The following is a 226,983-nucleotide window of genomic DNA, read 5'->3' as shown; positions in this document are numbered from 1 at the left end:
CGCAACCTGACGAAGGGCGATCAGGTTGTGGCACGGATCTACCACGTGCCCGAGCACCGGCTGGATCCCGACACCCTGCAGCGCAATTTCTACCTGCTGGCCCTCGCGCCCACCGCGTCTCTCGATCTCGAACCGCTGGTGCCGTCGGGCGCCTGGCACCTCGCGTTCCGCTACGACGGCTGCGCGGCGCTGGACCTCGAGCTGCAGGTGCAGCGCGACGACAGCCTTGTCGGATACCGCGCCGGCGCGCGGCAGAGCTATTTCGAGAGCCCCGAGGGCTACGGCTGGAATCAGGAGTTCTTCGACTACACCCAGCTTGGGCCGGACTGCGCGATCAAGTATGCCGGCAGCCACAACGCGCTCGCCACGGCGCTCACCCGGCAGGTGTTCCACGTCGGGGCCGTCCGCCGCGACGTGCACGATGACCGCCTGCCGCCCTCGGATTACTGCGGCGAAGGGGCGGCGTGGTCCGTGCCCGGCCCGACCGTCTCGACCATTGCCGACCGCAGCTTCCTGCGCGGCGGGGTTCAGGGATGCGGCACCCTGAGCGGCAGCACCCGCTTCCTCAACGGCACAAGCGCCGCCGCTGGCCGGCTGAGCCGCGCGCTTGCGCTCTCGTCCAAGGAGCTCGTGGCCAACGCGACAACGCCGCATCTGGCCGATTTCAACACCAAGCGGGTGAGCCTGTCCCCGGTCTCCGAAACCGACCGCGCCCGGCTCGGCAGCCACGTGGTCATGCTCTGAGGCTTTCCTCGACGGCAGAAATGAATAGGCCGGGACCAACGGGCCCCGGCCACTCGCTAAAAAGAGGCCGCATCCGAGACCCCCACTGGTTAAACTGAAATTAGCCTTCCTTGAGCGCCTTGCCCCACATGGTGCGCAGCCAGTCGGGCACAACCGACGGGTCGATCTTGACCTTGGTCTCGGTGATTGCGCCTTTCTTGTCGGCAATCTGCTCCGACATCAGTGCAAGGTTGAAATCGCCCTCGTAGTCGCGCCCGTTGAAGCAGCGCGCCGTGGTCTCGTCGCGCTCGTCGAGCAGATTGACCAGCGCCTCGGCCATGGTCACGCCAAGCACGGCGCCGGCCATGCTGTCGGTCGGATAATGCACACCCGCAACGGTGCGGTTGATCGCGATCCGCTCGGCCTGCCGATAGAATGGTGTCTGCTTGGCCAGCAGCTCGGTCGGGTCGAGCGGCTTCGAATGATCGTGGCACAGGCGGCTGAGAAGGGTCGCGGCGGCGAAGCTCTCGGTCGCGTGGCCGCTCGGCCAGGCCCCGTGTCCGGGGGTCTGGATGATCGGCTGCACCTGATAGGCCAGCGTGATCGGACGCGGCACGTCGAAGCCGAGCTTCACCGGCATCTCCACATGGGTGCAGAGCCGGAACACCGCCTGCGTCAGCGCCAGCTGCCACTTGGTGGCGGCGGACGACATGTAGCTGACGCTGGCAAAGAACGACTGGATGTTGCTGGTCTCCACGCGGATCTCGGACAGGCGATCATAGCGCAGATCGGCGGCGGCGCGCAGGAAACCCAGCTGCTTTTCCTCGAGCACCTTCATGCGAGGGCGCTGCAGGGTCACGAGCGGATTGCCCTGAAAGCTGACGGTGCCGCTGGTGTTAGTGATGTCGCTGTGCTCGAAGCTCACGTCGTAGAGGCTCTGGATCGCCTGATCCATCACCGCCCGGCGCGGCGCGGTGCCAAGGCTCTTCACCGCCTCCCAGGTCGAGCGCCCCTCAACCCGCGACGCGCGGCTCGGCAGACCGTCCCAATACCCGACCGTGCCATCACGCGCGCTCCCAAGGGCAACACTCAGAGCAGAGGAGCCACCGCCCCCTTCATGGCCCTCGTGCCCTTCGTGTCCTTCATGACCCTCGTGGCCCTCATGTCCTTCGTGGCCTTCGTGACCCTCATGACCGTAAACCGGCATTCCCAGCGTCCCCCGAGAAAGTAATTTCAGAAATCGAATAAAAACGACTTTCCCTGAAACTGACAGAAAAACCGGCTCTGCGTCAAAACCTTGTGCCCGTGGCGCGAATGATTCACGGACAATTCACGCCCGTTGCCGGATCTGTGAGGCAGTGCTACCCTACGTAAAGTTGATTGTTTCCCTGGCTGGACAGCCTTATGCGCGACACCGCCCCTTCCCTTCGGATTTCGGTGCTCGGCCCCCTTCGCGTGGAGGCCGGTGAGGGCCTGTGTCTGACCCCGAAAGGTGCGAAGAATCAGGCGCTTCTGGCGCTGCTCGCGCTCTCGCCCGAGATGTCCCGCCCGCGCCGCTGGCTCGAAGACAAGCTCTGGAGCCAGTTCGGCCCTGAACAGGCCAGCGCCAATCTGCGGCAGGCGCTGAGCAAGCTGCGGAGCGCGCTCGGCGATCACGCCGATGTCCTGCGCGCCGACCGTGCCACCGTGTCGCTCGATCCGCTCGCCCTCTCAATCGACTTGCGCGATGACGGCCTGCGCTTCGATCAGCGGGTCGAGCTGCTCGAGGGGCTGGACGCCCGCGATCCGGAGTTCGAGGAATGGCTGCGGATGGAGCGCGCCGATCTGCAAGCCCGGCTGTCGCAGGCCGAACCGAAAGAGGCCAAGGGCGTCCTGATCCACTGCCGCTCGACGGCACCGGCCGAGGATGGTGCCAACATCATGGCCGACATCCTCGCCAACCAGATCGGCGAGAACATCGCCGAGCAGATCCGCGCGTGGCGGCAGGCCAACGACCCCGATCATCCCGCCGAGTTGCCGGTGAGCGACATCTCCCTCACATGCGACATCCTCAAGACGACCGACGGCCACACGCTCTTCGTCAAGGGGCTGCACGTGCCGAGCGGGCGCATCCTCTATTCCAAGATGCAATCGATCAGTCATCTCGAAGCGATCCTGCACAGCGACGAGATCGTCTCCAAACTGGTCTTCGAGGCCGCCGACTGCATCATCGGCAAGCTGCCGCAGGTGCTCGACACCAACCGCCCCGAAAGCCGCGCCACGGCGCTGTCGCGGCTCAGCATGTACCGCATGTTCAGCTTCGAGCGCGACGCCCTGCGCGAGGCCTACTCGCTGCTCAAGCAGGCGCATGAGCTTGACAGCAACGGCATCTACCTCGCCTGGAGCAGCATGGTGCGGATGATCCAGCTGCTCGAGTTGCTGGAGGACGACCGCGACGCGCTGCGCGAGGAAGCCATCGCGCTGAACTACCGTGCGATGGAAGCGTCGGAGGACAATGCCTTGGTGCACGCGCTGATCTCGAAGGTGCGCGGCACCGCGCAGCGGGACGCGGCTGGCGCCTTCGAGCTTGCCGACACCGCGGTCAATCGCAACCCTGCCTCTGCCTTCGCATGGAAGTCGCTGGCCGAGGCGAACATGCTCAAGGGCGACGTGACCTCGGCCTTCGACGCTTCGGCCCGCGCCCGCGCGATCGCGCGCAGCTCGCCGTTCAAGCAATGGTGGGACATGGGGCACTGCATCATCTCGATCGCCTGCAACCGCCCGCACGAGGCCATCGAGGCCGGCGAGGCGGCGGCGCGCGCCGCACCGTTGTCGCGCCCGGCGCATCGGCACCTGTTGGCGCTTTACGCGCTCGACGGGCAGCTCGACAAGGCGCATGCCACGGCGGTGAAACTCGGCAAGATCGAGCCGGGCTTCTCCATCGACCAGATCATCAATGATGAGAACTATCCGGTGCGCACACTGCGCAACAAGGGGCTGCTTGAGCCGATCCGCGCCCTGCTCTGAGAGCCCGCGCGGGCCTAGTTGGCGCGTTTGTCGTGATCGAGCGCACCGACGGTCAGCACCGGCGAGGCATCAATGTCGCGGGCATCGAGCATGGCGGCAACGCGTTCGAGCGACGACAGCAGCTGCGCCTGCTCCCAGTCCTCGAGACGTTCGAATTCGCGCACGAATCGCTGTTGCAGCGCGTCCGGGGCCCGGTCGAGCGTGGCCTCACCCTTTTCGCTGAGCACCACGTTGATCTGGCGCCGGTCCATGCTGGACTGAGCGCGGTTGACCATGCCCTCCTTCACCAGCTTGTCGACAAGACCGGTGATGGTGGCCTGGCTGACGCCCATCTGAGTCGCGAGCGCCTTCGGGGTGGTGGTTCCGCCCTTCATCTGCACGATCTGCATCACTCGCAGCTTCGCCGGCGTCACTCCAGCCGCGCTGGCCAGGTCACGTTCGTAGAGCTCTGTCGCTCTCAATATGCGCCGTAAAGCAATCAAGCTGTCATCCGTTCGATCCATCGGACCCACGCCTCGCAGTGTTTGTGGACGGGCCTTTGTTGCATGAAACGGGCGGATACTTCAATCGACTAAGCATCTCGCCCTGTATTTTCGCTTTCCTAAGGATAATGCTTCGCGAAAAAGTTTCAAGACACCCCGTATTTCCGTTATATTTCAACAATTTAATGAGCAATCGGCAAACTTCCTCCAAAAAACTACTTAGGTGGTTGAAACTTTATCTAGCCTCGCATAGTTTACCACTCAAAGGAAAACAGAGGGACCTGACCCGATGCCGAAAGACAGCTTCACGTCCAAGCAGGACGACCTCCTGCTCCGCAAGCCCGAGGCCACCGATGGCGCCGCCATCTGGGAGCTCGTGCGCGCGTGCAAGCCGCTCGACGAGAACTCGATGTACTGCAACCTCGTCCAGGCGGAGCACTTTCGTGACACCTGCGTTGTGGCCGAGCTCGACGGCGATGTCGTCGGCTGGATCTCGGGTCACATGATCCCCAACAAAGACGCCTACTTCGTTTGGCAGGTCGCCGTTGGCCCGGACGCCCGCGGCCTCGGCCTTGGCCGCAAAATGCTCACTCACCTCGTCGAGCGTGAGGAGTGCAGCGATGCCAAGGAGCTGAAGACGACCATCACCGAAGACAACGACGCGTCTTGGGGTCTCTTCCGCAGCTTCGCCCGCTCGATCGGCGGCGAGCTGACCGACGAGCCCCACTACGAAAAAGAAGTTCACTTCGACGGGCACCACGACACCGAACACCTGGTGACGATTTCCCTGCCGGAGATGGAAGAAGAGCTGGCAAGCGCCGCCTGATCCGTCCCCCGTCGATCTTCACTGACATAAAGAAGTCCCGAAAGGACATCTCATGACACGCGATATCTACACGCGCCGCGAAAGCGAAGCGCGCTCCTACTGCCGTAGCTTCCCGACAAGCTTCGTGAAAGCCAGCGGCTCCATCCTCACCGACGAGTCGGGCCGCGACTACATCGACTTCCTCGCCGGCTGCTCGTCGTTGAACTACGGTCACAACGACCCCGACATGAAGGCCGCGCTGATCGAGCACATCTCGAATGACGGCGTGACCCATGGTCTGGACATGCACACCGACCAGAAAGAAGCCTTCCTGACCGCCTTCGAGGACATCATCCTCAAGCCGCGGAACATGGACCACAAGGTGATGATGGTCGGCCCGACCGGCACCAACGCCGTCGAGGCGGCCATGAAGCTGGCACGCAAGACCACCGGCCGCCACAACATCGTGGCCTTTACCAACGGCTTCCACGGCATGACCATGGGTGCCCTCGCCGCGACCGGCAATTCCGGCAAGCGCAATGGCGGCGCGATGCCCCTGCAGGGTGTCACCCACCTGCCCTACGACGGCGCCTTCGGCGACGGCGTGGACACGCTGGCACAGATCGAGTGGATGCTCGACAACCCTTCCTCGGGTCTCGACGCCCCCGCCGCCTTCCTCGTGGAGCCGGTCCAGGGTGAAGGCGGTCTTAACGCCGCCTCCAAGGAGTGGATGCAGGGCATCGCCAAGCTTGCCAAGAAGCACGGAGCGCTGCTGATCGCCGACGACATTCAGGCCGGCATCGGTCGCACCGGCACGTTCTTCTCCTTCGAAGAATTCGGCATCGAGCCGGACCTGATCCCGCTGGCGAAATCGCTCTCGGGCATGGGTCTGCCCTTCGCCGCGCTGCTGGTGAAGCCGGAGCTCGACATCTGGAAGCCGGCCGAGCACAACGGCACCTTCCGTGGCAACACCCACGCCTTCGTCACCGCTCGCGTGGCGCTGGAGAAGTTCTGGAAGGGCGACTCGTTCTCCAAGGATATCCAGAAGAAGGCCCGGATCGTCGAAATCGGGCTCACCTCGATCGCCGACATGGTCGACGGCGCCCGCCTGAAGGGCCGCGGCCTGATGCGCGGCGTCGACGTGGGCAACGGCGATCTCGCCGGCGAGATCTGTGCCGAAGCCTTCAAACGCGGTCTCATCATCGAGACCTCGGGCGCGCATGACGAAGTGGTCAAGGTGCTCGCACCGCTGACCACCACGGAAGAGCAGTTCGCAAAAGGGTTCGAGATCCTGCGCGACGCCACCCGTGCCGCCCTCACCGAAACAAGCAAGATTGCAGCGGAGTAACCCGACATGATCGTTCGCGACTTCAACGAGCTGAAAAACACCGACAAGCACGTGGCCGACGCCCAGTGGACCTCCACCCGGATGCTTCTGGCACAAGACGGCATGGGCTTCTCGTTCCACATCACCATTCTCGAAGCCGGGTCGGAGCACACGTTCCACTACAAGCACCACTTCGAGAGCGTCTACTGCATGCAGGGCAAGGGCTCGATCACCGACATCGCCACCGGCGAGACGCACGAGATCAAGCCGGGCGTGATGTACGCCCTGAACCTGCACGACAAGCACATCCTGCGCGCCGAGGAAGACCTCCACATGGCCTGCTGCTTCAACCCGCCGGTCACCGGCACCGAAGTGCACCGTGAAGACGGCTCCTACGCGCCGGCAGAGGAGGTGGCGTAAGCCATGGCCCATCATACGGTTGAAAAGATTGGCGGGACGTCGATGTCCCGCCTCGACGAACTGCGCGACACGCTGCTGATCGGCGGTCGCGAAGGTGCCGAGCTTTATGGCCGTATCTTCGTGGTCTCCGCCTTCGGCGGCATCACCAACCTGCTGCTCGAGCACAAGAAGACCGGCGAGCCGGGCGTCTACGGGCAGTTCGCCGAGAGCGACAACACCCACGGCTGGCACGACGCGCTGAACCGCGTCGCCAACGCGATGATCGAGGCGCACACGTCGATCCTCGAGCATCCGGCCGACATCCAGCAGGCCACCGACTTCGTGCGCACCCGTATCGACGGCGCGCGCAACTGCCTGATCGATCTGGCCCGCGTCTGCTCCTACGGCCACTTCCGCCTGTCCGAACACATGCTGCAAACCCGCGAGCTGCTTTCCGGTCTCGGCGAGGCGCATTCGGCCTATGTCACCGTGCTGATGCTGCAGCGCTCTGGCGTCGATGCGCGGCTGGTGGATCTCAGCGGCTGGCGCGGCGACGGCGATGTCAATCTCGAGGAACGCATCCTCGGCGCCCTCGAGGGTGTCGACCCGATGACCGAGATGCCCATCGTCACCGGCTATGCGCAGTGTAAGGAAGGCCTGATGCGCGAGTTCGACCGCGGCTATTCCGAGGTCACCTTCTCGCATCTCGCCGCCCTCACCGGCGCGCGCGAGGCGATCATCCACAAGGAGTTTCACCTCTCCTCGGCGGATCCGAACCTCGTGGGACAGGACGCCGTGCGCAAGCTTGGCCGCACCAACTACGACGTGGCCGACCAGCTGTCGAACATGGGCATGGAGGCGATCCACCCGAAGGCCGCCAAGACCCTGCGCCAGGCCGATGTGCCGTTGCGCGTCACCAACGCCTTCGAGCCGCAGGATCCGGGCACGCTGATCGACGACCAGCCGGCGGACGCCTCTGCGGTGGAGATCGTCACCGGTCTCGACATCATCGCGCTGGAGCTGTTCGAACAGGATATGGTCGGCGTGAAGGGCTATGACGCGACGATCCTCGACGTGCTGACGCGGCACGACGTGCGCATCGTGTCGAAGGTCTCGAACGCCAACACGATCACGCACTACGTGGACGCCTCTCTCAAGTCGATGCGCCGCGTGGAGAAGGATCTCGAGAAGCTCTATCCCTCGGCCCGGATCTCGTCGCGCACGCTGTCGATGGCGTCGGTCATCGGGCGCGACCTCAGCGGGCTGGCCTGCCTGCAGCGCGGCCTGGTGGCGATCGCCGGGGAAGGTCTGGAGGCCATCGGCGCCAGCCAGGGCCCGCGCAACGTGGACGTGCAGTTCATCATGGAGCGCGACATCCTGAAGCCGGTGATCAAGGCCCTGCACAAGACCTTCATCGAGACGCAGGACAAGCCGGAAATGCAAGAAGCCGCCTGAGACGCGGCCCCGTAAGGCAAACTGACCGCCCCGCCCCGCGCGGGGCGGTTTTCTTTTCGCCGGTCGCGTCGCCTCCCTCTGACCCCAGCGTTTTCGGCACGGGACGGCCTGCCTCCGGCGGGAGTATTTTTGACGAAGAGAAGCAAGGGGCGCGGCGCTTCTGGCTTCTCTGGTTCAAAAATACCTCGGGGGTGAATTGGCGCACAGCGCCAAGAGGGGGCAGCGCCCCCTATCTCCACTCAAGGCACGCCTCCGCTGCGATAGGGGCCGCTCCCGTCACGGCGCTTCATCAGCCGCAGCGCTTGCGGGCAGCTGCGCGGCGGTCTCGGTGGCCGCGCAGCCCACGCATCGGACGATCTCGGCGATGCGGGCGAGCTGCTCTCCCAGCGGTGTCGACTTGCGCCAGACCATGCCGATGGTGCGCACCGGCGCCGGCGCCGGCAGCCGCGCCAGCGAGACTTGCGCGGACCGGGTTTCGATCGGCAGCGCCATCTCGGGGATCAGCGTGATGCCGATCCCCGCCCCAACCATCTGTACCAACGTCGAGAGCGAACTGCCCTCCATCAGATCGCGGGTCACCGAGGGCGAGAGCTTGCAATAGGACAGCGCCTGATCGCGGAAGCAGTGCCCCTCCTCGAGCAGAAGCAGCCGCATCTCGTGCAGCATGCCCGGATCCGGCACCGGCTTGTCGGCCTCGCCGCGCCCGCGTACCAGCACGAATTCCTCGTCGAACAGCGCCACCTCCTCAAGCCCCGGCTCCGAGATCGGCAGCGCCACGATGGCGGTGTCGAGCCTGGCCTCGTGCAGATCCTCGATCAGCGTCTTCGTCACCGCCTCACGCGGCCGCAGGTCGAGACCGGGATATTCCTGCGCCAGAGAGGTGATGACGCGCGGCAGCAGATAGGGCGCTACGGTGGGAATGACGCCGATCCGCAGCCGCCCCACCAGCGGCCCTTGCGCAGCGCGCGCGAGGTCGGCGAGGTCGTCGACCGAGCGCAGGATCTCTCCGGTGCGGGCGGCGAACTCCTCGCCCAGCGAGGTCAGCCGGATCTGCCTCGCCCCGCGCTCGACCAGCGGCGCTCCGATCAGTGTCTCGAGCTCGCGGATCTGCATCGACAGCGCCGGCTGGCTGATCGCGCACAGCTCGGCGGCGCGTCCGAAATGCCCCAGACGGGCCAGCGCATCGAAGTAGCGCAGGTGTTTCATCGAGATGTTTGCCATAAGCATGTCTTATCGGATGTTTAAGAAAATGCAATTGGGCTTTATGGCGCACCTTTGCTAGAACGATTCTAGCAAGGGAGACGAGGCCGACCGCGCCGGTTGCGACGATGCGTCGGGATGGCGGCCCCCAAGACCTGTATCGACACGCACGACGATCTCTGGAGGATATCATGGACGGACACACAGTCGAAGGCGACCTCAACGAAAGCACCCGCGGCAGCGGCGGCAAGTGCCCGGTGATGCATGGCAGCCTGACGGCGCTCGGCACCACCGTGATGGATTGGTGGCCGAACGCGCTCAACCTCGACATCCTGCACCAGCACGATCTCAAGACCAACCCGATGGGCCCCGAGTTCGACTACCACGAGGAGCTGAAGACGCTCGACGTGGAGGCGCTCAAGGACGACCTGCGCCAGCTGATGAACGACAGCCAAGAGTGGTGGCCGGCCGACTGGGGCTCGTATGTGGGCATGTTCGCCCGCGTCGCGTGGCACGCGGCCGGGTCCTACCGTCTCTCCGACGGCCGTGGCGGTGGCGGCACCGGCAACCAGCGCTTCGCGCCGCTCAACAGCTGGCCGGACAACGTCAACACCGACAAGGGCCGCCGCCTGCTGTGGCCGATCAAGAAGAAATACGGCAACAAGATCTCCTGGGCCGACTTGATGATCCTGTCGGGCACCATCGCCTACGAGGTCGCCGGCCTGAAGACCTTCGGCTTCGCCTTCGGCCGCGAGGACATCTGGCACCCGGAAAAGGACACCTACTGGGGCTCCGAGAAGGAGTGGCTGGCCCCCTCCGACACCCGCTACGAGGAAGTCTCGAAGCCGGACACCATGGAGAACCCGCTGGCCGCCGTGCAGATGGGCCTGATCTACGTGAACCCGGAGGGCGTCAACGGCGTCTCCGATCCGCAGAAGACCGCCGACCAGGTGCGTGAGACCTTCGCCCGCATGGCGATGGACGACGAGGAAACTGCCGCGCTGACCGCCGGTGGCCACACCATCGGCAAGTGCCACGGCAACGGCAACGCGGATGACCTCTCGCCCGAGCCCGAAGCCGCCGGCCCCGAGTATCAGGGCATCGGCTGGATGAACACCAAGGGCCGTAGCGTCGGCCGCGACACCGTGGTGTCGGGCATCGAGGGCGCCTGGACCACCAACCCGACCAAGTTCGACATGGGCTGGTTCGACATGCTCTTCGGCCACGAGTGGGAGCTCAAGAAATCCCCTGCGGGCGCCAGCCAGTGGATGCCGGTCGACATCAAGGAAGAGGACATGCCGGCCGATGTCGAGGATCCCTCGATCAAGACCATGCCGATCATGACCGATGCCGACATGGCGATGAAGGTCGACCCGATCTACAACGAGATCTGCCAGAAGTTCATGGCCGACCCGCAGTATTTCGAAGACACCTTCGCCCGCGCCTGGTTCAAGCTGACCCACCGCGACATGGGCCCTAAGGCCTGCTACTACGGCCCCGACGTGCCGCAGGAAGACCTGATCTGGCAGGATCCGATCCCCACCGGTTCGACCTCCTACGACGTGGCCGCGGTAAAGGCGAAGATCGCCGAGGCCGGCATCCCGCTCGCCGACATGGTGGCCACCGCCTGGGACAGTGCGCGCACCTATCGCGGCTCTGACAAGCGCGGCGGGGCGAATGGCGCCCGCATCCGCCTTGCGCCGCAGAAGGACTGGGTCGGCAACGAGCCCGAGCGTCTGTCGGCGGTGCTCGCCAAGCTCGAGCCGATCGCGGCCGAAACCGGTGCCTCCGTCGCCGACGTCATCGTGCTGGCCGGCAATCTGGGTGTCGAGCAGGCGGCGAAAGCTGCGGGCGTCGATCTCGAGCTGCCCTTCGCACCGGGCCGCGGTGACGCGACCGACGAGATGACCGATGCCGAGAGCTTCGAGCCGCTCGAGCCGCTGGCCGACGGGTTCCGCAACTTCCAGAAGACCGAGTACGTGGTCAGCCCGGAAGAGATGCTGCTCGACCGTGCCCAGCTGATGGGCCTGACGGCGAACGAGATGACCGTGCTGATCGGTGGCATGCGCGCCATGGGCACCAATTTCGGCGCCACCAAGCTGGGCGTGTTCACCGAGCGCGAAGGGGCCCTGACCACCGACTTCTTCGACGTGCTCACCGACATGGCCTACCAGTGGCTGCCGGTGGCCGGCGGGACCTACGAGATCCGCGACCGCAAGTCGGGCGAGGTGAAGTACACCGCCAGCCGCGTCGACCTGGTGTTCGGTTCGAACTCGATCCTGCGCGGCTATGCCGAGGTCTATGCCCAGGACGACAACCACGGCAAGTTCGTCACGGATTTCGCTGCGGCCTGGACAAAGGTGATGACCGCCGACCGCTTCGACCTCGCGTCGTAAGCGCCGCTCGAACACGCGGGACGGTGCGCCGCCCTGCAACGGGTCCGGCCCTGGCGCTCACGGCCCCCCATTCCCCCGCCGCACCAATGGTGTTGGCGGGGGTTCTCTTGGCGACGCCTCCGGAGGCATCGACGCTCCGCGCGTCTGGTGAGGGGAGCAGGGGGCGCTGCGCCGCTGGCTTCTCTTCGTCAAAAGTACTCCCGCCGGAGGCGTCCGGCGCTGCCACAGTTGCGACGGTCGGGCTAGCGACGCCTCAGCGCCAGATCGGGTTCGACCAGGCGCGTCTGCCGGCCCGGTCAATCACCGTGACGCGCAGCCACGGGCTGTTGCGGACGCGGTCCAGCGGCACCGTGGCAGAGGTCAGCGACTGGCCTTGCACCGCCGTGGCCGCCGACCCGTGGCCCTGAACGATCACCGTCTGCACCGCAGAGCACTCAACGGCGAGGCGGCCGTCGTCCAGACGGACGCCGCGCAGCTCAGGGCCCTGGCTCGCGTAGAAATCGCCGCGCTTCAGCGCCGCGAGCAGGGCTTCGGGCGCGTTCTCCTCGGCCTTGACCATGACCCAGCCGCCGAAATGGTCGGGCTCGGTGAAATGCGCGTCGTCGGTTGCGATGAGGCTCAGACGACGGCCTTCCGAAAGCAGAAGGTCGGCAATGGCGGCGCCGTCGGCCCGGTCGCAGCCGATGGCACAGCCGTGGTTGTAGATCTCGACCGCGTGGGCCGCCGTGAGGCTGCGCGCGTCAGCGAGCGTCAGCCCCGACCATTGCGGATGGGCGATGGCGACGAAGGCCCCCGCGGCGCGGGCGCGGGCGGCGATCTCGGGGCCGCTCTCCTGCCCTGCGACGGGCGCGAAGCCCGGCGCGTGGGGTGGCTGGAACTCCGCTGGCAGCCCAACGGCAAGGATGTGCCAGAGCTCGCCATTGGCCATGGCACCGGAGTGGATCTCGGCGCCGAGGATGGTGGTGAAGCCGGCCTCGCGGAAGGGCACCGTGTCGGTGATCGGGTAGCCGTAGGCCCCGATGAAATGATCGGTCAGCGCAAGAAAGTCGTAGCCTACGGCGCGGTAGCGCCGGCAGACCTCCTGCGGCGTCAGGCAGCCGTCTGAGCGATCAGAATGGGTGTGCAGGTTGCCGCGCCAGAACCGGCCCGGTGCGCTGAAGGCGGAAAGCGTCATCGCCTGTCTCCTCTTGACGTCCGGCAGGGCCTAACGCGCAGGCGCGACGCTTTGATGACAGGGCCGGCCCTTCGCGCTCAGCGGCCGAACGGCTCTCCCAGCGAGGCCACGCCGTTGATCTTCAGCAGCCGCTTGTTGGCCGAGATCGCGCCCAGCACGAGGATCGTCACGATATAGGGCAGGCTCGCCAGCAGCTGCGAGTTCAGCGCAACGCCACCGGCCTGTGCGGCGAGCTGCGACAGCGATACCGCGCCGAACAGCACCGCGCCGAACACCACCCGGCCGGTCATCCACGTGGCGAAGACCACCAGCGCCAGCGCGATCCAGCCACGCCCGGCGATCATGCCCTCGGCCCAGAGCGGCGTGTAGACCGTCGCCGCGTAGGCGCCCGCAAAACCCGCCATCAGCCCGCCGAACGCCACCGCACCGTAGCGGATGCCGATGACGTTGTAGCCAAGCGCGCGCGCCGCGTGGGGGTTCTCGCCCACCGCGCGGATCACCAGCCCGAGCTTGGAGAACCGCAGCGTGGCCCAGATCGCCAGCGTCGCCAGAAGGCCGAGCCAGACCACCGCATCCTGCGAGAACAGCCCGCCCACCAGCGGCAGATCCGACAGCCCCGGAACCGAGAGCTTGGGCAAGCCCGGCACGGTCAGGCTCTCGTAGCGCTTGCCGAAGAGCGCCGAGAGCCCTTGCCCCAGAATGCCGATGGCGAGCCCCGCCGCCACCTGGTTGGCCCGCACCGCCAGCGCCAGCCAGGCGAAGACCAGCGAGAGCGCCGCGCTCGCCAGCCCCGCCGCGACGAAGCCCATGGCGTGGCCGCCGCTCTGGCGCACCACGATGAAAGCCACCACGGCGCCAAGCGCCATCATGCCCTCGATGCCGAGGTTGAGCACGCCGGAGCGCTCGGCCACCAGCTCGCCAAGCGCCGCGAGAAGGAACGGCATGGCTGCGGCCAGCATACCGGCGATGATGAAGGACAGCGCGCTCATGCCGGCACCTCCTGCCCGCCGCGCACCAGCCGGTAGCGCACCAGCACGATGGCCGCGAGGTAGCAGCACAGCAGCGAGCCCTGGAACACCCGGACCGCGGCCACCGGCAGCCCAGCCGAGACCATGGCATTGTCACCGCCGATATAGAGCGCCGCCATGAACAGCGAGGAAAACAGGATGCCCACCGGGTGCAGGCCGCCCAGATAGGCCACGATGATCGCCGCGTAACCATAGCCCGAGGAGATACCGCGCTGCAGCTGTCCCATCGGCCCCGCCACCTCGGCGGCGCCGGCGAGCCCGGCCGCAAAGCCGCCGATCAGCAGCGAGAGCCAGACCGCTCGGCCCTCGGAAAAGCCCGCATAGGCGGTGGCGTGCGGCGCCAGCCCGCCGACCACGAGCTGGTAGCCCTGAAAGCTTTTTTGCATGTAGACATAGGCCAGCGCGCTCCAGAGCAGCGCCAGGATCAGCGCCACGTTGACCCGCGTGCCCGGGATCAGCGTCGGCACCATCGCATCCCACTGGAACATCACCGTCTGCGGGAAATTGAAGCCCATCGGGTCCTTCCACGGCCCCACCAGAAGGTAGGCGAGCAATTGCGCCGCGATCAGGCTCATCATCAGCGTGACGAGGATCTCGGAGGCGTTGAGCCGCACCCGCCAGAACGCCGGCAGCACCGCCCAGAGCGCGCCGCCCACGCCGCCCAGCAGCAGCATCAGCGGCCAGATCCAGCCGCCGGTGGCCTGCGGGAACCAGACGGGGATGGAGCTGGCGAAGATCGCGCCGAGGATGAACTGCCCTTCGGCGCCGATATTGATCACCTTGGCGCGAAAACCGATGGCGAGCCCCTGCGCGATGAGCAGCAGCGGCGTCATCTTCAGCAGCACCTCCGAGAAGGACGACCACGAGACGAAGGGCTCGAGCAGCAGCGCGTAGAAGACCGCCGCGGGATCGTTGCCCATGACAATGTAGAGCAGGAAGTTGAGCACGATGGCGAGCGCAAGCGCCCCCATCGGCGCCAGCACCGCCATGCGGCGCGAGGCGGTGGTGCGGCGGATCATCCGGATGCCCATCAGGCGGCCCCCTCTTCTGCGCCGATCATGTAGCGTCCAACCTCCTCGACCCGCGTCTCAGAGACCGTGAGCGAGGGCGACAGCCGGCCCTCGCGGATCACCTGAATGCGGTCGCAGATGTCGAACAGCTCCTCGATCTCTTCCGAGATCACCAGCACCGCGGCACCGGCGTTGCGCATGTCGACGAGGCGGCGGCGGATCTCGGTGGCGGCGCCGATATCGACGCCCCACGTGGGCTGCGAAACGAAAAAGAGCTTCGGGGCCAGCTCCATCTCGCGGCCGACGATGAATTTCTGCAGGTTGCCGCCGGAAAGCGCCCCGGCCTCGGCCTGCGGGCCGGGGGTGCGCACGTCGTAATCCGAAATGCAGCGACGGGTGAACGCGTCCTCGGCGCCGCGGTCGATCAGGCCGCGCCTCACGAGGCCGAGCCCGTGCGCGGTGAGCAGGCTGTTGTCCGAGAGCGACATCTCGGGGATGGCGCCGCGGCCCAGCCGCTCTTCGGGCACGAAGGCAAAGCCCAGCCTGCGGCGCGCGGCGGCGCCGAGATCGCCCACCGGCTGGCCGAACATCATCACCTCGTCGCGCGCCTCGGCGTGGCGGCGGGTCTCGCCCGAGATCAGCCGTGCCAGCTCGCCCTGCCCGTTGCCCGAGACCCCGGCGATGCCGAGGATCTCGCCCGCGTGCAGCTTCAGGCTCACCGCCTTCAGCGACATCTGGAACGGGTCGTCGGGCTGGTAGTCGAGGCCTGCGAGTTCGAGCAGCACCGGTCCCGGCTCACGCGGCACGAAGGGGCGCGGCGCGGGCATGTCACGGCCGATCATCATCTGCGCAAGATCATGCGCGTCATGCTCGCGCGGGTCGACATGGCCGGTCACCGCGCCGTCGCGCAGGATGGTGGCGTGGTCGCAGATCGAGCGGATCTCCTCGAGCTTGTGCGAGATGAACAGGATCGAGACACCCCGGTCGCGCAGCTTGAGCAAGGTCTCGAACAGCGTCCTGACAGATTGCGGCGGCAGTACCGAGGTCGGCTCGTCGAGGATCAAAAGCTTCGGATCGGTCATCAGGCAGCGGATGATCTCGACCCGCTGGCGCTCGCCGACCGAGAGCGCGTGCACATGCGCGAGCGGGTCGACCTCGAGCCCGTAATCCTGCCCGAGCTGGCGGATGCGGGCCACCAATGCGCGTTTCTTTCCCGGCACGATGAGCGAGATATTCTCCACCACCGTGAGCGTCTCGAAGAGCGAAAAATGCTGGAACACCATACCGATGCCCTGCGATCTTGCCTCGTTGGGCGAGCTTGGCGCGACCGGGTTGCCCTGCCAGCGCATCTCGCCCGCATCCGGACTTTCGACGCCGTAGATCAGTTTCATCAGCGTCGATTTGCCGGCGCCGTTCTCGCCCAAGATGGCGTGGATCGAGCCCTCCGCGACATCGAGGTCGATATCGCGGTTGGCCCGCACGGTCCCGTAGCTCTTCGAGAGCCCCCGAAGAGACAGCAGCGGCGCCGGCATCGTCGGATCAGTTCGGCAGCGGCGTGGTCACGCCGGCGACGTGCCAGTCCATCGACACGATGGCCTCGTCGGGCAGCGTCTCGCCATCCTCGACGCCAACCGTCTCGTCCTGCTTGACGATGCGGCCGGTGAACGGGTGGAACGAGCCGTCGGCAATCGCAGCCTCGATCTCGTCGATCTGCGCCTTGGTCTCGGCGGGGATGTCGGGGTTCCAGTCTGTCACCTTCACCACGTTGTCCTCGACGCCGAGGAAGGCGTTGCGGCCCTCGAAGCTGCCGTCCATGTGCGCCTTCACCGACTCCATGAAGAACGGCGACCAGTCGGTCTCGACGCAGCCCAGATAGTAGTTCGGCGCGTTTTCCTTCATCGAGGAATTCAGGTTGAACACGTAGGCGCCCGCCTCCTCGCAGACCGACACCACCGAGGGCGTGTCCTGCGCGTTGGAGAAGATCACGTCGCAATCCTGCGCCAGAAGGGCGCGGGCGGCGTCCTGTTCCTGCGCCGGGTCGAACCACGAGTTCACCCAGACCACCGAGACCTCGATCTCAGGGTTGACCGCCTGCGCGCCCAGCGTGAAGGCGTTGATCGAGGTGATGAGTTCCGGGATCGCGAAGGCCGAGACCGAGCCCAGCTTGCCGGTCTTCGACAGCGCCGCGGCCGCCATGCCCATCAGGTAGGTGCCCTGGAAGTACTTTGCCGCGAAAGGCGAGAAGTTCGGCGCGACCATGAAGCCCGAGGCGTGCAGCACGGTGACATCGGGGTTGCGGCGGGCGATCTGCATGGCGCCGTTCTGGTAGCCGAAGCTGCCGGCGAGCAGGAACTTGGCGCCGTCCGAGACGACCTTGTTCATGATGCGGTCGGCATCCGGGCCCTCGGGGATGTTCTCAAGGATGGTGATGTTCACGCCATCGCCATACTCGGCCTTGATCGGCTCGAGCCCCGCGGCCAGCGCGTGCGACCAGCCCACTTCGCCCACCGGCGAGGGCACGACAAGCGCGATGCCCAGCGGATCCTGCGCGTGGGCAATGGAGGGGGCGATGCCGGCGGCAAGGCCTGTGGCGGCCGAGGTCTGCAGGAATCGGCGACGGTTCAGATGCTTCGTCATGTGTTGGTTACTCCCTGTTTTATATATCTATCTTGGCAAGCGCCGCTTCGGCCTCGACGACCATCTCGCGCTCATCGAGCCCGGGGAATGCCCCGTCGGCCCAGACGATCTTGCCGTTCACCATGGTCATGTCGGTGGCCATGCCGATGCCCACCCGCGGGATCAGGCTCTCGGGATCGTGGCGGGTGCCGACGTAGTCCATGCGGCGGCTGTCGATGGCGAAGAGATCGGCAGCCATGCCCGGCACCAGCTGGCCAATGTCGGTCCGGCCGAGCAGCGACGCCCCGCCCGAGGTGCCGTAGCGCAGGAATGTCGCGGGCTCGGGCACATTGTGGCTGCGGCTCGAGGCCACGAGGCATTGCAGCATGTAGGCCGAGTGCAGGCAGTGCATGAGGTTCGAGTTGTCGTTGCTCGCAGCCCCGTCGCAGCCCAGCCCCACCCGCACGCCAAGCGCCTCCATCGCCGGGATCGGCGTGACCTCCGCGCCCACGAGGTAGACCGGCTCGGGGCAGTGCGACACGCCGGTGCCGCTCGCCGCCATCTGGCGCAGCTCGTCCTCGGTCAGCTCCCAGCAATGGGCATAGAAGGTATCGGGCCCGCAAAAGCCCATCTCCTCGAGATAGTCGACCGTGCGCATGCCGTGGCGGGCGCGGATCACCTCGCTCTCGCCCTCGCCCACGTGGCTGTGCAGGATCAGGCCCTTGTCGCGCGCGAGCCGGATGCTCTCGACAAAGGTCTCGCGGTAGCAATTCACCGGCTGGCACGGCGCCAGTGAGACCTGCCGCATCGAGAACGGACCGCCATCGTGATAGGCGTCGATCAGCCGCTCGCAATCGGCGAGAAATTCGTCGGTGGTCTCGAGCATCTCGTCGGGGATGGTCGAGCCCTCGGATTTTGGCAGCGTATTGGTGCCCCGCCCGGCATGGAAGCGCAGACCGATCTTTTCGGCGGCCTCGAACTGCCGGTCGACGATGCCCTTCCCCGCCTTGCGCGGGAAACAGTACTGATGGTCGAAGGCGGTGGTGCAGCCATGCTTGGCCAGCTCCGCCATCGCCGTCAGCGAGCTGTGATAGAAGCTCTCCTCGGTGAGCTGGGCAAAGATCGGGTAGATCCGGTCGAGCCACTCGATCACCGAGAGCTTGGTCCAGTCGAGCTCGACGCGGTTGCGCACGAAGCACTGGAAAAAATGGTGATGCGTGTTGACGAGGCCCGGGTAGACGAACCAGCCGGACGCGTCGATCACTTCGGCCCCCGGCGCGCTCAGCCCCGGCCCGATGGCCTTGATCGCGGGGCCGTCGGTCAGCAGGTCGACGTCGCGCAGCACCTCGTTGCCGGTCACCACGGCGGCGCAGCCTTTCAGCAGGTATCCGGTCATGTCAGGCTTGCTCCTTGCGGATCACCTCGGGCATCGGCCCGGGCTCCGGCTTCAGTTCGTGCAGGCGGTGGATGCCGGGCATCTCGATGAACCCGTCCAGCGCCCGGATCGCCCGCATCCAGAGCCGGATCGAGGGATACGGATCGAGCGGCAGCCCGCCATCGGGGGCGAGCGCCACATGCGGGAAGCAGGCGATGTCGGCGATGGTCGGCCGGTTGCCGGCGAGGAAGCTCTCGCCCCGCCGCCGCGCCGCTGAAAGCGCCGCCTCGAGCTCGCGCAGCGCCTGCGTGGCCTGCCCGCGCAGCGCGTCGATATCGCCCGGCGCCAGCAGCATGTCATGCGCCCGCGCGGCGCCTGCGCTGTCGGTCAGCCGCTGCGCGAAAGCCAGCCATTGCGCCACGCGGGCCCGCATCGCGGCCGTATCCTCGCCCAGCCAGGCCGGCGCGTCATGGGCGGCGAGATAGGTCAGGATCGCGGTGCTTTCGGTCAGCACCAGCCCGTCATCCGTCAGCACGGGGATGGTTCCCGCCGGGTTCAGCGCCAGCATAGGCTCGGAGAGGTGCTCCTGCCCGGGGTGAAGATCGACCGCCCGCAGATCTAGCCGGCGCCCGATCAGCGCCGCCAGCAGACGCACGCGGTAGCACGAGGGCGAGAGGATATAGTCGTAAAGGATCATGCCGCCACCAGTTGCGCGCCGTAGGTAAAGCCATGCCGCTTGAGCCAGCGGCGATAGGCGATCGAGGTCATGTCGGCCCGGGTCGGGATCTCCCGCCCGGGATCGAGCGGAAGCAGTGCGGGCAGCTGGTTCTCCAGCACCGAGCGGTCCTGCACGAAGATCATCTGCTGGAAGTGGATCAGGTCGGTCATCTCGGCATCGTCGTCGTAGAGCGCCATGTAGGGCCAGACATCGCAGAGCGTCTCGGTCAGCGGCTGCACGAAGAGCGCGATCACGTCCCACTCCCCGGGCTTCGGCGGACAGGTCTTGTAGAGCACCGAACAGGTCGGCGCGCAGACCCGGTACATGTAATCGGTGGTGATGCCGCCTTCCGCGGATTTCGCGGCCTGCGGCTGGAAGAACTTCACCTTGGTGGCCCAGACCTCGTCGACATCGTCGCGGATCTCGACCTCGTAGCGCGCGACCTCCGTATGCGGCTCGGAGCCGAGGATGTCTGTGTGCACGAAGGGGAAATGCGCGATGTCGAGGAAGTTCTCCACCGCCCGCAGGGGCGAGCAGCACACCCGGCAGACGCCCACATCGACCAGCCGCCGACCCGGCTGGTCGACCTCGGGGATGGTGAAGAGATCCTTCTCGGGCTGGCCGAGCGAGGTCCAGACATGGCCAAAACGGTCGATCACCGGAAGCGCGCGGCCCGTGCCGTCGGTGACGCTTGGCGCACCGCCCGCGAGAGCCACCCGGATCGGCTCGCCCATGAGCAGCGTATCGCGGCCCTGCGCCGTGAGCTGCTTGGTCATTCCCACCGGGTACCACTGATCGCGCATCGCGCCCCCTTCGCTCATGCCGTCATCTCCTCGGCGGCTTCGACCCGGCGCCGCAGCGCCTCGACTTCCGCCGAAAGCGCGTCGAGCGCCGCCGGATCGCTGCCCTCGGGCGCCAGCAGGTGCAGCCCCGCCGCGCCGTCGCGCAGCGGCTGGATCAGCGCCACCACCTGCGCGCCGCCGAGCACGGTCTCGATCACCGTGCCCGTGCCCCCAAGCGCCGCGGCCAGCGCCTCCGGCGCGGCCGAAACCTGCAGCGAGCGAAATGCCACGACCCCGGGAAACTCCGGCGGCGGGCTGTCTGGCGCCTCCTCGGCCACCCAGATCACCCCGCTGGCCTCGGCCACGGAGAACACCGGCACCCTGATCGCCTCGGGCGGGGTCAGCTCGGGATGGGCGGGGATGCGCACGCATTGCCCGCCCTCGCCATAGCCCCAGCCGTGATAGATGCAGGACAGGCGCTCGCCGCGCACGAAGCCGTGCGACAGCCGCATGCCGCGATGCGGGCAGCGATCGGCCCAGGCGGCGATACGCCCGGAGGCGCTGCGCCAGATCGCGAGGTCATGCGGCCCGAGCTGCCCCGGCGCGGCGGAGGCAACGGGGATGTCGTCGGAAAGCGCAGCGGGGGTCCAATCGGTGGGCACGGTGTCTCCGGTGTCGGGTGTGGGCGCTGACGCACACGGATCCGAGCACGCCGCGCCCATCATGCCCATCTCGGCCCCTCGACACCAGAGACCCGGCGCAGAAATCGCCCAGCATTTTGGCGGCACGCCTGAAAATCAGGCAGACCTCAAAGCGCGCTTACGTGGCGGAAACCCGTTTGCGCACAATCGACTCGACCCAGGCGTCGATGGGACCCAGCAGGCAGCCCATCTCCATCGCGTCAAGCAGCGCCGGCGCGCCTTCGAACTCCACCGCCAGCCGCTCCGGCGCGCTGTCGCGCAGCCGCATCCCCACCCCCAGCCGCGCTGCGTGACGCTCGACCCAGGGCAGGAAGAGCGGCGTGCCAAGCGCCCCTTCGATGGTGAATTCTTCCCGTGTCATGTCCGTCTCGCCGATCCGTCGCCAACCGGCGAAGCAAACGCCCTTTCCAAGCACCCGTCAATCCCTGCGCCCGGCCCGAAACACCCGGCCGGTCGGCCCCGCGCGCATGGCTCTGCCGGACGCCTCCGGCGGGAGTATTTTTGACGAAGAGAAGCCAGGGGCGCGGCGCTCCTGGCTTCTTTGGTTCCAAAATACCTCGGGGGAGTCCGCGGCACGCGGACGGGGGCAGCGCCCCCGGCAACGGTGGGACTCAGCCCATGCGCTCGGAGGCGTAGCTGCCCGGAGAGGCCGGGAACACGACCGTCTTGTTGCCGTTGAGAAAGACCCGGCGGTGGATATGGGCATGGATCGCGCGGGCCAGCACCTGCGCCTCGACATCGCGGCCAAGCGAGACGTAATCCTCGGGCGATTGCGCGTGGGTCACGCGCACCGTGTCCTGCTCGATGATCGGGCCCTCGTCGAGATCGGCGGTCACGTAATGCGAGGTCGCCCCGATCAGCTTCACGCCGCGCTCGAAGGCCTGCTTGTAGGGGTTGGCCCCCTTGAAGGAGGGCAGGAACGAGTGGTGGATGTTGATGATCCGCCCCGACATCACCCGGCACAGATCGTCCGAGAGGATCTGCATGTAGCGCGCCAGCACCACGAGCTCGGCGCCGGTCTCCTCGACCACCTCCATGATCCGCGCCTCGGCCTGCGGCTTGTTCTCTTTCGTCACCCGGATGCAGTGGAAGGGGATGTCGTGGTTCACCACCACCTTCTGGTAATCCATGTGGTTCGAGATCACCGCCACGATGTCGATCGGCAGCGCGCCGATGCGCCAGCGGTAGAGCAGGTCGTTCAGGCAATGCCCGAAGCGCGAGACCATGATGATGACCTTCATCTTCTCGGCCTCGTCGTGGAACTCGTAGTCCATCTTGAAGTTCTTCGCGGTCTCGGCGAAGCGCTCGCGCAGCTCCTCCAGCGCCGCATCCTTCTCCGACATGACGCTGACGCGCATGAAGAAATTGCCGGTCTCGAAATCGTCGAACTGAGAGCTGTCGGTGATGTTGCAGCCCTGCTCGGCGAGGAAGGCGGCGATCGCCGCGACGATGCCGCGGGTCGAGGGGCAGGTCACGGTGAGGGCGAATTTGCTCATGCTCAAAACTCCAGTCCATGGGCGGGCGCGTCATGCGCAAGGCCGGGTGTTTTGCCGCCGGGCCGTGACCCGGCACCGCCAGCCCGGTGTCTCTCAGACGAATGGCGAAGACGCTCCCGCGATGCAAGCCCGTCCGCGGCGCGCCACCCGGCGAAAGCGACGCGGTGGCTCAGATGTCGAGCGTGTGCTCGCGTTCCCAGTTGGAGAAATGCGACACGAAGCTGTCCCATTCCTCGCGCTTCTTCTTGATGAAGGAGGCGGAGAACGCCGCGCCCAGCATCTCTTTCAGCGCATCATCGGCATCGAAGCTGCGGATCGCGTCGAGCATGTTCAGCGGCAGCTGCGGCGCGTCGGTCACGGTGTGGCCCTCGGCATACATGTCGATGTCGTAGCGCGGGCCGGGATCCGCCTTGGAGCGGATGCCCGAGAGGCCCGCTGCGATGATCACCGCCTGCAGCAGGTAGGGGTTCGCCGCGCCGTCGGGCAGGCGCAGCTCGAAGCGGCCCGGCCCCGGCACGCGCACCATGTGGGTGCGGTTGTTGCCGGTCCAGGTCACCGTGTTCGGCGCCCAGGTGGCGCCGGAGACGGTGCGTGGCGCGTTGATGCGCTTGTAGCTGTTGACCGTGGGGTTGGTGATCGCGGCCAGCGCCTCGGCGTGTTTCATGATGCCGCCGAGGAAATGCCCGCCCTGCTCCGACAGGCCCACCTCGCCGATCTGGCCGCCGGCATCGCCTGCGAAGGCGTTGGTTGTGCCGCTGGTGTCCCAGACAGAGATATGCGCGTGGCAGCCATTGCCGGTCAGCCCTTCGATGGGCTTGGGCATGAAGGTGGCGCGCAGCCCGTGCTTTTCAGCGACGGATTTGACCATGAACTTGAAGAAGCTGTGGCGGTCGGCGGTGACGAGGGCGTCGTCGAATTCCCAGTTCATCTCGAACTGGCCGTTGGCGTCCTCGTGGTCGTTCTGGTAGGGGCCCCAGCCGAGCTCGAGCATGTAGTCGCAGATCTCGGCGATCACGTCGTAGCGGCGCATCACCGCCTGCTGGTCGTAGCAGGGCTTGGCGGCGGTGTCGGCTTCGTCGGAGATCGCGGTGCCTTCGGGGGTGAGCAGGAAGAACTCGGCCTCGACCCCGGTCTTGACCCGAAGCCCCTCGGCCTCGGCCTCGCGGATCAGCTTGCGCAGGACGTTGCGCGGCGCCTGTTCGACCTCTTCGCCCTCCATGACGCAATTGGCGGCGACCCAGGCGACCTCGGGCTTCCAGGGCAGCTGTATCACCGTCTCGGGGTCGGGCACGGCCAACATGTCGGGATGCGCCGGGGTCATGTCGAGCCAGGTGGCGAAGCCGGCAAAGCCCGCGCCTTCCTCGGCCATGTCGGCGATGGCCTGGGCCGGCACCAGCTTGGCGCGCTGGCCCCCGAACAGGTCGGTGAAGGAGATCATGAAGTACTTCACGCCCTTTTCCTGGGCGAAGGCGGCGAGGTCGGTCATATTTTGTGTTCCCTGTCGTCTGTGGCGGACCTCTGGTCGGGCCCGTGCGGCCTCTTCGGGGCCTTTGCGAGACTTCGGACCGCTTGGTGCGGTCCGACCGGGAGGGGGGCGCTGCCCCCCGTCGCGTGCCGCGACTCCCCCCGGGATATTTCAGGCCAGAAGAAGCAGCGGGCGCTTCTCCGGGCGTGGCGTTCAGAACCCCGGCTTGCCGGGATACCAGTCGGTGCCGGCGAGGGGCACCTGCGCCATGGCGGCGGCTTCCATGGTCAGCGCACAGAGATCCTCGGGCTCGAGATTGTGCACGTGGCTCTTGCCGCAGGCGCGGGCCAGCGTCTGGCACTCGAGGGTGAGCACGTTGAGATAGTTGCGCAGACGACGCCCGGCCTCGATCGGATCGAGCCGCGCCATCAGCTCGGGATCCTGGGTGGTGATGCCCGCCGGGTCGCGGCCCTCGTGCCAGTCGTCATAGGCGCCGGTGGTGGAGCCGAGCTTCTGGTACTCGGCCTCCCACTTGGGATCGTTGTCGCCGAGCGCGACCAGCGCCGCGGTGCCGATGGAGACCGCATCTGCCCCCAGTGCCAGCGCCTTGGCGACATCGGCGCCGGTGCGGATGCCGCCCGAGACCACCAGCTGCACCTTGCGGTGCATGCCGAGATCCTGCAGCGCCTTCACCGCCGGCCGAATGCAGGCCAGCGTCGGCTGGCCGACATGCTCGATGAACACGTCCTGCGTGGCCGCGGTGCCGCCCTGCATGCCGTCGAGCACGATGACATCGGCGCCGGCCTTCACCGAGAGCGCCACGTCGTAATAGGGACGCGCGCCGCCGACCTTGATGTAGATCGGCTTTTCCCAGTTGGTGATCTCGCGCAGCTCGAGGATCTTGATCTCGAGATCGTCGGGGCCGGTCCAGTCCGGGTGACGGCAGGCGGAGCGCTGGTCGATGCCCTGCGGCAGGTCGCGCATGCCGGCGACGCGCTCGGTGATCTTCTGGCCGAGCAGCATGCCGCCGCCACCGGGCTTGGCGCCCTGACCCACCACCACCTCGATGGCGTCGGCGCGGCGCAGGTCGTCGGGGTTCATGCCGTAGCGCGACGGCAGGTACTGGTAGACCAGCTTTTCCGAATGGCCGCGCTCTTCCTCGGTCATGCCGCCGTCGCCGGTGGTGGTCGAGGTGCCGGCCAGGGTGGCGCCGCGCCCGAGCGCCTCTTTCGCGGGACCGGAGAGCGAGCCGAAAGACATGCCGGCGATGGTGATCGGGATCTTCAGCTCGATCGGCTTCTTGGCGAAGCGGGTGCCGAGGGTGACGCCGGTCTCGCATTTCTCGCGGTAGCCCTCGAGCGGGTAGCGCGACATCGAGGCGCCGAGGAACAGCAGGTCGTCGAAATGCGGCACCCGGCGCTTAGCGCCACCGCCGCGGATGTCGTAGATGCCGGTCTGGGCGGCGCGGCGGATCTCGGAATTCGTCTCGTTCGAGAAGGTCCAGGACTGGCGCGGCATGGTTTGGGGCGTGTCTTTCATCGGGCCGTCCTCAGTATTCGTCTGCGTGGTCGATGTTGAAGTTGTAGAGCTTGCGGGCCGAGCCGTAGCGTTTGAACTCTTCGGGCTTGGCATCGGCGCCGGCCTTGTCGAGCAGGTCCCTCAGGATCTCGAGATGCTCCGGGCGCATCTCCTTCTCGATGCAGTCGGCGCCCAGCGACTTCACCGAGCCGCGCACGAAGAGCCGCGCCTCGTAGAGGCTGTCGCCCAGCGCATCGCCGGCATCGCCCAGCACCACGAGGTTGCCCTTCTGCGCCATGAAGGCCGACATGTGGCCGATATTGCCATGCACCACGATGTCGATGCCCTTCATCGAGATGCCGCAGCGGGATGAGGCGTTGCCCTTGATCACCAGCAGCCCACCATGGCCGGTGGCGCCGGCATATTGCGAGGCGTCGCCCTCGACGATCACCGTGCCGCTCATCATATTCTCGGCGGCCCCCGGGCCGACCGAGCCTTCCACATGCACGGTGGCAAGCTTGTTCATGCCGGCGCAGTAATAGCCGGTGGAGCCCTTCACGGTGACCTCGATCTCGGCGTCGAGCCCGACGGCCACCGCATGGCTGCCGCGCGGGTTGCGGATCTCGAACTGGGTGTAGTTGGTCGCGGGCGCGCCCTGCAGGGCGGCGTTGACCTCGCGCAGCTCGATTTCGGCCATGTCGAGGGTCTGCAGGTCGGTGGTGGCGGCGGTTGCGGTTGCGGTCATCGCTCAGCGCTCCCAGAAATAGACGGTGGCGGGCTCGGGCTCCCAGACGCGGGCGGCCTCGATGCCGGGCAGGTTGGCGAAGGCGCGGTATTCCGAACCGAAGGCGACGTAATCGTCGGTCTCGGCCATCACCGCGGGCTTGCAGGCGATCGGGTCGCGGACCACGCCGAAGCCGGTCTTGGTGCCCATCACGAAGGTGAAGAAGCCATCAAGATCGTCGAGCGTGCCTTCGAGCGCCTCGCCGAGATTGGCCCCTTCGGCAATCCGCGAGGAGATGTAGCAGGCGGCGACCTCGGTGTCGTTCTCGGTGCGCGGGGCAAAGCCCTTCTCGGTCAGGATGCGGCGCATCTGGTTGTGGTTCGAGAGCGAGCCGTTGTGGACGAGGCACTGATCTTCGTCGGTCGAGAACGGGTGCGCGCCAAGCGTTGTGACGGCGCTCTCGGTGGCCATGCGGGTATGACCGATGCCGTGGCTTCCGCCCATGGCGCGGAGGTTGAAGCGGGCGGCCACGTCCTTGGGCAGGCCGATCTCCTTGTAGATCTCCATCGCCTCGCCGAGGCCCATGATGCGCAGGCCGCGCGCCTCGAGAAAGGCAATGGCGGCGTCACGGGTGCCCTCGGGCAGGGTCAGCACCGCGTGGGTGTCTACGGCCTTCATCGTCACCGGGCTGCCGAGCGCCTCGCCCAGCGCAGTGTCGAGCCCGGCGAAATCGCTCTCGGGGGTGTCGGACTGCACCGTCACCTTCAGACTGTCGCTGTCATCGCCGTAGATCGCGATGCCGGCCGAGTCGGGGCCGCGGTCGGTCATGGTGATCAGCATGTCCGTCAGCATGTCGCCCAGTTTCGGGCGGAGGTCGTCCTTCTTGAGGAACAGGCCAACAATGCCACACATGGTTTTCTCCGTTGGTGATCCGGGCGGTGGGCGCCCGTGGTGTCTGGAGATTGGATAGCGCCCCCGTCTAGTTTACTTCAAGGAAAAAAACTTCACTCAGGGAAAAGTCGCTGAATCCCACGGTATGACGCTGTGTGAATGCCGGGATTCTGTGCAGAGGGGGCGCTTTGAGCGGCTGACAGAGACGGGGCATCGAGCAGCTGGATGCCGCCAAGAGCCGAAACATCGGGCACCCGCCGCGCATCGCCGGACCGCGGGATGGCGATCTCAGCGATGATGCTCTCGATCTACCTCCGCCACGTTCGAAGACTCTCGACACGTGGCGCCCGGCCTCACCAAATCGCCGGGCCGGGGGGCGGTCCGGTGATGCACGGCGGCCTGCGGCCTTGAATCCGCGCGGGCGAGGTTCAAACAGCATACGCGCCCCTCTTGGAGAGGTCCGCCGCAGCCAGTGTATGTGCCAGAAAGCCGGGGGCCTGGCCCGCCCCCTACCGCGCCTGCGGGTAGGTGATGATCGACAGGTAGCGCGCCGGAAGCTCGACCAACCCCTCCGGCCCATGCGGAGCATCGGAATCGAACAGCAGCGAGTCGCCCGGCTCAAGCAGGTAGCGCTGATCGCCGTGGCGATAATCGAGCACGCCCTCGAGCATGTAGATCAGCTCGATCCCCTCGTGCTGGAAGGCCGGGAAGCGGTCGCTGTCGCTGTCCAGCGTGATCAGGTAGGGCTCGACCACCACGCCCGAGTTGTTCGAGCCGATATGGCCCAGCAGGTTGTACTGGTGGCCCGCCCGCGTGCCCGCGCGCTCGATCTCGACCCCCTGCCCCGCCTTCACATGCATCGCCCCGCGCGGCTCCTCGAAGCCCGAGAACAACTGCACCAGCGGCACCCGCAGAGCGTTGGCCAGCGCCTGCAACGTGTTGAGCGAGGGCGAGATCACCCCGTTCTCGATCTTCGACAGCATCCCCACCGAAAGCCCGGTCTGCTGCGCCAGCTCCGAACCCGTCATGCGCTGGCGCTTGCGCAGGTCGCGGACCTGACGGCCGATGGCGACCTCGAGGTTCTTCTCGCGCTGCTCGCGGACCGCGTGCGGGTTCTGGGTGAGCTTCGACTGCGAGCCGTTCTTCATGCGTTTTCCATTTCCGGTCGGGGTGTCCCGTGGTGCAGGTCCGGGCAGGTTCATGTCAAGCCTCCCGTCCGGGAGGGCAGACCGCGCCCGCCGGGCGCGCAGATCGGGAGAGACCGGAAATGGATCTTCATTCACACCTCAGCTTGCGAAACAGCTCTTGTAGAGCGGCAGGATGTTCTCCGACGTCAGCGCCACCGGGTTGCAGGCCGCCGTCGGGTCCTTCAGGGCCGATGCGCAGAGCGCGTCGAAATCCGGATCGCTGACGCCGAGCGCGTCCAGCGTCTTGGGGATGTCGAGCGCGGTGAGCAGATCCTCGATGAAGAGCAGGAAGGCGTCGAACGAGGGCTCGAGCCCGAGATAGGCGGCGGCGCGGGCGATCTTGTCCTCGATGGCGGGGCGGTTGAAGCGCAGCACCGGCAACATGACGACGCCGTTGGTGGTGCCGTGATGGGTGTCGTGATGGGCGCCGATCGGGTGGCTCAGCGAGTGGATGGCGCCAAGCCCCTTCTGGAAGGCGGTGGCGCCAGCGGCGGCGGCGGTCATCATCTGGGCCCGGGCCTCGAGATCGCTGCCATCCTTGTAGGCGCGCAGCAGGTATTCCTTGCACAGCCGCATCCCCTCGAGCGCGACGCCGTCCGACATCGGCGCGTAGGCCGGGGCGCAATAGGCCTCGATGCAATGGGCCAGCGCGTCCACCCCGGTGCCCGCGGTGATGAAGGGCGGCATCCCCACGGTCAGCTCGGGATCGCAGATCACCTGCACCGGCATCATCCTGGGGTGGAAGATGATCTTCTTCTCATGGGTCTCGGAGTTGGTCAGCACCGCGGCGCGCCCGACCTCCGAGCCGGTACCGGCGGTGGTGGGCACGGCGATGATCGGGGCGATGGCATCGGCATCGGCGCGGGTCCACCAGTCGCCTACATCCTCGAACTCCCAGACCGGGCGGCTCTGGCCCGCCATGAAGGCGATGAGCTTGCCGAGATCCAGCCCCGAGCCGCCGCCGAAGGCGATCACCCCGTCATGGCGGCCCTGCTTGAAGGCGACGCAGCCGACGCCAAGATTGCGCTCGTTGGGATTGGGATCGACATCGGCGAAGAGGTCGCAGTCGAGTCCCGAGCGCTTGAGGATGTCGAGCGCCTGCGCGGTGATCGGCAGGTCGGCGAGGCCGCGGTCGGTCACCAGGAGTGGCTTGGTGATGCCGGCGGCGCGGCAGGCCTCGGCCAGCTCGGCAATGCGCCCGGCGCCAAAGCGGATCGGATTCGGCCAGGACCAGTTGGCGGAGAAAGTCATAGTCAGTCGTCCTTCGTTCAGTCGAGCATCCAGCCCTGTATTCAGCAAGGCATTCAGCCGAGATGCGGGAAATCCGCTCAGGATTTCAAACGCGTATGCTTGGGATCGTAAAGGGGCGCGAGGCTCACCTTGCAGGGAACACGCTCGGTCGCGACCTCGAGCTCGTACTGCCCCGACAGGATCCAGTCACGCGTCACGCCTTGCGGGTTCTTCAGGTAGCCCATGCCGATGGCCTGCCCCAGCGTGTGGCCATAGCCGCCCGAGCTCAGGTAGCCCACGCGCTCGCCGTTGCGGAAAATGGTCTCGCGGCCCAGCAGGATGACCTCCGGGTCGGCGGTGAAGGTGGCGAGCTGCTTGCTGACGCCCGCCGCCTTCTGCGCGGCGATTGCGGCGCGGCCCCGGAACGCGCCCTTGTCGAGCTTCACCGCAAAGCCCAGCCCCGCCTCGAGCGGCGTGCTGTCAGGGCCGATATCGCCGCCCCAGGCGCGGTAGCCCTTCTCGAGCCGCAGGGTCTCGATGGCGCGGTAGCCCGCATCCACCAGCCCGTGAGAGGCCCCCGCCATGTGCAGCGCGTCATAGACCGTGGCGGCGTATTCCACCGGCAAGTGCAGCTCCCAGCCAAGCTCGCCCACGTAGGAGACCCGCAGAGCCCAGACCGGCGCGCCGGCGATGGCGATCCTGGCGGCACTGCCGAAGGGCAGCGCTTCGTTCGACACGTCGGCGCGGGTGACGCGGGCGAGAATGTCGCGCGCCTTGGGGCCCATCAGCGACAGCACCGCATAGCCCGAAGTCACGTCGCTGAGCCGGGCATTGGCGCCCTCGGGGATGCCGCGCCGGATCCAGTCGAAATCGCGGGTGGCAAAGCCGGTGCCGGTGACGATGTAGAAGCTCTCGTCCGCCAGACGCGCCACCGTAAGATCGGCCTCGATGCCCCCGTGATCGTTGAGCATCTGGGTATAGGTCAGGCTGCCCACCGGGCCGCGCATGTCGCTGGCGGCGATCTCCTGCAGCACCGCCTCGGCATCCGGCCCCTCGAGCATGAACTTGGCAAAGCTGGTCTGGTCGATCAGCACCGCCGCCTCGCGCACCGCCCTGTGCTCGCGCGCCACCGCCTCGAACCAGTTGGGCCGGCCATAGGTATAGATGTCGCCCGCGTGCTCGCCAGGCGCGGCGAACCAGTTGGGCCGCTCCCAGCCCATCTTCTCGCCGAACACCGCGCCGCGCGCCTTGAGCCGATCATAGAGCGGCGAGCGGCGGCCGGGCCGTCCGCTGTCGTGCTCCTCGGAGGGCCAGGCCATGGTGTAGTGCTTGCCATAGGCCTCGATGGTGCGGGTACGCACCCAGTCGGTATCGAAATGCGGCCGCCCGAAGCGGCGGATATCCACGGGCCAGAGATCGAAGGGCGGCTCACCCTTGGCGACCCATTCCGCCAGCGCCATGCCAGCGCCGCCGCCCGAGGCGATGCCGAAGGCGTTGAAGCCTGCTCCGACGAAAAAGCCCTTCTGCTCGGGCGCCTCGCCGAGGATGAAATTGCCATCGGGCGTAAAGCTCTCCGGCCCGTTGGTCAGCGTCTTGATGCCCGCCGTCTCGAGCGCCGGGACGCGGCCCAGCGCCAGCTCCATGATCTGCTCGAAATGGTCGAAATCGCTGTCGAGCAGCGTGTAGTGGAAGCCCTCGGGAATACCGCTGATCGCCCAAGGCTTGGGGTTGGGTTCGTAGCCGCCCATGACCAGCCCGCCGACCTCTTCCTTCCAGTAGGTCAGCCGGTCCGGGTCGCGCAGGGTCGGCAGGTCGCGGGTGACGCCATCGATCGGCTCGGTCACCATGTACTGGTGCTCCATCGAGACAAGCGGCACGCTCACGCCGAGCGGCGCGGCAAACTCGCGGGTCCACTGGCCGCAGCAGGCGATGACGATGCCGGTCTTGATGAAACCGTGCTGCGTCTCGACCCCGGTGATGACGCCCTTCTCGCGCGTCACCGAGAGCACCGCGCAATCCTCGACGATCCGTGCGCCTGCCATGCGCGCGCCCTTGGCGAGCGAGAGCGTGATGTCCGAGGGGTTGGCCTGACCGTCGGTCGGCAGGTAGGCCGCGCCAACGACGTCGCTCACATCCATCAGCGGCCAGAGCTCCCTCGCCTCCGACGGCGTCAGCAGCTGCATGTCGAGCCCGAAGCTGTGCGCCGTGGTGGCCTGCCGCTTGACCTCGGTCCAGCGCTCGGCGTTGCAGGCCAGCCGCAGCCCGCCATTGCGCTTCCAGCCGGTGGCCTGCCCGGTCTCCTGCTCAAGCGTGTCGTAGAGCTTTACCGAGTAGCCCAGAAGCTCGGTGATATTGGCCGAGCTGCGCAGCTGGCCCACGAGACCGGCGGCATGGAACGTGGTGCCGGAGGTCAGCTTGTGACGCTCGAGCAGCACCACCTCCCAGCCGAGCTTGGCGAGGTGATAGGCCGTCGAGCAGCCGATGATCCCGCCGCCGACGACGACCGCCTGCGCGGTTGTGGGAAAGTCGGTCATGCGCCCTCCTTCCAGGCGTCGAGCGCGGCGTTGAAGCGCGACAGGTTCTCTGCCGTGTAACCCGCGTAGTCGAAATCGATGTCCGAGCTGATCTCGGAGACCATGCTCCACATCGCCTCGCGCAGCAGCGAGGCGCATTTCATCGCGCCGTAGCGCCGCAGGTAGGCGGGGTCGGGATCGTGGCCGTGATAGAGCCGCAACATCTCGGCCTCGGCCTCCAGCGGCAGGCCCGCGTTCGAGGCCAGCCCGCCGAGATCGAACAGCGCCGAGTTGAAGCCGCCATATTCCCAGTCGACCAGCCAGAGCCGCCCGTCCTCGGCGCGCAGAATGTTCTGCGGCAGCAGGTCGTTGTGGCCGAGCACCAGCCCGACCTTGCCGACCGCCTCTTCAAGCTCTCCGGCCTGCACCATCAGCCCCGGCAGCCGCGCGATGTGGGCTGAGCCGTTTTCCTCGAGCCAGGCGGCATATGTCCGCAGGACGTGGAAAACCCAGAAGGTCAGCACCGGGCCGGCCACCTGCTGGCTGAGCTCGCGATGCACACGGCCCACCAGCGCCACCGCGTCATGCAGGGTGGCGGGGTCGTGCAGGTCGGCCCCGGCCAGCGCCTGCGAAGCGACGAAATCGGTGACCATGAGGCCCGGCTCAGCGTGGCGCAGCGCCGGCGAGATGCCGGCGGCGGCGGCGGCTTCGGTGAGCGCGCGCTCGTTCCAGCGCATCACCAAGTGTTCGGGGATGTCCTGACCGAGGCGCACAACGAAGTGCCGGCCCGCGTCGGTGACCACGAAGTTGAGGTTGGTGATGCCGCCCGAGAGCGGCGCGATGGTCACCGGGCCGGACCAGAGATCCATCGCCCGGATGCGGTCTTCCGGGCTCATGCGCCGTAGTCTCCCTTCGCGCGCGATTTGGTCGGGTCGAAATGCGGGAAGGGCACGACGCGGGCGGTGAGCCGCTTCTGATGGCCGTCGAGCTGGCCGATCTCCAGCTCGGTTCCCACATCGGTATAGGGCGCGTCGAGCCGCGCCAGCGCGATGGTCTTGCCCAGGATCGGCGAGCGCGTGCCGGAGGTCACCACGCCGACCTGCACCCGCCCCAGCCGCACGCAATCGCCATGGGCGGGCACGGTGGTGGCGTCGATCTCGAGGCCCACCAGCTTGCGCTGCGGATGCGCCTTGCGCTCCTCGAGCGCGGCGCGGCCCGAGAAATCGGCCTGCTTCGACTTCAGCGGCACGGTAAAGCCGATGCCCGCCTCGAACGGGTCGGTCTGGTCGTCGAACTCGTGCCCGGCAAAGGCCAGCCCGCTCTCGATGCGCAGCATGTCGAGCGCGGCAAGACCAAGCGGCTTCAGCCCATAGGGCTGCCCCGCCTCCCAGATCGCGTCGAACACTTCGTCCGCGTCCTTGGGGTGGCAGAAGATCTCGTAGCCCAGCTCCCCGGTATAACCGGTGCGCGAGATCATCACCGGTGTGCCCTGGAAATCGCCCAGCCGCGCCACGGTGAAGCGGAACCAGCCAAGCTCGTCGATGCTGGATCGGTCGGGCGCGGTCCAGAACAGCTGCGACAGGATCGTCTGCGCGTGCCGCCCCTGCAGCGCCACGTTGCAGAGCTGGTCGGTGGAGCTGCGCACATGGGCATCAAGCCCCAGCCGCTCGGCCTCCTCGCGCATGAACATGCCAGAGCCGTCGCAGCCGCCGATCCAGCGGAAATTGTGCTCGCCTAGCCGGAACACCGTGCCGTCGTCGATCATGCCGCCATGCGCGGCGCAGACGGCGGTATAGACCACCTGCCCCACCGCGAGCTTCTCCATGTTGCGGGTCACGCAGTGGTTCAGAAGTGTCTCGGCATCCGGCCCGGTGACCTCGAACTTGCGCAGCGGCGACAGGTCCATGATGGCGACCTTCTCGCGGCAGGCCCAGTATTCGCCGAGCGTGCCCTCGCCGGGGAAGCTGTTGGGCAGCCAGTAGCCGTTATACTCCACGAAATCGCGGGTGAGCCTGGCGAAGCTGGCGTGAAAGCCCGTCTCCCGTGTGTGCTCCACGTCGTCCTCCGGTCTTTTCCGCCAGCCGATCGAGCGGCGGAAGTCTTCGCCCGCGCCATAGGTGCGGAGCTGAATGTCTGTTGGGTTCCAGCCATTGGCCGGGTCGATATCGTCGGGGCACGCGGTCGAGACGCAGACCAGATCGGTCAGCGCCCGCAGCAGCACATAATCGCCGGGGCGCGACCACGGCTCCTCGGTGATGATGTTGTGCTCGGCGTCGATCAGCGTGTTGAAGAAGAAGTTGATCGCGGGCCAGCCGGCGCGCGGGCGCACGCCGTAGGGGGCGAGCTGGGCGTTGATGTTATCGGTGCAGTTGACGTGGCCGAAATAGCCCATGTCGTCGTAGTAGCGGCGGGTGCAGGCAAGTCCGAAGGTGTCGTGCCTGCCGCAGGTGTCCTGCACGATCTCGACCAGTGGCTCGAAATCGACATTCCAGTATTTCGCCGCCAGCCCCGGCCTGGGATAGATCGTGCCGGTCTGCGAGCGCGTCGCGGTGGGGTCGATCTCGCGGGTGAGCCCGGCATCGAGCGAGCGCGCCGAGAAGGCCTGGAAGTCCGAGCACTCGCGCCCCTGCACGTCGAGGATCTGGATGAAGCCGCCTTTGGGCACGGTGTAGACATGCGCCTCGCCGGGGCGGATGTTCTGGTCGATCAGCGGATCGGCCAGCGGGTCGGGCGCGACATGGGCGCCCTTGAAATCGCGCAGGTCGGCGCGGCGGAGCCACAGCAGCAGGTCGGTCGGCGTGTCCTGCGCCTCGGGCGCCATCGGGCCGCCGGGCGCGGCGACGATCAGCAGCCCGTCGCCCTGCGCGGTGAACTCCGCGCTGTCGCCGGGGCGCGAGCCCTCGGCAAAGAGCCGCACCGCCCGCGCCTTGCCCAGATCGAAGCCCGCCGCCGCAAGCGCACGTGCCACCCCCTGCCCCGAGCGGCTGGTGAGCAGAGTCGACTTGAGCCCCTGCGGCCCGACCGAGCCTTTGCCGCCGATCAGCCCCGGATCGCCGACACCCGCCGGCGTGAAGGCCACCAGCTCGGCCACCTGGCCGCCCTCGCGGTCCTGCACGGTGATCTTGTCGCCGGCACGGATCTCGACCGCGCGCGAGCCGCCCGCCGGCACCGGATGACGCTCCACGCCCCTTGGCAGGGTCAGGCCGGGAGTGATCACCCCGGCCCGCGCCTCGCGGCTCTCGAAGGCAAGGCCCATGGCTTACTCGGCCGCCTTCGGCGCCTGAAGGTAGGCCTCGAGGCTGTCATCCAGCGCGTGGCGCCACGGCGTGTGATGCGGCGGGGCGATGGTGCCGGTGATCGGTGAGACATAGCCATTGTCGCGGAACGACATGATCGCCTTCTTCTTGTGCTTCTTCCACTCGAAGAACGCCTGGTTGGCGCCCTCGACGTCGAAGGAGGGATAATCGGTCTCGGCGATCAGCTCCTTCACGTAATCGCCTTGGTAGACGATGGCGTCGTGGTCGCTGTCATAGGCATCCTCGTCGGCCTGCCGCTTCTGCCAGTCGGCCTCCATCGCCGCCCCGTCAGGCAGCGCGATCTTGCCCAGGATCGCGTCCCGCACCCACCAGGCCTGCGCGTCGAACATGTTGAAGGTGAACCACTGGTCCTGCATCCCGAGATAGAACATCTTCGGGTTCGGCACGTAGACCACGCCCTTGTAGAGATCGCTCGCCGCCAGCCGGTTCGCGGTCTTGAGGCGCAGGTCGTCGGGCAGGAACGGGAAGTGATGCTTGTAGCCGGTGCAGAGGATGATCGCGTCGACGGTCTTTTCCGTGCCGTCCTTGAAATAGGCGGTCTTGCCCTCGACCCGCTCGAGCGCCGGCACCTCTTTCCAGTTGTCGGGCCAGTCATAGCCCATGGGCGCGGTGCGGTGCGCCACGGTCACCGAGGCGCAGCCGTATTTCCAGCATTGCGAGCCGATATCCTCGGCCGAGTAGGAGGTGCCGAGGATGAGGATGTCCTTGCCCTCGAACTCGCGCGCGTCGCGGAAATCATGGGCGTGCAGGATGCGTCCGTTGAAGCTCTCGAAGCCGGGATAGTAGGGCACGTTGGGGAAGGAGAAATGCCCCGAGGCGACAATGACGTGGTCGAACTCTTCGCAGCTCTCGGTGTCGGTCTCGCCATTGCGGGCTGTGACGGTGAACTTGCCCGTGCCCTCGTCATAGGAGACATCGCGCACCACGGTGGAGAACTGGATCCAGTCGCGCACGCCAGCCTTCTTCACCCGGCCTTCGATATAGTCGAAGAGCACGGCACGCGGCGGGTAGCTGGCGATCGGCTTGCCGAAATGCTCGTCGAAGGAATAGTCGGCGAATTCCAGACCTTCCTTGGGGCCGTTCGACCACAGGTAACGGTACATCGAGCCATGCACCGGGTTGCCGTACTCGTCGACGCCGGTGCGCCAGTCATAGCGCCAGAGCCCGCCCCAGTCGGGCTGCTTCTCGTAGCAGACGATCTCGGGAATCGCCTCGCCCTTCTCCTTGGCGGACTGGAAGGCCCGAAGCTGGGCCAGACCCGACGGGCCGGCGCCGATCACGCAAATCTTCATGTCCCTGTTCTCCCTTTGGGCAAGTTTTCCTCATGGTTTCGAATATTCACTCTCGCGCAATAAATTTTCTTGTGGGTTCAGCGCACGGATGGGAATTTGACCGGGACCCGAGGCGCTCTGCCCAAGGATGAGGCAGCGCCCGGAGACCCCCTTGCACGCTGCGCCGGAGCCCGGCGCCGGCGTGGTTCGATGACGCTGTACAACACTTCACGCCGCCCTCGGCGGCACGGCACGGAGACGAGAGCATGAGCGCGGAACTGACCCCTTACGAGATCTTCGAGGCAGGCCCCGTGCATCTGCAATGCGGCATCACCCTGCCCGATGCCAAGCTCGCCTATGCCACCTATGGCCGGCTCAACGCGGCGCTCGACAACGTGGTGGTCTACCCCACGCGCTACGGCGGCAGCCATGCGGACAACGAATTCCTGATCGGCCCGGGAATGGCGCTCGATCCGGAGAAATACTTCATCATCGTGCCCAACATGCTGGGCAATGGCGTCTCCTCCTCGCCGTCGAACACGCCGGTGCCGCTGGCCGGGCCGGATTTCCCGCTTATCACCCAGTATGACAACGTCATGCTGCAGGAGCGGCTCCTGCGCGAGGTGTTCGGCATCACCAAGGTGCGGCTCGCCTGCGGCTGGTCGATGGGCGGGCAGCAGGCCTATCACTGGGCGGCGCTGTTCCCTGACAAGGTCGAGGCGATGGCCTGCTTCTGCGGGCAGGCGATCACCGCCGGCCACACCTATGTGTTCCTCGAGGGGGTGAAGCACGCGCTGATCACCGATCCGGCCTGGATGCAGGGGCGCTACAAGGAGCCGCCGTGGCGCGGTCTGACCGCCAAGGGCCGGGTTTGGGCCGGCTGGGTGCTGAGCCAGGAATGGTTCCGCGAGGAGCTTTGGCGCGGCATGGGCTATGTCAGCGTCGAGGACTATCTCAAGAACGTCTGGGACGCGATGTATTACGGGCTCGACGCCAATGACATGCTCTCACTGATCGCCACGTGGCAGGCCTGCGACATCTCGGCCAACCCCTTGTACAACGGCGACCGCGAGGCGGCGCTGAAGGCGATCACCGCGAAGTCCATCGTGCTGCCCTGCCGGACGGATTTCTATTTCCCGCCCGAGGACAACGCCCGCGAGGTGGCGGTGATGCCCGATGCCGAACTGCGGGTGATCGACTCGGTCTGGGGGCACTATGCCGGCGGCGGGCGCAACCAGCCCGACACCGACGCGATCGACACCGCCCTGCGCGAGCTTCTGGCATGAGCTGGGACGTCATCGTCGTCGGCGCCGGCAGCGCAGGCTGCGCCGTGGCCGAGCGCCTCTCGCGCGATCCCGCCTGCCGGGTGCTGCTGCTCGAGGCCGGACCGCCCGGGCGCCACCCGTTCATCTCGATGCCGGCGGGCGTGGCCAAGGCCATCGCCTCGCCTCGCTTCAACTGGCACTTCGAAACCGTGCCGCAGGCCCATATGGATGGCCGCAGGCTTTACGTGCCGCGCGGCAAGGTTCTGGGCGGCTCGTCTGCGATCAACGCCATGGTCTGGGTCACCGGCCACGCCTCGGATTACGACCACTGGGCAGCCTCGGGCTGCGAGGGCTGGTCCTGGGCCGAGGTGAAGCCGGTGCTCGACGAGGTCACCCGGGTCATGGCCCCGATGATCCCCGAGAGCGGGCCCGCCTACGATGCCTTTGTCGAGGCCGGGGGCCAGCTGGGCTATCACGTGCATCAGGCCATCGAGGGTCAGGCCGAGGGCTTCGGGCTGTTCCGGGTCAACGTCAAGGACGGCAAGCGCCACAGCACCGCCCGCGCCTATCTGGGGCGCGCCAGGGGCCGCGCGAATCTCGAGGTGAAGACAGGCATCGAGGTGCTGCGCCTGACCGGCGACGGCGCCCGCATCGACGGGCTTCTGGTGATGACACCCTCCGGCGAGGAGGTGCTCTCCGCCGGGCACGTGGTGCTCTGTGCCGGCGCCATCGGCACGCCGCACCTGCTGCTGCACGCGGGCATTGGCCCTGCGGCGCAACTGCGCCCGCTGGGCATGCCGGTCCGCGCCGATCTTCCGGGTGTGGGCGAGAACCTTCACGATCACCTCGAGGTCAAGGTCAAGCACCGCATGACCGAGCCGCTGTCGCTCTGGGATCATGCGAAGTTTCCCAACAACCTCGCCGTGGGCGCGCAGTGGCTCTTCACCGGCAAGGGCGTGGGCACCCAGCAGGGGCTCGAGGCGGGCGCGTTCCTGCGGCTCGGGGCGGGCGACGGCGCGCCGGACACGCAGCTGCATTTCATCAATGCGCTGGCTTTCGACGGGGCGACGGCGGAGGATCGCGGCCATGGCTTCGCCATCGACGTGACCCAGCTCCAGCCCGAGAGCCGGGGCCGGCTGACCATCGCCTCGAACAACCCGCGCGAGCGGCCCCTGATCGACCCGAATTACCTGGCGGAAGAGGCCGACCGCGTGGCGCTGCGCGAGGGGCTGAAGATGCTGCGCGAACTCTGCAAGCAGCCGGCGATGGCGGCGTTTACCGGCGAAGAGCTGCGCCCCGGGCCGTCCGTCACCAGCGACGCCGCGCTCGACGCGGTGGTGCGGGCGACGGCGGATTCGATCTATCACCCGGTGGGCACGGCCAAGATGGGCACGGATGCGCGCGCAGTGGTCGATCCTGCGACGATGGGGGTGCATGGGGTGGCAGGGCTGTCGGTGGCCGATGCCTCGGTGATGCCGCGCATCGTCGGCGGCAACACCAACGCGCCGTCCATCGTGATCGGGGCGCTGGGAGCGGAGAAGATTGCGTGGGGGTTGTGAGGTTACCGGCTGTCCCTGCCCCGACCGACGAAACAGAGATGTTGAACAGGTGACGCAGCCGTGCCCATCGCCGGCCCGCGGGATGGCGATCCAACGCCTTGAACCTCTCGATTTATCCCGGCCACGTCCGAAGGACCTCGCAATGCAGCGCTGACCTCACCAAATCGCCAGCCCGTCCGGGCGGGCCGGCGATGGGCGCGGCGGCCTGCGGCCTTGTTCCGCGCCAGAGCGGCGATCGCCAGCAGCGACCAAAAATCGAAAGGGGCCCGCCATTCGCAAGCCCCTCTCGCATTGGAACTGAAGCGCTTAAGACCGCGCCGTGAACGTGATCGGCAGCGAGATCGGCCCGGTATTGCCGCTGTCGGCGAGCCAGGTCGCCCCCTCGCCCACCACCGGCGCGCCCATCCGCGCCGAGAGCACCCGGTAGGCCACCGCCATGTCGTTGCGCGCCACGAGGTTGCCGAGGCAATGGTGCACGCCGCCGCCAAAGCCGAAATTGCGCGCCCGCTTGGCGGTGATGTCGAACGACGCCTCGCCCATGACCTGCGGGTCGGTGCCGGCGCTCTCGGAGTAGAGATGCAGCACCGTGCCCTTGGGGATGGTGATGCCGCCATACTCGAAATCCTCGATCGCCTCGCGCGACACCCAAGTGATCGTCGGCCGCATCCGCATGACCTCGGTCGCCGCCGCCATGTCGAGCGAGGAATCGGCGGCCAGCGCCTCCCACTGCCCGGGATGGTTCGCGAACATCGACATGCCGAGGCCCAGCTGGTTGCGCGTGGTGTCGACGCCGGCGAAGGCCAGCATCAGCGCGAGGTTCCACAGTTCCTCGTGGCTCAGCCGGTCGCCCTCTTCGCGCGCCTGCACCATGATCGACAGGATGTCCTCGCCCGGATCGGTCTCGCGCGCTTTCAGCACCTCGCTGATGTAGTCGCCAAGCTCCACCGTGGCCGCCTCGATCTCGGAGACGAGGTTGGGGAAGTTCACCCCCAGCGCCAGCCCCATGGTGGCCGAGGTGCGCAGGATGAACGGCGCCTCGCTCTCGGGCAGGCCAAGCAGCAGGCAGAGCACCCGCGCGGCATAGGGATCGGCGAACTCGGCCATGAAATCGCAGCCGCCCTTGTCGATGAACCCGTCCGCCAGATCATTGGCGATGCGTTCGAACTCGGGCATCAGCGCCTTGACCACCTTCGGCGAAAACGCCGGGTTCACGAGCTTGCGCAGGCGCCAGTGATCGTCGCCCTCGGTGACCAGGATCGACTTGTTCCACCAGTCCGCAAACACGCCCTCGGTCACCCCGCTCAGCGCCGGCCAGGCATGGCTGCCCTGGATCAGCGACTTGTGGGTGAGCAACTGGCCCATCTCCTGATGGCGCAGCACCGCAAGCCCGTAAGGCGTGCGGGCATACCAGCTCTTTGCGCGGGCCTCCCGCACCGGCTCGGACCGGAGCGAGAAGGCCGGGTTCGCGACGTCGAGAAAGGGCGCGTCGGGAAATTGGGCCTCGAGGCTCATGGCAGGCACTCCATGTAGGTGTCCTTGTCCCAATCGGTGACTGTGGACATGAAGCGCGCCCACTCATCCGATTTGTACTCATGGTACAGGCGATACATCTCGCCCGGAAGCCCGCGCTGCACGACCTCGTCGTTTTCCAGATGCGCCAGCGCCTCGCCGAGCGACATCGGCAGTTTCTTGACCTTCTTGCCCTGCGCCATGGCGTCGTAGATGTTGCGCTCTTCCGGGGCGCCGGGATCGAGATCGTTGTCGAGCCCGTCATCCATCGCAGCGAGCAGCGCCGAGCCCATCAGATACGGGTTCACCATCGAGTCGACCGAGCGGTACTCGAAGCGGCCCGGTGCCGAGACGCGCAGGCCTGTGGTGCGGTTCTGGAAGCCCCAGTCCGAGAACACCGGCGCCCAGAAGCCGGTGTCCCAGAGCCGGCGGTAAGAGTTCACCGTCGAGGCGCCGATCGCGGTCAGCGCCTGCAGGTGGTGCACCACGCCACCGATCGCCTTGAGGCCGGTCTTGCCGGGCATCTGCGGATCATCCGTATCCGGCATGAAGGTGTTGTCGCCACCCGAGACGTACATGTAGTTCTCGGCCGCGCCCGGCAGGTTGTCGGGATCGTTGCCGGTACGCTTGAACACGTCCTCGCCCGCGGTCCAGAGCGACATGTTGTGGTGGCATCCGCTCGCCGAGACGCCCATGAACGGCTTGGTCATGAAACAGGCAAAGATACCGTGCTCGCGCGCCACCTGCGCGCAGAGCTGGCGGTAGGTGGTCAGACGGTCGGCATTGCGCAGCACGTCGTCGAAGGTCCAGTTCAACTCGAGCTGGCCCGGTGCGTCCTCGTGGTCGCCCTGGATCATGTCGAGCCCCATCTTGCGGGCATAGCGGATCACCTGCATCGACACCGGGCGCAGGCTCTCGAACTGGTCGATATGATAGCAGTAGGGCTTCGACATGCCGTCGGTCGGCTTGCCGTTCTCATCGTATTTCAGCCACATCATCTCGGGCTCGGTGCCCATACGCAGCTGCAGACCGTGCTTCTTCTGGAACGCCTCGTGCATGCGGCGCAGGTTGCCGCGGCAATCGGCGGTCAGGTAGGCGCCGGGATCGACCTTTTCCTCGCGGTTGCGGAACAGCGTGCAGTACATGCGGCCGATCTCGGGCGCCCAGGGCAGCTGCATGAAGGTCTCGGGCTCGGGGATGCCGACCAGCTCGGCGGCCTCGGGACCGTAGCCCATGTAATCGCCGGCGCGGTTGGTGAACAGGTTGACCGTGGCACCGTAGACCAGCTGGAAGCCCTTCTTGGCGACGCTCTCCCAATGGTCGGCGGGAATGCCCTTGCCCATGATCTTGCCGGTGACCGACACGAACTGGAGATAGAGGTACTCGATGCCCAGCGCGTCGATCTTCTCGCGCACCGCCTTGATCTTCTCGTCGCGGCCAGGTTCCTCGACGAAGCGTTCGATATCCATGAAGTCCATCCCTGCAGTTTTGTGTTTTTCGAGGCCAAGACAGCCCGACCGACTCACCTCCTGTCCAGCGAAACTTATTACTCAGGGGAAATTTTTATTCGCAGGGGTGGAATCGCCTGCGGAAATGGCAGGCGATGTTCACAGCCTGCTCAAGCGGCAGGCACGACTTTGTGAAAACCGCCTCTGAATAGACAAAGATGGGAATCCCCAAGGCTTCAGGGGACGGCGCGTTTTGCCGTCAGGAAACTTTATTCACTCTGAGTGCAGGGGCGAAAAAGCCCTGATAATAACATCCGCAATGGGGAACCAAGGACAATGGAACAGGAACTTGCCGCGCTGACAGAGCGGTTGGCGGCTCTGGAGAGCGCCTCCGCGATGTCGGGCACGATCAACTCGGAAATCTTCTACTGGTGGTGTACGGCACTGATGATCGCCATTCACGCCGGCTTCCTTGCCTACGAGATGGGCGCGAGCCGGGTGAAGAACGTGCTGGCGTCGGGGATCAAGAACATCCTCGCCTTCGCCTTCATGGTGCCGACCTTCTACTTCTTCGGCTGGTACATCTACCTCGCCTTCTACAACGGCCTGATCCCGGCCGCGGACGGCGCAGCCGGCCTGCCGTGGGACATGTCGATGGGCCCGAACCTCGCCGACAACGCCACCGGCATCTTCTGGGCGGCCTTCACGCTGTTTGCCGCGACCACCGCCTCGATCTTCTCGGGCGCCGTGATCGAGCGCATCCAGACCGCCGGCTTCCTGATCCTCGCGATCCTGCTGGGCTCGGTCGTCTGGATCCTCGGCGGCGCATGGGGCTGGCACCCGACCGGCTGGCTGACCGTCAAGTTCGGCTACCATGACGTGGGCGCCGCGGGCGTCGTGCACATGGTCGCGGGCTTCTTCGCGCTTGGTGTGCTGATCAACCTCGGCCCGCGCGTCGGCAAGTTCAACGCCGACGGCTCGCCGAACGCGATCCTCGCGCACAACATCCCCTTCACCATCACCGGCCTGATGCTGATCATCGTGGGCTTCTTCGGCTTCCTCGGCGGCTGCATCATCTACATGCCCGGTGAGCAGTGGATCAACATCTACGGCCAGCCCGCGACGCTCTCGGCCTTTGCCTTCAACACCCTGATGGGCATGGCAGGCGGCATCATCGGCGCCTGGGTCAAGACCCGCGATCCGTTCTGGATGATGTCCGGCGCCCTGATCGGCATCTTCGCCGCGGCCTCCGGCCTCGACGTCTACTACCCGCCGGTGGCCTTCGTGCTCGGCACCTTCGGCGGCTTCGTGGTTCCGATGGTGGCGGTCCAGCTCGAGAAGATGGGCATCGACGACGCTGTCGGCGCGTTCCCGGTGCACGGCATCGGCGGCCTGATCGGCGTGGTCTCCTGCGGTATCTTCGCCGCCGGCTACCCGAACGTCGACGGCATGCCGCCGGTCTCGCTCTGGGGCCAGATCGTTGGCGCCGTGACCATGGCCGTTCTCGGCTTCGTGCCGGGCTACGTGGTGTCCTACATCCTCAAGGTCTTCGGCCTGCTGCGCGTGCCGGATCACATCCAGGAAAAGGGCCTCGACATCGTCAAGGTGCCGGTCTCGGCCTACCCGGAAAACTACACCCCGGGCCCGGTCAACGTTGCAACTCCTGCAGCCGCCGGCACTCCGGCCGAGTAAGAAAGGACTCTCACGATGAACACCTCTCCGATCGAAAGCTGGGAAGGCGCGGAAGCGTACTTCACCTTTGCCGACAAACCCGCCGTCATGATGCTGTTCCTGCTGCTCGCGGTCGCGATCACCGCAGGCACGATCATCATCGCCGCGGTGCACGAGAAGCACGCCTACAACAATCACTGACGTCCCTTATAGTCTGTGAAAGCCGGAAGGGGGCGGGTCGCGAGGCTCGCCCCCTTTCACATACGGAAGATTCGCTCCCCGGACCGCCCAAATGGCGGCCTTGATCAATTTCCGTGCAGGACATCCGGCACTATGTACGCGTGCGAAACAAAGCTCTCGCACCGCCCGGATCGGCCGCAAATAATGGCGAAAATATGCAAATATTTTGGAAACTTATCGGGGTCTGTTAGTTAACTCAGTACCGGGTCCGTGAGACGCTCGGCGCCACTGTCAGGACAGATCGGGAGTGGTTACTTTACGATTGTACCAGCCATAGCTGCTACGAAGATTTTATCCAAAGTCAGCCGGGAGCTCCGCAAGGGCCTCCCGGCTATTTCGTTCCGGGTGACGCTGGCGGCGCGCGTTGATAGGATGGCGCGACGCAAAATCACAGGCTTTTCATGACACAGTATCAATACAAGGTCGTTCCCGCCCCCGCCAAGGGCGAGAAGGCGCGCGGCGTGAAGGCAGCCGAAGACCGTTTTGCCCTCGCCATCGAACGGCTGATGAACGAGATGGCAGCGGACGGATGGGAGTTCCAGCGCGCCGAGCTTCTGCCCAGCGAGGAACGCAGCGGCCTCACCTCGAGCCAGACCATCTGGCGCAACCTGCTGGTGTTCCGCCGTCCGGCCAGCGTTTCCACCATCGAAACGCCCGAGCCCGTGACGGACTCCACCCCGGTGATCGCGCCTGCGACCGCAGCTGCGACCGACGATGACGATGCCGATCTCGAAGGGCGTCGGCTGGCCTCCGCGGCGGATCTCGCCACGCCGGAAACAGCCAAAGATCCTGCGGACAGCACCGGCGGAGAAGACACGGACACGCCGAAACAGGCCGCCCGCGCCGACGACGACCTCGCCGAAGAAGATGACGAGGCGCCGCTCGACAGTCCGAGCAGCCTGCTCAGCGAGCGCGCCGCACGGATGCGGCACGACTAGCGCCTGGCTTCAGGCGTCGAGATCGAGCGACAGCGCGTGAATCGCCGTCGTGAGTTCGGCGCCGAGCGCCGCGTGCACCGCCCGGTGCCGGGCGATCCGGCTCTTGCCGGCAAGTTCCGGCGCCCGCAGGCGCACGTGGAAGTGGCTCTCGCCGCTGCCGTCGTCGCCCGCATGTCCCGCGTGACGACCGCTGTCGTTGCGCACTTCAAGCTCGCTGGGCGTGAACGCCTCGCGCAGCCGTGTTTCGATTTCCGCCGACCGTGACAAATTTCGTCTCCTGCCCTCTTCAAACTGGTGAGGGATTGTCTAAACTCCCTCGTCCGAGTCGAAAAGGTGAGACCATGAGCAGACCTGACCCCTTCGGTTTCGATATGTCGGTGAAGACTTCGAAAAAGAAGAATCCGCGCGGACGCCGCGGCATGTCCGGCGAACAAGAGACCTCCACGCGCCTGTGCGAGCACGAAGGCTGCCAGGAGCCGGGCAAGTTCCGCGCCCCCAAGGCGCCGGACGTGCTCGACGAGTATTACTGGTTCTGCAAGGACCACGTGCGCGAGTACAATTCGCAATGGAGCTTCTTCGACGGCAAGACCGAAGCCGAGATGAATGCCCAGCAGAGCTCCGACAAGGTGTGGGAGCGCAAGACCAAGGATTACCGCGATCCCGAGGCCCGCGCCTGGGCGCGGCTCGGCATCGAGGACCCGCACCAGGTGCTTGGCGACAACGCCACGCGCAACCCGGGCCGCGCCGCGGCGACCGGCGGCGGGCGCCGCCTGCCCCCGACCGAGAAGCGCGCGCTGGAGATCCTCGAGGTCGAGCGCGCCGAGACCAAGGCCGATGTGCGCAAGGCCTACAAGAAGCTGATCAAGGTGCTGCACCCGGACATGAACGGCGGCGACCGCAGCCAGGAAGAGCAGTTGCAGGAGGTTGTCTGGGCCTGGGACCAGATCAAGGACAGCCGCAACTTCAAGTAGACGGATCGGCCTCGGGCGGCAGATTTCATGCCGCCCGCCGGGCAAACCAGAAGCCCCTGATATCCCATCGTGACTGCCGCTCGGCGCAGGAATGGGCGCTGGCGGAAAAACTTCGGCTCGCGCGACAAAGACTCGATAGACACACCCTTAAAGGTTGTGCTAGCAAAAATGTGTCGATGGTATTTTCTGTCGAAGGTCCCCGGGGTTTCCCTGACCCGGGCACTCACGGACCGGCCGGGCCTGCGCGTCTTTCCCCTGGGCGCGCAGGCCTACCCCCGGCCCCGCCTCCCCTAAGATGACCGCTCGCCCTTATGCCGGGCGAAAGCTCAACGACACGCCGTTGATGCAATGCCGCTTGCCGGTGGGCTGCGGACCGTCATCGAAGATATGCCCCAGATGCGAGCCGCAGCGGCGGCAGTGGCACTCGGTGCGCGTCATGAACAGCGACCGGTCGGCCTTGGTGCCGATGGCGTTCGGCAGCGCCTCGTAGAACGACGGCCAGCCGGTGCCGCTGTCGTACTTGGTCTCCGAGGCGTAGAGCGGCAGATCACAGCCTTTGCACAGGAAGGTGCCGGCGCGTTTCTCGTCATTGAGCGGAGAGGTGTAGGCGCGCTCGGTGGCCTCCTCGCGCATGACCTTGTACTCCAGATCGCTCAGCATGGCCTGCCATTCGGCCTTGCTGCGGCTGATCTCGAAACTCTCGGCGGCGGCTGCGCCACCGAGTCCGAGCATGGCTGCGCTGGTCGCCAGAAATCCTCTGCGGGTCATGGTGGGTCCTCCTGCAATGATGGCGGGTCAAGGATGCGGTCCGTAGGGCGGCCGGTCCAGCCACATCGGAACAAGTTCGCGCGAGATCCGGCAATCTGGGGGATCGTGCCGGCTCTCGCGCGAGGCCGCCCTGCCCGATTCGAGCCGGACGGCACTGCCGGACGCTGCGGTCCGGCAGATCGCGATCTCACCTCTCCGCTGTGTCTGCTCACACCGCGGAGAGGGAGCCGCCCGGCCAGACGGGAAGTGGGCCGGGCAGCGGGGGGGCTCTTACATCGCCGGCAGGAGAACCCGGTCGATGACGTGGATCACGCCGTTCGACTGGCGCACATCCGCGATGGTCACGTTTGCGGTGCGGCCCTGCTCGTCGGTCAGGGTGATCGTGCCGCCCTCCATCTTGGCCTGAAGCGTGCAGCCGCCGACCGTCGGCACCGGGTGCATGCCGCCGTCATCGGCGATCATGCCGGCAATGGCATCGGACATGGCGTTGGTCGCGACCACGTGGCAGGTCAGGATCTGCGCCAGCTGCCCCTTGTGCTCGTCCATCATCAGCTGCGACAGGCTCTCGTCCGAGATCTTGTCGAAGGCCGCGTCGGTCGGCGCGAAGACGGTGAACGGCCCCTCGCCCATCAGCGTGTCAACGAGGTCGGCCTGCTTGACCGCGGCCACGAGGGTCTCGTGATCGGCCGAGTTCACGGCGTTCTCGACGATGTTCTTGTCGGCATACATCGGCGCGCCGCCGACCATCGGGTTGTCCTGCGCCAGCGCCGGGGCGGCAGCAAGGGCAAGGGCGGATGCGACGATGGTGCTCTTGAGCATGGTCATGGGTGTTTCCTCCTGGTTGGTCTCCTCCCACCCCCGATCGGAGCGGGTATGCCTAGAACCACGAAGGCTGTTTCGGGGGAGTTTCAGGAAAAGCGTTCACGTGATCGTGAGGCGGCGAACATGTCGGCGACGGGACGTCCAGTCGCCGATCCTGATCAGCCCCGCGCGCCTCAGCCTAGGGTGCGGGACGGGCGACGCAGGCTCATGGCATCCAGAGCAAGCAGCGCCGCCGCCGCCCCGCGCTCGAGCAGGCAATGGCGCGGCTTTATTCTGCCTTGTGCCGCGCTTGAGCTTCGGGGAGCCGGCCGCCCCCGGGGCGCCGCCCGTTCGCCGGCGAAACGCTCCCCCGGAGCGTTTCCGGGAAGCCGGCTCACCCCACCTGGCGACCGTGGCTCCAGACGCCGCGGATCACCGGCACGCCCTCGATATGCGCCACCCGCACCAGATCGGCGAATAGCCCTTCCGCGATCACCCCGCGATCGTCGAGCCCCGTGGCCCGCGCCGGGGCCGCCGTCACAGTGGCGATGGCGCGTGGCAGGTCGTCCCAGATCTCCGCCAGTTGAAAGGCCGAGGTCATCAGCGCCGACGGCACGTAATCCGAAGACAGGATGTCGAGGAACCCGCGCTCGGCCAGCTCCGCCGCCGCCACGTTGCCGGAATGCGAGCCGCCCCGGATCAGGTTCGGCGCTCCCATCATCACCGCGATGTCGTGGGCGTGGCAGGCCTCGGCCGCCTCGACCGTGGTCGGGAACTCTGCCAGCCGTGCACCGTGTCCGGCGCTCACCGCCACATGCTCCGCGGTGGTGTCATCGTGACTTGCCAGCACCGCGCCCAGACGCCGCGCCGCCGCCACCGCGCCCGCCTCGTGCGCCGCGCCGAGCCGGGCGTGGATCGCGCGCAGCCCGGCCACGTGATCGGCGAACTGATCCTCCGACATGCCATGCTTGCCGCAGACGTAATCCTTCAGCTTCGACAGGTCGCGGAACTGCCGCTGGCCGGGCGTGTGGTCCATGATCGACAAGATCCCCACCCGGTCGGCCTCGCCGAACTCTTCGAGCTCATCGAGCAACGTCTCCGAGCAGACCTCGGCGCGCAGGTGCAGGAAGTGGCTGATCCGCAGCATCCCCTTGGACCGCGCCTGCATCAGCTCGCTGGCCAGCGCCCGGGCATACTTGCGGTAATCCGTGCGCCCGCCCGAGATCACCGAGCCCACGCGCATGGCGTCGAACACCGTGGTGATGCCCACCGAGGCCAGCTCGCCGTCATGCGCCTGGATTGCCGCCGCGTGCGGCCAGTCGACCTTGGGGCGCGGCTGGATGTGGCGCTCGAGATTGTCGGTGTGCAGCTCGATCAACCCGGGGATCACCAGATCGCCACCGCAGTCGATCGCCCCCGCCGGCGCCACCGCGCCCTGCTCCACCGCCGCGATGCGCCCGTCACGTACCAGCACGCTGCCCTGCACCACCTCGTGCTCGAGAACGATCCGCGCGTTCGCAAGCACCATCTCGCCGCTGGCCTGAATATGGCCCAGGCTCATCTCGCCCATGCTCTGCCCTTTCTGTCGTCATCATTCCGTGACATGACGGATCTATGCCCGCGCCCATGACACATTACAGCCGTTACGCCGTCTACTACGCCCCGGAGCCGGGGCCATTTGCCGAGTTCACCGCCGGGTGGCTGGGCTGGGATGCCGCCGCCGGCGCGGTTCTTGATCACCCGCAGGTGCCGGGCCTGCCGTTGCCGGTGGCCGAAATCACGGCAACGCCGCGCAAATACGGCTTCCACGGCACGCTCAAGCCGCCCTTCCGCCTCACCGGCAGCCGCGCCGCGCTCGAGGCCGATCTCACAGCCCTTGCCGCCACGCTGGCCCCGGCCGAGATGCCCGGCCTTGCGCTCACGCGCCTCGGCAGCTTCCTCGCGCTGACGCCCGAGGGCGACACCACCGGCCTCGCGCGCATCGCGGCGCAGACCGTGCGGGCGCTCGACCATCACCGCGCCCCGCCCGGCGAAGACGAGCTCGCCCGCCGCCGCAAGGCCAATCTCTCGCCCGCGCAGGAGGAGAACCTGCTGCGCTGGGGCTATCCTTACGTGATGGACGACTTCCGCTTCCACCTCACCCTCACAGGCCGCCTGCCCCGCGCTCAGGCCGAGGCCACCATGGCGGCCCTCGCCCCGGTGCTGGAGCCGCTGGCCCCGCGCCCGTTCCGCATGGAGGCGCTCTGCCTCTTCGGCGAGGACGAGGCGGGCCGCTTCCACCTGCTGCATCGCTACGCCCTCACCGGCTGAAGCGCCGCAAGCAGCTGCGCCATCGCCGCGTCGAGATCGCCCGAATTGTCGATCTCGCAGACATCCAGCCCGCCGGGCAGCGGGAACCTTGCCCGTTCGAGCCGTCTGGCGATGTCCGCCGCGCTCTCACGACCACGGCTTGCGAGCCGCGCGGCCAGAACCTCGGGCCGCGCCGTGATATGCAGCACCCGCATGCCCTCGAAGCGCTCCGCCGCCTCCGGCAGCACCGCGCGCGACAGGTTACAAAGCACCGGACGGCCCTCCGCCAGCACAGCATCAACGTCCGCCGGCACGCCGTAGCGCAACCCGTGCGCCTGCCAGTGCAGGGCAAAGGCGCCCTCGGCCACGCGCGCCTCGAACACCGCCTCGCTCACCCCCTCGAAATCCTCGCCGCCGGCGCTTGCGGGCCGGGTGATCACCCGCCGCACGAGGTGCAGCCCCGGCACACGCGCAGCCGCCGCCTCCATCAGCGTGTCCTTGCCCACGCCCGAGGGGCCGACGACCGCGAAGAAGCGCCCGCTCACGCCGCGCGCTCCGGGGTGAAGCCGCTGACGTCGATCTCGCGGTCGCAGACCTGCGCCCGTGCCTCGGCATCGTGAAAGATCCCCACGATCGCCGCGCCGCGCGCCTTGGCCTCCTCGATCAGCCCCAGCACCACCGCGCGATTGGTGGCATCGAGCGAGGCGGTGGGCTCGTCGAGCAGCATCGCCGGGAACTCATGCGCAAAGCCGCGCGCGATGTTCACCCGCTGCTGCTCGCCACCCGAGAAGGTCGTCGGCGACAGCGACCAGAGCCGCTCCGGCACGTTGAGCCGCGCCAGCAGGTCCCGCGCCCGCGCCTCGCCTTCGGCGCGGCTGCCGCCCGCTGCCCGGACCGGCTCCGCCACCACCTCCAGTGTCGGCACCCGCGGCACCACGCGCAGGAACTGGCTGACATAGCCCAGCACCTCGCGCCGCATCGCGAGGATCTCGCGCGGCTCCGCCCCGCTCACCTCGACGCCGCCCACCACGATGCGCCCGCCATTGGCGAGGTAGTTGCCGTAAAGCATCCGCATCAGCGTCGACTTGCCGGCGCCGGAATCGCCCACCAGCGCCACGCACTCGCCGCGCTCCACCGAAAGCGCTGCTCCCGCCATCACCGGGATCACCGCGCCGCCCTGGTTGTGCAGCACGAAACTCTTCGACACGTCCGAGACCCGGATCATCGCTTCCATCCGCCCTGTCCTTCTCTGGTTTCCAAATACCTGCGGGGGTCCGGGGGCAGACAGCCCCCGCTCCGGCGTCTCAAACCTGCAGCACGCTCGAGACGAGGAGCTGGGTGTAGCCATGCTGCGGATCGTCCAGCACCTGATCGGTCAGCCCGGTCTCGACCACGGCGCCCGACTTCATCACCATCAGCCGGTCGGCCAGCAGCCGCACCACGGCAAGATCGTGGGTCACGATGATCGCCGAAAGGCCCATCTCGCGTACCAGCCCGCGCAGCAGGTCCAGAAGCCGCGCCTGCACGCTGACGTCAAGCCCGCCGGTCGGCTCGTCCATGAACACCAGCCGCGGCCCCGTGACGAGGTTGCGCGCGATCTGCAGCCGCTGCTGCATCCCGCCCGAGAACGCCCGCGGCCGGTCGTCGACCCGGTCCTCGGCGATCTCGACCCGACCGAGCCAGTCCACCGCCTGTTCGCGGATGTCGCCGTAATGCCGGGCGCCGACGGCCATCAGCCGCTCGCCCACATTGGCCCCGGCGCTGACGCCCATGCGCAGCCCGTCGCGGGCGTTCTGGTGCACGAAGGCCCAGTCGGTCCGCCCCAGCATCCGCCGCTCCGGCTCCGACATGGTCAGCGTGTCGACCGGCCCCTCGGCGCGGGTGTCAAAGATCACCTGGCCTTCGTCGGGGGGCTGATGCCCGGCGAGGCAGTTCAGCAGCGTCGACTTGCCCGAGCCGCTCTCGCCGACGATGCCCATGACCTCGCCGGGGTAGAGATCGAAGCTCACATCGCCGCAGCCCAGCCGGGCGCCGTAGCGTTTGGTCAGATCCCTGACCTGCAACAAGGGCGTCATGCCGCGTCCTCCCCTGAGAGGCGCCCGCGATGGCCCTCGGCCTGTCGCGCGGCGCAGAAATCGGTGTCCGAGCAGACGAACATGCGCCCGCCCGCGTCGTCGGTGATCACCTCGTCGAGGTAGCTCGTGCCGCAACCGCAGAGATCGCAATCGTGATCCGCCTTGCTGGGTTCGAACGGGTGGTCCTCGAAATCGAGGCTCACCACCTGCGTGTAGGGCGGGATCGCGTAGATCCGCTGCTCGCGCCCGGCGCCGAAAAGCTGGATCGCGCCGCTCTCGAGCTTGGGGTTGTCGAACTTGGGGATCGGCGAGGGATCCATCACGTAGCGCCCCTCGACCTTCACCGGGTAGGCATAGGCGGTCGAGATCGCGCCGTTATGGGCGATGTCCTCGTAGAGCTTCACATACATCAGCCCGTATTCCTCGAGCGCGTGCATCTTGCGGGTCTCGGTCTCGCGCGGCTCGAGGAAGCGCAGCGGCTCGGGGATCGGCACCTGATAGACAAGGATCTGGCCTGCGCCGAGCGGCGCCTCGGGAATGCGGTGCCGGGTCTGGATGACGCTGGCCTCGTTGGTGTGCTCGGTGGTCGCGACGCCGGCGGTGCGTTCGAAGAACTTGCGGATCGAGACCGCGTTGGTGGTGTCGTCGGCGCCCTGGTCGATGACCTTGAGCCGGTCCTCCGGGGTCAGGCAGGCGGCGGTCACCTGCACCCCGCCGGTGCCCCAGCCATAGGGCATCGGCATTTCGCGCGAGGCGAAGGGCACCTGATAGCCGGGGATCGCCAGCGCCTTCAGGAGCGCGCGGCGGATCATCCGCTTGGTCTGCTCGTCGAGATAGGCGAAGTTGTAGGCCGGGTCGTGCTGCATCGCGGTCATTCCGCCGCCTCCTTCATGCTGCCCTCGGCCTCCCGGCGCATCTTGCGCACCAGCTCGAGCTCCGACTGGAAGTCGACATAGTGTGGCAGCTTGATGTGCTCGAGAAAGCCGGTGGCCTGAATGTTGTCGGAATGGGCGAGGACGAATTCCTCGTCCTGTGCCGGGGCGCCGACATTCTCCTCGCCCAGCTCCTCCCAGCGCAGCGCCCGGTCGACCAGCGCCATCGAGATCGCCTTGCGCTCGGTCTGGCCGAAGACCAGCCCGTAGCCGCGGGTGAACTGCGCCGGCTCGGTCTTCGAGCCCATGAACTGGTTCACCGTCTCGCATTCGGTGAGGGTGACCTCGCCGATGCAGATGTCGAAGCCAAGCTCGGGGATCTCCATCTCGACCTCGACCGCGCCGATGCGCAGCTCGCCCACGAAGGGGTGGTTGCGGCCGTAGCCGCGCTGGGTGGAATAGGCCATGCCCAGCACGAAACCCTCGTCGCCGCGGGTCAGCGCCTGCAAACGCAGCGACCGGTCGGCGGGATACTCCATCGGCTGCCGGGTCATGTCGGGCGGCGTCTCGTCGCTCCGGGCTTCGTCCTGTATCAGCCCGTCTCGGTTGAGAAACTCGGTGATGCGCGGGGTCGGCGCCTGGGTCGGCTCGGCCCGACGCGCCACCGGCGCCTCACCCTCGGCGGCGAGTTTGAAATCGAGCAGCCGGTGGGTGTAGTCGAAGGTCGGGCCAAGCACCTGCCCGCCCGGCGCGTCCTTGAAGGTCGCGCTGACGCGGCGGTCGCAACGCATGGCGCCAGTGTCGACCGGGCGCGAATGCCCGATGCGCGGCAGCGTCGTGCGATAAGCGCGGATCAAAAAGATCGCCTCGATCAGGTCGCCGCGCGCCTGCTTGATCGCCAGCGCCGCCAGTTCGGGATCGTAGAGCGAGCCCTCGGCCATCACCCTGTTCACCGCGAGGCTCATCTGCTCCCGTATCTGTGCCAGCGACAGCTCGGGCACCTGCGGGTCACCGCGGCGCTCCTCGGCGAGCCATTCGTGCGCGGCGTCGATGGCGCGCTCGCCGCCCTTTACAGCCACATACATCAGAGCGCCTCCGTTCTGGTGGTGCGCGGCAGCGCCGCGAGGCGGTCTGCGCAGGTGAAATAGCAATCCCAGCCCAGCGGGAAGCGCGCGGCATTGCGCTGGAAGGCCGCGGTCTCGGGCAGCGCGAGATGCGCCTCGGTCTCGATCCCCGGCCCGGTGAGCCGCACCCCCTCGGCGCGCAGCTCCGGCATCTCGACGATCAGCGTCACCGAGCGGTCGGGATACTCCGCCGTGCCGATGGCATAGGCGTCGTGCGGGGCCAGCGCGTCCCACTGCCCGAGCGCGAACATCGCCTCACCCGGCCCGACCAGCGGCGCGCCGACATGGAAGGCGATCCAGTCGCGCACCGGCTGCGTGTCATGCCCGGGCGCGAGGTAGAGCGGCGTCTCACCGTCGCAGAGCGTCAGCAGCAGCACCGCCGCCGCCGTGCTCAGAGGCGCGGGCGCCTCTGCCCCCGCCACCTCGTGGAGGCTGCCCGGCCGGGCCATCGCCTCGAGCGCTGCGCGAAAGGCGCGTGCGGCCTCGACCGGCGCGTCGGTGAACCCGCCGCTGAGTGCGTCGTCTCGCATCAGTCCTCTCCCCGAACCATCGTGAAAAACTCGACCTTCGTCGCCGCCGCCTTGGCCGCCCGCTCCCGACGTGCGGCCGCCTCGGCCTCGGCCAGGGGTGCGATCACCGCCGCCCGCAGCGCCTCGGCCCCGGGCCCCTGCATCAGCGCATCGACCAGCGCCGCGCGCTCCGCATGGGCCTTGTCGCGGCCCTGCACGTAGCCATGCCCGACCTCGCCGGTCTCGAGCCGCAGCGCGCAGCGCGTCACCGTCATCTCGCCCATATTGAAGGGCGCGCCGGTGCCGCCGGCGCGGCCCCGCACCATGACGCCACCGGTCTCTGGCATCCGCAGCCACTCATGCACCGGGGCCGCGCCCGCCACCTCGAGCAGCTCTGCCAGCCGCGCCGCGGGCGCCCGGGCCAAGAGCCCCATCCAGCGCTGCCGCGCCTCGGTTCCGACTTCCGTCACATTCATCTGGACAACCTTGCCGACTTGTCTAGGTTTCTATACAACTAGACAAATCATAGAGCCGAGTCGCCCCGATGCGCAAGCGGACTTGCGTGAAGTTTCGATGACAGGAGCCGTGCATGGCCCGCAGCCCGATCTGGAAATCCATCGCCGCCGAGCTCGAGGGCGAGATCGCCCGCGGCCTCTACCGCGCCGGGGACAAGCTGCCGACCGAGGCCGAGCTGTCCTCTCGCTTCGGGGTCAACCGCCACACCGCGCGCCGGGCACTGGCCGATCTCGCCGAGCGCGATCTGGTGCACAGCCGGCGCGGCGCGGGGGTGTTCGTGAAGGCCACGCCGCTCGACTACCCCATCGGCGAGCGGGTGCGCTTTTCGCAGAACCTGCGCGCCTCGGGGCGGCTGCCGGAAAAGCGCGTCCTGCGGATCGAGACCCGCCCCGCCGACCGCGCCGAAGGCGAGGCGCTGGCACTGGCCGAGGGGGCCGAGGTGATCGTCTACGAGGGCCTGTCACTGGCCGAGGCGATGCCGGTGGCGCATTTCATCAGCTGCTTCCCCGCAGCGCGCTTTCCGGGCCTCGCCTCCACACTGGAGGAGGTCGCTTCGGTCACCAAGGCGTTGAAAGCGAACGGGATCGAGGACTACACCCGCGCCCGCACCCGGCTGACCGCCGAGGCCGCGACGCCGACGCAAGCGCTGCACCTGACCATGCGCGAAGGCGCGCCGCTCCTGCGCGCCGAGAGCGTCAACGTTGATGCCGGCGGCCAGCCGGTCGAGTACGGGCTGACATGGTTCGCCGGCGACCGCGTGGCGCTCACGTTTTCTTCAGACGACATGGGCTCTCAGCAGGACACAGCGCCGCAAACGTCATCGCCCTGACATTTTCGCGCGCTAGAAGCTGTGGAAAACCTCGAGCGGACACACGCATGACGGCACTGCTTCCTCCCCTGCGCCTCGTAGGCGCGACCATCCTGCGCGGTGGCGAACTGCAGAAGCGGTCGCTGGTGATCGAGGACGGCGTGATCACCAAGGGCCCGCTGCCCGAGGTCGACATGTCGGGCTACCTGATCCTGCCGGGCATCATTGACCTGCATGGCGACGCCTTCGAGCGTCACATCGCGCCGCGCCCCTCCGCGCCCTTCCCGATCGCGGCCGGTCTGCGCTCGACCGACCGCGAGGCGGCGGCCCATGGCGTCACCACTGCGTGGCTGGCGCAGTGCTGGAGTTGGGAGGGCGGCATGCGCGGCCCCGATTTCGCCGAGGACGTGATGGCCGCGCTCGAGACCTACCGTCCGCGCGCGCTCACCGATCTGCGGCTGCAGCTGCGCTGCGAGACCCACATGCCCGAGACCCGTGACCGGATGCTGGCGGCAATCCGGCGCTTCGGCATCGATTACGTGATCTTCAACAACCACCTGCCCGAAACGCTTGAACTGGCCGAAAGCGCCCCGCACAAGGTGACGCAATATGCCGAGCGCGGCGGGCGCACGCTGGCGGAATTCCTCGTGACGCTGCACGAGGCGAAGGAGCGTGGCCGCGACGTGCCGCGCCATCTCTGCGCGCTCGCCGAGGCCTTCGACGCGCTCGACATGCGCTATGGCAGCCATGACGACCCCGATGGCGAGACGCGGGAATATTACCGCATCATCGGTGCCCGCATCGCCGAGTTCCCGACCACCGCTGCCGCCGCCAAGCTGGCGCGGGCCTGCAACGACCCGGTGCTTATGGGCGCGCCCAACGTGGTGCGCGGCGGTTCGCAATCGGGCAATGTCTCGGCGCTGCACCTCGTGGCGCGCGGGCTCTGCGACGCGCTGGTCTCGGACTATCACTACCCGTGCCTGGCGCAGGCGGCCTGGGTGCTGGTGGATCGCGGCGTGCGCGACCTGCCGGGCGCCTGGGACATGATCAGCAAGGCACCGGCCGAGATCATGGGCCTCGCCGATCGCGGCACGCTGGATCGCGGCAAGCGGGCGGATTTCGTGGTGGTCAACGCGGCCACGCGCGAGATCGAGGCCACGGTGAGCGGCGGGCGGCTGGCCTACCTCTCCGGCGAGGCCGGGGCGCGGCTGATCGGCACCATGCGCGGGGCGCGGCTGGCGGCGGAATAGCCGCGCCGCCCCGGCCCTAGAGCCGGTCGAGAAGCTCGCGCTTCTTGGACGCGAACTCGTCCTCGGTCAGCAGGCCCGCTTCCTTCAGCTCGCCGAGCTTGCGGATCAGCGCGATGATGTCGTCGGCCCCGGACGGGCCCGTCTCGGAGGCGACTTCCGGAACCGGAGCCGCTTCGGGGATCGGCGCAGAGGGCATCTCGATGGCAGGATCGGCCAGAGGCTCGGACGGTTCGTCCGAAAGTGCTTCCGGGTCCTCCGGCACCTCCTGCGGCTGCGCCTCCCCCACCCGGGGCAGATCCCGCAGAGAAACCAGCCCGTGCTGGCTGGTGAAGGTCAGCGACTGGTCGCCGCTCTGCTGCTGCGAGACGCCCGAGATCTGGTGATCGCCGGTGTCATAGATCTCGATCCGGCCGCCGAAATCGATCGCCAGCCGCCGGGTCTGCGGAAACACCGCGTAGCGCAGGTTGTTCTGGCTGCCGGTCGAGGATGGCTGGCCAAGCTCGGCGGGCCAGGAGGCGCCCACGAGCCCGCCCTTGATGAACAGGCTGGTGCCCATGCCGCCGCCCTGCGATTGCGACTGGCTCTGCGTGCCCGGCTGCGGCGCCGGCATCTCGACCGGACGGAACAGGTTGCCGACCATGAGGATGTTCGCAAGATCGGTGCAGAGCGCATCGACCCGCGCCTTCAGCGCATTGTTGAACATGTCGCCGACCATGGTCATGCCGCCCTGCGACCATTGCCCCATGCCGCCGAGCTCGGCGATGTTGAACTGCGCCTGCGTGCCGTTGCCAGCGACCAGCGCCATCAGCATGGCCTCGGCGGTCTCGGTCGAGACGCCGTGGCGGATCGCCGCCTCGGAGACCAGTTTCTTGCCGTCTTCGGTGAGCGCAGTCATCTCGGATCTCCGATCCTTTGGGTGTGTCGCTTCGGGCTTAGCACGATGGCAAACCTGCGAACACCGGCGATAACGCCGCGATCCTGCCCCACGCTCGAGGCCCGCGAGACTGGTGCAAATATCGGGCTATCCCGTCGCCGAACCGGGATCACTCGTATTTTTCCAGAAACGCCTCGATCGGCAGGCTGCGGAAATCCTCGAGCCTCTCGCGCAGGGTGGCGTGATCCCAGTCCCACCACGCCAGCGCCATCAGCCGTTCGGCCACCGGCGCGGCGAAGCGTTCGCGCAGCGGCACCGCAGGAACACCCGCGACGATCATGTAGGGCGCGACATCCTTCGTCACCACCGCGCCCGCCGCCACCACGGCGCCATGCCCGATGGTCACCTCGGGGCGCACCACGGCGTTGTGGCCGATCCATGTGTCGTGACCGATCTGCGCCCGGCGCGACAGGCGATGCGCGAAGAACGCCGCATCGCGACCGGCATCGTCCCAGTAATCGTCGGAGCGGTAGAGGAAATGGTGCAGCGAGGCTTGCTGCATCGGGTGATCGGTCGGCCCGATGCGCGAGAAGCTGGCGATGTTGGCGAACTTGCCGACGGTCGCGTTGGCGATGTCGGCATAGCGGTCGCAATAGCTGTAATCGCCCATCTCCACATGGCCCAGCCGCGCGCCGCGCCCGATCTCGACGAAGCGCCCGAACCGGCACTCCGTCACTTCGCAATCGGGATGGATGAGCGGCTCGTCCGAGAGGCGCGGCATCAGACGCCCCGGATCAGCTTGCGGCGCAGCCAGCCCGAGAGGCTGTCCATCGCCATGACCATCAGCACGATCAGCACGATGTAGTAGCTCACCTCTTCCCAGTCCTTCTGGGTGATCATCGCCTGCGTCAGCAGCAGGCCGATGCCGCCGCCGGTGATGGCGCCGATGATGGTGGCCGAGCGGGTGTTGCTCTCGAAGAAATACAGCACCTGCGAGATCAGCACCGGGGTGATCTGCGGGATCACGCCGAAAAGGTAGCGCAGCACCGGCGCGGCCCCGGTCGAGGCGACGCCTTCGATCTGCTTGCCGTCGACGTTTTCCAGCGCCTCCGAGAACAGCTTGCCGAAGCTGCCGGTGTCGGTGAGCAGGATCGCCAGCGCGCCGGTCATCGGCCCCGGCCCGAAGGCGCGGCTGAGCACGATGGTCCAGATCAGCCCGTCGACACCGCGCAGGAAGTCGAACACCCGGCGCATGGCGAAGCGCAGCGCCACCAGCGGCGCAAAGTTCTTGGCCGAGAGGAAGGCCAGCGGCAGCGCCACGATGGCCGCGCCGAAGGTGCCGAGGAAGGCCATCAGGATGGTCTCGAACAGCGCCCATGCCACATCGCCATGGCGCCACATGGCGTTGTTCCAGAAATCCTGCCACGCCCCGGCGAGGTTGCCACGCTCGGGGTCGATGCGGTCTCCGAAGGCGATCTCGAAAACGCCGTGGCCGTAATACGGGCTGTCGAGCGTGAAGAAGAACAGCTCCCAACCGGGGAAGTAGCGGAACAGCTCGGTGCGGTTGCGAGTCAGCGAGACCCGGCCATGCGAGGTCTCGACCTGAAAGCGGGTGCGCGAGGCCGAGATCCACTCGGGCAGTGTCTCTTCTTCGAGGTTCGACACCACCGCGCGCCCGTCCATCCGAGCCTCGATCAGGCCGAAATCGGGCACCTCATAGGCGAAGCCGCCGCCGGGCAGGAACCGCACCACGTGACCGTCCTCGAGATCCACCACCGTGCCGGCCGCGTCGATCGAGACCCAGTCGGGCTCGGTGCCGGGCGCATAGGTGCCGCGGCGCTCGCCTTCGATGGCGACCTCGACCTCGCCGGAGCGGTTGTCCTGGGTGACGTGGGTCTTGTAGCTCCAGACGTCCGACAGCAGCGTGCGGGCATTGTCCATGCGGGCGCGCTCGGCAAGACCCGGAAGGTCGAAGGCGAAGACTATGTAGACGAGGTAGACCAGAACCAGCACCGGCAGGCCGAAGGCGAAGAGCTTCTTGCGCGCGAACAGGCGGTCGGCAGAGGCGTAGAGGGCGGCGTCGGCCATCAGTGGCCTCCTTTCTTCGCGATCATCGCGTTGCGGACATGGCTCGAGAGCTGGTCGAACACGACGATGGTCAGGAACAGCAGGATGAAGATCGCGGCGGCCTCGTCAAAGCGCCCCTGCCCCCAGGCCATGGCGTTGCGCAGGTCGTATCCGATGCCGCCGGCGCCGACGAACCCGAGGATGGCGGAGGCGCGGATGTTGATCTCGAAGCGCAGCAGCGCATAGCTGAAATAGTTCGGCGAGACCTGCGGCACGACGCCCAGCCACATGCGCTGGAACCATGTCCCGCCGACAGATTGCAGCCCTTCGACGGGCTTGAGATCGGCGTTCTCGTTGACCTCAGAGAACAGCTTGCCCAGCGCCCCGGCGGTGTGGAAGGCGATGGCGATCATCGCCGGCACCGGGCCGCCGCCCAGCACGAAGATCAGCACCAGCGCCACGACGATCTCGGGGATCGCGCGCATGATATCCATGATGCGCCGGAACAGCGGGATCAGCCGCGGCCAGCGCGCCAGCCCCCGGGTCGAGAGCAGCGACAGCAGCATCGCGAGGCCGGCCCCGATCAGGGTCGAGACGGCGGCGATGTTGACGGTCTCCATCAGCGAGGGGAAGTAGCGCAGGAAATGCCCCGGCAGCCGGTCGAGCTTGGGGATCGTGTCGGCCAGAACGGCGGCGGGGAAATCGAAGATCTGCGGCAGGCCGTCCCAGAAGCCGCCGGCGTTGCGGTCATTGGTCAGGATGAAGCCGGACACCATGAGCGCCACGAAGATCGCCAGCACGATGCCGCCATAGAGGCGCTTTCGCGCCATCAGCGCCATGTAATGCGCGCGCGTGTCGAAGGGAGGGTCGGAATGCATCATGGGGGTCGTGTCCTGCCTGACGGATGGCCGTCACCGCGCCGCCGCAAGGGCGCCGGGATCGCGTGTCATGGTCGTGTCCGGGAAAACGGAAACGGGCCCGCGAAGACGCGGGCCCGAGAGGGATCGGATGATCAGTTGATCTTGGAACGGCGGGCCGAGACGATCGACTCGTATTCCTGGTGGGTCACCGGGATGAAGTCCTTGGCATCGCCGGCGGCCACGCCGTAGGCGCAGTCGGGATCTTCTTCCCAGAGGTTCGCGGTCAGCTCGATGACGGCGTCCTTGACGTCCTGCGGCAGCGCCTTGCGCAGCACGAACGGACCCTCGGGGATGATCTTCGACTGCCAGATCTGCACCAGCTCGTTCATGTCGACGAGGCCGGCATCGGTGGCGCGGCGCAGGGCGCCCGAGTTGTAGCCATCTTCCCATGCGCCCTGGCCATCGGCCCAGGTCACGCCGGCATCGACGTCGCCGTTGTTGACCGCGACGATGGTCTGCTCGTGACCGCCGGTGAACACCACGTCGGAGAAGTAGTCGCCGGGCTGCATCGAGTAGCCGGCCTCGGCGATCTCGATCGACGGGATCAGGTAGCCGGAGGTCGAGTTGGGATCACCGAAGCCGAACTCCTTGCCCTGCAGGTCCTCGAGCGAGGTGATGCCGCTGTCGGCGCGGGCGAAACCGATCGAGTAGTAGCCGATCGAGCCGTCCTCGTTCTGCTTGACCAGCACCGGCTCAACCGCTTCGGGATCGGCAATGAAGGTGCCGGCATAGGAAGAGGCGCCCATCCAGGCCGCGTCGATGGTGCCGCCGAGCAGGCCCTGCATCACGCCGTTGTAGTCCGCCGGGGTGAAGATCTTCACTTCGACGCCGAGCGCGGTGGCGATCTTCTCGGCGTAGCACTGGTTGGAGGCCAGACGGTCCTGAGCGTTCTCGCCGCCAAGGATGCCGAGACGGAATTCGGTGATCTCCTGTGCCGAGGCAGCGGAGCAGAGCGCAGTGGTGGCCAGAGCGGCCGCGATGAGCTTTTTCATGATGGTTCTTCCCCTTTTTCGGATTGAAAGGCCCGTCCCGTGGGCCCGTTGGAAGCTCTTAGATTGCGACCTCGGCCTGACGGATTTCCGTCTCGGCCACGGGGTCGCGGATTTCGGTGGAGGTGGCGTCCTCGGAAAAGTCTGCCCCCGCCCCATAAATGTCGCGGGCGACACCGGTGGTGAGCTGCTCGGGCGTGCCGTCAAAGACGATGCGCCCGTCGCGCATCCCGATCACCCGGTCGCAATAGCGCCGCGCGGTGTCGAGCGTGTGCAGGTTGGCGATGACCATGCGGCCATCCTCGTCATGGATGCGGCGCAGCGCCTCCATGACGATCTGTGCGTTCATCGGGTCGAGCGAGGCGATGGGCTCGTCGGCGAGGATCACCTTGGGATCCTGCATCAGCGCCCGCGCGATGGCGACGCGTTGTTGCTGACCGCCCGAGAGCGCCTCGGCGCGCTTGGCGGCGTGATCGGCGATGCCCAGACGCTCGAGAATGTCGATGGCGCGGTGGATGTCCTCGCGCGGGTAGAGGTTGAACACCGTCGACAGCGCCGGGCGTTTCGCCAGCGTGCCGTGCAGCACGTTCGAGACCACGTCCATGCGCGGCACGAGGTTGAACTGCTGGAAGATCATCGCGCAGTCCGACTGCCACGCGCGCTTCTCGGCGCCCTTCAGCGCGAGCACGTTGCGGCCTTCGAAGCGGAGCTCGCCCTCGGTCGCGTCGGTGAGACGGTTCATCATGCGCAGGAAGGTCGACTTGCCAGCGCCAGACCGTCCGATGATGCCGATCATCTTCGGTCGGTCGACGGTGAAGCTCGCGTTGTCCACGGCAGTATTGGCGCCAAAGCGCTTGGTCAGCTGGTCTACGACGAGCATGTGTCCCCCGGTTGTCCTGTTCCGGGTGCCGTATAGGGCGGCGAGCGTATCGGGTTCGTGACGCTTCCATGTCGCTAAGATCAACCGGGAATGAAGCTTTCATGACATACCGGCATGGCGGGAGCGCCCATATCGCATAGCCCCGAAGATTGCGGTTTGAACGGGGTCCGGGGTAAAAGATCCCGAACTACCCGGCGATCCCGACGCCTTGCGCGGCGCGGCTCGTTGTTCGGCGACTGCAAAGAAAAGGCCCCGGACCGCCTCATGCGACATTCCCCGGAGCAGGGCGCCGCCCCTGCTGCCCACCGTCTCGACCGCTTCGCCGGATTGCTCATGATCCTCGTCACCGGGCTGGTGATCATCCGCGAATGGCTTGGCACCACGGTGCAGGAGCCGCTGGTGGACCTGCTGATGGTGGCGCTGATCGCGGTGCTGTTCTTCCGGGTGCGGGCCAACCGCAAAGCCTTTGTCTACGTCGCGCTGGCGCTGACCGGCGCGCTGATCTGGCAGGGCGGAGACTGGCAGGGCACCGTGGCCAAGGCCTTTCACCAAGCCTCGTTCATCGCCGCCTTCTTCACCGCGCTCGCCACCCTGCGCAGCGCCGCCGAGCCGTCGGCGGCGATCCGCGCCAGCGGCACCTTTCTCGCCGAGCAGCCGCCCGGGCGGCGCTATCTCGCGCTCACCACCGGTGGCACCGCCTTCGCGCTGCTGCTCAATTACGGCGCCATCGCGCTGCTCGGCAGCCTCGCCACCGCCGCAGCACAGGAAGAGCCCGACGAGGAGATCCGCAATCACCGTCGTCGTCGTATGCTGCTGGCGATCCAGCGCGGCTTCGTCACCTCGCTGCCGTGGTCGCCGCTGTCCTTCGCCATCGCCATCTCGACGGCGCTGATCCCCGGCACCAGCTGGGAGACCGTGGTGCTGCCCGCACTCGGCACGGCGCTGCTGATGACCGGCATCGGCTGGGGGCTCGACACGATCTTCAAGCCCAAGCTCACGCACCCGCCACGGCCGCGCGCCAAGCCCCACGGCACATGGGCGCTGATGCTGCCGCTCGTGGGGCTGCTGGCGATCCTCGTGACCAGCGTGCTGATCTTCGGCGCGCTCACCGGCATCCGGGTGATCGGACTGGTGCTGCTGATCGTGCCGGTGATGGCGCTGGTCTGGACCGCGCTGCAGGCGCGCGGCGGCGGCGCACCGCTGGGCGCGCGGCTCAGAACCTACGCCTTCCACGACATGCCGGGCTATCGCGGCGAGGTGCTGCTGCTGATGATGGCGGGCTATATCGGCACCGTCGGCGCGCCGCTGCTGGCGCCCATCGTCAAGGCCTCGGGCTTCCACCCCGAAGACCTGCCGCACTGGCTGGTGCTGGCGGGGCTGGTCTGGATCATCCCGCTGGCCGGGCAGTTCGCGATGAACCCGATCCTGGCGGTGACCCTGATCGCGCCGCTGCTGCCGACGCCGGACCAGCTCGGGGTCTCGCCGGTGGCGCTGGTCACCGCGATCACCGCGGGCTGGGCGCTGGGGGGCATCAGCTCGCCCTTCACCGCCACCACGCTGCTGGTGGGATCGTTCGGCAATGTCAGCGCGCGCACCGTCGGGCTGCGCTGGAATGGCGGCTACATGCTCGTCGCGCTTATTGTGCTGCCGCTCTGGGTGCTGGCCTACGCCTATCTGATCGGCTGACGCACCGGGCGCCTCCGTCGCACGGCGGTGCACCGCTTGCATGCGAACGGCATCCGGTGTCATCTCTGGCGCACGCCAAACCGGAGCCCCTCCCCGCATGACCGATGCCGCCATCACGCCCCCGATCTTCGACGGACACAACGACCTCGTGCTGCGCCTGCTGCGCGGCGACGTCACTCCCGAGGGTGTGGCTGCGGGCCTGCCCGACGGACATATCGACCTGCCGCGCGCGCAGGCCGGCGGGCTGGGCGGCGGGTTCTTCGCGGTCTTCGTGCCCTCGCCGCCGGTGCCCGGCACCTCGCCCGACGACATGAACCAGCCGCAATACGACCTGCCGCTGCCGCTGATGCTGCCCGAGGCCGAAGGCCGCGACGTGACGATCAAAGGCATCGCCGCGCTCGAGGCGCTGGAGCGCGCCGGCGCGGTCACGCTCTGTCGCACGGTGGACGCGCTCGAGGCGGCGCTGTTCGGCCCCACCATGGCCGCGATCATGCATATCGAGGGCGCCGAAGGGATCGATCCCGGGCTCGAGCAACTGCACGCGCTGCACGCGCGCGGGCTGCGCTCGCTGGGGCCGGTGTGGTCGCGCCCGACGATCTTCGGCCACGGCGTGCCCTTCGCCTTCCCCTCCGGTCCCGACACGGGTCCCGGCCTCACCGATCATGGCAAGCGGCTGATCCGCGAGTGCAACGCGCTGAAGATCATGGTCGATCTCAGCCACCTCAACGAGAAGGGCGTCAACGATGTGGCGGCGATCAGCGACGCGCCGCTGGTCGCAACGCACTCCAACGCATGGGCGGTGACGCCGCACAGCCGCAACCTCACCGACCGGCAGCTCGCGATGATCGCCGAGAGCGACGGCATGGTGGGGATCAACTTCGCCTCTGCCTTCCTGCGCAGCGACGGGCAGATGAAGGGCGACGTGCCGCTCGAGCAGATGATGCGCCATCTCGACCACCTGATCGGCATCCTCGGCGAGGACCGCGTGGGCTTCGGCTCGGATTTCGACGGCGCGCTGGTGCCAGACGAGATCGTCGATTGCGCCGGTCTCCCCGCCCTGCGGACAGCGATGCGCGTGCACGGCGTGGACGAGGCGCTGATGGAGAAGCTCTGCTGGCGCAACTGGATGCGCGTGCTGCGCAAGACCTGGGGCGCCTGAGCCGGGCCACCTTCGAGCGGTGGAGGCCCGGGCTCAGCTCGCCAAGCGCCTCAGCCCTGCCGCAGCAGCGGCGCGACCTTGGTGCCCAGCACCTCGATTGCCGTCATCATGTCGGCGTGGTCGATCACCCCGATCCCCATCTGGATGGTGACCCGGTCAAAGCCCAGGTCTTCGCGCAGGCCGAGGATCTTGTCGGCCACCTGGTTGGGCGCGCCGACGAACATCGCGCCTTCGGGACCACAGGACGCATCGTATTGCGCGCGGCTCTGCGGGCCCCAGCCACGCTCGCGGCCAAGCTGGTCCATCACCGCCTTCTGCGCCGGGTAGAACAGGTCGGCCGCCGCCTTGCCATCCTCGCCCACGAAGCCGTGCACGTTGAGCGAGACCCGCGCCTTGTCGGCATTACCGGCCTGATCGGCGGCGCGTCGGTAGAGATCGGCCAGCGGCGCAAAGCGGCGCGGCTCGCCGCCGATGATCGCCAGCGCCAGCGGCGTGCCCAGCGCACCGGCACGCACCATGCTTTGCGGCGTGCCACCGGCGGCGATCCAGACCGGCAGCTGGTCGTTCACCGGGCGCGGATAGACCCCGAGCCCCGAGACCTTGGGCGTGTGCTTCGTGCCCGGCCAGTTGAGCTTTTCCCGTTCGTTGATCGCCAGCAGCATGGCGAGCTTTTCCTCGAACAGATCGCCGTAATCGTCGAGATCATAGCCGAAGAGCGGGAAGCTCTCGATGAAGCTGCCCCGCCCCACCATCAGCTCGGCGCGCCCGCCGGAGAGGTTGTCGAGCGTGGCAAACTGCTGGAACACGCGGATCGGATCGTCCGAGCTCAGCACCGAGACGGCCGAGCTCAGGCGGATGTTCTCGGTCACCGAGGCGGCCGCGGCCAGCACCGTGGCGGGCGAAGAGATGGCGTAGTTCGGACGGTGGTGCTCACCCAGTCCGAAGATGTCGAGCCCGACCTCGTCGGCCAGACGGATCTCAGCGACCAGCTCCCTGAGCCGCTTCTGCGCGTCGACCGTTTCACCGGTCACCGGGTTCTTGCCGACATCGCCGAAAGTGTAGAGTCCGAGTTCCATTGCGTGCTCCCTTGTGTCGTCCGGCAACATAGGTCCTGCGGCCTGCACCGAAAGCCCCGGCCCTGCACAGGGCATGTGCAAGGGACCACCGCCCAGAAAACGGGCAAAGTGCCTTTTTCAAGGGCACCACCCCCATCGGCCAGCTTTACTTCCCACCACAACGCTGCTGTTCCTGAGCCCATGAGTGCCTCCCTCTCCATCGTCGTGGTCGAGCCTGACCGCGACCGCGCCATTCTCATCGTCGACAGCCTGCGGGATGCGGGCAGCTACGACATTCACGTCATCTCCGAGCCCACTGGCCTCGCCCGCAAGATCCAGGCGCTGAGCCCGGACGTGGTGCTGATCGACGTGGAAAGCCCGTCGCGCGACACGCTCGAAGAGCTCGCGCTGGCCTCAGGGCCGCTCGACCGGCCCGTGGCGATGTTCGTCGACCGCGACGGCGAGGGACTGACCGACACCGCCATCGAGGCGGGCGTTTCGGCCTACGTGGTCGACGGCATGAAACCGCAGCGGGTGAAGCCGATCATGGACGCTGCCATTGCGCGCTTTCGCATGTTCCAGCGGATGCGCACCGAGTTGGCCGAAACCAAGCGCGCGTTGGAAGAGCGCAAGATGATCGACCGCGCCAAGGGTATGCTGATGAAGGCGCGCGGGGTCGATGAGGACGAGGCCTATGCGCTGCTGCGCAAGACCGCGATGGATCAGGGCAAGCGCGTGGCCGAGGTGGCCGCGGCGCTGGTGACGGCGGCGGGGCTTCTGGGATGATCGCTGCGACCCTGTCCGTGGGCTTCCTGCCCCTGATCGATGCCGCGCCGCTGATCGTGGCGCATGAAATGGGCTTTGCCGCCGAGGAGAGCATCGCGCTCGAGCTGCGCCGGGCGCCATCGTGGTCGTCGGTGCGCGACATGCTGAGCTTCGGCCGGGTCGAGGCGGCGCACATGCTCTCGCCGGTCCCTGTGGCGTCGGCGCTGGGGCTCGGCGGAACCGGCACGGCGCTCTCGGCGGTCTCGGTGCTGGGCGTGAACGGCAATGTCATCGGGGTGAGCAACGCGCTGGCCGCTCGGCTGCGCGAACATGGCCACGACTTCGCCTTCAATAATGCCCGCACCGCCGGCGAGGCGCTGATCGCCGTGGCCGACCAGCCGCTGCGCCTGGGCGTGCCCTTCCCGTTCTCGATGCATGCGGAGCTGCTCTACTACTGGCTCTCGGCGCTGGGGCTGCCCGCCCCGCAGAGCGTCGACATCCGCACCGTGCCGCCCTCGCTGATGGCCGATGCCATGCAGGCCGGCGAGATCGACGCCTTCTGCGTCGGCGAGCCCTGGGGCTCGATCGCGGTGGAGAACGGCGTCGGCACGCTGCTGCTGCCCGGCAGCGCGATCTGGCGCTTCGCCCCCGAGAAGGTGCTGGCGGTGCGCAGCGACTGGGCGAGCGCCGAGCCCGACCTGCTGGGCCGGTTGATCCGCGCGGTCTGGCGCGCCGGGCGCTGGCTGGCCGAGCCCGGATCGCCGACGCTTGCTGCCGAGCTGCTCAGCCGCAAGGAATATCTCGACCTGCCGGCCGAGATCCTCGACCGGGCGCTGAACGGCCGGCTGGTGATCTCGGCCCAGGGCGAGGAGCGCCACGTGCCGGGCTTCGTCGAGTTCCACCACGGCGCCGCCACCTTCCCGTGGCGCAGCCAGGCGGAGTGGATCGGGTTGCAGCTCGCCGCGCGCACCGGGCTCGACCGGCCCACCGCGGCGCGTGCCGCGCGCGCGGTGTTCCGCAGCGACCTCTTCCGCGAGGCGCTGGCGCCGACCCGGGCCGAGCTGCCCGGCGCGTCGTCGAAGATGGAGGGCGCGCTCTCGGAGGAGACCGCCGTGGCCTCGACATCGGGACGGCTCTTCCTCGGGCCGGATTCGTTCTTCGATGGCCGCATTTTCGAGCCCTCGGCGCACTGACGCCGTCTTTTTATGCAGATGCAGCATCTGAAAATTGACCACCCGGTTAAACATGACCCCAAGGTGACATTTTCAATTGATCGGATCCGGGAGTTGCCGTCATAGAAGGGTCACGAGCAGCGCAATGGCGCGCCGCTCCCGAAATTCTCCCAGCGTTTGGGATATCCGAGCAAAGCCGCTCGACTGCCGCGACCTCCTCCAGAGTCGCGATCAGTCGGCGGCTTTTTTGTTTTTCTGCCCGGGCGTTTCACCGGGCATCTCCAAGGGACGGAACGGACGAATGAAGAACCTTCTCCTCGCACTTACCGCCACCACGGCGCTCTCCTCTCCCCTGCTCGCGCAGGATCTCGAAAAGGATGAACTGACCTTCGGCTTCATCAAGCTGACCGACATGGCGCCGCTCGCGGTGGCCTACGAGCAGGGCTACTTCCTCGACGAGGGACTGTTCGTGACGCTCGAGGCACAGGCCAACTGGAAGGTTCTGCTCGACGGCGTGATCGGCGGCCAGCTCGACGGCGCCCACATGCTGGCCGGGCAGCCGCTCGCCGCAACCATCGGCTACGGCACCGAGGCGCATATCATCACGCCCTTCTCGATGGATCTGAACGGCAACGGCATCACCGTCAGCAATGCCGTCTGGGAAGAGATGAAGCCCAACATCCCGACCAACGAAGACGGCCTGCCGCAGCACCCGATCTCGGCGGAGGCGCTGGCGCCGGTGGTCGAGAAGTACCGCTCCGAGGGCAAGCCCTTCAACATGGGCATGGTCTTCCCGGTCTCGACCCACAATTACGAGCTGCGCTACTGGCTCGCCGCCGGTGGTCTCGAGCCCGGCTACTACTCGCCCGAGAACGTCACCGGCCAGATCGGCGCCGACGTTCTGCTCTCGGTGACCCCGCCGCCGCAGATGCCCGCCACCCTCGAGGCCGGCACGATCTACGGCTATTGCGTCGGTGAGCCGTGGAACCAGGCCGCGGTGTTCAAGGGCATCGGCGTGCCGGTGATCACAGATTACGAGCTCTGGAAGAACAACCCCGAGAAGGTCTTCGGCATCACCGCCGATTTCGCGGAAGAGAACCCCAACACCACCAAGGCCGTGGTCAAGGCGCTGATCCGCGCCGCCATGTGGCTCGACGAGAACGACAACGCCAACCGCATGGAAGCGGTCGAGATGCTGTCGCAGCCGGAATACGTGGGCGCCGATGCCGAGGTGATCGCCAACTCGATGACCGGCACCTTCGAATACGAGAAGGGCGACAAGCGCGAGGTTCCCGATTTCAACGTGTTCTTCCGCTACAACGCCACCTACCCGTTCTACTCCGACGCGGTCTGGTACCTGACCCAGATGCGCCGCTGGGGCCAGATCGCCGAGGCCAAGCCGGATAGCTGGTACGACGAGGTCGCCAAGTCGGTCTACAAGCCCGAGATCTACCTCGAGGCCGCCCGCGCGCTGGTCGACGAGGGTCTCGCCAACGAGGCCGATTTCCCCTGGGACAGCGACGGCTACAAGGACGCGACCCCGGCTGCCGACATCATCGACGGCATCCCCTATGACGGCCGCACCCCCAACGGCTATCTCGAAAGCCTGCCGATCGGCCTGAAAGGTGAGCAGAAGGTCGTGGGCAACGAGATCCAGGGCTGATTTCCCTTCGGGGATGTGCCCTCCGGGCGCACCCTGAGGAAACGGCAAATGCATGGCGGACGCACCTCCCGGGTGCCTCCGCCACCTCCTCCCGAGACAGCTTCCGAGACAGACTGCGGGACGGTGGGTGGGGCGATGCGCCCCCGGCGCGAGCGCCGCTCACCGGACCGATCCATCCAACCGCCGAGGACTCCTCAGATGACAACCGTCGATCCAGACTACGCCCGTGAGGCCGAGCGCGAAGCCCGCCGGGCGCGCCTCTTCACCCGCATCAACAAGGCCGACGCCTGGTTCCGCGTCCTCGGCCTCGCATGGATCACCCCGATCCTGAAAGCCGCCGCCGGCGACAACCCCAAGGCCCAGATGAAGGACATCTGGCTGCTGCTGGGCGTGCCGCTTCTGGCCATCGCGGGCTTCCTGCTGCTCTGGGGCACGCTGGCGCCAAGGGTCGAGACCTCGCTCGGCGCGGTCCCCGGTCCGGCGCAGGTCTGGCACGAGGCGGTGCTCCTGCACGAGGACGCGCAGGCCAAGGCCGCCAAGAAAGCCAAGTTCGAGACCATGGTGGCGGCGCGCAACGAGAAGCTCATCGCCGCGGGCAAGGCCGACCAGGTCAAGGACATCGCCTATACCGGCGCGCCGAGCTATTACGAGCAGATCTGGACCTCGATCAAGACGGTGTTCTTCGGCTTCCTGATCGGCTCCTGCGTGGCGATCCCGCTGGGCATCCTCGCCGGCCTCTCTCCTTACGCCAACTCGGCCATCAACCCGCTGGTGCAGATCTTCAAGCCGGTCTCGCCGCTGGCCTGGCTGCCCATCGTGACGATGATCATCTCCGCCGCGGTGGCCACCAATGACGGGCTGTTCTCCAAGTCCTTCCTGATCTCGGCGATCACCGTGACGCTGTGCTCGCTGTGGCCGACCCTGATCAACACCGCGCTCGGCGTGGCATCGATCGACAAGGATCTGGTCAACGTCTCCAAGGTGCTCAAGATGAACACCTGGACCAAGATCACCAAGCTGGTGCTGCCCTCGGCGCTGCCGCTGATCTTCACTGGCCTGCGCCTGTCGCTCGGGGTTGGCTGGATGGTGCTGATCGCCGCGGAAATGCTGGCCCAGAACCCCGGCCTCGGAAAGTTCGTCTGGGACGAGTTCCAGAACGGCTCCTCCTCGTCGCTCGCCAAGATCATGGTCGCGGTGTTCACCATCGGCATCATCGGCTTCCTGCTCGATCGCGTGATGTTCGCCCTGCAATCGCTCTTCACCTTCTCGAACAACCGCTGAACCGGGCCCGTCAGGAGACAAATCCATGAGCATTCTCAAGTTCGACAACGTCTCGAAAAGCTTCGGCGAAGGCACCCACAAGACCGATGTGCTGAAAGGCATCGACCTCGAGGTCCGGGAGGGCGAGTTCCTCGTGCTCCTGGGCTTCTCCGGCAGCGGCAAGACCACGCTGATCAACCTGATGGCCGGGCTCGAAAAGCCCTCGAAGGGCCGCGTCACCTTCAAGGACGCCGAGATCGAGGGCCCCGGCCCCGAGCGCGGCGTGATCTTCCAGAACTATTCGCTGATGCCGTGGCTCACGGTGAACGGCAACGTGCAGCTCGCGCTCGACAGCGTCTTCCCCAAGATGCCCAAGGCCGAGAAGGAGGCCACCGTCGCCAAGTACGTCAAGATGGTCGGGCTCAGCCACGCCACCACGCGGCGTCCGGCCGAGCTCTCGGGCGGCATGCGCCAGCGCGTCAACGTCGCCCGCGCGCTGGCCATGAGCCCTGAGGTGCTGCTGCTCGACGAGCCGCTCTCGGCGCTTGACGCGCTGACCCGCGCCAATCTCGCCGACGAGATCGAGCAGATCTGGGAGCAGGACAAGAAGACCTGCGTGCTGATCACCAACGATGTCGACGAGGCGATCATGCTGGCCGACCGCATCATCGCGCTGAACCCCGACGGCACGCTCGGCACCGAGTTCCCGGTGAGCATTCCGCGCCCCCGCGATCGCGGCGAGATGAACCATGACGAGACCTTCAAGCGCCTGCGCGCCGAGGTCACCACCTACCTGATGGACGTGGGCATCGAGGCCAAGACCGAGGGCAGCCGCAACCTGCCCGACGTGACGCCGATCCACGGCATCGCGGCGGAAGTGCCGGCGGCGGTCGCCAAGGCGCAGGAAGGCATGATCGAGGAGCGCTTCCTCGACTTCTCGCAGCTGCACAAGATCTACCCCACCCCCAAGGGCCCGCTCACGGTGGTCGAGGACTTCAACCTCAAGGTCAACAAGGGCGAGTTCATCTCGCTGATCGGCCATTCGGGCTGCGGCAAGTCCACCGTGCTGACCATGGCAGCCGGCCTCAACAGCATCTCCAAGGGCGGCATCCGTCTTGATGGCCGCCATGTCGAGGGCGCCGACCCCGAGCGTGCGGTGGTGTTCCAGTCGCCCAACCTGTTCCCGTGGCTCACCGCCCGCGAGAACTGCGCCATCGGGGTCGACAAGGTCTATCCCAAGGCCTCCCAGGCCGAGCGCCAGGAGGTGGTCGAGTACTATCTCGAGCGCGTCGGCCTCGCCGATGCGATGGACAAGGGTGCTGCCGACATGTCGAACGGCATGAAGCAGCGCGTCGGCATCGCCCGCGCCTTTGCCCTCTCGCCCAAGCTGCTGCTGCTCGACGAGCCCTTCGGCATGCTCGACAGCCTGACCCGCTGGGAGCTGCAGGAGGTGCTGATGGAGGTCTGGTCGCGCACCAAGGTGACCGCGATCTGCGTCACCCACGATGTCGATGAGGCGATCCTGCTGGCCGACCGCGTGGTGATGATGACCAACGGCCCGCAAGCCACCATCGGCAAGATCGTCGATGTCGACCTGCCCCGCCCCCGCACCCGCAAGGCGCTGCTCGAGCACCCGGATTACTACCTCTACCGCGAGCAGGTGCTGAACTTCCTCGAGGAGTACGAGCACGGCAAACACGGCAAGTCCGAGGCCAAGGCCGAGAAGAAGAAGAAAGCCGCCTGAAAGGCAGGCGCTCCCGCGTGATGCCGGGGCGCGACAGATGCAAACCTCTAGGACAAGGGGGCACGATCATGGACACCGTTCTTGACGCACCCGTGAAGACCTTCATCCAGGTCACCGAGATCTGGGTGCCCGAGGGGGACCGGCTGGTCCTCGCAACGGGCAACTACGGCGCGCTTTCGGCCTTCGAGGAGGCCACCCGCGCGATCAGCTTCGGCAAGGGCGAAGGCCTGCCGGGCAAGGCCTGGGCCGAGGAGCGCCCGGTGGTGCTCAAGGGCTTCGACGGCTCTTATTTCAAGCGCATCGAGGCCGCCGCCGAAGCCGGGCTGACCTCGGCAGTGGCAATCCCGGTGTTCAACGACGCCCAGCTCAAGGCGGTTCTCGTGGTGCTCTGCGGTGATGATGAAAACCGCACCGGCGCCATCGAGGTCTGGCACGAGGAAGACGGTCTCTTGATGCTGGATGATGGCTATTATGGCGCCGCCAAGCATTTCGAATGGGTCTCCCAGCACACGCATTTCCCGCGCGGCCAGGGCCTGCCGGGCGGCGTCTGGTCGGCCAGCACGCCGATGCTGTTCCGCGATCTCGGCTCCGGCTACCGCTTCATCCGCGCCGACAGCGCCGGCAAGGCGGGGCTGACCACCGGGCTCGGCCTGCCGATCCCGGTGCCGCAGGACAAGAGCTTCGTGCTCACCCTGCTCTCGGCCCGCGGCACGCCGATCGCGCGCCGCTTCGAGATCTGGGACTCGCGCCCGGTCAAGGTCGGCCGCGAGGTCGCCGCGATCCTCGCCGACGGCATCTGCGAGCGCGAGGGCCCGCTCTGGACCGACGACACGCAGGAGCCGCCGCGCCGGGTCAACGCCAACCAGGGCAATATCGGCAAGGTGCTCGCCACCGGCCTGCCGTTGATCGTCACCGGCAAGCCGGGCCTCACCGAGGGTTACGAAACCCTCGTCGCCCTGCCGATCTTTGATGCGGGCGAGATCGCCCACATCGTCGCATGGTACGTCTGAGAGGAGCCGCAGAGATGCAGAAACTCGTCGTCATCGGAGCAGGCATGGCCTCTGGCCGACTGCTCGAACACCTGCTCGACGCCGATCCCGGCGCCTTCGAGATCACGCTCTTCAACGCCGAACCGCGCGGCAACTACAACCGCATCATGCTCTCGCCGGTGCTTTCGGGCGAAAAGAGCTTTGCCGAGATCGTCACCCATGACGACGACTGGTACGGCGCCAACAAGGTCACCTGCCGGTTCGGCGAAAAGGTCCTGAGCGTCGACACCGCGCGCAAGGTCGTGGTCGGCGAGAAGGGCGAAGTGGCCTATGACAAACTGGTCTTCGGCACCGGGTCCTCGGCCTTCATCATCCCCTGCCCCGGCCATGACCTGCCCGGCGTGGTCGCCTTCCGCGACCTCGAGGACACCACCGCGATGACCGAGGCCGCCGGCAAACCCGGCTCCAAGGCCGTGGTCATCGGTGGCGGCCTGCTCGGGCTTGAGGCGGCGGCGGCACTGCGGCTGCGCGGCATGGAGGTCACCGTGCTGCACATCGCCTCGCACCTGATGGAGCGCCAGCTCGATCCGGCGGCGGGCTACCTGCTGAAGAAGGATCTCGAGCGCCGCGGCATCACCGTGCTGCTCGAAGCCTCGACCAAGGAGATCGTGGGCAACGGCAAGGCCGAGCAGGTCAACCTCGCCGACGGCACCGAGCTGCCCTGCGACATCGTCTGCATGGCGGTGGGCATCCGCCCGGCGGTGAAGCTGGCGCAAGACAGCGGCATCGCCTGCGGCCGCGCCATCAAGGTCGACGCGCAGATGCGCACCGAGACGCCGGATGTCTTTGCCGTGGGCGAATGCGTCGAGTATGAGGGCAACCTCTTCGGCCTCGTGGCACCGCTCTACGATCAGGCCAAGGTTCTGGCCAAGACGCTGCTCGGCGAAGAAGAGACCTTCGCCATGCGCGAGCTCTCGACCAAGCTCAAGGTCACCGGCTGCGACCTGTTCTCGGCGGGCGATTTCGCCGACGGCCCGGGTCGCGAGGACATCGTCTATCGTGACCCCGCCCGAGGCATCTACAAGCGCCTCGTGATCGAGGAGGACAGGCTCATCGGCGCGGTGATGTATGGCGACACCGCCGACGGCAACTGGTTCTTCGGGCTGATCAAGGACGGCACAGACATCTCGGAGATGCGCGAGACGCTGATATTCGGGCCGTCCTATCAGGGGGGTGCCTCCGCGGACCCTCTGTCAGCCGTTGCAGCATTGCCGCCTGAGGCGGAGATCTGCGGCTGCAACGGCGTATGCAAGGGCGATATCGTGGCCGCCATCGAAGGCGGCGCCACCGATCTCGGGGCGATCAAGGCCACCACCAAGGCCAGCGCCTCCTGCGGCACCTGCACCGGGCTCGTCGAGCAGGTGCTCTCGGTCACGCTGGGCGACGAGTTCGTGCTGCCCACTGCGCAGCCAGTCTGCGGCTGCACCGACCTCACCCATGAGGACGTGCGCCGCCTGATCAAGGCGCAGGAGCTGAAATCGCAGGAGGCGGTCTGGCAGGAGCTGGGCTGGAAAACCCGCAACGGCTGCCATGTCTGCCGCCCGGCGATCAACTTCTACCTGCTGGCGGACTGGCCGCTCGACTATACCGACGATCCGCAAAGCCGCTTCGTCAACGAGCGCAACCACGCCAACATCCAGAAGGACGGCACCTATAGCGTGATGCCGCGCATGTGGGGCGGCATGACCACGCCGCAGGAGCTGATCGCCATCGCGCAGGCGGCGGAGAAATACGGCGCCACCGTCAAGGTCACCGGCGGCCAGCGCATCGACCTTCTGGGCGTCAAGAAAGAGGATCTGCCGGCGATCTGGCACGATCTCAACGAGGCCGGCATGGTCTCGGGCCACGCCTATACCAAGGGTCTGCGCACGGTGAAGACCTGCGTCGGCTCCGACTGGTGCCGCTTCGGCACGCAGGACAGCACCGGGCTCGGCATCAAGCTCGAGAAGAAGCTCTGGGGCTCGTGGACGCCGCACAAGGTCAAGCTCGGCGTCTCGGGCTGCCCGCGCAACTGCGCCGAGGCGACCTGCAAGGATGTCGGCATCATCTGCGTCGACAGCGGCTACCAGATCGGCGTCGCCGGGGCCGCCGGCATGGACGTGAAGGAGACCGAACGCCTCGTCGACGTACCCACCGAGGAGGCGGCGATCGAGTGGACCACCGCCTTCGTGCAGCTCTACCGCGAGCACGCCAAGTATCTCGACCGGCCCTACAAGTGGGTCGCCAAGGTCGGGCTCGACTGGGTCAAGGAGGTGCTCTCCGACGACGCCGAGCGCCGGGCGCTGGTCGAGCGCTTCGACGTCTCGCAAAGCGTTTACCAGACCGATCCCTGGGCGGAGCGGGCAGAGCCCGAGGCGGCGCGCCGCTTCCAGCCGCTGGCCGACCTCACCCTGAAGGCGGCGGAATGAGCGCCGCCCCTCGCCAAACGTGCCGCCCCGGCCTTCGGGGCGGCTCCCCCATCTCGCAAGCGGAGACAGGCCAATGAGCTGGATCGACATCGGACATATCGACGACGTGCCGCTGCGCGGCGCCCGGCTGGTCAGGACGGAGGTCGGCTGCGTGGCGATCTTCCGCACCGACACCGCCGAGGTGTTTGCCGCCTCGAACACCTGCCCGCACAAGCAGGGCCCGCTCTCGGAGGGCATCGTGCACGGCCAGAAGGTCACCTGCCCGCTGCACAACTGGGTGTTCGACCTCAACACCGGCGAGGCGCAGGGCGCCGACGAGGGCCGCATCGACACCTACCCGGTTCGGCTCGAGGACGGGCGCATCCTGCTCGACGGCGCGGCGGTCTCCCGGCGGAGTGCGGCGTGATGAAAGACCAGGGCGTTTCCGAGATCTGTTCGACCTGCCCTTATTGCGGGGTGGGATGCGGGGTGCGCCTGCTGGCCGACGGCCAGGGCGGGCTGACGGTGCGGGGCGACCCGGAGCACCCGGCGAATTTCGGAAAGCTCTGCTCCAAGGGCTCGGCCCTTGGCGAGACCGTGGGGCTGGAAGGGCGCCTGCTCTCTCCCCGCGTGCACGGCCGCGAGGCGAACTGGGACGAGGCGCTCGATCTCGTCGCCCAGCGCTTTCGCGAGACCATCGAGCAGCACGGGCCGGAGAGCGTGGGTTTCTACGTCTCCGGCCAACTGCTGACCGAGGATTACTACGTCGCCAACAAGCTGATGAAGGGTTATGTCGGCGCCGCCAATATCGACACCAACTCGCGGCTCTGCATGGCGTCGTCGGTGGCCGGCCATCGCCGCGCCTTCGGCACCGACACCGTGCCCGGCACCTACGAGGATCTCGAGGAAGCCGACCTGATCGTGCTGGTGGGCTCGAACCTCGCCTGGTGCCACCCGGTGCTCTACCAGCGCATCCTCGCGGCGCGGAAGGCGCGCGGCACCAAGCTCGTGGTCATCGACCCGCGCCGCACCGCCTCCTGCGATGGCGCCGACATGCATCTCGCGCTCAAGGCCGGCACCGATGCGGCGCTGTTCAACGGGCTGCTCTGCGCCATCCACGAGGCCGGCGCGCTCGACAAGGAATTCCTCGCCACCGTGCAGGGCTTCAACGAGGCGCTGATCGCCGCCTCGAGCGACCGCGACACCGTCACCGGGCTGTCGGAGGCGCAGCTCGCGGCGTTCTACAAGCTCTGGATCGGCACCGGAAAGGTCGTCACCGTCTATAGCCAGGGCGTCAACCAGTCGACCTCGGGCAGCGACAAGGTCAACGCCATCCTCAACTGCCACCTCGCCACGGGCCGCATCGGCACCCCCGGCTGCGGGCCGTTCTCGATCACCGGCCAGCCCAACGCCATGGGCGGGCGCGAGGTCGGTGGGCTGGCCAACATGCTGGCCTGTCACCTCGACATCGAGAACGCCGACCACCGCGCCGCCGTGCATGAATTCTGGGACAGCCCGCGCATGGCCGACGCGCCGGGGCTCAAGGCGGTGGACCTGTTCCGCGCCGCCGGCGACGGCCGCATCAAGGCGCTGTGGATCATCCACACCAACCCCGCCGTCACCATGCCCGATGCCGATGCGGTCACCAAGGCGATCGCCGATTGCGATTTCGTCGTGGTCTCGGACATCACCGCCGCCACCGACACCGCCCGGCTGGCCCATGTGCTGCTGCCCGCCTCGGCCTGGGCCGAGAAGGAGGGCACGGTCACCAACTCCGACCGCACCATCAGCCGCCAGCGCGCCGCCCTGCCGGCGCCCGGCGTGGCGCGGCCCGACTGGGAGATCCTCGCCGAGGTCGGCCGCCGCATGGGCTGGCGCGAGGCGTTCGACTATGCCTGCCCGGCCGAAATCTTCCGCGAATACGCAGCCCTTTCAGGGCTTGCCGGCACGCTCGGGCGCGATTTCGACATCTCCGCCAAGGCCGAGCTCAGCGACAGCGAATACATGGCGATGGCGCCCTTCCGCTGGCCTGCCAGCGCCACCCGCAACGGCGGCCGCTTCTTCGCCGACGGGCGTTTCTACCACCCCGACGGCAAGGCCCGGATGCTGCCGATCCGCTATCGCCCCCCGGCTTCCGAGCCCTGCCCCGAGTTTCCCTTCCGGCTCAACACCGGGCGCATCCGCGACCAGTGGCATACCATGACGCGCACCGCCCGCTCACCGCGGCTGGCCGCCCATCTCGCCGAGCCCTTCCTCGAGATCCACCCCGAGGATGCGCGCCGCCTCAGCATCGCGCCCGCCGATCTGGTGCGGCTCGAGAACCCGCAGGGCAAGGCGATCCTGCGGGCGCGGATCACCGATGCGGTGGCGCCGGGCGACGTGTTTGCGCCGATGCACTGGACCGGCGAGACCGCGCCCTCGGCCCGCATCGACGCGCTGGTCGCCGCCAACACCGATCCGGTCTCGGGCCAGCCCGAGAGCAAGGCCAGCACCACGGCGGTGGCACGCTTCGACGCGGCATGGTACGGCTATGCCGTGTCCGCCACCGAGATCACCCCCACCGCCGATTACTGGGCCCGCGCCTGCACCCGTGCGGGCTGGCGCGCCGAGCTGGCCGCCGCAGCCCAGCCCGAGGACTGGGAGGCCGAGGCGCGCGCGCTCTTCGGCCTGCCCGACGCGCCCTGCCAGACCGTGATCGACGCCCGGCGCGGCGTTGCCCGCATCGCCTTCCACGACGGCGACCGGCTGATCGCGGCGCTCTTCGCCGGCCCCGAACCGGTGGCGCTCAAGCGCGACTTCCTCGCCACCCTGCCCGGCACCGAGGCCCCCGACGCCCTTACCGGCCAGCCGCCTGCCGACCGCCCCGATCCCGGCCCGCTGGTGTGCTCGTGCTTCAATGTCGGGCTCAACACCATCGTCACCGCCATCGAGACGCAAGGGCTGCTCAGCGTCGAACAGATCGGCGCGGCGCTAGAGGCGGGCACCAATTGCGGTTCCTGCCGGCCCGAGCTGGCCTCGATCCTCGCCGCGGCACAGGCCAAGGTGGCCGCGGAATGACGCTTGGCGCCCACGTCCGCACGCTGGGGCGCGGCCCCGGACGGTCGCGCTCGCTCAGCCGCGAGGAAGCGGTCGATGCGATGCAGCTCATGCTCTCGGGCGAGGCCGATCCCCATGCCATCGGCGCGCTCCTGATGCTGATGCGGATGAAGGGCGAGACCGCCGACGAGATCGCGGGCTTCGCGCAGGCGGCGCAGCAGAGCCTTCCGGCCCTGCCCTGCCCGGCGCTCGACTGGCCCTCCTATGCCGCCGGCCGCACCCGCGGCCTGCCGTGGTTCCTGCTCTCGGCGCGGCTGGTGGCCGATGCCGGGCACCCGGTGCTGATGCATGGCTGGAACGGCGCCGACGCGGCGGTGCGCAACGGGCTCGCCGCCGCCGGCATCCCGGTGGCCGAGGAGCCCACCGAGGCCTCCACTCTCATGGAGCAACACGGCATCGCCTACCTGCCGCTCGAGCATCTTTCTGCGGCGCTCTTCCGCCTGCTGAGATTGCGCGACGTGCTGCACTTGCGCTCCTGCGTGAACACCGTCTGCCGGATGCTCAACCCGGCGCGGGCCAGCGTCTCTGTGCAGGGCGTGTTCCACCCGCCCTATCGCCTGCTGCAGGCCGATGCGGGCGCCATTCTCGGGCTCGACGCGCTCACCGTGATCAAGGGCGGCGGCGGCGAGTTCGAACGTCACCCAGCCAAGGCGATCGCCGGCTTCGGCCTGCGCGAGGGCGCCGCGTGGGAGACAAGCTTTCCTGCCCTGCTGCCCGAGGCCACCCGTCGCCTCGATGATGGCGAGAGCGATCCGGCGCTGCTCGGCGCGCTTTGGGCGGGTGAGCGCGACGATCCCTTCGCCGAGGCCGTGGTGCTGGGCACCGCCGCGCTGGCGCTCGACACGCTGGGTCAGGATGCGCCTCTGGAGACCGCCCGCCAGCTCTGGCAGGCGCGCCGCGCCGTCACCGCGTCTGCATGAAAAGCCGCCCCGGCGCCCGCTTCGGCGCCGCGATCCCCGCCAGCCGCATCATGTGCCACGCCAGCACCTGGTTGCTCGACAGCACCGGCAGTCCCAGCTCTGCCTCGAGCACGGGGATCACCGACAGGGTGCGCAGGTTGGTGCAGGACAGGAACAGCCCGTCGAGCGGCGCCTCCCCGGCCAGCCGCATCGCGGCATCGCGCAGGCTCTGCGGCCCGATCCGCGCCACCCGGGCCTCTTCCGGCACCTCGAAACTGGCAAAAACCGGCGTCTCGATCCGCGCCTCGGCCAGCACCGCGCGCAGCCGCCCCGACACCTCGGCCACGTAGGGCGAGATCAGCCCCAGCCGGCGCACCCCCAGCGCCGCGCAGGCGGCGATCAGTGCCGAGACCGGCTCGGTCACCGCCTCGGTCTCCACCGCCGCACGTATCTGCGCCGCCACGTGCGGCGCGCCGATCTGCGCCGTGCCCGAGGTGCAGGCATAGCCCACCGCCGAGAACCGCGCCCAGGGCGGGAACAGCGCCGCCGCCTGGCCCAGATGACCCTCCATCTCGGCCAGCGTCTCGGGGGTGACCTCGGCGCCCGAGGGCACGCGGGTGACGAGCAGATTGCCGCGCCGCGGGATCAGGCGGCGCATGTCGGCCTCGACGCTCTCGTCCGATTGCAGCACCACGAGCCCCAGCGCCGGACGCGCCGGACCAAGGCGGTAGGGCAGCGGCGCGCTCATCGGCGGCCTGCCACGGAGAGGGAAATGATCATCATGGCGACAGTGGCGCACCGCGCGCGGCTTGCGTCAATCGCGACGCGGCCCGTGGCAGCGCCAGTCCGCAGGATCTGCCCGCTTTCCACGCTTTGTCGGCGCAGGGATCTTGGCCCGCCCCGGCCCGACCCTGTATCCTGACCCCATGCCCGCGAATCTGTTCGACAGCTTCCCCCTGCGTCCCGCCCGCGTCCACGAGGTCTGCGGCCCCGGCGCCAGCAGCTTCGCCGCGATCCTCGCGGCGCAGGGCGCGGGCCCGGTGCTCTGGGTGCGCCCGGGCTGGAGCGCGGAGATGCTGACCCCGCAGGGCCTGTCACCGTTCTTCGATCCCTCCCGGCTGCTGATCGCCGAGGCGCCCTCGCCCACCGATGCGCTGGCGGTCACCGAGGAGGCCCTGCGCGACGGCGCGGTGCCGCTGGTGGTGACCGAGATCACCAAGCCGCTCGACCTGCGCCAGGGCCGCCGCCTGCAGCTTGCCGCGAAAAGCGGCGGCAGCACCGGGCTCTGCCTGATCCCCGAGGGCATGGGCAGCAACGCCGCCGAGACCCGCTGGCGCGCCGCCCCGCGGCTGGCCTCCGAAGAGGAGGCGGACTCGACAGCGCTGCGTTGGGAAATTATAAAGAACAAATCAGGAACACTGGGAACCTGGGATGTTCTTTGGACAGACACGGCGCATCGTCTCCATGTGGTTTCCCCGGTTGCCGAGCGACCGGGTTCTGCGCGCGCGTCCGGTTGAAGCGCCCTTCGCGCTGGTGCAGACGCAGGCCAACGCCGAGCGGCTGTTCTGCCTGAACCCGCGGGCCGAGGCCGAGGGGCTGCATCGCGGCATGGCGCTGGCGGATGCGCGGATCTACTGCCCGGCGCTGCTCACCGCGCCGGCCGATCCAGGCCGCGACGGGCGCTTCCTCGCGGCGCTGCGCCGCTGGGCCACGCGCTATTGCCCCTGGGTCGGGATCGACGGTGCCGACGGGCTGGTGCTCGATGTCACCGGCGCCACCCATCTGCATGGCGGCGAGGCGATGATGCTGGCCGACATGCGCGCCCGCGCCGCCCGCGCCGGGCTGGCGCTGCGGCTGGGGCTGGCCGACAGCCGCGGCGGCGCCTGGGCGCTGGCGCGCTTCGGCGAGGGGGTGGCGCCGGCGGGCGATCCGCTGGCCGCGCTCGGACCGCTGCCGGTGGCGGCGCTCCAGCTCGAGCCCGAGGTGGTGACGGCGCTGCAGCGGCTCGGGCTGCGCACGATCGGCGATCTCGCCGCCAGCCCGCGCCCGCCGCTGACCCGGCGCTTCGGGCCCGCCCTGCTGGCCCGGCTCGACCAGGCGCTGGGCGCGATGCCCGAGCCGGTCACCCCCACCGCCGAGCCGCCGCATTACGGCATTCGCCTGAGCCTGCCCGAGCCCATCGGCCTCACCGAGGACGTGATGGCCGGCACCGAGCGCCTGCTCGAGCGGCTCTGCGCCCGGCTTCTGGCGCAGGAGACCGGCGCGCGGGTGCTCGAGCTGAGCCTGCGCCGGGTCGATGGCGGCGCGGCCCGGGTCGAGCTGCGGCTGGCGAGCCCGATGCGCGAGGCGGGCCGCATCCTGCCGCTGTTCCGCCGCGGCGTGGAGGCCGCCGAGGCCGGCTTCGGCATCGACCAGCTGCGGCTCGAGGCAGTGGTGGTCGAGGATCTGCCGGTGCAACAGCTGGGCGGGCCGGTGGCGGCGCGCGGCGCGGCGCCCGAGGGCCCGGCGCTCGACGATCTGGTGACCCGCATCGGCACCCGCATCGGGCTCGAGAACATCCGCCGCCTGCTACCCGCCGACAGCCACATCCCAGAGCGCGCCTTCCTCGTCGCCCCCGCCGCCTTCTCCGCCCCGGCCACCGGCGGCTGGCCGTCACCGCGCCCGCGGCCGCTGCGGCTGTTCCCGCCGGAACCCATCGCCGCCCAGGGTCCCCGCCCGCCGCGCCGCTTCCGCTGGCGCGCCCTGCAGCTCGCCACCGCCCGCGCCACCGGCCCCGAGCGCATCGCGCCGGAATGGTGGCTGCCCGACGACGCCTGGCGCCACGGCACCCGCGACTACTGGCACATCGAAACCCGCGAGGGCCGCCGCCTGTGGCTGTTCCACACCCCGCAGGCCCCGGGCTGGTTCGTGCACGGAGAATTCCCGTGACCCCCGCCGCCCCCGCATCTTCTCTGGTCCGAAAAGACCTCTGGGCCATCCGCCCCGCGCAGACGGAGACAGCGCTCTCCCGTGCCATCCCTTCCAAACGCCCCGCTCTTCTCTGGTTCCGAAATACCTCGGGGGAGTCCGCCCCCGGCGGACGGGGGCAGCGCCCCCGATCCCCCTCGCCATCCGCTCCCGCGCCCGCCATGGTCTCGCCCCCCCAAATCCTCCGGCAAAACCTCCTCACCTCGCCATCCCTCCCAGACACCCCGCTCTTCTCTGGTTCGAAAATACCTCGGGGGAGTCCGCCTCCGGCGGACGGGGGCAGCGCCCCCAATGCCCCTCTCCCCCCACCGGCCGAAGGCAGGACCAGCAAGGGTGGCAAGGACGCCCCCCTCCCCACCGCCTATGCCGAGCTCTGCGTCACCTCGAATTTCACCTTCCTCACCGGCGCCTCGCACCCGGAGGAGCTGGTGGCGCGTGCCACCGAACTCGGGCTCTCGGCCCTGGCGATCACCGACCGCAACTCGCTGGCCGGCGTGGTGCGCGCGTGGTCGGCGCTCAAGACCCTGCGCGACGAGGCCGAGCAGGCGCTGCGCATCCGCTCGACCAAGCGCACCGATCCCTCCTCGCGCCAGCCCGAGGCCGGCACGCAGGAAATCGCCGTGCGCGCCGGCCAGCTGCTGCCACGGCTGATCACCGGCTGCCGGCTGGTGCTCGAGGACGAGCCTGTCGAGTGGCTCGCCCTGCCCACCGACCGCGCCGCCTATGAACGGCTGTCGCGGCTGCTGACGCTGGGCAAGCGCCGGGCCGAGAAGGGCCGCTGCCAGCTGCATCTGGCCGATCTCGAAGAGCATGGCCGCGGCCTGATCCTGATTGCCCTGCCGCCCGAAGATCTGGCCCGGGCCACGGCGCCGCTCAGGCGGCTGCAGCGGCGCTTTCCGGGTCATGTCTTCCTCGGCGCGCCGCCGCGCTATGACGGCTCCGACCAGGCGTGGTTCGATGCCTGCGCAAGGCTGGCGCTCCGGATGAACACGCCGATGGTGGCGGTGGGCGACGTGCTGATGCACCGCGCCGCGCGGCGCCAGCTGGCCGACGTGCTCACCTGCCTGCGCGAGGGGTGCACCATCGACGCCATCGGCACCCGCGCCCTGCCCAATGCCGAGCGCCGGCTAAAGCCCGCCACCGACATGGCCCGGCTCTACCGCCGCCACCCCGCCGCCCTGCGCCGCACGCTGGAGATCGCGGCGCGCTGCGCGTTTGACCTCGGCGAGCTGAGCTACGAGTATCCCGACGAGATCGCCGATGGCGAGACACCGCAGGCCCGGCTCGAGCGGCTGGCCCATGCCGGGCTCGAGCGGCGCTATCCCGAGGGTGCGCCGGACAAGGTCTTCGACCTGATGGCCAAGGAGCTGCGGGTGGTCGAGGAGCTGGGCTTCGCGGCCTATTTCCTCACCGTGAACGACATCGTCGCCTTCGCCCGGTCGCGTGGCATCCTGTGCCAGGGGCGCGGCTCGGCGGCGAACTCGGTGCTGTGCTACCTGCTGGGCATCACCGATGTCAGCCCCGACCTGATCGGCATGGTCTTCGAGCGCTTCATCTCGCGCTACCGCGGCGAGCCGCCCGACATCGACGTCGATTTCGAGCATGAGCGGCGCGAGGAGGTGATCCAGTGGATCTACGAGAAATACGGCCGCCACCGCGCCGGGCTCTGCGCCACGGTGATCCATTTCCGCACCCGCGCCGCGATCCGCGAGGTCGGCAAGGTCATGGGGCTGAGCCAGGACGTGACGGCGGCGCTCTCTGGGCAGATCTGGGGCCAGTCCAACGGCGGCGCCGATCCCGACCGCATCCGCGAGCTCGGGCTCGATCCCGGCGACCGGCGGCTGGCGCAGACCATCGGCCTCATCGGCGAGATCATCGGCTTCCCGCGCCACCTGAGCCAGCACGTGGGCGGCTTCATCATCACCCGGGGCCGGCTCGACGAGCTGTGCCCGATCGAGAACGCGGCGATGGAGGGCCGCACCGTCATCGAGTGGGACAAGGACGATATCGACGCGCTCGGCATCCTCAAGGTCGACGTGCTCAGCCTCGGGATGCTGACCTGCATCCGCAAGGCCTTTGCCCTGCTGGATCAGCACGAGGGCCTCCGCCACACGCTCGACACCGTGCCGCAGGAGGACGAGGCCACCTACCGGATGCTGCAGAGGGCCGACGCGGTGGGGGTGTTCCAGGTCGAGAGCCGGGCGCAGATGAACTTCCTGCCCCGGATGAAGCCCGCCACCTTCTACGACCTGGTGATCGAGGTCGCCATCGTCCGCCCCGGTCCGATCCAGGGCGGCATGGTGCAGCCCTATATCCGCCGCCGGCAGGGCCTCGAGCGGCCCGAGCCGTTCGGGCCGGCGCTGTCGGAGGTCACCCGCAAGACCCTCGGCGTGCCGCTGTTCCAGGAACAGGCGATGCAGATCGCCGTGGTCGGCGCCGGCTACTCGGCGGAAGAGGCCGACCGGCTGCGCCGCTCGCTGGCCTCGTTCCGGCGCATGGGCACCATCGGCGAACATCGCGACCGCTTCACCCGCGGCATGCTCAAGAACGGCTACACCCGCGAGGCCGCCGAGCGCTGCTTCACCCAGATCGAGGGCTTCGCCGATTACGGCTTTCCCGAGAGCCACGCGGCGGCCTTCGCCATGCTGACCTATGTCTCGTCGTGGCTGAAATGCCATCACCCGGCGATCTTCGGCTGCGCGCTGCTCAACTCGCAGCCGATGGGGTTCTACGCCCCGGCGCAGATCGTCCGCGACCTGCGCGACCACGGCATCGAGCTGCGCCCGATCTGCGTCAACCACAGCCAGTGGGACAACGTGCTCGAGCGGCGCGCCGACGGCAGGCTGGCGCTGCGGCTGGGCTTTCGCCAGATCAAGGGCTTCCGCGAGGAGGATGCCGGCTGGATCGTGGCGGCGCGCGGCAACGGCTATCCCGATCCCGAAAGCCTGTGGCTGCGCGCGGGGCTTTTGCCCGGCGTGCTCGAGCGGCTGGCCGAAGCGGATGCCTTCGCCGGCATGGGGCTGACCCGGCGCGATGCGCTCTGGCAGGTGCGCGCCATCCGCTCGCCGGCACCGCTGCCGCTGTTTGCCGATCCGCTCGACGGCGAGGGGCTGCGCGAGCCCGATGTGGAGCTGCCGCCGATGCATCTGGGCGAGGAGGTGGTCGAGGATTACGTCTCCATGCGGCTGTCGCTGCGCGCCCACCCGATGGAGCTTTTGCGGCCCGACATTCCCGACATCGTGCCGCATTCGGAGCTTGCCGCCACGCCGCTGCGGCGGCTCTCGGTCTGCGGCGTGGTGATCACCCGGCAGCGCCCGGGCACCGCCTCGGGGGTGATCTTCGTGACGCTCGAGGACGAGACCGGGGTGTCGAACGTGGTGGTCTGGCCCAAGGTCTACGAGCGCTTCCGCCGCGCGGTCATGGGCGGGCGGCTGCTGCGGGTCACCGGCCACCTGCAGCGCGAGGGCATCGTCACCCACCTGATCGCCGAGCAGATCGAGGACCTGTCGTCGCGGCTTGGCGATCTCGGCCACCCGCTCGACGATGTCATCGGCATCACCAACCCCGCCGCCGACGAGGCCCCGCGTCCGGCACGCCCCGCCCCTGCCGCCAAGCACCCGCGCGAGCAGGCCAAGCGGCTGTTCCCGAGCCGCGACTTCCACTAGGGGACCCCGCCCCGTCACCAACGAAACCGTGAGCGCGGAAAACCGCAAAGCCTCGATTTTCGGGGATGACGCCCGCCCGGGGCTTTGCTAGCTTATCCACAGAACCGCACACAGAGGCGGATTGAGGGGATGTCGAGCAGACCTCCCGACATGACCGAAGCAAGACGACCAGCGACCGCCCCGTGGCGCGCCGCCTGCTCTCGTTTTGCGTTGTTTTTGGTGAAAACCCCAAAATCTGGGGGTGTCGGCGAAATCCCGCGCGGATTACCCGGTTTCACCCTATATTTCGTGGTAATTCTGCGTTTTTTGCGTGACCCGTTGCTAATATGTCGGTAAGAATTGCCGGTAAAGGCGCAGGACAGGCGTGTAACAAGTCAAAAATCGCAGGCGGACAAAACACATGACACTCAACCTTTCGATGCCCGGACAGGAAGAGCTGAAGCCCCGGATCACGGTCTTCGGCGTAGGCGGTGCCGGCGGCAACGCCGTCAACAACATGATCGTCCAGCAGCTCGAAGGCGTGGACTTCGTGACGGCCAACACCGACGCGCAGGCGCTGCAGCAGAGCCTCGCGACCTCCAAGGTCCAGCTCGGCATCAAGGTCACCGAAGGCCTTGGCGCAGGGGCCCGTGCCTCGGTCGGCGCAGCCGCGGCCGAAGAGAGCATCGAGCAGATCGTCGATCACCTTGCCGGTGCACACATGTGCTTCATCACCGCCGGCATGGGCGGCGGCACCGGCACCGGTGCGGCCCCGATCATCGCGCAGGCCGCGCGGGAGCTTGGCGTGCTGACCGTGGGCGTGGTGACCAAGCCGTTCCAGTTCGAGGGCGCCAAGCGGATGCGTCAGGCCGAAGACGGGGTCGAGGCCCTGCAGAAGGTCGTCGACACGCTGATCATCATCCCGAACCAGAACCTGTTCCGCCTCGCCAACGAGAAGACCACCTTCACCGAGGCCTTCGCGCTGGCGGACAACGTGCTCTACCAGGGCGTCAAGGGCATCTCGGACCTGATGGTCCGCCCCGGCCTGATCAACCTCGACTTTGCCGACGTGCGCTCGGTGATGGACGAAATGGGCAAGGCGATGATGGGCACCGGCGAGGCCGATGGCGAAGAGCGCGCGATCCAGGCCGCCGAGAAGGCCATCGCGAACCCGCTGCTCGACGAGATCTCGCTCAAGGGCGCCAAGGGCGTGCTGATCAACATCACCGGCGGTCATGACCTGACCCTGTTCGAGCTCGACGAGGCAGCCAACCGCATCCGCGAAGAGGTCGACGCCGATGCCAACATCATCGTCGGCTCGACCCTCGACGACACGATGGAAGGCAACATGCGCGTCTCCGTCGTCGCCACCGGCATCGATGCCAGCAACGTTCACAGCGACGTTCCGGTGCCGCGCCGCAAGCTGGCCGAGCCGCTGAAGCCGACCATGACCGAAGAGGCTCCGGAAGAGGTCGCCGCCGCGCCGGTCGCACCTCAGCCGGCCCCGGCCCCCGCACAGCAGCCGGTTGCCGCCCACGCGCCCGAGCCGGAATACGAAGAGGACGAACCGTCGCTGTTCGGGTCGCTCGACCAGCAGCCGGCGCAACAGCCGGTCTACGAGCAGCCCGCAGCACAGGCGCAGGACGACCTGCCGCCGCCGGCCTACCGTCCTCAGGTGGCGCAGTTCCAGCCGCAGACCAATGCGCTCGACGCCGAGCCGGAAACCTTCGTGGCCCCCAAGGCCCCGGCCCCCGGCACCCCCTCGCCGGAGACCCTGCAGCGCCTGCGCACCGCAGCCGAGCACAGCCGTCAGCAGCCGCAGCAGCGCCCCGCCGCGCAGGCCCCGCGCCCGGCCGCCCAGCCGCAGCAGCCCGCCGGTATGCAACGCCCGGCCTCCGAGGCCGACAAGCCGCGCTTCGGGATCAACTCGCTGATCAACCGCATGACCGGTCACGGCCATGCCCAAGGTGGTCAGGGTGGCCACGAGGCCCCCGCTCCGCGCCGCCAGCAGCCGCCGATGCAGGCCCACCAGCCGGCCCCGGTGGTGGACGAGGACGAGCAGCAGGATCAGGACCGGATCGAGATCCCGGCCTTCCTGCGGCGCCAGGCCAACTGACATTTCGCGAGCTTCCGCGACGGAACGCCCCCTCATCGAGGGGGCGTTTTTCGTTTGTGGTCAAAGGATTGCAACGTCCCGAAAAGATGCCTGCAAGGTTTCGCTTATTCCGTTACGGCGATGTTTCAGGCGGTTACAATACTTGATTTGAGCTGACAGGGGCCGGTCTATATCCCCACCATCAAAGGAGCCTCCAGTGGGGTGGAGCCTCCTATGACTGAGGTACGACCGTGCAAACCACTTTGAGATCCGCTGTAACTTTCCAGGGCGTCGGCCTGCATTCCGGCCGCCCGGCGCGCATGACCATCCGCCCGGCCTCGGCCGAGCACGGCATCTGGTTCAAGCGGACCGACATCCTTCTGGGCGACACGCTGGTGCCCGCGCGCTGGGACGCCGTCGAGGTGACCCCGCTCTGCACCCGCATCGTCAACGGCGCCGGCGTCTCGGTCTCGACCATCGAACACGTGATGGCCGCGCTTTCTGGCTGCGGCGTGCACAATGCCTTGATCGAGCTCGACGGCCCGGAAGTTCCGATCATGGATGGCTCCGCCGCCCCCTTCGTGCGCGCCATCCTCGAGCGAGGCACCCGCGCCCTGCGCGCGCCGGTCTACGCCATCGAGATCCTCAAGCCGGTCTCGGTATTGACCGACAAGGGCTGGGCCAGCCTGTCCCCTGCCCGCTCCGGCAACGGCCTCACCATGGATTTCCACATCGCCTTCGAGGACGATGCCATCGGCACGCAGGAGCGCAGCCTGGACCTCGCCAACGGCGCCTTCGTGCGCGAGCTCTGCGACAGCCGCACCTTCTGCCGGCAGTCCGACGTCGACGCGATGCAGGCCAACGGCCTTGCGCTTGGCGGCACCTATGAGAACGCCGTGGTCGTCGATGGCGACAAGGTGCTCTCGCCCGGCGGCCTGCGCCACGACGACGAGGCGGTGCGCCACAAGATGCTCGACGCGCTTGGCGATCTCTACACCGCCGGCGCCCCGATCATCGGCCATTACGAGGGTCACAAGGCCGGTCACGCGATGACCAACATGCTCCTGCGTGAGCTGTTCTCGACCCCCGATGCCTACCGCATCACGCTGTGCGACGACGGGCTCGCGGCACGCCTGCCGGGTGCCGGAGTCGAGCGCGACGAGATCCCGGCGGTTGCCTGACACGCCGCCGGACGCAAAACGCCGTTAAGGCGTTTTGCACCGGAATTTTCTGTGCTAGGACCGTGCCAAGGGCCGTCCTTCGGCCCCTAGAACGAACATGAGGTTAGTCGGGCATGGCAGGCGGAAGATCGCGTAAGCTAGTGATCGGAGTGGCTTTTTCCGCTATTCTGCTGGCGGGTTGCACTGCGCAGGAGCGCGAGGGCTACGCCCGTGGCAACATCCCGCTCGAGACCTTCTCTGCCCAGCAAATCTATGAGCGCGGCGAGTACGAGCTCGACCGCAGGGATGGTGAGCAGGCGGCCTATTACTTCAGCGAGGTCGAGCGCCTCTACCCCTATTCGGAATGGTCGAAGCGGGCGCTGATCATGCAGGCCTACGCCTTCCACACCGAGAAGGATTACGAGAACAGCCGCTCCTCGGCGCAGCGCTATATCGATTTCTATCCGACCGACGAGGATGCCGCCTACGCGCAGTATCTTCTCGCCCTCTCCTACTATGACCAGATCGAGGAGGTCGGGCGCGACCAGGGCCTCACCTTCCAGGCCTTGCAGGCGCTGCGCACGGTGATCGAACGCTATCCCGAGAGCGAGTATGCCCGCAGCTCGATCCTGAAATTCGACCTCGCCTTCGACCACCTCGCCGGCAAGGAAATGGAGATCGGCCGCTACTATCTTCGCGACAAGCATTTCGGCGCCGCGATCAGCCGCTTCCGCGTCGTGGTCGAGGATTTCCAGACCACCACCCACACGCCCGAGGCGCTGCATCGTCTGGTCGAGGCCTATCTCTCGCTCGGCCTCGTGCAGGAAGCGCAGTCCGCCGGCGCGATCCTCGGCTACAACTACCAGGGCTCGGAATGGTACCGTGACAGCTACACGCTGCTGACCAACCGGGGCCTGCCGCTCGAGGCGCAGGGCGACAACTGGCTGGCGCAGGCCTATCGCCAGATGGTGAAGGGCGAGTGGCTATAAGGGATGGCGGGCTGATCGCCCGCCTTGCAGTTCATGCTTCGAGCGCTTGAGATCCGCGACATGCTGATCATCGACCGGCTGGACCTCGCGTTCCAGCCCGGTCTCAACGTGCTGACCGGCGAGACCGGCGCCGGCAAGTCGATCCTTCTGGATTCGCTGGGCTTCGTGCTGGGCTGGCGCGGCCGCGCAGAGCTGGTGCGCAGCGGTGCCGCGCAGGGCGAGGTCACGGCGGTGTTCGAGCTCTCCCCCGGTCACGCGGCCCGCGCGGTGCTGGAAGAGGCCGGGCTGCCGGTCTCGGAAGAGCTGATCCTGCGCCGGGTCAACAGCGCCGACGGTCGCAAGACCGGCTGGGTCAACGACCGTCGCGCCAGCGGCGAGGTACTGCGGCGCCTGTCCGAGACGCTGGTGGAACTGCACGGCCAGCATGACGACCGCGGCTTGCTCAACCCCTCGGGCCACCGCGCCATTCTCGACAGCTATGCCGCCATCGACGCCGAGCTGGCCGCGGCACGCGCCGCCTGGGCCAAGCGGCGCCAAGCCCGCAAGGCGCTCGAGACGGCGCAGGCCGCGCTCGAGGCGGTGCGCGCCGAGGAAGATTTCCTGCGCCACGCGGTCGACGAGCTCGACCGGCTTGCGCCGATGCCCGGCGAGGAGGCCGAGCTGGACACAAAGCGCCGCATGATGCAGAGCGCCGAGCGCATCCGTGAGGACATCGTGCGCGCCTCGCAGGCGCTCGGAAATGACGGCGCCGAGGGCACCATGGCCAACGCCCTGCGCTGGCTCGAAGGCGCATCCGAGAAGGCCGAGGGCCGGCTCGAGGGGGCCATCGCCGCCCTCACCCGCGCCATGGCCGAGCTGGACGAGGCCGGGCGCGAGGTCGAAGACTGCCTCGATGCGCTAGAATTCAATCCGCAGGATCTCGAGGAGACCGAGGAACGGCTCTTCGCCATCCGGGGCCTCGCCCGCAAGCATGCCATCGCCCCCGACGAGCTGCCCGAGCTGGCGGCAACGCTCTCGGGCCGGCTGGCGGCGCTGGAGAGCGGCGCCGAAAACATCGCCGCCCTCACCCGCGCGGTCTCCGAGGCGGATGCAGAGTATGACACCGCCGCCGCGGCGCTGACCGAGGCGCGCCGCGAGGCCGCGGGCCGGCTCGACACCGCCATGGCCACCGAACTGGCGCCGCTGAAGATGGAGCGCGCGGTGTTCCGCACCGAGGTGGCCGGCGGCGAGCCCGGCCCCGAGGGCCGCGACGCCGTGGCCTTCACTGTCGCGACCAACCCCGGCGCGCCGGCGGGCCCGCTTAACAAGATCGCCTCAGGCGGCGAGCTGTCGCGTTTCCTTCTGGCGCTGAAGGTCAGCCTCTCGGAAGAGCGCAACCGAGGCGTCACGATGATCTTCGACGAGATCGACCGCGGCGTTGGCGGGGCCACCGCCGATGCGGTGGGCCGTCGCCTGAAGGCGCTGGCCGAGGGTGGGCAGGTTCTGGTGGTGACGCACTCGCCGCAAGTGGCGGCGCTCGGCGCGCATCACTGGCGGGTGCAGAAGCGGGTCGAGAACGACGCCACGCTGTCGACCGTCGCGGCGCTGGATGCCGGCGACCGCGAGGACGAGATCGCCCGGATGCTCTCGGGCGACACGGTCACCAAGGAAGCCCGTGCGGCCGCTCGGGCTCTGCTGGCGGGGTAGTCCTGCGAGGCTAAAGGCTTGCCGCTTCCCCTTCCATGGCCCCATGTGTTGCGAAGCGGCCTCTCTCTTGTCATCCGTCACAACGCTTGTGGCGCCGCGCCATCGCCTGCCCGTCGGGGTGGCGATCTAAGCGCGGAATTCCTCGATTTATGCCAACCAAATCCGAAAGACCTCACAGCTCAGCGCGGTCATGCCCAAATCGCCAGCCCGTCGGGGCGGGCAGGCCATGGCGCGGCGGCCTGCGGCCTTGAATCCGCGCTCACACGGAGATCCCCAAAAACGAAGAACGCCCCCGCAGGATCCTGCGGGGGCGTCCGTATCTAGTAGAGAGCCGAAGCCCCCCTGCCCAACTCACCAGTTGTCGCGGAACCACTTCACGGCGCGCTTGAGGCCGCCCGAGGCGTACTTGTCGACCGGGATCTCGAAATCCCACCATTCGTCCTGCGGATGCGCCGCGAAGAGGCAAAGGCCCACCGCGCTGGCAAAGCCCGGACCCGTGGCGGCTTGCGGCAGGCCATGCACGCGCATCGGGCGGCCCAGTCGCACCTGCGAGCCGAGGATGCGGCTTGCAAGGCCGTCGAGCCCGGGGATCTGGCTCGCGGCACCGGTCAGCACGATCTGCTGGCTCGGCAGGTGATCGAAGCCGGCCGCATCGAGCGAGGCGCGCACCTCCTCGAGGATCTCCTCGACCCGCGGGCGCATGATGCCGATCAGCTCGGCGCGGCTGACCTGACGCCGATCGTGGTGCCAGTCGCCGGTATCGCCGGAGATCTCGATCATCTCGCGATCGTCCATGCCGGTGGCGACGACGCCGCCGTAGAAGGTCTTGATGCGCTCGGCCATCGCCATCGGGATCTGCAGACCCATCGAGATGTCGCTGGTCACGTGGTTGCCGCCCATCGGCACCGCGTCGGCGTAAATCATGTGCTTCTTCATGAAGATCGACACGCCGGTGGTGCCGCCGCCCATGTCGATGCAGGCCGCGCCCAGCTCCTGCTCGTCCTCGACCAGCGCCGAGATGCCCGAGGCATAGGCCGAAGAGGAAAGACCCGCGAGTTCGAGATCGCAGCGCTTGACGCAATGGGCGATGTTCTGGATCGCCTGCGCGTTGATCGTCAGCATGTGCATGTCGGTGGCCAGCGCCCGGCCGATCTGGCCGCGCGGATCGTCGAGCCCGGAGCGGTGATCGAGCGCGAAGTTCACCGGCTGTGCGTGCAGCACCTCGCGACCCAAGCCGAAATCGGGCACGTCGCAGGCCGAGAGCACCCGCGCCACGTCCTGTTCGGAGACCATGGTGCCGTCGACCTCGACCTGACCGGCGAGCCCATAGCTGCGCGGCTCGGCGCCCGAGAAGCAGACAATGACGTGATCGACCCGGATATTGGCCATCTTCTGCGCCGCCTGCACGGCGGTCCGGATGGCGCGCTCGGTCTCGCCCATGGCGGCGATCTCGCCGAACTTGACCCCGCGCGAACGGGTCGTCGCGGCGCCGATCACCCGGAAGCCCGACTGCCCGGCCAGCGACCCGATGCCGTCGTCGAGGATCTGCTCGTTGCCGTCGAAGCGCAGCACGAGACAGGCGATCTTGGAACTGCCCACGTCGAGGATCGCCACAACGCCGCGCTGCATCGCCGCCTTGCGCATGTTGCGCATCGCGCGCTGGGATTCATAGAGCTCGATCATTGTTGTTGTTCTCCGGTCTCTAAGGCCTTGATCCGCCAATATTGTTCCACTGCCCCGCTCGCCAGACGCAGGGTCGGACGGCGCGGCAGGCGCAGGTCCACCGCGGCGATGTCACGCCCCAGCATGTCGACCGCCGCATCCATCGCCAGTGCGCGCTCGAGTGCCCGCACGGCGCCGGTCTCGGGCAGCATGATGCGCTGGCCGCGATCCAGCACCACGTCCCAGCGCCGCTCGCCCATGCGCACGAGGCCGCGCATCCGGTCGGTGAGCGGCGCAGCCGCGCGGATCAGCGCCATCGCCTCGGGCACGTGGCCATCGGCGCCGCGCCCGGCGATCACCGGCAGGTTGGGCCGCTCCGAGCGCCGCGTCGCGGGCCCCACATGCACGCCGTCCATGTCGAGAAGCTCGAGCGCGCCGGCATGGCGCCAGAGCGCCACCGGCACCCGCTCGGTCACATCGATCTGCAACACCCCGCCCTGCCGGATGCGCAGCTCGGCGGATTTCACCGCGTCGAGCCCGGTGATGGTGCCGCGCATGTGATCGAGGTCGAGATCGAAGGAGCTGATCGGGAAATCCAGCGGCACGATCTCGCGGATGTCGTCGGACACGCCGCTGCTGGCGCCGTCGATGGCCATCAGGTTGACCATGAACTCGGGCCGGGTCTCGATCTGGTTGCGGATATGCGCCACCGTATCGACCACCTGCGTGCGGTGTTCTTCGTAAGAGAAATACCAGCTTGCCGCGCCGAAGCCGATCACCGCCGGGATGCCGACCCGCAGCGCGAGGCGGAACATCGGCGTCAGCATCAGCCGCTCGAGGCGGTATTTCAGCCGCGACGGCGCGGGATCGGGGCGGTTCACCTGCTGGTTCGCCTGCTGCCGGGGCGGCGCGCTCAACGGTTGCACGAGGCGTCCTCCACCATCCAGCGCATCAGCGCGCCAAAGGAAATGCCGCAATGCTGGGCCTGCTCGGGCACCAGCGAGGTCGGCGTCATACCGGGCTGGGTGTTGGTCTCGAGCAGGATCAGCCCGTCCAGCCCGCGGCTCTCGTCCCAGCGAAAATCGGTGCGGCTCACGCCGCGGCAGCCAAGCGCCTCATGGGCGCGCAGCGCGTACGCGAGGCAGGCATCGAAGATCTCGGCCGGCACGTCGGCGGGTAGCTCGTGACGCGAGCCGCCTTCCTTGTACTTGGCGTCGTAATCGTACCAGCCCTCGGTGATGATGTCGGTGACGGTCAGCGCCCGGTCGCCCATCACCGTGGTGGTGAGCTCGCGCCCCGGCGCATAGGTCTCGACCATCAGCGTGTCAGGCATGTCCTCGGCAATGCGCGGCGGCGTGTTGGCGCCCTCCTGCACGAGGTAGACGCCCACCGAGGAGCCTTCGTTATAGGGTTTGACCACGTAGGGCGGCGCCATCATGTGGCGGGCCGAGATCTCGGCCTTGCTCGCCAGAACGCTCTCGACCACCGGAAGTCCCGCGGCGCGGTAGACCTCCTTGGAGCGTTCCTTGTCCATCGCCACCGCCGACGCCAGAACCCCGGAATGGGTGTAGGGAATACCCATCCATTCCAGCAGCCCCTGCACACAGCCATCCTCGCCCCAACGGCCATGCAGCGCGTTGAACACGACATCAGGCGCGAGCGCCTCTAGACGCTGCGCCAGATCGCGGCCGGCATCGACCTCGGTGACCTGGTAACCTTCTGCCCTCAAAGCGGCGGCACATTCCCGCCCGGAACTGAGAGACACCTCGCGCTCTGCGGAGGGTCCACCCAACAATACCGCCACTTTCGGGTTTGCCCTGCTCGACATCCCCAAAACCGCCTCGAAATCACGGGGCTTTCTGCCCCTTTTGTTCTGCTTCAGGACTCATCGGCCCAGCAAACCGGACCCGCCCTGCAATATTCGACAGCTTGCTCTTTGATCGGCGAGCCGCCGTGCCTGTCACGCGCCGGTTGTCGGCGTCATTTCTGTGCGGGTTCACCGACCCGCATGATTTCCCAATGTAGCTCTATTCCACTGTCTTGGAAAACCTTTTTTCGAACTTCTTCGCCCAGCCCCTCGAGATCGGCCGCCGTTGCCTCTCCGGTGTTCACCAGAAAGTTGGAATGCTTGGGCGACATCTGCGCGCCACCAAGGGTTGCACCGCGCATCCCGGCATCATCGATAACCTTCCACGCCTTGAGGTCGTGCACGTCGTCTTCGCGCCCGGTCGAACTGAATCCCGCCGGGTTGCGGAAGGTCGAGCCGGCGGTGCGGTCCTTGGTGGGCTGGGTCTCGTCGCGCTTTTTCAGCTGCGCCTCCATGCGCGCAGCGAGCTCTTCGGGATCGCCCGTCGCGCCCTCGAACACCGCCTCGACGATCACGCAGCCCTCGGGCAGCTCGCTGTGGCGATAGCCGAGCTTGAGCGCGTCCTTCGAGAGCGTCACCAGATCGCCGGCCCGGGTCACCGCGCGGATCTCGACCAGGTGGTCGGCCACGTAGGTGCCATAACAGCCCGCATTCATCCGCACCGCGCCGCCGATACTGCCGGGGATGGTGCGCAGGAAGGTCAGGTCGACCCCCTCCGCCGCCGCCCGCTTGGCCGCCTGCGCGTCGAGCATCGCCGCCCCCACGGTGACGCGGGTGCCGTCGATCTCGATGCCGTTGAAGCCGCGCCCGAGCCGGATCACCACCGCCCGCAGCCCGCCATCGCGCACGATGAGGTTCGAGCCGACGCCCATCGGAAAGACCTCGCGCTCCGGCGGCAGCGCCCGCAGGAACTGCTGCAGATCGTCGAGATCAGCCGGCTGGAACAGCACGTCCGCCGGCCCGCCGACGCGCAGCCAGGTGAGAGCGGAGAGGTCGCGGTTGGGCGTCAGCCGGCCGCGCACATCGGGAAGGGTGTCGGAGGGGGATGTCTGGGTCATGGCGCTGTTCTGCCCTGCCCCGCCGCCCCGGTAAAGCCCTCGTTAAGGCCCTGCGGTATCAGCCGGCGGCCTCCCCCTGCGCCACCAGCGCGGCGGCGCGGCGCAGATCCGCCTCGAAGGCCGCCTCGGCGGCGGAGCGCGCGCCCTCGGGCAGGCGCAAGAGGTAGGACGGGTGCCACGTCACCATCACCGGCGTGCCGTCGGGCGCGTGTTCGAGTGCCCCGCGCCGTGTGCCGATGCGGCGGCCATCGCCGGTCAGGCTTTCCGCTGCGCTCGCCCCCATCGCCACGATCAGCTTGGGGCGCACCAGCTGGCGCTCCATGTCGAGCCACCAGCGGCAATGCGCGATCTCGCCCGAGTTCGGAGACTGGTGCAGCCGCCGCTTGCCGCGCGGCGCGAACTTGAAATGCTTCACCGCGTTGGTGACATAGGCCCGGTCACGCTCCAGCCCGGCGCGCGCGGCCACCGTGTCAAAGAGCTGCCCCGCCGGCCCCACGAAGGGGCGACCCGCCAAATCCTCCTGATCGCCGGGCTGCTCGCCCACGATCATCAGCGCCGCATCGAGCGGGCCTTCACCCGCCACCGGCTGGGTGGCGTTTTGCCAAAGCGGACAGCGCCGACACCCCGCAAGGCCAGAAAGCAGCGCGTCGCGATCGCCCACCGGCGCTGGCGCCTCGGGGGCGCGCAGCCGCTCGGTGATGCGCTCGGCCCGGATCGGCGGCAGGCTCGGCGCCGCGTCAGCCATGGCCTGCGCTCGCGACTGGGCCTCGGCGATCAGCTCGGGAATCAGCGGCGCCTCGGGCAGGTTGCGCCAGTATTTCTTCGGCATCTCCGCCTGCATCGCGCCGATCTTGAGCCGTGCGGGGTTGAAGATGTTGCGGAAGTAGGTGCGCCAGAGCTCCTCTGCGGCGTCGTCGGGCAGCTCGGGCCGCGCCTCGGGCGGGGCGAAGCGGATCTCGAACCCGTCGAAATGCGCCGTCAGATCGGGCGTGAAGATCGACCAGTCCATATCGCCGAAGCGCTTGGCAAAGAACGGCGCGGTCAGCTCGAGGATGTAATGCGACGGCTCGAACCACGCGGCAAAGCGCCGGCGCGTGGCGGCAGGATCGCCGATCTCACGGAAGCGCACGAAGGCGGTCATCTTGTGGCGGTCGCGGCTGACCTCCTTGGCCATACGCCGCAGCCGGTCGACGCGTGGATCGCCGCGATCCTCGAGCAGGCGGCGATCGTGGCCGAGCGCCCAGAGCAGCGCATAGAGCCGGGCAAAGCGCTCGGGGTCGCGGTGCCAGACCACCAGCCGCGCCAGATCGACGAACCCCTTGGGCACGGTCACCGCCCCGCCCCGCACCGGCGGCAGCGCCTCGGCGAAAAGATCTGCCTCGGCGGCGCCCCGGTGCCAGAGCACCTCCTCGGGCGGCACGCCCGCCCCCAGAAGCGCCCGCGCCTCGTCGCGCCAGGCCTCGAAGGTGCCGATCTCCGGCAGCACGACCCGGCGCATCAGATGAGCTGCAGCTGCTCGGGCGGCGGCGCAAAGCGCGCCCGCAGATCGGCGGCGTCGAGCCCCCGCGGCCGCCAGTCGAGCGCCGTCAGGAAGGGCCGCGCCTGCTTGAGGTTGACCCCCATGCGGCGCAGGTCCTCGTAGCGCAGTGCGCGGTGACGGCGGGTGGCGAGGATGCGCCCGACGCTCTTGGTGCCGACGCCCGGGATGCGCAGCAGCAGCTCGCGCTCGGCGCGGTTCACGTCGATCGGGAAGCGGTGGCGATTGGCCAACGCCCAAGCGAGCTTGGGGTCGATCTCGAGATCGAGATTGCCGCCCTTGGTGGCCGAGGCGATCTCGCCCAGCTCGAAGCCGTAGAAGCGCAGCAGCCAGTCGGCCTGGTAGAGCCGGTGCTCGCGCATGAGCGGCGGCTTGATCAGCGGCAGCGCCGCCGAGCTGTCGGGGATCGGCGAGAAGGCCGAGTAATAGACCCGCTTCAGCCGGTAGCTGGAATAAAGCCGCGTCGAGGTGCCGAGAATGGTGGTGTCATCCGCCCCGTCGGCCCCCACGATCATCTGCGTCGACTGCCCGGCGGGGGCAAAGCGCGGCGGGCGCTTGCCGGTGAAGCTGCGCTCCTTGCGGGCCTCGCGCGACAGGCGCACGTCGGCCATCGCCTTGCGGATCTGTGCCGGGTCCTTCTCGGGGGCGTAGGATTTCACCGCCCCGTCGGTGGGCAGCTCGACATTGATCGACAGCCGGTCGGCATAGAGCCCCGCCTCCTCGATCAGCTCGGGCGTGGCGTCGGGGATGGTCTTGAGGTGGATGTAGCCGCGAAACCCGTGCTCCTGCCGCAGGGTGCGGGCGATGCGCACCATGTCGGTCATGGTCTCGTCGGGGCTGCGGATGATGCCCGAGGAGAGGAACAAACCCTCGATATAGTTGCGGCGGTAGAACTCCAGCGTCAGCGTCACCACCTCCTCGGGCGAGAAGCGGGCGCGCTGGACGTTGCTGCTCACCCGGTTCACGCAATAGGCGCAATCGTAGATGCAGAAATTGGTCATCAGGATCTTGAGCAGGCTGATGCAGCGCCCGTCGGGCGTGTAGGCGTGGCAGATCCCAGAGCCGGTGACCGAGCCCAGCCCCTTGCCATCGCGCGAGTCGCGCTTCTGCCCCCCGCTCGAGGCGCAGGAGGCATCGTATTTTGCCGCGTCGGAGAGAATCGCGAGCTTCTGATCAAGTGTGAGTCGTGCCATATGTTCATGATATGTTCTTGAGGGTGCGGCAATCAAGCGGGGCGCGATCACATCTGCGCTTTGCGGATCGGTCGCGCCGGGCTAAAGCCTTGCGCATGAGCCGTTTCCTGATCCTGCAGCTGCGCCCCGAGGCCGAGGCCAGCGACGACGAATTTTCCGCCTTCCTCGCCAAGGGCGACCTCTCTCTCGACCGGGTGCACCGCATCCGGCTTGATTGCGAGGACCTCCCCGAGGGGCTCGATCCGCGCGACTATGCCGGGGTGATCGTGGGCGGCGGCCCGGGCTGCGTCTCGGACCCGGCGGAGAGCAAATCGGCGGTGGAAGCAAGGATTGAGGCCGCCTGCCTGTCCCTGATGCCGGCGATCACCCGGCATGACGTGCCGTTCTTGGGCTGCTGCTACGGCATCGGCATCCTTGCGCATCATCTCGGCGCCGAGGTCGGCAAGGCGCGCTATGGCGAGCCGGTGGGCGCTGTGACCTGCGCCCGCACCGAGGCCGGGGCCACCGATCCGCTGCTCGACGGGCTGCCGGAGCGTTTCGACGCATTCGTCGGCCACAAGGAGGCGGTGCAGCACCTGCCCGAGGGCGCGGTGCATCTGCTGAGCTCAGGCCCCTGCCCGTTCCAGATGATCCGCCACGGCGACAACGTCTATGCCACGCAGTTCCATCCGGAGGCTGACGCGGCGGGGTTCGAAACCCGCATTCGCATCTACCGGCACAAGGGCTATTTCGACCCGTCCGAGGCGGATGATCTCATCGCCATGTGCCGGGCCGCCGATGTGACATGGCCCGAGCGGATCCTGCGCAACTTCGTTCAGCGCTACGGCTGAGGTCACACCCCAAAAATCTTAGCTAAGATTTTTGAGGCCAAGATTTTTAGTCCTAAAAATCTTGGCCTCCCGCGCCGCGCTCAGAGCGGCCAGATCAGCGGGATGAGCAGCGCCGAGAGTACGCCCACGCTGAGGTTCAGCGGCACGCCCACCTTCAGGAAGTCCGAGAAGCGGTAACCGCCCGGGCCATAGACCAGCGTGTTGGTCTGGTAGCCGATGGGGGTGGCAAAGCTGCACGATGCCGCCACCATCACCGCCACCACCAGAGGGCGCGGATCGATGCCCAGCGCCTGCGCCAGCGAGATCGCGATCGGTGTGACGACCACCGCAACGGCGTTGTTGCTCACCGCCTCGGTCAGCACCGAGGTCAGCAGGAACACCGACCAGACCAGCAGCGGCCCGGGCAGCTCCTGCATCCACGGCGCCACCGCCTGCACGATCAGCTCGACCGCGCCAGAGGCCTCAAGCGCCGCGCCGATGGCCAGCATGGCGAAGATCAGCGCAAGCAGCCGGCCCTCGATGAAGGAGAAGGCCTCGTCGGCGTCGATGCAGCGCGCCAGCAGCACCACCGCCACCGCGATCACCGTCAGCGACAGGATCGGCGCCACGCCAAGCGCCGCAAGGATCACGATCGCGCCCATCGCGCCAATGGCGATGGGCGCGTGACCGCGGCGGAAGGCACGGGCCGAGGGGTGCGAGACGTCGACCAGCTCCATCTCGTCGGCGAGACGCTTGATGTCCTCGGGCGCGCCCTCGAGCAGCAGCGTGTCGCCCACGCGCACCACCAGATCGTCGAGCTTGCGGCCGATGTTCTGGTTCCGGCGGTGCACCGCCAACGGGTAGACGCCGTAGCGCCGGCGCAGGCGCAGCGCGCCGAGCGAGCGGCCGACCATCTTGCAGCCGGGCGAGATCAGCACTTCGACGGTGGTGGTCTCGCGCGCCGAGATCTGGTCGACCCGCTTGAGCTCCTTGTTGCGCTGCAGGCTCAGAAGCTCGGTCATCTGGGTGCGAAGCACCACGCGGTCGCCGACCTCGAGCGTGACGCCCTGCAGGTTGCGGCGCAGCGACTCGTCTCCGCGCACCACGTCGACCAGCCGCACGCCCTCGCGCTTGAAAAGCTGCACCCCCAACACGTCGCGGCCGATGAGGTTGCTGTCGGGCGGGATCACCGCTTCGGTGAAGAACTTCATCCGCGACCGGTCCGACAGCATGCCCGCCATCGAGTGCCGTTCTGGCAGCAGGAAGCGGCCAGCGACGACAAGGTAGAGCATTCCCCAGGCCACGAGGATGACGGCCAGCGGCGTGACCTCGAAGATGGTGAACGGCTCGAGCCCATTGGTGCGGGCAACACCGTCGACCAGCAGGTTGGTCGAGGTGCCGATCAGCGTCGTGGTGCCGCCGAGGATGGCGGCATAGCTGAGCGGGATCAGAAGCTTGGAGGGCTGCACGCCAAGCTGGTGCGAGATCTGCACGAAGATCGGCAGCATCATCACCACCACCGGCGTGTTGTTCATGAAGGCCGACGCCAAGATCACCACCACCATGATCACCGCGATGGCCCGGCGGGGATGCTTGGCGACCTCGCCCTGCGCATAGGAGGCAAAGGCATCGAGCGCACCGGTGCGCACCATGGCTCCCATGACGATGAACATCGCGGCAATGGTCCACGGCGCCGGGTTGGACAACACCGTGAGCGCCGCATCATAGGGCAGAACCCCCAGCAGCAGCAGCACGCCGACACCCCCGATGGCCACGACCTCGGTGGGATAGCGTTCCTGGACGAAGAGCACGAACATGCCCACCACCGTGGCAATGGTGATGTAAGCCTGCGCCGCCTGGCTCAAGTCGAAAAATTCCATTCGGGAAATCTGCCTCTGCTCAACCCGGCACATACTGACAAAGCGCGGTGAAACTTCAAGCGCAACGGCGAGCGCCCCTGACGGCGACACAGGCCCTGTATCGCCGCGGTATGGTTAAAATCAGATTTGCGGCGCGGAAAGACGCCGACGCCGGTCCGCGCTCACGGCCCGATCTCCTCGAGCCGCCCGCCCTGCCGCACCATCTTGACGCGCTCGGCCTTGCCGGTGCGGTCGTCGGTCTCGACATAGAAACCGCAGAGCGTCGCCTCATCCAGCGCCGGCTGGAAGCGGGTCTTGCCCATGCCGGTGACGAAGCGGCGCATCGGCTCGACCTTGTCCATGCCGATGACCGAGTCGTAGTCGCCGCACATGCCCGCATCGGTGAGATAGCCGGTGCCCTTGGGCAGCACCTGTGCATCACCGGTGGGCACGTGGGTGTGGGTGCCCACGACCATGCTGGCGCGTCCGTCGCAGAAATGGCCCATCGCCATCTTCTCCGAGGTCGCCTCGCAATGCACATCGACAAGCACCGCCTGCGCCTGCCCGCCCAGCGGGTGCTTGCGCAGCACCGCGTCCATCGCCGAGAACGGGTCATCGAAGGGGCGCTTCATGAACACCTGCCCCAGCACCTGCGTCACAAGCACCTTGCGGCCGCGGCGATCGGCGAAGAGCCCGGCCCCGCGCCCCGGCGCCTGCTTGGCGAAGTTCAGCGGCCGGATGATGCGCGGCTCGCTCTCGATGAAGGTCAGCATGTCCTTCTGGTCGAAGGCATGGTCGCCAAGCGTCACCACGTCGGCGCCGGCCTCGAGGATGCCCTTGGCGTGCTCGGCCGTCAGCCCCATGCCGTTCGAGGCATTCTCGCCATTGACCACGACAAAATCGAGCTTCCACGCCTCGCGGAGCTTGGGCAGTCTTTCCGCGATGGCGGCCCGTCCGGCCCGGCCCATCACGTCACCAAGAAATAGCAGTCTCATGGACGCATCCCTAAGCGCGCGCGGCGCGAAAGCAAAGAGATCTTTGACGGCATGGCGCTCCGGGCGCGCTCTCGCTGCATCACCGGCAGGCCAGCGCCTGCGCCATGGCGGCCTCGCTGTAAGGCCCGAGCGCCTCGCGGGTGATCCCGCCCGCACGCAGCCGCGCCACGATGACGCGGCCCCAGTCGCCGCTTGCCAGCACCATCTCGGGGCCGTCACCGCAGTCGCGGAGGCCTCCTGCGATATGGTCCCAGCCGATGCGGTGGTTGGTAAGATCCTCGGCCGAGGCAACCTCGCGGAGCTCTTGCGCGCCCGGCACGACGCGCCAGATGCGCAGCCGCCTGGCAAGGTGAGGGCGGTCGACATAGGCCAGCTCGACCTGCCCGTCGCCATCAAGATCCGCCGCGCCCACCGGCGCCAGCCAGCGGTTGCGCTGGCCGATGAAGGGCGTGGCGGCGAAAAGACCGTCGGCGGTGTAGAGCGCCAGACGGGCGCCGCGCTGGAGATCGCTCTCAACCACCATCGCGGCGCGGAGTGCGCCCAGATCGACAAGCCGCGGGGCCAGATCCTCGAACACCCGGGTCTGAGGCAGGCGGATCAGCAGATCGGGCGCGCCAGCGCGGCTCAGCCGCAGCGCGCCCCATTCCACTGCATCGCCCAGCACGCCGTGATCGTAGCGCATGGTGGGCTCGGCATAGCTGGCGCCGGTCAGCGCCTGCGCCACTGCCCCGCCGGGCGCAGATCCCAGCATCGCCCAGAGGACGAGGCGGGACAGCAGCCGGCGCGGCATGGGATCAGATCTGCTTTTCGGGCATCTGCACGACGAGCCCGTCGAGCGCGTCGGAGACCTTGAGCTGGCAGGTCAGACGCGAGCGCGCCGGATCGGGCTCGTAGGCGAAATCGAGCATGTCTTCTTCCATGTCGTCGCGCGCGGGCAGCTTCTCGACCCAGTCGGGATGCACGTAGACATGGCAGGTGGAACAGGCGCAGGCGCCACCGCAATCGGCATCGATGCCGGGGATGTTGTTGTCGCGGGCGCCTTCCATCACGGTCATGCCGGAGGCAACATCCACGACATGCTCGGTGCCGTTGTGCTCGATATAGGTAATCTTGGCCATGGCCGGGTCGTCTCCATCGTCTCGAATTCGCCCCCCTTTCCTAGTCATCGCGTGCCGCCTGCGCCAGCCCCTTCGCCACGCCGCCCGGTCAATCCGTGCTCGCACACGGGGGCAACTGCTCAAAACCTCGCCACCCGATAGGCAGAGCCTCGGAGCTTTCCAGCCTAGAAGGAAGCCGCTACTCTGCGCCTCAAAACACCGCCCGACACGAAGGCCCCGAGCAGATGACCCGCATTTCCGCCCTGATCGCCGCGCTGGCGCTCGTCCTTGCCGCCTGCGATGCCCCGGAGCCCGCCAGCACCGTCTGGCCCGGCGAGGCGCCGCCAGAGCCCGAGCGCATGTCCGACGGCACCTGCCAGGCCCGCGAGGTCGTGCCGGCGATCTACGAGGAGGTCATGGGCGAGGTGCAGGTGGTTCAGGCCGAGATCGCCGAGGATGGCACGGTGATCCGCCCGCCGATCTATCGCCGTCAGCCGGTGCCTCGGGTGGTCAGTCCGCGCGGAGAGCTGCGCTTCGAAGTGCCCTGCCCCGAGCTGGTGACGCCCGAGCTGGTGGCCTCGCTGCAGCGCGCGCTGGCGGCGCGCGACTACTACGCCGGGCCGGTCACGAGCCAGATGGACCGTGCCACCGTCGCAGCGATCCGCAAATACCAGACCGAGCGCGGCCTCGAGAGCAGCCAGCTCTCGGTCGAGACCGCGCGCACGCTGGGGCTCATCGCGGCACCGCTGGCCGAGATCGAGGAGCTCGGCGACTTCTGAGCCGGCGCTGTCCTAGCCGGCGGTCGTGCGCAGGGCTCGGCTCGAGATCTGCACCGGATTGCCGGAGGGATCCTTCGCGTTGCTGAAGACGTATCCGTCGGCCTGATGGATCGGGCCGAAGACCAGCCCCTTGCGCTCTGCCTCGGCGCGGAACGTGGCCACATCCTTCACGTCGAAGACCAGCTTCACCAGCGACTGCCCGGCCCGCTGCCCCTTGGCCGCCGGGTGCAGGAGCAACGCAAGGCCGCCCTCGGGCGGCCGCAGCTCGACGATCCGGTCGCCAGGCGCGTGCCGCGCCTCGTAGCCGAAGAACCGGCTGTAGAAGGCGATCATCTCGTCGAGCTTGCGCGTGTAGAGAACGAGGCGCCCCAGCGGTGCCGTCATGTTCGCGTCTCCCTTGCCCGGGCCACCGCAGGCCGTGCCGTCACCCGCCCCGGGACATGAAAAAGGGCGGATCCGAAGACCCGCCCTTTCGTCTGTTGATATGCCGGCTGGCTCACTCGCTCGCGTCGAGCGACAGCGCCACGAAGCGCGGATCGCCACCGCGGCGGACCAGAAGAAGGATCGACTTGCGACCGGCCTCCTTGGCCTCCTCGATCTTGGTCTCGAGCTCGGAGATGCTCAGCACTTCGGCCTGGCCGGCCTCGGTGATGATGTCGCCGGCGCGCAGGCCCTTCTCGAAGGCTTCCGAGGTCTCGTCCACGCCGGTGACCGCGAGGCCGGTGGCGCTGGACTGCAGACCCATCTCGTCGCGCAGCTCCTGGGTCAGCGGGCTGAGGGTCAGGCCCATCAGCTCGGATTCCGCCGGCTCTTCCGGGGTCATTTCCTGGCTCGCCGGATAGGTGCGCTCGGCTTCCTCGCGACGGCCCAGCGTAACCTTGAGGGTCTCGGTGTTGCCGTTGCGGTTGACCACGACGCGGACCGACTTGCCCACCTCGGTGTTGCCGACGATGCGCACGAGCTGGCGGGTGTCCTGCACCTCGCGGCCGTCGAAGCTGACGATCACGTCACCGGCCTGCATGCCGGCTTCCATCGCCGGGCCTTCGGGCACGTCGGAGACCATTGCGCCCTCGGTCGAGGCAAGGCCAAGCGCCTCGGCCATGTCCTCGGTCACGTCCTGGATGCGCACGCCGAGCCAGCCACGGCGGGTCTCGCCGAACTCCTTGAGCTGGTCGACCACCTTGGTCACCACGTTCGACGCCATCGAGAAGCCGATCCCGATCGAGCCGCCATTGGGCGACAGGATCGCGGTGTTCACGCCGATCACCTGCCCGTCCATGTTGAACAGCGGGCCGCCGGAGTTGCCGCGGTTGATGGCGGCGTCGGTCTGGATGTAGTCGTCATAGGTGCCCGAGAGCGCCCGGTTGCGCGCCGAGACGATGCCGGCAGAAACCGAGAAACCCTGCCCCAGCGGGTTGCCCATCGCCATCACCCAATCGCCCACGCGGGCGTTGTCGCTGTTGCCGAAGGACACGAACTTGAGCGCCTCGTCGGCCTCGACCTTGAGCAGCGCGATGTCGGTATTGGGATCGGTGCCGACCAGCTCCGCCGGGAGCGTGAAGCCCTCGAAGAACTCGATCTCGATCTCGTCCGCGCCCTCGATGACGTGGTTGTTGGTGACGATATAGCCGTCTTCCGAGATGACGAATCCGGATCCCAGAGCCGAAGAGCGGCGCGGGCGGTCGCCCGGGCCGCCGTTGCGGTCCTGGAACTCACGGAAGAAATCCTCGAAGGGCGAGCCTTCGGGAACGATGCCCTGCGGGCCGGTGCGCCCGGCCACGGTGGTCGAGGTGGTGATGTTCACCACCGCGGGGCTGATGCGCTCGGCAAGCTTGGCAAAGCTCTCCGGCGCGTTCTGGGCCGATGCCATCAGCGTCTGGGACACGATCAGGAACATCGACACCGCGGCCAGCCAGAACAGCCGAAGCGGGCTGGCTGCATCGCGTGTCACTGCAAGTGCTTGCGGTTTCACCTGGTTCACCTGGAACTCCTTTTCTGCGGCAGCGGCCCGCGCAAAGCCCCGCGCGGCTGCCCTGCCTCCTCACGATGAGGCTAACATAGGAGCGTTCCGGCGCCACCAAAGAAAAGGTTGCAGGGCTTCAAGCGCATGTGAAAACCCGGTGATGGCGCGAGATGGTCAGGGCTTCACCCGCGACGGTTCCGGCGTCGTTCGGAAATTGGAAAGACTTGGCGCCTATATCGACGTGCACCGAAACAGCGGATGGCGCCCCATGTCGCAGGAAAAACTTGACCAATTCGGCCTGACCGATGGCGATCTAGAGCTTTTGAAAGCCGCCGGTCGCGTGCTCCGACCCGAGCTGGGAAAGGTGCTCGAGGGGTTCTATGCCCGGGCGCTGGCCGATCACGGCTCGGCCGCCTTCTTCACCAGCGACGATCGGGTCGACCATGCCCGCGCCGCGCAGGAGGCCCATTGGAGCCGCCTGCTCGAGGCGCGGTTCGACGCCGATTATTTCGCCTCGCTCGACCGGATCGGGCGCACCCATGCGCGCATCGAACTGCCGCTCGATCTCTACATGTCAGCCTATTCCGCCGCCACCTCGGACCTGCTGGAACGCTTCCTCGCCAAGTCCGCGTGGCAGCTGATCGGCCCGCGCGCGGCCCGCACCCGCCGCATGTGCGGCGTGCTCAACCGGGCCTTCGCGCTCGATATCGAGCAGGTGACCTCGATCACCTTCCGGATCTGGGGAGAGGAGCAGAAGGTCGCGCTCGACCACCTTGCCTGCGGCATCCGTGAAATGGCGCAGGGCAACCTCTCGCACGCGGTCCCGGGGCCGGATGACAGCGACTTCCCATCGAAATACGACGACATGCGCCGCGCCCTGAACGAGGCGGCGCGCACGCTGGAGGGGCTGATCGCCGGCATCGGCCAGTCGATGAACGCCCTGCAGGGCATCACCTCGACTCTGGCCACTTCCGCCGAGGATCTCTCGCGCCGCACCAGCAGCCAGGCCGCCTCGCTGGAACAGACCACCGCGGCGATGCAGATGATCAGCGACAGCGTGCGCGAGACCAGCGGCAAGACCAAGGAGACCGCGGACTTCTTCGACCGCGCCCAGAAGGAGATGCGCGACAGCTCGCGTGTCGCGGGCGATGCCGCCGACATGATGGGCCGGATCAAGGCCGAGTCCGAGAAGATCGCCCAGATCATCGGCCTGATCGACGACATCGCCTTCCAGACCAACCTGCTTGCGCTCAACGCCGGGGTCGAGGCGGCGCGCGCCGGCGAAGCGGGGCGCGGTTTCGCGGTGGTGGCCGGCGAGGTGCGCAGCCTTGCCGCGAACTCCTCGGAAGCGGCGCACGAGATCCGCATGCTGATCCAGTCGAGCGCCGAGCAGGTCAACGACGGCTCGGTTCTGGTCGAGAACGCCCGCCGCTCCATCGTGCAGGTGGTCGACAGTTTCGACGAGATCAGCCGCATCGTGAGCGATATCTCCGACGCCACCAACGACCAGTCGATGGGCCTCGACGAGATCAGCCAGAGCATCGTCGATCTCGATCGCATCACCCAGAGCAATGCCTCGATGGTCGAGCAGACCTCGGGGGCGATGTCGCGGATCAGCGCGATGTCGCAGGACGTGCAGCACAAGATTTCGGGCTTGGTCTATCGCTCAGACGAAACCGGTGAAGGCGCAAGCGCCCCGGGCAGCTGGGACCAAGAGCTCGCCGCGGCGGCGCAGGCGCCGGAGGTACAGGACAGCGCCCGCGCCGGCTGAGCCCGCGCGCCGCGCATGGCATCCGCCGGGACACCGGCACCGCGTTGATCCGGGCACTCAGGCCGTGCGCCGCTCGCAGGGAACCGCGCACCGAGGCGCCGCGCACGGACGCCGGCTTTCGGAGCGGTTCGACGGATCAGAGCGCCTTGAGGACAAAGCCGGCGGGATCTTGGCCGCAGGCGCCTGAGCGCGTCAGCCGCGGAAGATCCAGAGCATCAGCACACCGGTTGCCACCGTCACCAGCCCCAGCCTGCGGCGGGTCTCGATCGGCATCTGGCGCAACGCCTCGAGCATACGCTCCACAAGCGAAGGGGCCAGTGCGTACACCAGCCCCTCGATGATGAGGACCATCGCGATCCCCGTTGCGATGTCGCCCGGTGTCATTGCGACACGGGGGCGTCTTCATCGCTGTCCGCGTCAGACGCAGCGGAGTCGGCGGGCGCCGGCTCCGGGGTCTCGGTCGGCGCCTCCTCGGCCACGGGTGCTGCCTCTTCGGCCGCCTCGTCCGTCGGCGCAGCGGCCTGCTCTTCGCCATCAACGGACGGCGCGGGCGCCGCGGCGGGAGCCGCCTGACCCTGACCGTTGAAATACTCGAAGAACTCCCCCTGCGGCGTCATCACGATCGACGAGTTGCTGCCCTGGATGGCGGTCTCGTAGGCTTGGAGCGACCGGTAGAAGGCAAAGAACTCCTGATCGGCGCCATAGGCCTCGGCGAAGATCGCGTTGCGCTCGGCGTCGGCCTCACCGCGGATCACGTTGGCCTCGCGCTCGGCTTCCGACTGGGTCTCGACCACGGTCCGGTCGGCCAGCGCGCGGACCCGCTGCGCCGCCTCGTTACCGCGGGCGATCTCGTCCGCCGCTTCCCGCTCGCGCTCGGCGCGCATCCGGGCAAAGGTCGCCTCGAGGTTCTGCGACGGCAGGTTGGTCTGCTTGAGCCGCACGTCAACCACATCGAGACCGAGCGAACGCGCCGAAGTACGGGCATTGTCGCGGATGCGGTTGGTCAGCGACCGGCGGTCCTCGGAGAGGATCACGTCGGAGGTCACCTGATCGGCACCGAGCGTCTCGCGGATCTGGGCGTTGAGAATGCCCGAAAGCCGGTCTTCGGCGGTGCGCACACCACCCACGCCCACGGCCTGACGGAATTGCACCACGTCGGCGATGCGGTAGCGCGCGAAGGCATCGACCACGAGGCGGCGGTCATCGGACGGCGTGACCTCGATGGTGTCGGTGTCGAGCGACAGGATGCGGTCGTCGTATTTCACCACTTCCTGAATGAAGGGGATCTTGAAGGCCAGGCCCGGCTCTTCCTTGACCGCCTTGATCTGTCCGAACTGCAGCACCAGTGCCTTTTCGCGCTCGTCGACCACGAAGAGCGAGGACAGGAACACGACGATCGCGACAACGATGACCGGCAGGATGAATGTCGTCTTGCGCATATCAGTTGCCCTCCGACGTCGTGTTGCGGCTGCGGTTCAGCTCGTTGAGCGGCAGGTACGGCACCACGCTGCCCTGCTCGCCGGCGATGGCCTCGTCGAGGATGGTCTTGTCGACATCGCCCAGCACGCGCTCCATGGTCTCGAGGTAGAGACGGCGGCGGGTGACCTCGGGGGCCTTGGCGTATTCCTCGCGCACGGCGCTGAAGCGGCTGGCTTCACCGAGCGCCTGGTTGACCACCTGGGCGCGGTAGCCCTCGGACTGCTCGCGGATCTGTGCCGCCTGACCACGGGCCTCGGCAACCACGCGGTTGGCATAGGCATCGGCCTGGCGCTCGAGCCGGTCGCGCTCCTGCTCGGCCGCCTGGACTTCGCGGAAGGCGTCGATCACCTCGCGCGGCGGATCGGCGGTGTCAAGGTTGATACGAACCACGTTGATGCCGCTGTCATACTCGTCGAGCGTCGCCTGGATCTGCTCCATCGCGGTGTCGGCGATGATGCCACGGTCGCGGTTGAGGATCGGCGCGAGGTTCGACGCGGCGATGATCTCGCGCATCACTGCCTCGGAGACCGCCTGCACCGTCAACTGCGGATCGCGGATGTTGAACAGCAGCTTCGACGGGTCGGAAATGTTCCAGACCACCTGGAACTCGATGTCCACGATGTTGGCATCGGTGGTGAGCATCAGCCCGTCCGCGTCGCGACCGGCACCGATGGTCTCGGTGCGCTCGGAGGTCACGTTGACCACCTCGGCGGTGACGAAGGGCCACGGCGCGAAGTTCAGACCGGGATTGCCGGTCGAGCTGTACTTGCCGAGGAACAGTTCCACCGACTGCTCTTCGGGCTTCACCGTGTAGAAGCTCATGTAGCCCCAGAGCCCCAGCGCGACGAGCGCCGCGAGGCCAATGGTGCCCTTGCTGATACCGGGACCGCCGCTGCCGCCACTTGAGCCGCCGCCATTGGCGCCGTTGCCGCCACCGCGGCCACCCATGAGCACGCGCAGACGCTCCTGGCCCTTCTTCATCAGCTCGTCGATCTCGGGAATCTGCGGGTCCTCGGGTTTGCGGCCACCGTTGTTGTTGCCGCCTCCGCCACTTGGCGGACGGCTACCGCCCTGATTTCCTCCGCCGCCCCAAGGGCCGCCGCTGTTACCTGCCATGAAGCTGTTTTCCTTCCCCTCTAGGTCCTGTCATCCGTATCCCGCACATACCTGTGCATTTTGCTTTCAAATTCAAGCGCTGCGGGTCGGTTTGCGCATCGTCACGATCTCTTCCGACATGGTCGGGTGCACCGCGACGGTGCGATCGAAATCTTCCTTGGTCGCGCCCATCTTCACCGCGATGCCGGCAAGCTGGATCATCTCGCCCGCATTCGGGGCGACGATATGGCAGCCAAGCACCTTGCGGCTCTCCTGCGAGACCACGAGTTTCATCAGCACCCGGTCGGGCCGGCCGGCAAAGGCGGTCTGCATCGGGCGGAACGAGGTCGAGTAGACCTCGATCGGTTCCTGTTCGCGGGCCTGCTCCTCCGAGAGCCCGACGGTGCCGAATTCCGGCTGGGTGAAGATCGCCGAGGGGATCAGGTCGTGATCCACCGGCGTCGGGTTGCCCTTGAACACGGTCTCGACAAAGGCCATGCCCTCGCGGATCGCCACCGGGGTGAGGTTCACCCGGTCGGTGACGTCGCCGATGGCGTAGATCGAGGGCACCGCGGTCTGGCTGTAGTCGTCGACCTCGATCTCGCCCTTGCGGCCAAGCTTCACGCCGACCTCCTCGAGACCCATCTCGGGGGTGTTGGGGGCGCGACCGGTGGCAAAGAACACCTTGTCGAAAATCCGCGTCTTGCCGTTGGTGGATTTCACCCAGATCGGGCCGTCTGGGTTGGAGTTGTCCTCCTCGACGTAATCCGCCTCCTGCACCGCCGCCCCCATCGGGATGCCGTTGGCGTCGTGGCCGGCGAGGTCCTCCTCGGTGGCGCAGCGCATCGCGACGATGTCGGTGCCGAGGTGCAGATCGATGCCGCGCTCGTTCATCGCGTCGGAGATCAGGCCGCGAGCCTCCTCGTCAAAGCCGCGCAATACCTGCGCGCCGCGGTAGTACTGCGTCACCTCGACGCCGAGACCGTGCAGGATGCAGGCGAACTCGCAGGCGATGTAGCCGCCGCCGACGATGAGGATGCGCTTGGGCAGCTCTTCCATGTGGAAGATATCGTCGCTGACGAGGCCGAGATCGGCGTTGGGCACCTCGGGGCGCACCGGGCGGCCGCCGGTGGCGACGAGAATGTGCTTGGCGGTGAAGGTCTCGCCAGTGGAGAGCGCCACGGTGTGCGCATCCTTGATCGTGGCACGGGCGTCGAAGCTGTCGACGCCGGAGTTCTTCAGCAGCGAGCGATAGACGCCCTCGAGCCGGTCGAGTTCGGTGTTGAGGCGGGCGCGGAAGCTCGGCCAGTCGAACGGGCCCTCCTGCAGGCGCCAGCCGTAATTGGCGGCATCCTCGACCACCTCGGCGTATTCGCTGGCGAAGACCATCAGCTTCTTGGGCACGCAGCCACGGATCACGCAGGTGCCGCCGTAGCGATCCTCCTCGGCCAGCGCCACCTTGGCGCCTGCTTCTCCGGCGGCGACGCGCGCGGCGCGCACCCCGCCCGAACCGCCACCGATGACGAAGAGATCATAGTCGAAGTCGGCCATCAGGGGTCTCCTTGAATTGAGTTCGCAACGGTATCTCACAGCGCTTTCGCGAAGGCCAGACGGGCACGGGCATTTGAAGGGGCCGTGCCTTGCCCTGCCCGGTTGCGCGACGCCTGCGGCGTGGACGGCGGCCTGCGTGGTGGCGACGGACGCCGATACCGGCACCCCTGACGCCAGCGAGGCTTGACAGATGCGAGGGGGCGGACGGCCGAGCGTCACCAGCGACCAGAGGCGATCACGTCGCCGGTGGCTCGCTCCGGGCGGATCGGCGTGGGGGGGTGGCGCACTGGCGCGGCGCGGCCCGGCGCAAAGCGCGGGCCCGCTGCCTTCGGTGTCGTCGATGGGCTGCGCTTCGGGGCAGCGCGCGCCGCCCCGAAGCGAAAAGGATCAGATGTCGCGGAAGAGGTTGTCGTCCTCGACAAACTCGACGCGCTCTTCCGAGACGGTGCCGGCATTGATGTCGCGGGTTTCGACCCGGCCGTCCCCGTAGCCGATGATCACACGGTCGCAGATGTCGATGAACAGGCCGTTCTCGACCACGCCGGGGATCTGGTTGACCAGCATCGCCAGCTGCCGGGCATTGCCGATGCGCGACAGGTGCAGGTCGAGAATGTAGTTGCCCTCGTCGGTGATGTAGGGGCGCTCACCGTTCATCCGCAGCGTGGTCTTGCGGCCCAGCACATCCATGGTCACCAGCGCCTCTTCGAGCAGCGCCTGGCTCGCGGTCCAGCCGAACGGGATGACCTCGACCGGCAGCGGGAAAGCGCCAAGGGTTTCCACGTGCTTTGCGGCATCGGCGATGACGATCATCTCGTCCGAGGCGGTGGCGACGATCTTCTCCTGCAGCAGCGCGCCGCCGCCGCCCTTGATCAGGTTGAGCTCGCTGTCGAACTCGTCGGCGCCGTCGATGGTCAGGTCGAGCCAGCCGGCCTCGTCGAGCGAGATCACCTCGATGCCGACCTCGCGGGCGAGCTCGGCGGTGCGGGTCGAGGTCGGCACGCCGCGGAAGCGCAGCCCCTCCTCGCGCACCTTCTCGCCGAGGCAGCGCACCAGCCAGGCGGCAGTGGAGCCGGTGCCGAGCCCGACGCGCATGCCGCTCTGAACGTAATCCGCGGCACGTTTGGCCGCCACGAACTTGGCCTTGTCGATGGGCGAAAGCTCTCCGCTCATGGTGATCTCCCAGAATCCTCGTGTGTCGCGGCCTTATAGGCATGGCGCAGCGGGCTGGCGACAGGAGATTCGGGGACAAGCGTGGATTTTCGAGCGGAGCGCGGGCCCCGATGCGCCGCGTCAAACTCGGCGGAGCGGCGTGCCGCCGCACAGGTCGCCTCCCCCGTCGCCATCGGGCGCCGGGCTCGGACCCGTGGCAGGCGGGAAGCGTTTGCCGGTGGGCGGCGTTCATGGGAACGGCCGGCCTGCCTCCGGCGGGAGTATTTTGGACGAAGAGAAGACAGGGGCGCGTTCCCGGGCTTCTTCTGGCCAAAAATATCCCGGGGGAGTCCGCGCCCTGCGCGGATGGGGGCAGCGCCCCCTCCCTGCCTTTCCGAAGCGCACGGACGGAGGATCAGCCGTGTCGGTACATATAAGTGGTGGGGTCGCGGCGCGGGCCGCCCTCGGGGGCAAGGGCAAAGCCCGGGATCTCGCCCGCGACCTCGAAGCCGCAGCTGGCGTAGAGCGCCTGCGACGGGTCGCCGCTGCGGGTGTCGAGGGTGATCAGGCTGCGCGCCTCCGCCTCGGCACGGGCGAGCAAGGCCTGCATCAGGGCGCGGGCGATGCCGCGGCGGCGAAACGCGGGGGCGACCAGCATCTTGGAGACCTCGGCGCGGTGAGCCTGGTTCGGCATCATGTCGAGCACCAGTTGCACGGTGCCGACGAGGCGCGCGTCTTCGAAGGCCCCCCAGAGCACGCGGCCCCCGTCCGCGATCGAGGGCAGGACGTTCCGCCGCCAGAAGCGGGCCGCCTCCTGGACCTCGAAGGGCATGACGAAGCCAACGCTGGCGCCGTCCACAACGCAAGCCTGCAGCAGCTTCGCGAGATCGGGGAGGTGCTGCTGAGCCTCTTGGGCCGACAGGCTGCGGATCGTCAGGGTCATGGTGTCACCAGAAAAAGCATGTAATGGGCGGCTTCGCGCGGCGGGGTCTGGAAGCGGGAGGCACCCGAGAGGCGGTAACGCAGCGCGTCGCCGGGCGCGAGATCGTGGCGCCGGTCGTCCAGCGTCACCGCCAGCCGACCCGTGAGCAGCACCAGGTGATGCTCGAGATCGGCCACCGGCGGGCGGTGATAGGAGATGTCGCTATCGGGGGCGAGCGTGCAGTCGAGCACTTCGCCCGCCAGCGCCGCGCTGCCCGGCGAGACCACGCGCCGGGTGAAGCCGCGATCCTGCCAGACCGGCTGCTCGGCCTCGGGCACGCAGGCCGGGAAGCTCTCCTCGACCATCGCCAGAAGGCGCGACATGGTGAGCCCGTAGGCGGCGCAGAGCTTGCCCAGCTGTTCCGCGGTGGGGCTGACCTCGGCTTTTTCCATGCGTGACAGCGCCGCGCGGCTGAGCCCGCTTTGCGCCGCCAGCGCCTCGAGCGTCAGGTCGCGCTCGGCGCGCAGGGCGGAGAGGCGCTGTGACAGGCGGGTGGTGAGCGGGGAGACCATGACCGATTCCGGGAATATTTCTCTATATAGAGACATTGACCGAAGCGGCCCCGCCCTGCAAGCCCGCTCTTGCCCTGCGCCAGCCGCGCCCCAGGTGAAGGCCCCTGCCCGTCCCACGGGATTTTTTCTCTGCCCCGGGGGAAGCGGGCTTTGACACTCGCGCTTCCTCTGGGTAGGCTGCACGAAAGTTTAACACTAAACTAGTTGGGGAGGAATCGCATGGCCGCCCGGAAATCTGCTGCCAAGCCGAACGTCTCGCCCGAGGAGCTCAAGCAATACTACCGTGACATGCTGCTCATCCGCCGCTTCGAAGAGAAGGCGGGTCAGTTGTACGGTATGGGGCTCATCGGCGGCTTTTGTCACCTTTATATCGGCCAGGAAGCCGTGGTCGTCGGCCTCGAGGCCGCGGCGGAGGAAGGCGACAAGCGCGTCACCTCCTATAGAGACCACGGCCACATGTTGGCCTGCGGCATGGACCCGAACGGGGTCATGGCCGAGCTCACCGGCCGCGAGGGCGGCTACTCGAAGGGCAAGGGCGGCTCGATGCACATGTTCAGTCGCGAGAAGCACTTCTACGGCGGTCACGGCATCGTCGGCGCGCAGGTGCCGCTCGGCGCCGGCCTCGCCTTCGCCGACAACTACCTCGAGAACGGCCGGGTGACCTTCACCTATTTCGGGGACGGCGCCGCCAACCAGGGCCAGGTCTACGAGACCTTCAACATGGCCTCGATCTGGAAGCTGCCGGTGGTGTTCGTGATCGAGAACAACCAGTACGCCATGGGCACGGCGCAGAAGCGCTCGACCTCGGGCGAGGACATCTACACCCGCGGCGCGCCCTTCGGCATTCCCGGCGAGCTGGTCGACGGCATGGACGTGCTCAAGGTCAAGGAAGCGGGCGAGAAGGCGGTCGAGCACTGCCGCGCCGGCAAGGGCCCCTACATCCTCGAGATCAAGACCTACCGCTACCGCGGCCACTCGATGTCGGACCCGGCCAAGTACCGGACCCGCGAGGAAGTCCAGAAGATGCGCGAAGAGCGCGACCCGATCCAGAACGTCCGCGACCTGCTGCTCCAGGGCAAGCATGCCAGCGAGGACGATCTCAAGGCGATCGACAAGGAAATCAAGGACATCGTGAACGCCTCCGCCGAGTTCGCCAAGGAGAGCCCGGAGCCGGCGCTCGAGGAACTCTGGACCGACATCTATTCCGACGACGTGCCCCAGGGCGACGCGATCGAGGCCTGAGGCAGGAGAGAACACGATATGGCAACGCAAATCCTGATGCCCGCCCTGTCCCCCACCATGGAAGAGGGCACGCTGGCGAAATGGCTGGTCAAGGAGGGCGACACCGTCACCTCCGGTGACATCCTCGCCGAGATCGAGACCGACAAGGCGACGATGGAATTCGAAGCGGTCGACGAGGGCATCGTCGGCAAGATCCTCGTCGAGGAAGGCTCCGAGGGCGTGAAGGTCAACACGCCCATCGCGGTTCTGGTCGAGGAAGGCGAAAGCGTCGACGACGCCGAGGCCTCGGACGCCGCCGCGCCCGCAGCCAGCGACGAGAGCGCCCCGGCCGAAGCCAAGGGCGATGTCGCCCCCGGCCCGCAGGAGCCCGCCTCCTCGGTGCCCGCCGCCGCGGCCTCGCCGGACTGGCCGGAAGGCACCGAAATGAAGACCCAGACCGTGCGCGAGGCGCTGCGGGATGCCATGGCCGAAGAGATGCGCTCGGACGCGAACGTCTTCGTCATGGGTGAGGAGGTCGCCGAGTACCAGGGCGCCTACAAGGTCACCCAGGGTCTGCTCGACGAGTTCGGCGGCAAGCGCGTCATCGACACCCCGATCACCGAGCACGGCTTTGCCGGCATCGGCGTCGGCGCGGCCTTCGGCGGCCTCAAGCCGATCGTCGAGTTCATGACCTTCAACTTCGCCATGCAGGCGATCGACCAGATCATCAACTCGGCCGCCAAGACGCTCTACATGTCCGGCGGCCAGATGGGCGCCCCCATGGTGTTCCGCGGCCCCAACGGCGCCGCCGCCCGCGTCGGCGCGCAGCACTCCCAGGACTACGCGGCATGGTACGCGATGATCCCGGGCCTCAAGGTGGCGATGCCCTACTCGGCCGCAGACGCAAAAGGCCTGCTCAAGTCGGCGATCCGCGATCCCAACCCGGTGATCTTCCTCGAGAACGAGATCCTCTATGGCCGCTCCTTCGAGGTGCCGGTGATGGACGATTTCACCGTACCCTTCGGCAAGGCGAAGATCTGGCGCGAAGGCTCTGACGTGACCCTCGTCAGCTTCGGCATCGGCATGCAATACGCGCTCGAGGCGGCTGACAAGCTGGCCGAAGAGGGCATCGAGGCCGAGGTGATCGACCTGCGCACCCTGCGCCCGATCGATTACGGCACGGTCATCGATTCGGTGAAGAAGACCAACCGCTGCGTGACCATCGAAGAGGGCTTCCCGGTGGGCTCCATCGGCAACCATATCGGCGCCTACATCATGCAGAACGCGTTCGACTATCTCGACGCGCCGGTGATCAACTGCGCCGGCAAGGACGTTCCGATGCCCTACGCCGCCAACCTCGAGAAGCACGCGCTGGTCACCACCGCCGAGGTGCTCGAGGCGGTCAAGCAGGTGACCTACCGGTGAGCCCGGTCGAGGTCATCGGTCGCGACGTCGCGCGCGAGGCCTACCGCGTCCAGGTGGACGTGGCGGGCTCCGCGCGGACGGCCTTCGTGCCCGAGTGCCTCATGGAAACGCTGCGCCCGGGCGAGCGCCCGAGCCACCAGCAAGCCTATGAATGGATCGCCGCCCATCGCGGCAAGATCGAGACCGCGGTGATCGCACGGGCCGCGGCGCGCCAGCCGCGCCCGCCCTACGATCTCGTGACCCTCGCCGAGGAGAGCTGACAACATGCCCACCGAAATCCTGATGCCCGCCCTGTCGCCGACCATGGAGGAAGGCACCCTGGCCAAATGGCTGGTCAAGGAAGGCGATACCGTGAATTCCGGCGACATCCTCGCCGAGATCGAAACCGACAAGGCCACGATGGAGTTCGAGGCCGTCGATGAAGGCACCATCGGCAAGATCCTGATCGAGGACGGCACCGAGGGCGTGAAGGTGAACACGCCGATCGCCGTGCTGCTCGAGGAAGGCGAAAGCGCCGACGACATCGACAGCGCGTCCGCCTCCCCTGCCCCTGCCCCTGCCGCCGAGGACAAGGCCCCGGCCAAGGACGAGGCCAAGGCCGCCGCCGCGACGCCCGCCGCCGCTTCGGCCAGCGCTGCCCCCGCAGCACCGCAGGGCTCGGATGGCAAGCGCATCTTCGCCACCCCGCTGGCGCGTCGCATCGCCGCCGACAAGGGGCTCGATCTGGCGCAGATCAAGGGCTCGGGCCCGCATGGCCGAATCGTGAAGGCCGACGTGGAAAGCGCCAAGCCCGGCGCCGCCGAGGCTCCGAAATCCGCCGAGGCGCCCGCCGCCAAGGCAGCCCCCGCCGCGTCGGGTGGCGGCATGCCCACCGGCCCCTCCGCCGAGCAGGTCCTCAAGATGTACGAGGGCCGCGACTTCGAGGAGGTCAAGCTGGACGGCATGCGCCGTACCGTGGGTGCCCGCCTCACCGAATCCAAGCAGACCATCCCGCACTTCTACCTGCGCCGTGACATCAAGCTCGACGCGCTGCTGAAGTTCCGCAGCCAGCTCAACAAGCAACTCGAGGGCCGCGGCGTGAAGCTTTCGGTCAACGACTTCATCATCAAGGCCTGCGCGCTGGCGCTCCAGGCCGTGCCCGATGCCAACGCGGTCTGGGCCGGCGACCGGATGCTCAAGCTCAAGCCCTCCGATGTTGCCGTGGCCGTGGCCATCGACGGCGGCCTCTTCACCCCGGTGCTCAAGGACGCGGAGATGAAATCCCTCTCCGCCCTGTCCACCGAGATGAAGGACCTCGCGTCCCGCGCCCGCGGCAAGAAGCTTGCGCCGCATGAATATGTCGGTGGCAGCTTCGCGATCTCCAACCTCGGCATGTTCGGCATCGACAACTTCGACGCCGTCATCAACCCGCCGCACGGCGCCATCCTCGCGGTCGGCGCCGGGGTCAAGAAGCCCATCGTCGGCGACGACGGCGAACTGACCGTGGCGACGGTGATGTCGGTGACGCTCTCGGTCGATCACCGGGTCATCGACGGCGCGCTTGGCGCCGAACTCCTGAAGGCGATCGTCGAGAACCTCGAGAACCCGATGGTGATGCTCGCCTGACCTGTCTTCAGGTTCGCATCATTGAGACGCCCGCCGCCCACCGGCGGGCGTTTCCTTTTGCTCCGATGTATGTTTCCGGTGCATGGCCCCCTTGCAGACAATCCGGCTTGTGCGCTCCCCCACCGGGCCGTTAGCGTAAGACATGCTGCACTGCGGCAGGTTTGCCTATGCCTGCCGTCAAGATCCCCACGACGTCACCCCGACACTTCGGAGCTGTTCCATGGTCTATACCGACCGCCAGGCCCGCCTGACGATCCTGTCACTCGCCCTTGGCGCCTTTGCCATTGGCGTGACCGAGTTCGCCGCCATGGGCCTCCTGCCCTATTACGCGCTCGATCTCGGCGTCACCGAACCCGAGGCCGGCTTTGCGGTCAGCGGCTATGCCATCGGCGTGGTGGTCGGCGCGCCGGTGCTGGCGGTGCTCGGCAGCATGTTGCCGCGCAAGCTCTTGCTGGTGCTGCTGATGGCGTTCTTCATGCTGACCAACGTGCTCACCGCCCTTGCCACCGGGCTTGACACGCTGGTCATCGCGCGCGTGCTCTCGGGCTTGCCGCACGGGGCCTTCCTCGGCATCGGCATGCTCTTCGCCGCCGAGATGATGCCGCAGGGCCGCAAGGCGGCTGGCGTGGCGCAGGTGCTGATGGGGCTGACCATTGCCAATGTCATCGGCGTGCCCGCTGCCGGAGCCATCGGTCAGTATTTCGGCTGGCGCTGGTGCTTCGTGCTGGTGGCGGTGATCGCCGCCGGTTCGGCGCTGATGATCGCCCGCGTCGCGCCCGAGCCGCAGGACGGCCCGGCAGCGAGCCCGCTGCGCGAACTCTCTGCGCTGGCCAACCGCGCCGTGTGGCTGACGCTGGCCGTCGGTGCCGTGGGCTTCGGTGCGGTCTTCGCGGTCTATTCCTACTTCTCCGCCGCGCTGATCTCGGCCACGGATGCACCCGCCTGGGCGATCCCGCTGGCGCTGTCGTGCTTCGGCATCGGGGCCACCGCCGGCAACTACTATGCGGGCCGCCTCGCCGCGTGGTCGCATTTCGGCGGCACCCTGCTGCTGCTCATCGGCATGGTCGTCTGCTCGCTGATCTATGCCGCGGTGATGGGCCAGTGGATCGCGATGATCCTCGTGGTGATGGCGCTCGGCCTGACCGCCGGTCTGGTGATCCCGCTGCAGATGCGCCTGATGGACGTGGCCGGCGAAGGTCAGACCCTCGCGGCCGCGCTCAACCACGCCGCCTTCAACGCCGCCAATGCGCTGGGTCCTTGGCTCGCGGGCATGGCACTCGCCGCCGGTCACGGCTTCAGCGCCACCGGCATCGTGGGCGCGGGTCTCGGGGCTGCCGGGATCGCGGTCCTGGGCCTCGCTTGGCTCGACGCCCGCCCGCGCCGCGGCGCGGTGATCCCGGCGGAGTAAGGCGCTCTAGAGGACGACGAAAAAGGGCCGGGCTCCATCCGTGGAGCCCGGCCCTTCTTGTCTCTGACTAGAAGGCCTCTGCTCAGCCGGTGCAGTTGCAGCCGGTGAGTTTCTGATCCATGTTGCGCGACGGCTGATCGCAGCCGGCATCGCCGACGATCTTGGCCGGGACGCCCGCCACGGTCTTGCACGGCGGCACTTCCTCAAGCACCACCGAACCCGCCGCGATGCGCGAGCCGTTGCCGATGCGAATATTTCCCAGCACCTTGGCGCCGGCACCGATCAGCACGCCATCGCCGATCTTGGGGTGACGGTCCTCGTCTTCCTTGCCGGTGCCGCCCAGCGTCACCGAGTGCAGGATCGAGACGTCATTGCCGACCTTGGCGGTCTCGCCGATGACGATGGAGTGGGCGTGGTCGATCATGATCCCCTGCCCGATCTCGGCGGCGGGGTGAATGTCGACGCCGTAGAGCTCGGACGCACGCATCTGGAAAAAGAACGCCAGATCCCAACGCCCCTGCCCCCAGAGCCAATGCGCCACGCGCTGGGTCTGCACCGCCTGGAAGCCCTTGAAGTAGAGCAGCGGTTGCAGGAAGCGGTGGCAGGCCGGGTCGCGATCGAAGGTGGCGCGGATATCGGCCCGCGCCGCACGCGCCAGCCACGGATCCGAGGCATAGGCCTCGTCGCAGATCTCGCGCAGGATCTGGTCCGACATCTCGCCGTTCGAGAGTTTCATGGCGATGCGGAAGGCCAGCGCGCCCTCGATGGTGGCGTGGTGCAGCACCGAGACATGCACCATCCCGCCCAGAAGCGGCTCGTCCGCGACGGCCTGTTCGGCTTCGCGGGTGATGCGGTCCCAGACCGGGTCCAGCTCGGCGATCCTTGCGCGGGTTTCGGCCATCGTAACCTCCGTTTGATCCGGTTCTTATAGCAGATAGGCCGGGAGGGCTGAAACGCAAAACCGTGATGGTTGGAATCGTCGGTGGTGATGGCTTACCGCTCACGATGGCGCAACCGGACCGCCTCCAGCGCGAGGATCAGGCAATCGGCATAGTCGGGATCATCGAGGCGCCGCTCCGGCGCGACCGGACGCGACAGCGCCGCCGCCATCAACGTGCCGTTGCCCCAGTCGGGATGGGCCCGCCCGAAATGGCGGCGGTAGCGGTCGGCGGCGTCGGCCTGGGTCACCATCTCTCGCGCCTGACGCCAGCGCATCCCGCGCGGCACCGCCAGCAGCGCACAGGCGGCACAGATCACGTCGCCATGCAGGACCGGCCTCATGCTGTGAGCGACAGCCTCGCGAAGGGCCCCGGCCCGTAGCGCGCCGAGACCTGTGCCACCGCGATCTCGAAACTCCCGCTGAGGCCATCCTGAGCGGGGTCATAGCTCCATTGTGGCGTCGCAACCTGCGCGCTACGCAGCACCGTCTCGCCCTGCATCACACGAACCTCGTAGAGCTCCTGCTCCTCTCCAAGCGGCACCTCGGCAAGCTCCCAGTCGTCACCGTCGATGCGGGTGCGGCGGATCCAGCTCAGCGCCAACGTGCCGCCCTGATCCTCGGCCCGCAGATGCACCGGGCTGAATGGCCGCAGCCCGTTGCCGTCGAAGGCGTGGACCTCATGCACATAGCTCGGATCGTCATAGCCGCGCCGCGCGGGTCCGATGCGTAAATGCCGCTGCTGCCGCCTCAGGGCCGCCGCAAGCGCGATCTGCTGCGGCACCCCGTCAAGCCGCACCACCCACGAGCCCGCCGGCCAGACCTCTGGCATCAGAGCGTCGGTGCCGAGCTGCCCGCGCAGGCGGTGGCTCAGCAGCCAGGTGGCCTCTCCCGCCATCTGCGCATCGCGGAACTGCATCAGCTCCCAACCGCCCGGACTGCCATCGCCGATCGCCACGAGGTTGCCGCCGCCCAGCAGCGCCGCGTCGTCGATCGCGGCGAGCTCGCCCGAGAGCATCCGCACCTGCAAAGCCGCGCCACGGGCGATCCGACCCGAGGGCGCCCGCGCCAGGGCGGTCTCGGTCACGCCGACTGCCGAGCGCGCTGCGATGATCTCGTTCAGAGCGTAATCGGCATCAGAGGCGGAATCGTAGACCGCCACGGAGCCGGGCCAAGGCTCGGCGGTGAGCGCGAGATGCGGCGCATGCGGGACCTCGTCACCGGTGATCAGCGGCAGGTCGAGGAACAGCGGCAGCACCTGCACCGCCGGCACGAAGCCGCGCAGGATCGCGGCATCGTCGGGGAAATCCGACGGCAGGTAGACATCGGGCTCGAAGCGCACCGCCTCGACCATCTGCTGCGCGCCGATCTCGACGCGATCAACCCGCGCCACGACCTCGCCCGCCTCTCCGGGCAGGGAGATGATGTCTCCCGCGCTGACCCCGAGACGCGACGGCGGCAGCGAGAAGCGCAGGGTGTCGCGCGCAACGCGCGACTCCGCCAGCCAGCGCTCCAGCGTCAGCCGCGCCTCGCGCCGAGTCAGTTCCATCGGCAACTCGGTCTCGGCGACGGCATGGGTGCGGTCATCGGGCAGCACCGTCTCCTCGGCCACCGCCAGATGATCGCCATCGGCCTCGAGGAAGCGCAGCCGCACCCGCCCCGCCATCTCCGCCTCAGCGGCGCGGATCTGCACCAGATCGCCATCAAGCTCCGACGACACGGCGAGCGCATCGCGAGTCAGTGCCTGCACGGGTCGGTCCTTGCGCAGGATGAAGTGCAGGCTGCCGTCGCGCTCCACCGCGTCAAAGCCATGTGCCAGCATCAGCGGTTGCAGCGCGCGCCGGGCATCGCCCACCTCGCCCACCACGTAGCCACGCACCCAGCCGTGCAGCGCGCTCACGTCGTAGTCCTGCAGACCCGCACGCTCGCAGATTTCCGCCACCACCGAGGCCAGCGTGCGCGAGGAGACACGGCCGGTGATCCAATGCCCGCGCCGATAGTTGTCGCCGTCGGCCCAGAGTTCGGCGAGCCCCGGGAACCAAGGGTAGGGCCGTGCGTCCCAAGCCCAGACATAGGCGTGGTCCATGTCGAGCATCGGCGCGCCGTACTCCTCCGAGACCGGGTTATTGGCCGGGTCGGTCCAGTATCCATGCATTGCCCGCAGGTACTGGCGCTGGATCAGCTCGTCTCGCAAGCCGTTGGAATAGTAAGGCAAGTCGCTCTCGGAGCTCTTGGGGTCGAGGAATTTGTTGGGCTGGTTGGTGCCCTTGTCCACCGCCGGGCAGCCCAGCTCGGTAAAGCGGATCGGTTTCGATCCCGGCACCCAGCCGGTCGGGTCGGGCTGCCGCACGCCGCCGATGCGCTCGTAATGGGCGTGGTCCCACCAGTTGCGGATGTCCTTGTAGCGAAACACCCAAGGCTCGTGGTGCGCGCCATCGGTGATCGGCTCGCGGCGCTGCGCGTCGCGGGCCTGTTCTGAGGGATAGTACCAGTCGTAGCCCTCGCCGCCCGCCACGTTGGCCATCAGGTAGCCGGGGTCGTAGACCGCGCCCCAGGCGGCATCGGCGTGGTCGCTGCCCTCGCGCCAGTCCGAGAGCGGCATGTAATTGTCGATGCCGATGAAGTCGATCTGGTCATCGGACCACAGCGGATCGAGGTGAAAATACACATCGCCCGAGCCGTCCTGCGGCTGGTAGCCGAAATACTCCGACCAGTCGGCGGCATAGCTGAGCTTGACCTCCGGCCCCAGAAGCGCCCGGCACTCCGCCGCCAGCGCCCGTAGCGCCGCCACCGCCGGAAAGTCGCTCGCGCCCCGGATCCATGTCAGGCTGCGCATCTCCGAGCCAATGCAGAACGCCTCGACGCCCCCGGCGGCGGCGCAGAGCGCCGCGTGGTGCAGGATGAAGCGGCGATAGCTCCACTCCTCGGGGCCGGTATAGGTTACCTCGCCGTCGGTAATCGTGAAATCCGAGGCCTGCGCCGTGCCGAAGAACGCCGCCACCTGAGCGTCGGCGGCGGAGGTGCCATCGGGCGAGCCGGGCCGCCCGGGCGCCACGTCGAGCGTGATGCGCCCCCGCCACGGCAGTTCCGGCTGGTCCTCGGCATCGCTCCAAGGATCCGGCAGGCCGTTGCCGTCCATCTGGTCCATCAGGATGAAGGGGTAGACCAGCACGTCGAGCCCCTGCGCCACCATGCGTCGGATCGCCTGGATCACCGAGGCGTCGCAGGGCGTGCCGCCATAGACCGGGCGACCGTCAAGCTCGGGCACCGCCTGCGCCGTGCCCCTTGTGGCGCCACAGACCTGCCACGGCATGTTCCTCGACTCAAATTGCTTTTGCTCGACCTTCGGACGGATTTCGCAGGTTCCGCAGCGCAGGTCGCCGCCGAACCAGCTCACCACCAGCGAGACTGCGCCGCAGTTCGGCACTTCCTCGGTCAGCTGGTCGAGCGAGACATTGAAATCAGGGGCCTCCGAGGGGCTGTTGACATTTGGAAGCCCCGAGCCGTTCTCGCTGTAGCTCATGTAGACAGGCTCGGTCGCCAGCGCGTATTCCCCGGTGCCCGGGATCATCGCCACGCCGCGAATGATATGCGGCACGTCTTCGGGATCGTCCTGCACCGGGCGGGTGACCTCGAAGCTCAACTGAGGCACCCGGTTGCCGTAATTCTCGAGCGTCATGTCCTCGATCACCACATAGGCGGTGCCGCGATAGGCCGGCACCTGTCCGACCCCCTCGACCGCCTCGATCTTGGGGTCGGGCAACTGGTCCCTGCTGCCGGTATAGACCCGCATGTTCAGATCGCCCACCGGGATCTCGGCACCATCGGCCCAGACCCGGTTGACGCTGGTGATCTCGCCCTCGCAAAGCGCCAGAGCAAGGCTCAGCGAATAGCTGTAGCTCTTCACCGTCTGGCTTGGACCGCCTCCGCCCTTGCCGCCGCCACCGACCTTGTCCTTGTCGACCCGCTCGCGAAACTCTGTGGCCCAGATCACCTGCCCGCCAAGACGCATCCGGCCATAGGCCTGCGGGATCGCCGCGCCCTCGCCGGCCCCGCTGAGGAAAAAACGGTCGATGCGCCCGGTCTCGACGGTCTCCGAGCCCTGTCCCATCAGCCGCTGGTCGAGCGCCCGCCCGAGGCTGGCACCGATGAACCGGCCCACCGCAGTCATCGACAAGCCAAGTACCGAGCCACCGATGGCTCCGCCCACGGCGGCGCCTACGGCGGAAAAGACGATTGTCGCCATCAGCTTGCTCCTTCCGGGAACGCAAAACGCGCCGCCAGCCGGCGGCGCCAGGGCCGGCTGAGCCGACTTTCGACCACGCCGTGGCCGCTATAGGCATGAACAAAGCTCGCCGCCGCGCCAAGACCGGCCTGCAGCCCGAGATGCTTGGCCACCGAGCCATCGCGCATGCGAAACAGCAGCACGTCGCCCGGCGCCTCCTCCTCGAGCGGCTTGCGCGCCATGTGCCGCAGCGCGGCGGCCAGCAGCGCCTCCTCGCCCTGCGGCTCGGACCAGTCGCGGGTATAGGCGGGCACCGTCTCCGGCTCCGGGCCGATCACCTCGCGCCAGACCCCGCGCACGAGGCCGAGGCAATCGCACCCCGCCCCGCGCAGCGAGGCCTGATGGCGATAGGGCGTGCCGATCCAGCCCCGCGCTGCGCTCACGATCCGCGTGCTCATCGCCGGCTTCCCCCGCCCTTGGCCTTGGCCCGGGTCGGATGCACCAGCATCCAGTCCTCCTCGGGAATGTCTGGAAAGCCCTGGAAGTTCAGGACGTTGTTGAATTTCAGCCGGCAGGTCTCGAAACGCTTGTCGCAGCCCGCCTCGAGCCGCACCAGATCGCCCGCCACAAGCGTCGCCCCAAGCGGGTGCCAAAGCTCGATCCGCCGCCCCTCTTCGCTGAAACGGTCGCGCTTGATCGCCCCCGTCAGCCCCTGCGCCGCACCGCTCAGCACCACCAGCCGGCCGCGTTGGAACCAGCCCGCCTCGAAGCCGGTCAGCGCGCCGAAGAGCAGTTCGCGGTTGTCCTGCACCTGCACCGCTGCGCCCTCGTGAAAATACCCCGGCTCGCCAAGATCGACACGGCAGCTCGCATCCCCCAGCACCGCCGTGCACGGTGCCTGATAGACGCGCCCCAGCGGCCGGTTCAGCGCCTCGGTCAGGCCGCGCAGCTCGGCGTGAAAGGCCCCGCCCGCGCGCCGGATCTCGCCGATCGAGCCGCGGAACAGCATCCGCCGCTGACTCACATCCTGCCAGTTGACCAGCCAGCACACCACCTCGGCCCCATCGAAGCGCCCGGCTTCAATATCCGCCTCCGACAGCGCATCGTCGCGCAGCGCACCCATCGCCTCGGAATTGTCGACCGAGAGCCCCGTGGCCTGCTGCAGCGTTCTGGCGCTGAGGCCAGTATCGGCGCGATAGATCTGCCCGTCGAACGCCAGATCGCGGTCGTGTTCGGTGAACCCGAGCGCGACACCATCGGCCCGCGTGACCGCCCAGCAACGCGCCACGGTGCCAAGCCCGCCGGCCAGATGCGCATGTAGCTCCGCCGCCCCCATCAGACCCGCACCTCGACCACCGGAACGTCGGGCGCCTGCCCGGCCTGGAAGCTCGCGACGCTCACGTTGATGCGCTCGGTGTCGAAGCGCACCGGCACGTCGAACTCGTAGCCCGCGGTGATCTCGACGCCGGAAAGCGGCGGGTCGGTGAAGGTGATCGTGCCCGTGGTCAGGTCGAGCGCGAAATGCACGCCCTCGCGCATCTCCACGTCCTGCACGGCGGAGATCACCGTGCCCGCCACCGGCTTGGTGATCGGGCGGGCATAGCTGGCCCCGCCGGAGCGATAGACCTTGACCAACTGGAAGCTCCGCGTCGCCCCGTCGCCCCGCGCGATCACCTGGTCGCCGGGGCTCACCGTGCCCGAGGGCTTGCAGGAGCGATAATCGGCCCAATCTTTCCAGCGAAACCCGTAGAGCTGGCCGTGCCGCGCCTCGAAGAACGCCAGCAGCTGCTCGATATCGTCGAGCCCGCGCAGCCCCAGCCCCGCATCGTAGCGCCGGCGCGAATGCGCCCAGGGGCTATTGCGCTCCTCGAAGCCGCTGCTCAGTTCGACCACGTCCGTGCGCCGCTCGGGCCCTCCGAGCGCGCCAAAGCTCAGGTCGGCGGGAAATCTCACCTCGTGGAAACTCATGCTCTTCTCCTCAGCTCCTCAGCGGTTGCGCAGGCCCTGACCCAGCGCGCGGCTCATCTGCGCCGCGATCTGCGACTGGCTGCGGCGGAAACCCTGCACGTCTGGCGTGGTGATGTTCATCACCACCATCGGCGGCTGGTGCGCGGCGCTGGCCCGAACCCCTAGCCGCCCGTCCGGCCCGCGCGAGAGCGGCATGATTGCCTCGGGGCCGGCCTCCCCCATGAGCCCGGTGCCGCCCCGCATCGGGAAGGCCACCGGCCCGTTGACCACCCCGCCCGAGGCAAACGGCATCACCTTGCCCTGCGCGAAGGCGCCGCCTTGCGCGAAGGGCGAGAGCCCACCGAACACCCCGGCCATGCTGCCGGCGATCAGCTCGCCCAGATGATCCGACACCGGTCGCACCGCGGCGCGGTAGGCCGCATCCACCATCGAGCGCGCCACCACACCCAGCGCGTCCGATAGCTTCATTCCGTCGAGGATCACCCCGTCGATGGCCCGCCCCAGCCCAGAGCTCAGCGACCGTTCGAGCCGCGTCACGCTGCCCCCGGTCGCGGAAAACGTCTGGTGGATGCGCTTGAGCTCGGCATCGAACCCCGCCGCCATGGCGCTGGCCGAGCCGAGGCTCGCCTCCAGTGCCGCGATATCGCCGTCGAGATCGCCCGTCTCGCCAAACTCGGTCATTGCCGATCCCCTTTCACCTGATCCGGGAAGGCCGCGAGCAGCTCCTCGAGCCGCGCCCGTCCCATGGGCCTCGCGGCGCTGTCACCGCCCAGCATCAGCCGCAGCTCCGCCGGGGTCAGCGCCCAGAACTCGCAGGGCCGCAGCCCCAGCCCGCGCAGCCCGGCGCGCATCAGCGCGGGCCAGTCGAAGCGCTCCATCAGCCCTCCTCCGGCAGCATGAAGGCCCGCGCCAAGAGCTCCGCCGCCGCCCGCGCCGCCGCCATCGGGCCGCCTGCGATCTCGGCGCGCAGCAGATCCGCCGCAGAGCCTTCCCAGCCGCCGCCGCGCAGCCCGGCGACGATCAGCGCCAGCACGTCACGGGTGCTGCAGCGCCCCTCCTCGAAGCGCTGCGCCAGCGCCACCAGCGTATCGTCGCCCAGGCTTTCCTCGAGCTCGGCCAGCGCCCCCAGCGTCAGCCGCATCACCCGGCGCTCGCCATCAAGCGTCACCGCCACCTCGCCGCGCCACGGGTTCGCCATCAGACCACCGGCACCGGCACGAAGCTCAGCGCGCCCGCCGAGGCCAGCGAGACCTCGTAGGTGGCCTCGCCATTGTGGCTGCCGGCATATTCGATGGCGGTGACCTGAAACGCCCCCTCCACGGTGCCGAAATCCGGGATCACCACCTGGAAGGCCGGCGTGTCGCCATCGAAAAAGATCTGCCGGGCGCGTTCGTCGGTCGCCTGGTCCTTGAACACGCCCGAGCCCGAGATATTGGCCGATTTCACCCCGGCCCCCGCCAAGAGTTCGCGCCAACCACCCTGGCTCTCCAGAGTCGTCACGTCGACGCTCTCGGCGTTGAAGCTCACCCGCGTGGCGCGCAGCCCCGCCATGGTCTCGAACTGGCCGTCGCCGGTCAGGTCCACCTTGACCAAAAGGTCCTTGCCGTTCTGGGCACCCATCTGTCTCGCTCCTTGCTGATCGGCGGAAGCCTCCGCCACGTGTCACTGACTGGTCGTGCCGGCGCCTCACGCGTCCTCGACACGGGCGCGGAAGATCATGTCGATGCGCCTCAGCCCGCCGCTCTCGCGCCGCGCGCGGGCGCGCCGGAAGCGCAGGCTCACAAGCCGCCCCCGCGTCAGCGCCAGCGGCGCATCGTCAAGCGCGTCGTTCGCCGCCGCCGCCACCTCCTTGGCCGACTGGAATCCCGCCGCGTCGCTGATCACCGCCACCGTCAGATCATGCCAGGCGCCGTTCCCATCCGCGTCGGAGGCATCGCGCACCGTCTCGGCGCCGAGCGTCAGGTAGAGCCCCGGAAGCGTCCCGGCAGGCGGCGCGTCGTAGATATGCGCCCCCACGAGCGCCGCAAGCGCCGGATCCCCGGCCAGCCGCTGATAGATCGCACCCTGAAGCGCCGCCGACATCGCGTAGCTCATGCCGCCACCTCCTCGCGTGCCTCGCAGGTGAGATAGAGCCCGCCGGGCTCGGCCTCTGTCACAGCCACGATGCGGAAAAGCCGCGTCTGCTGGCGAAAGCGCTGTCCGGGCAGCGGCCGGTTCGAGGCCCCCAGCGGCGCGCCGCGCACGGTAATACGGAAGGCCCGCACCGACATCGCGCCCGCCTCGCCGGTCGCCTCGCGCCCGGTCTTGGGGCGGATCTCGGCCCAGAGCGTGCCCATGGCGGTCCAGCTCTCCATCTGCCCCCCTGCGCCATCAGGGCTGACCACCGGCGCCTCGAGCACCAGCCTGCGGTTCAATAGCGGAATGCTCATGCGCCAAACCCCATGCGAAGTGGACGGTAGCGCGCGATCAGCGAAGTAACCCCGAACGGCATGCAGCCCTGCCCGAGCCCGGTCGCCTCGCGATACTCGTAGTAGTGTGCCGCCAGCAGCAGCACTGCCTGAGCCAGATCCGCCGGCAGATCATCGAACGCTGCGCCGAAGCCGGCGGTAAAACGAATCTCCGCCGCCCCGCCCTCGGGCAGTGTCGGCAAGGCGGCGCCCTGCGCGCAGAGCCGCGGCGCCTGACCGTCCTGTTCGAGCCGGTAAGCGCTTGTCTCAACGGTCTCGGCTGCACCGAAACGGTCGATCACCTCGACGCCCGTCACCGCCGTCACCGGCGCGATCGGAAAGCGCTCGGCCTGAGCGTCGCGCCAGCGATGCAGCGTCCAGACAAAGCCGCGCGCGATCAGCGCCTTGCTGGTGCGCGCCTCGATCGCCGCCAGCGCCGCGCGCAGGAACGAGCCCAGCACGGCGTCCTGCAGGTCGTCCTCGGCGAAACCAGTGCCGAGCCGCAGGTGCCGCCTCAGCGCGGCGACCGGCAGCGCCGCCTCGGGCAGCTGGGATTCTTCGATCAACATCATCGTTCTTCTCCGCAAACCTCTCCCGACCGCCCACCCGAGCGGGCGCGCACCGCGTGCATTGCTCGGACGGAGGGAGCAGCTGACAACACACGCTTTCCGGCACGCGCCCCACGCGGGCGACCCAAGGTCGCCCCCGTGTCCCGTGACCGGATCAGGCCGTGTCGCAGCGCAGCAGCTTGATCGCCGCAAAGTCGCTCACGTCGCCGCCCACGCGCTTGGTGGCGTAGAACAGGACGTGTGGCTTGGCGCTGAACGGATCGCGCAGCACCCGCAGATCGGGGCGCTCGGCGATGGTGTAGCCGGCCGAGAAATCCCCGACGGCGATGGCATCGGTGCCGCTGCCGATATCGGGCATGTCCTCGGCGATCAGCACCGGGTAACCCAACAGCCGCGCCGGCTCTGCGGCCGCCAGCCCGTCCGACCACAGATGCCGCCCGTCACCATCCTTGAGCTTGCGCAGCGCGCCGGCGGTCTTGGAGTTCATCACGAAGCTCGCCCGCGCCCGGTACTCGGCCCCCAGCGCGTAGACCAGATCGATGATGGCATCGCCATCGCCGATGCCGCCATCAACCCCGCTCGGCACATAGCCGAGATTGCCCCAGGTCCAGACCGCGTTGTCGACCGCGTCGTGATCGAGGAAGCCGCGCGGCTTGTCATCGCCGTCGCCATTCACGAAGGCCGCCGCCTCGGCGCGGGCGAACTTGTCGGCGATGCGCCCCGCGAGCCACATCTCGATGTCGAAGGCGCTGTCGTCGAGCAGCCGCTGGCTCGCCTTCGGCATCGCCGAGAGCTCGTGCAGCTTGATCGCGATGCGGTCGATGGTCGGCGTGCCGGTCTCCGACGAGGCGGCGGTCTCGTCCGCCCAGCCCGCGCCGGTCTCGCCCTGGTCGATCAGCACGTCGTAGGAGGTCGCCTCCACCGTCACCACGCTGGCGATGGCGCGGATCGAGGCGGTGCTGTCGAGTACCGACTTCACCGTCTCCGAGGTCGCCGGATCGACCAGATAGCCGCCATCGCCAGCGACCCCGGTTGACAGCGCCTTGCCCTCAAGCACGAGGCCGCGCAGCCCGTCATCATCGCCGGTGCGGAGATATGCATCGAAAGCTTCGCGGTGCGGCGCGCCGATCTCGGCGGTGGTGGCAAGGGCCGGGCGTCCGCGCGGCGTTGCGTGTTTCGCGTCAAGCATGGTCAGTCGCTCTTCCTGTTGTTGCATTTTCAGCTCAAGGTCGCCCCGCAAGGCCCTGATATCGTCCACAAGCCCCGCGATGGCGGCGCCGACGCGGGTGGCCGGATGGCCGTCCCCGGCCCGGGAGACGTTGTCGGTGTTGGTCATGGTCTCGATCCCGTTCCTGATCGGCGCGCTCCGCTGCGCGCCAAGTCCCGGCGCGCGCGCTCGAGCGCCTGCGCCAGCTCGTCCATCGCCGCCTCGTCGGGGCGTGTGCCCTTGGCCGCGACCCGTGCGCTGGGCAGCATCGGGAAGGTCACCAGCGACACTTCCCAGAGCTCCAGCTCGGTCAGGAGCCTGCGCCCCGTGCCGTCTTTCGTGGCGCGCAGCGTGCGGTAGCCGATCGACAACCCGTCGATGGCCCCCGCCGCGATCAGCGCCGCCGCCTCGCGGCCGCGTTCGACCGTGTCGAGCAGCCGCCCCGTCACGTGCAGGCCACGCGCATCCTCGCGCACCTCATCCCATGTGCCGATGGGCTGCGCCGGATCGTGCTGCCACAGCATCTTCACCGCGCGCCCCTCGGCCGCCAGCCGCTTCAGCGAGGCGGTGTAGGCCCCCGCCGCCACCACGTCGCCGCCCTGATCACAGGCGCCGAAGAGCGAGGCATAGCCCTCGATCCGCGCGCCCTCGCTCAGCGTCACCCCGGTGTCGAAGCGACAGAACTTGTGCTCCAGATCCATTCCCGTTCCTTTCCCGATTGCGTCCCTGCCGCCCCGCCTATGGCGTCGCCACGATGACGCTTTGAAACGCCTGCGCGACGATCACGCCGGCCACGCCGGAGACCGCCAGCCACATCCGCCGCTCGAGCCGTTCGAGCAGCAGCTCCAGCCGGTCGAGCCGCGCGTTGAGCGCATCGACCTGCAGCCGGCTCATCTGCTCATGTGCTTCCAGCTTCAGCGCCGGCGCACAGGCAAAGGGCTCGTAATCCAGCCTGCGATCACTCAACGGCATCTCCCTCCGGCAGATCCGGCAGGCCCAGCATCCGGCGCTTCTCTGCGGCGGTGAGGAACTCGGCCCCCGCGACCCGCGCCCACTGCGCGTCGCGCTCGGCGGCCAGCGCGGGCACCTGGTCAAGATCGGGCATCAGCGCGACCTCTTCTCCCAGATGCGAGGCCAGCCACCGCCCCACCGCCGCCGTCACCCGCGTCGCCAGAGGCAGCACGGTGAGCCGGTAGAAGGCGCGGTGCGCCTCCTGGTAATTGGCAAAGGTCGCCTCGCCGGGGATGCCAAGCAGCATGGGCGGCACCCCGAAGGCCACCGCGATCTCTCGCGCCGCCGCCTCCTTGGTTTTCTGGAATTCCATGTCGGAGGGCGAAAAACCCATCGGTTTCCAGTCGAGCCCGCCCTCGAGCAGCATCGGCCGCCCGGCATTGCGCGCGCCCTGGTGCAGCAACTCCATCTCGTCGCGCAGACGCTGGAACTGATCCGCCGCCATGCCGCCCTGTCCGTCACCTGCGGTCCAGACGATGGCGCCCGAGGGCCGTGCCGCGTTGTCGAGCAGCGATTTCGACCAGCGGCTGGCACTGTTGTGCACGTCCACCGCCTGCGCCGCCGCCTGAACCGGCGACAGCCCGTAATGGTCATCCTGCGGGTGGAACGCCTTGATATGACAGATCGGCGCGGCACTGTTGGTCACCTCGAAGCGGTGCCGGCGGGCGTCGACCATGTAGTCATAGGCCACCGGCCAGCCATCCGGCCCCGGCACCAGCCGCATCCGGTCCGAGCGCAGAACGTGCAGCTCCGCCGGCAGCCGCGCCGCGCCCGGCACCGCCTCGACATAGGCATCCCCCGACAGCAGCAGATGACCGTAGAGTGCCTCGAAGAGCTCCGCCTTGCCCTGCGCCGGGTTCGGCGCCGTCACCAGCGACAAAAGCGGATGCTGGGAAAAGCGCTGCTCGGCATCCTGTAGCACCAACGGCAGCGCAGCGGCGGCTTCGGCGATCAGCTTCACAGCCCGGAACCCCACCGGGTTGCCGCTGAACCCCGAGCGCGTCAGCGAGCCGCCGTCGCGCGGACTCCACGCCACTCGCCCAGACCCCGCATAGGCCATCAGCGGCCCCGTGGCCGAAGCCTTGGCTTCGGTCTCCACCGCCGCCTCGCGATCCCTGCGCAGAAAATCGAACACCATCGCTCGCCGCTCCTTCACCCGATCCAGTGCGAACCGCCGGGTCCGCATCGCGTTGAGGAAGGACACTATAAACGAGAGATTAAGCACCTCTGGCGGCTGCGCACGGGCAGCTCGCAACGGACCATCGCGCGGCAAAGCCGCTATGCGCCCAGCGCACTAGCGCTTCCCGATGCGCCTCGATAGTCTCCCGCAACGCGACAGAATGCTGCGTGAAGACGAATGGAATTGTACGGAAGTTCTAGATGACCACCGAGACGACACAGACCACTCTGCGCCCGCTCCTGGCCGATGATGCCACCACCGTGGCCGAGATCTTCCGCGACGCCGTGCTCAACGGCACCACCGCCCACTACACCGAAACCGAGCGCGAGGCCTGGGCCGGGCCCAAGCCCGACCCGGAGCGCTGGCGCGACCGCGTCGGCAGCTCGGTCGGGCTGATGGCAGAGCGTGACGGCACACCGCTTGGCCTGATGACGCTCGTCGCCCCCGGTCATATTGATCTCGCCTTCGTGCGCCCCTCCGCCGCCGGTCAGGGCATCGGGGCCGAGCTTCTCGCCGCGCTCACGCAGATCGCCCGCGCCAGCGGCGCGCGCGAGCTGACCGCCGATGTCAGCAAGGCCGCCCGGCCCTTCTTCGAGCGCCACGGCTTCTACGTCCTGCGCCAGCAGAGTGTCATCCGACGCGGCGTGGCGCTGATCAACTACGCCATGCAAAAGCCGCTCTGAGCCACACTCAGATCACCCGCAACGCCGGCCGCCGCCAGCCCTGCATCGGCGTCACGATGAGCTCGGTCAGTGCCCAGACCAGCGCATCCACCCGGTCGGGCGAACCGTGCCCCGCGAAGCCCGAGACCGTCATCAGCCCCATCTGCTCCTCGAGCGTGTCGAGCCCGCCGCAATGCGCCACCCGGCCCTGCTCGTAAAGCGCCGCCACCGGCTCCGCCCGCGCCGTCTTGCCGCGCGTGGCGTGCACCTTGCGCAAGGGCACCTGCGGCGCCACCTGCCGCAGCACCGTCTCGACCATCGCACCGCCCTGGTTGACCTCGGCCACCACCCGGTCGGCCTGCCATCGCCTGTAGGCCGCCGCCACCGCCTCGGCCCAGCCGGTGGGCGAGGCGCCCTGCACGCTGGCATCCTCCAGCACCCAGGCCCGCCACGCCTGCGGCGGTCCCGCGCAGACCGCCCCTGCCACCACGATCCCGCAGGCATCCGCTCCCTGCCCCTCGCCCGCCGGCGGATCCACCGCGACGACGATGCGGTCGAAACGCTCGGGCATCTCCGCCCCCCGCGCGCGCTCCAGCACCGCCTGCGTCCAGAGCGTGCCGTCCACATCGGTCACAAGCACGCCGTCGAGCTCCTGCCGCGCCAGCCGCGTGTTGCCGTAGCGCGCCCGCACCTCCCGCAGGAACGACGCCGCGAGGTTGGCCCGGTTGGCCTCGGTCTTGGCATGGGTCACCACAGTGCTGTCCAGCTCCAGCAGCTCCTTCAGCACGCCCACGTTGCGCGGCGTGGTGGTGACGCAGACCTGCGGTCGCTCGCCCAGCCGCAGCGCGAATTGCAGCATGTCCCAGGTTTCGCGCGCCTTCTTCCACTTGGCCAGCTCGTCGACCCAGGCGGCATCGAATTGCGGCCCGCGCAGCCCTTCCGGGTCATGCGCCGAGAACACCATCGCCTCGGCGCCGTTGGGCCAGACCAGACACCGCCGCCCGGCATGCCAGTCGGGCCGCCGGTCGGGCGGCGAACAGGCGAGGATGCCGCTCTCGCCGAACACCATCACCTCGCGCACCTGGTCCAGCGTCTCGCCCACCAGCGCCACCCGCCGGCAGCGCCCGGGCGACAGCGGCAGCGCGCCCTCGACGCAGGTGCGCACCCATTCCGCCCCGGCCCGGGTCTTGCCCGCCCCGCGCCCGCCCATGATCACCCATGCGCGCCAACAGCCCTCGGGCGGCAACTGATGCGGCATGGCCCAGAATTCGAAAAGAAAGGGGAGTGCCAGGCACTCCCCCTCGGTCAGCTCACTCAGGAAGCTCTCCCGCACCGCAGCAGCGGCGGAGGCGAGCCATGCGGCACCCGATCTCATCGCGCGCCCGTTCGAGATCGAGAGCCCAGTCTCCCGCAAGGCCTTTCTGTTTTCGTCTGACATTGGCGATCTGCGCCTCCGTTTCGTGCGACGCCCTCATCCAGTAGCGGACATCGCTCATCAGCTTGCCCGCGTCGGTCTTCGACACCGCCTTCCCGTCTTCGATCTGCGCCTTGAGGCGTCTTATGTCCGCGCCGAGGTCCCGCAGAACGTCGGCGATGCGGTCGCGCTCGTCTTCGAGTCGCGACATCTCCTCTTCGAGGTGGACCAGGATCATGCTCGATACCTTTCTTGCCTGTAGGTCTCCGCCCGAGGCAGCCAAACGCACAACGCAAGAAAGCCCCACGGGGGCCTGTCCCCGGGGGCCGTGTGCGCGGCTTGTCCAGCATGTCTGAAAAGGTACGCCCGAGCGCGCGGCGGGTCAAGTTTCCGCACCGAACGCCGCCTTACAAGCACCTGTTAACGCTTGATGATAGCGCCGCGCCGTTGGCAAGGAAAAGGGCGCGGCACCATCAGGTGCCGCGCCCGCAGGATGCGCCCTCACGGGCCCATCGATCGAGTGACCGGATCAGTCGAGCCGGGTCAGGAGATCGCCCACCGATGCCTTGGCGTCGCCATAGAACATGCGGGTGTTGTCCTTGTAGAACAGCGGGTTCTCGATGCCCGAGTAACCGGTGCCCTGGCCGCGCTTCGACACGAAGACCTGCTTCGCCTTCCACACTTCCAGAACCGGCATGCCGGCGATCGGCGAGTTCGGGTCTTCCTGTGCCGCCGGGTTCACGATGTCGTTCGAGCCGATCACGATGACCACGTCGGTCTCCGGGAAGTCCTCGTTGATCTCGTCCATCTCGAGCACGATGTCGTAGGGCACCTTGGCCTCGGCCAACAGCACGTTCATGTGCCCGGGCAGACGGCCGGCAACGGGGTGGATCGCGAAGCGAACCTCCTTGCCCTTGGCGCGCAGCTTGCGGGTCAGTTCCGCCACGTTCTGCTGGGCCTGTGCCACCGCCATGCCGTAGCCCGGCACGATGATGATGCTGTCGGCCTCGTCGAGCGCCGTCGACACGCCATCGGCGTCGATCGCCACCTGTTCGCCCTCGATCTCCGCTGCCGGACCGGCGGTGCCGCCGAAGCCGCCAAGGATCACCGAGATGAACGAGCGGTTCATCGCCTTGCACATGATGTAGGACAGGATGGCACCCGAGGAGCCCACCAGCGCACCGACCACGATGAGCAGGTCATTGCCCAGCGAGAAGCCGATCGCCGCCGCGGCCCAGCCCGAATAGCTGTTGAGCATCGACACCACCACCGGCATGTCGGCGCCGCCGATGCCCATGATCAGGTGATAGCCGATGAACAGCGCGCAGAGCGTCATCAGGAACAGCGGGAAGAAGCCGCCGGTGCCCATGTACCAGAACAGGCAGAGCAGCGAGATCGCCGCCGCCGCCGCGTTCAGGATGTGGCCGCCGGGCAGTTTCTTGGCCGCCGAGCTCACCTTGCCGGCCAGCTTGCCATAGGCAATGACCGAGCCGGTGAAGGTGATGGCACCGATGAACACGCCGAGGAAGAGCTCGACCGACAGGATGCTGAGCTCGACCGGGGCCTTGTGAGCCACCAGTTCCGCGAAGGCGCCATGCGCCTCGGCGGCATCCGGGCCGGTCACGGCCTTCATGGTGAAATGCGCGTTGTAGCCCACGAACACCGCCGCCAGACCGACGAGCGAGTGCATCGCCGCGACAAGCTGCGGCATCTCGGTCATCTCGACCTTCTTGGCCACGTAGATGCCGATGATGCCACCCGCCGCGATCAGGATGATCGACAGCAGCCACAGGCCTGAGCCGGGCCCGATCAGCGTCGCGAACACCGCCAGCGCCATGCCGACAATGCCGTACCAGACGGCGCGTTTCGCGCTCTCCTGCCCCGAAAGGCCGCCGAGCGAGAGGATGAAGAGGACTGCCGCGACCACATAGGCCGCCGTAGTGAATCCGAATTCCATGTCTGTGGCCTCCCCTTACGACTTCTGGAACATGGCGAGCATGCGCCGTGTGACCATGAAACCGCCGAAGATGTTGATGCCGGCCATGAAGACCGAGACGGCGGCGAGGAGGATCACCAGCCACGAGCCCGAGCCGATCTGCATCAGCGCGCCGAGGATGATGATCGAGGAAATGGCGTTGGTGACGGCCATCAGCGGGGTGTGCAGCGAGTGGCTGACGTTCCAGATCACCTGGAAGCCGACGAACACCGACAGCACGAACACGATGAAGTGCTGCATGAAGCTCGCGGGCGCCACGAGGCCCACCGCCAGCAGCAGCACGCCGCCGATGCCCAGCAGGGTGACCTGCTGCTTGGTCTGCGCCTTGAACGCCGCGGCTTCCGCCGCGCGCTTCTCTTCCGGCGTCAGTTCCGGCGCCTTCTCCTTCGGCTTCTGCGCTGCGATCGCCTTGGTCTTCGGCGGCGGCGGCGGCCAGGTCACGTCATGCTTGTGCGCAATGGTCGCGCCGCGGATGACGTCATCCTCCATGTTGTGATTGACCATGCCGTCCTTCTCGGGCGTCAGGTCGGTCATCATGTGGCGGATGTTGGTGGCGTAGAGGCTCGAGGACTGCGTTGCCATGCGCGAGGGGAAGTCGGTATAGCCGACGATGGTCACGCCATTGTCGGTGACGATCTTCTCGTCCTTGACGGTGAGCTTGCAGTTGCCGCCCTTCTCCGCCGCGAGGTCGATGATCACCGAGCCACGCTTCATCGCCGCGACCATGTCCGGCGTCCAGAGCTCGGGCGCCTCGCGGTTGGGGATCAGCGCCGTGGTGATGACGATGTCCATCTCGGGTGCCAGCTCACGGAACTTGGCCAGCTGCGCTTCCCGGAATTCCGGCGAAGACACGGAGGCATAGCCGCCGGAGCTCGAGCCGTCCGCCTGCTCTTCCTCGAAGTCGAGATAGACGAACTCCGCGCCCATCGACTCGACCTGCTCGGCCACTTCCGGACGCACGTCGAAGGCGTAGGTGATGGCGCCCAGCGAGGTGGCGGTGCCGATGGCGGCGAGGCCGGCCACACCGGCGCCGACGATCAGCACCTTGGCGGGCGGCACCTTGCCGGCGGCGGTCACCTGGCCGGTGAAGAAGCGGCCGAAATTGTTGCCCGCCTCGATCACCGCGCGGTAGCCCGCGATGTTGGCCATCGAGCTCAGCGCGTCCATCTTCTGGGCGCGGCTGATGCGCGGCACCATGTCCATGGCGATGACGCTGGCGCCCTTGTCGGCCGCCTCTTTCATCAGCTCTTCGTTCTGGGCCGGCCAGAAGAACGAAATCAGGGTCTTGTCGGCGCTCAGGCGGCCAACTTCCTCATCACTCGGCGGTTGCACCTTGGCGATGATGTCGGCCTGCGACCAGAGCGCATCCGGCCCGTCGACGACGGCGACGCCGGCTTCCTCATAGGCGGCGTCGGCAAACCCTGCCTTCACGCCCGCCCCGGTTTCGATGACGCAGTCATAGCCGAGCTTCTGAAGCTGCAGCGCCGACTCCGGCGTCATCGCAACCCGGTTTTCTCCTGCCGCCAACTCCTTTGGCGTTCCGATCTTCACGTCTTGGATCCCCCTTGGTTCCTAAGGTCTTTCGTTACGTTGCGGCACAAGCCGTATGCCCCGGGTCTATCCTGCAGGCCCGCGGCTCACAATGTGGTCGCGCCGGTTAATCACATTCCACCGTGATTTTAAAGCCACCGTCTCGTTTGTTGCGAGTATCTGACGTAACGCGCAACAAACTTTCGCTGCAATCGCACCTCTTCTTTCTCGATGAAGCGCTTTTCCACAACCCAGACAAAGATCGGAACCAGCGCCAGCGACAGCACCGCGTCGAGATAGAGGATGATCCCCAGCAGGATCATCACGTCCCCCACGTAAATCGGGTTGCGCGACAGCTTGAAGACACCGCCCGTGACAAGCTGCGCCGCCTCGTCATGCGGCATGAAACTGGTGCGGTTTCGGCGCAGCTCGATCAGCGCCAGGGCCGCCAGCAGCAGCCCGCCACCGACGAACAGCCCGCCGAGCAGATCCGCCCAGACCGGGCCAAAGCTCAGACCCACGGGGTGGTTGCGTGCCTGCCAATAGGCAACGCACAGGAAAGCCAGCAACCAGACCGGCGGAATATCGATCCACTTCCGTATCACGCGAGCGTCCAGCCCTCTTTCTGCACATCCAACGCCAAGAGGCGACAAGAGCGGCGCCGGGTCAAGAGGCCCGGCGCCGCTCCCTCGTTTTGCCTATGCCGCCTTGCGCCGGCGCCTTCAGTCTTCTGCGTGCCCGCGGCGCGTCATTCCCATTCCATTTCCTCGAACACCCGCCCGGCATTCTTGGTGGCCAGTTCCTCGAACGTGTCGAGCCGGGCCCAGTTCGACTGATCGACATAGAACGCACCGGCAAGATCGCCACCCTCGTCGATATGGGTGCGGATCTTGGCGCGCAGATCCTTGAGGTAATCCGAGGTGTAGCGCGTCACCTGCGCCATGTTCGTCGGGTGCCCGTGGCCGGGGACCACGTAGGTCGCGCCCAGATCGGTGAACGGGCCGTCGAAGGTCTCGATCCAGCAGCTCGTGCAGGTCTCGGCGAAGATCGGCGGCATGCGCTCGTGAAAGGCGATGTCGCCGGCGATGACAATGCCCCATTGCGGGATCCAGACCTGCACATCGCCCGGATCGTGTGCCGGACCGAGATGCAGCACCTCGATGGTCACATCCCCCATCTCGACCGTGTAATTGTCGGAAAAGGACAAGTTCGGCACCGAGATCGTGGTGCCTTCGGCCTTGTCTTGGTTGTATCTCTGCATGCCCTGCAGAATGAAATCGCCGTCTTTCTCGACCACCTCGATGGCATCCTCGTGCGCCAGGACGTCGACCCCGAGCCCGGCCCAGTAGGCATTGCCGAGCACCGCGTGCCCCTGCCCGTTCTCGTTGATCACCAGCTTCACCGGCTGGTCGGTGACCGCCTTGATCTCGTCGTGCAGCGCCTTCGCCAGCCTCACCGAGGCGCCGCCATTGATCACCACCACGCCGTCGCCGGTCTCGATGAAGCTGAGGTTGTTGTTGTGCCCCGAGTTCTCATAGGTCGGCGGCGCCGTCGCCCCGATGGCGCTCCACACATGCGGAATGAATTCCACCGGTTTGCTGTAAAGCTCGGACTGCGGATAAAGATCCGCAATATCCTCATGCGCCGCGGCCGCCCCGGCCAGCAGCACGCCTGCAATCGTCATCGAAAGCCGCATGACATCTCCTCCTCCTTGGATTGGTCAACACATTCACAGATGAGCATAGGTTAGACAAGCGGCAATCCCGCATCTTGCCTGCGACGCGAAACCGCGTCAGGGTCGCGCGACCACATGAGACGGGGGCGGAATGCTGGAGGGACGACACGCGCTGGTGACCGGCGGAGGCACCGGGATCGGGCTGTCGATCGCCCGCGCCCTTGCCGAGGCCGGCGCCAGCGTCACCATCTGCGGACGCCGCGCCGAGGTGCTCGAGGCGGCAGGCGCGCCGCTGCATCCGCAGGTGATGGACGTGACCGACGAGGCCTCGGTGCGTGTGGGCATCGCGGCGGCCACCGCCGCCCGCGGCCCGGTGCAGATCCTGATCGCCAATGCCGGCCTCGCCCGACCCGCCCAGTTCCCAGACATCTCGCTCGAGGACTGGCGCGGGAGCCTCGCCGCCAATCTCGACGGCGCCTTCCTGACCACCCGCGAGGTGCTGCCCGCCATGCTCGAGGCCGGCTGGGGCCGGGTCATTGCGATTTCCTCCATCGCCGGGGTCAAGGGCATGAAACGCGCAGCTCCTTACGTCGCCGCCAAGCACGGGCTGGTTGGGCTGATGCGCGCCCTCTCCGCCGATCATCTCGCCCAGCCCGTCACCTTCAACGCGCTCTGCCCGGCCTATGTCGAGACCGACATCGCCCGGCAGAATATCGCCCGCGTCATGCAGCGCGAGGGGCTCGGCCGCGACGCGGCCACCGCCATCGTGCAGTCCGCCAACCCCCATGGCCGTCTGATCCCGCCAGAGGACATCGCCAGCGCCGCGCTCTGGCTCTGCGGTCCCGGCTCCGACAGCATCGACGGTCAGGCCATCCAGATTTCCGGAGGAGAATTTTGACCGATTTCGCCTGGACCCGCGAGCAGTTCCACATCCCGCTGGGGCTGATCTATCTCGACGGCAACTCGCTGGGCCCGCTGCCCAAATCCACCCCCGCCCGGCTCGAGCGCATGCTTTCCGAGGAATGGGGCGAGCACCTGATCGGCGGCTGGAACACCTGCGGCTGGATGGAGATGCCGATGCGTCTCGGCGATCGGCTCGGACGCCTGATCGGCGCCGCGCCGGGCCAGACCGTGGTCGGCGACACGCTGTCGATCAAGGTCTTCCAGGCCCTCGCGGCGGCGCTGCAACTGCGGCCCGAGCGCCGGGTGATCCTGTCAGATCGCGGCAACTTCCCCTCCGATCTCTACATGGCCGAAGGCCTCATCCGCCTGCTCGGCGACCGCCACGAGCTGCGCCTCGTCGCCCCGCACGAGCTCGAGGACGCGATCACCGACGAGGTCGCGGCGCTGCTGGTGACCGAGGTCGACTACCGCACCGGCCGCCGCCATGACGTGGCGGCGCTCACCGCCAAGGCGCACGAGATGGGCGCGCTGGCGATCTGGGATCTCGCGCATTCCGCCGGCGCGGTGCCGGTAGACGTGACCGCCGGCAAGGCGGATTTCGCCGTCGGCTGCACCTACAAATACATCAATGCCGGCCCCGGCGCGCCGGCCTTCATCTACATAGCCCCCGAACACGCGGAAGAGGCCGACCCGGCGCTCGCCGGCTGGCTCGGCCATGCCTCGCCCTTCGCCTTCGAGCAGGGCTACCGCCCCGGCGAGGGCATCGAGCGCATGCGCGTCGGCACCCCGCCGGTGCTGCAGATGGCGGCGCTCGACGCGGCGCTCGACATCTGGGACAAGGTCGACATGGCCAAGCTGCGCCGGCGTTCGCTCGATCTCACCGCGCTGATGATCGACGAGGTCGAGACCCACTGCCCGGGCCTGCGCCTCGCCACCCCGCGCGACGGCACCGCCCGCGGCAGCCAGGTCTCGTTCCGGTCGGAGCATGGCTACGCCATCATGCAGGCGCTGATCGATCTCGGGGTGGTGGGCGATTTCCGCGCCCCCGACATCCTGCGCTTCGGCATCACGCCGCTCTATATCGGCGAGGCCGAGATCCACGAGGCGGTCGAGGTGCTGGCCCGGATCCTGCGGGGCGCGCTCTGGGATCAGCCGAAGTACCAGCGCCGCAAACGCGTCACCTGAGGCGCTTGGAGGCCGGGGCGGCCTCACCTGCCCCGCCTGCCTCGATGCCCGACACCGCCGCCACCGCTGCAACAGCCCCTCCATCGGCCGCGCGTCAGCGCCCCCGAAGCGCCCACACCCCATCTTCTTCACGTCGAGAAATACTCACGGCCGAGCACCCACCACACACCACGACCCCGAGCAAAGGCGTCACCCAGCCCAAGCGCCCGGAGACGGCGGCCCGAAGGGCCGCAAGGCGACAAGACCTGCGCGCCGCAGGCGCACCGCCCGCTTGCGGTCGCAGCGTCAGTCCAGCCTGCGATTGACGCCACCGCAAGGTTCTCCGACACTGCATGGACCGCACCCGGCAAGAGGAGGCCGCGATGCCCGCCACGCTCACCGTCAACGGAACCGCGCACGAGGTCGATCTTCCGGAGGAGGTCCCCCTGCTCTGGGTGCTGCGCGACGCGCTGAACCTCACCGGCACCAAGTATGGCTGCGGCGTCGCCGCCTGCGGCGCCTGCACGGTCCAGATCGACGGCGAGGCGGTGCGCTCCTGCCAGGTGGCGCTCGGCGATGTCTGGGGCGATGTCACCACCATCGAAGGCCTCGGCACACCCGACAACCTGACCAGGCTCCAGCAGGCCTGGATCGACCATCAGGTGGCGCAATGCGGCTACTGCCAGTCCGGCCAGATCATGCAGGCCGCCGCCCTTCTTGCGGAGACCCCGCAGCCCGACGATGCCGCCATCGACGCCGCCATGGCTGGCAATCTCTGCCGCTGCGGCACCTATCCCCGCATCCGCGCCGCGATCCGCGCCGCCGCCGGCATGGAAAGCTGAGCCATGTCGCGTCTCGGAACCATCGCCCGCCGCAGCTTTCTCTTCGGCTCCGTGGCCATCGCCGGCGGCGTCGCGCTCGGGGTCTGGTACCTGCGCAGCCCCGGCACCAATCCGCTGCGCCCCGAGCCCGACCATACCACGCTCAACCCCTTCGTGCTGATCGACCGTGAAGGCGTCACCCTGATCGCGCCCCGGGCCGAGATGGGCCAGGGCACCCAGACCACCTGGGCCGCGCTGATCGCCGAGGAGATGGACCTCGCCTGGGATCAGGTCCGCGTGCTGCACGGGCCGCCTGCGCAGGCCTATTACAACAGCGCCCTGATGGCCGAGAACGCCCCCGGCCCGGCCTATGGCAAGAGCGCGTTCCAGCACGCGGTGGGCAACGCCCTGGGCACGCTGGGCAAGCCGCTCCGGATGCAGGTCACCGGAGGCTCGACGGCGATGAAGGATGGCTATGAGCGCATGCGCGCCGCCGGGGCCGCGGCCCGCGAGATGCTCAAGGCCGCCGCCGCCGCGCGTCTTGGCACCGATCCCGGCCTGCTGACCACCCAAGACGGCGCGGTGATCGGACCGGACGGCCAGCGCCTTCCCTATCCCGAGTTGGCCTCCGAGGCCCGCTACCATGCCCCGCGCGAGGTGCTGCTGCGCGATCCCTCCGAGTGGACGCTGCTCGGCACGCCCTTGCCCCGCCTCGACATGGTGGCGAAATCGACCGGCACCGCGGAATACAGCATCGACGTGCGCCCCGAGGGGCTGCGCTTCGCCGCCATCCGCATGTCACCGCGCCGCGCGGGCATGCAGCGCTTCGATGCCGAGACGGCCGAGACCATGCCCGGTGTCGAGAAGGTGGTCGATCTCGGCGACGGCGTCGCGGTGATCGCGACCAACACCTGGCTCGCCCAACAAGCGGTCGACGCCATCGAGGTCGACTGGGCGCCCGCGCCCTACCCCGAGACCACTGACGCCATCATGAGCGAGATCGAGGCCGCCTTCGATCGCCCCCCGGACAGCACGCTCCTTGATCGCGGCAACGCCGACAGCCTGCCCGAAGGGGCCACCGAGATCACCGCCGAATACCGCGTGCCGTTCCTCGCCCACGCCACCATGGAGCCGCTCAACGCCACCGCTCATATCACCGCAGGTGGGCTCGAGATCTGGACCGGCAACCAGCTGCCCACCTTCACCCGCAGCGCCTGCGCCGATGCCGCGGGCCTGCCAGAAAACCGCGTCACCGTGCACACCACCCAAATGGGTGGCGGCTTCGGGCGGCGCGGCGAGCTCGACTTCTCGGTCCTTGCCACCCGCGTCGCCATGGCTCTGCCCGGCACGCCGGTGATGACCACATGGTCGCGCGAAGAGGACATGCGCCGCGATTTCTACCGTCCTGCCGCCATCGCCCGGATGCGCGGTGCGGTGCAGGATGGCGGGGCCGTTCTCTTCGATGCCGCCGTTGCCGGCCCCTCGACCGCGCGGCAGGCGCTCGAGCGCTGGATGGGGTTCGCGCCGCCGGGGCCCGACAAGGTGCATGTGGAGGGCCTCTGGAACCAGCCCTACGCCATCCCCAACGCCCGCGCCCGCGGCCATATCGCGCCCGATCTGAAGGTGCCGGTGGGGTTCTGGCGCTCGGTCGGCAACAGCTACAACGGCTTCTTCCACGAGAGCTTTATCGACGAGATGGCTCATGCCGCCGGGGCCGATCCGCTGGAGTTCCGCCTTACCCTCGCCCACGACGCGTGGCGTCCGGCGGCCCGGGTGCTCGAGGCGGTTCGCGAGATGTCGGGCTGGCCCGACAAGCCCGAGGGCACCGGGCGCGGCGTCGCCATGTGCTTCAGCTTCGGCACCCCGGTGGCCTGCGTCATCGAGGTGGCCGAAAGCGAGGATGGCATCCGCATCCCCCGGGCGTGGATGGCGGCGGATGTCGGCGTGGCGCTCGATCCCGGCATTATCGACCAGCAGCTCGTGGGCGGGCTGGTCTATGGCCTCTCGGCGGCGATGATGGGCGAGATCACCTTCTCGGGCGGCATGGCCGATCAAGAGAACTTCTACGACTACGATGCCCTGCGCCTGCCGCAGATGCCGCAGGTCGAAACCCGCATCCTCGAGACCCAGCGCTGGATCAGCGGCATCGGAGAGCCCGGAACGCCGCCAGCAGCCCCGGCTCTGGCCAATGCGCTCTTTGACCTGACCGGCACCCGGCATCGCAGCCTGCCGCTGAACCGCAGCGTGACCTTCTCGAGCTGAGACAGGTCCCACCCGGTGTGTCACCCCCGCGTTCGGCAGTGGCCGCCGCTCTCCCCTGCGCCCCCGTCTCAGGCAGGCGGCACACGTAAAGAGTGTGTCGCAACTGAATGATATATTTGAAACAAATTTTCCTCCGCCACATTTCCGTCATATTTGAAGCCAAATAAGAACATCGCGCCTCGTTAACCAAAGCGGGGTAAAAACAGGTCCGCGCAGAATCGGACCGCGAGCAGTACGAGTGGGGCAGCGAACATGGCGACGTACACGGTCGATTTCTATCTATTCGACCCGACTGGGACCATTCCGACCACGAATGGCCAGAGCTTCGTCTGGAGCGGCCCCTCCGCAAGGCAGGGCCGCGCGGTCATCACCGACAACGAGGCCGGTGTCGAAGAGCTCACGCTCGACGATAGCGCTGCCGGGGGCGAGACCGCCACCGCCGATGTCACCACCCCCTCGGGCAGTTCCACCGGCAGCGACGTGCATGCGGCCGATGTCTGGACCCTGCGCGACACCGTCACCGGTGAAACCTTCGAGGTCGTGCGCTTTTCGACCGACACCGGCGATGCCGCGGGCAGCTACACCCTCTCCGAGCAGCCTCTCGTCGCGGGCCGCAGCTACGAGGTCGTGGCCTACGACAGCGATTCGAATGCCGCCGCAGGTGACGCCGCCTTCAGCTATGCTGATTACGACGACGGCGTGATCGACGGCACCAGCGGCGACGACAGCATCGACCTCGCCTATGGCGATGCGCAGGGCCAGTCGGTCGACAGCACCGAGCTTGGCAATCACAACACCGTCGCGGCCGGGGATGGCAATGACACCGTCCACGGCGGCATGGGCAGCGACACCATCGACGGCGGCAGCGGCAACGACCTGATCTACGGCGATTACGGCGGTCTCGATCGCCCGGTCGAGACGATGTCGTGGGAAGCGGTCAGCCCCACCGATACCGACGTCTCCGCCGGGTTCACCCAGAGCACCGGCGATGTCGATGTCACCTTCTCCTTCGCCAGCGATGGCGACAACCTGCCGCTGTTCGAGGTCGACACCGATTTCCCGCAGTACCGTGCCAGCGACGAGACCTTCTCGACCACGCACGCGCTGTTCCTCATGGGCGATGGCGATGGCGCCACCTCGACCACCACCATCGATTTCACCGCCGCCGACAGCTCGGGCGCCGATGACGCGGTCGAGAACCTCGCGTTTCGCATCAACGATATCGACTGGGCCGATGCCGGACACATCGATGTCGTCACGGTCAACGCCTACGATGCCGATGGCAACCCGGTCGCGGTCAGCTTCACCCTCAATCCCGGCGACACGCTGTCGGGCAACACCATCACCGCAGGCGCAACCGAGGACGAGCCTTCGGACGCAGCCGGATCGGCCCTGATCGAGATCGCGGGTCCGGTCTCCCGGGTTGAGATCATCTACGCCAATGGCGGCACCAGCACCCAGGGCATCTGGGTCACCGACCTTCAGTTCTCCGCCATTCCCGGCGACGGCAGCAATGACAGCCTGCTCGGCGGCACCGGCAACGACACGCTGTATGGCGAGGCCGGCAACGACACGCTCGATGGTGGCGACGGCGACGACAGCCTCGTCGGCGGTGACGGTGACGACCTGTTCTATGGCGGTGCGGGGTCGGATACCTTCGTGGGCGGCGCGGGCGCCGACACGTTCGATGGCGGCATGGGTCTGGACTATGTCAGCTACGAGTCGTCCGACGCGGCGGTGACCGTCAACCTGAGCAACGGGACCTTCTCCGGCGGTGATGCCGAGGGCGACGTGCACTGGGGCCGGGTCGACGGCATCTACGGCTCCGCCTTCGACGACTCGCTGACCGGCTATGACGGTCATGGCATCGATGCCGACGGCAGCTACTGGACCAACGCAATCTTCGGGCGCGACGGCAACGACACGATCTCCGGCCTCGGCGGGCGCGACTGGCTCGACGGCGGCAGCGGTGACGATTCCATCGACGGCGGCGGCGACGCTGACACGCTGTTCGGCGGCGACGGGGTCGACACCATCCTCGGCGGTGACGGCGATGACAGCATCTCCGGCGGGCGCGGCGGCGACAGCATCGACGCCGGTGCCGGCAACGACACCATCGAGGTCTCGCATGGCGACACCGTCGATGGCGGCGATGGCGACGACCTGTTCCGCCTCGTCGACCTCGGCGAGACGCCGGGCGGCACGATCTTTGTCGAGGGCCGCACCACCGGGCAGAGCGGTGGCGACAGGCTGGATTTCAACGGGCTGGTCGACCGCACCACGCTCAACATCACCGACAGCACCGGCGGCGAGCTCACCGGCACGGCGCAGATGTTCGACGGCACCACCGTCAGCTTTTCGAATATCGACGGCATCATCTGCTTCACGCCCGGCACCCTGATCCGCACCGCCACCGGCCTGCGCCCGGTCGAGGCGCTGCGCCCCGGCGACCTGCTGATCACCCGCGACGCGGGGCCCCAGCCGTTGCGCTGGGTCGGCGCCCGCGAGGTGAGCGCCACTGGCTGCTTTGCCCCGGTGCAGGTGCCCGGCGGCAACCGCCCCCTGCTGGTCTCCCCCCAGCACCGCATGTTGCTGAGCGATTACCGCGCCGAGCTGCTCTTCGGAGAGCGCGAGGTCTTTGTCAGCGCCGCGCTTCTGGCCGAGTACGGCGCGGCCGAGTTTCTTCCCGGCGGAACCGTCACCTACATCCATCTGCTGCTCGATCGTCACCACGTGATCGAGGCCGAGGGCCTGCCGACCGAGAGTTTCCACCTCGGCAGCACCGGGCTCGAGACGCTGTCCGAAGAGAGCCGCGCCAGCCTTTTCGCCACCCTGCCCGGGCTGCGCTCCGATCCCGACCGCTTCGGTCCGACCGCGCGCCGCTGCCTGCGCCGCCACGAGGTGCGCTCGCTGCTCGACTGGCTCAAGCTGATCGCCGCCTGAGCCGCGCCGGATCTCAGCGCCGGTCGGCGGCCGTTGCGGCCCATCCGTCCACCGCCTCTGCAAGCCTGGCCCAGTCGGTGTATTCCCGGTCGGCCTTCGGATCGACCTTCTGGCCATGCTGCGAGGCGATCCAACGCATCGCCCAGGATTTGAAGAAATCGTACTCGGCGAAGCGGAACGCGCCGGCCACCTGCTCGATCCGCCCCGGCCTCCAGCCGAAGCCCGCCACGGTCTTGTCGGCGATCTCCCGCAGCTCCTGCCACTCCTCGGCATCCTGACCCGCCGCCGCCAGCGAAACCTGAAGATAGAGCACCGGGTGCCGCGACAGCACGTCCGCGTGCGCCTGCGCGAAGGCGATGAGCTCCGGCTGCAGCGCGCCAACATGCACCGATCCCGCCAGCACCACCGCGTCGAACCGCGCGGGCTCCAGCCCCTCCGCATCGGTGACGTTGAGCAGCTCGACGCTGTGCCCGGCCGCCACCAGGCGGTCGCTGACGAAACGGCAGATCTTGCGGGTCTGCCCCTCGGTGGTCGCGTAAGCTATCAGAATGCGCATGTTAAGGCTCCTCTCCCCGGGTTCGGGGCAAGCCTAGCAGCGCGGTCAGCTTGCCGCCTTGCTCTGGCGCAAGCGGCGTCCTGAGGCGCGGATCAGGCCGAGATGCGCTGCGGTTCGCGCCGCGTGGCGGCGAAGTCGCGCACCGCGTCGCCGAAAGCCTCGAACAGCGGCCGCGACACCGGATCGTTGGCCGCGTCCCATTCCGGGTGCCACTGCACCGACAGGGTAAAGCCCGCGGCCCCCTTCACGTGGATTGCCTCGGGCGTGCCATCGGGCGCAAAGCCCTCGATCTCGATGCGGCTGCCGGGCCGCTTGATGCCCTGCCCGTGCAGCGTGTTGGTCATCACCTCGGTGCTGCCGAAAAGCTTGTGGAACCGCCCCCCCTCGGCCAGCGTCACCTTGTGGCGCAGCGCGAACTTCTCCTCGAGCGAGCCGTCGGGAGGCATGCGGTGATTCATCCGCCCCGGCAGATCGCGGATCTCCGGATAGAGCGTGCCGCCCATCGCCACGTTGACCTCCTGGAAGCCGCGGCAAATGCCCAGGAAAGGCTGCCCGCGCTCGACGCATTGACGCACCAGCGGCAGCACGATGGCATCGCGGGCACGGTCGAAGGCGCCATGCGCCTCGGTGGCCTCCTCGCCGTATTCCTCGGGATGCACGTTGGGCCGCCCGCCGGTGAACAGGAAGCCGTCGCAAACCTGCATCAGCTCCTCGACCGAAACGAAACGCGGGTCGGCGGCGATCAGCAGAGGCAGACAACCCGAGACGCAGGCCACGGCCTCGGTGTTCATCTCCCCGCCCGCATGGGCCGGGTAGGTCTCGTTCAGAAGGTGCTGGTTGCCGATGATGCCGACGACGGGGCGGGCCATGAAAACCTCTTTCTCGCTGCTGCTGCACCGCAACATAGTGCAGCAGCAGAGGTTTCGAAAGGTGGCTCAGACCTCGGCGACCAGCCCGGCGGCCTCGACGCCCGCTTTCGCGGCAGTCGCGTCATTGTCCGAGCTGTCGCCGGTGACGCCGAGCGCCCCCATCACGCGGCCCTTGGAATCCTTGACCAATACGCCGCCCGGCACCGGGATCATCTGGCCGCCGAAGGCGCCGTTGGCGGCGGCGATGAAATAGGCCTGTGCCTCAGCGCGCGCCATCTGTGCGCTGCCCGGCATGCCCAGCATCACCGCGCCATAGGCCTTGCCCTGCGCGATCTGGAACCGCCCCGGGCTGGCCCCGTCCTGGCGTTCGAAGGCGATGACATGGCCGCCGGCGTCCAGCACCACGGCGGAAAGAGGGTTCAGCCCCATCTCCTTGCCCGTTTCGAAGGTCTTGCGGATCATCACCCGCGCCCGGCTCAGTGAAATAGCAGCCATCGCGACCACCTCCTCTTCCCTGTGATCTGTAAGGATCTTCTCTGGTTTCCAAATACCTCGGGGTGAATGCCGCGCCCTGCGCGGCAGAGGGGCAGAGCCCCTTCCCCCGACCGGCGGCCAACCGGGCCGACGGCGTCTTTCGCGCATGTCCGCCGGCCCGCAGGGCCGGCGGCCGGGCGACGCGGGCGAAGCCCGCGGCGCAATCCCTCATGGCCCTCAGCCTGCGGCCTTCAGCTCGAGACGGCGACGGTGCAGGACCGGCTCGGTATAGCCCGACGGCTGCACCCGGCCCTCGAAGACCAGGTCGCAGGCGGCCTTGAAGGCCGGCCCGTCATAGCCCGGCGCCATCGGACGATAGACCGCATCGCCGGCGTTCTGACGATCCACGACCTCGGCCATGCGCTTCATCACCGCCATGACCTCGTCCTCCGAGACCACGCCGTGATGCAGCCAGTTGGCCAGGTGCTGCGACGAGATCCGGCAGGTCGCGCGGTCCTCCATCAGCCCCACGTCATGGATGTCCGGCACCTTCGAGCAGCCGACGCCCTGGTCGACCCAGCGCACCACGTAGCCCAGGATGCCCTGCGCGTTGTTCTCGATCTCCTCGCGGATCTCGTCCTCGGACCAGTTGGCGCCCTCGGCCACCGGAATGGTCAGCAGATCCTCGAGCGTGCCGCGTGGGCCGCCCGCGGCGATCTCCGCCTGCCGCTCGAGCACGTCGACCTCGTGGTAATGCAGCGCGTGCAGGGTCGCGGCGGTGGGCGACGGCACCCAGGCGCAGTTCGCCCCGGCCTTCGGGTGGCCGATCTTGGCCTTGAGCATATCCGCCATCAGGTCCGGCATGGCCCACATGCCCTTGCCGATCTGCGCCTTGCCCCGCAGGCCGCAGGCGAGGCCGATATCGACATTGCGATCCTCGTAGGAGGCGATCCAGGCGGTGCCCTTCATGTCGCCCTTGCGGATCATCGGGCCGGCTTCCATCGAGCTGTGCATCTCGTCGCCGGTGCGATCGAGGAAACCCGTGTTGATGAAGGCGACCCGGTGCTTGGCGGCGCGGATGCACTCCTTGAGGTTCGCGCTCGTCCGGCGCTCCTCGTCCATGATGCCGAGCTTCACGGTGTATTGCGGCAGCTCCAGCGCCGCTTCCACGAAGCTGAAGATCTCGTCCGCGAAGGCGACCTCCTCGGGCCCGTGCATCTTCGGCTTCACCACGTAGACCGAGCCCTTGACCGAGTTGCGCGGCCCTTCACTCTTCGACAGGTCGTGCTTGGCGATCAGCGTGGTCACCATCGCATCCATCAGCCCCTCGAAGATCTCCGAGCCGTCCTCGAGCAGGATCGCCGGGTTGGTCATCAGATGGCCGACATTGCGCACCAACATCATCGAGCGCCCCTTGAGCACCAGCTCCGAGCCGTCCGGCGCGGTGTAAACGCGGTCGCCATGCAGGGTGCGGGTGACCTGCGCGCCGCCCTTTTCGAACGTGTCCGCAAGATCGCCCTTCATCAGGCCCAGCCAGTTGCCATAGGCCTGTGCCTTCTCCTCGGCATCGACGCAGGCAACGGAGTCCTCGCAATCCATGATGGCCGAGACCGCCGCCTCCATCAGCACGTCCGCGAGCCCTGCGGCATCGGTCTTGCCGATGAAATGATCGCGGTCGATGACCAGGTCGACATGCAGGCCGTTGTTACGCAGCAGGATCGCCTCGGGGGCCTCGGCCGAACCGCGGTAGCCGGCGAACTGCGCCGGACTCAGCAGCGGCTTGCCCGAGACCCGCAGAGTGCCCCCCTCGACGGTGTATGCGTCCGCGCCCGCATGGCTGCCGCCATTGACCGGGAAGGTCGCGTCGAGAAAGGCCTTGGCAGCACTCACCACCTCGCCGGCGCGGTCCATGTCGAACCCGCCCTTGCCGGGCAGCGAGCCCATCGCGTCGGTGCCATAATAGGCGTCGTAGAGCGAGCCCCAGCGCGCGTTGGCGGCGTTCAGCGCGTAGCGCGCATTGGTGATCGGCACCACCAGCTGCGGCCCGGGCACCGAGGCAAACTCCGGGTCGGTGTTCTGCGTCTCGATCTCGAAGGCCGGCCCCTCAGGCACGAGATAGCCGATCTCCTCGAGAAAGGCGCGATAAGCCTCGGCGTCATGCGGCTGGCCCTTGCGCGCAAGGTGCCACTCGTCGAGCTGCGCCTGGATGCGCTCGCGGGTCTCGAGCAGCGCCGCGTTGCGCGGGCCGAACGTGTGCGCCAGCTCCGAGAGCTTTTCCCAGAAAGTCTCCGCCGCCACACCGCTGCCCGGCAGCGCCTTCTCTTCGATGAAGTCGAACAGAATACGGTCGATCTGAAGACCGTTGCGGGTGATGCGGTCGCTCATGGCAAGCCTCCTGGCAGGATTCGGGTGGTGTGCGAGTTTCCCGACCAGTAAGAGAGTTTCCGATCGGAAACAAGTGCGGTCATATTATTTGACCAATTTCCGGCGCACACCTGCAAACGCCTCACACGGGGGGCCCTGCTTCCCGCGGCAGGGAGCCGGCCCTCAGGCGGCGTCGCGATCCGCCTGCTGTCGCGCCCAGAGCTGCGCATAGCGCCCGCCGCGCGCCAGCAGCGCCTCGTGGGTACCTTCCTCGACCACCTCGCCGTTCTCCAGCACCACGATGCGGTCGGCATCGGCGATGGTCGAGAGGCGGTGGGCGATGGTGATCACCGTGCGGCCCTCGCCCGCGCGCTTCAGCGCGGTCTGGATCTCGGCCTCGGTCTCGGTGTCGAGCGCCGAGGTGGCCTCGTCGAGCAACAGGATCGGCGGATTCTTCAGCAAGGTGCGCGCGATGCCCACCCGCTGCTTCTCCCCGCCCGAAAGCTTCAGCCCGCGCTCGCCCACCTGGGTGTCGTAGCCCTCGGGCAGGCTCTCGATGAAACCGTGGATCTGCGCCGCCTGCGCCGCTGCGACGATCTCGTCCTCGGTGGCGCCGTCGCGGCCATAGGCGATGTTGTAGCGGATGGTGTCGTTGAACAGCACCGTGTCCTGCGGCACCACCCCGATCGCTCCGTGCAGGCTGTCTTGCGTGACGTCGCGCAGATCCTGCCCGTCGATGCGGATCGCGCCGCCGCCTACGTCGTAGAAACGGAACAGCAGCCGCCCGATGGTCGACTTGCCCGAGCCCGACGGCCCGACCAACGCCACGTTCTGCCCGGCGCCAACCTCGAGCGAGACGCCCTTGAGGATCGGACGCTCGGGATCATAGCCGAAGCGCACGTCGTCAAAGACCACAACGCCGCCAGCCACCGCGATGGCCGGTGCGCCCGGCTTGTCGGTCACGTCGCGCGGGCTGTCGAGCAGGTCGAACATCTCGCCCATGTCGACGAGGCTCTGGCGGATCTCGCGATAGACCGTGCCGAGGAAGTTCAGAGGCATGGTGATCTGGATCATGTAGGCGTTGACCATGACGAAATCGCCCACCGTCAGGCTGCCGTTCTGCACGCCCATCGCCGCCATCACCATGACGATGACGAGCCCGGTGGTGATCAGCAAGGACTGGCCGAAATTGAGCATCGCCAGCGAGGTCGCGGTCTTCACCGCGGCCCGCTCGTAGCCCTTCATCGCGGCGTCATAGCGCGCCGCCTCGCGCGCCTCGGCGCCGAAATACTTCACCGTCTCGAAGTTCAGCAGGCTGTCGATGGCCTTCTGGTTGGCGTCGGTGTCCTGCTGGTTCATCGTCCGGCGCAGCCGCACCCGCCACTCGGTGACCTTGAAGGTGAACCAGACATAGAGCGCGATGGTCAGCACCACCACGGCCAGATACCAGACGTCGAACAGGAAGAAGAGCACCACCGCCACCAGTGTCAGCTCGATGATCAGCGGCCCGACGCTGAACAGCAGGAAGCGCAGCAGGAATTCGACCCCCTTGACGCCCCGCTCGATGATCCGCGACAGGCCGCCGGTCTTGCGGCTGATGTGATAGCGCAGCGACAGGCGGTGGATATGGGTGAAGGTCTCGAGCGCAAGCTGGCGCAGCGCGCGCTGGCCGACGCGGGCGAAGACGCCGTCACGGGCCTGCTGGAAGCCCACGGTCATCAGCCGTGCCAGCCCGTAGGCGATGGTCAGGCCCACCGCGCCCAGCATCAGGTCGGGCACCTCGCCCGAAAGGCTGTCGACGGCGCGCTTGTAGAGGATCGGCGTGCCCACGGCGATCAGCTTGGCCATCAGCAGAAGCCCCAGCGCGATCACCACCCGGCGCTTCACCCAGACCTGCCCGTCGGGCCAAAGATAGGGCCAGACCCGGCGAATGGTGCGCAGGCCGGAGCGGCGCTCCTCGCGGGCGATGTCTGCGGAGGTTTCGGGAGGCATGGCGGGTCCGTTCTGTCGCGTCTCCCGCCTGCCTTAGCGCGATGACCGGCAGGAGACCAGAGCAGGCCCCGACCTGGCGCCGGGATGAGGGGCCGGAAAAAAGGGGCGCTGCCCCTCTTGGCGCAAGCGCCAATTCACCCCGAGGTATTTGGAAACCAGAGAAGACAGGAGCGCATCCCCCCAGCTTCTCTTCGTCAAAAATACTCCCGCCGGAGGCGTCCGGGCGCGCCGCCCCGCGCCATGGCCGGGCGTGAGGCGCTGGCTCAGTCCGGCAACTCGAAGATCTGGCCCGGGTAGATCAGGTCGGGGTTGCGGATCTGTTCGCGGTTGGCCTCGAAGACCTTTACATAGGCCAGCCCCTCGCCGTAACGGTCCCGCGCCAGTGCCCAGAGCGTGTTGCCGGGCTGCACGGTGACCGCGGTCAGCGCCGCCTCGCCCGCCTCCGCCTCGTCGGCCGCGGCCGCAAGCTTGGCCGGCTCCTCGCGCAGAAACGGGCTTTCGGCGCGCGCGGACACATCCCCGCTCTCGGCAAGCTGGTCGACGCGCAGCGTGTAGGTGCCGCCTTCCACGCCGGGAAGGTCGATCCGCCAACGCCCGGTCTCGGGAACCGCGCCGGTGGCGACGGAGCGATTGTCGAGATAGATCCGCAGCGTCGCATCCGCGCTGCCGCGGCCCGAAAGCGTCACCCCGCCGGTCTCGTCATAGGTGATGGCATCGATCGCCACCTGTCCCTCGGGCAGCGGGTCAGGCGCCTGCAGCACCTCGACCCCTGCCTCGGTCGAGAGCAGGATGGCGGGCGCCGCTGCGGACGCAACCGCCGGCGCGGGCGGCGTGACCGCCCCCCCCGCTGTCTCGCCGGAGGCCATCTCAAGCGCCTCGTCATTCGCGACGGCTTCGACACCCGGAGCATCCGCCCCCTCGGCTCCCGGGGCTGACGGTCCGACGCCAGCCTCGGCGACAGCGGAGATCTCGGCGGTGCTGCCCGCGGGCGGCGGCTCGGGTGCGTCGGAGGGAGCGGGCGGCGCGAGGATGACCTCTTCGGTCGAGGCGATCTCCTGCTCGCCGAGCTTCATGCTCAAGCGCAGCACCCGCGGGTCGGCGGAGGGGGGCAAATCGAGGAACAGCGCGAATCTGCCCGAGGAATCCGCCGAGGCCACCGGCTGCGCCTCGCCATCGAGCAGAACCGAGACCTCGGCACCGGGCGCGGCGCTGCCGGCCACCAGCGTCTGGCCGCCGGGATCGGCGCGCACCAGGTCGAAACGCGGCGGGGCCGGCTCTGCCGGGGCCTCGGCGGGGCTGTCGGCGGCGACCGCGTCGGGCGCCTCGCTGCCGGCCTCGGCCGCGTCGGGGGCAGGCATTGCCTCCGGTGCCTCGGGCGTGGGGGAGTTGGTGGCGACGGCGGCGTCGCTTCCGGTATCCCCCTCGACCGAGGCCGTCTCGACCGGCGAGACGAGGCTGAGCGGCCCCGTGTCCGGCCCGATCAGTCCGGCCAGATAAAGCAGTGCCGCCAGCGCCACCGCGCCCAGAATCCCCCAGCCAAGAGCCTTTGTCATTGTCGTGCTATCCATGTCCCCAAGTGACGCTGCAGCGCAGCGCTGTTGAGATGGTATAACAATCCCGTTATCACGGGTCAAAACAGCAATTTATCGCCGAGTCTCAGCATGAACCCGAAATCCGTCTGCGTCTACTGCGGCTCGCGCCCCGGCCGTGCCGCCTCTTACACCGCTGCCGCCGAGGCCATGGGCCATGCGCTGGCCGCCGAAAAGTGGCGCCTCGTCTACGGCGCGGGCGATGTCGGGCTGATGGGCGTGGTGGCCCGCGCCGCACAGGCCAGCGGCGGCGACACGTTCGGGGTGATTCCCACTCACCTGCTGCAGCGCGAGGTCGGCAAGACCGACCTCACCCGCTTCGTCGTCACCGAGACCATGCACGAGCGCAAGAAGGTCATGGTGATGAATGCCGATGCCATCGTGATGATGCCCGGCGGTGCCGGCAGCCTCGACGAGTTCTTCGAGGTGCTGACATGGCGCCAGCTCGGGCTGCACGACAAGCCCATCGTGCTGCTCGATGCCGACGGGTTCTGGGGGCCGCTCAAGGCGCTGCTGCATCACGTGGTCGACGAGGGCTTCGCCGACCATGCGATGCTGGATTTCGTGCAGAGCGCCGAGACCGCCGAGGGCGTCATGGAGATCCTGCGCCGCGCCCTGAGCTGACGCGCCCGCCCCTGCCCCGGCCTCAGTCGGTCCGGCGCAGGGTGCTGCCGATGAGCTCTTCCGAAAACGGCACCGGCAGCGGATCGCGCCCCAGGCGGGCACGGTAGACCGGCAGGCTTTCCGAGACCCGCATGACGTAGTTGCGGGTCTCGTTGAACGGGATCATCTCGATCCAGTCGATCACGTCGATCTCGCCCGTCCGCGGGTCACCGAACTGGTCCATCCAGCGGATCGGCCGTCCCGGGCCGGCGTTGTAACCCGCCGACATCATCACGACATTGCCGTCGAAACGCTCCGCGAGCCGGGCAAGATAGGTCGAGCCAAGCCGGGCGTTGTAGGCCGGATCCTCGGTCAGACCGTCATGCGAATAGGCAATGTCGAGCCAGCCCGAGACCTCCCGCGCGGTGCCCGGCATCAGCTGCATCAGCCCGCGCGCCCCGGCATGGGAGACCACCGCCGGATCGAACTCGGACTCGCGCCGCGCAATCGCCAGCACCATCTCCTTCGGGACCGGGAAGTCGGTCGCCACGAGATCCGGATGCAGCGCGTAGTAGGGCCCCGGCAGTTCGACGCCGTAGCGCGCTGCGCGCTTGCCGACCATGACCTGCACATGCGGGCGGCCCATCTCGGCGAGCATGTCGCCAAGCTGGCCGATCTGCTGGCGCTCGAGCCCTTCGGCCAGATGGGTGAGGAAGCGCTCGCCCAGGGTCAGCTCGCCCGAGGCCAGCAACAGGATCGCTGCCTTGTAGACGCTGCTCTCGGTGAAGGAGGCGCTATTCCAGTCGGGGAACTCCTCGGTTCCCGCGAGCGCCGGGTTGGGGGCCACGCCCGCCTTCTCGGCGGCCAGAAGGCCATAGAACGAGGTCTGCCAGCGGGCGCCCTGCTCATAGGCGGTCTGTGCGGCCTCGGCGTTGCCAAGCGCCTCGTGCGCCCGGCCGGTCCAGTAGCCGGCCCGGCCCAGCGAGATCGGCGTATCGACCGCGCCACCGTGGCCCTGGAAGTGCCTCAGCGCGCGCTGCGGATTGTCGAGGAAGCGCAGCGAGAGATAGCCCGAAAGCCATTCCAGCGCAGCGTAGTCCGAGCCCTCCGAGAGATGATGGGTCGAGGCCACCTGATAGGCGGTCCGGTAGTCTCCATCGAGCATCATCGAATGCGCGATGTCGTCCCGCCGCCCGGCCCAGGCCCAGGGCTCGCCCAGGGTCTCGGCGCTCTTGGAATGCGCTAGAAGCAGCGCCACGGCATCGGCGGTGCGGCCCTTGCGGACGCGCCAGAGGAAACGTTCATAGGCCAGCCCGGGATGATCGCGCAGCGCCTCGGGCACCTTTTCGATCAGCCCGTCGACCCCCGGCGCCATGTCGCGCAGGGCGATTCGCGCCTCGGCCAGGGCGCGCCAGTCCTCGCCGACCAGCGGCATGATGGCCCGGGCATTTGATTCCCAGCCTTGCCACAGCGCCATGTCCAGCCGCGCCTCGTGATGGGCGGTCAGCAGATCGCCCCATTGCGACAGGAAGCTCGAGCGTTCCTCGGAGGACAGCGCCAGCGTGCGCCACGCCAGCACCACCTCGGCCTCGGCGGCACCGCGCTCGCCCTCGGCCATGTAGCTGCGCGCCAGCGCCAGCGCGCCGGCGCCGGTCTGCGGGCGGTAGCCATCGAAGAAGGCGCGGATGATCGACATGTCGCCGGATTCCGAGATTGCGATCTCGCTCTTTTCACGCAGGTAGGGCATTCCCGGCCAGTCCGGGTTCCGTGCGATGAAGTCCATGATCTGCGACGGGTCGCCCCTGCTGGCACGCAGGTAGTGCCACAGGATCACGTCGAGCGCCGGCTGGCCGTCACCGCGCGAATCGATCAGGGCTGCGGCCCAATTGCCCTCGCGCATGGCCTGCATGGCCTCAGCCAGCGGGCGCTCGGCCTGCGCGGCGGCGGGAGTGGCGGCCGGAACGGCCAGGGCGAGCGAGAGGAGGATGGCCCAGAGGCGCGACATGAGCTTGCAATTTCCGATCTGAGAAGGAATAGACGCGCTCCAGAGGATATCGCGCGTCATGAAGGCTGCAATTCACATTCCCTTCAGGGTGGCGTGGGTCCGCGGAGATGACGTTAACACATAAAAGGAGCGTGTCATGTTGAAAGGTTCAATGCCTGCCCTGGTCACGCCGTTCAAGGACGGCGCAGTGGATTTCGACACGCTCAAACGCCTTGTCGAGTGGCATATCGAGCAGGGCAGCCACGGGCTCGTGCCCGTCGGCACCACCGGCGAGAGCCCGACGCTCACCCACAAGGAGCACGAGGCGGTGATCGAATGCGTCGTCACCGCCGTGGCGGGGCGCATTCCGGTGATCGCCGGGGCCGGCTCGAACAACACCGACGAGGCGATGCGCTTCGTGCAGTTCGCCGAGAAGGTCGGCGCCGATGCCGCGCTGGTGGTCACACCCTATTACAACAAGCCGACCCAGGCCGGACTGATCGCGCATTTCACCGCGCTGCACGACTGCGCGAACATCCCGATCGTGATCTACAACATCCCCGGGCGCTCGGCGGTCGACATGACCCCCGCGACGCTGGGCGAGCTGGCCAAGCTGCCGCGCATCATCGGCGTGAAGGATGCCACCGCCGATCTCGCGCGGGTCTGTGCCCAGCGCATCACCTGCGGGCCGGACTTCCTGCAGATCTCCGGCGAGGACGCGACTGCGCATGGCTTCAACGCGCAGGGCGGCGTGGGCTGCATCTCGGTGACGGCGAACGCCGCACCGGCGCTGTGCTCGCAACTTCAGGAAGCCACGCTCGCTGGCGATTACGGCAAGGCGCTTACCATCCAGGACCGGCTGATGCCGCTGCATCAGGCGATCTTTGCCGAACCCGGGCTTTGCGGCGCCAAATACGCCATGGCCCGCCTCGGTCTCTGCGAGGAAGAGATGCGCCTGCCGCTGCTGCCGGTGACCGAGCCGGTGCGCGCCCGCATCGACGACGCGCTGCGCCATGCCGGTCTGCTCAACTGAGGCAGGCGACAGGCCGCCCACGCGGCACAGAAGATCCAGAACGGCCGGGCACGTCCCGGCCGTTCGTCATTTCAAGACCTTGCAACAAGATCGAATTCTGCGCAGCGTTCACCTGAAACATTCAGGAGGACCCCCCATGCGGTTCCTGGCAGTCCTGTTCGCCTTCCTCGCGCCGGCCTCTGCAGTCAGCGCGGGCGACGATGAAGAGCGGACCCTGCGCGCGCTGCTTTCGCGCGGCGACGAAGAGGTCGCCATGGCCCCGGCCTTTCTCGACAGCGTGCCGCCCGAGACCCTCTCGCAGGTGCTCGACGGGCTGAAGGACGCCATCGGCCCGGTCGCCCGGATCGACGGCAAGGGCCGCGATTACGTGGTGCAGTCCGACACCCACCGTATGCTCGCCCGCATCGCCTTCGATGCCGAGGGACGGGTCTCGACGCTCTGGTTCGGCGCGCCCGAGCCGCGCGTCACCGATCTCGCCAGCGCCGAGGCGCTGCTGGACGAGCTTGGACAGGACGTGTCGTGGCTCGCCATGCGCGACGGCGCGGTGATCTCCGAGAGCCGCGCAAGCGAGCCGCTCGCGGTGGGCTCGGCCTTCAAGATCGGTGTGCTTGCGGCGCTTGCCGACGAGATCGCGGCCGGGCGCCGCGACTGGGCCGAGGTGGTGCGGCTGGAAGAGCATCACCGCTCGTTGCCCTCGGGCCGGATGCAGGACTATCCCGCGGGCGCGCCGGTCACGCTGCACAGCGCCGCGCTGGCGATGATTGCCGAGAGCGACAACACCGCTACCGATCTGCTGATCGACCTGCTGGGCCACGAAGCCGTTGCCGAAAGGCTCGGGATCGCCTCCGAAGACCTGCTCACCACCCGCGCGTTCTTCGCCCTCAAGGCTGACGAGGCCCGCCGTGCCGACTGGCGCGCGGCCTCGCCCGCCGACAAGCCCGCCATCGCCGCAAGCGCCGCAGAGACCCTGCCCGCCCTCGAGGCCGTCACCGGCCCGCACGCGCAGGGGGTCGAGTGGTATCTCCCCCTCGACCGGCTCTGCGCGCTTGGCGCCCCTTTGGCCGCCCTGCCGCTGATGCAGGTCAATCCCGGCCCGGTCGTGGCTCAGCCCGGCCTGTGGCAGAGCATCGCCTACAAGGGCGGCTCCGAGACCGGCGTGCTCAACTTCACCGCCTGGCTCACCGACACCGAGGGCCGGCAACATTGCGCGGCGCTCACCGTCAACGATCCCGGCGCCATCTCCGAGACCACCGCGGTTGCCGCCTTTGGCGCCTTTCTGCGCAGCCTGCACGGGCAGCCCTGAGCCGTGGCTTTCCATCCGCCGCCGCACAGGCTAGATCGGGCCGGGCAGGCAAAACCGGGGAAGACAGCATGAAGACAGTGGCCTGGGTGGCAGCGATCACCCTCGTTCTCGACCAGCTCAGCAAGTGGCTGGTGGTTCATGTAATGTCACTCGACAGCCGGCTCGCCATCGACGTGCTGCCGCCGTTCCTGAACTTCCGCATGGCGTGGAACTACGGCATCAATTTCGGTCTGCTGAACGGCGGCACCGAGGCCACCAAGTGGATCCTGATCTCGGTCGCACTGGGGATCGTGCTCTTCGTTCTGGTCTGGCTGCGCCGCGACCCTCCGGGCACGCTCGGGCTTATCTCGGGCGGGCTGCTGATCGGCGGCGCGCTCGGAAACGTGATCGACCGCCTGCTCTATGGCGCAGTGGCCGACTTTCTCAACATGTCCTGCTGCGGCATCAACAACCCCTTCGCCTTCAACGTCGCCGATATCGCGATCTTCGCAGGCGCCCTCGGGCTGGTGTTCTTTCCCGGCGGCACGGGCAAGCGCGGGAAAAACGGCTCGTGACGGGGCGGGCTCGATACGTTAAAGCAGACGCAGGCAAGAACCGGAGAGTGGCAATGAAGCTGTCGCAGGTCGTGATCGTGATGGGGCTCGTGGGGCTCGCCGGCTGTTCGTCGGGCGAGCGGGACATGCGCCTGCACTACCTCAAGACCAACAGCGGCACGCCCGAGGAATTCGCCATCGTCCCGAACAAACCGCTCGAGACGCCGCCGGCGATGAACGCCCTGCCGGCGCCCACCCCCGGCAGCGCCAACCGCACCGACCAGACGCCCAAGGCCGATGCCGTGGCCGCGCTTGGTGGCAACCCGGCGCGCCTGAACGAGGGCGGCACGCCTACGGGCAACGGCGCACTCCTGCAGCACGCGGGCCGCTATGGCACCGCTCCCAACATCCGGACCGAGCTTGCCGCCGCCGATTTCGAGCACCGCAGGCGCGCGTCGCGCTTCAGCTACAAGATCGTGCCGCAGGACGAATACTACGATGCCTACCGCGAGCAGTGGCTGAACAGCTACGATGCGCTCGAAGCCTATCGCCGCGCCGGCATCGAGACCCCGTCGGCCCCGCCGGAAGGCTGGGACAACTGAGCCGGACCTCCGGCACCCTGCCCCGGAACGCCTGACTTAAGCTCAACGTCTTGGCTGGCTCGCTCCCGCTGCGCCTGTCGCTTGAGCTGCGCCCGACCTGCGCCGCGCCAATATCACGGCGGAACCACGTCCCGACCGGGACCGTCCCTGGAACGGGCGGTCCTCAAGCGGTGCTCCCACCCTGACGGCTTCCGCCGGATCCGAGCGCGCAACGCAGGCGCCCGAAAGGACAGTGCTCCTTTTGCGCGCCCTCCCCCGCCATCACGAAACCGCAAGGCCCGCTTGAATACCCGACAACTCCGCGTAGGTTCTCTGCACTTGGGGTTCAGACAGGGATTTTGCCGATGAAGAGACTCGCCGCGGCCCTCACGCTTGCCGCCGTCACGCTCACCGCGCCGCCAGCGCTGGCCGAGGAGACCGCCACCCCGGTCACCGACTTCACCCTCGACAATGGCATGGAGGTCGTGGTCATCGAGGACCACCGCGCCCCGGTCGTGGTGCACATGGTCTGGTACCGGGCAGGCTCTGCCGACGAGACTGCCGGCACCTCGGGCGTGGCCCACTTCCTCGAGCACCTGCTCTTCAAGGGCACCGAGACGATGGAAGCGGGCGAGTTCTCCAGGGTGGTGGCAGAGAATGGCGGCACCGACAACGCCTTCACCTCTTACGACCAGACCGCCTACTTCCAGCGCATCGCCGCTGATCGGCTGGGCCTGATGATGCAGATGGAGGCCGACCGCATGGTCAACCTCCAGCTCGACGAGGACGACATCCTGACCGAGCGCGACGTGATCATCGAAGAGCGCAACATGCGGGTCGAGAACGACCCCTCGGCGCTGATGCGCGAGCAGATGGGGGCGGCGCTCTATCAGAACCACCGCTACGGCGTGCCGATCATCGGCTGGCGCCACGAAATGGAAGCGCTCGACCTCGAGGCCGCCACCAGCTTCTACCAGCGTCACTACGCCCCCAACAACGCCATCCTGATCGTCGCCGGCGACGTCACCCCCGACGAGGTTCGCGCGCTCGCCGAAGAACACTACGCCCCGATCCCCGCCAATCCCGAGGTCGGCGCCCCGCGCCTGCGCCCGCAGGAGCCCCCGCAGCTTGCCGAGCGCCGGCTGGTCTACCGCGACCCCCGCGTCGCGCAGCCCTACCTGATGCGCCGCTACCTCGCCCCCGAGCGCGACCCCGGCGACCAGCGCACCGCCGCCGCCCTCACCCTGCTCGACGAGATCCTCGGCAGCGGCCAGACCTCGGTTCTGAACCGTGACCTTCAGTTCGACGCGCAGGTCGCGCTGCACACCGGCAGCTACTATGACGGCACCTCCTACGACACGTCGAGCTTCACGCTGATCGTCGTGCCGGCCGCCGATGTCAGCCTCGAAGACGCCGAGGCCGCCCTCGACACGGCTTTGGCGAATTTCCTCGAGGAAGGCGTCGATGCCGATCAACTCGACCGCATCAAGTTCCAGCTCAACGCCGATCTGGTCTACCAGCAGGACAGCACCCAGTCGCTGGCACGGCGCTACGGCGGCGCGCTGACGGCGGGACTGACGATCGAGGACGTGCAGGCCTGGCCCGGGATCCTGCAGTCGATCACTGCCGAAGAGATCGTCGAAGCGGCCCGGCAGGTCTTCGACGCCAAGCAATCGGTCACCGGCTACCTGATGGCCGAAGAGGCCGCCGACGCCCCCCAGCAGGAGGTCTCGCAATGAAACCGCTCTTCGCCGCCGTCTTCAGCCTGTTCTTCGCCGCGCCCGCGCTCGCGGCCACCGACATCCAGACCGTCGAGACCCCGATGGGTTTCAACGCCTGGCTGGTCGAGGAGCCGTCGATCCCCTTCACCTCACTCGAGATCCGCTTTCGCGGCGGCACCTCGCTCGACGCGCCCGGCAAGCGTGGCGCCACAAACCTGATGGTGGGACTGCTCGAGGAAGGCGCGGGCGACCTGGACGCCCGCGGCTTCGCCGAGGCGCGAGACGCGCTCGCGGCCAGCTTCCGCTACGATTCCGGACCCGATTCGATCTCGGTCTCGGCGCGCTTTCTCACCGAGAACCGCGATGAGGCCGTGGCCTTGCTGCGCCAGAGCCTGGTCGACCCGCGCTTCGACGAAGACGCGCTCGAGCGCGTCCGCGCCCAGGTGCTCTCGGGCATCCGCAGCGATGCGCGCGATCCCGACGCCATCGCCAACGCCCGGTTCGACGAGATGGTGTTCGGCAATCATCCCTACGGCTCCCAGCCTTCGGGCACCGAAGAGAGCGTCGGCGCCCTGACCCGCGACGACATCGTCGCCGCCCATGAGGCCACCATGACCCGCGACCGGGTCTACATCGCCGCCGCCGGCGACATCTCGCCCGACGCGCTCGCCACGCTGATCGACGATCTGCTGGGCGATCTGCCGGAGACCGGCGCGCCGCTGCCCGCTGATATCGAGGCCGAGACCAGCGCCGGCGTCACCGTGGTGCCCTTCGACACGCCGCAATCGGTGGCCATGTTCGGCCATGCCGGCATCGCCCGCGATGACCCGGACTTCTTCGCCGCCTACGTGCTCAACCAGATCCTCGGCGGCGGCGGCTTCGAGGCCCGGCTGATGACCGAGGTGCGCGAAAAGCGCGGCCTGACCTACGGCGTCTATTCCTACCTCGTGCCGATGGACCATTCGGCGCTCTATCTCGGCCGCGTGGCGTCTGCCAATGACCGCATCGCCGAGGCGATCTCGGTGATCCGCGACGAGTGGCGCAAGATGGCCGAAGACGGCGTGACCGAAGCCGAGCTTGAACAGGCCAAGACCTACCTGACCGGCGCCTACCCGCTGCGGTTCGACGGCAACGGCCCGATCGCGCGCATCCTCGTCGGCATGCAGATGGACGGCCTCTCGCCCGAGTACGTCACCACCCGCAATGCCGAGGTCGAGGCGGTCACCCGCGACGACGTCGCCCGCGTCGCCGCCCGCCTGCTCGACCCCGAGGCCCTGCGCTTCGTGGTGGTGGGCCGCCCCGAGGGCCTTGAAGACGAGGCCCCCGGCCAATAACCCCACCGGTCGGGCGCACACGCCCCCGGCCCGCCGCAGCCCCCATCTTCTCTTCGTCAAAAATACTCCGGGGTGAATTGGCCGCAGGCCAAGAGGGGCAGCGCCCCTCCTCCCCTCGCCACAAAAAAACGGCCGGCCCCATCCCTGGGCCGGCCGCGTCACATCTCACGAAGGGCGCCCGGAGGCGCGGGCGAAGCGCCGCCTCAGTGGCGGAAGTGGCGCATCCCGGTGAACACCATTGCCAGCCCCGCCTCGTCGGCCGCCGCGATCACCTCGGCGTCGCGCATCGAGCCGCCCGGCTGAATCACCGTGGTGGCGCCCGCTGCCGCGGCCTCGAGCAGACCGTCGGCAAACGGGAAGAACGCATCGGAGGCCACCGCGGAGCCCTTGGTCAGCGCCTCGGGCAGGCCCAGCGCCTCGGCCATGCGCTCGGATTTCTTCGCCGCGATCAGCGCCGAATCGACCCGGCTCATCTGGCCCGCGCCGACGCCCACCGTGGCGCCGTCCTTGACGTAGACGATGGCGTTCGACTTCACGTGCTTGGCGACCTTCCAGGCAAACAGCAGATCCTCAAGCTCGGCCTCCGAGGGCTGCCGCTTGGTCACCACCTTCAGATCCTCGAGCCCGATCCGGCCGACATCCTTGTCCTGCACCAGGAAGCCGCCCGCCACCTGCCGATAGGTCAGGCCCGGGGTTCCGGGGTTGGCCACGCCATCGGTGGTCAGCAGCCGCAGGTTCTTCTTCTTCGCGAAGATCTCCTTGGCCGCGTCATCGGCGCCCGGCGCGATCACCACCTCGGTGAAGATCTCGGCGATCGCCTCGGCGGTCTCGGCGTCGAGCTTCATGTTCAGCGCCACGATGCCGCCGAAGGCCGAGGTGCGGTCGCAATCAAAGGCCTTCCGGTAGGCCTCCGTCAGGGTCGCGCCCTTGGCCACGCCGCAGGGGTTGGCGTGCTTGATGATGGCGCAGGCCGGCCCGTCGCCGGGCAGGAATTCCGACACCAGCTCGAAGGCGGCGTCGGTGTCGTTGATGTTGTTGTAGCTCAGCTCCTTGCCCTGGTGCTGCACCGCGTTGGCCACGCCCGGACGGTCCGAGCCGTCGCGGTAGAAGGCCGCCGCTTGGTGCGGGTTCTCGCCGTAGCGCAGGGTCTGGGCCAGCTCGCCGGCAAAGGCGCGGCGGCGCGGCGCCGCCTCCTCGAGCGCGCCCGCCATCCAGGTCGAGACCGCGGCGTCATAGGCGCCGGTGCGGGCATAGGCGGTCAGCGCCAGCTTCTGGCGGAAGCCGTAGGAGGTGGCACCGTCATTGGCGTCGAGCTCGGCCAGCAGCGGCTCGTAATCGGCGATGTCGGTGACCACGTTGACGAAGGCATGGTTCTTGGCCGCGGCGCGGATCATCGCCGGCCCGCCGATATCGATGTTCTCGATGCAGGTGTCGTAGTCGGCGCCCTTGGCGACGGTCTCCTCGAACGGGTAGAGGTTGACCACCAGCAGGTCGATCTCGGGGATCGCGTGGCCCTGCATCGCCTCCACATGGGCGTCGTCGTCGCGCAGCGCCAGCAGGCCGCCGTGGATGCGGGGGTGCAGGGTCTTGACCCGGCCGTCCATCATCTCGGGGAACTCGGTGACCTCGGCCACGTCCTTGACCGCGATGCCTTCGTCGCGCAGCGCCTTGGCGGAGCCGCCGGTGGAGAGGATCTCGATTCCGCGCTCGGAAAGGGCACGGCCAAGATCGATCAGGCCGGTCTTGTCGGAGACGGAAATCAGCGCGCGGGCGACTTTGTGCAGGTCAGGCATACGGATCGGGTTCCCAGATGGTTCAATGCGTCGGCTCCGCCTCGTCGATGGCCACGTCGCGCAGGGCGATCGCGGTGTCCTGCGTCTTGGCCAAGGACCAACGGATGCGCGTCGCATACTCCATCGCGCGGCCGGATAAAACGATCTGTTTCGCCGCGCGGGGCCGCAACCGGCCTTTTTCGAGGTAAACCGACGGCTCCAGCGTCAGCCGCGGCCCTGCATCGTGGCGGAACACCCAGACCTCACCCGAGCGCAGCGCCAGCGACACCGCGCTGCCGCCCATGTCGAGCGCGGCATCGACCTCCGGGTGCAGGTGGAACCGCAGCTGCCAGGGCAGCCCGCTCAGCGTCGCCGCGTCGAGCCGCCGGTCAAAGACACGCTTGTCGGCATCGTCGAGCGTGATCAGCATGTCCTCGCCCGAGACCTCGCGCCCGTCGGCGCTCAGCTCGAGGATGCGGGCTTGGGTCAGCCCGTGGGTCCGGCGGTAGCCGTCATGGCCGCCCTCGAAGCGCTGCCCGCCCTCGACATGGCCGATCTCGACGGGCACCTGTTTCGGCCCATCCTCGAGCCATTCGCGCACACCGCCATCGGCCACCCGCGGCGTCGCCAGCCGCCCGCTGGAATAGCCGTCGAGGCACAGCGTCGAATGCGAGGGCGTGGCGCGTCCGGCACGGCGCCAATCCGCCCCGAAGCCGGCGCCCGAACCGCAGCTCACCACCACCGGGCGTCGCCCCGAGGTCAGTTCGAAGGCCAGGGTTGAGGCATGGGCATCGAAGGAAGCGGGCCCCGTTGGCGGCGGCGCGGCATCGATGATCAGGCTGCTGCGCCCGCCCGAAAGCCGCGCGTAGCCCATCGCCAGCCCTTCAACCTGGCGGCGCCTGACGCCCGAGGCCGCCAGCGCCTGGTCGAGCCGCCCGTCGAGCCCGCGCCCGCCGCCCTGGAACCGCGCCAGCCCGCCATCGGCGTGGCGCAGGGCGCGCAAGGTCGGCGCGATGCGCGCGATGGCCGCGGCATGTGCCTCCTCGGCGGTCAGGTCCTCGTCCTCGAGCGCCGCCCGGGCCCAGGTCAGCAGGGTGAACACCTCGAGCAGTTCCTCGGGGTTCCGGGTCGGGATGCCGCCCTGCGCATCGACCTGTGACGCGCATTCGACGCCCAGCGCCTTGCGTGCCGTCTCCGCATGGGCGCCCATGCCCTCGAAGGACAGACCGGCATAGAGCAGCCCGGTCAGCGCCTCGAACCGCGCCAGCCCCGGCGGCGTGCTCGGCCAGCGCCGCGCCAGGAAAATCGTCTGCGCCGCCAGCGCGCGGTAGAGCGCCGCGGCCTCGTCCGCCTCGGCGCCACGCAGCAGGAACAGCGCGTGATGGATCGTGCGGATCAGCCGCCGCCCGGCGGCGTCCGGGCTCCAGCCATCGCCCTTGCCGCTGCCGTAGCGGGCGATCCAGCCCCAGACCCACTTCCGCGCCAAGAGCCGCGCCCGCGCGTCCCCCACCGCCGCGAGGTCATCGAGCCAGCGGAAGCCGTGGATCTCCGCCTCCCACGCCGCATCCGGCGGCGCGATGTCCCAGATCATCGCGTCAGGGGCTTCGACGAGGTGTCCCGCGAACATCAGGTTGCCGGCGCAAAGCTGGCGTCCCCGCGCAAAACTTCCGGTGCTGCGGGGTTCGGGCTGCGAGACGAGGGCAGAGCCCGGACGGGCACGCGCCGCCAGACGCGCGTGCAGGCGGTTCAGGAACCGCGTCACCGCGGCAGACCAGTTGCCCCTGTTCGACATGTCCCTCTCGTGCCCCGTCTCGGCCTCATCCGGCTCTTTGTTGCCAAGAGGTGTAGCGAAGGGGGGCGGTCAAGTCACCTCGCAATGAGCCGTTCAGGCCGGTTTGCGCAGGATCGCCATGTAGAACCCGTCCATGCCGCCGCGCTCCGCCCAGAAATCGGGCCGCAGCCGCAGCCCGCCCTCCTCCGAGCGCCAAGCCTCTTCGACGCCCGCGGCCTCCGGACGCAGCACCTCGAGCCCGGGGTGGCGGGCCAGCGCCTCCTCGACCTGGCACTCGCCCTCGTCCGGGATCAGCGAGCAGGTGCAGAACACCAGTCGGCCGCCGGGCGCGAGCAGGCGCAGCGCGTGGTCGATCATCGCCGCCTGCAAGCCGATCAGCTCGGAGATGCCCTCGCCCTGCTTGGCCTGCGGCAGGTCGGGGTGGCGGCGGATGGTGCCGGTGGCCGAACACGGCGCGTCGAGCAGGATGGCGTCATAGGTGCCGTCGTGCGCGAGCGCATCACCGGTGACCGTCGCCGCCTCGAGACCCGTGCGGGCGAGGTTCTCGCGCACCCGGCCCATGCGGGCCTCGGACAGGTCGAGCGCGGTGACGTTTGCCCCCGCCGCGGCCAGCTGCATGGTCTTGCCACCGGGTGCGGCGCACATGTCGAGGATTTTGAGGCCCGTCACGTCGCCCAGAAGCCGCGCGGGCAGCGCCGCGGCGGCGTCCTGCACCCACCATTCGCCGGTGTCGTAGCCCGGCAGCGCCGAGACCTGCCCGGCGCTGGCCAGCCGCACCGAGCCGGTGGGCAGCAGCGAGCCGCCGACCGCCGCGGCCAGCGCCGCCGCATCGCCCTTGGCGCTGAGATCGAGCGGCGCGCCGGCCAGGTGCGCCGCTTCCATCGCCGCGACCGCCTTGTTGCCCCAGGCGCTGGTCAGCGGCTCGCGCAGCCAGCGCGGCAGGCGCGGCACCCGCAGGGTGGACCATTTCGCCGGCGCCTCCTCGGTGAGCTTGCGCAGCACCGCGTTGACGAGCCCCTTCATCGATTGGGTCTTGCGGTCGCCGGCGACGATCTGGACGCAATCGTTGACCACCCCATGCGCCGCCCCGCCGGTGGCGAGCTCCCACGCCCCGAGGCGCAGCACATTGCGCACGAAGAGTGGCGGCGACTTGCGCAGATGCGGCTTCAGGAGCCGGTCGCAGCGCTCGAGATTGCGCAGCACCTCCTGCGCCATGCGCTGCGCGGCGGCGCGATCGGGGGCGGGCATCGCCTCCCATGCGGAGCCGGTCATGGCGTCCGAGAGCAGCCGTCCCTGCCCCAGAACCTGACCGAGCAGCGCCACGCTCTGGGCGCGGGCGGTGGGAATGGGCGGCATGGAGGTCTCTCCCCGGGTTGTCTCGCTGGGCTGGCGGGCCCTATATCAGGGGGGACCAGACGAGGAAAGCGCCATGACCGACGAGACATCCGACCGCAAGGACCTGCCCCCCGCCGCGCAGCGCGCCCTGGCCGAGGCGGCGGAGCGCCGCGCCGCGGCCGAGGAGGCAGCGCGCAAGGCGCCCACGCCGAAGGAATATGGCGGTCGCGACGGGCTTGACCCGGCGCGCTATGGCGACTGGGAGAAGAAGGGCATCGCGATCGACTTCTGATCGCGGTGTGCCCGAGGGATTGCGCGGGCTGACGCCCACGCCCGGGTGCAGGGGCGCTGCCCCTGTCGCACCAAAGGTGCGCTGCCCCTATAGCGCCGGAGGCGCGCTGGCGTGGGAAAGAGGGGCGCTGCCCCTCTTGGCCTGCGGCCAATTCACCCCGGGATATTTTCGGCCAGAAGAAGACCGGGGCGTGGCGTTTGCTAAGAGCCCCGCGCCCCTGCCCTTTTTGGCTCAGTCGTCGAGGCCGAGCACGTCGAGCATGTCGTATTCGCCGGGAGCCTTGTCCTGCCCCCAGAGCGCTGCCTTCAGCGCGCCGCGGGCGAAGAGGGCGCGATCCGAGGCGATGTGCTTGATCATGATGCGTTCGCCGGCGGCGGCGAAGATCACCTCGTGCTCGCCCACCACGTCGCCGCCGCGGATGGCGTGAAAGCCGATGTCGCCCCGCTTGCGCTTGCCGGTGATGCCGTCGCGGCCCCGGTCCGAGACCGCGTCGAGCGCCACGCCGCGGCCCTCGGCGGCGGCTTCGCCCAGCATCAGCGCGGTGCCCGACGGCGCATCGACCTTCTGGTTGTGATGCGCCTCGACGATCTCGATATCCCAGTCCTCGTCGAGCGCCGCGGCGACCTGGCGGGTCACCTTGGTGAGCAGGTTGACGCCGAGCGACATGTTGCCGGCGCGCACGATCACCGCGTGGCGGCCGGCGACGTGGATCTTCCTGAGATCCTCCGCGTCGAGCCCGGTGGTGCCGATCACGTGCACCGCCCGGGCCTGCGCCGCGAGCTCCGCGAAGGCCACGGTGGCGGCCGGCGCGGTGAAGTCGATCACCGCCTGCGCCTTGCTGAACGCCTCGAGCGCGTCATCGGTGACGGTGACGCCGATCTCGGTGCCGCCCATGCAGGTGCCGAGGTCGCGCCCCACCCAGTCATGGCCCGCGCGCTCGACCGCGCCCACCAGCGCCAGCCGGTCGCTCTTTTGCAGTTCGCGCACCAGCATCTGGCCCATGCGGCCCGACACGCCCGTCACAACAACGCCCGGCTTCTCGCTCATCGTCATCTCCAGTTCATCCTTTGCGCGCTTCCTTAGCGCGCAGCGTCCGGCTTGGCAAAGGGGCGGGCAAGGACTAAGTGGGAAGACATGGGCAAGAACAGATTCCAAGACGGTCCCGGACCGAGCCAGAGACAGCTTCGCGTCGGCGAACTCATTCGCCGCACGCTCTCGGAGGTGCTGACACGCGGCGACATCCACGACCCCGAGCTCAATCGCCTGTCGATCACCGTGGGCGAGGTGACGGTGTCGCCCGACCTCAAGGTGGCGACCGCCTATGTGGTGCCGCTGGGCGGCGGCAAACCGGACGAGATGTTCGACCTGCTCAAGCGCAACAAGTCCGAGCTGCGCCGCGCGGTGTCGAAAGGGCTGACGCTGAAATTCGCCCCCGAGATCCGCTTCAAGCTCGACGAGACCTTCGACCGGCTCGACGAGACCCGGCGGTTGTTCTCGCAGGATGCGGTGCGCCGCGACGTGGAGGAGTAGGCCGGTGCGCGGCGTTCTGGCCGCGGCCACCGCGCTGATCCTCGCGGCGCTGCCGCTGCCCGCCAGGGCGGTGGGCTGCGAGCCGTTAGAGCATGCCGGCAACCGCTACACCGTCTGCGAGGTGCGCCCTGCCCGCGAGGCGCTGCGCACCTTCCTCTACACCGAGGACGGCACCCCCTGGGGCCAGTTCACCGCCATCGACAATGCGCTGCGCCCGCAGGGCCGGCGCCTCGCCTTCGCGATGAATGCCGGCATGTATCACGAGGATCGCGCGCCGGTCGGCTACTATGTCGAGCGCGGCGAAGAGGAAATGCGGGTGATCTCGAGCGCCGGGCCCGGCAATTTCGGGCTGCTGCCGAACGGCATCCTGTGCATTCGCCGCAACCGCGCCGACGTGATCGAAACCCGCGCCTTCCTGCGCGAGCGCCCGTCCTGCCGCTATGCCACCCAATCCGGTCCGATGCTGGTGATCGACGGCGCGCTGCACCCGCGCTTCCTGCCCGACAGCAGCTCGCGCTACATCCGCAACGGCGTCGGCACCTCCGAGGATGGCACGCGCGCGGTCTTCGTGATCTCGGAAACCGCCGTCACCTTCCACGAGTTTGCCTCGCTGTTCCGCGACCGGCTGGGTCTGCCACAGGCGCTGTTCCTCGACGGCAACGTCTCGCGGCTCTACGCGCCCGAGGCCGGGCGGCGCGACATCGGCCGCACGATGGGGCCGATCGTCGGCGTGGTGGCGCGCGACGAGTAAGGCGCGGCGGCGCCTTTCCCTTGCACCTGCCCGTCCTGCGGCCTACCTCGATGGGGCAGCAACGCGGAGCCCCCATGAACCGACCCCTCGACAGCCTGACCCAAGCCCTTCTGGATGCCGCCACCAAGGCCGGCGCCGATGCCGCCGACGCGCTCGCCGTCGAGGGCAGCTCGACCGAGATCGACGTGCGCAACGGCACGCTCGAGCAGGCGGAGCGCTCGGAGGGCACCGATATCGGGCTCAGGGTCTTCATCGGGCGGCGCAGCGCGGTGGTCTCGTCCTCCGACACCAAGGACTCCACCATCGCCACCATGGCCGAGCGCGCCGTGGCGATGGCCCGCGAGGCGCCAGAAGATCCCTATGCCGGGCTTGCCGATCCCGCGCAGCTCGCCCGGGACTGGGACATCGAGGCGCTCGAGATGTGCGATCCCACCGACGCGCCCTCTCCGGCCGAGCTGCAGGAGGACGCCTGCGCGGCGGAAGCGGCGGCGCTGGCGGTCGAGGGCATCGGGCAGGTGCAGTCGGCCTCGGCGGGCTATGGCCGACGCCAGGTGCATCTCGCGGCGAGCAACGGGTTTTCGGGAGGCTACTGGCGCAGCTCGCGCTCGCGCTCCTGCGTCGCCATCGCGGGCACCGGGCTCGAGATGGAGCGCGATTACGACGGCGACAGCCGCACCTTCCAGTCGGAGCTGCGCGGCGCCGCGGAGATCGGCCGCCGCGCCGCCGAGCGCGCGCTCGAGCGGCAGAACCCGCGCCGCCCCAAGACCGGCGCCTACCCGGTGCTGTTCGACGAGCGCATCGCCGCCTCGCTGGTCGGCCACCTGATCGCGGCGGCCAACGGGGCCGCAGTGGCGCGCGGCGCGTCGTGGCTGCGCGGAGCGCTCGGAGAGGACGTGCTGCCGAAGGGGCTGTCGCTGGTCGAGGATCCGCACCGTCCACGCATCGCGGGCTCGCGCCCGTTCGACGCCGAGGGCCTGCCGACGCAGGCCCGCGCGCTGGTCGAGGACGGCGTGCTGACCGGCTACACGCTCGATCTGGCCAATGCCCGCAAGCTCGGCATGGAGCCCACCGGAAACGCCGCCCGCGGCACCAGCGGCGGGCCGTCGCCGACCCCGTGGAACCTGGCGCTCACGCAAGGCGACAAGAGCCGCCAGGAGTTGATTGCGCAGATGGGCTCGGGGCTGGTGGTGACCTCGATGATCGGCGCCACGATCAACCCCAATACCGGCGACTACTCGCGCGGGGCAGCGGGGTTCTGGGTCGAGAACGGCGAGGTCGCCTACCCGGTCTCGGGCGTGACCATCGCCGGCAACCTGCGCGACATGCTGCGCCGGGTCACCCCCGCCAACGACGCGCGCGGCTGGCTGTCGCGCGTGGTGCCATCGCTTCTGGTCGAGGGGCTCACCCTTGCCGGAGAGTGATCTCGCGCTTCTGACCCGCGCCGCCTGGAGCGCCGCCGAGACCGCCACACGCTATATCGGCGGCACCATGAACGTGCGCCACAAGGCTGCCGATGGCAGCCCGGTGACCGATGCCGACATGGCGGTGAACGCGGTGCTCGAGGAGCTGCTGCGCAGCGCCCGTCCCGACTATGGCTGGCTCAGCGAGGAAAGCGCCGACGATCCCGCGCGGCTCGGGGCGGAGCGGGTGTTCATCGTCGACCCGATCGACGGCACCCGCAGCTTCATTGAGGGCTCGGACAGCTGGGCGCATTCGCTCGCCGTCGCCCGCGATGGCGAGATCACCGCCGCGGTGGTGTTCCTGCCGATGCGCGAGCGGTTCTACAGCGCAGCGCTTGGCGAGGGGACGCGTCTCAACGATGCAACGGTCCACGCCAGCGGCGTCGCAACGCTCGAGACCGCTCAGGTGCTGGCCACCAAGCCGTCGATGCAGCCCGATCACTGGCGCAGTCCGATGCCGGAGCTGCAGCGCAGCCACCGCCCTTCGATCGCCTACCGCCTGGGGCTGGTGGCCGAGGGCCGCTTCGACGCCATGCTGACGCTGCGCCCGTCCTGGGAATGGGACATCGCCGCGGGCGCCCTGCTGCTTTCCGAGGCGGGCGCGATGATCAGCGACCGCAGCGGTCAGCCGATCCGGTTCAACGCGCCCCACCCCAAGCATGACGGCGTGGTCGCCGCCAACCCGGCGCTGCACGGCGAGATCCTCGGCAGGCTGCGGCAAGCGCCCTGACCTGCCCGGCCCTTGGGCGCCGACGCCGGTCAGGAAAATTTGCAGGCGTTTTCGAGAACGCCTGCCCGCCCCGCAAGCCGCTCGGCGCTTGACCTTGCCGGGCGAGATCGTAGGTTGCCGACGTCTTCACCTGAAAGGTCAGAGCATGGTTCAACGACTCCACCTCGTGTTCGGCGGCGAACTCGTGACCCCGGAAAAGAACGTCTTCAAGAATGTCGACGAGTTGCACATCGTCGGGATCTTCCCCGACTATGCCAGCGCCCACGACGCCTGGAAGGCCGAGGCGCAGCGCACCGTCGACAATGCCCACATGCGCTACTACATCGCCCACCTGCATCGCCTGCGCGACGAAGAGGCCGAAGCCTCGACCACCGAGGAGCTCGGCTGACACCCTTGTCCCGCAAGCCCTTCGCGCTCTCGGCCTATCTCGCCTCGGCGCGCGGTCGCCCCACGGCCTCACCGTCGGTGGTGCCGCGCCCGGATGGCCCGCTGATCTGGATGCACGCCGCGCGGCTCGACAGCGCCCGCGCGCTTGCGGCGCTCGCCGCCCGCATCCGCGCGCAGCGGGACGAGATCTCGGTCCTGCTGACCTGGCATCCCAGCGTACCGGCGCAGCCCTACCCGGGCTGCATCGGCCTGCCCCTGCCCGCCGATACCACCGCCGATGCCCAGAGCTTCGCCGCCCACTGGCGCCCCGATATCGGCCTCTGGACCGGGCAGACGCTGCAACCGGCGCTGCTCTCGCGACTCTCGGACACCGGCACCAAGCTCGTGCATCTCGATGCCGGCAATGATCCATGGCACGTGCCGGGGCCGGTCTGGCTGCCCGATTGCACCACCGCGACGCTGGCGCTGTTCGACCGGATCTTCTCGATCGATGACATGGCACACCGTCGCCTGCGCCGCCTCGGCCTGCCCGACGAACGGCTGCGCCGCGCCGGCCCGTTGAGCGAGAGCGCGCCGCCGCTCGACTGTTCCCCGGACCTGCACGAAGAGATGGCGCAGCTGCTTTCGGGGCGTCCGGCGTGGCTTGCCGCGCGGGTCCGCGCCGACGAGGCCGCCGAGATCCTGCAGGCACATCGCCGCGCCATCCGGCTGGCGCACCGGCTGATCCTGTTCATGGTCCCCGCCAGCCGCGAGGACGGCGCCGAGATCTGCCGCATCGCCCGCGCCTCCGACCTGCGCAGCGTGTCGTGGGACGATGGCGAGATGCCCGACGAGAACACCCAGGTGCTGGTCACCGAAGACGACGCGGAGCTCGGGCTCTGGTATCGCCTCGCCCCCATCGCCTTCCTCGGCGGCTCGCTGCGCCCGGGCCATGGCGGAGAGGACCCGCTGGCCGCCGCCGCCCACGGCGCGGCGCTGCTCTACGGGCCGAATGTCGGGCGTCACCTGGCCGCATATACCCGGCTGGTCGACGCCGGCGCCGCCCGCATCGTGCGTGATTTCGACAGCCTCGCCTCGGCGGTCTCGCAGCTGGTGGCACCCGATCGCGCCGCGGCCATGGCCCATGCCGGCTGGGACGTGGTCAGCCAGGGTGCGGCGCTCACCGACAAGGTGATCGCGCAGGTGTTCCGCTGGCTCGACGGCGAGGACGATCCCCGCGACGATGACACCAACGCCGGGGAGGCCGCCTGATGCGCCCGCCAGCCTTCTGGTACACACCGCCCTCGCAGCCCGCACTGCGTGCCCGCCTGCTGGCGCCGCTCGGTGCGCTGACCGCCCGGACCACCGCCCGCCGCGTCTCGGCTCCCGGCGCCTCGGTGGGCGTCCCGGTGATCTGCGTCGGCAACCTCAACGCCGGCGGCACCGGCAAGACACCGACCGTGATCGCCCTGATCGAGCGGCTGAGCGCCCGCGGCAAGGCGGTGCACGTGGTCTCGCGCGGTCATGGCGGCCGGCTCGAGGGGCCGGTGCAGGTCGATCCGCTGAACCACGGCTCCGCGGATGTCGGCGACGAGCCGCTGCTGCTTGCCGCCTTCACGCCGGTCTGGGTCGCGCGCGATCGCGCCGCCGGGGCCTACGCCGCCGCCGAGGCCGGGGCGCAGGTCATCGTCATGGATGACGGTTTCCAGAACCCGGCGTTGAACAAGAACCTGTCGATCATCGTGGTCGACGCGGCCAAGGGCTTCGGGAATGGGCGCTGTATGCCCGCAGGCCCCCTGCGCGAGCCCGTAGAGGCTGGCCTTGCCCGCGCCGACCTCGTCCTCTCGATCGGCCCTGCCCCCGCCCAGAGGCGCTTTTCCGAGGCTTGGGAGGCCCATATCCCGCTGCCACACCTGACGGGCCACCTCGCGCCCTTGCAGACCGGCATGACCTGGGACGGGCTGCCCGCCTTCGCCTTTGCCGGCATCGGCCACCCGGAGAAGTTCTTTGCCACGCTCAAGGGCCTCGGGGCGGAGCTTCGCGGCACCTCGGCGCTCGACGATCATCAGCCCTTCACACCGCAGCTGCTGACCCGGCTCGAGACCGACGCCGCCCGCCTCGGCGCGCAGCTCGTCACCACCGAGAAGGACGCAGTGCGCCTGCCGGCGGAATTCCGTCCCAAGGTGCTCACCCTACCGGTGCGGCTGCAGATCGAGGACGACAGGGCGCTGGCGGACAGGCTCGACACGCTGCTCGCCTGAAACGCTTTCGCCCGTCTTGAGCTTCGAGAGCGCTACTCCGCGGCCAGCGGCTTGTCTTGGTCGCGATGCCCGATGGCCGCGATCTCGGCCACAACGCCGCGCAGCACCCGCCGGAAGGCCTGGAAATCGGCACTGGGGCGGATTCGCGCCTCGTCCATGTAGACCGAGCGATCGATCTCGATCTGGATGGCGTGCTGCTGGCGCGACGGTCGTCCGTAGGCCTGGGTCACGTAGGCCCCGGCGAACGGCGCGTTGCGCACCACCGAGAGCCCGGCCCGGGTGAAGGCCGCTTCGACCCGCGACACGATCTCCGCCGAGGCCGAGGCGCCGAAGCGATCACCGATGACGATCTCGGGCCGGCGGGCGGAATTGCGCGCCACGCCGTCCACCGCCTCGTGCGGCATGGAATGACAGTCGATCAGAATCGCCTCGCCGAAGCGGCTGCGCGCGCTCTCGACCAGCTCGCGCAGCTGCGCGTGATAGGGATGCCAGTAGCGCGCGATGCGGCGCTCGGCTTCGGAAAGCGGCATCTTGCCGCGATAGATCGCCCGCCCGTTCGAGACCACCCGTGGCACCACGCCAAGACCGCTCGCCACGCGCGGGTTGTGCCCGCCGCGGCGCACCCCCTCGATCAGGGCCGGGTCGAGCTCGTCCGGGGCGCGGTTGAGGTCGAGAAAGGCGCGCGGGGCCCCGGCGCGCAAAAGCGGCGCCCCGAATTGCGGTGCGCAATCGAAAAGCCGGTCGACAAAGGCGTCCTCGGAGGAGCGGATGGCGTGCTCGTCGAGAACGGTGTTGCGCAGGAAGCTCCACGGATAGTCGCGCCCGGAATGCGGCGAGGCGAACACGGCACAGGAGGTGGCCGCCTCCGGCAGATCGAGATGAAAGGCGACTTTGGGCATTCGTCCTCCTGATGAGCATAGTTTAGCGCGATTTTCGCGAGGGCAAAAAGCCTGTTTTCTTCGCGGGATGGAAACCGGCATTCTTTGCCAGAAAAGCCCTTGCCACCATCTCCGACTCCACTTATAGAGCGCTCCACCGGCGCGGTTCTCCCGCGCCCCACTTACTTCTGGGGCACGGAGACACGGGTATCGCGCAGGCCATGAGAGGGCGGTTAGCTCAGCGGTAGAGCACTACGTTGACATCGTAGGGGCCACTGGTTCGATCCCAGTACCGCCCACCATGGTCCTAATTCACCACCTCCGCGGGGTCGCGCCCACGGTAGGTCCCGCAACGCCAGGCGCTCGCGCGCCGCGACAAGAGGAGAGACCATAATGAAGGTCGCAAACTCGCTCCGCTCGCTCAAGAAGCGCCATCGTGACTGCCGCGTTGTGCGCCGCAAGGGCCGCGTCTACGTGATCAACAAGACCCAGCGTCGTTTCAAAGCCCGCCAGGGCTGAGACGATCCTAGGATCACGAGAGTATTGAAAGGGCCGCCCATTCGGGTGGCCTTTCTGCTTTTCGAGCCCCTGCTTTTCGGCGCCTGTGCGCGCAGAGTATCCGCCGCGCCCGTCCGGACCCGTCACGCCCTCACCTCCACCTCGACCCGGTAGCGCAGCCGCGCCGCCACGGGCGGGCCATAATAGCCGCCCTCCACCGGCATGGTCTCCCCCTGCTCCGGCGCGGCGCATAGCGCAACGTGCCCGTCGCGCACCCGCGTGCCATGGGTGGGATCGAATCCCTGCCATCCCGCCTGCCCCAGCCAGACCTCCGGCCAGGCATGCAGGTGGCGCTGCCCGTCGACGCTTTCGGCCTGCGCCTGATACCCGCTCACGAAGCGCGCTGGCAGCCCCATCAGGCGACAACAGGCGATGAACAGGACAGCGAGGTCCCGGCACGCGCCCTGCGCCCGCTCAAGCGTCTCCTGCGGGCTCTGGGCATACCCGTCCTGCCGGATGCGCCGGTCGGTGCGCTGGTAGAGCGTAGCGGTCAGGAGCTCGAGAAACCCCATCGCGTCCCGGCCCGCCAGTTCGGCCAGACCCTCGGCAAAGCGCCGCACCTCGGGGCCCGGATCGCGCCCCGTCAGGCATGCGTCCGGCGCATCGTCCAGGCGCGGCCATGGAAGGCGCGGCAAGCGCTGCGCCCCGGGCGGCGTGGCCTGCCGCGTTTCTATCTCGAACGCGCTATCGATGCGCAGCAGATCGCTTGCGCCCGGCCCGAATTCCACCAGCACCAGCGGGTTGCCGTGAGCGTCCACCTCTTCGCGCATCATCGCGGGCTCCGGCAGGATCTCCAGCCCGCGGGACAGCACCCGGCCGCAATCGCCGCGCGGCGTCAGCCGCAGCCTGTGTGCTGCCAGCACAACCGGCGTGTCGTAGCTGTAGATGGTTTCGTGACGGACCGAGAACCGCATGGCGCCCCTCCCTGGCTCAAACCAGAGAGAAGCACCGTTTCGCCGCCGGAGACCAGCCCCGACGCGGCCTCCGCGGCGCGGGGACGCAAGCGCCGCTCAGAGCCGCGGCACCGACACCGCCTCGGCCGCATCGCTGACCGCCTGCAGGAAGGCGCTGATGCGCGCGGCATCCTTCACGCCGGGCTCCGATTCGACCCCGGACGAGACATCCACCTGCCGCGCCCCGGTCATCGCGATGGCCTGCCCGACATTGGCCGGGGTCAGCCCCCCCGCGAGCATCCAAGGACAGGGCCAGCGCCGCCCGGCGATCAGCCGCCAGTCGAAGGCCAGACCGTTGCCGCCCGGCAGCGCCGCGCCCTTCGGTGCCTTGGCATCGACGAGAATCTGGTCAGCCACCTTGCCGTAGTCGAGCAGCGCCGGCAGATCCGCCTCGCTCGCCACGCCCACCGCCTTCATCACCGGAAGCCCGTAGCGGGACCGGATCTCCGCCACCCGGTCAACGCTCTCGCGTCCGTGCAGCTGCAACATGTCGAGCGGCACCTGCTCGAGGATCTCGTCGAGCAGCGCATCGTCGGCATTGACCACGAGCCCGACCTTGGCAAGCCCCACCGGCGCTGTCAGCGCCAGCTCGCGCGCCTGCGGCACGCTTACGTGCCGCGGGCTCTTGGGAAAGAACACGAAGCCCGCATAGCTCGCCCCGGCCTCGGCCGTGGCAACAACGTCCTCCGGCCGGGTGAGGCCGCAGATCTTGACGCGAATCTCGCTCATCACACCCCCGTCTCCGGCCGGCGCACGGCCCTGTCTTCTCTGGTTCAAAAATACCTCGGGGGAGTCGCAGCCCCGCTGCGACGGGGGCAGCGCCCCCTCCGATCCGTTCCGCCAGGCGATGCGGCCGGGGACGCAGCGCGCCCCGGCGACTCAGATCGCCGTCAGGCGCTCTGGTCGAGGATCGCCAGGACCTCGTCCTTGTCCTTGTCGCGCTCGGCCTGAGTCTTCTTCAGCTCGCGCTCGAGCTTGCGGACCTCCGCCTTGCGCTCGGAGGCGGCGGCGCGGTGCTTGTGCTCGCGCAGCCACTCCCAGAAGAACCCGATCAGCAGGCCAAACAGGATGCCGCCGAAGAACACGAGGAACAACGGCAGGCTCAGGGTCTGCTGGAACTCCAGCAGGGTCGCGATGTCGGGCGGCAGCAGCGTGAGCTCCACCATCGAGCGGTTGGCCATTGCGATGGCCACGAGGACGATCGCGAGAACGCCCAGAAACGCATAGCGAATGTAACGCATGTTCTTGTCTTACTTTCCGTTCAGCCGGTCACGAAGCAGTTTGCCCGTCTTGAAGAATGGCACGTGCTTCTCCTCGACTTCAACCGCTTCTCCGGTGCGGGGGTTCCGCCCGAGCCGCGCATCGCGTTTCTTGACCGAGAAGGCACCGAAACCGCGCAGTTCGACCCGGTCGCCCCGGGCCATGGCATTGGTGATCTCCTCGAAGATCGTGTTCACGATCCGCTCCACGTCCCGTTGGTAGAGATGCGGGTTCTCCTCCGCGATCTTCTGGATCAATTCAGACCTGATCATCCTCGCACATCCCCTCACTGCGTCTTTTCGCGCTGTTCGAGTTCTACGACACTTCGCGCTCCCGCGCCAAATGGAAACCGGCTGATCACGCGGAAAAGCATTGGAAAGCAGCACTTTGTCAGCCCTGACCGCACGAAGAGGCCGATCATGGCCCCGGAGGCGCAATGCTGCACCGCGGAAACATCTCCGTTTCAAAATGCGATTCGCCTCGCCTTTCAGTCCCGCTCGGCGTCCTGCCCCTGCCCGAAGAGCGTCAGGAACAGGGTGGTGAAGAAGCCCCCGAAGGCGCTCTCCACCAGCGAGACCGCCGCCGGCAACAGGTCCTCGCTGCCGATGAACCCGGTCTCGTAGCTCCACAGCACGAAGCCATTGCCGGCCACGTAGGCGACGAAGAGAATCGACATCAGCGCAAGGAACAGCCCGCTGACCTTGCGCCCGCGCGGCCCCTTCCCAAGCCCCACCGATTTCACCACCACGCCGACATAGATGCCGAAGACCGGCAGGAACACCGCGATGGTCGAGACATAGGTCTCGATCTTGGTGATCCGGCTCTGCAGGTAGACCGCGCAGAACGACACGAAGGCCACGTGAACGATGACGACCAGAAGGGCAAAGAGCGCCCGGGCGCTGCGCTGATACATCTCACTCGCCCCCGATCCGGCCATCCTCGAGCGCGTCCGAGACCGCCGACATCAGCCCCTGCCGGAAGGCCGCGAAGCCGCCGTCGCGGTCGAGCGACTGGAAACCGTCCACCGGCTTGCGCCGGTCGCCGGGCCAACGCCGGATCGCGGTGATCGGCATGTCGACGCTCAGCTCGTAGAGATCGCCCGACGGGTTGGTGGGGTAGAGCTCGAGATAGGCCTCTTCCCAATGCCCTGCCCGCCCGGTCAGCGCGCCATCGGGGAACAGCAGCCGCGCCTTCAGACGGCCGCGCTCGGCGGTAACGGCGCAGGTCTGCCGGGCGGTGGTTTCGCAGGGCAGGCCGGTGGCGGTCTCGAGGGCGGCGACCAGCGGCGCCCGCAGCGGCAGCGCACCGGCGTCGCGAATCGCGGCGAACTGCGGCGCTGTGAGGCGCAGCTGCGCCGGCATTGCCCCGGCCCCGATGCCACGGCGAATCGCGGCGATGTCATCGCCGCCCATCTGGCGCAGGGCAACGACCACGTCGGCCTCGTATCCCGGAAGGGTCTTGCCGCAATAGGGCACGACCTCGCGGCCCTCGAGCTTTTCGGTCTGGCCATTGAAGCCGAACGGCGCGCCGTCCCCGCCCAGCGGATCGACATATTGGCGCTCGTACGGGTCGCCCGGGTCGCAGGGCGTCATGTCCTCCACCGGCAGCCGCGCCAGAAGCGCGCGCATCTCCTCCTCGCGGCTTCGGGCCACCACCGCGATGACGGTCCCGGTCTCGCAACCGCCATCGCCGCAGACGAAGCTGCCGACGCACAGCTCCGACAGGCGGGGATCGTCGTAGATCTCGTTCCAGTGCCGCTCGCAGTAGCGTGCGGTGCGGTGCATGACCTCCGGATCGAAAGGCGTGATGTCGGAGAGCGACTGGGCGATGCCGCAACTCGGAACCGCAAGGCACAGCGCGGCAACAAAAGGACGGATTGAAAGATCGGGCATGGCGCAATGGCTTGGCGGAACAATGCCTTGAACCTGCGCGCGCAACCCAAGGCTGTCAAGGAACCATGCAAGTCCCGGTGCCCAAGATGCAAGAAGCCCCGCCGGATCGCTCCGGCGGGGCCAATCTCTTCAGCGCGTCAGCGCCTCAGGCTCAGTTGTCGCCCTTGAGCGCTGCGCCGAGGATGTCGCCGAGCGATGCGCCGGAGTCGGAGGAACCGTACTGTTCCACGGCTTCCTTCTCTTCGGCGATCTCGCGTGCCTTGATCGACAGGCCCAGACGACGGGTCTTGCTGTCGATGTTGGTGACGCGGACGTCCACCTTGTCGCCCACCGAGAAGCGCTCGGGGCGCTGCTCTGCGCGGTCGCGCGACAGGTCGGAGCGGCGGATGAAGGACTTCATGCCCTCGTATTCCACCTCAATGCCGCCATCTTCGATCGCGGTGACCTCGACGGTCACGATCGAGCCGCGCTTCACGCCGCCAACCGCGTCAGCGAACTTGTCGCCGCCGAGTGCCTTGATCGAGAGCGAGATACGCTCCTTGTCGGTGTCCACTTCGGTGACCACGGCCTGAACCACGTCGCCCTTGCGGTACTCCTGGATGGCTTCCTCGCCGCGCTGGTCCCAGCTGAGGTCGGAGAGGTGCACCATGCCGTCGATCTCGCCGTCGAGACCGATGAACAGGCCGAACTCGGTGATGTTCTTGACCTCGCCCTCGACCTGCGTGCCCTCGGGGTGGGTCTCGGAGAAGACTTCCCACGGGTTGCGCATGGTCTGCTTGAGGCCGAGCGACACGCGGCGCTTGGCCGGGTCGATCTCGAGCACCATGACGTCGACTTCCTGGCTGGTCGAGACGATCTTGCCGGGGTGCACGTTCTTCTTGGTCCAGGACATTTCGGACACGTGAACGAGGCCCTCGACACCCGGCTCCAGCTCCACGAATGCACCGTAATCGGTGATGTTCGTGACGCGGCCCTTGTGGACCGAGGCCAGCGGGTACTTGACCGCAACCAGATCCCACGGGTCTTCCTGCAGCTGCTTCATGCCGAGGGAGATACGGTGGGTTTCCTTGTTGATCTTGATGACCTGGACCTTCACGGTCTCGCCGATCGACAGGATCTCGGAGGGGTGGTTGACGCGGCGCCATGCCATGTCGGTGACGTGCAGCAGGCCGTCCACGCCGCCCAGGTCGACGAACGCACCGTACTCGGTGATGTTCTTGACCACGCCGTCGACCGTCTGGCCTTCGGACAGGTTGGCGATGACTTCCGCACGCTGCTCGGCACGGCTCTCTTCGAGGATCGCACGACGCGAGACAACGATGTTGCCACGGCGACGGTCCATCTTGAGGATCTGGAACGGCTGCTTGAGACCCATGAGCGGGCCAGCATCGCGCACCGGGCGCACGTCGACCTGCGAACCCGGCAGGAACGCAACCGCGCCGCCGAGGTCGACGGTGAAGCCACCCTTGACGCGGCCGAAGATCGCACCTTCGACGCGGGCGTCGTCGGCATAGGCCTTCTCGAGACGGTCCCATGCCTCTTCGCGGCGGGCCATCTCACGGGAAATCACGGCTTCGCCGCGGGCGTTCTCGGCCGCGCGGAGGAAGACTTCCACTTCGTCACCAACGGTGATCTCGGGAGCTTCGCCGGGATTTGCGAATTCTTTCAGATCGACGCGGCCTTCCATCTTGTAGCCGACATCGATGATGGCCTGGCCCGCTTCAATCGCGATGACCTTGCCTTTGACAACCGAACCTTCGTCCGGGGTGTCCATTTCGAGGCTTTCATTAAGGAGGGCCTCGAATTCCTCCATGGTCGAATTAGCCATGTGGCGTTCTGTTCCTTTACAACGGTTTTCTGGCCGGGCGGTTGTCTCCGCCGGTCTTGGCTGTCCCCCACTGAAAGCGGGCAACGTTGGTCGGTCCTGGCGCTACAAAACAAAGAGGGCCGGTGTGATTCCGACCCTGCTCACCTCCCTGTCCGCAGCTTTGCGCCTGTCTTGACGTCGCGCGATATACGCCGATGCGCCCGCCGGATCAAGCCCCGAGCGGCCGCAAACCCCGCTCTGGCAGGGTTTCGCGGCGTTTTCCCCCGCCGCGAGGCAGGTCCGAACGGCCTCGTGGAGCCGTCCGGCGACTCAGCTGTAATTCTCCGGCCCGATCCACTGCGTCCGCGAATAGCGGTCGCCATGGCACCAGCCGACGGGCAGCACCGCCTCGATGCGGCCCATATCCTCGGCGGTCAGGCTGGCCTCGGCCCCCTGCACCAGCTCGCGGAAATGGCTGACCGAGCGGGTGCCGGGGATCGGCAGCACGTGATCGCCCCTGTGCAGCGCCCAGGCGATGGCGAGACCGGCGGCGCTCAGTCCCATCTCGGCAGCGAGCGCCCGGAAGCCCGCCACGATCTCGAGGTTGCGGGTGTAGTTCGGTTCCATCATCCGCGGATTGCTGGCGAGGAACGGGTTGCCGGCGATGCGCTCGCGGTCGATCGGATGATCGGTCAGCAGCGAACGCCCCACGGGCGAGAACGCCACCAGCGCCACGCCGAGCTCGGCGCAGGCCTGCACCATGCCCATCTCGGGCAGCCGGGTGGCGAGCGAGTATTCCGCCTGCACCGCCGCGACCGGGTGCTCGGCATGGGCCAGCCGCAGCGTCGAGGGTGCGATCTCGGAAAAGCCGATGCTGCAACATTTGCCCTTCTCGACCAGCCGCCCCATGGTGCCGGCCACCTCTTCGGCCGGGATCTCGGCCTGGTAGCGGTGCACGTAGAACAGATCGACGCAGTCGATCCCCAGACGCTCGAGCGAGGCGTCGAGCTCGGCCTCCATATGCGCCAGCGAGTTGTCAAACCGGCGATTGCCCTCGGCGTCGCGGGTGATGCCCGCCTTGGTCGCGATGTGCAGGCGCTCGCGGGCGCCGGGGTTGGCGCTCAGCCAGGCGCCGATGGCGCGCTCCGAGCGCCCCATGCCATAGACGTTCGAGGTGTCGATATGGCGCACACCCAGCTCGTGGGCGAGATCGAGGATCGCCTGCGAGTTCTCCTCCGTGGTGGCGCCGTAGAAATCCGCGAACGACATCGCCCCGATGCCGAGGCAGGAGGTCTCGAGCGCCCCGATTTGCCGTGTCTTCATGCCGTGTCTCCGTCCTTGCGTTTGGCCGCGACCACGGCGATGGCCTGCGCCACCGCTGCGTCGATATCCAACGTAGATGTGTCGAGGATCACCGCGTCCTCGGCCGGGCGCAGGGGGGCGTCCGAGCGCGTGGCGTCGCGGTGGTCGCGCTCCTTGGTGTCTGCCAGCACGGTGTCGTAATCGGTCTCCGCCCCGCCGGCGCTCAGCTCAGCGTAGCGCCGCCGTGCCCGCACCTCGGCGCTGGCGGTGACAAAGAGCTTGGCCTCGGCCTCGGGGCATATCACCGTGCCGATGTCGCGACCGTCGAGCACCGCGCCCCCGGCGCGCCGGGCATAGGCGCGCTGGAAATCAACCAGTGCCGACCGCACTTCGGGGATCGCCGCCACCTTGCTCGCCGCCTGCGCCACGTCGGCGGTGCGCAGGCCCTCGGCCTCGAGGTCCTCTGCCACCAGCGCCAGCGCCGCCTCGATGGGCTCGACCCCGTCGAGCATGCGCTTGCCCACGGCGCGGTAGAGCAGCCCGGTGTCGAGATGCCCGACGCCGAAATGCGCCGCGACGGCCTTGCTGATGGTGCCCTTGCCGGCGGCTGCCGGCCCGTCGATGGCGATGGTGAAGCTCATGGCGCTGCCTCCTTGATGCGTCCCGCCGTTATGGCGAGCGCGGCCGGGGGCTTCAACCCTGGCGCCGCTCCAACCAGCACAGCCGGGCAAGCAGACCAAGCGACAGCGCCGCGAAGCCGGTCTTCAGCCGGGTGAACAGCGCCGCCCACTCCGCCAGAAGCGGCAGGAACTGTTCCGGCCCGCGCAGCAGCAGTTCGCGCACCGTCAGCCCCTCGGCCCAGTCGGCCCCGAGATAGGCCGCCACCGGCAAGAGCAGCAGCGCCCGCAGCCAGAGGGGCCTGCCCCGGCTGAACCGCAGCAGCCCGAGCGCCAGCAGAAGCGCGAAACTCCACATGAAGCCCGTGTCGAGCCACCGCATCTCGAGCAGGTAAACCGCGCGCCCGCGTCCCTCGAGCGCGGCCACATAGGCCTGCGCCGCCTCCGCCGAGAAGCCCAGGAGCCGCATGTCGAGCGGCATCAGCCCGCCCGCTGCCGGGATCAGCACCTTGCCCGCATACCACCACATCAGCAGCAGCATCGCCGCGGCGAAGGCCGCGAGAGGCGGCAGAAGGCGGCGCATCAGAGCCGCTCGATCACCGCGCCAAGCCCGCTCATCAGCGGCTCGAAGATCGGGAAGGATGTCGCGATCGGTCCACCATCATCGACCCGCACCGGCTCCGTCGTGGCCAGCCCCATGACAAGGAAGGACATGGCGATGCGGTGATCGAGATGGCTCGCCGTCTCGGCCCCGCCCGGCACGTTGCCATGGCCGCGGCCATGCACCGTCCACCAGTCCTCGCCCTCGTCGACCTCGACACCGTTGGCACGCAGCCCCGTCGCCATGGCGTCGATGCGGTCGCTTTCCTTGACCCGCAGCTCCTTGACGCCCGGCATATGGGTCTTGCCCTCGGCAAAGCTCGCCACAACCGACAGCACCGGGTACTCGTCGATCATGCTGGCGGCGCGCTCCGCCGGCACCTCGATTCCCCTGAGATCCGGCGAGAACCGCGCCCGCAGATCCGCCACCGGCTCGCCGCCCTCTTCGCGCGGGTTCTCGAAGGTCAGATCCGCGCCCATCTCCTGCAGGGTGAAGAACAGGCCCGCGCGGGTCGGGTTGAGGCCGATATTGGGCACCAGCACGTCCGAGCCCTCGGTGATCAGCGCGGCGCAGACCGGAAAGGCCGCCGAGCTCGGGTCGCGCGGCACCACGATGACCTGCGGCTTGAGTTCCGGCTGGCCGGTCAGCGTGATCACCCGGCCCTCTTCGGTCTCCTCGGTGACGACCTTGGCGCCGAAACCGGTCAACATGCGCTCGGAATGGTCGCGCGTTGCCTCGCGCTCGATCACCACCGTCTCGCCCGGCGCGTTCAGACCCGCCAGCAACACCGCGGACTTGACCTGCGCCGACGGCACCGGCGTGGCATAGCGCACGGGAAGCGGATCGCGCGCGCCGACGATGGTCATCGGCAGCCGGCCACCTTCGCGGCCCACCGCCTGCGCCCCGAACAGCGCGAGGGGATCGGTGACCCGCGCCATCGGGCGCTTGTTGAGGCTGGCATCGCCGGTGAAGGTCGCGGTGATCGGCGTGGTGGCCATCGCCCCCATGATCAGCCGCACCCCGGTGCCCGAGTTGCCGCAATCGATCACCTGCTCCGGCTCGGCGAACCCGCCGACACCGACGCCGTTCACGTGCCAGGTGTCGCCGCGCTTCTCGACCTCGGCCCCGAAGGCGCGCATCGCCTTGGCCGTGTCGAGCACGTCCTGCCCCTCGAGCAGCCCGGTGACCCGGGTCTCGCCCACCGCCATGGCACCGAGGATCAGCGACCGGTGCGAGATCGACTTGTCCCCCGGCACATGTGCCTCGCCGCTCAGCCCCCTGGACCGGCGTGCAATCATCGGAATGGCTTCCCCGTGGCTCGACATCTCGCCCCCTCGCTTCCTGCTCTGTTATCGCTCACGGCGCTGATAGCAGCCGCCCGCGCCCCTGTCTTCTCTTCGTTCTCAAATACTCCGGGGTGAATTGGCGCAGCGCGCCAAGAGGGGCAGCGCCCCTCCCCCGCTCAGCGTTTGCGGAACGTCATGTAATGCGGCACCCGGCCTTCGCGCAGCGCCTTCTGCTCGTAGCGGGTCGAGATCCAGTCGCCCCACGGCTCGCGCCAGTCCGCCGGCCCCTCGGCCAGCCATTCGAACCCCGCCTTCGGCACCTCGACCATGGTCTGGCGCACGTAGTCGGGAATGTCGGTGGCGACGCGGAACTCGGCGCCGGGCTTGAGCACGCGGGCCAGCGGCTCGAGATGCTCGGGCGTGACAAAGCGGCGCCGATGGTGGCGCGCCTTGGGCCAGGGGTCGGGATAGAGCAGGAAGGCCTTGTCGATCGAGGCTTCGGGCAGCACGTCGAAGAGATTGCGCACGTCGCCCGGATAGACCTTGACGTTCTCGACGCCGGCCCGACGGATCTTGCCGAGCAGCATCGCCACGCCGTTGATGAAGGGCTCGCACCCGATCACGCCGACATCAGGATAGGTCGCGGCCTGGTGCACCATGTGCTCGCCGCCGCCGAACCCCACCTCGAGCCAGACCGGCTTGCCGCCGAACATCGCGCCCGTGTCGAGCGCCGCGCGCTCGGGGTTCTCGTCCCAGTCCACCGCACCGGGCGACAGCTTGGCGAGATCCTCGTCGAGATAGGCTTCCTGCGACGCCTTCAGCGTCTTGCCCTTCACGCGGCCATAGAAGTTGCGCCACGGGGCGCCGGGATGCTTGTTCGAACTGGTCATGGCCGGGGGCTTTAGCGTCAAGCCGCGCGCGGGGCAATCCCGCAACGCCCTCTCACGGTATCACTCCAGCTTCGCCCGCGCGGCATCGCGTTTGCACGCGGCCCGCGCGGCATCGCCGCCGCGCGTGGCCCGTGTCCTGCGAGGGGCGCGGCCCTGCCCGCCTCAGACCTCGCGGCTGAGCGCGTCCGCGAGATCGGTCTTCTCCCACGAGAAGCCACCGTCGGCATCCGCCGCGCGGCCGAAATGCCCGTAGGCGGCGGTGCGCTCGTAGATCGGCTTGTTGAGGTCGAGATGGGTGCGGATGCCGCGCGGCGTCAGGTCCATGACCTTGGGGATCGCCCGCTCGATCGCCGCCGGGTCGACCTCGGCGGTGCCGAAAGTGTCGACATAGATCGACAGCGGCTTGGCCACACCGATGGCGTAGGACAGCTGCACCGTGGCCTTCTCGGCCATGCCGGCGGCGACGATGTTCTTCGCGAGGTAGCGCGCCGCGTAGGCCGCCGAGCGGTCGACCTTGGACGGGTCCTTGCCCGAGAACGCCCCGCCGCCATGCGGTGCCGCACCGCCATAGGTGTCGACGATGATCTTGCGCCCCGTCAGGCCCGCGTCACCGTCCGGCCCGCCGATCACGAAAGTGCCGGTGGGGTTCACCCACCATTCGGTCTCGTTCGAGAGCCAGCCCTCGGGAAGCACCTCGCGGATATAGGGCTCGGCAATGGCGCGGATGTCGTCCGAACTGAGGCTCGGGTCGAGATGCTGGTGCGACAGCACCACCGAGGTCACGCCCACAGGCTTGCCGTTCTTGTAGCGTACCGAGAATTGCGACTTGGCGTCGGGGCCAAGCTGCGGCTCGGCGCCGGACTTGCGCGCTTCGGCAAGGCGCTTGAGCACCGCGTGCGAATAAAGGATCGGCGCCGGCATCATCTCGGGCGTCTCGTTGGTGGCGTAACCAAACATGATGCCCTGGTCGCCCGCCCCCTCGTCGCCGCGCTCACCGGTCACGCCCTGCGCGATATGGGCCGACTGCTCGTGCAGCAGGTTGGTGATCTCGCAGGTTTCCCAATGGAACTTGTCCTGCTCGTAGCCGATGTCCCGGATGCAGGCGCGGGCGATGTCGGGGATGCGCTGCATGTAGTCATGCAGCTTGTCCTGATCGGTCAGGCCGATCTCGCCGCCGATCACCACGCGATCGGTGGTGGCAAAGGTCTCGCAGGCGACGCGCGCCAGCGGATCCTCGGCAAGGAGCGCATCGAGGATGGCGTCGGAAATCCGGTCGCAGACCTTATCCGGGTGGCCCTCGGACACGGATTCCGAAGTGAAGGTGTAATTCTGTCGGGACATATTTGCTCCATTGGGTACCAGCCGTCACGCCAGGAAGCCGTTGTGACGGGGATATGACGGTTATCGCTACGTGGTTGCGGACTCGGCGTCAACCGAAACCCGGCGTCGCGGCAAAGACAACGTAAACGCCAGAAGCCCGAGCAGGATCGCCAGCGGCAGATCCCCGGTGCGGCTGTAGAGCGTGACGCGCAGCGGCGGCGGCAGGGGCGTGTCCAGGTAACCGGCCTCGCCGAGGGGCAGGCTGTCAAGCACCCGCCCTGCCCCGTCGATCACCGCCGAGACGCCTGTATTGGCGGCGCGCAGCAGCGGCAGCCCCTGCTCGACCGCCCGCATCCGGGCCTGAGCGAGGTGCTGGTACGGGCCCGAGACGGTGCCGAACCACGCGTCGTTGGTGATCTGCAGCAGCAGGTCCGGGCGCTGTGGCGCGCGCAGGTCCTGCGGGAACACCGCCTCGTAGCAGATCAGCGGCAGCGCGCGGCCAAGATCGGGCCCGAGTTCGATGGTGCGCGGCCCCGGCCCTGCGCCATAGCCGCCGGCGGCCCGCTGCGCCAGCCCGCCGACCTCGATCCTCGCAAAGAGCGCCGCAAAGGGCATGTACTCGCCGAACGGCACAAGATGGTGCTTGTCATAGGTCGCCTCGACCGCGCCGCCGGGTCCCGCGAGCGCCAGCGAGTTGAACCACGTGCCCTCCTCGACGCGCTGGATTCCGAGTGCCACCTTGGCCGGGCCGGCGGCGTCAGAGATGCGGGCGAGCGCGTCCTCGGCATTCTCCAGCAGCATCGGCAGAGCGGTCTCGGGCCAGACGGTGAGCGCCGGGCGGTCGAGCCCCTCGCTGGCTGGCGCGGCGGTGTATTCCACCTGGCGCTCGAAGAAGATCGGAACGAAGGCGCGGTCCCATTTCTGGTGCTGCGGGGCGTTGGGCTGCACAAGCCGCACCACCGGGCGCCCGGAGAGATCCTGCAGCGGCGGGGTGATCGCAGTCCCGCCTGCGACCAGCACCGCAAGCCCGGCAAGGCCGGCGGCGAGACGTGGCCAGCCAAGGCGGAGGTCGCGCAGCCCCGCGACGAGCAGAGCGGCACTGCCAAGTGTGAGGACGGTGAGCCCGTGCGTGCCGATCCATGCCGCCCATTGCAGCGCCGGGGTCGGCGTCCAGAGCGAGCCGAGCGTGGCCCACGCAAAGCCGGTCAGAACATAGGCCCGTGCCAGCTCGACGGTGGACCAGAACACCACGAGGGCGAACAGCCGGCGCCGCGGCACCGCGCGCCCAGCGCACCAGAAGGCCAGCGCCCAGAACAGCGCCAGCCCGGCGGCCAGCAACGCCAGCGCGAAAGGCGCCATCCAGCCGGTGGTGGCGGCATCGACCTGGAACGGCTCGGTGACCCAGTTGAGCACAAGTGCAAAATAGCCGAACCCCGCGCCCCCGCCGGTGGCCAGGGCCGCGCGCGGACCGCGTGACCGCGCGAACAGGGCGACGATGGCAAGCAGGCCGGCAAAGCCCATCCAGGTCAGTGCCCAAGGCGCCTGCCCCAGCCCCAGAGCCGCGCCCGCCGCCACGGCGAGCGCCAGCTGCGCCAAAGTCTGGAGACGGCTGCGCGAGCGCCCTTGCGTGTCAGGCACTCTGCGCCTCGGCGGAGGCCTCGGCGCGCGGCTCGGCCTGAAGCGGCGCGACGGGCTCGGCCGGGCGCACGGCACTCGGCCCGGCACCTGCGGTCTGCTCGTGCGGCCGGATGCGCAGGCGCTTGATGCGGCGCGGATCGGCGTCGACAACCTCGAGATCGAAGCCGCCCGGGTGCGGCACCACCTCCCCGCGCGCCGGGACGTGGCCGGCAAGCATGAAGACCAGACCGCCAAGCGTGTCGATCTCTTCCTCGTCGATCTCCTCGTCGGCGGTCAGGGCGATGCCGGTCTGGGCCTCGAACTCCTCGAGCGGCGTGGTGGCCAGCGCCAGCCAGCTGCCGGATTTCTCGCGGAAGAAATTGCGGCCCTCGTCGATATCGTGCTCGTCCTCGATCTCGCCGATGACCTGTTCGATCAGGTCCTCAATGGTCACAAGCCCGTCGACCCCGCCGTATTCGTCGATCACCAGCGCCATGTGCCGGCGCTCGGTCTGCATCTTGGTGAGCAGCACGCCGATCGGCATCGAGGGAGGCACGAAGACCAGCGGGCGCAGGATCTTGTTGAGATCGAAATCCTCTTCGCTGCCGTTGAACCCGTGGCGCAGCGCGAAGTCTTTCAGGTGCGCCATGCCCACCGGCGTGTCGAGCGTGCCCGAGAACACCGGCAGGCGGGTCATGCCGCTGTCGCGGAAGACCTGCACCAGCTCGGACTTGGTGATGGTGTCGGGCACCGCGACGATCTCGGCCTTGGGAATCGCCACGTCCTCGACGCGCATGCGGCGCAGGTTCATCATGCCGGGACGCGGCATGGCGACCGTAACGGAGGCGCCGCCAGCCTCTTGGCCATGCTCCTCCTCCGGTTTCAACGCTTTGATAAGGCGGCGGAAAAGTCCATCGCCCGCGGGTGCATCTGTCAGCTGCTGCGCGCTTTGCGCTGCCGTAGACGAGCCGTCGTTATCGCCCATTGTTCCTATCCAAAAACGGGGCCGTTGCCCCAAGCGTTACGAATATGGGTCCTCGATACCCATTTTGCCAAGTATTTCCGTCTCGAGAGTTTCCATCACCGTGGCTTCCGCGTCACTGATGTGGTCGTAGCCCAGCAGGTGCAGCGTGGCATGCACCATCAGGTGAATGATGTGATGGTCCAGCGGCTTGCCCTGTTCGGCGGCCTCTCGGGCGCATGTTTCCCAGGCGATGGCGATGTCTCCCAGCTCCTCCGGCATGCCGTCCTCACCGCCTTCCGGCGGCTCTTCGGGGTCACGCTCCTCCGACGGCCAGGACAGCACGTTGGTGGGCTTGGGCTTGGCGCGGAAATCGCCGTTCAGTTCGGCGATGCGGGCATCGTCGCAGGCCAGCACGGCGATCTCGAAGCGCTCGGGGTCGAGCGAGAGATGCGACAATGCGGCGCAGGCGGCGCGCTCGGCCAAGGCCTCGAGGCCGGCCGCCTGCCAGCGCGGGTCTTCGAGGAGAGTGTCGGTCAGCATCAGGGCCTGGTCCTGCTTGTGTCAACGTCGCAGCCGGGGGCGCTGCCCCCGCCCCGGACCTGCGTCCGGGACTCCCCCGAGGTATTTTTCAACCAGAGAAGGACATGGGGCGTATAGCGGCTGGCGGCTGGCGCGCAAGAGGCAGGCGCGCCGCGAGGATCAGCCCGCGACGTCCTGCTCGTAGGCCTCGATGATGGCGGCGACCAGCGGGTGACGCACGACGTCCTTGCCGGTGAAGTAGTTGAAGCCGATCTTGTCGATCGCGGAGAGCAGACGCTCGGCATCCTGCAGGCCCGAGGGCACGCCGCGCGGCAGGTCGACCTGGGTGCGGTCGCCGGTGATCACCATGCGCGAGCCCTCGCCGAGACGGGTCAGGAACATCTTCATCTGCATGGTGGTGGCGTTCTGCGCCTCGTCGAGCACCACGAAGGCGTTCGACAGCGTGCGGCCGCGCATGAAGGCCAGCGGCGCGATCTCGACGGTCTTCTCCTCGCGCATCTTGGCGAGCTGCTTGCCGGGCAGGAAATCGTTCAGCGCGTCGTAGAGCGGCTGCATGTAGGGATCGACCTTCTCCTCCTGCGTGCCGGGCAGGAAGCCGAGGCGCTCGCCGGCCTCGACCGCGGGGCGGCACAGGATGATCTTGTCGACCGCGCCGGTGATCAGCATGTTCACGCCCACGGCGACGGCGAGATAGGTCTTGCCGGTGCCGGCGGGGCCGATGCCGAAGCACATCTCGTGCTGGTAGAGCGAGCGGACATAGGCCTTCTGGGCGTCGGTGCGCGGCTCGATCAGCTTCTTGCGGGTCTTGATCTCGACCTTGCCGCCCTCGAACATCTCGAGCTGGCCGCCGCTGGCCTCTTCCTCGGGCTCGGGGGCGAGGCGGAACTCGCGGTCGATGTCGGCCCGGCCCACCGAGCGCCCCTGCTCGAGCCGCTGGTAGAGCGCGCCGAGCACCTCGCGGGCGGCGGCCTGCGCCTCTTCGGGTCCGTGGATCGCGAGCTGGTTGCCGCGGCGCAGGATCTGCACCCCGGTCCGGGTCTCGATATCGGTGAGGTTGCGGTCGAATTCGCCGCACAGATCGATCAGCAGCCGGTTGTCGGGGAATTCGAGGATGGCTTCTGTCAGAGTGCCTGTCGTCACGCATGTCTCCTGCGCCTAGAGTCGCTCCCATCGTGCCAAGCGGCCCGGGGAAGGGCAAGCCCCGCGATGCGCCCACGCCCTGCGCAGACGCAAAACGACCGCGCGATGGGCACCGCGCGGTCGTGTCTCTGCGTCAGGCTCTGCACCGGATCAGATCGGATCGCCGATCACCGAGCTCGCGCCCTGCTTGAAGTCGCCGGTGGCCACGGTCGGCGGCGCCACGCCGGAACAGACCGGCTTGCCGTAACGGTCGTAGCGGCGGGCGAGATAGCCCTCGACGCCATCGTCGGCGATCCAGTTGTCGCAGCCGTCGGGGTCGACCCAGACGCCCCACTTGAGCTGCGAGAGATCGTCGCGGTCAATGGTGTTGCGGTCCTGGCTCTTGTCGGGGCCGGCATCGCAGGCGGCGAGTACCAGCGCGGTGCCGAGGGCGAGAACGATGCGTACAGTCTTCATGGTCGTCTCCTCAGCGCACACACAGGATTTCGACGCGGCGGTTCTTCGCCATGCCCTCGACGGTGCGGTTGGTCGCCACCGGGTATTCCTCGCCGTAACCGCGCACGTCGATGATGCGGGCGCCGGTGCCGCGCGCCACCGAGGCCACCGCGTTGGCGCGATTGTAGCTCAGGCGGCGGTTGTACTCGATGCTGGCGCGGGCATCGGTGTGACCGGCAATGATGAAGCCGAAGGCGGTGGCGCTGTTGAAGAACTCTTCCAGCCGCGCCTTGCCCTTGGGCGAGATGTAGTACTTGTCGGTGGCGAAGTACTGGTCGGTGTTGAGCGTGCCGCAGACGTTGATGTCGCGGCAGACCGGACGCCCGTCCGGGGTCATGCGCGAGACCGCGTAGCCCTCGGCGCCGTCATCCATCACCCAGATCTCGCAGCCGTCCGGCGACAGCGAGATCCCGGGCACGTAGCGCTCACCGCGGATGGTCCGGGTGTTCTGGGTTGAAATCACCGGTGTGTTCAGAGCCGCGCCGTCGCTGTCGGCGGCCACCGGGCCACTGAAGCCGGCCGCGGTTGCACAGGCCAGCGCCAGTGCGCCGACCACCCCTCTGAAGGCTTTGGAAATGCGTTTTGCCACAGCCTCTGTCCCCTTGTGCTTGATGTCCGCCAAGCCCGCGCGGGCGCGGGCGGCAGGCAAACGCTGCAATATTTACTCTAAGGCAAGACAGTAGCAGACATTTCCGCCCTGTGAAGGAAAAACCACCATATATTGTGGTGCATGAGGGGACAAACCACCGATCTTCCCGGCATTGTCCAAAGCAGAAACGCAAAAACCGCGACGCCTGCAGGGCAGCGCCGAAGCTCGCCTCAAACGAGCACGCCTTTCAGCGAGTTCGGGCCGCTCTCGACGATCGTGACAGGGCGAAGATCGCCGGGCTGCAGCCCTTCCGCCGCCACGTGCACAGCGTGCAGGTAGTCGGACTTGCCGACCATCTGGCCCGGCAGGCGGCCGGCCTTCTCGAACAGCACGCCGACCTCGCGGCCGACCATGGCGTCCTGCAGGGCGCGCTGCTGGCGGGTCAGCAGCGCCTGAAGCCGCTGCAGACGGTCGTCCTTCTCGGCCTCGGAGACCTGCGGGCGCTCGGCGGCCGGGGTGCCCGGGCGCTCGGAATACTTGAACGAGAAGGCGGAGCCGTATTGAACCGCCTCGATCAGCGCCATGGTGTCGCGGAAATCCTCTTCGGTCTCTTCCGGGAATCCGACGATGAAATCGCCCGAGAGGTGCAGGTCGGGGCGCGCCGCGCGCAGGCGCTCGATGAGCCGCAGATACTGCTCGGCAGTGTGCTGGCGGTTCATCCGCTTGAGGATCCGGTCCGAGCCCGCCTGCACGGGCAGGTGCAGGTAGGGCATCAGCTTGTCGCAATCGCCATGCGCCGCGATCAGGTCGTCATCCATGTCGTTGGGATGCGAGGTGGTGAAGCGGATGCGCTCGAGCCCGTCGATCTTTGCCAGCTCGCGGATCAGCCCGGCAAGGCCGCGGTCATGGCCGTGATAGGCGTTGACGTTCTGGCCCAGCAGGGTGAGCTCGCGCACGCCGCGCTCGACGAGGTCGCGGGCCTCGGTCAGCACGCGATCGGCCGGCCGAGAGACCTCGGCACCGCGGGTATAGGGCACCACGCAGAAGGCGCAGAACTTGTCGCAGCCCTCCTGCACGGTGAGAAAGGCGGTCGGGCCACGCTTGGCCTTGGGCCGGGATTTCAGCCGCTCGAACTTGTCCTCTTCCGGGAAGTCGGTGTCGAGCGCCTTCTCGCCGCCGCGCGCCTTCGCCTCGAGCTCGGGAAGGCGGTGATAGCTTTGCGGCCCCACCACGAGGTCAACCATCGGCTGGCGCCGCATGATCTCTTCGCCCTCGGCCTGCGCCACGCAACCCGCCACGCCGATCTTCAGGTCCGGACGCTCGGACTTGAGCCCCTTGTAGCGACCGAGCTCGGAATAGACCTTCTCCGCCGCCTTCTCGCGGATGTGGCAGGTGTTGAGCAGGATCATGTCGGCGTCGTCGGGGCTGTCGGTCTGGACATAGCCCTGCCCGCCCATGGCCTCGGCCATGCGCTCGCTGTCATAGACGTTCATCTGGCAGCCATAGGTCTTGATGAAGAGCTTCTTGGGCTGGGTCATGAGAGGGACTCCCGGTCGCGCGGTTCAAGGGCGGGCGGATAGCGCAAAACGGGGCGCGTGAAAAGGGTGCGCGGAGGGGCGTGGGACCCGGGGTGGCGCGTCTCTCCGGGAGGCGCACCCGCCCGCGAAGCCCGGCCGGCCTCCGGCGGGAGTATTTTTGACGAAGAGAAGCCAAGGGCGTCGGGCTGGTATGGATGCGCTGTCCGAGGTGGCGTTGGGGGTGGTATTGGGGGCGCAAGGCGCTTGGTCCGGCGTCGCGCGCCGTGGTCGACACAAAAGGCCTCCGGCGGGGACATGTCCGGCCAGAAGAAGACAAGGGGGCATAGGATGCGCGGGCCAGCAATAAAGTGAGGACGGCGGACAGAGGCGGCCTGCCCCGGTTGCTTGCAAAGCCCTGCGAATTCACCAATCCTTGAGCGCACAGCCGGCAAAGAGACAGACGATGCATCACGAGAGCCTTGCAGATTTCCTTGGCCAGGCGAAGGCCGCGCTGGGAGCCGGTCCGGTGGCGATGGTGTTTTGCGAGGACGAGGCCGAGATCGACACCACGCTGCGCCACACCCTGCAATCGGGCTTCGGCTGCGTGATCGCCTTCATGCCACCGCAATTCGACATGGCGAAGGACCTGCGCGCGCGCGTGCACCGGATCGACTACGACCTGCGCCTCAAGCGCGCCGTGCCAAGGGCCGTCGACGCGGTGATCGAGGCGGGGCCCGGGCTGTGGATGTTCTACTGCTACAACGCCGAGTACCTGTTCTACCCCTACTGCGAGACCCGCTCGGTCAGCGAGATGCTCGCCTTTCACACTGAAGAGCGGCGCGACGCGATGCTCACCTACGTGATCGACCTCTATGCCGGCGACCTGCAGCGGTCTCCCGACGCGGTGTCGCTCGACGACACCTATCTCGACCGTTCCGGGTACTACGCCCAGACGCGCAACGACGCGGCGCGGCACAATCATCCCAAGGAACGGCAGCTGGATTTCTTCGGTGGGCTGCGCTGGCGCTACGAGGAGCACGTGCCCGAGACGCGGCGCAAGATCGACCGCATCGCCCTGTTCCGGGCCAAACCGGGGCTGAAACTGCGCGACGACCACACCTTCTCGGACGAGGAATACAATACCTACGCCTGCCCGTGGCACAACAACCTCACTGCGGCGCTGGTGTCGTTCCGCATTGCCAAGGCGCTGAAGCGCAACCCCGGCAGCACCTTCGACATCCACGATTTCCGCTGGCACAACTCGACCGAGTTCGAATGGCACTCACGCCAGCTTCTCGATCTGGGGCTGATGGAGCCCGGACAATGGTTCTGAGCGTCAGGGCGCTTGGCCCGGATGACGCGACCGCCTACACCGCGCTCTGCCTCGAGGCGGTCGAGCGCTACCCGGACGCCTTCTGCAGCACGCCGGACGAGGTGCAGGCGATGAGCCCGGAGACGGTGGCGCAAACCCTGTCGGAGGGCATGACGCTGGGGCTCTTCGACGGGGCGGCGCTTTGCGGCATGGTGGGCTTGCGCCGCCTGCCCTTCGCGCGTGCCGCGCACCGGGTGGAGATCGGAGCCTTCTACATCCGTCCCGCGCTGCATGGCTCGGGCGCCGCGATGCAGCTTCTGGGTGCGATCGTCGACCATGTGCGCCCGCTCGGCGTCTGGCAACTCGAGCTCTGCGTGGCCGAGCGCAACGCGCGGGCCATCCGCTTCTACGAGCGCCACGGCTTTGTCCGTCACGGGCGGATGCCGAACACGGTGATCGGCCCCAGGGGCCCCGAGACCGATCTGTTCTACGTGCGTGACCTCAGGGCCTGAGGCTCAGTCAAACTGCTCCATGACGATGTCGCCCTCGGGCACGTCGATCGACGTGAGCGCCTCTGCGATGTCGTCGAGCATGGCGTCGGGGCCGCAGATATAGCAGATGTCCTTGCCGGGTGTGACGTGCTTGCCGAGCAGGTCGGCATCGATCTGACCGCGGTGCAGCGGGCTGTCCTCTTCCTCGGTGACGAGGAAGCAGGTCTCGAGACCGGGCATCTTCTCGAAGCTGTCGCGCAGGATGATGTCGCGCTCGGCCTTGTTGGAGAACACCAGAGTGTTGCCTTTGAGCGTGCCCTTGCGGGCGAGCTTGTCGCGCAGGATGGCGATGAACGGTGTCACCCCGGCGCCGCCGGCGATGAAGACGCCGTCGCCCTTGCCCTCGATCGCGCCCCAGATGTCCTCGAGCAGCATGGTATCGCCGGGCTGCAGCCGGGCGATGCGGGCGGTCACGCCACCATGGCCCTCGGCGTCTTCGGGGTAGGACTTGATGACGAACTCAAGCTGCTCCTCGCCCGGCAGCGAGGTCATGGTGAAGGAGCGGATCTCGTCGCGCCAGCCCTCCTGATCGAGCGCCATGTGCGCCGCCTGCCCGGGGGTGTAGTCAAGATCCGCGGGACGGTCGAAGGTGAGCCTGTAGGTGTCGTGGGTGACCGGGGCGATGCTGCGAAGGGTGAGTGTGCGGGTCATGCGATGTCTCCTTTTGGGAGATCAACGACCAGCGACGCCGCGCGGTTCCTGACCGGCGCGGCAATGACTTGGTCACTGCAGCCGGCAGTGAGGGCGTTTCGCGGGGCGGGGCGGGGACGGGCGCCGGTGAGCGGCGCGGTCAGCCGCGCTTGCGCAGGCGGATCACCACGTCGACCGAGGCGATCTCGGCACCTTCGGGGGCGTCGGGCAGACGCGCGATGACCATGTCCTCGGCGGGAGCATCGGTCAGGTGACCGTCATCTTCCCAGTAGAAATGCGGGTGCTCATGGGTGTTGGTGTCGAAATAGCTGCGGGTGCCGTCGACGGTGACTTCCTGCATCAACCCGGCATCGCAGAACGCGCGCAGCGTGTTGTAGACCGTCGCCAGCGACACGCTCTCGCCCTGCTCCTTCACCGCGGCAAAGAGGCTCTCGGCGGTGACATGGCGGTTCTTCCCGTCGCCAACCAGAAGCGCCGCCAGCGCCAAGCGCTGCCGTGTCGGGCGCAGTTCTGCCTGTGCCAACCACTGCGTGCCTCTCTGAACGGCCTCTGCTGTCATTGCCTCATCCGATACGTTCATCCGCCTGACATATATAAGGAGTGAGCAGGCCGGATTTCAAACGAAAACTCCCGATCCGCAGAGGCGGCGCCTCGGCGCGGCAGGCTTGCAAGCCGCACTTTCACGGTGATAGAGGGTGCCAAACCTGAAACCCACGACACGAAGGGTCAGTCATCGATGGCAGACTATCCCACCAGCTTCGGCAAGGAAGACCTGCTGAAATGTTCCCGCGGCGAGCTGTTCGGCGAGGGCAATGCGCAGCTTCCGGCCCCGCCCATGCTCATGATGGACCGCATCACCGATATCTCGGCAGATGGCGGCGCTCACGGCAAGGGCCACGTGCTGGCCGAGTTCGACATCACCCCCGACCTGTGGTTCTTCGACTGCCACTTCCCGGGCAACCCGATCATGCCCGGCTGCCTCGGGCTCGACGGGCTTTGGCAGCTGACCGGCTTCAACCTCGGCTGGCGCGGCTGGCAGGGGCGCGGCTACGCGCTTGGCGTGGGTGAGGTGAAGCTCACCGGCATGGTGCGCCCGGACCGCAAGATGCTGACCTACAAGATCGATTTCACCAAGGCCGTGCAGACCCGCCGCCTGACCATGGGCGTGGCCGACGGCATCGTCGAGGCCGATGGCGAAGTGATCTACCAGGTCAAGGACATGAAGGTCGCGCTCTCCGAGAGCTGATCGGTCAGGAGGGTGCGCCGCAGCGGCGCCCCTCAATGCAGGCTGAGCAGAACCGCGATGTCGCGCGGGCTCAGCCGCTCCACCAGTTTGCGATCCTCGGGATGCAGCGCCGCGCCGCTGGCGATGTGCTGCTTCAGCCGCTGGGCGATCTCGCTGGTCGACTGGTAGTAGAGATCCGGCTGCTCGCGCCCGATCTCCTGCAACAGGCGCTCGAGCAGCGTCTTGCGCTTCTCCGCGTCCAGATCCTTTCGCTTGTCCTGCAGCATGGACTGGTCCCTCGCTCGTTTGCTCCTAGCTTGCGACGTAAGCGGCGGCGCCTCTTTGTCCAGCGCGCCAGCGTGCCGCGACTGCGCAGAAACGGAGAGCCGCAATGATCGCCCGGATCGCCAAGCGCCTGCTGCGCCGCCCCCGCTACAGCGCTTTCGTACCGCTCGACGCGGACGGCCGGCAGCGTGCCGAGACGCTGCGCGAGGCGCTCGAAAGCCTTGCCAAGGACCCCTGCCTCATGCTCGCCGACCCGGCATGGCGGCTGGTCTCGGTCTTCGACGACCTGCGCTATGATCGCGCCGACATGGACATGATGACCGGCCCGATGCGCGCCTACGCCACCCGGCGCCTGGAGCCGCTCGGCTTCCGGCAGGCGACAGGCTCGATCCTCGAGAACTCGGCCCTCGACATCCGCATGCACATCCCGCGCTTTCGCGCGCTTGGCGCTTCGCCCTTCGACGCGGTGCGTGACACGCCGCGCCGGGCGCAGGATTACTACCTCCTGACCCCCACCCAGACCGCCGCGCAGCTCGTGCTGCACTACCCGGTCGAGACCGCGGTGGAGCGCATCAAGACGCTGGTCGCACGCCAGCCCGTGAACCTGCTGCGCCTGTCCGACTATCTCGAGCAGCGCCGCGATCATCAGGACGTCCTGAGCGCCATCGGGCATCTGAAATACGTGCAGCGCATGGCCGTGGAAAGCGAGCCGCTGCGCCGTCGCCGGGCCTTGCGCTGAGGGGTACGGCCCGGTTCCGCAGAGGCAATCCGCCGCTTGCGTCCCCCCTGCCCCATGCCCTACATAGCCCCCAACAAACATATGGGAGGCACCATGCGTCGCGTCGTCGTCACCGGACTGGGCATCGTATCGTCCATTGGCACAAACGCCGAAGAAGTCCTCGCCTCGCTGAAGGCAGGCCGCTCCGGCATCACTGCCAACGAACAGATGAAGGAACACGGCTTCCGCAGCCAGATCGCCGGGGCCGTCGATATCGACGTCTCCGAGCATGTCGACAAGCGCACCCTGCGCTTCATGGGCCCCGGTGCGGCCTATGCCCATATCGCCATGCAGCAGGCGATCGCCGATTCCGGGCTCGAGGAGTCCGATGTGGTCAACCCGCGCACCGGCCTGATCGCCGGCTCCGGGGGCCCCTCGACCTCGGCGCTGCTGACCGCGCACCAGACCGTGCTCAAGAGCGGCGGCACCAAGCGCGTGGGCCCCTTCGCGGTGCCCAAGGCGATGTGCTCGACGGTCAGCGCGAACCTGTCGACCGCGTTCAAGATCAAGGGCATCAACTACTCGATCACCTCGGCCTGCTCGACCTCGCTGCACTGCATCGGCAACGCCGCCGAGCAGATCATGATGGGCAAGCAGGACGTGATGTTCGCCGGCGGCGGCGAAGAGCTCGACTGGACCCTGTCGTGCCTGTTCGATGCCATGGGCGCGATGAGCTCGAAGTACAATGACAGCCCCGACAAGGCCTCGCGCGCCTTTGACGCCGGGCGCGACGGCTTCGTGATCTCCGGTGGCGGCGGCATCCTCGTGCTCGAAGAGCTCGAGCACGCCAAGGCCCGCGGCGCCAAGATCTATGCCGAAGTCACCGGCTTCGCCGCGACCTCGGACGGCCATGACATGGTTGCCCCCTCCGGCGAGGGTGGCGAGCGTGCCATGCGGCTCGCGCTGCAGACCCTGCCCGAGGACCGCAAGGTCGGCTACATCAACGCTCACGGCACCTCGACCCCGGTCGGCGATGTCGGCGAGATCGAGGCGGTGCGCCGCGTCTTCGGCGAGGGCCAGACCCCGCCGGTTTCCTCGACCAAGTCGATGACCGGCCACAGCCAGGGCGCCACCGGCGCGCAGGAAGCGGTCTACTGCCTGCTGGCACTGCAGCACGACTTCATCATCCCCTCGATCAACGTGGACGAGCTCGACCCGGCGCTGGCGCCGGCCGAAATCGCCACGGCACGCGTCGACGATGCCGGGCTCGACACGGTGATGACCAATTCCTTCGGTTTCGGCGGCACCAATGGCTCGATGCTTCTGAGCCGCTACCGTGACTGATTTTTGATACCTAACAGCGGATTACAGAACATGTCGGAGCTTCTGAAGGGCAAGCGCGGGCTGGTCATGGGGGTGGCGAATGACCGCTCCATCGCATGGGGCATCGCGCGCGCCCTGCACGAGGCCGGTGCGGAGCTTGCCTTCACCTACCAGGGCGAGGCCTTTGGCAAGCGCCTGCAGCCGCTGGCGGAGAGCGTCGGCAGCGACCTGATGGTCGATGTCGATGTCACCGATGACGCCTCACTGGATGCGGGTTTCGAGACCCTTGCGGCACGCTGGCCGACCATCGATTTCGTGGTCCACGCCATCGCCTTCTCGGACAAGTCCGAGCTCACCGGGCGCATTCTCAACACCTCGCGCAGCAACTTCCGCAACTCGCTCGACATTTCCTGCTACAGCTTCATCGAGGTGGCGCGCCGTGCTCACCCGCTGATGGTCGAGAATGGCGGCACGCTGCTGACCCTCACCTATGACGGCAGCCAGCGGGTGTTCCCGAACTACAACGTCATGGGCGTGGCCAAGGCGGCGCTGGAATCGACCACCCGTTACCTGGCCAACGATCTCGGCCCCGAGGGCATCCGGGTGAACGCGATCTCGCCCGGCCCGATGAAGACGCTGGCCGGCGCGGCCATCGGCGGCGCCCGCAAGACCTACAAGTTCACCGAGCAGAACACCCCGCTGCGCTCCAACGCCACGCTCGAGGCGGTCGGCGGCACCGCGGTCTATCTGGTCTCGGATGCCGGCGCCTGCACCACCGGCGAGATCATCCGCGTCGATGGCGGCTACCACGTGCTGGGCATGCCGCAATACGACAACCTCTGAGCCGGCCCCTGACCGGAAAGGACCGCACGAGATGCTGACGGCGATCATCGACTACGAGAGCGGCAACCTGCACTCGGCCGAGAAGGCGTTCCAGCGCATGGCGCGCGAGACCGGCGGCGGCGAGGTCGTGGTGACCACCGACCCGGAGACCGTGGCCAATGCGGACCGCATCGTGCTGCCCGGCGACGGCGCCTTCCCGGCCTGCGCCGCGGCGCTGCGCCGGTCGGGCTGCTTTCAGGCCATGGTCGAGGCGGTCGAAACCCGCGCCGTGCCGTTCCTCGGCATCTGCGTCGGCATGCAGCTGCTGGCGCGCAAGGGGCACGAATACGAGGACACCGACGGTCTCGGCTGGATCGACGGCGAAGTCGAACGCATCGCGCCGTCTGAGCCGTCGCTGAAAGTGCCGCATATGGGCTGGAACGACCTGGTGATAGACCGGCCGCACCCGGTGCTCGAGGGCGTCTCGACCGGGGACCATGCTTATTTCGTGCACTCCTTCCAGATGCGCATGACCGACGCCTCGCAACGGGTGGCGCATGTGGAATACGGCGGCGACGTCACCGCCATCGTCGCCCATGAGACGGTGATCGGGCTGCAGTTCCACCCCGAGAAAAGCGCTGCCACCGGCCTGCGGATGATCGCCAACTTTCTCGCCTGGCGCCCCTGACGCCCGGGCACGGCTACCCCGGCAGCAGAACGCTTGGCCACGCCGGACGCCTCCGGCGGGAGTATTTTTGACGAAGAGAAGCCAGGGGCGCGGCGCTCCTGGCTTCTTTGGTTCAAAAATACCTCGGGGGTGAATTGGCGCACAGCGCCAAGAGGGGGCAGCGCCCCCCTCTCTTCTTCTGAATGCGCGCCTCCGGACCGACAAGGGGCAGCGCCCCTTCTGCCCGTCTGTCGTCCCTGATCGGCCATCGCCGCAGCAATGCAACAGCAGGCCCCTTTCCTCCCACGCCGATCCGCGCCATAAGGCGGTCATGCTCAAGACCCGCATCATTCCCTGTCTCGATGTCGCCGATGGCCGTGTGGTCAAGGGCGTCAATTTCGTCGACCTGCGCGATGCCGGCGACCCGGTCGACGCCGCCCGCGCCTATGACGCCGCAGGCGCCGACGAGATCACCTTTCTCGACATCCACGCCACGCATGAGAATCGCGGCACCATGTTCGACGTGGTGACCCGCACCGCCGAGCAGTGCTTCATCCCGCTGACCGTGGGCGGCGGCGTGCGCACGGTGGCCGATGTGCGCAACCTTCTGCTCGCCGGGGCCGACAAGGTCAGCTTCAACTCGGCGGCGGTGGCCAACCCCGACGTGGTCGCCGAGGCGGCAGATCATTTCGGCTCGCAATGCATCGTGGTGGCGATCGACGCCAAGACCGTGGAACCGGGGCGGTGGGAGATCTTCACCCATGGCGGCCGCAAGCCCACCGGCATCGACGCGGTGGAGTTCGCGCGCACGGTGACCGCCAAGGGCGCCGGTGAGATCCTGCTCACCTCGATGGACCGGGACGGCACCAAGGCCGGCTTCAACCTGCCGCTGACCCGCGCCATCTCCGACGCGGTGGACATCCCCGTGATCGCCTCAGGCGGCGTCGGAACGCTCGACCATCTCGTGGAAGGCGTGACCGAAGGCCACGCCTCGGCTGTGCTCGCCGCCTCGATCTTCCACTTCGGCGAGTTCACCATCGCGGAGGCCAAGGCCCACATGGCGCAGGCCGGCATTCCGGTGAGGCTCTGATGACCCTGGAAGAACTCGAAGCCATCGTCGCCGCCCGCGCCTCCGCCTCGCCCGACGACAGCTGGACCGCCAAGCTGCTCGCCAAGGGCCCGGAGAAATGCGCCGAGAAATTTGGCGAAGAGGCCGTGGAGGCGATCATCGAAGCGGTCAAGGGCGACCGCGACAAACTCGCCTCGGAAGGCGCGGACGTGCTGTTCCATTTCCTCGTGATGCTCAAGGCGCGCGACCTGCCTCTTTCAGCAGTGATGGAAGAGCTCGCGCGGCGACAGGGTCAGTCCGGCATCGCAGAGAAGGCATCCCGCAAGGGCTGAGGCAGCGTTCGCGCGGCGGGACGGGGGCGCTGCGCCCCTGGCTTCTCTTCGTCAAAAATACTCCCGCCGGAGGCGTCCGACGGGCTGCAGGCATCCCGAGGCCGGGCAGGCGCGCCCCGCCGGTCAAAGCTTTGACGAAATCACGCCGGTGTTGAAGCCGCCCATGCGCAGCTCGCCATGCAGGCGCTGGTACTCGATCTTGGGGCAGCGGTTCATCACCACGTCGATTCCCCTGGCCTCCGCCGCCGCAGCAGCGGCCGCGTTCTCGACGCCGATCTGCATCCACACCGTCCTGAGCCCCGGCAGATGCGCCAGAGCGTCCTCGACGATTCCCGGCACCGCCTCGGAGCGACGGAAGATGTCGACCATGTCGACCTCTGCCGGAAGATCTTCGATCGCCCCGCGCACCTCCTCGCCGAACAGCATCGCGCCCGCATGGCCGGGATTGACCCCGATCACCCGGTAGCCGCGCAGGCTCAGGTAGCGCGCCACGTAGTAGCTCGGGCGCACCGGGTTCAGCGACACGCCGACCACGGCGATCACCTTGCTGCGGGCCAATACGGATTTCAGAAACGCGTCGGTATAGCTCATGGCCTCACCTTACGGGGCAAGCGCGCAAAGAAAAAGCGCCCAAGGAAGACCTTGGGCGCAAGTGCGGAACGAGGGACAGTGAAGGCGTCGCGAAGGTTCCGTCTCCGCGATCCTGTAAGGGATATGGGCACGAAAGCCACAATTGCAAACCCCCTCAAGGAAGCGTGAACAAAAACCTTGACGCCACCTTTCTGCACTTCCCCGCGCGATCACTCCGCCGCCAGCGGCGCGCCCTTCAGCAGGCTCCAGACCCGCATCGGCGTGAAAGGCATGTCGACCTGCTTCACGCCTTTCTCCCAGAGCGCGTCCTGCATGGCGTTCGACACCGCCGCCAGCGCGCCCACCGTGCCCGCCTCGCCGCAGCCTTTCATCCCCATCGGGTTGCCGGTCGAGGGTACCGGCTCGACGTCGAACTTGACCCAAGGCATGTCGTCGGCCCGCGGCATGGCGTAGTCCATGAAGCTGGCCGAGAGCAGCTGGCCGTCCTCGTCGAACACCGTGCGCTCGCACAGCGCCTGCCCAAGCCCCTGCGCGACCCCGCCATGCACCTGGCCCTCGGCCAGCATCGGATTGATGAGGTTGCCGAAATCGTCGACCACGGTGTATTTCACCACCTCGGTCACACCGGTCTCGAGATCGATCTCCACCTCGGCGAAATGCGCCCCGTTGGGATAGGAGCGGGCCTCGATCTGGTCGCGCGCGGACCAGCTCAGCAGGTCGTCGCGGCCCTTGGCGCGGGCCATCTCGGCCACCTCGAGCATGGTCGGCGTCAGGTTCGAGCCCTCGGCCCGGAAGCGCTCGTCATCGAACCGCACCTCCGCCGCCTCGACGCCCATTTCCTCGGCGAGGAAGGCCGAGAATCCCTCGACCATCTGCCGCACGCAGGACAGCGTCACGTTGGCCTGCGTGGTCACCGAGCGCGACCCGCCAGTGCCGCCGCCACGGGCGATCAGGTCACTGTCGCCCTGCACGAAGGCGATCTTGTCGAAGGGAATGCCGGAGTGGTCGCTGAGGAACTTGGCGAACACCGTCTCGTGCCCCTGCCCGTTGGACTGGGTGCCGACATAGATCACTGCGCCGCCATCCTCGGTGAACTCGACCCGCACATCCTCGGCCGGATCGCCGAGAATCGACTCGATGTAGAAGCAAAGCCCCAGCCCGCGCAGCTTGCCCTGCGCCGCGCTCTCGTCCTTGCGCGCGGCAAAGCCCGCCACGTCGGCATCAAGGATGGCGTGATCCAGCACGCGGGGAAAATCGCCCACGTCATAGGTCTCTCCGGTCACGGTCTTGTAGGGGAAGTCCTTGATGAAGTTGATCTTACGGAGCTCGATCGGGTCGAGCCCCAGCTCGCGCGCCGCACGGTCCATCACCCGCTCGATGACATAGATCGCCTCGGGCCGGCCAGCGCCGCGATAGGCGTCGACCTGAGTGGTATTGGTGAAGAACCCTTCGACCCGCATGTAGGCGGTCGGGATATCGTAGGTCCCGGTCAGCACCTTGGAGAACAGCAGCGTCTGGATCGGCTGGCCGAAGCCCGAGTTGTAGGCCCCGAGGTTGCACATCGTGTGAATGCGGTAGCCGAGGATGCGATGATCCGCATCGAAGGCCAGCTCCGCCATGGTCGTCAGGTCGCGCCCGGCATGGTCCGACAGCATCCCCTCGGTGCGTTCCGAGATCCAGCGCACCGGCTTGCCAAGCACCCGCGCCGCCTGCGCCAGCACGAAGTATTCCGGATAGGACGCCGCTTTCATACCGAAGCCGCCGCCCACGTCGGGGTTGGTGATGCGCACCGCCTCCGGGTCGAGTCCCATGGCTTCGGCCAGTTCGCCCTTGAGGCCCCAGACCCCCTGCCCGTTGAACGCCACGTGCAGCCGCGCGCCGTCCCACTCGGCATAGCAGCCGCGGCCCTCCATGGCGTTGACGATCACCCGGTTGTCGCCGACCTCGAGCCGCACCACGCGGGCCGCCTTGTCGAAGGCCTCCGCCGTCGCCGCCTCGTCGCCCATGCCCCAGTCGAAGGCGCGGTTGTCGGGCGCCTCGGGATGAATTGTCTCGCCACCGGCGCAGACCTCCACATGGGCGGGCAGATCGTCATAATCGAGCTCGATCAGCTCGGCCGCATCCCGGGCCTGCTGCAGCGTCTCGGCCACCACGAGCGCCACCGGCTCGCCGACATGGCGCAGCTTGCCGCGCGCCAGCATCGGGCGCTCGGGCTCGGCCGCCTTCGAGCCGTCGCGGTTCGTGAGCACGGTGCCGCCCATGCGAATGTCCATCCCCGCCTCGAGCAGGTCATCGACGGTGAGCACCAATGCCACGCCCTCTGCCTCGCGCGCCGCCTCGACATCCAGCGAGGTGATGGTCGCATGGGCCACCGGCGAGCGCAGCAAAAAGCCGTGCAGCGCGCCATCGGGCGCGATGTCGTCGATATAGCGTCCATGCCCGGTGAGAAAGCGCACGTCCTCGCTGCGCTTGAATGACTGGCTCTTGCCGAACTTTTCCATATCCCGTCCTCGCGCTTGGCTGGTCTTCTGCGGCGCAGAGTGGCGCTCCGCCGAGCAAGTGTCCAGCGCGACGCCCGGGAATTCTCAGCAGGCCGCGGACATCCGCACGACCCTGCGCGCTCCGTAGCCGTTGAACCCGGTGACCAGCGCCCGGGAATAGGCGCCCATGCCCTCGCAGATCACGAAGTCGCCTTCTTCGATGGCGGCGGGAAGCGCCATCGGCTCGGGCAGACGGTCGAGGCTGTCGCAGGTCGGGCCGAAGACGATGCGCGGCTGCGCGCGCCCGCCCCGCCGCCGTCCCGCCGGGTCGACCACCCACACGCGTCCCGCCATCCCCAGATCGCGCCACTCGGCCATGCCGCCATAAATGCCGTCATTGACGAAGAGCGCCTCTGCCTCCACCGCCTTGACCTTCAGCGCCAGCAGGAAGGCCTCGGCGCAGAGCCCCCGGCCCGGCTCGCAAACCAGATCCGGCGGTCTCGGGAAGGCCTCGCGCGTGGCACGCCCGATGGTGGCGAAGATGGTCTCGAGATCGGGTTCCCCCTCGCCCCTGTCGCTCGGGAAACCTCCGCCCACGTTCAGCCGGTGCAGCGTGACGCCCGCGTCTCGCGCCACCCCGGCCGCCGCGTGGATGTAGCGCGCCCAGGGCTCGGCACCGCGGCATTGCGTGCCGGGATGAAAGGTCAGCGACGGCGTGAGCCCCATCTCGGCCACCCGCCGCAGCAGCGTCACCGCGCCCGCCGGTTCGGCCCCGAACTTGGCTCCGAAATCATAGGCCGCACCGGCCACGGGCAGCTTCAGCCGCACCGCGATCTCGGTGCCCGCCGGCAGCGCGGCGAGCTTTTCAAGCTCGCTCATCCGGTCGACCGACCACGACACACAGCGATGCGCCAGACCTGCGCTGACCTCGGCCTGCGAGCGGACCGGGTTGTGGTAATGCAGGGCGGCCTCGGGGCAATGCGCCCGCACCAGCACCATCTCCGCCGGAGAGGCCACGTCGAAGACCCGCAGGCCGGCGCGCCAGAGCCCCTCGATCATCTCCGGCAACGGGTTGGCCTTGACCGCGTAGCTCACCACCCCCGGGAACCCGTCCAGAAACCGCCCGGCCACATCGCCCAGCCGCTGCGGGCAGAAGAAAAACACCGGCTCGTCGGGCCGCTCGCGCGCCAGCCACGTCTCGGGCGATGGAATCAGGGCCTGCTCGATCCCCATGAAGACACCTCCTGTTTGCACCTTTCTCGAGTATGCGCGTCAGGAGACTCGATTTCGCCCGGCAGAACTGTCATTCTGATCCCCAGATGGAACAATTCGACCACAGATCTCAACATATCGACGAAACCGACCGCGCCCTCGTGTCGCTGCTCTCCACTGACGCGCGCATGCCGGTCTCCGATCTCGCGCGGCGGCTCGGGCTCGCGCGCACCACGGTGCAGGCCCGGATCGAGCGTCTGATCCAGCGCGGCGCCATTGCCGGCTTCACCATCCGCCGCGGCCCGGCACTCAAGGAGGCGATCCGCGCCACGGTGCTGGTCTGCATCGAGCCGCGCGCCCAGGCCGACGTGCTGGCCCGGCTGCGCCAGATGCCCGAGGTGGAGACGGTGCACACCACCTCGGGCAGGGTCGACCTGATGGTGATCGTCTGCGCCAGCTCGACCGAGGCGCTCGACGCCGCCCTCGACCGCATCGCCGAGGCCCGCGGGGTGAAAAGCTCGGAAAGCCTGATCCACCTCACCACCAAGCTCGACCGCCGCGGCTGAGCCGGCCCGCCCCGCACCGGCCCCCGTCTTCTCTGGTTCAAAAATACCTCGGGGGTGAATTGGCCGCAGGCCAAGAGGGGGCAGCGCCCCCTCCTTTCTTTTGAAGGCGCTCCTCCGGTGCGACATGGGGGCAGCGCCCCTCCCGGTGCGCCCCCTCCGCTCGCACGGCGCCGGGAGCGCAGACCCTCCGGTCCCCGCATCCAGCGTATATATAAAGTGTCCCCGCGGGGACCGCCGCCTCAGACGATCCCGCCCTTGATGAACCGGTCAGCCAGCGTCGCATAGGCCTGCGCCATCACACCGTCGCCCAGCGCCACGGGCCGGCCCTCGTCGCCGCCGATGCGGGTGTCGAGGTCGATGGGCAGCTGCGCCAGCACCGGCAGGCCCAGCTTCTCGGCCTCGGCCGCGACGCCGCCCTGCCCGAAGAGATGCGCCTCACGGCCGCAATCTGGGCAGATAAACATCGACATGTTCTCGATCAGGCCCAGAACCGGCACTTTGAGCGTGTCGAACGCGTCGAGCGCCTTGCGCGCGTCGATCATCGCCACGTCCTGCGGCGTCGAGACCACGATGGCGCCGGCCAGATCGCTCTTCTGGCCGAGCGAGAGCTGCACGTCGCCGGTGCCCGGCGGCAGGTCGATGAGGAGCACGTCGAGTTCGCCCCACTCCACCTGCATCATCATCTGCTGCAGCGCACCCATCAGCATCGGCCCGCGCCAGACGACAGCCTTGTCCTCGGGCAGCATGAAGCCGATCGACATCAGCGTCACGCCATGCGCCTGAAGCGGGATGATGGTCTTGCCGTCCGGGCTGGCGGGGCGCTTCGAGATACCGAACATGCGCGGCTGCGAGGGGCCGTGGATGTCGGCATCGAGCAGGCCCACCTTCTTGCCCGCCCGCGCCAGCGCCACCGCGAGGTTCGACGACACGGTGGACTTGCCGACCCCGCCCTTGCCGGAGCCGATGGCGATCACCGCCTTCACCCCGGGCGGGTTCATCTTCCCCTCCTGCGGCTTGGCATGCCCGCCGATCTTCAGCGAGGGCGCTTTCGCCGCCGGGCCATGTGCGGTGAGCGCCGCGCTGGCGGAGGAGACGCCCTCAAGCGCCATCACGGCGCGCTCGGCAGCGGCACGCAGCGGCTCCATGTGCTTGGCCATCTCCGGCGAGGGCGCCTCGATGACGAAGCGCACGGCACCACCTTCGATGCTCAAAGCTCGAATCATGTCTCGCGAAATCAGGTTTCCGCCGTCGGGCAGATCCAGCCGCGCAAGCTCTGCCTTCACCGCCTCTTGTGTCGGGGACATGGTCTATCCTTTCCATTTCTGCAGACCGACGTAGCGTCACGTTGCTCTGGGCGCAACGCTCGTACACAGCCCGCTTAATTGTTACGCTTAACGCGTTGCTTTCGCTTAGCTCTCCCTCAGCCGGCCCATGCAGATGCTGCATAGCGGCATTGAGATATGGCAGGATTGTGCAGTCGCAGCATTTGCCACATGTTAGGGCCAACACAGCGAAACACACAGATACTCGAACACAGGCTAGCAACGAACATGGCATACGCAACCGACACCAGCACCCAAGGCTCGAACGGCTTCTTCGCCGGCATGATCGCCTCGCTGCGCGAGCGCAATGCCCGTCGCCGTCTCTACCGCGAGACGCTGCGCGAGCTTGGCCAGCTGAGCAACCGCGAGTTGAGCGATCTCGGGCTGCACCGCTCGATGATCCGCCGGATCGCCTACCAGGCCGCCTACGAGGCCTGATCACAGTTTCCTCGAGGCGCTCTCCTCCTCCTCCCTGAGCGCATCGAGCCCGGCGGCGACCTCACTCCTCCTCCCGAGGTCGCCGCCGCAAAGACAAAAGGGCCAAGTGCCCGACAGTTCGGAGCCCCTCTCCTCCTCCCTGGGGCCTTCGATGAGCGGCGGGATCTCTCCTCCTCCCTGATCCCGCCGCGTCCCAACATCCGGGCCACATGCCCGACAGTTTCGGAGCCCCTCTCCTCCTCCCTGGGGCCTTCGATACGCGACGGTGCCTCTCCTCCTCCCTGGCACCGTCGCACCCTATATCCGGGCCTCACGCCCGACAGTTTCGGAGCCCCTCTCCTCCTCCCTGGGGCCTTCGATACGCGGCGGGATCTCTCCTCCTCCCTGATCCCGCCGCACCTCCCATTCGGACCGCAATGGTCCAGCCGGTTTCCGAAGCCCTCTCCTCCTCCCTGGGCTGTCGGAATGATCAGACGGCGGTGCCCCTCCTCCTCCCGGGCACCGCCGTTTTTCGTTTTCGCCCCCTTGCCTCTGAGCCCCGCCCGCGTGGCGGGCGATTTCGGGGCTCTGCCCCGTCCGCGCGGGCGCGCGGACTCCCCGGGATATTTTCGGCCAGAAGAAACCGGGGCGCGGCGCGGGACGTGCAGCCTTTCCCTTTGCCCCGCCAGCGGGTAGACGAGGCGGGACAATGCATGCAGGCACGGGAAGACGACCCATGGCGATGGAAAAGACCTTTGACGCGGCCGCCGCCGAGGCGCGCATCTACGAAGCATGGGAGAAGGCGGGCGCCTTTGACGCCGGGGCGAATGCCTCGCGCGACGAGAGCTTCTGCATCATGATCCCGCCGCCCAACGTGACAGGCTCGCTGCACATGGGCCACGCCTTCAACAACACGCTGCAGGACATCCTCGTGCGCTGGCACCGGATGCGCGGCTTCGACACGCTGTGGCAGCCCGGGCAGGACCATGCGGGCATCGCCACGCAGATGGTGGTCGAGCGTGAGCTGGCCAAGGATGCCAGCAACGCCACCCGCCGCGAAATGGGCCGCGAGGCCTTCACCGCGAAGATCTGGGAGTGGAAGCAGCAGTCCGGCGGCACCATCATCAACCAGCTCAAGCGCCTCGGCGCGTCCTGCGACTGGTCGCGCAACGCCTTCACCATGTCCGGCGCCGAGGGCGCGCCGGCGGGTGAGGAGGGCAACTTCCACGACGCGGTGATCAAGGTCTTCGTCGACATGTACGAGAAGGGCCTGATCTACCGCGGCAAGCGGCTGGTGAACTGGGACCCGCATTTCGAGACGGCGATCTCGGATCTTGAGGTCGAGAACATCGAGGTGCCGGGTCACATGTGGCACTTCAAGTACCCGCTCGCGGGCGGCGCCACCTACACCTACGTGGAGAAGGACGAGGACGGCAATGTGCTCTTCGAGGAGGAGCGCGACTATATCTCCATCGCCACCACCCGTCCCGAGACCATGCTGGGCGACGGCGCGGTCGCCGTGCACCCGTCGGACGACCGCTACGCGCCGATCGTCGGCCAGCTCTGCGAGATCCCGGTGGGGCCGAAGGAGCATCGTCGCCTGATCCCGATCATCACCGACGAGTATCCCGATCCGACCTTCGGTTCGGGCGCGGTGAAGATCACCGGCGCGCATGATTTCAACGACTACCAGGTCGCCAAGCGCGGTGGCATCCCGATGTACCGCCTGATGGACACCCGCGGCACCATGCGCGCCGACGGCACCGCCTATGCCGAGGCCGCCGAGACCGCGCAGAAGGTCGCCCGTGGCGAGCTGACGCTCACCGAGCACGAGGCCGACGCGCTGAACCTGGTCCCCGATCACCTGCGCGGGCTCGACCGGTTCGAGGCGCGCGAGGCGGTGGTGCGCGAGATCACCGATGAAGGCCTCGCGGTGATGACCGAGGTCACCGATCCGCGGCTCGGCCAGGCGGCCGCCAAGGCCCCCGTGGCGCCCGAAGAGGGCGGCGAGGCGCGTGACGAGGCGGCCCAGTGGGTGCCGCTCGTGGAGGCCAAGCCGATCATGCAGCCCTTCGGCGACCGCTCCAAGGTCGTCATCGAGCCGATGCTCACCGACCAGTGGTTCGTCGATACCGCGCAGATCGTCGGGCCGGCGCTTGATGCCGTGCGCGAGGGCCGCGTGCGGATCATGCCCGAGAGCGGCGAGAAGACCTATTATCACTGGCTCGAGAACATCGAGCCCTGGTGCATCTCGCGCCAGCTCTGGTGGGGCCACCAGATCCCGGTCTGGCACACCCCGGGTCTCGGCGACGAGTGGCGCTCGTTCTGCGCCGCCACCGAGGAGGAGGCGCTGAAGAAGATGCACGACTTCTTCGGCGAGGATGCCGAGTTCCTGATGGTCGAGGATGCGGCAGCGGCCGAGGATCACCTTGCCGCCCTTCTCGAGCAGGGCACCGATTTCACCGGCGTCGACCAGCGCCGCCGGCCGCAGGCGATCCCGGTGTTCCGCGATCCCGACGTGCTGGACACGTGGTTCTCGTCCGGGCTCTGGCCGATCGGCACGCTGGGCTGGCCGGAAAAGACGGCGGAGCTCGAGCGCTACTTCCCCACCAGCGTCCTGGTGACCGGGCAGGACATCCTGTTCTTCTGGGTCGCGCGGATGATGATGATGCAGCTTGCCGTGGTCGACGAGATCCCGTTCCGGGATGTCTACCTGCACGGGCTGGTGCGCGACGCCAAGGGCAAGAAGATGTCCAAGTCGCTCGGCAACGTGGTCGACCCGCTCGAGATCATCGACGAGTACGGCGCCGACGCGCTGCGCTTCACCAACGCGGCCATGGCCTCGCTGGGCGGCGTGCTGAAGCTCGACATGCAGCGCATCGCCGGCTACCGCAATTTCGGCACCAAGCTGTGGAACGCCGCCCGTTTCGCCGAGATGAACGGCGCGGTGGGGCTGGGCAGTGACCGCCCGGTCCCGCAGGCCACGGTGAACAAGTGGATCCTCGGCGAGACCGCGCGGGTGCGCGAGACCGTCGATGCGGCGCTGGCCGACTACCGCTTCAACGACGCGGCGCTGTCGCTCTACGCCTTTGTCTGGGGCGTGGTCTGCGACTGGTATGTCGAGTTCTCGAAGCCCCTGTTGCAGGGCGAGGACGAGGCCGCCAAGGCCGAGACGCAGGCCACGATGTCCTGGGTCATCGACCAGTGCCTGATCCTGCTGCACCCGATCATGCCCTTCATCACCGAAGAGCTCTGGGGCACGCTGGGCGAGCGCTCGAAGATGCTCGTGCATGGCGACTGGCCGAGCTACACGACCGAGGAACTGCTCGACCCGGCGGCGGATGCCGAGATGCGCTGGGTGATCTCGCTGATCGAGGGCGTGCGCTCGGCGCGGGCGCAGATGGGCGTGCCGGTGGGGCTTTACGTGCCGGTGCTGGTGACCGAGATCGACGCCGCAGGCAAAGCGGCCTGGGCCAACAACGAGACGCTGATCAAGCGTCTGGCGCGGCTCGAGAGCCTGACAGCGGTCGACAGCTTCCCCAAGGGCTGCGTGACCGTGCCGGTGGGCGGTGCGACCTTCGGTCTGCCGCTGGCCGACATCATCGATGTCGAGGCCGAGAAGGCGCGGCTCGAGAAGAACATCGCCAAGCTCGGCAAGGAGCTGGGCGGCCTGCGCGGGCGTCTGAAGAACCCCAAGTTCGTCGAGAGCGCGCCCGAGGATGTGGTCGAGGAAACCCGCGACAACCTCGCCGCACGCGAAGAGGAAGAGGCCAAGCTCAAGGAGGCGCTGGCGCGCCTGGCCGAGATCGGCTGAGGATTTCCTCTGGAGCCGGAAACAGGACCGCCGCCCTTCGGGGCGGCGGTTTGCGTTTGGGGGGCGTCACGCCCCACTCTTATCTGATCGCTCTCAGATCGTCGTGCCGGGACCCCGCCGCGCCATCGCCGGCCCGCGGGGTGGCGATCCGGTCTTCGAGCCTCTCGATTTATCCCGGCCACGTCCGAAGGACCTCGCCAGGTGGCTCCCAGCCCGACCAAATCGCCAGCCCGTCCGGGCGGGCCATGCCGGAGGCATGCTTTCAGCATGACGATGGCGCGGCGGCCTGCGGCCTTGATTCCGCGCTTAGAAGACTGGAACGCCCCGCGCTATTTCGGCGCCATCCGCAGTGCGCCGTCGAGGCGGATCACCTCGCCGTTCAGCATCTGGTTCTCGATGATGTGCCGCGCCAGCGCCGCGTACTCCTGCGGATCGCCCAGCCGCGGCGGGAACGGCACCGACGCCCCGAGGCTGTCCTGCACCTCCTGCGGCAGGCCGGCCATCATCGGCGTGCCGAAGATCCCCGGCGCGATGGTCACCACGCGGATGCCGTGCCGCGCCAGTTCGCGCGCCGCCGGCAGCGTCAGCGAGGCCACGCCGCCCTTTGACGCCGCGTAGGCCGCCTGCCCGATCTGCCCGTCCATCGCAGCGATCGAGGCGGTGTTGATGATCACCCCGCGCTCGCCGCCCTCGCCCGGGTCCTGCTTCGAGATCGCATCCGCCGCCAGCCGCAGCATGTTGAAGGTGCCTACGAGATTGATCGTCACCGCCCGCGCGAAGCTGTCGAGCCCGTGCGGTCCCTCGCGCCCGATGATCTTTTCGCCCGGCGCGACGCCCGCGCAGCTGACCAGACCGTCGAGCCGGCCGAAACGCTCCAGCGCAGTGGCCACCGCCGCCTCGCCCTGCGCTGCGTCGGTCACGTCGGTCTTCACGAAATGCGCCGCCTCACCGAGCGCGGCGGCCTTGGCCTCGCCGGCCTCGGCATTCACGTCGAGCAGAACTGCGCGGCCACCGGCGCCCACCAGCATCTCGGCCACCGCCGCGCCGAGGCCCGAGCCGCCGCCGGTCACGAGGAACACACGATCTTCGATTTTCATCACAAACCCTCCCTTTTCCCGGCGGAGCATAGCCAAGGCATCGGCGCTGACAATGGCGGGCGCGGCGTCACGAATGTGATTCAAATCTGCGCAAATTTCCGGCGTTCTTTCGGTGTTCAGGAGCGTTTCCGCCCGGATTGCCCGGCAGCCGCGACGCACCCGGCCCGCCCGGGCCGGGTCTCGTTGACAAGCAGAGGCCCGCTGCGCGTCAATCATGCAACGATCCGGTTCGGGGCTCTGCGGAGCCGGGGCCGCCGATACGGACCGCCGATCAAGGGTACGAAGCCAGTTTCGAAATCCGGGGGCGTCATGCGCAAGACCATCGACTATTTCTTCTCACCAGCCTCCGGGTTCACCTATCTCGGCCATCAGGCGCTGATGTCGCTGGCCGCAGAGGCCGGCGCCATGGTGCGCTTTCACCCGATGGACATCCGCAAAGTCTATGCCGAAATGGGCACCACCCACCCGCTCGAACAATGCGAGGCGCGGCAGAGCTACCGCATCGAGGACCAGCGCCGCTGGGCGCGGCTGCGCGGCCTGCGCATGACCCCGAACCCGGCGCATCACCCGGTCGATGTGCGCCTGCCCTGCCGGGTGATCCTTGCCACAGGCCGGCTCGGGCTTGATCAGGACGCGGTCACGCTGGCCTGCCTGCGCGGGGTCTGGGCCGAGGGGCGCAACATCTCGGATCCGGGCGACCTTGGCGAGGCGCTGCGCCAGATAGACCTACCCGCCTACGACATCCTGCACGAGGCCGAGTCCGAGGACGTGCGCGACGAGGCCGATGCGGTCACGCAATCGGCGATCGAGGCCGAGATCTTCGGGTCGCCGACCTACGTCGTTGATGGCGAACGCTTCTGGGGACAGGACCGGATCGAGTTCATGCGCGAAAAGCTTCTCAAGGCCGCTGCCTGATCCTCTGCCGCCTGAACACGCTTTGCTCAAAACATCGCCCCGGCCTTGCGGCGAAACCCCGCCTTTCGCGTTGCAGACAGGTCTCAGCGCCTTAGGTTGACCGGAGGACAGGCGGGAGGGCCCGCCGGTTCGTCCGGGAGGGTGCGCCAGATTGCGTCCTCTTCCCGCAGATCGCCAGACATTCCGCGCCGCGCGCCCCGAGGGGCCGCGGTCGTGGCACATGAGCAACGAGACAGGACCGAGACGCCATGACAGACACGCCCGCCATCCTCGCCGACCTTTCCGCCGCCGAGGCCCGCGCCGAGTGGTGCCAGCAGGTGCTCAACACCGCCCCCGACCGATTTGCCGCCGGCAAGCAGATCGCGCGGCGACTGGGGGCTCTTGTCGATGGCGAACAGGTGGAGTTCGGCTTCTGGACCCCGGAGCTGCAGGATTGGCGCATCGCCGATGGCGACGTGTTCCTCGAGGTGCTGCGCCCGCAGGAAGAGCTCGACCTCACCGCCAGCCAGGGCGACGTGCGCTTCGACCGGGTGCTGCTGCCGGTGTCACGTTGCGAGGCCTTCACCTTTGCCGCCGCCACCGGTCTCAAGGCCGGCAGCCGCGACCAGATCGGCGATTTCTACGCGCTGGTCTACCGCGACCAGGAGGGCGCCTATCATCGCATCCTCGATCCACTCGCCGCCTCCCTGCCCTATGGCGCCTTCTCCCCGGCCGAGATCTACGATCTGCCGGCAATGCAGGCGCGGCGGCAGGACAAGGGCTATTTCGAGCAGGTCCGCAAAGCCGACGGCCCGTACAAGTTCGCACCGCCGACCTCGATCCTTCAGGTCCACGTGCCCACCGCGACGCCCGGCGGCACGCTGGCCTCGCTCACCCGCCAGTTCGAGCGCCTCGCGGTGCGCGTCGGCGCCGGCCTCGCACTCGAGCCCGACGAAGAGCTCTTCGCCGGCTACGACGCGGTGCAGCTGCTGCCGGTCGAGCCCACCACCGTCTACGAGGCGGGCCCGGATTTCTGGACCGATGTCGAAAGCGACGAGGAGACGGTGACCGCTCACCTGATGCGGCCCGACACCACCAACTGGGGCTATGACATCGTGATCTCGGGCATGGCCACGGTGAACCCGGTGCTGCTCGAGACGGCGCGGCCCGACGAGCTGGTCGACCTTGCGGCGGTGCTGCACAACTTCCCGCGCTGGCCCAAGATGCTGGTGCTCGACGTGGTGTTCGGACACTCCGACAACCAGGGGCTCAACGCGCTCAACAGCCATTTCTTCGCCGGGCCGAACATGTACGGCCAGAACCTCGACTACAACAACCCGTTCGTGCGGGCGATCCTGCTCGAGCTGCAGCGCCGCAAGGTGGATTTCGGCGCCGACGGCGTGCGCGTGGACGGGGCGCAGGACTTCAAGTGGTGGGATGCCTCGACGCAGGAGATGCGCCACGACGACGACTACCTGCAGGAAATGTCGGACGTGGTGCAGAACGTGGCCGGCGTCGATTACCGGCCGTGGTTCGTCTTCGAGGACGGCCGCCCGTGGCCGCAGGAAGACTGGGAGCTGAGCTCGGACTACCGCGCGGTGATCGAGAACCAGAAGGACACCGACCCGGACGTGTTCCAGTGGGGACCGCTGACCTTCGCCCACAACACGCCGTTCATCTACACCTTCTGGCTGTCGAAATACTGGCGCCTGTGGGAGATCCTCACACGCGGCTCGAACTGGATCTCGGGCACCGCCAACCACGATACGCTGCGCCGGGGCACGCAGGTGAATCCCAAGCTCAACATCAACACCCGTCTGGGCGACACCAAGATGGAGATCCTCGACAAGGCCTACGACAACCCGGCGGTGTCGATCCTGACCTATGCCGCCCTGCCCGGGGTGCCGATGGATTTCCTCAACGCCACCGCGCGCGCCAGCTGGGGCTTCATCCGGAATCAGGATGACAAGTACGGCGTCAAGGTCGTGGCCGAAGAGGCGATCTCACTCAAGTGGCAGGTGGACGAGTACAGCTACTCGGTCCCTGGCGCCTTCCGCTGGCTCAAGGAGCTGGGTTTCGAGACCCGCGAAGACCTCGCCCGGTTCCTCGAGTTCCTGCCAGCGCTGGTCGAGGTGACCGATTACGACCTCAACACCATCGCCACGCTTCTGAACGCGGTGGAGCCGCCGCTGGCCGGGCCGCGCCCGATCACCGTGGGCGGGCTGAAGCAGATCGCGCGGGCCTGGATGGACGACATGCACGAGTACTGCAACGTCTCGCACTCGACCTCGAAGCTTGACCCGGTGCAAACCAACGCCATGCGCCGCCTGCGCATGTTCCGGCTCAACAACCCGTGGCTGCGCAAGAACTTCCGTGACGACGACCATTTCCGGTATCTCGAGCCGATCGACGGCCGCACGGTCTTTGTCTCGCTGCGCAACGCGCCGCAGGGCGGCGAGGTGTTCACCGTCTGTCACATGGAAGGCGGCGCGACCGACGAGATCGATCCGCTCGACCTGCTCCCCGACAGCGTCAGCCGCAACGACTGGCACCTGACGATCCGGGGCCCCGGCATCGGGCCGGACTATATCGGCGGTCCGCTCGTGCTGAGGGATTCGATGGGGCTGGTCTATACCCGCGGCCTCGACATCACCCACCTCGCCGGCGAGCCGCACTGAGCCGTTGCGCTGGCGCGCCGGCTCAGGCGCGCCAGAACCGCAGCGTGAAGAGGGTGAAGACCGCCATCACCTCGAGCCGTCCTGTGAGCATGGCGAAGGCCAGCATCCACTTGGCGGTGTCGTTGATGTCGGCGAAATTGCCCGCCGGGCCGATCTGATCTCCGAGGCCCGGGCCGACATTGGCCAGCGCCGTCGCCGCGCCCGAAAGCGAGGTGATGAAGTCGAGCCCGGTCATCCCGAGCCCCACCGACAGCACCCCCAGCGAGACCACGAAGAAGGCGAAGAAGCTGAGCACCGAGGACAGCGTGTCGTCATCGACGGGGCGCCCCTGGAAGCGCGGGGTGAACACGCCGTGCGGGGCGCGGATGCGGCGCAGCTGCACCCGGATCGAGGCGAACAGGATCTGGTAGCGGAAGATCTTCACCGAACAGGCGGTGGAGCCGGCGCAGCCGCCGATCAGCCCGATGAAGAAGAACATCGTGATGATGAACGAGCCCCACTGCATGTAGTCCACCGAGGCATAGCCGGTGCCCGATATGATCGAGGTGATATTGAACAGCGCCTCGCGCACCGCCTGCTCGGGGTGGTGCGGAAAGATCGAAACCAGCGTCACCACCATCATCAGCACCAGCACCGCGATGACGCCGAAGAAGGCCAGCACCTGGGTGTCGCGCCAGAGCGCGGTGTAATGGCCGTTCATCATCTGCACATAGCGCACGAAGGGCAGCGCGGCGGCGATCATGAAGACCGAGGCCACGTATTCCGCCGGGCCTGAAAAGGTGCCGAAGCTGGCGTCGTAATTGGCGAAGCCGCCGGTCGAGATTGTGGTGAGCGCGTGCACCATCGCGTCGAAGGCATTCATGCCGCACAGCAGGTAGGCGACGGCGCAGGCCAGCGTCATGCCGACATAGATCGTCGAGATCGACGACGCGATCTCGGTGGCGCGTGGCAGGATCTTTCCCATCGTCTCGAAAGCCTCCGAGCGGAACACCTGCATCCCTCCCACCCGCAGCTCGGGCAGGAACACCATGGCCACCACGATGATGCCGATGCCGCCCAGCCATTGCAGGATGCCGCGCCACAGTAGCAGCCCCTTGGGCAGGGTATCGAGCCCGCTGAACACGGTCGAGCCGGTGGTGGTCAGGCCCGACATGGCCTCGAAATAGGCGTCGGTAAAGCTCGCCTCGGTGGCGCCGAAAATGAAAGGCAGACCGCCGAACAGCGGCAGCGCGGCCCAGACCCCCACGGTGAGCAGGAAGGTCTGCTGCAGCGTCAGCCCCTCCTTCACGCCATTGGCACAGGCCAGCGCGATGAGCCCGCCGGTCAACATGCTGACGAGGCCGGTCTCGAGGAACACGTGCCACTCTCCCCGCCCCTCGGCGATGTCGACGAGCATGGGCAGGAACATGGTCGCCCCCAACGTGGCGACGAGAAGACCGATGACATAGGCGACGGGACGGAGGTCGAACATGGCGCAGCGTTGTCCTGCCCCGCGAAATTAGTCAAGCAGCCCGGCGGGCAAATTCCCCGAGAGCGCCTGCGCCGCTCAGGCGGTCAGCAGGTCGCGGAACACGTGCGGCAGGATCTCGTCGCGGCTGAGCCCCATGCGGGCGAGCTGGTCGTCGCTCTTCATCTCGAGGTGAATGATCTCGCGCATCCGGGCCTTGCGCAGACCGTAGGGGTTCAGCCCCAGCCCGAGATTTGCGAAATACAGGTCTATCTTCTGCTTCAGCGAGCCGCGGCCCATGGCGATCTGAACGGTATCGGCGTGCATCCGGAAACCTCCTTCTGTTGGTTTCCTCCCAGCCCCATACTTAGGCCAAACCCTTGCGCATTCCCGAACCCGCCGATCACGAATTGCTGCAATGCAGCAAGCTGCATAAGAAATGCGCCACCCCTCGGGGCGGCGCATCCTAATCCATCGCAGGGTGGGCCTCAGTGGCTGTG

Annotated in this window: 208 protein-coding genes, 1 tRNA gene, 1 pseudogene and 1 riboswitch (2 of these 211 cut by a window edge); of the genes and pseudogenes, 80 read left to right on the top strand and 130 right to left on the bottom strand. The window is 67.9% G+C overall.

Translation table 11 applies throughout. From position 1 onward, the window contains the following. A protein-coding gene (locus tag JF542_RS02430) for a S8 family serine peptidase (RefSeq protein ID WP_207074596.1) crosses the window boundary here: on the top strand, window positions 1–744 show its final stretch. It extends 1,314 nt beyond the left edge of the window; the window shows 744 of its 2,058 coding nt (coding positions 1,315–2,058); its start codon lies beyond the left edge, outside the window; its stop codon occupies window positions 742–744. Between the two features lie 100 nt (window positions 745–844). Here JF542_RS02430 and JF542_RS02425 read toward each other — a convergent pair whose 3' ends face one another. Continuing rightward, complete coding sequence (locus tag JF542_RS02425; RefSeq protein WP_340689131.1) at window positions 845–1,714, bottom strand: phosphatase PAP2 family protein; 870 nt, start codon at window positions 1,712–1,714, stop codon at window positions 845–847. 413 nt (window positions 1,715–2,127) lie between these two features. On the opposite strand from JF542_RS02425, the gene JF542_RS02420 reads away from it, so the two are divergent. After that, the gene (locus JF542_RS02420; protein ID WP_207074595.1) at window positions 2,128–3,729 is read left to right on the top strand and encodes an AfsR/SARP family transcriptional regulator; all 1,602 of its coding nucleotides are present in this window, start codon (window positions 2,128–2,130) and stop codon (window positions 3,727–3,729) included. 14 nt (window positions 3,730–3,743) lie between these two features. Here JF542_RS02420 and JF542_RS02415 read toward each other — a convergent pair whose 3' ends face one another. Further along, on the bottom strand, window positions 3,744–4,232 hold the full coding sequence (locus tag JF542_RS02415) for a MarR family winged helix-turn-helix transcriptional regulator (protein WP_040544177.1): 489 nt from the start codon (window positions 4,230–4,232) through the stop codon (window positions 3,744–3,746). A 268-nt stretch (window positions 4,233–4,500) separates the two neighbouring features. On the opposite strand from JF542_RS02415, the gene ectA reads away from it, so the two are divergent. The 4 genes from ectA to JF542_RS02395 are packed head-to-tail and all read left to right on the top strand — an operon-like array spanning window position 4,501 to window position 8,197. Next, on the top strand, window positions 4,501–5,037 hold the full coding sequence (ectA, locus tag JF542_RS02410) for a diaminobutyrate acetyltransferase (protein WP_007791861.1): 537 nt from the start codon (window positions 4,501–4,503) through the stop codon (window positions 5,035–5,037). 52 nt (window positions 5,038–5,089) lie between these two features. Next, window positions 5,090–6,364, top strand: a complete 1,275-nt coding sequence (ectB, locus tag JF542_RS02405; RefSeq protein WP_207074594.1) for a diaminobutyrate--2-oxoglutarate transaminase — start codon at window positions 5,090–5,092, stop codon at window positions 6,362–6,364. 6 nt (window positions 6,365–6,370) lie between these two features. After that, window positions 6,371–6,763 carry an ectoine synthase gene (locus JF542_RS02400; RefSeq protein ID WP_007791856.1) on the top strand — a complete coding sequence of 131 codons (393 nt, stop codon included), beginning with the start codon at window positions 6,371–6,373 and terminating at the stop codon, window positions 6,761–6,763. A gap of 3 nt (window positions 6,764–6,766) precedes the next feature. Then, window positions 6,767–8,197, top strand: a complete 1,431-nt coding sequence (locus tag JF542_RS02395; protein ID WP_207074593.1) for an aspartate kinase — start codon at window positions 6,767–6,769, stop codon at window positions 8,195–8,197. 276 nt (window positions 8,198–8,473) lie between these two features. Here JF542_RS02395 and JF542_RS02390 read toward each other — a convergent pair whose 3' ends face one another. Next, complete coding sequence (locus tag JF542_RS02390) at window positions 8,474–9,418, bottom strand: hydrogen peroxide-inducible genes activator (protein ID WP_207074592.1); 945 nt, start codon at window positions 9,416–9,418, stop codon at window positions 8,474–8,476. 170 nt (window positions 9,419–9,588) lie between these two features. On the opposite strand from JF542_RS02390, the gene katG reads away from it, so the two are divergent. Further along, window positions 9,589–11,793, top strand: coding sequence for a catalase/peroxidase HPI (gene katG, locus JF542_RS02385; protein ID WP_207074591.1), 2,205 nt, complete (start codon window positions 9,589–9,591; stop codon window positions 11,791–11,793). 253 nt (window positions 11,794–12,046) lie between these two features. Here katG and JF542_RS02380 read toward each other — a convergent pair whose 3' ends face one another. The 21 genes from JF542_RS02380 to JF542_RS02280 form a co-directional block, all read right to left on the bottom strand. Further along, window positions 12,047–12,967 carry a CehA/McbA family metallohydrolase gene (locus JF542_RS02380; protein ID WP_207074590.1) on the bottom strand — a complete coding sequence of 307 codons (921 nt, stop codon included), beginning with the start codon at window positions 12,965–12,967 and terminating at the stop codon, window positions 12,047–12,049. 77 nt (window positions 12,968–13,044) lie between these two features. Further along, window positions 13,045–13,956: an ABC transporter permease gene (locus JF542_RS02375; protein ID WP_007791828.1), complete on the bottom strand. Its 912-nt coding sequence runs from the start codon at window positions 13,954–13,956 to the stop codon at window positions 13,045–13,047. After that, window positions 13,953–15,026 carry an ABC transporter permease gene (locus JF542_RS02370; protein ID WP_207074589.1) on the bottom strand — a complete coding sequence of 358 codons (1,074 nt, stop codon included), beginning with the start codon at window positions 15,024–15,026 and terminating at the stop codon, window positions 13,953–13,955. The genes JF542_RS02375 and JF542_RS02370 overlap by 4 nt, the downstream gene beginning before the upstream one ends. Further along, window positions 15,026–16,537, bottom strand: coding sequence for an ABC transporter ATP-binding protein (locus JF542_RS02365; RefSeq protein WP_207074588.1), 1,512 nt, complete (start codon window positions 16,535–16,537; stop codon window positions 15,026–15,028). The genes JF542_RS02370 and JF542_RS02365 overlap by 1 nt, the downstream gene beginning before the upstream one ends. Window positions 16,538–16,544: 7 nt before the next feature. After that, window positions 16,545–17,642, bottom strand: a complete 1,098-nt coding sequence (locus tag JF542_RS02360) for a BMP family ABC transporter substrate-binding protein (protein ID WP_207074587.1) — start codon at window positions 17,640–17,642, stop codon at window positions 16,545–16,547. Between the two features lie 19 nt (window positions 17,643–17,661). Then, window positions 17,662–19,017, bottom strand: a complete 1,356-nt coding sequence (locus JF542_RS02355) for an amidohydrolase (protein ID WP_207074586.1) — start codon at window positions 19,015–19,017, stop codon at window positions 17,662–17,664. 1 nt (window position 19,018) lies between these two features. Then, window positions 19,019–19,693: a glutathione S-transferase family protein gene (locus JF542_RS02350; RefSeq protein ID WP_207074585.1), complete on the bottom strand. Its 675-nt coding sequence runs from the start codon at window positions 19,691–19,693 to the stop codon at window positions 19,019–19,021. Next, entirely contained in the window at window positions 19,690–20,535 is an 846-nt protein-coding gene (locus tag JF542_RS02345; protein WP_207074584.1) for an aromatic ring-hydroxylating oxygenase subunit alpha, read from the bottom strand. Before JF542_RS02345 ends, JF542_RS02350 begins: the two co-directional genes overlap by 4 nt. After that, a complete protein-coding gene (locus tag JF542_RS02340; protein WP_340689130.1) occupies window positions 20,532–21,158 on the bottom strand; it encodes a Rieske 2Fe-2S domain-containing protein in 627 nt (208 codons plus the stop codon). The genes JF542_RS02345 and JF542_RS02340 overlap by 4 nt, the downstream gene beginning before the upstream one ends. A gap of 157 nt (window positions 21,159–21,315) precedes the next feature. Continuing rightward, window positions 21,316–21,558: an acylphosphatase gene (locus tag JF542_RS02335; RefSeq protein ID WP_207074582.1), complete on the bottom strand. Its 243-nt coding sequence runs from the start codon at window positions 21,556–21,558 to the stop codon at window positions 21,316–21,318. 250 nt (window positions 21,559–21,808) lie between these two features. After that, window positions 21,809–22,693: a formyltetrahydrofolate deformylase gene (gene purU, locus JF542_RS02330; RefSeq protein ID WP_207074581.1), complete on the bottom strand. Its 885-nt coding sequence runs from the start codon at window positions 22,691–22,693 to the stop codon at window positions 21,809–21,811. A gap of 169 nt (window positions 22,694–22,862) precedes the next feature. Next, window positions 22,863–24,179, bottom strand: coding sequence for a type III glutamate--ammonia ligase (gene glnT, locus JF542_RS02325; RefSeq protein ID WP_207074580.1), 1,317 nt, complete (start codon window positions 24,177–24,179; stop codon window positions 22,863–22,865). A gap of 192 nt (window positions 24,180–24,371) precedes the next feature. After that, entirely contained in the window at window positions 24,372–25,697 is a 1,326-nt protein-coding gene (locus tag JF542_RS02320) for an FMN-binding glutamate synthase family protein (RefSeq protein ID WP_040544182.1), read from the bottom strand. 10 nt (window positions 25,698–25,707) lie between these two features. Then, on the bottom strand, window positions 25,708–26,373 hold the full coding sequence (locus JF542_RS02315; RefSeq protein WP_404817528.1) for a GltB/FmdC/FwdC-like GXGXG domain-containing protein: 666 nt from the start codon (window positions 26,371–26,373) through the stop codon (window positions 25,708–25,710). A 51-nt stretch (window positions 26,374–26,424) separates the two neighbouring features. After that, window positions 26,425–27,312, bottom strand: a complete 888-nt coding sequence (locus JF542_RS02310) for a class II glutamine amidotransferase (RefSeq protein WP_207074579.1) — start codon at window positions 27,310–27,312, stop codon at window positions 26,425–26,427. A 488-nt stretch (window positions 27,313–27,800) separates the two neighbouring features. Continuing rightward, window positions 27,801–28,439 (bottom strand): helix-turn-helix domain-containing protein, encoded by a 639-nt coding sequence (locus tag JF542_RS02305; protein WP_007791880.1) that lies wholly within the window; start codon window positions 28,437–28,439, stop codon window positions 27,801–27,803. A gap of 138 nt (window positions 28,440–28,577) precedes the next feature. After that, entirely contained in the window at window positions 28,578–29,729 is a 1,152-nt protein-coding gene (locus tag JF542_RS02300; protein WP_207074578.1) for an iron-containing alcohol dehydrogenase, read from the bottom strand. A 77-nt stretch (window positions 29,730–29,806) separates the two neighbouring features. Then, the gene (locus JF542_RS02295) at window positions 29,807–32,242 is read right to left on the bottom strand and encodes a GcvT family protein (RefSeq protein WP_207074577.1); all 2,436 of its coding nucleotides are present in this window, start codon (window positions 32,240–32,242) and stop codon (window positions 29,807–29,809) included. Then, complete coding sequence (locus JF542_RS02290; protein WP_207074576.1) at window positions 32,239–33,117, bottom strand: choline/ethanolamine kinase family protein; 879 nt, start codon at window positions 33,115–33,117, stop codon at window positions 32,239–32,241. The genes JF542_RS02295 and JF542_RS02290 overlap by 4 nt, the downstream gene beginning before the upstream one ends. Then, on the bottom strand, window positions 33,114–35,477 hold the full coding sequence (locus JF542_RS02285) for a trimethylamine N-oxide demethylase (RefSeq protein WP_207074575.1): 2,364 nt from the start codon (window positions 35,475–35,477) through the stop codon (window positions 33,114–33,116). The genes JF542_RS02290 and JF542_RS02285 overlap by 4 nt, the downstream gene beginning before the upstream one ends. 3 nt (window positions 35,478–35,480) lie before the next feature. Continuing rightward, window positions 35,481–36,830, bottom strand: a complete 1,350-nt coding sequence (locus JF542_RS02280; RefSeq protein WP_207074574.1) for a flavin-containing monooxygenase — start codon at window positions 36,828–36,830, stop codon at window positions 35,481–35,483. A 245-nt stretch (window positions 36,831–37,075) separates the two neighbouring features. On the opposite strand from JF542_RS02280, the gene JF542_RS02275 reads away from it, so the two are divergent. Then, on the top strand, window positions 37,076–38,095 hold the full coding sequence (locus JF542_RS02275) for an alpha/beta fold hydrolase (protein WP_207074573.1): 1,020 nt from the start codon (window positions 37,076–37,078) through the stop codon (window positions 38,093–38,095). Continuing rightward, window positions 38,092–39,633, top strand: coding sequence for a GMC family oxidoreductase (locus JF542_RS02270; RefSeq protein WP_207074572.1), 1,542 nt, complete (start codon window positions 38,092–38,094; stop codon window positions 39,631–39,633). Before JF542_RS02275 ends, JF542_RS02270 begins: the two co-directional genes overlap by 4 nt. 306 nt (window positions 39,634–39,939) lie before the next feature. Here the strand turns inward: JF542_RS02270 and JF542_RS02265 are convergent, their stop codons facing one another. Both JF542_RS02265 and JF542_RS02260 read right to left on the bottom strand, forming a co-directional pair. After that, complete coding sequence (locus JF542_RS02265) at window positions 39,940–41,145, bottom strand: cytochrome P450 (protein WP_207074571.1); 1,206 nt, start codon at window positions 41,143–41,145, stop codon at window positions 39,940–39,942. Continuing rightward, window positions 41,142–42,611: a glutamine synthetase family protein gene (locus tag JF542_RS02260; RefSeq protein WP_242533541.1), complete on the bottom strand. Its 1,470-nt coding sequence runs from the start codon at window positions 42,609–42,611 to the stop codon at window positions 41,142–41,144. The genes JF542_RS02265 and JF542_RS02260 overlap by 4 nt, the downstream gene beginning before the upstream one ends. Before the next feature lie 315 nt (window positions 42,612–42,926). On the opposite strand from JF542_RS02260, the gene JF542_RS02255 reads away from it, so the two are divergent. The 3 genes from JF542_RS02255 to JF542_RS02245 all read left to right on the top strand — a co-directional run bounded on the left by JF542_RS02255 (window position 42,927) and on the right by JF542_RS02245 (window position 45,439). Then, window positions 42,927–44,282 carry an ammonium transporter gene (locus JF542_RS02255; protein WP_207074569.1) on the top strand — a complete coding sequence of 452 codons (1,356 nt, stop codon included), beginning with the start codon at window positions 42,927–42,929 and terminating at the stop codon, window positions 44,280–44,282. 15 nt (window positions 44,283–44,297) lie between these two features. Further along, window positions 44,298–44,462 carry a hypothetical protein gene (locus tag JF542_RS02250; RefSeq protein ID WP_007792021.1) on the top strand — a complete coding sequence of 55 codons (165 nt, stop codon included), beginning with the start codon at window positions 44,298–44,300 and terminating at the stop codon, window positions 44,460–44,462. Between the two features lie 440 nt (window positions 44,463–44,902). Continuing rightward, complete coding sequence (locus tag JF542_RS02245; protein ID WP_207074568.1) at window positions 44,903–45,439, top strand: DUF4177 domain-containing protein; 537 nt, start codon at window positions 44,903–44,905, stop codon at window positions 45,437–45,439. Window positions 45,440–45,448: 9 nt separating this feature from the next. On the opposite strand, the gene JF542_RS02240 is transcribed toward JF542_RS02245, so the two are convergent. After that, window positions 45,449–45,706, bottom strand: a complete 258-nt coding sequence (locus JF542_RS02240) for a BolA family protein (RefSeq protein WP_007792017.1) — start codon at window positions 45,704–45,706, stop codon at window positions 45,449–45,451. Window positions 45,707–45,780: 74 nt separating this feature from the next. Here JF542_RS02240 and JF542_RS02235 point away from each other — a divergent pair, with 74 nt between their 5' ends. After that, a complete protein-coding gene (locus JF542_RS02235; RefSeq protein ID WP_007792015.1) occupies window positions 45,781–46,410 on the top strand; it encodes a DnaJ domain-containing protein in 630 nt (209 codons plus the stop codon). Window positions 46,411–46,719: 309 nt separating this feature from the next. On the opposite strand, the gene msrB is transcribed toward JF542_RS02235, so the two are convergent. From msrB to JF542_RS02220, 3 genes are all read right to left on the bottom strand, one after another. Next, window positions 46,720–47,178, bottom strand: a complete 459-nt coding sequence (gene msrB, locus JF542_RS02230) for a peptide-methionine (R)-S-oxide reductase MsrB (RefSeq protein ID WP_207074567.1) — start codon at window positions 47,176–47,178, stop codon at window positions 46,720–46,722. A 270-nt stretch (window positions 47,179–47,448) separates the two neighbouring features. Beyond that, window positions 47,449–48,003: a fasciclin domain-containing protein gene (locus JF542_RS02225; protein ID WP_207074566.1), complete on the bottom strand. Its 555-nt coding sequence runs from the start codon at window positions 48,001–48,003 to the stop codon at window positions 47,449–47,451. 370 nt (window positions 48,004–48,373) lie between these two features. Further along, entirely contained in the window at window positions 48,374–49,549 is a 1,176-nt protein-coding gene (locus JF542_RS02220) for an alpha-D-ribose 1-methylphosphonate 5-triphosphate diphosphatase (RefSeq protein ID WP_207074565.1), read from the bottom strand. A gap of 56 nt (window positions 49,550–49,605) precedes the next feature. Between JF542_RS02220 and JF542_RS02215 the strand changes: the two genes are divergently transcribed. Then, window positions 49,606–50,289, top strand: coding sequence for a DUF1045 domain-containing protein (locus JF542_RS02215; protein ID WP_423734647.1), 684 nt, complete (start codon window positions 49,606–49,608; stop codon window positions 50,287–50,289). On the opposite strand, the gene phnN is transcribed toward JF542_RS02215, so the two are convergent. From phnN to phnG, 7 genes are all read right to left on the bottom strand, one after another. Beyond that, window positions 50,271–50,813, bottom strand: coding sequence for a phosphonate metabolism protein/1,5-bisphosphokinase (PRPP-forming) PhnN (gene phnN / locus JF542_RS02210; RefSeq protein WP_207074563.1), 543 nt, complete (start codon window positions 50,811–50,813; stop codon window positions 50,271–50,273). The genes JF542_RS02215 and phnN overlap by 19 nt on opposite strands. Next, complete coding sequence (gene phnL / locus JF542_RS02205; protein ID WP_207074670.1) at window positions 50,810–51,493, bottom strand: phosphonate C-P lyase system protein PhnL; 684 nt, start codon at window positions 51,491–51,493, stop codon at window positions 50,810–50,812. The genes phnN and phnL overlap by 4 nt, the downstream gene beginning before the upstream one ends. 79 nt (window positions 51,494–51,572) lie before the next feature. Next, window positions 51,573–52,343: a phosphonate C-P lyase system protein PhnK gene (gene phnK / locus JF542_RS02200; RefSeq protein ID WP_207074562.1), complete on the bottom strand. Its 771-nt coding sequence runs from the start codon at window positions 52,341–52,343 to the stop codon at window positions 51,573–51,575. Continuing rightward, complete coding sequence (locus JF542_RS02195) at window positions 52,340–53,218, bottom strand: alpha-D-ribose 1-methylphosphonate 5-phosphate C-P-lyase PhnJ (protein WP_007791990.1); 879 nt, start codon at window positions 53,216–53,218, stop codon at window positions 52,340–52,342. The genes phnK and JF542_RS02195 overlap by 4 nt, the downstream gene beginning before the upstream one ends. After that, the gene (locus JF542_RS02190; RefSeq protein ID WP_207074561.1) at window positions 53,215–54,300 is read right to left on the bottom strand and encodes a carbon-phosphorus lyase complex subunit; all 1,086 of its coding nucleotides are present in this window, start codon (window positions 54,298–54,300) and stop codon (window positions 53,215–53,217) included. Before JF542_RS02190 ends, JF542_RS02195 begins: the two co-directional genes overlap by 4 nt. Then, on the bottom strand, window positions 54,300–54,869 hold the full coding sequence (gene phnH / locus JF542_RS02185; RefSeq protein ID WP_007791984.1) for a phosphonate C-P lyase system protein PhnH: 570 nt from the start codon (window positions 54,867–54,869) through the stop codon (window positions 54,300–54,302). Before phnH ends, JF542_RS02190 begins: the two co-directional genes overlap by 1 nt. Beyond that, a complete protein-coding gene (phnG, locus tag JF542_RS02180) occupies window positions 54,869–55,324 on the bottom strand; it encodes a phosphonate C-P lyase system protein PhnG (protein ID WP_207074560.1) in 456 nt (151 codons plus the stop codon). The genes phnH and phnG overlap by 1 nt, the downstream gene beginning before the upstream one ends. Before the next feature lie 113 nt (window positions 55,325–55,437). Between phnG and phnF the strand changes: the two genes are divergently transcribed. Together phnF and JF542_RS02170 are read left to right on the top strand one after the other, a co-directional pair. Continuing rightward, window positions 55,438–56,193, top strand: a complete 756-nt coding sequence (phnF, locus tag JF542_RS02175; RefSeq protein WP_207074559.1) for a phosphonate metabolism transcriptional regulator PhnF — start codon at window positions 55,438–55,440, stop codon at window positions 56,191–56,193. 47 nt (window positions 56,194–56,240) lie between these two features. Then, the gene (locus JF542_RS02170) at window positions 56,241–57,422 is read left to right on the top strand and encodes an alpha-D-ribose 1-methylphosphonate 5-triphosphate diphosphatase (RefSeq protein ID WP_207074558.1); all 1,182 of its coding nucleotides are present in this window, start codon (window positions 56,241–56,243) and stop codon (window positions 57,420–57,422) included. 16 nt (window positions 57,423–57,438) lie between these two features. Here the strand turns inward: JF542_RS02170 and JF542_RS02165 are convergent, their stop codons facing one another. The 6 genes from JF542_RS02165 to phnC form a co-directional block, all read right to left on the bottom strand. After that, window positions 57,439–58,317: an SHOCT domain-containing protein gene (locus JF542_RS02165; protein WP_207074557.1), complete on the bottom strand. Its 879-nt coding sequence runs from the start codon at window positions 58,315–58,317 to the stop codon at window positions 57,439–57,441. Between the two features lie 148 nt (window positions 58,318–58,465). Further along, complete coding sequence (locus JF542_RS02160) at window positions 58,466–59,077, bottom strand: DapH/DapD/GlmU-related protein (protein ID WP_207074556.1); 612 nt, start codon at window positions 59,075–59,077, stop codon at window positions 58,466–58,468. Beyond that, window positions 59,077–60,384 (bottom strand): phosphonate ABC transporter, permease protein PhnE, encoded by a 1,308-nt coding sequence (gene phnE / locus JF542_RS02155; protein WP_207074555.1) that lies wholly within the window; start codon window positions 60,382–60,384, stop codon window positions 59,077–59,079. The genes JF542_RS02160 and phnE (JF542_RS02155) overlap by 1 nt, the downstream gene beginning before the upstream one ends. Then, entirely contained in the window at window positions 60,384–61,244 is an 861-nt protein-coding gene (phnE, locus tag JF542_RS02150; protein WP_007791970.1) for a phosphonate ABC transporter, permease protein PhnE, read from the bottom strand. The genes phnE (JF542_RS02155) and phnE (JF542_RS02150) overlap by 1 nt, the downstream gene beginning before the upstream one ends. Before the next feature lie 131 nt (window positions 61,245–61,375). Further along, complete coding sequence (gene phnD / locus JF542_RS02145; protein WP_207074554.1) at window positions 61,376–62,275, bottom strand: phosphonate ABC transporter substrate-binding protein; 900 nt, start codon at window positions 62,273–62,275, stop codon at window positions 61,376–61,378. A gap of 58 nt (window positions 62,276–62,333) precedes the next feature. Continuing rightward, a complete protein-coding gene (phnC, locus tag JF542_RS02140) occupies window positions 62,334–63,152 on the bottom strand; it encodes a phosphonate ABC transporter ATP-binding protein (protein WP_207074553.1) in 819 nt (272 codons plus the stop codon). A 264-nt stretch (window positions 63,153–63,416) separates the two neighbouring features. Between phnC and JF542_RS02135 the strand changes: the two genes are divergently transcribed. Together JF542_RS02135 and JF542_RS02130 are read left to right on the top strand one after the other, a co-directional pair. Then, window positions 63,417–64,838, top strand: a complete 1,422-nt coding sequence (locus JF542_RS02135; RefSeq protein ID WP_207074552.1) for a hypothetical protein — start codon at window positions 63,417–63,419, stop codon at window positions 64,836–64,838. A 97-nt stretch (window positions 64,839–64,935) separates the two neighbouring features. Beyond that, the gene (locus tag JF542_RS02130; protein ID WP_207074551.1) at window positions 64,936–65,997 is read left to right on the top strand and encodes a dipeptidase; all 1,062 of its coding nucleotides are present in this window, start codon (window positions 64,936–64,938) and stop codon (window positions 65,995–65,997) included. A 50-nt stretch (window positions 65,998–66,047) separates the two neighbouring features. On the opposite strand, the gene JF542_RS02125 is transcribed toward JF542_RS02130, so the two are convergent. Continuing rightward, complete coding sequence (locus JF542_RS02125; protein WP_207074550.1) at window positions 66,048–67,073, bottom strand: LLM class flavin-dependent oxidoreductase; 1,026 nt, start codon at window positions 67,071–67,073, stop codon at window positions 66,048–66,050. 180 nt (window positions 67,074–67,253) lie between these two features. On the opposite strand from JF542_RS02125, the gene JF542_RS02120 reads away from it, so the two are divergent. The 10 genes from JF542_RS02120 to JF542_RS02075 all read left to right on the top strand — a co-directional run bounded on the left by JF542_RS02120 (window position 67,254) and on the right by JF542_RS02075 (window position 81,108). Continuing rightward, the gene (locus JF542_RS02120) at window positions 67,254–67,838 is read left to right on the top strand and encodes an ANTAR domain-containing response regulator (protein ID WP_007791951.1); all 585 of its coding nucleotides are present in this window, start codon (window positions 67,254–67,256) and stop codon (window positions 67,836–67,838) included. After that, a complete protein-coding gene (locus JF542_RS02115; RefSeq protein WP_207074549.1) occupies window positions 67,835–69,010 on the top strand; it encodes an ABC transporter substrate-binding protein in 1,176 nt (391 codons plus the stop codon). The genes JF542_RS02120 and JF542_RS02115 overlap by 4 nt, the downstream gene beginning before the upstream one ends. Window positions 69,011–69,290: 280 nt before the next feature. Beyond that, entirely contained in the window at window positions 69,291–70,652 is a 1,362-nt protein-coding gene (locus JF542_RS02110) for a CmpA/NrtA family ABC transporter substrate-binding protein (protein WP_007791945.1), read from the top strand. A gap of 198 nt (window positions 70,653–70,850) precedes the next feature. Beyond that, window positions 70,851–71,933 carry an ABC transporter permease gene (locus JF542_RS02105; RefSeq protein WP_207074548.1) on the top strand — a complete coding sequence of 361 codons (1,083 nt, stop codon included), beginning with the start codon at window positions 70,851–70,853 and terminating at the stop codon, window positions 71,931–71,933. 25 nt (window positions 71,934–71,958) lie between these two features. Beyond that, window positions 71,959–73,656: an ABC transporter ATP-binding protein gene (locus JF542_RS02100; protein WP_207074547.1), complete on the top strand. Its 1,698-nt coding sequence runs from the start codon at window positions 71,959–71,961 to the stop codon at window positions 73,654–73,656. A gap of 68 nt (window positions 73,657–73,724) precedes the next feature. Then, entirely contained in the window at window positions 73,725–74,666 is a 942-nt protein-coding gene (locus JF542_RS02095; RefSeq protein ID WP_207074546.1) for a GAF domain-containing protein, read from the top strand. 14 nt (window positions 74,667–74,680) lie between these two features. Beyond that, the gene (nirB, locus tag JF542_RS02090; RefSeq protein WP_207074545.1) at window positions 74,681–77,113 is read left to right on the top strand and encodes a nitrite reductase large subunit NirB; all 2,433 of its coding nucleotides are present in this window, start codon (window positions 74,681–74,683) and stop codon (window positions 77,111–77,113) included. A gap of 73 nt (window positions 77,114–77,186) precedes the next feature. Then, complete coding sequence (gene nirD, locus JF542_RS02085) at window positions 77,187–77,519, top strand: nitrite reductase small subunit NirD (protein WP_007791928.1); 333 nt, start codon at window positions 77,187–77,189, stop codon at window positions 77,517–77,519. After that, window positions 77,519–80,149 carry a nitrate reductase gene (locus JF542_RS02080; protein WP_207074544.1) on the top strand — a complete coding sequence of 877 codons (2,631 nt, stop codon included), beginning with the start codon at window positions 77,519–77,521 and terminating at the stop codon, window positions 80,147–80,149. The genes nirD and JF542_RS02080 overlap by 1 nt, the downstream gene beginning before the upstream one ends. Further along, window positions 80,146–81,108 carry a glycosyl transferase family protein gene (locus JF542_RS02075; protein WP_207074543.1) on the top strand — a complete coding sequence of 321 codons (963 nt, stop codon included), beginning with the start codon at window positions 80,146–80,148 and terminating at the stop codon, window positions 81,106–81,108. The genes JF542_RS02080 and JF542_RS02075 overlap by 4 nt, the downstream gene beginning before the upstream one ends. On the opposite strand, the gene JF542_RS02070 is transcribed toward JF542_RS02075, so the two are convergent. Next, a complete protein-coding gene (locus JF542_RS02070) occupies window positions 81,092–81,835 on the bottom strand; it encodes a maleate cis-trans isomerase family protein (protein ID WP_207074542.1) in 744 nt (247 codons plus the stop codon). The genes JF542_RS02075 and JF542_RS02070 overlap by 17 nt on opposite strands. Window positions 81,836–82,013: 178 nt before the next feature. Between JF542_RS02070 and JF542_RS02065 the strand changes: the two genes are divergently transcribed. The 7 genes and pseudogenes from JF542_RS02065 to recN all read left to right on the top strand — a co-directional run bounded on the left by JF542_RS02065 (window position 82,014) and on the right by recN (window position 93,628). Beyond that, a complete protein-coding gene (locus JF542_RS02065; RefSeq protein ID WP_207074541.1) occupies window positions 82,014–82,604 on the top strand; it encodes an ImuA family protein in 591 nt (196 codons plus the stop codon). After that, window positions 82,519–84,015, top strand: coding sequence for a Y-family DNA polymerase (locus tag JF542_RS02060; protein WP_207074540.1), 1,497 nt, complete (start codon window positions 82,519–82,521; stop codon window positions 84,013–84,015). Before JF542_RS02065 ends, JF542_RS02060 begins: the two co-directional genes overlap by 86 nt. Window positions 84,016–84,416: 401 nt before the next feature. Beyond that, window positions 84,417–87,719 (top strand): annotated as a pseudogene (locus JF542_RS02055) (error-prone DNA polymerase); the annotation flags it as partial. A gap of 400 nt (window positions 87,720–88,119) precedes the next feature. Further along, entirely contained in the window at window positions 88,120–89,814 is a 1,695-nt protein-coding gene (ftsZ, locus tag JF542_RS02050; RefSeq protein WP_007792081.1) for a cell division protein FtsZ, read from the top strand. A 230-nt stretch (window positions 89,815–90,044) separates the two neighbouring features. After that, window positions 90,045–90,974 (top strand): UDP-3-O-acyl-N-acetylglucosamine deacetylase, encoded by a 930-nt coding sequence (gene lpxC / locus JF542_RS02045; RefSeq protein WP_207074539.1) that lies wholly within the window; start codon window positions 90,045–90,047, stop codon window positions 90,972–90,974. Window positions 90,975–91,087: 113 nt separating this feature from the next. After that, on the top strand, window positions 91,088–91,942 hold the full coding sequence (locus tag JF542_RS02040) for an outer membrane protein assembly factor BamD (RefSeq protein WP_040544210.1): 855 nt from the start codon (window positions 91,088–91,090) through the stop codon (window positions 91,940–91,942). Between the two features lie 33 nt (window positions 91,943–91,975). Then, the gene (gene recN, locus JF542_RS02035; RefSeq protein WP_207074538.1) at window positions 91,976–93,628 is read left to right on the top strand and encodes a DNA repair protein RecN; all 1,653 of its coding nucleotides are present in this window, start codon (window positions 91,976–91,978) and stop codon (window positions 93,626–93,628) included. 351 nt (window positions 93,629–93,979) lie between these two features. On the opposite strand, the gene ftsA is transcribed toward recN, so the two are convergent. From ftsA to JF542_RS02005, 6 genes are all read right to left on the bottom strand, one after another. Beyond that, the gene (gene ftsA / locus JF542_RS02030) at window positions 93,980–95,311 is read right to left on the bottom strand and encodes a cell division protein FtsA (protein ID WP_207074537.1); all 1,332 of its coding nucleotides are present in this window, start codon (window positions 95,309–95,311) and stop codon (window positions 93,980–93,982) included. Then, entirely contained in the window at window positions 95,308–96,207 is a 900-nt protein-coding gene (locus tag JF542_RS02025; protein WP_007792072.1) for a cell division protein FtsQ/DivIB, read from the bottom strand. Before JF542_RS02025 ends, ftsA begins: the two co-directional genes overlap by 4 nt. Further along, window positions 96,204–97,118: a D-alanine--D-alanine ligase gene (locus tag JF542_RS02020; RefSeq protein WP_207074536.1), complete on the bottom strand. Its 915-nt coding sequence runs from the start codon at window positions 97,116–97,118 to the stop codon at window positions 96,204–96,206. The genes JF542_RS02025 and JF542_RS02020 overlap by 4 nt, the downstream gene beginning before the upstream one ends. Window positions 97,119–97,270: 152 nt before the next feature. Continuing rightward, a complete protein-coding gene (murB, locus tag JF542_RS02015; protein ID WP_207074535.1) occupies window positions 97,271–98,215 on the bottom strand; it encodes a UDP-N-acetylmuramate dehydrogenase in 945 nt (314 codons plus the stop codon). Window positions 98,216–98,273: 58 nt separating this feature from the next. After that, window positions 98,274–99,713, bottom strand: a complete 1,440-nt coding sequence (locus tag JF542_RS02010) for a UdgX family uracil-DNA binding protein (RefSeq protein ID WP_207074534.1) — start codon at window positions 99,711–99,713, stop codon at window positions 98,274–98,276. Beyond that, window positions 99,713–100,945 carry a putative DNA modification/repair radical SAM protein gene (locus JF542_RS02005; protein ID WP_207074533.1) on the bottom strand — a complete coding sequence of 411 codons (1,233 nt, stop codon included), beginning with the start codon at window positions 100,943–100,945 and terminating at the stop codon, window positions 99,713–99,715. The genes JF542_RS02010 and JF542_RS02005 overlap by 1 nt, the downstream gene beginning before the upstream one ends. 95 nt (window positions 100,946–101,040) lie before the next feature. On the opposite strand from JF542_RS02005, the gene JF542_RS02000 reads away from it, so the two are divergent. Then, window positions 101,041–101,775 carry a glutamine amidotransferase gene (locus JF542_RS02000; RefSeq protein WP_207074532.1) on the top strand — a complete coding sequence of 245 codons (735 nt, stop codon included), beginning with the start codon at window positions 101,041–101,043 and terminating at the stop codon, window positions 101,773–101,775. A gap of 80 nt (window positions 101,776–101,855) precedes the next feature. Here the strand turns inward: JF542_RS02000 and JF542_RS01995 are convergent, their stop codons facing one another. The 4 genes from JF542_RS01995 to JF542_RS01980 form a co-directional block, all read right to left on the bottom strand. Then, window positions 101,856–103,634 carry an SLC13 family permease gene (locus tag JF542_RS01995; RefSeq protein WP_007792058.1) on the bottom strand — a complete coding sequence of 593 codons (1,779 nt, stop codon included), beginning with the start codon at window positions 103,632–103,634 and terminating at the stop codon, window positions 101,856–101,858. A gap of 161 nt (window positions 103,635–103,795) precedes the next feature. Beyond that, on the bottom strand, window positions 103,796–104,608 hold the full coding sequence (locus tag JF542_RS01990) for a TIGR00282 family metallophosphoesterase (protein WP_007792055.1): 813 nt from the start codon (window positions 104,606–104,608) through the stop codon (window positions 103,796–103,798). 79 nt (window positions 104,609–104,687) lie between these two features. Then, on the bottom strand, window positions 104,688–105,398 hold the full coding sequence (locus tag JF542_RS01985; protein WP_207074531.1) for a VCBS repeat-containing protein: 711 nt from the start codon (window positions 105,396–105,398) through the stop codon (window positions 104,688–104,690). A gap of 4 nt (window positions 105,399–105,402) precedes the next feature. Further along, window positions 105,403–105,726 (bottom strand): 2Fe-2S iron-sulfur cluster-binding protein, encoded by a 324-nt coding sequence (locus JF542_RS01980; RefSeq protein ID WP_007792048.1) that lies wholly within the window; start codon window positions 105,724–105,726, stop codon window positions 105,403–105,405. Between the two features lie 224 nt (window positions 105,727–105,950). Between JF542_RS01980 and JF542_RS01975 the strand changes: the two genes are divergently transcribed. Beyond that, complete coding sequence (locus JF542_RS01975) at window positions 105,951–106,484, top strand: peptidoglycan-binding domain-containing protein (RefSeq protein WP_007792046.1); 534 nt, start codon at window positions 105,951–105,953, stop codon at window positions 106,482–106,484. 12 nt (window positions 106,485–106,496) lie between these two features. Here JF542_RS01975 and JF542_RS01970 read toward each other — a convergent pair whose 3' ends face one another. Continuing rightward, window positions 106,497–106,868: a VOC family protein gene (locus JF542_RS01970; RefSeq protein WP_207074530.1), complete on the bottom strand. Its 372-nt coding sequence runs from the start codon at window positions 106,866–106,868 to the stop codon at window positions 106,497–106,499. Window positions 106,869–106,980: 112 nt separating this feature from the next. Further along, on the bottom strand, window positions 106,981–108,456 hold the full coding sequence (locus JF542_RS01965; RefSeq protein WP_207074669.1) for a DegQ family serine endoprotease: 1,476 nt from the start codon (window positions 108,454–108,456) through the stop codon (window positions 106,981–106,983). A gap of 259 nt (window positions 108,457–108,715) precedes the next feature. Between JF542_RS01965 and JF542_RS01960 the strand changes: the two genes are divergently transcribed. After that, window positions 108,716–110,218: a globin-coupled sensor protein gene (locus tag JF542_RS01960; protein ID WP_207074529.1), complete on the top strand. Its 1,503-nt coding sequence runs from the start codon at window positions 108,716–108,718 to the stop codon at window positions 110,216–110,218. A 192-nt stretch (window positions 110,219–110,410) separates the two neighbouring features. Here JF542_RS01960 and JF542_RS01955 read toward each other — a convergent pair whose 3' ends face one another. The 7 genes from JF542_RS01955 to JF542_RS01925 form a co-directional block, all read right to left on the bottom strand. Continuing rightward, entirely contained in the window at window positions 110,411–110,602 is a 192-nt protein-coding gene (locus tag JF542_RS01955) for a DUF2065 domain-containing protein (protein ID WP_007792035.1), read from the bottom strand. Continuing rightward, entirely contained in the window at window positions 110,599–111,657 is a 1,059-nt protein-coding gene (gene hflC, locus JF542_RS01950) for a protease modulator HflC (RefSeq protein WP_207074528.1), read from the bottom strand. Before hflC ends, JF542_RS01955 begins: the two co-directional genes overlap by 4 nt. 1 nt (window position 111,658) lies before the next feature. Further along, window positions 111,659–112,813, bottom strand: a complete 1,155-nt coding sequence (gene hflK / locus JF542_RS01945; protein ID WP_207074527.1) for an FtsH protease activity modulator HflK — start codon at window positions 112,811–112,813, stop codon at window positions 111,659–111,661. A gap of 72 nt (window positions 112,814–112,885) precedes the next feature. Continuing rightward, complete coding sequence (locus tag JF542_RS01940) at window positions 112,886–114,343, bottom strand: FAD-dependent oxidoreductase (RefSeq protein WP_007792027.1); 1,458 nt, start codon at window positions 114,341–114,343, stop codon at window positions 112,886–112,888. Window positions 114,344–114,730: 387 nt separating this feature from the next. Continuing rightward, a complete protein-coding gene (rpiA, locus tag JF542_RS01935; RefSeq protein WP_207074526.1) occupies window positions 114,731–115,513 on the bottom strand; it encodes a ribose-5-phosphate isomerase RpiA in 783 nt (260 codons plus the stop codon). 394 nt (window positions 115,514–115,907) lie between these two features. After that, a complete protein-coding gene (locus JF542_RS01930; RefSeq protein WP_207074525.1) occupies window positions 115,908–116,435 on the bottom strand; it encodes a GNAT family N-acetyltransferase in 528 nt (175 codons plus the stop codon). Beyond that, window positions 116,432–116,986: a helix-turn-helix domain-containing protein gene (locus JF542_RS01925; protein ID WP_207074524.1), complete on the bottom strand. Its 555-nt coding sequence runs from the start codon at window positions 116,984–116,986 to the stop codon at window positions 116,432–116,434. The genes JF542_RS01930 and JF542_RS01925 overlap by 4 nt, the downstream gene beginning before the upstream one ends. A gap of 219 nt (window positions 116,987–117,205) precedes the next feature. Between JF542_RS01925 and pdhA the strand changes: the two genes are divergently transcribed. From pdhA to JF542_RS01900, 5 genes are all read left to right on the top strand, one after another. After that, on the top strand, window positions 117,206–118,228 hold the full coding sequence (gene pdhA, locus JF542_RS01920) for a pyruvate dehydrogenase (acetyl-transferring) E1 component subunit alpha (RefSeq protein ID WP_007792192.1): 1,023 nt from the start codon (window positions 117,206–117,208) through the stop codon (window positions 118,226–118,228). An 18-nt stretch (window positions 118,229–118,246) separates the two neighbouring features. After that, window positions 118,247–119,632, top strand: coding sequence for a pyruvate dehydrogenase complex E1 component subunit beta (locus JF542_RS01915; protein ID WP_207074523.1), 1,386 nt, complete (start codon window positions 118,247–118,249; stop codon window positions 119,630–119,632). Then, entirely contained in the window at window positions 119,629–119,892 is a 264-nt protein-coding gene (locus JF542_RS01910) for a hypothetical protein (protein WP_207074522.1), read from the top strand. The genes JF542_RS01915 and JF542_RS01910 overlap by 4 nt, the downstream gene beginning before the upstream one ends. 4 nt (window positions 119,893–119,896) lie before the next feature. After that, window positions 119,897–121,237, top strand: coding sequence for a pyruvate dehydrogenase complex dihydrolipoamide acetyltransferase (locus tag JF542_RS01905; RefSeq protein ID WP_007792182.1), 1,341 nt, complete (start codon window positions 119,897–119,899; stop codon window positions 121,235–121,237). A 220-nt stretch (window positions 121,238–121,457) separates the two neighbouring features. After that, window positions 121,458–122,645, top strand: coding sequence for an MFS transporter (locus JF542_RS01900; RefSeq protein WP_007792180.1), 1,188 nt, complete (start codon window positions 121,458–121,460; stop codon window positions 122,643–122,645). Between the two features lie 82 nt (window positions 122,646–122,727). On the opposite strand, the gene cysE is transcribed toward JF542_RS01900, so the two are convergent. The 17 genes from cysE to JF542_RS01815 form a co-directional block, all read right to left on the bottom strand. Further along, complete coding sequence (cysE, locus tag JF542_RS01895) at window positions 122,728–123,546, bottom strand: serine O-acetyltransferase (RefSeq protein WP_007792177.1); 819 nt, start codon at window positions 123,544–123,546, stop codon at window positions 122,728–122,730. Window positions 123,547–123,638: 92 nt separating this feature from the next. Then, window positions 123,639–123,926, bottom strand: coding sequence for a DUF7742 family protein (locus tag JF542_RS01890; protein WP_207074521.1), 288 nt, complete (start codon window positions 123,924–123,926; stop codon window positions 123,639–123,641). Continuing rightward, window positions 123,923–127,828, bottom strand: a complete 3,906-nt coding sequence (locus JF542_RS01885; protein WP_207074520.1) for a baseplate multidomain protein megatron — start codon at window positions 127,826–127,828, stop codon at window positions 123,923–123,925. Before JF542_RS01885 ends, JF542_RS01890 begins: the two co-directional genes overlap by 4 nt. Continuing rightward, the gene (locus JF542_RS01880; protein WP_207074519.1) at window positions 127,828–128,265 is read right to left on the bottom strand and encodes an NlpC/P60 family protein; all 438 of its coding nucleotides are present in this window, start codon (window positions 128,263–128,265) and stop codon (window positions 127,828–127,830) included. The genes JF542_RS01885 and JF542_RS01880 overlap by 1 nt, the downstream gene beginning before the upstream one ends. Then, window positions 128,262–129,143: a DUF2163 domain-containing protein gene (locus tag JF542_RS01875; protein ID WP_207074518.1), complete on the bottom strand. Its 882-nt coding sequence runs from the start codon at window positions 129,141–129,143 to the stop codon at window positions 128,262–128,264. The genes JF542_RS01880 and JF542_RS01875 overlap by 4 nt, the downstream gene beginning before the upstream one ends. Then, complete coding sequence (locus JF542_RS01870; RefSeq protein ID WP_207074517.1) at window positions 129,143–129,775, bottom strand: DUF2460 domain-containing protein; 633 nt, start codon at window positions 129,773–129,775, stop codon at window positions 129,143–129,145. The genes JF542_RS01875 and JF542_RS01870 overlap by 1 nt, the downstream gene beginning before the upstream one ends. 18 nt (window positions 129,776–129,793) lie before the next feature. Next, on the bottom strand, window positions 129,794–130,456 hold the full coding sequence (locus tag JF542_RS01865; protein ID WP_207074516.1) for a phage tail tape measure protein: 663 nt from the start codon (window positions 130,454–130,456) through the stop codon (window positions 129,794–129,796). Further along, on the bottom strand, window positions 130,453–130,653 hold the full coding sequence (locus JF542_RS01860) for a rcc01693 family protein (RefSeq protein WP_207074515.1): 201 nt from the start codon (window positions 130,651–130,653) through the stop codon (window positions 130,453–130,455). Before JF542_RS01860 ends, JF542_RS01865 begins: the two co-directional genes overlap by 4 nt. Next, on the bottom strand, window positions 130,653–130,973 hold the full coding sequence (locus JF542_RS01855) for a gene transfer agent family protein (RefSeq protein WP_207074514.1): 321 nt from the start codon (window positions 130,971–130,973) through the stop codon (window positions 130,653–130,655). Before JF542_RS01855 ends, JF542_RS01860 begins: the two co-directional genes overlap by 1 nt. Continuing rightward, window positions 130,973–131,395, bottom strand: coding sequence for a phage major tail protein, TP901-1 family (locus JF542_RS01850; protein ID WP_207074513.1), 423 nt, complete (start codon window positions 131,393–131,395; stop codon window positions 130,973–130,975). Before JF542_RS01850 ends, JF542_RS01855 begins: the two co-directional genes overlap by 1 nt. A gap of 66 nt (window positions 131,396–131,461) precedes the next feature. After that, window positions 131,462–131,869 (bottom strand): DUF3168 domain-containing protein, encoded by a 408-nt coding sequence (locus JF542_RS01845; protein ID WP_207074512.1) that lies wholly within the window; start codon window positions 131,867–131,869, stop codon window positions 131,462–131,464. Then, window positions 131,866–132,204 carry a head-tail adaptor protein gene (locus JF542_RS01840; protein WP_207074511.1) on the bottom strand — a complete coding sequence of 113 codons (339 nt, stop codon included), beginning with the start codon at window positions 132,202–132,204 and terminating at the stop codon, window positions 131,866–131,868. Before JF542_RS01840 ends, JF542_RS01845 begins: the two co-directional genes overlap by 4 nt. After that, window positions 132,201–132,794: a head-tail connector protein gene (locus tag JF542_RS01835; RefSeq protein ID WP_207074510.1), complete on the bottom strand. Its 594-nt coding sequence runs from the start codon at window positions 132,792–132,794 to the stop codon at window positions 132,201–132,203. The genes JF542_RS01840 and JF542_RS01835 overlap by 4 nt, the downstream gene beginning before the upstream one ends. A gap of 151 nt (window positions 132,795–132,945) precedes the next feature. After that, window positions 132,946–134,127 (bottom strand): phage major capsid protein, encoded by a 1,182-nt coding sequence (locus JF542_RS01830; protein ID WP_207074509.1) that lies wholly within the window; start codon window positions 134,125–134,127, stop codon window positions 132,946–132,948. Then, the gene (locus JF542_RS01825; RefSeq protein ID WP_207074508.1) at window positions 134,124–134,699 is read right to left on the bottom strand and encodes an HK97 family phage prohead protease; all 576 of its coding nucleotides are present in this window, start codon (window positions 134,697–134,699) and stop codon (window positions 134,124–134,126) included. The genes JF542_RS01830 and JF542_RS01825 overlap by 4 nt, the downstream gene beginning before the upstream one ends. A 37-nt stretch (window positions 134,700–134,736) precedes the next feature. Further along, a complete protein-coding gene (locus tag JF542_RS01820; protein WP_207074507.1) occupies window positions 134,737–134,970 on the bottom strand; it encodes a GTA head formation protein, RCAP_rcc01685 family in 234 nt (77 codons plus the stop codon). After that, the gene (locus JF542_RS01815; RefSeq protein WP_207074506.1) at window positions 134,957–136,147 is read right to left on the bottom strand and encodes a phage portal protein; all 1,191 of its coding nucleotides are present in this window, start codon (window positions 136,145–136,147) and stop codon (window positions 134,957–134,959) included. The genes JF542_RS01820 and JF542_RS01815 overlap by 14 nt, the downstream gene beginning before the upstream one ends. 242 nt (window positions 136,148–136,389) lie before the next feature. On the opposite strand from JF542_RS01815, the gene JF542_RS01810 reads away from it, so the two are divergent. Continuing rightward, window positions 136,390–136,872: a GNAT family N-acetyltransferase gene (locus JF542_RS01810; protein WP_207074505.1), complete on the top strand. Its 483-nt coding sequence runs from the start codon at window positions 136,390–136,392 to the stop codon at window positions 136,870–136,872. Window positions 136,873–136,879: 7 nt separating this feature from the next. On the opposite strand, the gene JF542_RS01805 is transcribed toward JF542_RS01810, so the two are convergent. The 6 genes from JF542_RS01805 to JF542_RS01780 form a co-directional block, all read right to left on the bottom strand. Further along, a complete protein-coding gene (locus tag JF542_RS01805) occupies window positions 136,880–138,226 on the bottom strand; it encodes a DNA-packaging protein (protein WP_207074504.1) in 1,347 nt (448 codons plus the stop codon). Then, window positions 138,162–138,503 carry a hypothetical protein gene (locus tag JF542_RS01800; RefSeq protein ID WP_007792122.1) on the bottom strand — a complete coding sequence of 114 codons (342 nt, stop codon included), beginning with the start codon at window positions 138,501–138,503 and terminating at the stop codon, window positions 138,162–138,164. The genes JF542_RS01805 and JF542_RS01800 overlap by 65 nt, the downstream gene beginning before the upstream one ends. A 291-nt stretch (window positions 138,504–138,794) precedes the next feature. Continuing rightward, window positions 138,795–140,222 carry an NAD(P)(+) transhydrogenase (Re/Si-specific) subunit beta gene (locus JF542_RS01795; RefSeq protein ID WP_007792119.1) on the bottom strand — a complete coding sequence of 476 codons (1,428 nt, stop codon included), beginning with the start codon at window positions 140,220–140,222 and terminating at the stop codon, window positions 138,795–138,797. Window positions 140,223–140,237: 15 nt separating this feature from the next. Continuing rightward, window positions 140,238–141,812 carry a Re/Si-specific NAD(P)(+) transhydrogenase subunit alpha gene (locus JF542_RS01790; protein ID WP_207074503.1) on the bottom strand — a complete coding sequence of 525 codons (1,575 nt, stop codon included), beginning with the start codon at window positions 141,810–141,812 and terminating at the stop codon, window positions 140,238–140,240. Between the two features lie 128 nt (window positions 141,813–141,940). Continuing rightward, window positions 141,941–142,393 carry a methyltransferase family protein gene (locus JF542_RS01785; RefSeq protein ID WP_207074668.1) on the bottom strand — a complete coding sequence of 151 codons (453 nt, stop codon included), beginning with the start codon at window positions 142,391–142,393 and terminating at the stop codon, window positions 141,941–141,943. A gap of 146 nt (window positions 142,394–142,539) precedes the next feature. Further along, window positions 142,540–143,487: an MBL fold metallo-hydrolase gene (locus JF542_RS01780; protein WP_207074502.1), complete on the bottom strand. Its 948-nt coding sequence runs from the start codon at window positions 143,485–143,487 to the stop codon at window positions 142,540–142,542. A gap of 130 nt (window positions 143,488–143,617) precedes the next feature. Here JF542_RS01780 and JF542_RS01775 point away from each other — a divergent pair, with 130 nt between their 5' ends. The 5 genes from JF542_RS01775 to JF542_RS01755 all read left to right on the top strand — a co-directional run bounded on the left by JF542_RS01775 (window position 143,618) and on the right by JF542_RS01755 (window position 151,559). Further along, entirely contained in the window at window positions 143,618–144,364 is a 747-nt protein-coding gene (locus JF542_RS01775) for an SDR family NAD(P)-dependent oxidoreductase (protein WP_207074501.1), read from the top strand. Beyond that, the gene (gene kynU, locus JF542_RS01770; protein WP_207074500.1) at window positions 144,361–145,554 is read left to right on the top strand and encodes a kynureninase; all 1,194 of its coding nucleotides are present in this window, start codon (window positions 144,361–144,363) and stop codon (window positions 145,552–145,554) included. Before JF542_RS01775 ends, kynU begins: the two co-directional genes overlap by 4 nt. Before the next feature lie 362 nt (window positions 145,555–145,916). Beyond that, window positions 145,917–146,375, top strand: coding sequence for a (2Fe-2S)-binding protein (locus tag JF542_RS01765; protein WP_207074499.1), 459 nt, complete (start codon window positions 145,917–145,919; stop codon window positions 146,373–146,375). A 3-nt stretch (window positions 146,376–146,378) separates the two neighbouring features. Beyond that, entirely contained in the window at window positions 146,379–148,616 is a 2,238-nt protein-coding gene (locus JF542_RS01760; RefSeq protein WP_207074498.1) for a xanthine dehydrogenase family protein molybdopterin-binding subunit, read from the top strand. Between the two features lie 252 nt (window positions 148,617–148,868). Continuing rightward, window positions 148,869–151,559 (top strand): Hint domain-containing protein, encoded by a 2,691-nt coding sequence (locus tag JF542_RS01755; RefSeq protein ID WP_207074497.1) that lies wholly within the window; start codon window positions 148,869–148,871, stop codon window positions 151,557–151,559. A 13-nt stretch (window positions 151,560–151,572) separates the two neighbouring features. Here JF542_RS01755 and JF542_RS01750 read toward each other — a convergent pair whose 3' ends face one another. The 6 genes from JF542_RS01750 to JF542_RS01725 all read right to left on the bottom strand — a co-directional run bounded on the left by JF542_RS01750 (window position 151,573) and on the right by JF542_RS01725 (window position 159,367). Next, a complete protein-coding gene (locus JF542_RS01750; protein WP_007792096.1) occupies window positions 151,573–152,115 on the bottom strand; it encodes a flavodoxin domain-containing protein in 543 nt (180 codons plus the stop codon). Between the two features lie 92 nt (window positions 152,116–152,207). Next, window positions 152,208–152,984: a gamma-glutamyl-gamma-aminobutyrate hydrolase family protein gene (locus JF542_RS01745; protein ID WP_207074496.1), complete on the bottom strand. Its 777-nt coding sequence runs from the start codon at window positions 152,982–152,984 to the stop codon at window positions 152,208–152,210. A gap of 66 nt (window positions 152,985–153,050) precedes the next feature. Beyond that, window positions 153,051–153,479: a GlcG/HbpS family heme-binding protein gene (locus JF542_RS01740; RefSeq protein WP_207074495.1), complete on the bottom strand. Its 429-nt coding sequence runs from the start codon at window positions 153,477–153,479 to the stop codon at window positions 153,051–153,053. Between the two features lie 216 nt (window positions 153,480–153,695). Then, on the bottom strand, window positions 153,696–155,843 hold the full coding sequence (locus JF542_RS01735) for a malate synthase G (protein ID WP_207074494.1): 2,148 nt from the start codon (window positions 155,841–155,843) through the stop codon (window positions 153,696–153,698). 162 nt (window positions 155,844–156,005) lie between these two features. Continuing rightward, a complete protein-coding gene (locus JF542_RS01730; protein WP_207074493.1) occupies window positions 156,006–157,814 on the bottom strand; it encodes an ABCB family ABC transporter ATP-binding protein/permease in 1,809 nt (602 codons plus the stop codon). 263 nt (window positions 157,815–158,077) lie between these two features. Beyond that, the gene (locus JF542_RS01725) at window positions 158,078–159,367 is read right to left on the bottom strand and encodes a LysM peptidoglycan-binding domain-containing protein (protein WP_207074492.1); all 1,290 of its coding nucleotides are present in this window, start codon (window positions 159,365–159,367) and stop codon (window positions 158,078–158,080) included. A 108-nt stretch (window positions 159,368–159,475) separates the two neighbouring features. On the opposite strand from JF542_RS01725, the gene JF542_RS01720 reads away from it, so the two are divergent. Then, a complete protein-coding gene (locus tag JF542_RS01720; RefSeq protein ID WP_207074491.1) occupies window positions 159,476–160,027 on the top strand; it encodes an LOG family protein in 552 nt (183 codons plus the stop codon). Window positions 160,028–160,049: 22 nt separating this feature from the next. Here the strand turns inward: JF542_RS01720 and JF542_RS01715 are convergent, their stop codons facing one another. Beyond that, window positions 160,050–162,011, bottom strand: coding sequence for a lytic transglycosylase domain-containing protein (locus JF542_RS01715; RefSeq protein WP_207074490.1), 1,962 nt, complete (start codon window positions 162,009–162,011; stop codon window positions 160,050–160,052). Between the two features lie 136 nt (window positions 162,012–162,147). Between JF542_RS01715 and dapA the strand changes: the two genes are divergently transcribed. The 6 genes from dapA (at window position 162,148) to JF542_RS01685 (ending at window position 168,495) form a co-directional block, all read left to right on the top strand. Beyond that, window positions 162,148–163,023, top strand: coding sequence for a 4-hydroxy-tetrahydrodipicolinate synthase (gene dapA / locus JF542_RS01710; RefSeq protein ID WP_207074489.1), 876 nt, complete (start codon window positions 162,148–162,150; stop codon window positions 163,021–163,023). A 136-nt stretch (window positions 163,024–163,159) separates the two neighbouring features. Beyond that, complete coding sequence (locus JF542_RS01705) at window positions 163,160–164,326, top strand: serine hydrolase (RefSeq protein ID WP_207074488.1); 1,167 nt, start codon at window positions 163,160–163,162, stop codon at window positions 164,324–164,326. A 68-nt stretch (window positions 164,327–164,394) separates the two neighbouring features. Next, window positions 164,395–164,880: a signal peptidase II gene (gene lspA, locus JF542_RS01700; protein WP_007792219.1), complete on the top strand. Its 486-nt coding sequence runs from the start codon at window positions 164,395–164,397 to the stop codon at window positions 164,878–164,880. 53 nt (window positions 164,881–164,933) lie between these two features. Next, entirely contained in the window at window positions 164,934–165,461 is a 528-nt protein-coding gene (locus JF542_RS01695; protein ID WP_242533537.1) for a DUF3035 domain-containing protein, read from the top strand. 344 nt (window positions 165,462–165,805) lie between these two features. Then, complete coding sequence (locus JF542_RS01690) at window positions 165,806–167,179, top strand: M16 family metallopeptidase (protein ID WP_207074486.1); 1,374 nt, start codon at window positions 165,806–165,808, stop codon at window positions 167,177–167,179. Then, window positions 167,176–168,495, top strand: a complete 1,320-nt coding sequence (locus JF542_RS01685; RefSeq protein WP_207074485.1) for a M16 family metallopeptidase — start codon at window positions 167,176–167,178, stop codon at window positions 168,493–168,495. The genes JF542_RS01690 and JF542_RS01685 overlap by 4 nt, the downstream gene beginning before the upstream one ends. 203 nt (window positions 168,496–168,698) lie before the next feature. Here the strand turns inward: JF542_RS01685 and purH are convergent, their stop codons facing one another. The 3 genes from purH to JF542_RS01670 form a co-directional block, all read right to left on the bottom strand. Continuing rightward, window positions 168,699–170,288, bottom strand: a complete 1,590-nt coding sequence (gene purH, locus JF542_RS01680; RefSeq protein WP_207074484.1) for a bifunctional phosphoribosylaminoimidazolecarboxamide formyltransferase/IMP cyclohydrolase — start codon at window positions 170,286–170,288, stop codon at window positions 168,699–168,701. A gap of 22 nt (window positions 170,289–170,310) precedes the next feature. After that, window positions 170,311–172,059, bottom strand: a complete 1,749-nt coding sequence (locus tag JF542_RS01675) for a heparinase II/III family protein (protein ID WP_207074483.1) — start codon at window positions 172,057–172,059, stop codon at window positions 170,311–170,313. Between the two features lie 93 nt (window positions 172,060–172,152). Beyond that, a complete protein-coding gene (locus tag JF542_RS01670; RefSeq protein WP_207074482.1) occupies window positions 172,153–173,415 on the bottom strand; it encodes an RsmB/NOP family class I SAM-dependent RNA methyltransferase in 1,263 nt (420 codons plus the stop codon). A gap of 73 nt (window positions 173,416–173,488) precedes the next feature. Here JF542_RS01670 and JF542_RS01665 point away from each other — a divergent pair, with 73 nt between their 5' ends. After that, window positions 173,489–173,686, top strand: a complete 198-nt coding sequence (locus JF542_RS01665; protein ID WP_207074481.1) for a DUF1674 domain-containing protein — start codon at window positions 173,489–173,491, stop codon at window positions 173,684–173,686. 231 nt (window positions 173,687–173,917) lie between these two features. On the opposite strand, the gene dapB is transcribed toward JF542_RS01665, so the two are convergent. Next, a complete protein-coding gene (dapB, locus tag JF542_RS01660) occupies window positions 173,918–174,733 on the bottom strand; it encodes a 4-hydroxy-tetrahydrodipicolinate reductase (protein WP_207074480.1) in 816 nt (271 codons plus the stop codon). An 87-nt stretch (window positions 174,734–174,820) separates the two neighbouring features. On the opposite strand from dapB, the gene rbfA reads away from it, so the two are divergent. The 7 genes from rbfA (at window position 174,821) to lpxK (ending at window position 180,784) form a co-directional block, all read left to right on the top strand. Further along, on the top strand, window positions 174,821–175,216 hold the full coding sequence (gene rbfA / locus JF542_RS01655) for a 30S ribosome-binding factor RbfA (RefSeq protein ID WP_007792242.1): 396 nt from the start codon (window positions 174,821–174,823) through the stop codon (window positions 175,214–175,216). 4 nt (window positions 175,217–175,220) lie between these two features. Further along, complete coding sequence (locus JF542_RS01650) at window positions 175,221–175,967, top strand: phosphodiester glycosidase family protein (RefSeq protein WP_007792245.1); 747 nt, start codon at window positions 175,221–175,223, stop codon at window positions 175,965–175,967. A 74-nt stretch (window positions 175,968–176,041) separates the two neighbouring features. Next, window positions 176,042–177,388 carry a TldD/PmbA family protein gene (locus JF542_RS01645; RefSeq protein WP_207074479.1) on the top strand — a complete coding sequence of 449 codons (1,347 nt, stop codon included), beginning with the start codon at window positions 176,042–176,044 and terminating at the stop codon, window positions 177,386–177,388. After that, on the top strand, window positions 177,375–178,157 hold the full coding sequence (locus tag JF542_RS01640; protein ID WP_207074478.1) for a 3'(2'),5'-bisphosphate nucleotidase CysQ: 783 nt from the start codon (window positions 177,375–177,377) through the stop codon (window positions 178,155–178,157). The genes JF542_RS01645 and JF542_RS01640 overlap by 14 nt, the downstream gene beginning before the upstream one ends. A gap of 145 nt (window positions 178,158–178,302) precedes the next feature. After that, window positions 178,303–178,545, top strand: a complete 243-nt coding sequence (locus tag JF542_RS01635; RefSeq protein ID WP_040544225.1) for a DUF4170 domain-containing protein — start codon at window positions 178,303–178,305, stop codon at window positions 178,543–178,545. A 5-nt stretch (window positions 178,546–178,550) separates the two neighbouring features. After that, window positions 178,551–179,795, top strand: a complete 1,245-nt coding sequence (locus JF542_RS01630) for a 3-deoxy-D-manno-octulosonic acid transferase (RefSeq protein WP_207074477.1) — start codon at window positions 178,551–178,553, stop codon at window positions 179,793–179,795. Beyond that, window positions 179,795–180,784: a tetraacyldisaccharide 4'-kinase gene (gene lpxK / locus JF542_RS01625; protein WP_207074476.1), complete on the top strand. Its 990-nt coding sequence runs from the start codon at window positions 179,795–179,797 to the stop codon at window positions 180,782–180,784. The genes JF542_RS01630 and lpxK overlap by 1 nt, the downstream gene beginning before the upstream one ends. A gap of 32 nt (window positions 180,785–180,816) precedes the next feature. On the opposite strand, the gene JF542_RS01620 is transcribed toward lpxK, so the two are convergent. Further along, window positions 180,817–181,683 carry an N-formylglutamate amidohydrolase gene (locus JF542_RS01620; protein WP_007792258.1) on the bottom strand — a complete coding sequence of 289 codons (867 nt, stop codon included), beginning with the start codon at window positions 181,681–181,683 and terminating at the stop codon, window positions 180,817–180,819. 206 nt (window positions 181,684–181,889) lie between these two features. On the opposite strand from JF542_RS01620, the gene JF542_RS01615 reads away from it, so the two are divergent. Continuing rightward, a tRNA-Val gene (locus tag JF542_RS01615) sits at window positions 181,890–181,964 on the top strand. 91 nt (window positions 181,965–182,055) lie between these two features. Then, window positions 182,056–182,181 (top strand): type B 50S ribosomal protein L36, encoded by a 126-nt coding sequence (gene ykgO, locus JF542_RS01610; RefSeq protein ID WP_007792261.1) that lies wholly within the window; start codon window positions 182,056–182,058, stop codon window positions 182,179–182,181. 122 nt (window positions 182,182–182,303) lie between these two features. Here the strand turns inward: ykgO and JF542_RS01605 are convergent, their stop codons facing one another. From JF542_RS01605 to miaB, 20 genes are all read right to left on the bottom strand, one after another. Continuing rightward, window positions 182,304–183,134, bottom strand: a complete 831-nt coding sequence (locus JF542_RS01605) for a transglutaminase family protein (protein ID WP_207074475.1) — start codon at window positions 183,132–183,134, stop codon at window positions 182,304–182,306. A gap of 96 nt (window positions 183,135–183,230) precedes the next feature. Next, a complete protein-coding gene (locus JF542_RS01600) occupies window positions 183,231–183,902 on the bottom strand; it encodes a phosphoribosylanthranilate isomerase (protein WP_207074474.1) in 672 nt (223 codons plus the stop codon). Window positions 183,903–184,063: 161 nt separating this feature from the next. Next, window positions 184,064–184,414, bottom strand: coding sequence for a LapA family protein (locus tag JF542_RS01595; protein WP_007792269.1), 351 nt, complete (start codon window positions 184,412–184,414; stop codon window positions 184,064–184,066). A 9-nt stretch (window positions 184,415–184,423) separates the two neighbouring features. After that, on the bottom strand, window positions 184,424–184,705 hold the full coding sequence (ihfB, locus tag JF542_RS01590) for an integration host factor subunit beta (RefSeq protein WP_007792271.1): 282 nt from the start codon (window positions 184,703–184,705) through the stop codon (window positions 184,424–184,426). A gap of 215 nt (window positions 184,706–184,920) precedes the next feature. Then, window positions 184,921–185,346 (bottom strand): hypothetical protein, encoded by a 426-nt coding sequence (locus tag JF542_RS01585; RefSeq protein ID WP_007792273.1) that lies wholly within the window; start codon window positions 185,344–185,346, stop codon window positions 184,921–184,923. A gap of 1 nt (window position 185,347) precedes the next feature. Then, entirely contained in the window at window positions 185,348–186,325 is a 978-nt protein-coding gene (locus JF542_RS01580; protein ID WP_207074473.1) for a hypothetical protein, read from the bottom strand. Between the two features lie 151 nt (window positions 186,326–186,476). Further along, the gene (gene rpsA / locus JF542_RS01575) at window positions 186,477–188,237 is read right to left on the bottom strand and encodes a 30S ribosomal protein S1 (RefSeq protein ID WP_224886485.1); all 1,761 of its coding nucleotides are present in this window, start codon (window positions 188,235–188,237) and stop codon (window positions 186,477–186,479) included. Window positions 188,238–188,462: 225 nt separating this feature from the next. Beyond that, window positions 188,463–189,455, bottom strand: a complete 993-nt coding sequence (locus JF542_RS01570; RefSeq protein ID WP_207074472.1) for an aldo/keto reductase — start codon at window positions 189,453–189,455, stop codon at window positions 188,463–188,465. After that, the gene (gene cmk, locus JF542_RS01565) at window positions 189,452–190,075 is read right to left on the bottom strand and encodes a (d)CMP kinase (RefSeq protein ID WP_207074471.1); all 624 of its coding nucleotides are present in this window, start codon (window positions 190,073–190,075) and stop codon (window positions 189,452–189,454) included. Before cmk ends, JF542_RS01570 begins: the two co-directional genes overlap by 4 nt. Window positions 190,076–190,127: 52 nt before the next feature. Then, on the bottom strand, window positions 190,128–190,634 hold the full coding sequence (locus JF542_RS01560; protein WP_207074470.1) for a hypothetical protein: 507 nt from the start codon (window positions 190,632–190,634) through the stop codon (window positions 190,128–190,130). Beyond that, window positions 190,634–191,977: a 3-phosphoshikimate 1-carboxyvinyltransferase gene (gene aroA, locus JF542_RS01555; protein WP_207074469.1), complete on the bottom strand. Its 1,344-nt coding sequence runs from the start codon at window positions 191,975–191,977 to the stop codon at window positions 190,634–190,636. The genes JF542_RS01560 and aroA overlap by 1 nt, the downstream gene beginning before the upstream one ends. Before the next feature lie 137 nt (window positions 191,978–192,114). Continuing rightward, window positions 192,115–192,828 (bottom strand): tRNA (guanine(46)-N(7))-methyltransferase TrmB, encoded by a 714-nt coding sequence (gene trmB / locus JF542_RS01550; RefSeq protein WP_207074468.1) that lies wholly within the window; start codon window positions 192,826–192,828, stop codon window positions 192,115–192,117. A gap of 162 nt (window positions 192,829–192,990) precedes the next feature. Further along, window positions 192,991–194,169, bottom strand: a complete 1,179-nt coding sequence (metK, locus tag JF542_RS01545) for a methionine adenosyltransferase (protein WP_207074467.1) — start codon at window positions 194,167–194,169, stop codon at window positions 192,991–192,993. A gap of 3 nt (window positions 194,170–194,172) precedes the next feature. After that, window positions 194,173–194,221, bottom strand: a riboswitch (SAM-SAH riboswitch). A gap of 14 nt (window positions 194,222–194,235) precedes the next feature. After that, entirely contained in the window at window positions 194,236–195,786 is a 1,551-nt protein-coding gene (gene lnt / locus JF542_RS01540; protein WP_340689128.1) for an apolipoprotein N-acyltransferase, read from the bottom strand. Further along, window positions 195,779–196,750, bottom strand: coding sequence for a transporter associated domain-containing protein (locus JF542_RS01535; RefSeq protein WP_207074466.1), 972 nt, complete (start codon window positions 196,748–196,750; stop codon window positions 195,779–195,781). The genes lnt and JF542_RS01535 overlap by 8 nt, the downstream gene beginning before the upstream one ends. 36 nt (window positions 196,751–196,786) lie before the next feature. Then, window positions 196,787–197,269, bottom strand: a complete 483-nt coding sequence (gene ybeY, locus JF542_RS01530; protein ID WP_207074465.1) for an rRNA maturation RNase YbeY — start codon at window positions 197,267–197,269, stop codon at window positions 196,787–196,789. Window positions 197,270–197,428: 159 nt separating this feature from the next. Continuing rightward, complete coding sequence (locus JF542_RS01525; RefSeq protein ID WP_207074464.1) at window positions 197,429–198,409, bottom strand: PhoH family protein; 981 nt, start codon at window positions 198,407–198,409, stop codon at window positions 197,429–197,431. A gap of 150 nt (window positions 198,410–198,559) precedes the next feature. Then, window positions 198,560–198,865: a hypothetical protein gene (locus tag JF542_RS01520; RefSeq protein ID WP_007792303.1), complete on the bottom strand. Its 306-nt coding sequence runs from the start codon at window positions 198,863–198,865 to the stop codon at window positions 198,560–198,562. A gap of 10 nt (window positions 198,866–198,875) precedes the next feature. Then, window positions 198,876–199,493, bottom strand: a complete 618-nt coding sequence (locus tag JF542_RS01515; RefSeq protein ID WP_207074463.1) for an OmpA family protein — start codon at window positions 199,491–199,493, stop codon at window positions 198,876–198,878. Between the two features lie 230 nt (window positions 199,494–199,723). After that, a complete protein-coding gene (gene miaB / locus JF542_RS01510) occupies window positions 199,724–201,031 on the bottom strand; it encodes a tRNA (N6-isopentenyl adenosine(37)-C2)-methylthiotransferase MiaB (protein ID WP_207074462.1) in 1,308 nt (435 codons plus the stop codon). A gap of 442 nt (window positions 201,032–201,473) precedes the next feature. On the opposite strand from miaB, the gene JF542_RS01505 reads away from it, so the two are divergent. Together JF542_RS01505 and JF542_RS01500 are read left to right on the top strand one after the other, a co-directional pair. Then, window positions 201,474–202,343 carry a hypothetical protein gene (locus JF542_RS01505; RefSeq protein WP_207074461.1) on the top strand — a complete coding sequence of 290 codons (870 nt, stop codon included), beginning with the start codon at window positions 201,474–201,476 and terminating at the stop codon, window positions 202,341–202,343. Then, window positions 202,334–202,834 (top strand): GNAT family N-acetyltransferase, encoded by a 501-nt coding sequence (locus tag JF542_RS01500; protein WP_207074460.1) that lies wholly within the window; start codon window positions 202,334–202,336, stop codon window positions 202,832–202,834. Before JF542_RS01505 ends, JF542_RS01500 begins: the two co-directional genes overlap by 10 nt. Before the next feature lie 3 nt (window positions 202,835–202,837). Here the strand turns inward: JF542_RS01500 and JF542_RS01495 are convergent, their stop codons facing one another. Together JF542_RS01495 and irrA are read right to left on the bottom strand one after the other, a co-directional pair. Next, entirely contained in the window at window positions 202,838–203,524 is a 687-nt protein-coding gene (locus JF542_RS01495) for an FAD-binding oxidoreductase (protein ID WP_207074459.1), read from the bottom strand. A 139-nt stretch (window positions 203,525–203,663) separates the two neighbouring features. After that, window positions 203,664–204,083: an iron response transcriptional regulator IrrA gene (irrA, locus tag JF542_RS01490; RefSeq protein ID WP_040544234.1), complete on the bottom strand. Its 420-nt coding sequence runs from the start codon at window positions 204,081–204,083 to the stop codon at window positions 203,664–203,666. Between the two features lie 177 nt (window positions 204,084–204,260). Here irrA and fabA point away from each other — a divergent pair, with 177 nt between their 5' ends. Then, the gene (gene fabA / locus JF542_RS01485) at window positions 204,261–204,770 is read left to right on the top strand and encodes a bifunctional 3-hydroxydecanoyl-ACP dehydratase/trans-2-decenoyl-ACP isomerase (protein WP_007792321.1); all 510 of its coding nucleotides are present in this window, start codon (window positions 204,261–204,263) and stop codon (window positions 204,768–204,770) included. 32 nt (window positions 204,771–204,802) lie between these two features. Here fabA and JF542_RS01480 read toward each other — a convergent pair whose 3' ends face one another. Then, window positions 204,803–205,036 carry a hypothetical protein gene (locus tag JF542_RS01480; protein ID WP_207074458.1) on the bottom strand — a complete coding sequence of 78 codons (234 nt, stop codon included), beginning with the start codon at window positions 205,034–205,036 and terminating at the stop codon, window positions 204,803–204,805. A gap of 104 nt (window positions 205,037–205,140) precedes the next feature. On the opposite strand from JF542_RS01480, the gene JF542_RS01475 reads away from it, so the two are divergent. From JF542_RS01475 to JF542_RS01450, 6 genes are all read left to right on the top strand, one after another. Then, a complete protein-coding gene (locus tag JF542_RS01475) occupies window positions 205,141–205,773 on the top strand; it encodes a hypothetical protein (RefSeq protein WP_207074457.1) in 633 nt (210 codons plus the stop codon). A 93-nt stretch (window positions 205,774–205,866) separates the two neighbouring features. Beyond that, entirely contained in the window at window positions 205,867–207,096 is a 1,230-nt protein-coding gene (gene fabB, locus JF542_RS01470) for a beta-ketoacyl-ACP synthase I (RefSeq protein ID WP_040545002.1), read from the top strand. A 30-nt stretch (window positions 207,097–207,126) separates the two neighbouring features. Next, the gene (locus tag JF542_RS01465) at window positions 207,127–207,918 is read left to right on the top strand and encodes an enoyl-ACP reductase FabI (RefSeq protein WP_007792328.1); all 792 of its coding nucleotides are present in this window, start codon (window positions 207,127–207,129) and stop codon (window positions 207,916–207,918) included. 31 nt (window positions 207,919–207,949) lie between these two features. Next, window positions 207,950–208,585, top strand: a complete 636-nt coding sequence (gene hisH, locus JF542_RS01460) for an imidazole glycerol phosphate synthase subunit HisH (protein ID WP_207074456.1) — start codon at window positions 207,950–207,952, stop codon at window positions 208,583–208,585. 310 nt (window positions 208,586–208,895) lie between these two features. Next, window positions 208,896–209,654 carry an imidazole glycerol phosphate synthase subunit HisF gene (hisF, locus tag JF542_RS01455; protein WP_007792339.1) on the top strand — a complete coding sequence of 253 codons (759 nt, stop codon included), beginning with the start codon at window positions 208,896–208,898 and terminating at the stop codon, window positions 209,652–209,654. Then, entirely contained in the window at window positions 209,654–209,965 is a 312-nt protein-coding gene (locus JF542_RS01450) for a phosphoribosyl-ATP diphosphatase (protein WP_007792342.1), read from the top strand. The genes hisF and JF542_RS01450 overlap by 1 nt, the downstream gene beginning before the upstream one ends. A 123-nt stretch (window positions 209,966–210,088) precedes the next feature. On the opposite strand, the gene JF542_RS01445 is transcribed toward JF542_RS01450, so the two are convergent. From JF542_RS01445 to JF542_RS01435, 3 genes are all read right to left on the bottom strand, one after another. Then, window positions 210,089–210,556, bottom strand: a complete 468-nt coding sequence (locus JF542_RS01445) for a CoA-binding protein (RefSeq protein ID WP_207074455.1) — start codon at window positions 210,554–210,556, stop codon at window positions 210,089–210,091. A 209-nt stretch (window positions 210,557–210,765) separates the two neighbouring features. Further along, complete coding sequence (locus tag JF542_RS01440) at window positions 210,766–213,057, bottom strand: xanthine dehydrogenase family protein molybdopterin-binding subunit (RefSeq protein ID WP_207074454.1); 2,292 nt, start codon at window positions 213,055–213,057, stop codon at window positions 210,766–210,768. Between the two features lie 84 nt (window positions 213,058–213,141). Continuing rightward, window positions 213,142–214,269, bottom strand: a complete 1,128-nt coding sequence (locus tag JF542_RS01435; RefSeq protein WP_207074453.1) for a type III PLP-dependent enzyme — start codon at window positions 214,267–214,269, stop codon at window positions 213,142–213,144. Window positions 214,270–214,355: 86 nt separating this feature from the next. On the opposite strand from JF542_RS01435, the gene JF542_RS01430 reads away from it, so the two are divergent. Continuing rightward, window positions 214,356–214,814, top strand: a complete 459-nt coding sequence (locus JF542_RS01430; protein WP_007792350.1) for an Lrp/AsnC family transcriptional regulator — start codon at window positions 214,356–214,358, stop codon at window positions 214,812–214,814. A 239-nt stretch (window positions 214,815–215,053) separates the two neighbouring features. Here the strand turns inward: JF542_RS01430 and JF542_RS01425 are convergent, their stop codons facing one another. Beyond that, window positions 215,054–216,118, bottom strand: a complete 1,065-nt coding sequence (locus JF542_RS01425; protein ID WP_207074452.1) for an Mrp/NBP35 family ATP-binding protein — start codon at window positions 216,116–216,118, stop codon at window positions 215,054–215,056. Between the two features lie 246 nt (window positions 216,119–216,364). Here JF542_RS01425 and JF542_RS01420 point away from each other — a divergent pair, with 246 nt between their 5' ends. Both JF542_RS01420 and JF542_RS01415 read left to right on the top strand, forming a co-directional pair. After that, window positions 216,365–216,574: a DUF1127 domain-containing protein gene (locus JF542_RS01420; RefSeq protein ID WP_207074451.1), complete on the top strand. Its 210-nt coding sequence runs from the start codon at window positions 216,365–216,367 to the stop codon at window positions 216,572–216,574. Window positions 216,575–217,289: 715 nt separating this feature from the next. Next, on the top strand, window positions 217,290–220,367 hold the full coding sequence (locus tag JF542_RS01415; RefSeq protein WP_207074449.1) for a valine--tRNA ligase: 3,078 nt from the start codon (window positions 217,290–217,292) through the stop codon (window positions 220,365–220,367). A gap of 329 nt (window positions 220,368–220,696) precedes the next feature. On the opposite strand, the gene JF542_RS01410 is transcribed toward JF542_RS01415, so the two are convergent. After that, a complete protein-coding gene (locus tag JF542_RS01410; protein ID WP_207074447.1) occupies window positions 220,697–221,464 on the bottom strand; it encodes a 3-hydroxyacyl-CoA dehydrogenase in 768 nt (255 codons plus the stop codon). Window positions 221,465–221,773: 309 nt separating this feature from the next. Here JF542_RS01410 and JF542_RS01405 point away from each other — a divergent pair, with 309 nt between their 5' ends. Then, a complete protein-coding gene (locus JF542_RS01405) occupies window positions 221,774–222,379 on the top strand; it encodes a 2-hydroxychromene-2-carboxylate isomerase (protein WP_207074446.1) in 606 nt (201 codons plus the stop codon). 248 nt (window positions 222,380–222,627) lie between these two features. Next, entirely contained in the window at window positions 222,628–225,036 is a 2,409-nt protein-coding gene (gene gghA / locus JF542_RS01400; RefSeq protein ID WP_207074445.1) for a glucosylglycerol hydrolase, read from the top strand. A 22-nt stretch (window positions 225,037–225,058) separates the two neighbouring features. Here the strand turns inward: gghA and JF542_RS01395 are convergent, their stop codons facing one another. The 3 genes from JF542_RS01395 to folE2 form a co-directional block, all read right to left on the bottom strand. After that, on the bottom strand, window positions 225,059–226,507 hold the full coding sequence (locus tag JF542_RS01395) for a TrkH family potassium uptake protein (protein WP_007792366.1): 1,449 nt from the start codon (window positions 226,505–226,507) through the stop codon (window positions 225,059–225,061). A 75-nt stretch (window positions 226,508–226,582) separates the two neighbouring features. Beyond that, a complete protein-coding gene (locus JF542_RS01390) occupies window positions 226,583–226,810 on the bottom strand; it encodes a hypothetical protein (RefSeq protein ID WP_007792367.1) in 228 nt (75 codons plus the stop codon). Between the two features lie 161 nt (window positions 226,811–226,971). Further along, window positions 226,972–226,983 carry the final stretch of a GTP cyclohydrolase FolE2 gene (gene folE2, locus JF542_RS01385; RefSeq protein WP_007792369.1) on the bottom strand. The gene runs 1,080 nt beyond the window's last position, so the window shows 12 of its 1,092 coding nt (coding positions 1,081–1,092); its start codon lies off the right edge, out of view; the stop codon is at window positions 226,972–226,974.

Source organism: Salipiger bermudensis (assembly GCF_017309175.1).
GTDB classification, from domain to species: Bacteria; Pseudomonadota; Alphaproteobacteria; order Rhodobacterales; family Rhodobacteraceae; genus Salipiger; species Salipiger bermudensis.
This window is presented reverse-complemented; position numbering and strand designations above follow the sequence as displayed.

Coding starts and splice junctions, on each gene's coding strand:
- JF542_RS01825 (WP_207074508.1), bottom strand. CDS start 134,699: ATGGATCTGGAGCACAAGTTCTGTCGCTTCGACACCGGGGTGACGCTG.
- phnE (WP_007791970.1), bottom strand. CDS start 61,244: ATGATGCATTCCGACCCTCCCTTCGACACGCGCGCGCATTACATGGCG.
- JF542_RS01505 (WP_207074461.1), top strand. CDS start 201,474: ATGCATCACGAGAGCCTTGCAGATTTCCTTGGCCAGGCGAAGGCCGCG.
- miaB (WP_207074462.1), bottom strand. CDS start 201,031: ATGACCCAGCCCAAGAAGCTCTTCATCAAGACCTATGGCTGCCAGATG.
- JF542_RS02020 (WP_207074536.1), bottom strand. CDS start 97,118: ATGTCGAGCAGGGCAAACCCGAAAGTGGCGGTATTGTTGGGTGGACCC.
- irrA (WP_040544234.1), bottom strand. CDS start 204,083: ATGACAGCAGAGGCCGTTCAGAGAGGCACGCAGTGGTTGGCACAGGCA.
- JF542_RS01940 (WP_007792027.1), bottom strand. CDS start 114,343: ATGGCCGACTTCGACTATGATCTCTTCGTCATCGGTGGCGGTTCGGGC.
- JF542_RS02265 (WP_207074571.1), bottom strand. CDS start 41,145: ATGAGCCTCGAGGCCCAATTTCCCGACGCGCCCTTTCTCGACGTCGCG.
- katG (WP_207074591.1), top strand. CDS start 9,589: ATGGACGGACACACAGTCGAAGGCGACCTCAACGAAAGCACCCGCGGC.
- JF542_RS01450 (WP_007792342.1), top strand. CDS start 209,654: ATGACCCTGGAAGAACTCGAAGCCATCGTCGCCGCCCGCGCCTCCGCC.
- JF542_RS02370 (WP_207074589.1), bottom strand. CDS start 15,026: ATGGGCATCCGGATGATCCGCCGCACCACCGCCTCGCGCCGCATGGCG.
- JF542_RS01760 (WP_207074498.1), top strand. CDS start 146,379: ATGTCGCGTCTCGGAACCATCGCCCGCCGCAGCTTTCTCTTCGGCTCC.
- JF542_RS02100 (WP_207074547.1), top strand. CDS start 71,959: ATGAGCATTCTCAAGTTCGACAACGTCTCGAAAAGCTTCGGCGAAGGC.
- purH (WP_207074484.1), bottom strand. CDS start 170,288: ATGCCTGACCTGCACAAAGTCGCCCGCGCGCTGATTTCCGTCTCCGAC.
- JF542_RS02165 (WP_207074557.1), bottom strand. CDS start 58,317: ATGACTGCGCTCACCGAAGACGGCAAGAAACTGGTCTCCGAGGCGGCG.
- ihfB (WP_007792271.1), bottom strand. CDS start 184,705: ATGATCAGGTCTGAATTGATCCAGAAGATCGCGGAGGAGAACCCGCAT.
- JF542_RS01670 (WP_207074482.1), bottom strand. CDS start 173,415: ATGCCGCCCATTCCCACCGCCCGCGCCCAGAGCGTGGCGCTGCTCGGT.
- JF542_RS01960 (WP_207074529.1), top strand. CDS start 108,716: ATGTCGCAGGAAAAACTTGACCAATTCGGCCTGACCGATGGCGATCTA.
- JF542_RS01800 (WP_007792122.1), bottom strand. CDS start 138,503: ATGATCCTGGTCCACCTCGAAGAGGAGATGTCGCGACTCGAAGACGAG.
- JF542_RS01880 (WP_207074519.1), bottom strand. CDS start 128,265: ATGAGCACGCGGATCGTGAGCGCAGCGCGGGGCTGGATCGGCACGCCC.
- JF542_RS01805 (WP_207074504.1), bottom strand. CDS start 138,226: ATGAGATCGGGTGCCGCATGGCTCGCCTCCGCCGCTGCTGCGGTGCGG.
- JF542_RS02215 (WP_423734647.1), top strand. CDS start 49,606: ATGACACATTACAGCCGTTACGCCGTCTACTACGCCCCGGAGCCGGGG.
- JF542_RS01395 (WP_007792366.1), bottom strand. CDS start 226,507: ATGTTCGACCTCCGTCCCGTCGCCTATGTCATCGGTCTTCTCGTCGCC.
- rbfA (WP_007792242.1), top strand. CDS start 174,821: ATGGGCAAGAACAGATTCCAAGACGGTCCCGGACCGAGCCAGAGACAG.
- JF542_RS02060 (WP_207074540.1), top strand. CDS start 82,519: ATGTTCTTTGGACAGACACGGCGCATCGTCTCCATGTGGTTTCCCCGG.
- JF542_RS01520 (WP_007792303.1), bottom strand. CDS start 198,865: ATGAAGACTGTACGCATCGTTCTCGCCCTCGGCACCGCGCTGGTACTC.
- JF542_RS01855 (WP_207074514.1), bottom strand. CDS start 130,973: ATGGCGAACCCGTGGCGCGGCGAGGTGGCGGTGACGCTTGATGGCGAG.
- JF542_RS01595 (WP_007792269.1), bottom strand. CDS start 184,414: ATGCGTTACATTCGCTATGCGTTTCTGGGCGTTCTCGCGATCGTCCTC.
- JF542_RS01860 (WP_207074515.1), bottom strand. CDS start 130,653: ATGGAGCGCTTCGACTGGCCCGCGCTGATGCGCGCCGGGCTGCGCGGG.
- JF542_RS01705 (WP_207074488.1), top strand. CDS start 163,160: ATGCGGTTCCTGGCAGTCCTGTTCGCCTTCCTCGCGCCGGCCTCTGCA.
- JF542_RS02040 (WP_040544210.1), top strand. CDS start 91,088: ATGGCAGGCGGAAGATCGCGTAAGCTAGTGATCGGAGTGGCTTTTTCC.
- JF542_RS01675 (WP_207074483.1), bottom strand. CDS start 172,059: ATGTCGAACAGGGGCAACTGGTCTGCCGCGGTGACGCGGTTCCTGAAC.
- phnF (WP_207074559.1), top strand. CDS start 55,438: ATGGCCCGCAGCCCGATCTGGAAATCCATCGCCGCCGAGCTCGAGGGC.
- JF542_RS01830 (WP_207074509.1), bottom strand. CDS start 134,127: ATGACCAACACCGACAACGTCTCCCGGGCCGGGGACGGCCATCCGGCC.
- JF542_RS01765 (WP_207074499.1), top strand. CDS start 145,917: ATGCCCGCCACGCTCACCGTCAACGGAACCGCGCACGAGGTCGATCTT.
- JF542_RS02345 (WP_207074584.1), bottom strand. CDS start 20,535: ATGAGCGAAGGGGGCGCGATGCGCGATCAGTGGTACCCGGTGGGAATG.
- JF542_RS01415 (WP_207074449.1), top strand. CDS start 217,290: ATGGCGATGGAAAAGACCTTTGACGCGGCCGCCGCCGAGGCGCGCATC.
- hflC (WP_207074528.1), bottom strand. CDS start 111,657: ATGCGCAAGACGACATTCATCCTGCCGGTCATCGTTGTCGCGATCGTC.
- JF542_RS02065 (WP_207074541.1), top strand. CDS start 82,014: ATGCCCGCGAATCTGTTCGACAGCTTCCCCCTGCGTCCCGCCCGCGTC.
- JF542_RS01535 (WP_207074466.1), bottom strand. CDS start 196,750: ATGGGCGATAACGACGGCTCGTCTACGGCAGCGCAAAGCGCGCAGCAG.
- JF542_RS01645 (WP_207074479.1), top strand. CDS start 176,042: ATGAACCGACCCCTCGACAGCCTGACCCAAGCCCTTCTGGATGCCGCC.
- JF542_RS01605 (WP_207074475.1), bottom strand. CDS start 183,134: ATGCGGTTCTCGGTCCGTCACGAAACCATCTACAGCTACGACACGCCG.
- JF542_RS01780 (WP_207074502.1), bottom strand. CDS start 143,487: ATGCGGCTTTCGATGACGATTGCAGGCGTGCTGCTGGCCGGGGCGGCC.
- JF542_RS01755 (WP_207074497.1), top strand. CDS start 148,869: ATGGCGACGTACACGGTCGATTTCTATCTATTCGACCCGACTGGGACC.
- JF542_RS01735 (WP_207074494.1), bottom strand. CDS start 155,843: ATGAGCGACCGCATCACCCGCAACGGTCTTCAGATCGACCGTATTCTG.
- phnK (WP_207074562.1), bottom strand. CDS start 52,343: ATGACGCCCTTGTTGCAGGTCAGGGATCTGACCAAACGCTACGGCGCC.
- ectB (WP_207074594.1), top strand. CDS start 5,090: ATGACACGCGATATCTACACGCGCCGCGAAAGCGAAGCGCGCTCCTAC.
- JF542_RS02290 (WP_207074576.1), bottom strand. CDS start 33,117: ATGAGCCCGGAAGACCGCATCCGGGCGATGGATCTCTGGTCCGGCCCG.
- msrB (WP_207074567.1), bottom strand. CDS start 47,178: ATGACCCGCAGAGGATTTCTGGCGACCAGCGCAGCCATGCTCGGACTC.
- gghA (WP_207074445.1), top strand. CDS start 222,628: ATGACAGACACGCCCGCCATCCTCGCCGACCTTTCCGCCGCCGAGGCC.
- JF542_RS01810 (WP_207074505.1), top strand. CDS start 136,390: ATGACCACCGAGACGACACAGACCACTCTGCGCCCGCTCCTGGCCGAT.
- JF542_RS02400 (WP_007791856.1), top strand. CDS start 6,371: ATGATCGTTCGCGACTTCAACGAGCTGAAAAACACCGACAAGCACGTG.
- JF542_RS02415 (WP_040544177.1), bottom strand. CDS start 4,232: ATGGATCGAACGGATGACAGCTTGATTGCTTTACGGCGCATATTGAGA.
- JF542_RS01985 (WP_207074531.1), bottom strand. CDS start 105,398: ATGCCGCGCCGGCTGCTGTCCCGCCTCGTCCTCTGGGCGATGCTGGGA.
- JF542_RS01495 (WP_207074459.1), bottom strand. CDS start 203,524: ATGACCCGCACACTCACCCTTCGCAGCATCGCCCCGGTCACCCACGAC.
- cmk (WP_207074471.1), bottom strand. CDS start 190,075: ATGAGCTTCACCATCGCCATCGACGGGCCGGCAGCCGCCGGCAAGGGC.
- JF542_RS02310 (WP_207074579.1), bottom strand. CDS start 27,312: ATGTGTGGCATTGTTGGCCTGTTCCTCAAGAAGGACGACCTCCGCCCG.
- JF542_RS02130 (WP_207074551.1), top strand. CDS start 64,936: ATGACCGATGCCGCCATCACGCCCCCGATCTTCGACGGACACAACGAC.
- dapA (WP_207074489.1), top strand. CDS start 162,148: ATGTTGAAAGGTTCAATGCCTGCCCTGGTCACGCCGTTCAAGGACGGC.
- JF542_RS01665 (WP_207074481.1), top strand. CDS start 173,489: ATGACCGACGAGACATCCGACCGCAAGGACCTGCCCCCCGCCGCGCAG.
- JF542_RS02395 (WP_207074593.1), top strand. CDS start 6,767: ATGGCCCATCATACGGTTGAAAAGATTGGCGGGACGTCGATGTCCCGC.
- JF542_RS01970 (WP_207074530.1), bottom strand. CDS start 106,868: ATGACGGCACCGCTGGGGCGCCTCGTTCTCTACACGCGCAAGCTCGAC.
- JF542_RS02280 (WP_207074574.1), bottom strand. CDS start 36,830: ATGAAGATTTGCGTGATCGGCGCCGGCCCGTCGGGTCTGGCCCAGCTT.
- ykgO (WP_007792261.1), top strand. CDS start 182,056: ATGAAGGTCGCAAACTCGCTCCGCTCGCTCAAGAAGCGCCATCGTGAC.
- JF542_RS01695 (WP_242533537.1), top strand. CDS start 164,934: ATGAAGCTGTCGCAGGTCGTGATCGTGATGGGGCTCGTGGGGCTCGCC.
- JF542_RS02170 (WP_207074558.1), top strand. CDS start 56,241: ATGACGGCACTGCTTCCTCCCCTGCGCCTCGTAGGCGCGACCATCCTG.
- JF542_RS01445 (WP_207074455.1), bottom strand. CDS start 210,556: ATGAGCTATACCGACGCGTTTCTGAAATCCGTATTGGCCCGCAGCAAG.
- cysE (WP_007792177.1), bottom strand. CDS start 123,546: ATGGCCGAAACCCGCGCAAGGATCGCCGAGCTGGACCCGGTCTGGGAC.
- JF542_RS02375 (WP_007791828.1), bottom strand. CDS start 13,956: ATGAGCGCGCTGTCCTTCATCATCGCCGGTATGCTGGCCGCAGCCATG.
- JF542_RS02250 (WP_007792021.1), top strand. CDS start 44,298: ATGAACACCTCTCCGATCGAAAGCTGGGAAGGCGCGGAAGCGTACTTC.
- JF542_RS01990 (WP_007792055.1), bottom strand. CDS start 104,608: ATGAGACTGCTATTTCTTGGTGACGTGATGGGCCGGGCCGGACGGGCC.
- JF542_RS02080 (WP_207074544.1), top strand. CDS start 77,519: ATGAAAGACCAGGGCGTTTCCGAGATCTGTTCGACCTGCCCTTATTGC.
- JF542_RS02075 (WP_207074543.1), top strand. CDS start 80,146: ATGACGCTTGGCGCCCACGTCCGCACGCTGGGGCGCGGCCCCGGACGG.
- JF542_RS02125 (WP_207074550.1), bottom strand. CDS start 67,073: ATGGAACTCGGACTCTACACTTTCGGCGATGTCGGCAAGAACCCGGTG.
- JF542_RS02120 (WP_007791951.1), top strand. CDS start 67,254: ATGAGTGCCTCCCTCTCCATCGTCGTGGTCGAGCCTGACCGCGACCGC.
- hisF (WP_007792339.1), top strand. CDS start 208,896: ATGCTCAAGACCCGCATCATTCCCTGTCTCGATGTCGCCGATGGCCGT.
- dapB (WP_207074480.1), bottom strand. CDS start 174,733: ATGAGCGAGAAGCCGGGCGTTGTTGTGACGGGCGTGTCGGGCCGCATG.
- fabA (WP_007792321.1), top strand. CDS start 204,261: ATGGCAGACTATCCCACCAGCTTCGGCAAGGAAGACCTGCTGAAATGT.
- JF542_RS01975 (WP_007792046.1), top strand. CDS start 105,951: ATGACCCGCATTTCCGCCCTGATCGCCGCGCTGGCGCTCGTCCTTGCC.
- JF542_RS01420 (WP_207074451.1), top strand. CDS start 216,365: ATGGCATACGCAACCGACACCAGCACCCAAGGCTCGAACGGCTTCTTC.
- hisH (WP_207074456.1), top strand. CDS start 207,950: ATGCTGACGGCGATCATCGACTACGAGAGCGGCAACCTGCACTCGGCC.
- JF542_RS01580 (WP_207074473.1), bottom strand. CDS start 186,325: ATGCCCGATCTTTCAATCCGTCCTTTTGTTGCCGCGCTGTGCCTTGCG.
- JF542_RS01840 (WP_207074511.1), bottom strand. CDS start 132,204: ATGAGCATTCCGCTATTGAACCGCAGGCTGGTGCTCGAGGCGCCGGTG.
- JF542_RS02335 (WP_207074582.1), bottom strand. CDS start 21,558: ATGACACGGGAAGAATTCACCATCGAAGGGGCGCTTGGCACGCCGCTC.
- nirB (WP_207074545.1), top strand. CDS start 74,681: ATGCAGAAACTCGTCGTCATCGGAGCAGGCATGGCCTCTGGCCGACTG.
- JF542_RS01870 (WP_207074517.1), bottom strand. CDS start 129,775: ATGAGTTTCCACGAGGTGAGATTTCCCGCCGACCTGAGCTTTGGCGCG.
- glnT (WP_207074580.1), bottom strand. CDS start 24,179: ATGACCGACCTCGCCGCCTTCGCCCAGGAAAAGGGCGTGAAGTACTTC.
- JF542_RS01715 (WP_207074490.1), bottom strand. CDS start 162,011: ATGTCGCGCCTCTGGGCCATCCTCCTCTCGCTCGCCCTGGCCGTTCCG.
- JF542_RS01560 (WP_207074470.1), bottom strand. CDS start 190,634: ATGCGCCGCCTTCTGCCGCCTCTCGCGGCCTTCGCCGCGGCGATGCTG.
- JF542_RS02195 (WP_007791990.1), bottom strand. CDS start 53,218: ATGACCGCGATGCAGCACGACCCGGCCTACAACTTCGCCTATCTCGAC.
- metK (WP_207074467.1), bottom strand. CDS start 194,169: ATGTCCCGACAGAATTACACCTTCACTTCGGAATCCGTGTCCGAGGGC.
- JF542_RS01900 (WP_007792180.1), top strand. CDS start 121,458: ATGGTCTATACCGACCGCCAGGCCCGCCTGACGATCCTGTCACTCGCC.
- JF542_RS01775 (WP_207074501.1), top strand. CDS start 143,618: ATGCTGGAGGGACGACACGCGCTGGTGACCGGCGGAGGCACCGGGATC.
- rpiA (WP_207074526.1), bottom strand. CDS start 115,513: ATGAGCGGAGAGCTTTCGCCCATCGACAAGGCCAAGTTCGTGGCGGCC.
- phnD (WP_207074554.1), bottom strand. CDS start 62,275: ATGAAAAAGCTCATCGCGGCCGCTCTGGCCACCACTGCGCTCTGCTCC.
- lspA (WP_007792219.1), top strand. CDS start 164,395: ATGAAGACAGTGGCCTGGGTGGCAGCGATCACCCTCGTTCTCGACCAG.
- fabB (WP_040545002.1), top strand. CDS start 205,867: ATGCGTCGCGTCGTCGTCACCGGACTGGGCATCGTATCGTCCATTGGC.
- JF542_RS01745 (WP_207074496.1), bottom strand. CDS start 152,984: ATGGCCCGCCCCGTCGTCGGCATCATCGGCAACCAGCACCTTCTGAAC.
- JF542_RS01980 (WP_007792048.1), bottom strand. CDS start 105,726: ATGGCCAAGATTACCTATATCGAGCACAACGGCACCGAGCATGTCGTG.
- JF542_RS02305 (WP_007791880.1), bottom strand. CDS start 28,439: ATGAAGAACGGCTCGCAGTCGAAGCTCACCCAGAACCCGCACGCGGTC.
- JF542_RS02355 (WP_207074586.1), bottom strand. CDS start 19,017: ATGACCGGATACCTGCTGAAAGGCTGCGCCGCCGTGGTGACCGGCAAC.
- phnH (WP_007791984.1), bottom strand. CDS start 54,869: ATGCGAGACGACGCACTCAGCGGCGGGTTCACCGACGCGCCGGTCGAG.
- ybeY (WP_207074465.1), bottom strand. CDS start 197,269: ATGCTGACCGACACTCTCCTCGAAGACCCGCGCTGGCAGGCGGCCGGC.
- JF542_RS01820 (WP_207074507.1), bottom strand. CDS start 134,970: ATGCCGTTGAGTGATCGCAGGCTGGATTACGAGCCCTTTGCCTGTGCG.
- JF542_RS02350 (WP_207074585.1), bottom strand. CDS start 19,693: ATGATCCTTTACGACTATATCCTCTCGCCCTCGTGCTACCGCGTGCGT.
- JF542_RS01885 (WP_207074520.1), bottom strand. CDS start 127,828: ATGGCGACAATCGTCTTTTCCGCCGTAGGCGCCGCCGTGGGCGGAGCC.
- JF542_RS02260 (WP_242533541.1), bottom strand. CDS start 42,611: ATGGATATCGAACGCTTCGTCGAGGAACCTGGCCGCGACGAGAAGATC.
- JF542_RS01930 (WP_207074525.1), bottom strand. CDS start 116,435: ATGACCCTGACGATCCGCAGCCTGTCGGCCCAAGAGGCTCAGCAGCAC.
- JF542_RS02270 (WP_207074572.1), top strand. CDS start 38,092: ATGAGCTGGGACGTCATCGTCGTCGGCGCCGGCAGCGCAGGCTGCGCC.
- JF542_RS02420 (WP_207074595.1), top strand. CDS start 2,128: ATGCGCGACACCGCCCCTTCCCTTCGGATTTCGGTGCTCGGCCCCCTT.
- JF542_RS01915 (WP_207074523.1), top strand. CDS start 118,247: ATGGCAACGCAAATCCTGATGCCCGCCCTGTCCCCCACCATGGAAGAG.
- JF542_RS02225 (WP_207074566.1), bottom strand. CDS start 48,003: ATGACCATGCTCAAGAGCACCATCGTCGCATCCGCCCTTGCCCTTGCT.
- phnL (WP_207074670.1), bottom strand. CDS start 51,493: ATGATCCGGGTCTCGGACGTGTCGAAGAGTTTCGTGCTGCACAACCAG.
- JF542_RS02360 (WP_207074587.1), bottom strand. CDS start 17,642: ATGACGAAGCATCTGAACCGTCGCCGATTCCTGCAGACCTCGGCCGCC.
- JF542_RS02380 (WP_207074590.1), bottom strand. CDS start 12,967: ATGACGCTTTCCGCCTTCAGCGCACCGGGCCGGTTCTGGCGCGGCAAC.
- JF542_RS02010 (WP_207074534.1), bottom strand. CDS start 99,713: ATGCGCCGGGTCGTGCTGCCGGAGATCGGCACCTTCGAGGCCTGGCGC.
- JF542_RS01430 (WP_007792350.1), top strand. CDS start 214,356: ATGGAACAATTCGACCACAGATCTCAACATATCGACGAAACCGACCGC.
- phnE (WP_207074555.1), bottom strand. CDS start 60,384: ATGGCCGACGCCGCCCTCTACGCCTCTGCCGACCGCCTGTTCGCGCGC.
- JF542_RS01405 (WP_207074446.1), top strand. CDS start 221,774: ATGCGCAAGACCATCGACTATTTCTTCTCACCAGCCTCCGGGTTCACC.
- JF542_RS02110 (WP_007791945.1), top strand. CDS start 69,291: ATGAAGAACCTTCTCCTCGCACTTACCGCCACCACGGCGCTCTCCTCT.
- JF542_RS02115 (WP_207074549.1), top strand. CDS start 67,835: ATGATCGCTGCGACCCTGTCCGTGGGCTTCCTGCCCCTGATCGATGCC.
- JF542_RS01740 (WP_207074495.1), bottom strand. CDS start 153,479: ATGGCTGCTATTTCACTGAGCCGGGCGCGGGTGATGATCCGCAAGACC.
- JF542_RS02275 (WP_207074573.1), top strand. CDS start 37,076: ATGAGCGCGGAACTGACCCCTTACGAGATCTTCGAGGCAGGCCCCGTG.
- JF542_RS01795 (WP_007792119.1), bottom strand. CDS start 140,222: ATGGAATTCGGATTCACTACGGCGGCCTATGTGGTCGCGGCAGTCCTC.
- JF542_RS02070 (WP_207074542.1), bottom strand. CDS start 81,835: ATGAGCGCGCCGCTGCCCTACCGCCTTGGTCCGGCGCGTCCGGCGCTG.
- JF542_RS01585 (WP_007792273.1), bottom strand. CDS start 185,346: ATGTATCAGCGCAGCGCCCGGGCGCTCTTTGCCCTTCTGGTCGTCATC.
- JF542_RS01730 (WP_207074493.1), bottom strand. CDS start 157,814: ATGCCTCCCGAAACCTCCGCAGACATCGCCCGCGAGGAGCGCCGCTCC.
- JF542_RS02300 (WP_207074578.1), bottom strand. CDS start 29,729: ATGACTTTCTCCGCCAACTGGTCCTGGCCGAATCCGATCCGCTTTGGC.
- JF542_RS01500 (WP_207074460.1), top strand. CDS start 202,334: ATGGTTCTGAGCGTCAGGGCGCTTGGCCCGGATGACGCGACCGCCTAC.
- JF542_RS01690 (WP_207074486.1), top strand. CDS start 165,806: ATGAAGAGACTCGCCGCGGCCCTCACGCTTGCCGCCGTCACGCTCACC.
- JF542_RS02190 (WP_207074561.1), bottom strand. CDS start 54,300: ATGTATGTGGCTGTAAAGGGCGGCGAGCGCGCCATCGACGCCGCGCAC.
- JF542_RS01475 (WP_207074457.1), top strand. CDS start 205,141: ATGATCGCCCGGATCGCCAAGCGCCTGCTGCGCCGCCCCCGCTACAGC.
- JF542_RS01995 (WP_007792058.1), bottom strand. CDS start 103,634: ATGGAATTTTTCGACTTGAGCCAGGCGGCGCAGGCTTACATCACCATT.
- JF542_RS01845 (WP_207074512.1), bottom strand. CDS start 131,869: ATGAGCTACGCGATGTCGGCGGCGCTTCAGGGTGCGATCTATCAGCGG.
- JF542_RS02295 (WP_207074577.1), bottom strand. CDS start 32,242: ATGACCGACTTTCCCACAACCGCGCAGGCGGTCGTCGTCGGCGGCGGG.
- JF542_RS01465 (WP_007792328.1), top strand. CDS start 207,127: ATGTCGGAGCTTCTGAAGGGCAAGCGCGGGCTGGTCATGGGGGTGGCG.
- JF542_RS01815 (WP_207074506.1), bottom strand. CDS start 136,147: ATGGTGTTCGATTTTCTGCGCAGGGATCGCGAGGCGGCGGTGGAGACC.
- nirD (WP_007791928.1), top strand. CDS start 77,187: ATGAGCTGGATCGACATCGGACATATCGACGACGTGCCGCTGCGCGGC.
- JF542_RS01480 (WP_207074458.1), bottom strand. CDS start 205,036: ATGCTGCAGGACAAGCGAAAGGATCTGGACGCGGAGAAGCGCAAGACG.
- JF542_RS02220 (WP_207074565.1), bottom strand. CDS start 49,549: ATGGGCGAGATGAGCCTGGGCCATATTCAGGCCAGCGGCGAGATGGTG.
- JF542_RS01435 (WP_207074453.1), bottom strand. CDS start 214,269: ATGGGGATCGAGCAGGCCCTGATTCCATCGCCCGAGACGTGGCTGGCG.
- pdhA (WP_007792192.1), top strand. CDS start 117,206: ATGGCCGCCCGGAAATCTGCTGCCAAGCCGAACGTCTCGCCCGAGGAG.
- ftsZ (WP_007792081.1), top strand. CDS start 88,120: ATGACACTCAACCTTTCGATGCCCGGACAGGAAGAGCTGAAGCCCCGG.
- JF542_RS01685 (WP_207074485.1), top strand. CDS start 167,176: ATGAAACCGCTCTTCGCCGCCGTCTTCAGCCTGTTCTTCGCCGCGCCC.
- JF542_RS01425 (WP_207074452.1), bottom strand. CDS start 216,118: ATGTCCCCGACACAAGAGGCGGTGAAGGCAGAGCTTGCGCGGCTGGAT.
- JF542_RS02095 (WP_207074546.1), top strand. CDS start 73,725: ATGGACACCGTTCTTGACGCACCCGTGAAGACCTTCATCCAGGTCACC.
- JF542_RS01835 (WP_207074510.1), bottom strand. CDS start 132,794: ATGATGTTGATCGAAGAATCCCAGCTGCCCGAGGCGGCGCTGCCGGTC.
- JF542_RS02235 (WP_007792015.1), top strand. CDS start 45,781: ATGAGCAGACCTGACCCCTTCGGTTTCGATATGTCGGTGAAGACTTCG.
- phnC (WP_207074553.1), bottom strand. CDS start 63,152: ATGCTCGTCGTAGACCAGCTGACCAAGCGCTTTGGCGCCAATACTGCC.
- JF542_RS01905 (WP_007792182.1), top strand. CDS start 119,897: ATGCCCACCGAAATCCTGATGCCCGCCCTGTCGCCGACCATGGAGGAA.
- JF542_RS02000 (WP_207074532.1), top strand. CDS start 101,041: ATGAGCCGTTTCCTGATCCTGCAGCTGCGCCCCGAGGCCGAGGCCAGC.
- JF542_RS02135 (WP_207074552.1), top strand. CDS start 63,417: ATGCGACATTCCCCGGAGCAGGGCGCCGCCCCTGCTGCCCACCGTCTC.
- JF542_RS01890 (WP_207074521.1), bottom strand. CDS start 123,926: ATGAGGCCGGTCCTGCATGGCGACGTGATCTGTGCCGCCTGTGCGCTG.
- JF542_RS02320 (WP_040544182.1), bottom strand. CDS start 25,697: ATGAAAGACACGCCCCAAACCATGCCGCGCCAGTCCTGGACCTTCTCG.
- JF542_RS02365 (WP_207074588.1), bottom strand. CDS start 16,537: ATGCCGGCGCCGCTGCTGTCTCTTCGGGGGCTCTCGAAGAGCTACGGG.
- JF542_RS01850 (WP_207074513.1), bottom strand. CDS start 131,395: ATGGGTGCCCAGAACGGCAAGGACCTTTTGGTCAAGGTGGACCTGACC.
- purU (WP_207074581.1), bottom strand. CDS start 22,693: ATGAGCAAATTCGCCCTCACCGTGACCTGCCCCTCGACCCGCGGCATC.
- JF542_RS02255 (WP_207074569.1), top strand. CDS start 42,927: ATGGAACAGGAACTTGCCGCGCTGACAGAGCGGTTGGCGGCTCTGGAG.
- JF542_RS01955 (WP_007792035.1), bottom strand. CDS start 110,602: ATGACACCGGGCGACATCGCAACGGGGATCGCGATGGTCCTCATCATC.
- ectA (WP_007791861.1), top strand. CDS start 4,501: ATGCCGAAAGACAGCTTCACGTCCAAGCAGGACGACCTCCTGCTCCGC.
- hflK (WP_207074527.1), bottom strand. CDS start 112,813: ATGGCAGGTAACAGCGGCGGCCCTTGGGGCGGCGGAGGAAATCAGGGC.
- JF542_RS02390 (WP_207074592.1), bottom strand. CDS start 9,418: ATGGCAAACATCTCGATGAAACACCTGCGCTACTTCGATGCGCTGGCC.
- JF542_RS01925 (WP_207074524.1), bottom strand. CDS start 116,986: ATGGTCTCCCCGCTCACCACCCGCCTGTCACAGCGCCTCTCCGCCCTG.
- JF542_RS01875 (WP_207074518.1), bottom strand. CDS start 129,143: ATGGGGGCGGCGGAGCTACATGCGCATCTGGCCGGCGGGCTTGGCACC.
- JF542_RS02285 (WP_207074575.1), bottom strand. CDS start 35,477: ATGGGCCTTGCCTTCGAGAGCCGCGAGGCGCGGGCCGGGGTGATCACT.
- JF542_RS01865 (WP_207074516.1), bottom strand. CDS start 130,456: ATGACCGAGTTTGGCGAGACGGGCGATCTCGACGGCGATATCGCGGCA.
- JF542_RS01390 (WP_007792367.1), bottom strand. CDS start 226,810: ATGCACGCCGATACCGTTCAGATCGCCATGGGCCGCGGCTCGCTGAAG.
- lpxK (WP_207074476.1), top strand. CDS start 179,795: ATGCGCCCGCCAGCCTTCTGGTACACACCGCCCTCGCAGCCCGCACTG.
- aroA (WP_207074469.1), bottom strand. CDS start 191,977: ATGTCGAGCCACGGGGAAGCCATTCCGATGATTGCACGCCGGTCCAGG.
- JF542_RS01635 (WP_040544225.1), top strand. CDS start 178,303: ATGGTTCAACGACTCCACCTCGTGTTCGGCGGCGAACTCGTGACCCCG.
- JF542_RS01440 (WP_207074454.1), bottom strand. CDS start 213,057: ATGGAAAAGTTCGGCAAGAGCCAGTCATTCAAGCGCAGCGAGGACGTG.
- JF542_RS02005 (WP_207074533.1), bottom strand. CDS start 100,945: ATGGCACGACTCACACTTGATCAGAAGCTCGCGATTCTCTCCGACGCG.
- JF542_RS02105 (WP_207074548.1), top strand. CDS start 70,851: ATGACAACCGTCGATCCAGACTACGCCCGTGAGGCCGAGCGCGAAGCC.
- JF542_RS02245 (WP_207074568.1), top strand. CDS start 44,903: ATGACACAGTATCAATACAAGGTCGTTCCCGCCCCCGCCAAGGGCGAG.
- phnG (WP_207074560.1), bottom strand. CDS start 55,324: ATGAATGTGACGGAAGTCGGAACCGAGGCGCGGCAGCGCTGGATGGGG.
- recN (WP_207074538.1), top strand. CDS start 91,976: ATGCTTCGAGCGCTTGAGATCCGCGACATGCTGATCATCGACCGGCTG.
- trmB (WP_207074468.1), bottom strand. CDS start 192,828: ATGACCAGTTCGAACAAGCATCCCGGCGCCCCGTGGCGCAACTTCTAT.
- JF542_RS01570 (WP_207074472.1), bottom strand. CDS start 189,455: ATGAAGACACGGCAAATCGGGGCGCTCGAGACCTCCTGCCTCGGCATC.
- ftsA (WP_207074537.1), bottom strand. CDS start 95,311: ATGATCGAGCTCTATGAATCCCAGCGCGCGATGCGCAACATGCGCAAG.
- JF542_RS01600 (WP_207074474.1), bottom strand. CDS start 183,902: ATGAGCGAGATTCGCGTCAAGATCTGCGGCCTCACCCGGCCGGAGGAC.
- JF542_RS01720 (WP_207074491.1), top strand. CDS start 159,476: ATGAACCCGAAATCCGTCTGCGTCTACTGCGGCTCGCGCCCCGGCCGT.
- JF542_RS01620 (WP_007792258.1), bottom strand. CDS start 181,683: ATGCCCAAAGTCGCCTTTCATCTCGATCTGCCGGAGGCGGCCACCTCC.
- JF542_RS02160 (WP_207074556.1), bottom strand. CDS start 59,077: ATGCCGCGCCTCTCGGACGAGCCGCTCATCCATCCCGATTGCGAAGTG.
- JF542_RS02315 (WP_404817528.1), bottom strand. CDS start 26,373: ATGGCCGAAATCGAGCTGCGCGAGGTCAACGCCGCCCTGCAGGGCGCG.
- JF542_RS01410 (WP_207074447.1), bottom strand. CDS start 221,464: ATGAAAATCGAAGATCGTGTGTTCCTCGTGACCGGCGGCGGCTCGGGC.
- murB (WP_207074535.1), bottom strand. CDS start 98,215: ATGACCCAGACATCCCCCTCCGACACCCTTCCCGATGTGCGCGGCCGG.
- JF542_RS01750 (WP_007792096.1), bottom strand. CDS start 152,115: ATGCGCATTCTGATAGCTTACGCGACCACCGAGGGGCAGACCCGCAAG.
- JF542_RS01725 (WP_207074492.1), bottom strand. CDS start 159,367: ATGACAAAGGCTCTTGGCTGGGGGATTCTGGGCGCGGTGGCGCTGGCG.